At 51.7% G+C, this 230686-nt stretch carries 202 protein-coding genes, 21 tRNA genes, 3 rRNA genes, 6 pseudogenes, 3 CRISPR repeat arrays and 2 riboswitches (2 of these 237 running past the window's edge); of the genes and pseudogenes, 161 read left to right on the top strand and 71 right to left on the bottom strand.

Annotated features, from left to right (window positions below):
* The 21 genes from GYMC52_RS01765 to cmr6 form a co-directional block, all read left to right on the top strand.
* On the top strand, positions 1–1112 hold the 3' portion of the coding sequence (locus GYMC52_RS01765; protein ID WP_013522858.1) for a TIGR02677 family protein. Its footprint begins 379 nt before the window's first position; only the last 1112 of its 1491 coding nucleotides appear in the window; the start codon falls outside the window, past its left edge; it ends in the stop codon at positions 1110–1112.
* A 2-nt stretch (positions 1113–1114) separates the two neighbouring features.
* Positions 1115–2311 carry a TIGR02678 family protein gene (locus GYMC52_RS01770; protein WP_013522859.1) on the top strand — a complete coding sequence of 399 codons (1197 nt, stop codon included), beginning with the start codon at positions 1115–1117 and terminating at the stop codon, positions 2309–2311.
* Positions 2271–6332: a TIGR02680 family protein gene (locus GYMC52_RS01775; protein WP_013522860.1), complete on the top strand. Its 4062-nt coding sequence runs from the start codon at positions 2271–2273 to the stop codon at positions 6330–6332. The genes GYMC52_RS01770 and GYMC52_RS01775 overlap by 41 nt, the downstream gene beginning before the upstream one ends.
* A 56-nt stretch (positions 6333–6388) precedes the next feature.
* Positions 6389–7609 carry a TIGR02679 family protein gene (locus GYMC52_RS01780; RefSeq protein ID WP_013522861.1) on the top strand — a complete coding sequence of 407 codons (1221 nt, stop codon included), beginning with the start codon at positions 6389–6391 and terminating at the stop codon, positions 7607–7609.
* Between the two features lie 144 nt (positions 7610–7753).
* Positions 7754–8668 carry an Rpn family recombination-promoting nuclease/putative transposase gene (locus GYMC52_RS01785; protein WP_013522862.1) on the top strand — a complete coding sequence of 305 codons (915 nt, stop codon included), beginning with the start codon at positions 7754–7756 and terminating at the stop codon, positions 8666–8668.
* 198 nt (positions 8669–8866) lie between these two features.
* Positions 8867–10487: a CRISPR direct-repeat array (repeat unit 30 nt; unit sequence GTTTTTATCGTACCTATGAGGGATTGAAAC).
* A gap of 179 nt (positions 10488–10666) precedes the next feature.
* Positions 10667–12382 (top strand): TIGR02556 family CRISPR-associated protein, encoded by a 1716-nt coding sequence (locus GYMC52_RS01790; protein ID WP_013522863.1) that lies wholly within the window; start codon positions 10667–10669, stop codon positions 12380–12382.
* Position 12383: 1 nt separating this feature from the next.
* Positions 12384–13340 carry a type I-B CRISPR-associated protein Cas7/Csh2 gene (gene cas7b, locus GYMC52_RS01795; protein ID WP_013522864.1) on the top strand — a complete coding sequence of 319 codons (957 nt, stop codon included), beginning with the start codon at positions 12384–12386 and terminating at the stop codon, positions 13338–13340.
* Positions 13341–13355: 15 nt separating this feature from the next.
* A complete protein-coding gene (gene cas5b, locus GYMC52_RS01800; protein ID WP_013522865.1) occupies positions 13356–14099 on the top strand; it encodes a type I-B CRISPR-associated protein Cas5b in 744 nt (247 codons plus the stop codon).
* A 1-nt stretch (position 14100) separates the two neighbouring features.
* Complete coding sequence (locus GYMC52_RS01805; RefSeq protein ID WP_013522866.1) at positions 14101–16431, top strand: CRISPR-associated helicase/endonuclease Cas3; 2331 nt, start codon at positions 14101–14103, stop codon at positions 16429–16431.
* 9 nt (positions 16432–16440) lie between these two features.
* Positions 16441–16950, top strand: a complete 510-nt coding sequence (gene cas4, locus GYMC52_RS01810) for a CRISPR-associated protein Cas4 (protein WP_013522867.1) — start codon at positions 16441–16443, stop codon at positions 16948–16950.
* Positions 16951–16953: 3 nt separating this feature from the next.
* A complete protein-coding gene (gene cas1b / locus GYMC52_RS01815; protein ID WP_013522868.1) occupies positions 16954–17955 on the top strand; it encodes a type I-B CRISPR-associated endonuclease Cas1b in 1002 nt (333 codons plus the stop codon).
* A 10-nt stretch (positions 17956–17965) separates the two neighbouring features.
* A complete protein-coding gene (cas2, locus tag GYMC52_RS01820; RefSeq protein WP_013522869.1) occupies positions 17966–18229 on the top strand; it encodes a CRISPR-associated endonuclease Cas2 in 264 nt (87 codons plus the stop codon).
* Positions 18230–18265: 36 nt separating this feature from the next.
* Positions 18266–19012, top strand: coding sequence for a CRISPR-associated endoribonuclease Cas6 (gene cas6, locus GYMC52_RS01825; protein WP_013522870.1), 747 nt, complete (start codon positions 18266–18268; stop codon positions 19010–19012).
* A 181-nt stretch (positions 19013–19193) separates the two neighbouring features.
* Positions 19194–21626: a CRISPR direct-repeat array (repeat unit 30 nt; unit sequence GTTTTTATCGTACCTATGAGGGATTGAAAC).
* 548 nt (positions 21627–22174) lie between these two features.
* On the top strand, positions 22175–23371 hold the full coding sequence (locus GYMC52_RS01830) for a CRISPR-associated protein (protein WP_013522871.1): 1197 nt from the start codon (positions 22175–22177) through the stop codon (positions 23369–23371).
* A 2-nt stretch (positions 23372–23373) separates the two neighbouring features.
* On the top strand, positions 23374–24714 hold the full coding sequence (gene csx2 / locus GYMC52_RS01835) for a TIGR02221 family CRISPR-associated protein (RefSeq protein WP_013522872.1): 1341 nt from the start codon (positions 23374–23376) through the stop codon (positions 24712–24714).
* Positions 24714–25622 carry an RAMP superfamily CRISPR-associated protein gene (locus GYMC52_RS01840; protein WP_013522873.1) on the top strand — a complete coding sequence of 303 codons (909 nt, stop codon included), beginning with the start codon at positions 24714–24716 and terminating at the stop codon, positions 25620–25622. Before csx2 ends, GYMC52_RS01840 begins: the two co-directional genes overlap by 1 nt.
* Positions 25619–27259 carry a type III-B CRISPR-associated protein Cas10/Cmr2 gene (cas10, locus tag GYMC52_RS01845; RefSeq protein ID WP_013522874.1) on the top strand — a complete coding sequence of 547 codons (1641 nt, stop codon included), beginning with the start codon at positions 25619–25621 and terminating at the stop codon, positions 27257–27259. Before GYMC52_RS01840 ends, cas10 begins: the two co-directional genes overlap by 4 nt.
* A complete protein-coding gene (gene cmr3 / locus GYMC52_RS01850; protein ID WP_013522875.1) occupies positions 27259–28389 on the top strand; it encodes a type III-B CRISPR module-associated protein Cmr3 in 1131 nt (376 codons plus the stop codon). The genes cas10 and cmr3 overlap by 1 nt, the downstream gene beginning before the upstream one ends.
* On the top strand, positions 28389–29282 hold the full coding sequence (gene cmr4, locus GYMC52_RS01855) for a type III-B CRISPR module RAMP protein Cmr4 (RefSeq protein WP_013522876.1): 894 nt from the start codon (positions 28389–28391) through the stop codon (positions 29280–29282). Before cmr3 ends, cmr4 begins: the two co-directional genes overlap by 1 nt.
* 13 nt (positions 29283–29295) lie before the next feature.
* Entirely contained in the window at positions 29296–29703 is a 408-nt protein-coding gene (cmr5, locus tag GYMC52_RS01860; protein ID WP_013522877.1) for a type III-B CRISPR module-associated protein Cmr5, read from the top strand.
* 13 nt (positions 29704–29716) lie between these two features.
* A complete protein-coding gene (gene cmr6 / locus GYMC52_RS01865) occupies positions 29717–30865 on the top strand; it encodes a type III-B CRISPR module RAMP protein Cmr6 (RefSeq protein WP_013522878.1) in 1149 nt (382 codons plus the stop codon).
* A gap of 231 nt (positions 30866–31096) precedes the next feature.
* On the opposite strand, the gene GYMC52_RS01870 is transcribed toward cmr6, so the two are convergent.
* Entirely contained in the window at positions 31097–32764 is a 1668-nt protein-coding gene (locus GYMC52_RS01870) for an IS1634 family transposase (protein WP_041469329.1), read from the bottom strand.
* A 214-nt stretch (positions 32765–32978) separates the two neighbouring features.
* Positions 32979–35600: direct repeats of the CRISPR family, unit length 30 nt; unit sequence GTTTTTATCGTACCTATGAGGGATTGAAAC.
* Between the two features lie 256 nt (positions 35601–35856).
* Between GYMC52_RS01870 and GYMC52_RS01875 the strand changes: the two genes are divergently transcribed.
* Complete coding sequence (locus tag GYMC52_RS01875; protein ID WP_013522880.1) at positions 35857–36900, top strand: P1 family peptidase; 1044 nt, start codon at positions 35857–35859, stop codon at positions 36898–36900.
* A gap of 82 nt (positions 36901–36982) precedes the next feature.
* Here GYMC52_RS01875 and ltrA read toward each other — a convergent pair whose 3' ends face one another.
* The 4 genes from ltrA to GYMC52_RS01895 form a co-directional block, all read right to left on the bottom strand.
* On the bottom strand, positions 36983–38245 hold the full coding sequence (gene ltrA / locus GYMC52_RS01880; protein WP_013522881.1) for a group II intron reverse transcriptase/maturase: 1263 nt from the start codon (positions 38243–38245) through the stop codon (positions 36983–36985).
* A gap of 631 nt (positions 38246–38876) precedes the next feature.
* A complete protein-coding gene (locus GYMC52_RS01885) occupies positions 38877–40109 on the bottom strand; it encodes an MFS transporter (protein ID WP_013522882.1) in 1233 nt (410 codons plus the stop codon).
* Between the two features lie 400 nt (positions 40110–40509).
* Positions 40510–41163 (bottom strand): PspA/IM30 family protein, encoded by a 654-nt coding sequence (locus GYMC52_RS01890; RefSeq protein WP_013522883.1) that lies wholly within the window; start codon positions 41161–41163, stop codon positions 40510–40512.
* Positions 41123–41644, bottom strand: coding sequence for a hypothetical protein (locus GYMC52_RS01895; RefSeq protein ID WP_013522884.1), 522 nt, complete (start codon positions 41642–41644; stop codon positions 41123–41125). The genes GYMC52_RS01890 and GYMC52_RS01895 overlap by 41 nt, the downstream gene beginning before the upstream one ends.
* Positions 41645–41777: 133 nt before the next feature.
* Here GYMC52_RS01895 and GYMC52_RS01900 point away from each other — a divergent pair, with 133 nt between their 5' ends.
* Positions 41778–42206 (top strand): hypothetical protein, encoded by a 429-nt coding sequence (locus GYMC52_RS01900; RefSeq protein WP_013522885.1) that lies wholly within the window; start codon positions 41778–41780, stop codon positions 42204–42206.
* Between the two features lie 90 nt (positions 42207–42296).
* Here the strand turns inward: GYMC52_RS01900 and GYMC52_RS01905 are convergent, their stop codons facing one another.
* A complete protein-coding gene (locus GYMC52_RS01905) occupies positions 42297–42998 on the bottom strand; it encodes a hypothetical protein (protein ID WP_013522886.1) in 702 nt (233 codons plus the stop codon).
* A 355-nt stretch (positions 42999–43353) separates the two neighbouring features.
* Here GYMC52_RS01905 and GYMC52_RS01910 point away from each other — a divergent pair, with 355 nt between their 5' ends.
* Positions 43354–43764, top strand: coding sequence for a hypothetical protein (locus GYMC52_RS01910; RefSeq protein ID WP_013522887.1), 411 nt, complete (start codon positions 43354–43356; stop codon positions 43762–43764).
* A gap of 389 nt (positions 43765–44153) precedes the next feature.
* Here the strand turns inward: GYMC52_RS01910 and GYMC52_RS01915 are convergent, their stop codons facing one another.
* The 4 genes and pseudogenes from GYMC52_RS01915 to GYMC52_RS01930 all read right to left on the bottom strand — a co-directional run bounded on the left by GYMC52_RS01915 (position 44154) and on the right by GYMC52_RS01930 (position 49486).
* A complete protein-coding gene (locus tag GYMC52_RS01915; protein WP_013522889.1) occupies positions 44154–46463 on the bottom strand; it encodes a YhgE/Pip domain-containing protein in 2310 nt (769 codons plus the stop codon).
* 98 nt (positions 46464–46561) lie between these two features.
* Positions 46562–47113 (bottom strand): annotated as a pseudogene (locus tag GYMC52_RS01920) (TetR/AcrR family transcriptional regulator); the annotation flags it as partial.
* Positions 47114–47460: 347 nt separating this feature from the next.
* A complete protein-coding gene (locus tag GYMC52_RS01925) occupies positions 47461–48834 on the bottom strand; it encodes a sensor histidine kinase (protein WP_013522891.1) in 1374 nt (457 codons plus the stop codon).
* On the bottom strand, positions 48815–49486 hold the full coding sequence (locus GYMC52_RS01930; protein WP_013522892.1) for a response regulator transcription factor: 672 nt from the start codon (positions 49484–49486) through the stop codon (positions 48815–48817). Before GYMC52_RS01930 ends, GYMC52_RS01925 begins: the two co-directional genes overlap by 20 nt.
* Positions 49487–49663: 177 nt before the next feature.
* Here GYMC52_RS01930 and GYMC52_RS01935 point away from each other — a divergent pair, with 177 nt between their 5' ends.
* The 6 genes from GYMC52_RS01935 (at position 49664) to GYMC52_RS01960 (ending at position 56107) form a co-directional block, all read left to right on the top strand.
* Complete coding sequence (locus GYMC52_RS01935; protein WP_013522893.1) at positions 49664–50086, top strand: PepSY-associated TM helix domain-containing protein; 423 nt, start codon at positions 49664–49666, stop codon at positions 50084–50086.
* 214 nt (positions 50087–50300) lie between these two features.
* Entirely contained in the window at positions 50301–51506 is a 1206-nt protein-coding gene (locus tag GYMC52_RS01940) for a S1C family serine protease (RefSeq protein WP_013522895.1), read from the top strand.
* 666 nt (positions 51507–52172) lie between these two features.
* Positions 52173–52964 (top strand): hydrolase, encoded by a 792-nt coding sequence (locus GYMC52_RS01945; protein WP_013522896.1) that lies wholly within the window; start codon positions 52173–52175, stop codon positions 52962–52964.
* Positions 52965–53028: 64 nt separating this feature from the next.
* Positions 53029–54075, top strand: a complete 1047-nt coding sequence (locus GYMC52_RS01950) for a hypothetical protein (protein ID WP_013522897.1) — start codon at positions 53029–53031, stop codon at positions 54073–54075.
* A 257-nt stretch (positions 54076–54332) separates the two neighbouring features.
* Complete coding sequence (locus GYMC52_RS01955; RefSeq protein WP_013522898.1) at positions 54333–55721, top strand: hypothetical protein; 1389 nt, start codon at positions 54333–54335, stop codon at positions 55719–55721.
* Entirely contained in the window at positions 55718–56107 is a 390-nt protein-coding gene (locus GYMC52_RS01960) for a DUF962 domain-containing protein (RefSeq protein ID WP_013522899.1), read from the top strand. Before GYMC52_RS01955 ends, GYMC52_RS01960 begins: the two co-directional genes overlap by 4 nt.
* A 136-nt stretch (positions 56108–56243) precedes the next feature.
* Here GYMC52_RS01960 and GYMC52_RS01965 read toward each other — a convergent pair whose 3' ends face one another.
* Positions 56244–57122, bottom strand: a complete 879-nt coding sequence (locus GYMC52_RS01965) for an Rpn family recombination-promoting nuclease/putative transposase (RefSeq protein WP_013522900.1) — start codon at positions 57120–57122, stop codon at positions 56244–56246.
* A 215-nt stretch (positions 57123–57337) separates the two neighbouring features.
* Between GYMC52_RS01965 and GYMC52_RS01970 the strand changes: the two genes are divergently transcribed.
* The 9 genes and pseudogenes from GYMC52_RS01970 (at position 57338) to GYMC52_RS02005 (ending at position 65483) form a co-directional block, all read left to right on the top strand.
* Entirely contained in the window at positions 57338–57877 is a 540-nt protein-coding gene (locus GYMC52_RS01970; protein WP_013522901.1) for a hypothetical protein, read from the top strand.
* Positions 57878–57898: 21 nt separating this feature from the next.
* A complete protein-coding gene (locus GYMC52_RS01975) occupies positions 57899–59422 on the top strand; it encodes a flotillin family protein (protein ID WP_013522902.1) in 1524 nt (507 codons plus the stop codon).
* Positions 59423–59564: 142 nt separating this feature from the next.
* Positions 59565–60485 carry a diacylglycerol kinase gene (locus GYMC52_RS01980; RefSeq protein ID WP_041469538.1) on the top strand — a complete coding sequence of 307 codons (921 nt, stop codon included), beginning with the start codon at positions 59565–59567 and terminating at the stop codon, positions 60483–60485.
* Positions 60486–60563: 78 nt separating this feature from the next.
* A complete protein-coding gene (gene rlmD / locus GYMC52_RS01985) occupies positions 60564–61937 on the top strand; it encodes a 23S rRNA (uracil(1939)-C(5))-methyltransferase RlmD (RefSeq protein ID WP_013522904.1) in 1374 nt (457 codons plus the stop codon).
* Between the two features lie 37 nt (positions 61938–61974).
* Positions 61975–62100 (top strand): annotated as a pseudogene (locus GYMC52_RS19900) (DUF4351 domain-containing protein); the annotation flags it as partial.
* 389 nt (positions 62101–62489) lie between these two features.
* Entirely contained in the window at positions 62490–62657 is a 168-nt protein-coding gene (locus tag GYMC52_RS19680) for a hypothetical protein (RefSeq protein WP_013522905.1), read from the top strand.
* A 12-nt stretch (positions 62658–62669) separates the two neighbouring features.
* Complete coding sequence (locus tag GYMC52_RS01990) at positions 62670–63023, top strand: type II toxin-antitoxin system PemK/MazF family toxin (RefSeq protein WP_013522906.1); 354 nt, start codon at positions 62670–62672, stop codon at positions 63021–63023.
* Between the two features lie 91 nt (positions 63024–63114).
* Positions 63115–63297 (top strand): annotated as a pseudogene (locus tag GYMC52_RS01995) (hypothetical protein); the annotation flags it as partial.
* Between the two features lie 716 nt (positions 63298–64013).
* A complete protein-coding gene (locus GYMC52_RS02005; RefSeq protein ID WP_013522908.1) occupies positions 64014–65483 on the top strand; it encodes an alanine/glycine:cation symporter family protein in 1470 nt (489 codons plus the stop codon).
* Positions 65484–65665: 182 nt separating this feature from the next.
* Here the strand turns inward: GYMC52_RS02005 and GYMC52_RS02010 are convergent, their stop codons facing one another.
* The 3 genes from GYMC52_RS02010 to GYMC52_RS02020 form a co-directional block, all read right to left on the bottom strand.
* On the bottom strand, positions 65666–66013 hold the full coding sequence (locus tag GYMC52_RS02010) for a hypothetical protein (RefSeq protein ID WP_013522909.1): 348 nt from the start codon (positions 66011–66013) through the stop codon (positions 65666–65668).
* Positions 66014–66106: 93 nt separating this feature from the next.
* Entirely contained in the window at positions 66107–66478 is a 372-nt protein-coding gene (locus GYMC52_RS02015; protein WP_013522910.1) for an ArsR/SmtB family transcription factor, read from the bottom strand.
* On the bottom strand, positions 66441–66866 hold the full coding sequence (locus GYMC52_RS02020) for an SRPBCC family protein (protein ID WP_013522911.1): 426 nt from the start codon (positions 66864–66866) through the stop codon (positions 66441–66443). The genes GYMC52_RS02015 and GYMC52_RS02020 overlap by 38 nt, the downstream gene beginning before the upstream one ends.
* A gap of 284 nt (positions 66867–67150) precedes the next feature.
* Between GYMC52_RS02020 and rlmD (GYMC52_RS02025) the strand changes: the two genes are divergently transcribed.
* On the top strand, positions 67151–68539 hold the full coding sequence (gene rlmD / locus GYMC52_RS02025; RefSeq protein WP_013522912.1) for a 23S rRNA (uracil(1939)-C(5))-methyltransferase RlmD: 1389 nt from the start codon (positions 67151–67153) through the stop codon (positions 68537–68539).
* A 172-nt stretch (positions 68540–68711) separates the two neighbouring features.
* Here rlmD (GYMC52_RS02025) and GYMC52_RS02030 read toward each other — a convergent pair whose 3' ends face one another.
* On the bottom strand, positions 68712–69476 hold the full coding sequence (locus tag GYMC52_RS02030; RefSeq protein ID WP_013522913.1) for a sporulation protein: 765 nt from the start codon (positions 69474–69476) through the stop codon (positions 68712–68714).
* A gap of 358 nt (positions 69477–69834) precedes the next feature.
* Between GYMC52_RS02030 and GYMC52_RS02035 the strand changes: the two genes are divergently transcribed.
* Positions 69835–70248: a (deoxy)nucleoside triphosphate pyrophosphohydrolase gene (locus GYMC52_RS02035; RefSeq protein WP_013522914.1), complete on the top strand. Its 414-nt coding sequence runs from the start codon at positions 69835–69837 to the stop codon at positions 70246–70248.
* Between the two features lie 192 nt (positions 70249–70440).
* Here the strand turns inward: GYMC52_RS02035 and GYMC52_RS02040 are convergent, their stop codons facing one another.
* Positions 70441–71622 carry a Gfo/Idh/MocA family protein gene (locus tag GYMC52_RS02040; protein ID WP_013522915.1) on the bottom strand — a complete coding sequence of 394 codons (1182 nt, stop codon included), beginning with the start codon at positions 71620–71622 and terminating at the stop codon, positions 70441–70443.
* Between the two features lie 291 nt (positions 71623–71913).
* Here GYMC52_RS02040 and GYMC52_RS02045 point away from each other — a divergent pair, with 291 nt between their 5' ends.
* From GYMC52_RS02045 to GYMC52_RS02120, 16 genes are all read left to right on the top strand, one after another.
* Positions 71914–72957 (top strand): nucleotidyltransferase family protein, encoded by a 1044-nt coding sequence (locus GYMC52_RS02045; protein WP_013522916.1) that lies wholly within the window; start codon positions 71914–71916, stop codon positions 72955–72957.
* Positions 72954–74141, top strand: a complete 1188-nt coding sequence (locus GYMC52_RS02050) for a glycosyltransferase family 4 protein (protein ID WP_013522917.1) — start codon at positions 72954–72956, stop codon at positions 74139–74141. Before GYMC52_RS02045 ends, GYMC52_RS02050 begins: the two co-directional genes overlap by 4 nt.
* Entirely contained in the window at positions 74122–75237 is a 1116-nt protein-coding gene (locus GYMC52_RS02055; RefSeq protein ID WP_013522918.1) for a hypothetical protein, read from the top strand. The genes GYMC52_RS02050 and GYMC52_RS02055 overlap by 20 nt, the downstream gene beginning before the upstream one ends.
* A complete protein-coding gene (locus GYMC52_RS02060) occupies positions 75188–76597 on the top strand; it encodes a phosphomannomutase/phosphoglucomutase (RefSeq protein ID WP_013522919.1) in 1410 nt (469 codons plus the stop codon). Before GYMC52_RS02055 ends, GYMC52_RS02060 begins: the two co-directional genes overlap by 50 nt.
* Before the next feature lie 188 nt (positions 76598–76785).
* Positions 76786–78438 (top strand): helix-turn-helix transcriptional regulator, encoded by a 1653-nt coding sequence (locus tag GYMC52_RS02065; protein ID WP_013522920.1) that lies wholly within the window; start codon positions 76786–76788, stop codon positions 78436–78438.
* A 337-nt stretch (positions 78439–78775) separates the two neighbouring features.
* The gene (locus tag GYMC52_RS19905; RefSeq protein WP_230982758.1) at positions 78776–79255 is read left to right on the top strand and encodes an ATP-binding protein; all 480 of its coding nucleotides are present in this window, start codon (positions 78776–78778) and stop codon (positions 79253–79255) included.
* Positions 79152–79436: an STAS domain-containing protein gene (locus GYMC52_RS02075; RefSeq protein WP_227456719.1), complete on the top strand. Its 285-nt coding sequence runs from the start codon at positions 79152–79154 to the stop codon at positions 79434–79436. Before GYMC52_RS19905 ends, GYMC52_RS02075 begins: the two co-directional genes overlap by 104 nt.
* Positions 79437–79442: 6 nt before the next feature.
* Positions 79443–80969, top strand: coding sequence for a PP2C family protein-serine/threonine phosphatase (locus GYMC52_RS02080; protein ID WP_013522921.1), 1527 nt, complete (start codon positions 79443–79445; stop codon positions 80967–80969).
* A gap of 169 nt (positions 80970–81138) precedes the next feature.
* Positions 81139–81552, top strand: coding sequence for an RDD family protein (locus GYMC52_RS02085; RefSeq protein ID WP_013522922.1), 414 nt, complete (start codon positions 81139–81141; stop codon positions 81550–81552).
* Between the two features lie 657 nt (positions 81553–82209).
* Complete coding sequence (locus GYMC52_RS02090; protein WP_013522923.1) at positions 82210–83463, top strand: methyl-accepting chemotaxis protein; 1254 nt, start codon at positions 82210–82212, stop codon at positions 83461–83463.
* A gap of 135 nt (positions 83464–83598) precedes the next feature.
* A riboswitch (TPP riboswitch) is annotated at positions 83599–83712 on the top strand.
* A 171-nt stretch (positions 83713–83883) separates the two neighbouring features.
* Positions 83884–85572: a phosphomethylpyrimidine synthase ThiC gene (gene thiC, locus GYMC52_RS02095; protein ID WP_013522924.1), complete on the top strand. Its 1689-nt coding sequence runs from the start codon at positions 83884–83886 to the stop codon at positions 85570–85572.
* Between the two features lie 229 nt (positions 85573–85801).
* A complete protein-coding gene (locus GYMC52_RS02100) occupies positions 85802–86920 on the top strand; it encodes an RNA-guided endonuclease InsQ/TnpB family protein (RefSeq protein WP_011229875.1) in 1119 nt (372 codons plus the stop codon).
* Between the two features lie 610 nt (positions 86921–87530).
* Complete coding sequence (locus GYMC52_RS02105; RefSeq protein ID WP_013144234.1) at positions 87531–88709, top strand: aminotransferase class I/II-fold pyridoxal phosphate-dependent enzyme; 1179 nt, start codon at positions 87531–87533, stop codon at positions 88707–88709.
* Entirely contained in the window at positions 88706–90361 is a 1656-nt protein-coding gene (locus GYMC52_RS02110) for a thiamine pyrophosphate-binding protein (RefSeq protein ID WP_013522925.1), read from the top strand. Before GYMC52_RS02105 ends, GYMC52_RS02110 begins: the two co-directional genes overlap by 4 nt.
* 71 nt (positions 90362–90432) lie before the next feature.
* Positions 90433–91914 (top strand): aldehyde dehydrogenase family protein, encoded by a 1482-nt coding sequence (locus tag GYMC52_RS02115; protein ID WP_013522926.1) that lies wholly within the window; start codon positions 90433–90435, stop codon positions 91912–91914.
* Positions 91915–92071: 157 nt separating this feature from the next.
* Positions 92072–93229, top strand: a complete 1158-nt coding sequence (locus GYMC52_RS02120) for a saccharopine dehydrogenase C-terminal domain-containing protein (RefSeq protein ID WP_013522927.1) — start codon at positions 92072–92074, stop codon at positions 93227–93229.
* 207 nt (positions 93230–93436) lie between these two features.
* On the opposite strand, the gene GYMC52_RS02125 is transcribed toward GYMC52_RS02120, so the two are convergent.
* The 9 genes from GYMC52_RS02125 to GYMC52_RS02165 all read right to left on the bottom strand — a co-directional run bounded on the left by GYMC52_RS02125 (position 93437) and on the right by GYMC52_RS02165 (position 101778).
* On the bottom strand, positions 93437–94594 hold the full coding sequence (locus GYMC52_RS02125; RefSeq protein ID WP_013522928.1) for an MFS transporter: 1158 nt from the start codon (positions 94592–94594) through the stop codon (positions 93437–93439).
* The gene (locus tag GYMC52_RS02130) at positions 94594–95022 is read right to left on the bottom strand and encodes a MerR family transcriptional regulator (protein ID WP_013522929.1); all 429 of its coding nucleotides are present in this window, start codon (positions 95020–95022) and stop codon (positions 94594–94596) included. The genes GYMC52_RS02125 and GYMC52_RS02130 overlap by 1 nt, the downstream gene beginning before the upstream one ends.
* A 203-nt stretch (positions 95023–95225) precedes the next feature.
* Positions 95226–95708: a (2Fe-2S)-binding protein gene (locus tag GYMC52_RS02135; protein WP_013522930.1), complete on the bottom strand. Its 483-nt coding sequence runs from the start codon at positions 95706–95708 to the stop codon at positions 95226–95228.
* Between the two features lie 21 nt (positions 95709–95729).
* The gene (locus GYMC52_RS02140) at positions 95730–96572 is read right to left on the bottom strand and encodes an FAD binding domain-containing protein (protein WP_013522931.1); all 843 of its coding nucleotides are present in this window, start codon (positions 96570–96572) and stop codon (positions 95730–95732) included.
* Complete coding sequence (locus tag GYMC52_RS02145) at positions 96559–98886, bottom strand: xanthine dehydrogenase family protein molybdopterin-binding subunit (protein WP_013522932.1); 2328 nt, start codon at positions 98884–98886, stop codon at positions 96559–96561. The genes GYMC52_RS02140 and GYMC52_RS02145 overlap by 14 nt, the downstream gene beginning before the upstream one ends.
* A complete protein-coding gene (gene pucB / locus GYMC52_RS02150; protein ID WP_013522933.1) occupies positions 98873–99511 on the bottom strand; it encodes a xanthine dehydrogenase accessory protein PucB in 639 nt (212 codons plus the stop codon). The genes GYMC52_RS02145 and pucB overlap by 14 nt, the downstream gene beginning before the upstream one ends.
* A complete protein-coding gene (locus tag GYMC52_RS02155; protein ID WP_013522934.1) occupies positions 99508–100533 on the bottom strand; it encodes an XdhC family protein in 1026 nt (341 codons plus the stop codon). Before GYMC52_RS02155 ends, pucB begins: the two co-directional genes overlap by 4 nt.
* Before the next feature lie 204 nt (positions 100534–100737).
* Positions 100738–100917 (bottom strand): hypothetical protein, encoded by a 180-nt coding sequence (locus GYMC52_RS02160; protein ID WP_013522935.1) that lies wholly within the window; start codon positions 100915–100917, stop codon positions 100738–100740.
* A gap of 15 nt (positions 100918–100932) precedes the next feature.
* On the bottom strand, positions 100933–101778 hold the full coding sequence (locus GYMC52_RS02165; protein WP_013522936.1) for an SPFH domain-containing protein: 846 nt from the start codon (positions 101776–101778) through the stop codon (positions 100933–100935).
* A gap of 272 nt (positions 101779–102050) precedes the next feature.
* Between GYMC52_RS02165 and hutP the strand changes: the two genes are divergently transcribed.
* The 4 genes from hutP (at position 102051) to GYMC52_RS02185 (ending at position 106303) form a co-directional block, all read left to right on the top strand.
* Complete coding sequence (hutP, locus tag GYMC52_RS02170) at positions 102051–102497, top strand: hut operon transcriptional regulator HutP (protein WP_013144247.1); 447 nt, start codon at positions 102051–102053, stop codon at positions 102495–102497.
* A 117-nt stretch (positions 102498–102614) separates the two neighbouring features.
* Complete coding sequence (gene hutH, locus GYMC52_RS02175; RefSeq protein ID WP_015731639.1) at positions 102615–104129, top strand: histidine ammonia-lyase; 1515 nt, start codon at positions 102615–102617, stop codon at positions 104127–104129.
* A 489-nt stretch (positions 104130–104618) separates the two neighbouring features.
* Positions 104619–105347, top strand: coding sequence for a TerC family protein (locus GYMC52_RS02180; protein WP_173346432.1), 729 nt, complete (start codon positions 104619–104621; stop codon positions 105345–105347).
* A 23-nt stretch (positions 105348–105370) separates the two neighbouring features.
* The gene (locus tag GYMC52_RS02185; RefSeq protein ID WP_015731641.1) at positions 105371–106303 is read left to right on the top strand and encodes a D-2-hydroxyacid dehydrogenase; all 933 of its coding nucleotides are present in this window, start codon (positions 105371–105373) and stop codon (positions 106301–106303) included.
* Positions 106304–106685: 382 nt separating this feature from the next.
* On the opposite strand, the gene GYMC52_RS02190 is transcribed toward GYMC52_RS02185, so the two are convergent.
* Positions 106686–107858 (bottom strand): ISL3 family transposase, encoded by a 1173-nt coding sequence (locus tag GYMC52_RS02190; RefSeq protein WP_013522940.1) that lies wholly within the window; start codon positions 107856–107858, stop codon positions 106686–106688.
* A 573-nt stretch (positions 107859–108431) separates the two neighbouring features.
* On the opposite strand from GYMC52_RS02190, the gene GYMC52_RS19910 reads away from it, so the two are divergent.
* From GYMC52_RS19910 to GYMC52_RS02205, 4 genes are all read left to right on the top strand, one after another.
* The gene (locus GYMC52_RS19910) at positions 108432–109001 is read left to right on the top strand and encodes a hypothetical protein (RefSeq protein WP_013522941.1); all 570 of its coding nucleotides are present in this window, start codon (positions 108432–108434) and stop codon (positions 108999–109001) included.
* Positions 109002–109020: 19 nt separating this feature from the next.
* Positions 109021–109269, top strand: a complete 249-nt coding sequence (locus tag GYMC52_RS20125) for an amidase domain-containing protein (RefSeq protein ID WP_255347945.1) — start codon at positions 109021–109023, stop codon at positions 109267–109269.
* 22 nt (positions 109270–109291) lie between these two features.
* A complete protein-coding gene (locus GYMC52_RS20130; RefSeq protein WP_255347946.1) occupies positions 109292–109570 on the top strand; it encodes an amidase domain-containing protein in 279 nt (92 codons plus the stop codon).
* 102 nt (positions 109571–109672) lie between these two features.
* Positions 109673–110011, top strand: coding sequence for a hypothetical protein (locus GYMC52_RS02205; protein WP_013522942.1), 339 nt, complete (start codon positions 109673–109675; stop codon positions 110009–110011).
* 140 nt (positions 110012–110151) lie between these two features.
* On the opposite strand, the gene GYMC52_RS02210 is transcribed toward GYMC52_RS02205, so the two are convergent.
* The 4 genes from GYMC52_RS02210 to GYMC52_RS02225 form a co-directional block, all read right to left on the bottom strand.
* Positions 110152–110874, bottom strand: a complete 723-nt coding sequence (locus GYMC52_RS02210; protein ID WP_013522943.1) for a LutC/YkgG family protein — start codon at positions 110872–110874, stop codon at positions 110152–110154.
* Complete coding sequence (locus tag GYMC52_RS02215; protein WP_013522944.1) at positions 110871–112301, bottom strand: LutB/LldF family L-lactate oxidation iron-sulfur protein; 1431 nt, start codon at positions 112299–112301, stop codon at positions 110871–110873. Before GYMC52_RS02215 ends, GYMC52_RS02210 begins: the two co-directional genes overlap by 4 nt.
* A gap of 17 nt (positions 112302–112318) precedes the next feature.
* On the bottom strand, positions 112319–113038 hold the full coding sequence (locus GYMC52_RS02220) for a (Fe-S)-binding protein (RefSeq protein ID WP_013522945.1): 720 nt from the start codon (positions 113036–113038) through the stop codon (positions 112319–112321).
* Between the two features lie 111 nt (positions 113039–113149).
* Positions 113150–113875: a FadR/GntR family transcriptional regulator gene (locus GYMC52_RS02225; RefSeq protein WP_013522946.1), complete on the bottom strand. Its 726-nt coding sequence runs from the start codon at positions 113873–113875 to the stop codon at positions 113150–113152.
* 311 nt (positions 113876–114186) lie between these two features.
* Between GYMC52_RS02225 and GYMC52_RS02230 the strand changes: the two genes are divergently transcribed.
* Positions 114187–115860, top strand: coding sequence for an L-lactate permease (locus GYMC52_RS02230; protein ID WP_013522947.1), 1674 nt, complete (start codon positions 114187–114189; stop codon positions 115858–115860).
* Between the two features lie 294 nt (positions 115861–116154).
* Here the strand turns inward: GYMC52_RS02230 and mreBH are convergent, their stop codons facing one another.
* Both mreBH and GYMC52_RS02240 read right to left on the bottom strand, forming a co-directional pair.
* Positions 116155–117162, bottom strand: a complete 1008-nt coding sequence (mreBH, locus tag GYMC52_RS02235; RefSeq protein ID WP_013522948.1) for a rod-share determining protein MreBH — start codon at positions 117160–117162, stop codon at positions 116155–116157.
* 307 nt (positions 117163–117469) lie between these two features.
* Positions 117470–117922, bottom strand: a complete 453-nt coding sequence (locus tag GYMC52_RS02240; protein WP_013522949.1) for a C40 family peptidase — start codon at positions 117920–117922, stop codon at positions 117470–117472.
* A 344-nt stretch (positions 117923–118266) separates the two neighbouring features.
* On the opposite strand from GYMC52_RS02240, the gene GYMC52_RS02245 reads away from it, so the two are divergent.
* The 5 genes from GYMC52_RS02245 (at position 118267) to GYMC52_RS02265 (ending at position 123536) form a co-directional block, all read left to right on the top strand.
* Positions 118267–120723, top strand: coding sequence for a bifunctional diguanylate cyclase/phosphodiesterase (locus GYMC52_RS02245; protein WP_013522950.1), 2457 nt, complete (start codon positions 118267–118269; stop codon positions 120721–120723).
* Position 120724: 1 nt separating this feature from the next.
* Positions 120725–121096 (top strand): DnaJ family domain-containing protein, encoded by a 372-nt coding sequence (locus GYMC52_RS02250; protein ID WP_013522951.1) that lies wholly within the window; start codon positions 120725–120727, stop codon positions 121094–121096.
* Positions 121097–121301: 205 nt separating this feature from the next.
* Positions 121302–121871, top strand: coding sequence for a hypothetical protein (locus GYMC52_RS02255; protein ID WP_013522952.1), 570 nt, complete (start codon positions 121302–121304; stop codon positions 121869–121871).
* Positions 121872–122076: 205 nt separating this feature from the next.
* A complete protein-coding gene (locus tag GYMC52_RS02260; protein WP_013522953.1) occupies positions 122077–122718 on the top strand; it encodes a precorrin-2 dehydrogenase/sirohydrochlorin ferrochelatase family protein in 642 nt (213 codons plus the stop codon).
* Positions 122715–123536: a PhzF family phenazine biosynthesis protein gene (locus tag GYMC52_RS02265; protein WP_013522954.1), complete on the top strand. Its 822-nt coding sequence runs from the start codon at positions 122715–122717 to the stop codon at positions 123534–123536. The genes GYMC52_RS02260 and GYMC52_RS02265 overlap by 4 nt, the downstream gene beginning before the upstream one ends.
* Positions 123537–123718: 182 nt before the next feature.
* On the opposite strand, the gene bshB2 is transcribed toward GYMC52_RS02265, so the two are convergent.
* Both bshB2 and GYMC52_RS02275 read right to left on the bottom strand, forming a co-directional pair.
* Positions 123719–124372, bottom strand: a complete 654-nt coding sequence (bshB2, locus tag GYMC52_RS02270) for a bacillithiol biosynthesis deacetylase BshB2 (protein WP_013522955.1) — start codon at positions 124370–124372, stop codon at positions 123719–123721.
* A gap of 13 nt (positions 124373–124385) precedes the next feature.
* Entirely contained in the window at positions 124386–124733 is a 348-nt protein-coding gene (locus GYMC52_RS02275; protein WP_013146358.1) for a YojF family protein, read from the bottom strand.
* Positions 124734–124898: 165 nt separating this feature from the next.
* Between GYMC52_RS02275 and GYMC52_RS02280 the strand changes: the two genes are divergently transcribed.
* Positions 124899–125666, top strand: a complete 768-nt coding sequence (locus GYMC52_RS02280) for an arginase family protein (protein WP_013522956.1) — start codon at positions 124899–124901, stop codon at positions 125664–125666.
* Between the two features lie 166 nt (positions 125667–125832).
* On the opposite strand, the gene GYMC52_RS02285 is transcribed toward GYMC52_RS02280, so the two are convergent.
* From GYMC52_RS02285 to GYMC52_RS02320, 7 genes are all read right to left on the bottom strand, one after another.
* Entirely contained in the window at positions 125833–126117 is a 285-nt protein-coding gene (locus GYMC52_RS02285; protein ID WP_013146356.1) for an acylphosphatase, read from the bottom strand.
* Between the two features lie 88 nt (positions 126118–126205).
* On the bottom strand, positions 126206–126952 hold the full coding sequence (locus GYMC52_RS02290) for a sirohydrochlorin chelatase (RefSeq protein ID WP_013146355.1): 747 nt from the start codon (positions 126950–126952) through the stop codon (positions 126206–126208).
* Between the two features lie 10 nt (positions 126953–126962).
* Complete coding sequence (cobA, locus tag GYMC52_RS02295) at positions 126963–127739, bottom strand: uroporphyrinogen-III C-methyltransferase (protein WP_015373929.1); 777 nt, start codon at positions 127737–127739, stop codon at positions 126963–126965.
* 148 nt (positions 127740–127887) lie between these two features.
* A complete protein-coding gene (gene cysC, locus GYMC52_RS02300) occupies positions 127888–128499 on the bottom strand; it encodes an adenylyl-sulfate kinase (RefSeq protein WP_013146353.1) in 612 nt (203 codons plus the stop codon).
* Between the two features lie 12 nt (positions 128500–128511).
* On the bottom strand, positions 128512–129672 hold the full coding sequence (sat, locus tag GYMC52_RS02305; protein WP_013146352.1) for a sulfate adenylyltransferase: 1161 nt from the start codon (positions 129670–129672) through the stop codon (positions 128512–128514).
* Positions 129673–129946: 274 nt separating this feature from the next.
* Positions 129947–130654 (bottom strand): phosphoadenylyl-sulfate reductase, encoded by a 708-nt coding sequence (locus GYMC52_RS02315; RefSeq protein ID WP_013146350.1) that lies wholly within the window; start codon positions 130652–130654, stop codon positions 129947–129949.
* A gap of 125 nt (positions 130655–130779) precedes the next feature.
* Positions 130780–130884: riboswitch (SAM riboswitch) on the bottom strand.
* A gap of 129 nt (positions 130885–131013) precedes the next feature.
* Positions 131014–131238, bottom strand: coding sequence for a DUF1128 domain-containing protein (locus tag GYMC52_RS02320; RefSeq protein ID WP_013522958.1), 225 nt, complete (start codon positions 131236–131238; stop codon positions 131014–131016).
* Between the two features lie 348 nt (positions 131239–131586).
* On the opposite strand from GYMC52_RS02320, the gene GYMC52_RS02325 reads away from it, so the two are divergent.
* Positions 131587–132075, top strand: coding sequence for a low molecular weight protein-tyrosine-phosphatase (locus GYMC52_RS02325; RefSeq protein ID WP_015731645.1), 489 nt, complete (start codon positions 131587–131589; stop codon positions 132073–132075).
* Between the two features lie 51 nt (positions 132076–132126).
* Complete coding sequence (locus tag GYMC52_RS02330; protein ID WP_013522961.1) at positions 132127–132960, top strand: YihY/virulence factor BrkB family protein; 834 nt, start codon at positions 132127–132129, stop codon at positions 132958–132960.
* 344 nt (positions 132961–133304) lie between these two features.
* On the opposite strand, the gene GYMC52_RS02335 is transcribed toward GYMC52_RS02330, so the two are convergent.
* Entirely contained in the window at positions 133305–133451 is a 147-nt protein-coding gene (locus GYMC52_RS02335; RefSeq protein WP_011229925.1) for a BH0509 family protein, read from the bottom strand.
* Positions 133452–133575: 124 nt separating this feature from the next.
* Entirely contained in the window at positions 133576–134709 is a 1134-nt protein-coding gene (locus tag GYMC52_RS02340; protein ID WP_013522962.1) for an MFS transporter, read from the bottom strand.
* Between the two features lie 146 nt (positions 134710–134855).
* On the opposite strand from GYMC52_RS02340, the gene cax reads away from it, so the two are divergent.
* Positions 134856–135908 carry a calcium/proton exchanger gene (gene cax, locus GYMC52_RS02345; RefSeq protein ID WP_011229927.1) on the top strand — a complete coding sequence of 351 codons (1053 nt, stop codon included), beginning with the start codon at positions 134856–134858 and terminating at the stop codon, positions 135906–135908.
* A gap of 151 nt (positions 135909–136059) precedes the next feature.
* Positions 136060–136848, top strand: a complete 789-nt coding sequence (locus tag GYMC52_RS02350) for a YfkD famly protein (protein ID WP_013522963.1) — start codon at positions 136060–136062, stop codon at positions 136846–136848.
* Positions 136849–136877: 29 nt separating this feature from the next.
* Here the strand turns inward: GYMC52_RS02350 and yfkAB are convergent, their stop codons facing one another.
* Positions 136878–138002 carry a radical SAM/CxCxxxxC motif protein YfkAB gene (gene yfkAB / locus GYMC52_RS02355; protein WP_013522964.1) on the bottom strand — a complete coding sequence of 375 codons (1125 nt, stop codon included), beginning with the start codon at positions 138000–138002 and terminating at the stop codon, positions 136878–136880.
* A 230-nt stretch (positions 138003–138232) separates the two neighbouring features.
* Here yfkAB and GYMC52_RS02360 point away from each other — a divergent pair, with 230 nt between their 5' ends.
* From GYMC52_RS02360 to GYMC52_RS02380, 5 genes are all read left to right on the top strand, one after another.
* Complete coding sequence (locus tag GYMC52_RS02360; RefSeq protein ID WP_013146342.1) at positions 138233–139780, top strand: fumarate hydratase; 1548 nt, start codon at positions 138233–138235, stop codon at positions 139778–139780.
* A 180-nt stretch (positions 139781–139960) separates the two neighbouring features.
* The gene (pdaA, locus tag GYMC52_RS02365; RefSeq protein ID WP_015373941.1) at positions 139961–140752 is read left to right on the top strand and encodes a delta-lactam-biosynthetic de-N-acetylase; all 792 of its coding nucleotides are present in this window, start codon (positions 139961–139963) and stop codon (positions 140750–140752) included.
* Positions 140753–140930: 178 nt separating this feature from the next.
* Positions 140931–141797, top strand: coding sequence for a DNA-3-methyladenine glycosylase family protein (locus tag GYMC52_RS02370; RefSeq protein WP_013522966.1), 867 nt, complete (start codon positions 140931–140933; stop codon positions 141795–141797).
* The gene (rlmD, locus tag GYMC52_RS02375) at positions 141794–143197 is read left to right on the top strand and encodes a 23S rRNA (uracil(1939)-C(5))-methyltransferase RlmD (protein WP_013522967.1); all 1404 of its coding nucleotides are present in this window, start codon (positions 141794–141796) and stop codon (positions 143195–143197) included. The genes GYMC52_RS02370 and rlmD (GYMC52_RS02375) overlap by 4 nt, the downstream gene beginning before the upstream one ends.
* 323 nt (positions 143198–143520) lie before the next feature.
* Complete coding sequence (locus GYMC52_RS02380) at positions 143521–144102, top strand: MBL fold metallo-hydrolase (protein WP_013522969.1); 582 nt, start codon at positions 143521–143523, stop codon at positions 144100–144102.
* A 65-nt stretch (positions 144103–144167) separates the two neighbouring features.
* On the opposite strand, the gene GYMC52_RS02385 is transcribed toward GYMC52_RS02380, so the two are convergent.
* Entirely contained in the window at positions 144168–144614 is a 447-nt protein-coding gene (locus GYMC52_RS02385) for an SgcJ/EcaC family oxidoreductase (protein WP_013522970.1), read from the bottom strand.
* Between the two features lie 335 nt (positions 144615–144949).
* On the opposite strand from GYMC52_RS02385, the gene GYMC52_RS02390 reads away from it, so the two are divergent.
* From GYMC52_RS02390 to GYMC52_RS02410, 5 genes are all read left to right on the top strand, one after another.
* On the top strand, positions 144950–145309 hold the full coding sequence (locus tag GYMC52_RS02390) for a permease (RefSeq protein ID WP_013522971.1): 360 nt from the start codon (positions 144950–144952) through the stop codon (positions 145307–145309).
* A 27-nt stretch (positions 145310–145336) separates the two neighbouring features.
* Positions 145337–145960 carry a PspA/IM30 family protein gene (locus tag GYMC52_RS02395; protein WP_013146337.1) on the top strand — a complete coding sequence of 208 codons (624 nt, stop codon included), beginning with the start codon at positions 145337–145339 and terminating at the stop codon, positions 145958–145960.
* 64 nt (positions 145961–146024) lie between these two features.
* Positions 146025–146756: a cell wall-active antibiotics response protein LiaF gene (gene liaF / locus GYMC52_RS02400; RefSeq protein ID WP_013522972.1), complete on the top strand. Its 732-nt coding sequence runs from the start codon at positions 146025–146027 to the stop codon at positions 146754–146756.
* A complete protein-coding gene (locus GYMC52_RS02405; protein WP_013146335.1) occupies positions 146753–147787 on the top strand; it encodes a sensor histidine kinase in 1035 nt (344 codons plus the stop codon). Before liaF ends, GYMC52_RS02405 begins: the two co-directional genes overlap by 4 nt.
* A complete protein-coding gene (locus GYMC52_RS02410; protein WP_013146334.1) occupies positions 147780–148412 on the top strand; it encodes a response regulator transcription factor in 633 nt (210 codons plus the stop codon). Before GYMC52_RS02405 ends, GYMC52_RS02410 begins: the two co-directional genes overlap by 8 nt.
* A 192-nt stretch (positions 148413–148604) precedes the next feature.
* Here GYMC52_RS02410 and GYMC52_RS02415 read toward each other — a convergent pair whose 3' ends face one another.
* Positions 148605–149006 (bottom strand): hypothetical protein, encoded by a 402-nt coding sequence (locus GYMC52_RS02415; protein WP_013522973.1) that lies wholly within the window; start codon positions 149004–149006, stop codon positions 148605–148607.
* Between the two features lie 193 nt (positions 149007–149199).
* Here GYMC52_RS02415 and GYMC52_RS02420 point away from each other — a divergent pair, with 193 nt between their 5' ends.
* The 10 genes from GYMC52_RS02420 (at position 149200) to GYMC52_RS02470 (ending at position 160513) form a co-directional block, all read left to right on the top strand.
* Positions 149200–150657 carry a protein adenylyltransferase SelO gene (locus tag GYMC52_RS02420; RefSeq protein WP_013146332.1) on the top strand — a complete coding sequence of 486 codons (1458 nt, stop codon included), beginning with the start codon at positions 149200–149202 and terminating at the stop codon, positions 150655–150657.
* 319 nt (positions 150658–150976) lie between these two features.
* Positions 150977–151261 carry a hypothetical protein gene (locus GYMC52_RS02425; protein WP_013522974.1) on the top strand — a complete coding sequence of 95 codons (285 nt, stop codon included), beginning with the start codon at positions 150977–150979 and terminating at the stop codon, positions 151259–151261.
* A 112-nt stretch (positions 151262–151373) separates the two neighbouring features.
* Entirely contained in the window at positions 151374–152162 is a 789-nt protein-coding gene (locus tag GYMC52_RS02430) for a MerR family transcriptional regulator (protein ID WP_013522975.1), read from the top strand.
* A gap of 186 nt (positions 152163–152348) precedes the next feature.
* Positions 152349–152675: a PAS domain-containing protein gene (locus GYMC52_RS02435; protein ID WP_013522976.1), complete on the top strand. Its 327-nt coding sequence runs from the start codon at positions 152349–152351 to the stop codon at positions 152673–152675.
* Positions 152660–153010, top strand: coding sequence for an EAL domain-containing protein (locus GYMC52_RS02440; RefSeq protein WP_041469342.1), 351 nt, complete (start codon positions 152660–152662; stop codon positions 153008–153010). The genes GYMC52_RS02435 and GYMC52_RS02440 overlap by 16 nt, the downstream gene beginning before the upstream one ends.
* 86 nt (positions 153011–153096) lie before the next feature.
* Positions 153097–154803 (top strand): ABC-ATPase domain-containing protein, encoded by a 1707-nt coding sequence (locus GYMC52_RS02445; RefSeq protein WP_013522977.1) that lies wholly within the window; start codon positions 153097–153099, stop codon positions 154801–154803.
* 431 nt (positions 154804–155234) lie between these two features.
* Positions 155235–155603 carry a DUF2294 domain-containing protein gene (locus tag GYMC52_RS02455; RefSeq protein ID WP_011229945.1) on the top strand — a complete coding sequence of 123 codons (369 nt, stop codon included), beginning with the start codon at positions 155235–155237 and terminating at the stop codon, positions 155601–155603.
* Between the two features lie 333 nt (positions 155604–155936).
* The gene (locus GYMC52_RS02460) at positions 155937–157439 is read left to right on the top strand and encodes an NADH dehydrogenase subunit 5 (protein ID WP_013522978.1); all 1503 of its coding nucleotides are present in this window, start codon (positions 155937–155939) and stop codon (positions 157437–157439) included.
* A complete protein-coding gene (locus GYMC52_RS02465) occupies positions 157432–160044 on the top strand; it encodes a DUF2309 domain-containing protein (protein WP_013522979.1) in 2613 nt (870 codons plus the stop codon). Before GYMC52_RS02460 ends, GYMC52_RS02465 begins: the two co-directional genes overlap by 8 nt.
* Positions 160045–160195: 151 nt before the next feature.
* Positions 160196–160513, top strand: a complete 318-nt coding sequence (locus tag GYMC52_RS02470) for a DUF3870 domain-containing protein (protein WP_011229948.1) — start codon at positions 160196–160198, stop codon at positions 160511–160513.
* A gap of 84 nt (positions 160514–160597) precedes the next feature.
* On the opposite strand, the gene GYMC52_RS02475 is transcribed toward GYMC52_RS02470, so the two are convergent.
* Together GYMC52_RS02475 and GYMC52_RS02480 are read right to left on the bottom strand one after the other, a co-directional pair.
* A complete protein-coding gene (locus GYMC52_RS02475) occupies positions 160598–161797 on the bottom strand; it encodes an acyl-CoA dehydrogenase family protein (RefSeq protein WP_013146327.1) in 1200 nt (399 codons plus the stop codon).
* A 107-nt stretch (positions 161798–161904) separates the two neighbouring features.
* Complete coding sequence (locus GYMC52_RS02480; protein WP_013146326.1) at positions 161905–163089, bottom strand: CaiB/BaiF CoA transferase family protein; 1185 nt, start codon at positions 163087–163089, stop codon at positions 161905–161907.
* Between the two features lie 492 nt (positions 163090–163581).
* Here GYMC52_RS02480 and GYMC52_RS02485 point away from each other — a divergent pair, with 492 nt between their 5' ends.
* Positions 163582–164412, top strand: a complete 831-nt coding sequence (locus tag GYMC52_RS02485) for a glycosyltransferase family 8 protein (RefSeq protein WP_013522980.1) — start codon at positions 163582–163584, stop codon at positions 164410–164412.
* A gap of 109 nt (positions 164413–164521) precedes the next feature.
* Here GYMC52_RS02485 and GYMC52_RS02490 read toward each other — a convergent pair whose 3' ends face one another.
* The 4 genes from GYMC52_RS02490 to GYMC52_RS02500 all read right to left on the bottom strand — a co-directional run bounded on the left by GYMC52_RS02490 (position 164522) and on the right by GYMC52_RS02500 (position 166772).
* On the bottom strand, positions 164522–164707 hold the full coding sequence (locus tag GYMC52_RS02490) for a YfhD family protein (protein WP_011229952.1): 186 nt from the start codon (positions 164705–164707) through the stop codon (positions 164522–164524).
* An 89-nt stretch (positions 164708–164796) separates the two neighbouring features.
* Positions 164797–164925, bottom strand: coding sequence for a YfhE family protein (locus GYMC52_RS18350; protein WP_013146323.1), 129 nt, complete (start codon positions 164923–164925; stop codon positions 164797–164799).
* Between the two features lie 130 nt (positions 164926–165055).
* Positions 165056–165610, bottom strand: a complete 555-nt coding sequence (locus tag GYMC52_RS02495; protein ID WP_011229954.1) for a GNAT family N-acetyltransferase — start codon at positions 165608–165610, stop codon at positions 165056–165058.
* A 244-nt stretch (positions 165611–165854) separates the two neighbouring features.
* Positions 165855–166772 carry a TIGR01777 family oxidoreductase gene (locus tag GYMC52_RS02500; RefSeq protein WP_013522981.1) on the bottom strand — a complete coding sequence of 306 codons (918 nt, stop codon included), beginning with the start codon at positions 166770–166772 and terminating at the stop codon, positions 165855–165857.
* 93 nt (positions 166773–166865) lie between these two features.
* Here GYMC52_RS02500 and recX point away from each other — a divergent pair, with 93 nt between their 5' ends.
* Entirely contained in the window at positions 166866–167675 is an 810-nt protein-coding gene (recX, locus tag GYMC52_RS02505) for a recombination regulator RecX (RefSeq protein ID WP_013522982.1), read from the top strand.
* A 169-nt stretch (positions 167676–167844) separates the two neighbouring features.
* Positions 167845–168186, top strand: coding sequence for a YfhH family protein (locus GYMC52_RS02510; RefSeq protein ID WP_011229957.1), 342 nt, complete (start codon positions 167845–167847; stop codon positions 168184–168186).
* A 75-nt stretch (positions 168187–168261) separates the two neighbouring features.
* Here the strand turns inward: GYMC52_RS02510 and GYMC52_RS18355 are convergent, their stop codons facing one another.
* From GYMC52_RS18355 to fdhF, 5 genes are all read right to left on the bottom strand, one after another.
* Positions 168262–168423, bottom strand: coding sequence for a YpzG family protein (locus GYMC52_RS18355; protein WP_011229958.1), 162 nt, complete (start codon positions 168421–168423; stop codon positions 168262–168264).
* Between the two features lie 67 nt (positions 168424–168490).
* Entirely contained in the window at positions 168491–168652 is a 162-nt protein-coding gene (locus GYMC52_RS02515) for a small, acid-soluble spore protein K (RefSeq protein WP_011229959.1), read from the bottom strand.
* 107 nt (positions 168653–168759) lie between these two features.
* Positions 168760–169743, bottom strand: a complete 984-nt coding sequence (locus tag GYMC52_RS02520) for a metal-dependent hydrolase (protein WP_013522983.1) — start codon at positions 169741–169743, stop codon at positions 168760–168762.
* A 512-nt stretch (positions 169744–170255) separates the two neighbouring features.
* The gene (locus GYMC52_RS02525) at positions 170256–170744 is read right to left on the bottom strand and encodes a DUF1641 domain-containing protein (protein WP_013522984.1); all 489 of its coding nucleotides are present in this window, start codon (positions 170742–170744) and stop codon (positions 170256–170258) included.
* Positions 170737–173700 (bottom strand): formate dehydrogenase subunit alpha, encoded by a 2964-nt coding sequence (gene fdhF / locus GYMC52_RS02530; protein WP_013522985.1) that lies wholly within the window; start codon positions 173698–173700, stop codon positions 170737–170739. Before fdhF ends, GYMC52_RS02525 begins: the two co-directional genes overlap by 8 nt.
* A gap of 262 nt (positions 173701–173962) precedes the next feature.
* Here fdhF and GYMC52_RS02535 point away from each other — a divergent pair, with 262 nt between their 5' ends.
* The 4 genes from GYMC52_RS02535 (at position 173963) to mutY (ending at position 177850) form a co-directional block, all read left to right on the top strand.
* Positions 173963–174310, top strand: coding sequence for a DUF2294 domain-containing protein (locus tag GYMC52_RS02535; RefSeq protein WP_013146316.1), 348 nt, complete (start codon positions 173963–173965; stop codon positions 174308–174310).
* A 260-nt stretch (positions 174311–174570) separates the two neighbouring features.
* Positions 174571–175362 carry a formate dehydrogenase accessory sulfurtransferase FdhD gene (fdhD, locus tag GYMC52_RS02540; RefSeq protein ID WP_013522986.1) on the top strand — a complete coding sequence of 264 codons (792 nt, stop codon included), beginning with the start codon at positions 174571–174573 and terminating at the stop codon, positions 175360–175362.
* Between the two features lie 16 nt (positions 175363–175378).
* Complete coding sequence (locus tag GYMC52_RS02545) at positions 175379–176644, top strand: L-lactate MFS transporter (protein WP_013522987.1); 1266 nt, start codon at positions 175379–175381, stop codon at positions 176642–176644.
* A 105-nt stretch (positions 176645–176749) separates the two neighbouring features.
* Positions 176750–177850, top strand: a complete 1101-nt coding sequence (mutY, locus tag GYMC52_RS02550; protein WP_013522988.1) for an A/G-specific adenine glycosylase — start codon at positions 176750–176752, stop codon at positions 177848–177850.
* Here mutY and GYMC52_RS02555 read toward each other — a convergent pair.
* Positions 177847–178071 (bottom strand): hypothetical protein, encoded by a 225-nt coding sequence (locus GYMC52_RS02555; protein ID WP_011229968.1) that lies wholly within the window; start codon positions 178069–178071, stop codon positions 177847–177849. The genes mutY and GYMC52_RS02555 overlap by 4 nt on opposite strands.
* A 60-nt stretch (positions 178072–178131) precedes the next feature.
* On the opposite strand from GYMC52_RS02555, the gene fabL reads away from it, so the two are divergent.
* From fabL to GYMC52_RS02575, 4 genes are all read left to right on the top strand, one after another.
* A complete protein-coding gene (fabL, locus tag GYMC52_RS02560) occupies positions 178132–178881 on the top strand; it encodes an enoyl-[acyl-carrier-protein] reductase FabL (protein ID WP_013146312.1) in 750 nt (249 codons plus the stop codon).
* A gap of 58 nt (positions 178882–178939) precedes the next feature.
* Positions 178940–179131 (top strand): gamma-type small acid-soluble spore protein, encoded by a 192-nt coding sequence (locus tag GYMC52_RS02565; RefSeq protein WP_011229970.1) that lies wholly within the window; start codon positions 178940–178942, stop codon positions 179129–179131.
* A 227-nt stretch (positions 179132–179358) separates the two neighbouring features.
* Positions 179359–179568, top strand: a complete 210-nt coding sequence (locus GYMC52_RS02570) for a YgaB family protein (RefSeq protein WP_013146311.1) — start codon at positions 179359–179361, stop codon at positions 179566–179568.
* A 134-nt stretch (positions 179569–179702) separates the two neighbouring features.
* A complete protein-coding gene (locus GYMC52_RS02575; protein ID WP_013146310.1) occupies positions 179703–180236 on the top strand; it encodes a nucleoside tri-diphosphate phosphatase in 534 nt (177 codons plus the stop codon).
* A gap of 687 nt (positions 180237–180923) precedes the next feature.
* Here the strand turns inward: GYMC52_RS02575 and GYMC52_RS02580 are convergent.
* Positions 180924–182582: an IS1634 family transposase gene (locus GYMC52_RS02580; RefSeq protein WP_013522990.1), complete on the bottom strand. Its 1659-nt coding sequence runs from the start codon at positions 182580–182582 to the stop codon at positions 180924–180926.
* A 235-nt stretch (positions 182583–182817) separates the two neighbouring features.
* On the opposite strand from GYMC52_RS02580, the gene GYMC52_RS02585 reads away from it, so the two are divergent.
* The 3 genes from GYMC52_RS02585 (at position 182818) to nikC (ending at position 186412) form a co-directional block, all read left to right on the top strand.
* Positions 182818–184422 (top strand): ABC transporter substrate-binding protein, encoded by a 1605-nt coding sequence (locus GYMC52_RS02585; RefSeq protein WP_013146308.1) that lies wholly within the window; start codon positions 182818–182820, stop codon positions 184420–184422.
* A 70-nt stretch (positions 184423–184492) separates the two neighbouring features.
* Positions 184493–185497 carry an ABC transporter permease gene (locus GYMC52_RS02590; RefSeq protein WP_013522991.1) on the top strand — a complete coding sequence of 335 codons (1005 nt, stop codon included), beginning with the start codon at positions 184493–184495 and terminating at the stop codon, positions 185495–185497.
* 15 nt (positions 185498–185512) lie between these two features.
* Positions 185513–186412 (top strand): nickel transporter permease, encoded by a 900-nt coding sequence (gene nikC, locus GYMC52_RS02595; protein WP_013522992.1) that lies wholly within the window; start codon positions 185513–185515, stop codon positions 186410–186412.
* 13 nt (positions 186413–186425) lie between these two features.
* Here nikC and GYMC52_RS02600 read toward each other — a convergent pair whose 3' ends face one another.
* Entirely contained in the window at positions 186426–187505 is a 1080-nt protein-coding gene (locus GYMC52_RS02600) for an FUSC family protein (protein WP_013522993.1), read from the bottom strand.
* A 128-nt stretch (positions 187506–187633) separates the two neighbouring features.
* Positions 187634–188920: a glutamate-1-semialdehyde 2,1-aminomutase gene (locus GYMC52_RS02605; RefSeq protein ID WP_013146305.1), complete on the bottom strand. Its 1287-nt coding sequence runs from the start codon at positions 188918–188920 to the stop codon at positions 187634–187636.
* A gap of 157 nt (positions 188921–189077) precedes the next feature.
* Between GYMC52_RS02605 and GYMC52_RS19560 the strand changes: the two genes are divergently transcribed.
* From GYMC52_RS19560 to perR, 8 genes are all read left to right on the top strand, one after another.
* Positions 189078–189245 carry a hypothetical protein gene (locus tag GYMC52_RS19560; RefSeq protein WP_155467762.1) on the top strand — a complete coding sequence of 56 codons (168 nt, stop codon included), beginning with the start codon at positions 189078–189080 and terminating at the stop codon, positions 189243–189245.
* Positions 189246–189314: 69 nt separating this feature from the next.
* A complete protein-coding gene (locus GYMC52_RS02610) occupies positions 189315–190319 on the top strand; it encodes an ABC transporter ATP-binding protein (protein WP_013146304.1) in 1005 nt (334 codons plus the stop codon).
* Positions 190312–191103 (top strand): ABC transporter permease, encoded by a 792-nt coding sequence (locus GYMC52_RS02615; protein ID WP_013522994.1) that lies wholly within the window; start codon positions 190312–190314, stop codon positions 191101–191103. Before GYMC52_RS02610 ends, GYMC52_RS02615 begins: the two co-directional genes overlap by 8 nt.
* A 3-nt stretch (positions 191104–191106) precedes the next feature.
* Positions 191107–191892: an ABC transporter permease gene (locus tag GYMC52_RS02620; RefSeq protein ID WP_013522995.1), complete on the top strand. Its 786-nt coding sequence runs from the start codon at positions 191107–191109 to the stop codon at positions 191890–191892.
* 145 nt (positions 191893–192037) lie between these two features.
* Entirely contained in the window at positions 192038–192991 is a 954-nt protein-coding gene (locus GYMC52_RS02625; RefSeq protein WP_013522996.1) for an L-lactate dehydrogenase, read from the top strand.
* 169 nt (positions 192992–193160) lie between these two features.
* Positions 193161–193565 (top strand): potassium channel family protein, encoded by a 405-nt coding sequence (locus GYMC52_RS02630; RefSeq protein ID WP_013522997.1) that lies wholly within the window; start codon positions 193161–193163, stop codon positions 193563–193565.
* 66 nt (positions 193566–193631) lie between these two features.
* Entirely contained in the window at positions 193632–194108 is a 477-nt protein-coding gene (gene bcp, locus GYMC52_RS02635) for a thioredoxin-dependent thiol peroxidase (RefSeq protein WP_013522998.1), read from the top strand.
* A gap of 223 nt (positions 194109–194331) precedes the next feature.
* Positions 194332–194790, top strand: coding sequence for a peroxide-responsive transcriptional repressor PerR (gene perR, locus GYMC52_RS02640; protein WP_020279379.1), 459 nt, complete (start codon positions 194332–194334; stop codon positions 194788–194790).
* A gap of 25 nt (positions 194791–194815) precedes the next feature.
* Here perR and GYMC52_RS02645 read toward each other — a convergent pair whose 3' ends face one another.
* Positions 194816–195169: a YgzB family protein gene (locus GYMC52_RS02645; RefSeq protein WP_013522999.1), complete on the bottom strand. Its 354-nt coding sequence runs from the start codon at positions 195167–195169 to the stop codon at positions 194816–194818.
* A gap of 374 nt (positions 195170–195543) precedes the next feature.
* Here GYMC52_RS02645 and GYMC52_RS02655 point away from each other — a divergent pair.
* From GYMC52_RS02655 to GYMC52_RS02780, 25 genes and pseudogenes are all read left to right on the top strand, one after another.
* Positions 195544–196416, top strand: a pseudogene (locus tag GYMC52_RS02655) (nucleotidyltransferase-like protein); the annotation flags it as partial.
* 575 nt (positions 196417–196991) lie between these two features.
* Positions 196992–198549, top strand: a 16S ribosomal RNA gene (locus GYMC52_RS02660).
* A gap of 763 nt (positions 198550–199312) precedes the next feature.
* Positions 199313–202241: ribosomal RNA gene (locus tag GYMC52_RS02665) — 23S ribosomal RNA — on the top strand.
* 238 nt (positions 202242–202479) lie between these two features.
* A 5S ribosomal RNA gene (rrf, locus tag GYMC52_RS02675) occupies positions 202480–202596 on the top strand.
* The 16S, 23S and 5S rRNA genes sit together here with 21 tRNA genes alongside, the layout of an rRNA operon.
* Positions 202597–202604: 8 nt before the next feature.
* A tRNA-Val gene (locus tag GYMC52_RS02680) sits at positions 202605–202680 on the top strand.
* Positions 202681–202861: 181 nt separating this feature from the next.
* Positions 202862–202938: transfer RNA gene (locus GYMC52_RS02685), tRNA-Met, on the top strand.
* Between the two features lie 5 nt (positions 202939–202943).
* Positions 202944–203019, top strand: a tRNA-Asp gene (locus GYMC52_RS02690).
* A 317-nt stretch (positions 203020–203336) separates the two neighbouring features.
* Positions 203337–203412: transfer RNA gene (locus GYMC52_RS02695), tRNA-Phe, on the top strand.
* 144 nt (positions 203413–203556) lie between these two features.
* Positions 203557–203629, top strand: a tRNA-Thr gene (locus tag GYMC52_RS02700).
* A gap of 308 nt (positions 203630–203937) precedes the next feature.
* A tRNA-Lys gene (locus GYMC52_RS02705) sits at positions 203938–204010 on the top strand.
* A 7-nt stretch (positions 204011–204017) separates the two neighbouring features.
* Positions 204018–204092: transfer RNA gene (locus tag GYMC52_RS02710), tRNA-Gly, on the top strand.
* 5 nt (positions 204093–204097) lie between these two features.
* Positions 204098–204183 (top strand) — tRNA-Leu (locus GYMC52_RS02715).
* A 5-nt stretch (positions 204184–204188) separates the two neighbouring features.
* Positions 204189–204262, top strand: a tRNA-Arg gene (locus tag GYMC52_RS02720).
* Between the two features lie 6 nt (positions 204263–204268).
* Positions 204269–204342: transfer RNA gene (locus GYMC52_RS02725), tRNA-Pro, on the top strand.
* A gap of 8 nt (positions 204343–204350) precedes the next feature.
* Positions 204351–204423 (top strand) — tRNA-Ala (locus GYMC52_RS02730).
* Between the two features lie 17 nt (positions 204424–204440).
* Positions 204441–204517: transfer RNA gene (locus tag GYMC52_RS02735), tRNA-Met, on the top strand.
* A 5-nt stretch (positions 204518–204522) separates the two neighbouring features.
* Positions 204523–204599 (top strand) — tRNA-Ile (locus GYMC52_RS02740).
* 19 nt (positions 204600–204618) lie between these two features.
* Positions 204619–204709 (top strand) — tRNA-Ser (locus GYMC52_RS02745).
* Between the two features lie 355 nt (positions 204710–205064).
* Positions 205065–205140: transfer RNA gene (locus tag GYMC52_RS02750), tRNA-Thr, on the top strand.
* Positions 205141–205147: 7 nt separating this feature from the next.
* Positions 205148–205220: transfer RNA gene (locus GYMC52_RS02755), tRNA-His, on the top strand.
* Between the two features lie 170 nt (positions 205221–205390).
* Positions 205391–205461 (top strand) — tRNA-Gly (locus GYMC52_RS02760).
* Positions 205462–205467: 6 nt separating this feature from the next.
* Positions 205468–205541: transfer RNA gene (locus tag GYMC52_RS02765), tRNA-Ile, on the top strand.
* Positions 205542–205750: 209 nt separating this feature from the next.
* A tRNA-Asn gene (locus tag GYMC52_RS02770) sits at positions 205751–205825 on the top strand.
* A gap of 6 nt (positions 205826–205831) precedes the next feature.
* A tRNA-Ser gene (locus GYMC52_RS02775) sits at positions 205832–205924 on the top strand.
* A 4-nt stretch (positions 205925–205928) separates the two neighbouring features.
* Positions 205929–206000, top strand: a tRNA-Glu gene (locus tag GYMC52_RS02780).
* Between the two features lie 306 nt (positions 206001–206306).
* Here the strand turns inward: GYMC52_RS02780 and GYMC52_RS02785 are convergent.
* Positions 206307–206972 (bottom strand): B3/B4 domain-containing protein, encoded by a 666-nt coding sequence (locus GYMC52_RS02785; RefSeq protein ID WP_013146297.1) that lies wholly within the window; start codon positions 206970–206972, stop codon positions 206307–206309.
* A 52-nt stretch (positions 206973–207024) separates the two neighbouring features.
* On the opposite strand from GYMC52_RS02785, the gene queG reads away from it, so the two are divergent.
* The 5 genes from queG (at position 207025) to yhbH (ending at position 213272) form a co-directional block, all read left to right on the top strand.
* A complete protein-coding gene (queG, locus tag GYMC52_RS02790; RefSeq protein WP_013523001.1) occupies positions 207025–208167 on the top strand; it encodes a tRNA epoxyqueuosine(34) reductase QueG in 1143 nt (380 codons plus the stop codon).
* A gap of 61 nt (positions 208168–208228) precedes the next feature.
* Positions 208229–209092, top strand: a complete 864-nt coding sequence (locus GYMC52_RS02795) for an amidase domain-containing protein (RefSeq protein ID WP_013523002.1) — start codon at positions 208229–208231, stop codon at positions 209090–209092.
* 20 nt (positions 209093–209112) lie between these two features.
* The gene (gene trmL / locus GYMC52_RS02800) at positions 209113–209586 is read left to right on the top strand and encodes a tRNA (uridine(34)/cytosine(34)/5-carboxymethylaminomethyluridine(34)-2'-O)-methyltransferase TrmL (protein ID WP_011229988.1); all 474 of its coding nucleotides are present in this window, start codon (positions 209113–209115) and stop codon (positions 209584–209586) included.
* A 324-nt stretch (positions 209587–209910) separates the two neighbouring features.
* Complete coding sequence (locus GYMC52_RS02805; RefSeq protein WP_011229990.1) at positions 209911–211806, top strand: PrkA family serine protein kinase; 1896 nt, start codon at positions 209911–209913, stop codon at positions 211804–211806.
* A 308-nt stretch (positions 211807–212114) separates the two neighbouring features.
* Positions 212115–213272 (top strand): sporulation protein YhbH, encoded by a 1158-nt coding sequence (gene yhbH / locus GYMC52_RS02810; protein WP_013523003.1) that lies wholly within the window; start codon positions 212115–212117, stop codon positions 213270–213272.
* A 72-nt stretch (positions 213273–213344) separates the two neighbouring features.
* Here the strand turns inward: yhbH and GYMC52_RS02815 are convergent, their stop codons facing one another.
* Positions 213345–214037 (bottom strand): hypothetical protein, encoded by a 693-nt coding sequence (locus GYMC52_RS02815; RefSeq protein ID WP_013523004.1) that lies wholly within the window; start codon positions 214035–214037, stop codon positions 213345–213347.
* A gap of 200 nt (positions 214038–214237) precedes the next feature.
* Here GYMC52_RS02815 and GYMC52_RS02820 point away from each other — a divergent pair, with 200 nt between their 5' ends.
* Positions 214238–214507, top strand: a complete 270-nt coding sequence (locus GYMC52_RS02820; protein ID WP_230982731.1) for a hypothetical protein — start codon at positions 214238–214240, stop codon at positions 214505–214507.
* 12 nt (positions 214508–214519) lie between these two features.
* Here the strand turns inward: GYMC52_RS02820 and GYMC52_RS02825 are convergent, their stop codons facing one another.
* Together GYMC52_RS02825 and GYMC52_RS02830 are read right to left on the bottom strand one after the other, a co-directional pair.
* Positions 214520–215200 carry a response regulator gene (locus tag GYMC52_RS02825; RefSeq protein WP_013523005.1) on the bottom strand — a complete coding sequence of 227 codons (681 nt, stop codon included), beginning with the start codon at positions 215198–215200 and terminating at the stop codon, positions 214520–214522.
* 62 nt (positions 215201–215262) lie between these two features.
* A complete protein-coding gene (locus GYMC52_RS02830) occupies positions 215263–216840 on the bottom strand; it encodes an ATP-binding protein (RefSeq protein ID WP_013523006.1) in 1578 nt (525 codons plus the stop codon).
* Positions 216841–217156: 316 nt separating this feature from the next.
* On the opposite strand from GYMC52_RS02830, the gene GYMC52_RS02835 reads away from it, so the two are divergent.
* From GYMC52_RS02835 to GYMC52_RS02855, 5 genes are all read left to right on the top strand, one after another.
* Complete coding sequence (locus GYMC52_RS02835) at positions 217157–218200, top strand: TRAP transporter substrate-binding protein (RefSeq protein WP_015731652.1); 1044 nt, start codon at positions 217157–217159, stop codon at positions 218198–218200.
* A gap of 157 nt (positions 218201–218357) precedes the next feature.
* The gene (locus tag GYMC52_RS02840) at positions 218358–219620 is read left to right on the top strand and encodes a dicarboxylate/amino acid:cation symporter (RefSeq protein ID WP_015731653.1); all 1263 of its coding nucleotides are present in this window, start codon (positions 218358–218360) and stop codon (positions 219618–219620) included.
* Between the two features lie 281 nt (positions 219621–219901).
* Positions 219902–220729 (top strand): aldo/keto reductase, encoded by an 828-nt coding sequence (locus tag GYMC52_RS02845; RefSeq protein WP_013523009.1) that lies wholly within the window; start codon positions 219902–219904, stop codon positions 220727–220729.
* A gap of 146 nt (positions 220730–220875) precedes the next feature.
* Positions 220876–221568, top strand: a complete 693-nt coding sequence (locus GYMC52_RS02850; protein ID WP_011230067.1) for a zinc metallopeptidase — start codon at positions 220876–220878, stop codon at positions 221566–221568.
* 111 nt (positions 221569–221679) lie between these two features.
* A complete protein-coding gene (locus GYMC52_RS02855) occupies positions 221680–223020 on the top strand; it encodes a hemolysin family protein (RefSeq protein ID WP_013523010.1) in 1341 nt (446 codons plus the stop codon).
* A gap of 74 nt (positions 223021–223094) precedes the next feature.
* Here the strand turns inward: GYMC52_RS02855 and GYMC52_RS02860 are convergent, their stop codons facing one another.
* Complete coding sequence (locus tag GYMC52_RS02860; protein WP_013146286.1) at positions 223095–223994, bottom strand: RluA family pseudouridine synthase; 900 nt, start codon at positions 223992–223994, stop codon at positions 223095–223097.
* Between the two features lie 138 nt (positions 223995–224132).
* Here GYMC52_RS02860 and GYMC52_RS02865 point away from each other — a divergent pair, with 138 nt between their 5' ends.
* Positions 224133–224531 (top strand): YhcU family protein, encoded by a 399-nt coding sequence (locus tag GYMC52_RS02865; protein WP_013146285.1) that lies wholly within the window; start codon positions 224133–224135, stop codon positions 224529–224531.
* A 35-nt stretch (positions 224532–224566) separates the two neighbouring features.
* On the opposite strand, the gene GYMC52_RS02870 is transcribed toward GYMC52_RS02865, so the two are convergent.
* The gene (locus GYMC52_RS02870) at positions 224567–225043 is read right to left on the bottom strand and encodes a thioredoxin family protein (protein WP_013523011.1); all 477 of its coding nucleotides are present in this window, start codon (positions 225041–225043) and stop codon (positions 224567–224569) included.
* Positions 225040–225477: a disulfide oxidoreductase gene (locus tag GYMC52_RS02875; RefSeq protein ID WP_013523012.1), complete on the bottom strand. Its 438-nt coding sequence runs from the start codon at positions 225475–225477 to the stop codon at positions 225040–225042. Before GYMC52_RS02875 ends, GYMC52_RS02870 begins: the two co-directional genes overlap by 4 nt.
* A gap of 181 nt (positions 225478–225658) precedes the next feature.
* Here GYMC52_RS02875 and GYMC52_RS02880 point away from each other — a divergent pair, with 181 nt between their 5' ends.
* Both GYMC52_RS02880 and GYMC52_RS02885 read left to right on the top strand, forming a co-directional pair.
* Complete coding sequence (locus GYMC52_RS02880) at positions 225659–226105, top strand: CBS domain-containing protein (RefSeq protein WP_013523013.1); 447 nt, start codon at positions 225659–225661, stop codon at positions 226103–226105.
* Positions 226106–226220: 115 nt separating this feature from the next.
* Positions 226221–227978 (top strand): phospho-sugar mutase, encoded by a 1758-nt coding sequence (locus GYMC52_RS02885; RefSeq protein ID WP_013523014.1) that lies wholly within the window; start codon positions 226221–226223, stop codon positions 227976–227978.
* A 47-nt stretch (positions 227979–228025) separates the two neighbouring features.
* Here the strand turns inward: GYMC52_RS02885 and GYMC52_RS02890 are convergent, their stop codons facing one another.
* Complete coding sequence (locus tag GYMC52_RS02890) at positions 228026–228283, bottom strand: YhdB family protein (protein ID WP_013146280.1); 258 nt, start codon at positions 228281–228283, stop codon at positions 228026–228028.
* A 180-nt stretch (positions 228284–228463) separates the two neighbouring features.
* Between GYMC52_RS02890 and GYMC52_RS02895 the strand changes: the two genes are divergently transcribed.
* Positions 228464–228712, top strand: coding sequence for a hypothetical protein (locus GYMC52_RS02895; protein WP_013146279.1), 249 nt, complete (start codon positions 228464–228466; stop codon positions 228710–228712).
* A gap of 29 nt (positions 228713–228741) precedes the next feature.
* Here GYMC52_RS02895 and GYMC52_RS02900 read toward each other — a convergent pair whose 3' ends face one another.
* On the bottom strand, positions 228742–229347 hold the full coding sequence (locus GYMC52_RS02900) for a DedA family protein (RefSeq protein ID WP_013523015.1): 606 nt from the start codon (positions 229345–229347) through the stop codon (positions 228742–228744).
* A gap of 132 nt (positions 229348–229479) precedes the next feature.
* On the opposite strand from GYMC52_RS02900, the pseudogene GYMC52_RS02905 reads away from it, so the two are divergent.
* The 3 genes and pseudogenes from GYMC52_RS02905 to GYMC52_RS02915 all read left to right on the top strand — a co-directional run.
* A pseudogene (locus GYMC52_RS02905) lies at positions 229480–229812 on the top strand (SpoVR family protein); the annotation flags it as partial.
* 298 nt (positions 229813–230110) lie between these two features.
* Positions 230111–230314, top strand: a pseudogene (locus GYMC52_RS02910) (helix-turn-helix domain-containing protein); the annotation flags it as partial.
* 122 nt (positions 230315–230436) lie between these two features.
* A protein-coding gene (locus tag GYMC52_RS02915; RefSeq protein ID WP_012820647.1) for an IS701 family transposase crosses the window boundary here: on the top strand, positions 230437–230686 show its 5' portion. The gene runs 938 nt beyond the window's last position; only the first 250 of its 1188 coding nucleotides appear in the window; it begins with the start codon at positions 230437–230439; its stop codon lies beyond the right edge, outside the window.

Below are 230686 nucleotides of genomic sequence, written 5' to 3' on the forward strand. Positions count from 1 at the left end.
AGAAAACGCGGTTTGACCGCTTGTATGCCTCTCTTTCTCGCATGGAAACGATCATCGCTTCTGATTTTCAAGAGCAGCCGGATGAAATGCATCAAGTATGGGAAGAGACGTTCGATTATTTCAAGAAAATTATCCAAAATTCCGCCGACTATATCGCCTATTTGCACGGTGAGAATTTAGAAGAGCGGATGACATCGGAGTCGTTTCTCGTTTATAAAGAGCAGTTTACTGCTTATTTGCGCGATTTTATTGTCGCCTTGCAAAAAACGTCGATGCAGATTGAACAATTGCTTGAAGACTTGCCGGAAGAAGGGGTTCGGCAGTTCATCGAGCATGTCGTCGATTATGAGCGGTTGATCCCGCGCTTTGCCGATGCGCTGCCGCCACGCGCTGTACAGATTGAAGAAAAATGGGAGACGTGGCGCAGCCTGTGCGAATGGTTTTTAGGCCGCGATGGGCGCGAGAGCGAGCTTTCGTTTTTGCAATACCAGACGAATGAGGCGATTCGCCGTCTGACGCGCGTCGTGCAGCGGCTTGGCGAACGGCATCACCATTTTCGCAGCCGCAAAGGCGACTACTTGCATTTGGCCCGTTGGTTTTCCCGCCTTGAATCGATTGAAGAGGCGCACTGCCTGTCAGCGGTCGTGTTCGGTTGCTTCCATACGAAACATCTCGTCGCCGATTTCGGGGCGACAGACAACATATACCGCGACGTATGGGACGAGCCGCCAGCGGAGTGGGTGACGAAGCCGCGCGTCCGCCATTACGGGGAAAAGAAAAAGCCGCAGGCGATTGAAGACAAAGAACGGGAGAAAGAAGAAGCGCGTCTTCGCTATTTGGAAGAAAAAGCGCGCGAGGAAGCCGAGCTGAAGCAACTTGTGACCGACGGGAAAATCGTGCTTGCCGACCTTCCTGAGGTGACCCCATACGTACGGAAAACGCTGCTCGGCTGGATCGCCAAAGCGATGGGGCGAGAGGGACAAGCAATGAAGACAGAAAACGGGTGGGTTGTCAACGTGGTGAACAAAGAGGGGACGATTTGCCTTCGCGCAGAAGATGGGGAACTCGTGATGCCGAACTACGAAATTCATGTGCTTTCGGGAGGTGAGTGAGGATGGAAACGACGTTTGACGACAAAGCGAAAGAGGCGCTCGCCGCGCTGTTCGAACAATTTTGGATCATTCGCGACAAAGAGCCGGATTTGTATCAGCTCGTCCGTGAGTGCGAACATGTGTTGAAAAGGTATGTGGAGGAGAAGTTTGGCTATCGGCTCATCGTTCACCGCTATTTTGCCAAGCTCGAGAAAATTCCCGCCGAACCGGAGCCGTGGATGGGAATTGAGTCGTTTCAAGAGCCGCTTGACTATGCATTGTTTTGTTGTTTGATGGCGTATTTGGAAGGAAAAGCGGTGGAAGAAAAGTTTTTGCTTTCTGACGTATGCGAAGAAATTCGCGCCATGTACCCGGGAGATCTACCAGTCGATTGGACGAACTACTCGCATCGGCGCGCCCTCATCCGCGTGTTGAAGACGGCGGAACAAATCGGTCTTGTCCGCCGGATGGATGGGGAGATTGAGGCGTTCGCCCAACATGTGGAGGAAGAGGCGCTGTACGAAGTGCCGGTGTTGGCCCGTTATTTTATGCGCACGTATCCGAAAGATTTGTTGCAATATGAATCGATCGACGAATTGCTCGCCGAGGAGTGGAAAGCCTCGCCGCAAGATTATCGGCGCCATCGCCTGTATCGAAAGCTGTTTTTATCCCCGGCGGTGCATCGGACGGAAGGGGACGAGCAAGACTTTTACTACTTGCGCAACTTCCGCCATCGGCTGCGTGACGATATCGAAGCGCATACGCCGTTTCGCTACGAGCTGTACAAAAATGCCGCCATGTTGACGCTTCCCGAACGGCAGGCGCCGTACACCGTATTTCCTGATCAGAAAGGAACGTCGGAGATCATCCTTCATTTTGCCGCCTTGGTGCGCGAGCGGCTTGGGGAATATCCGCCGGATGAATACGGCCGCATACGATTGACGCCTGAACAATTTTCCGCCTGGCTTGCCGATTGCCGGCGCCGTTACGGGGCGGGATGGGGGAAAACGTACCGCGACATGTCGGCTGCCGAGCTTGTCCGCGAAATGCTTGCGGCGCTCAACGAATGGCGCATGGCCGATGTGGAGCACGACACCGGAATGATCGTCCTTTACCCGCTGCTCGGGCGGCTTTGCGGGCGGTATCCGGATGATTTTGACGCGAAAGAGGGGGAGGAACATGGCGAATCCATGGGTGCTTCATCGCGCGGGGCTGATTAATTTTTGGTATTACGACGAGCAATACTTTCACTTCGCTGACGGCAAGCTGCTTTTGCGGGGAAGCAACGGGGCGGGCAAGTCGGTGACGATGCAAAGCTTGATCCCGGTGCTTTTAGACGGCAAGAAGACGCCCGATCGCCTCGATCCGTTCGGTTCACGGGCGCGGCGCATGGAAGACTACTTGCTTGGGGAAAAAGATGTCGTCAATCGCGATGAGCGGACGGGGTATTTGTTTTTGGAATATAAACGGAAAGAATCCGACCAATACGTCACAACGGGCATCGGCCTGCGCGCAAAGCGGCAAAAAAGCCTCGACTTTTGGGGGTTTGTCCTCTTTGACAACCGCCGCATCGGCTATGACCTTCAGTTGTATAAACAAGAAAAAACAGGTGAAAAAATCCCGCTGACGAAACGCGAGCTCGCCGCATTGCTCGGCCCGGGCGGGACGGTCGTCGAGACGCAAAAAGAGTATATGGAGCTCGTGAATAAACATGTGTTTCGCTTTGAATCGCTCGAGGCGTTTCAAGAATTGATCGAATTGCTCATTCAACTGCGCAGCCCGAAGCTGTCCAAAGACTTTAAGCCGACGGTGATTTATGAAATTTTGGAAAGCTCGCTGCCTCCGTTGACCGATGACGAGCTCCGCCATTTATCCGAAACGATCGAAAACATGGACCAAGCCAAGCAGCAGCTTGAGCAGCTCGAACGCGACGAACGGGCGTTGAAGCGTCTTTGCGATCAGTACCGCCTTTACAACGAATATATGATCGCCGAAAAGGCGGCAGAATACGTAAAAGCGGTCAAACAAGCGGAACAGCTCGCTGCTGAACAACACCGCCTTCACGATGAAGAAGAGCAGGCGCGAAAGGCGCTTGATGAGCTTGATGAGTCCATCATCCGCCTCCGCCGCGAAGAAGACGTGCTGCGTTCACGCGAAATCGACTTGGCTGGCCACGAAGTGTTCCAGCAAGCGGAGAAGTATGAACAGTTGAAAGCTGAGAGGGAGCGTCTGCAGGAGCGGCGGGAGCGGCACGAGCAGACGATCGCGGAAAAAGAACGGCTTGAGCGGCAGCATCGCCGCCGCCTCGATGAATCGGAAGCGCGGTTGGATGACCTTGAACGGAAGCTTGAAGACGAGTTGGCGCAGCTGCGAGCGGATGCGGAAGAAGGAGCCTTTTCTTTACATGAAACGAACGAAGACGATTTTCACCGCCATCGCCAAAAGCAACAAGAGTTTTCGTTTGCCGCTTGGAAACAGGAAGCTGACCGCCATATCGAGCGGCTCGAGGAGTTGGCGCGCCTTTGGCGCAGGCATGACGATGTGAAACGACGCTATGAAGAAGCGAGCAACGAAGCGGGCGAGCGGCGGCGGGAAATGGACGAATGGCGTCATCAGCAGCGGAAATGGGAAGAGCTGTTCGAGCAGGAGAAAGAGCGGTTTGAACAAGCCGTGCTTGCCTGGGTCGAGCAGGGAGGAATCGACGTTTCCGAAACGGACATTCAGGCGTTTTTGCAACAAATGGGCTCCCTCTATGAGCAGTATTCGCTCGATGATCTGAAGCGCCCGTTCGTTCAAGCGTATTACGATGCCGTCGGTAAGAAAAAGGATGAGAAATGGCGGCTCGAACATGACATCCGTCTGTTGGAAGAGAAACGGGCAGAACGTGAGGCCGAACTGCGTCAATGGCGGGAACAACGCGACCCTGAACCCGAACGGGATGAACAAACGACAGCCGCCCGCTTGGCATTGGAACAGGAAGGGATTCCGTTTGTCCCGTTTTATGCCGCGGTCGAATTTGTCGACGATGTGCCTGAAGATGTGCGAGAGCGAATCGAATCGGCGCTTTCGCACGCTGGGCTGCTTGACGCCCTCATTGCGGCTCGCGATGTCGACGTCGACTGCGACCGTGTGCTCATCCCGAAACCGGTTCATATGGCGCATACGTTGGCCGATTATTTGCGACCAGATGCGGATGCCCCTGTGTCGGCGGAGCGGATTGACGAAGTGCTCCGAAGCATCGTGATCACCGATGCGGAACAAGAAGGCGGCATGACGATCGACGAAACAGGACGCTATTCGCTCGGCCTTGTCCGCGGCCATGCGCCGCGGAGAGCGCGGGCGATGTTCATCGGCCGTGCGGCGCGGGAACGGTGGCGGCTTGAGAACATCGCGGCGCTGGAAGCCGAGATCGCCGCTTTGGGACAAGAGATCGACCGTCTACGTCGTGAGCATCAGGCGGTGGAAGCAGCCATCCGAGCGCTCGCCGACTGGTTTGTGTCCTTCCCATCGGACCGCGATGTGCGCACCGCGTTTGAGGAAGGGCAAGAAGCCCGCCGTCAAGCCGAAAGCAAAGAACGGGAATGGAAGCGGCAAGAAGAAAAAGCCGCCCTCTTGGCGCGTGAATGGAAACAAATCAAACAACAGCTCCATGACGAGTCGGCCGAGCTTGATTTGGCCTTTACCTTGGACGGCTGCGAACAAGCCCAGCTCGCCATGAAATCGTACGTCCGCCATTTGCACGAACTCGAAGTGCTTTACCGCGAAACGCGCCATACCGAGGCCATGATCGCCCAACAGCGCGAGCGGCTCGCGGCGCTGGAAACGGAGATCGACGAAGCGAAAGGCGAACGAAATCGGCTTCGTGATGACGAAGAGCGGATCTCCTTGGAGATCGCTGAGATGGAACGGACGCTCGCCCAAATGGGAGCGGATGACATTCGCGCGGAAATCGCCCGCATCCAAGAACGATTGGCGTTTTTGCGCCAAGAAATTCCGCGCCTTGTCAACGAACGGGCGCGGACGGAACAGCGCCTCATGCGCTTAGTCGAAGAGCGGGAAAAAGGAGCGCAGCGGGAAGCGTTCGCCTGCCAGCTGGCCGCCATGTGGGGGCGGTCGTTTGCCGATGAAGCGGCGCTTGGGCTCGTGGATCTTGATCGTTCACGTTCCCTTTTGGAGCAGGCCAAAGAAGCGAAACAACGGTATGAAGCAGTGTTAAAAGAGACGCGTTCCTCGCTTTTGGCGCGGCTGAACACCGTCTTCTTCCAAGAGTCGTCCAACTTGACCGAATACCGGGCGACGTTCGAGCGGCTGGCGGAACAAAAGGAGCCCGAATGGATCGCCGCCGCCCCAGACGACGAGATGGCGATGAAAGCGGCCGATTGGCGGGAGAAACAAGAACGGCACGTCATTTATCTCGACTACAAAGGCCAGCGCGCCACGCCGTTTGCCGTGCTCGCCGAGGTGGAGCGCGACATCGCCTTGCAGCACGAGTATATGAAGGAGCAAGACCGCGAGCTGTATGAGGACGTCATTTTAAAATCAGTCGGCCGCATTTTGCGCAGCCGCATCCAGCGCGCCGAGCGGTGGGTGAGCGATATGAACAAACTGATGGGCGGCCTCGACACGTCATCAGGGCTCGTGCTGTCCATTCAATGGAAGCCGAAAACGGCGGAGACGGAAGCGGAGCTGGATACGAAAGAGTTGGTCCGTCTGTTGCGGATCGATTCGCGGCTGCTTAGAGAGGAAGATTTGCAACGGGTGACGAACCATTTCCGCTCGAAAATCGCCCGCGCCCGCGAATTGCTTGAGGAGCGCGGCCAAGGCAACACACTCCATCAAATTATTAAAGAAGTGCTCGACTACCGGAAATGGTTTGCCTTCACCTTGTACTATGAAAAAACAAATGAGCCGAAACGCGAGCTGACGAACCACCGTTTTTACCAATTCAGCGGCGGGGAAAAGGCGATGGCGATGTACATTCCACTTTTCGCCGCGGCGTATTCGCGCTACCAAGAAGCGGGTGATGACGCCCCGTACATCATCTCGCTCGACGAGGCGTTCGCCGGCGTTGACGAAAACAACATCCGCAATCTGTTCGGCCTTGTCGAACAGCTCGGCTTTAACTATATCATGAACTCGCAGGCGCTTTGGGGCGACTACGACACCGTGCCCGCTTTGTCCATTTGCGAACTCGTCCGCCCGCGCAATGCGTCGTTTGTCACCGTCATTCATTACCGTTAGAACGGGCGTGTCAAACAGCTCATGGTCGATGACAAAGAATGGGAGATGATCGAAACGTGAGCACCGTCAAAGAAGCGGCCGCCTTTTTCCGATCCGAACCGGGCTTCAAGCGGCTGTTTGTCGAAATGAAACGCAAGTACGAATCGCTCGGCCGCGTCGGCGGCGCGGTTTCGCTGCAGTCGTTCTCCAAGGAGGAGCGGGAGGCGGTCGCCGCCTTTTTCGGCAAAGACGTCGTCCGTGTCTCCCTTTCCGCTTTTGAAAAACAGCTTGGACAAACAAAGTTTGCGGGCGTCGGGCTTGTTGCTCTGTTGGAACAATATTTTGGCGAACCGCTCGTGCCGAAAAAGGAGCGGCTTCAGGCGGAAGAGGACGAGCGGGAGCGTTTTTTCGCGCGCCTTGCAGAGGAACATCATTGGTTCGCGGCCGTCCGCGGCCAACGCTTCGTCCAAACGGCGTACGAAGCCGACCGCGACGGTCTTGAGGCCGCCGTCCGCCTTGTCGGCGCCGCCCTCTGCCGCCTCCCGCTCTCTTCATATATGCGCCTCCCGCTCTTTGCCCAGCAAGTGGCCAGCGACCCGCACGCGTTCGATTTGTCCACTCTTCCAGGGAGATTGTTGTTGTCCGCCTTGCAAGCGACGACTCCAGGCCAGTGGGATGTGACGTCCGTAGAGAGTGTCAATGAACTGTTGCAGTCCGTCGGCCTGCTCCGCGAAGATATTTTGAACTTTGTCACATGCGCCAACATCCTCGCTGAAACCGAGGGCGGCCCGCATCCCGTCTTCTCTGCCGCCTCGGAGACGAACACGGCGCTGAACATGCCGCTTAGGGATGTGTTGTCACTTGTCAGTGTCCGCCCCGCCCGCGGCGGGACGGTGTACATTGTGGAAAACGCCGGTGTTTTTTCGACATTGCTTGACACCCGCGCCCCGCTTGTCAGCACGAACGGGCAAATGAATTTGGCGACGATGAAGCTGCTCGATTTGCTCGCGGCCTCTGGCGCCAAATTGTATTATTCCGGCGACTTCGACCCGGAAGGATTGGCTATGGCAGAGCGGCTGCTTGAACGGTATGGACAGTCCGTCACACTTTGGCGATTTTCCTTGGACGATTATGCGGCCGCCAACCCTGTCGTCGCCCTTTCTTCCGAGCGCCTTGCCAAGCTCGCATCCGTAACGTCGGCGCCGCTGCAGCCGCTGAAAGAGGAGATGAAGCGAAAGAAAAAAGCCGGGTATCAAGAGGCGATCATTGGGAGGTTGACAGGGGATATCAACGGGTAGTCCATCCACGAGCTAGAGGAAGGACAAGGGAAGGAGCCCGGAGCGATCGGGTCTCCTTCCCCAAAAAATGAAATTGATGAGAAGGAATTACGCCGCGGAGAGCGAATATCATATCGGGAATGCTATGTCGCAAGGAGGGGAAACGTGGCCAAACAGCGAATCGATCACGACCGGTTGTTCAAAGAGCTGCTGTCGACGTTTTTCGAAGAGTTTTTGCTTCTTTTCTTTCCCAACGTGTACGAGCACATTGACGTTCACCATCTCTCTTTCCTCTCCGAAGAATTGTTCACCGATGTGACGGCCGGAGAGAAGCACCGTGTCGACTTGTTGGTCGAAACAAAGGTAAAAGGGGAAGACGGGCTCGTCATTGTTCATGTCGAGCATCAAAGCTACACCCAGCGGACCTTCCCCGAGCGAATGTTCCTCTACTTCAGCCGCTTGTTTCAAAAATACCGCCGCCGCATTGTCCCGATCGCCATCTTCAGCTATGATGAACACCACGATGAACCTTCCTCATTGATCGTCCAGTTTCCGTTTTTGAAGGTTCTCGATTTTCGCTTTTTGACGGTGGAGCTGCGCAAACAGCCGTGGCGTCAGTATATTCATCAAGACAATCCTGTCGCCGCCGCTTTGTTAAGCAAAATGGGGTATAATGAAGAAGAAAAGGTCGAAGTGAAAAAGGAGTTTTTGCGCATGCTCGTCCGCCTCGAGCTCGATGAGGCGAAACAGCGGCTGTTGTTCGGCTTTTTTGAAACGTATTTGCGGTTGTCCGAAGAGGAGGAAGCCAAACTGCGAAATGAGGTGAGCCAAATGGAGACGAAGGAAGCGAAGCAAGTGATGGAGCTCATCATCTCGTACGAACAGCGGGGAATGGAAAAGGGAATCCAACAAGGAATGGAACAGGGATTAAAGCAAGGGATGAAGCAAGGGCGTCAAAAAGGGATTGAGGAAGGGAAGCTCGACGTGGTGAAGAGAATGCTGGCAAAAGGATATGATGTCGACACGATCCACGAACTGACCGGGCTGCCGGTTGAGAAGATTGAAAGGGTGAAGGGGTAAGGCGGCTCTTCGCCGTCGAGCCTCACATTGTCGTCGACCCCCAATCGTGCAAAAACCCCGGGGGATCGACGACAATGTTCTTTTGCGCCAAAATCCTACAGCCATCAAGTCTGAATGGTATTGACAGAATATTTGAAACGTGATATTCTGAAAACAGCCAAAAGGGGAAAAGCTTGATTTGATGCGCATGGTTTGGGGGTTTTTATCGTACCTATGAGGGATTGAAACCTATGAACAGTATGGAACTAAATATGTGACATGGGGAGTTTTTATCGTACCTATGAGGGATTGAAACTACTACACATGTAGTACATTGTCAACATTCTTTTGAGTTTTTATCGTACCTATGAGGGATTGAAACGCCGCAAGCCATACGCGCCAGTACATCGACTTCGCGTTTTTATCGTACCTATGAGGGATTGAAACCTCCCCTTATTGCCAGTCCGAATCAGTCGGACTGGCGTTTTTATCGTACCTATGAGGGATTGAAACTTCCACCTCTAACAGCTCGGCCGGGATGATCCAAGGCGTTTTTATCGTACCTATGAGGGATTGAAACAAAAATTTGCAAATCGTCCTGTAGAACATGTATTTACGTTTTTATCGTACCTATGAGGGATTGAAACTGCGCTAATCCTTTCGAAACGGTACCGGAGCAAATTCGTTTTTATCGTACCTATGAGGGATTGAAACGGACAACTGTTCCTTTCTCTACTCTTTCTCTCCATCGTTTTTATCGTACCTATGAGGGATTGAAACCTCTTAAAGAGTGGCGTGATGTTGACGTCCGCGTACGTTTTTATCGTACCTATGAGGGATTGAAACATGGAACGATCACGGTACATAATGATGATCGTCGCGTTTTTATCGTACCTATGAGGGATTGAAACCTTGGTATAACAATGTCATGTCGTCTGTTGGTGTTTGTTTTTATCGTACCTATGAGGGATTGAAACTTGCACCCACTATTGACCGCCTCCAAGTAGTTTTCTGTTTTTATCGTACCTATGAGGGATTGAAACGTAGTAACAAGCTGTCTAAACTTGTCAGCATAATCGTTTTTATCGTACCTATGAGGGATTGAAACACTAGCGTTCGGCAAGCTATCGAGATACCGTTTAAGTTTTTATCGTACCTATGAGGGATTGAAACTCTACGCAATATAGCGCGTCCATAGCCTTTTCGATAGGTTTTTATCGTACCTATGAGGGATTGAAACTATGACAAAATGGGTTAATATGGTGACAAAAGGAAAGTTTTTATCGTACCTATGAGGGATTGAAACCAGGGTTGAAATAATCTGTCATTGAATCGCTTTGGTCGTTTTTATCGTACCTATGAGGGATTGAAACCCCGACCCGTTTTTTATCATCGCTTCATGGAAACAGAGGTTTTTATCGTACCTATGAGGGATTGAAACATATATTAAAAGGCTAAAAATGGGCGCTCTGGGGCGCGTTTTTATCGTACCTATGAGGGATTGAAACTTTTTGAAGGTCGCGAATGTTTCTCGGAGGGGCATAACGTTTTTATCGTACCTATGAGGGATTGAAACTTTTTCTGCTCGATGTAAATATCCAAAAGCGGCGTTCGTTTTTATCGTACCTATGAGGGATTGAAACCAAGAGGCGATCGAGGACAAGGCTGAGAATATCGGGTTTTTATCGTACCTATGAGGGATTGAAACTCCAATCGCCCGCGTCGTTCCAATAGCCGCCGCTCGTTTTTATCGTACCTATGAGGGATTGAAACTCTGACCGCTGCTCCACTGATCGGTTTAATTGAGCCAGTTTTTATCGTACCTATGAGGGATGAAACCTGCGCCAGCGTCATAAAACGTTCGGCGCTTTTTTGTTTTCATCAAATTTATAGGGAGTTACATGTCTTGTGGTAGTATAGTGATTCTGAATTTTATAAAAAACTATCTCGTTTTTTATACCAATTTTTTGTCTATATGGTATAATTAGATTAGTCCAAACGATACAGAGGGGTGATACATTGATCGAAGCAATCGCCCAAATCGGAAAGATGGCGCTCGAGAAGCAGGGAGAAGCGTCGGTCGTTGACCAGTTGGTTGAGAATCCAGGTTATCCTTCTTGTGTGCTCATTTCATTGCGTGTGGATGGTGAAGGGAGCACCGTTTGGGAAGGATGCGAGGTTGAAGAATGCGGAAGCGATTATAAGAAATATTTGTTTCGTTCTGGATCAACGCGTGGAACCAATTATTCTCCCACAGCGAGAATTACGACGATCGAAAATACATATGATCAAAAAGTTCTCGGATGGTTTCGCAAAGTGAATCGGGTGATGGATGACCCGTTTCTCCGTTCCATTGAGCATGTGCTTGTGCAGCAACAAGAAGCGATTTTGCACGAAATTAAAGACAAGCTTTCGCTTTCTGGAGAACGTGCCATCGTTTCACTGAAAATCAATGGCGCTTATTTGTACGATTGGATGTCATTTCAGGATGCTTTTTTGTATTTGGTGAATGAAAAGGACATGGAATTGGCAGCCCACCATCAAGTGTGCGCGATTTGCGGAGAACGCCAAGACACGGTAATTGGCAAACTATCGGTTTTTCGCTTTTACACTTTGGACAAACCAGGGTTTATTACCGGGGGGTTTGATGAGGCAAAGGCATGGCGAAATTATCCTGTCTGTTTGTCCTGCAAATCCCATATTGAGGAAGGAAGAAAATTTATTGAATCGTATTTGCAGTATCGGTTTTATGGGTTTTCTTATTTGGCGATTCCCAAGCTGCTGATTCCTGCTGGTCGTGATGTATTGGACGAGCTATTGGAGTATTTGGTTAATGGGAAAAAGGATATCCGAATCCATCAAGATCAAGCCGAATCGTTTATGACAACGGAAGAGGATTTGCTTGGGACTTTGCAGGATTATGACAATTCTCTTTCTCTGCAGCTATTGTTTTTGCAGAAAATTCAAAGTGCGGAGCGGATTTTGTTGCTGATTGAGGATGTATTGCCGTCGCGGATTAGTGAGTTGTTCCGGTCGAAAAGGGTGACAGAAGCATTGTTGTATGGTGAGGATCGTTATCCTTTCCATTTTGGATTTATTCGCACGTTTTTCCCTTCTGGTGTTTATGATAAGTACTTTTTGCAAGTGGTGGAGTATGTATTTCAAAAGAAACCGTTATCCATTTCGTTTTTCTCCCCCTTCTTTATGGAGCAGCTACGAGCGGATTTTCACGATTATGAAGCTGGTGACGGATCCTTTGTCGCTAAAACGCGTCAAGCCATTGCGGTCATGATCTTTTTGGAACAGGCTGGAGTATTGGTGAGGAAAGGGGATCAGGTGGTGGAAGGAAAATTTGCGCATTTGTTTGAAACATATGGAGGGCAATTGGAGTCGCCTGAGAAACAAGCCGTTTTTCTGCTGGGAGCATTGACGCAAATGTTGCTTGACATCCAGCAGCAACAACGCGGCAGCAAGCCATTCCTGAAACAACTCATGGGGCTCAAAATGGATCAGCAGGCCATCAAAGGACTGCTACCAAAAGTGATTGGGAAACTGGAAGAATACGAGTCTTACTATGGGGGGCATCGACAACTGGCTGAAGAAATTTCTCATTTATTTTTGTCCTCTTCCCCTAGATGGAAATTATCCGTCGATGAGCTGAATTTTTATTTTGCGTGTGGGATGAACTTAGTGTCGAAAGTCAAAGAAATTGTGTGGAACAAGGAGGAACAATAATATGGTGAAACAACGTTCAGAGCTGCTCTTTTTGTATGATGTGCAGTGGGCGAATCCGAACGGCGATCCTGTGGATGGCAATAAGCCGCGAATTGATGAGGAAACAGGGAAAAACATCGTCACCGATGTGCGGTTGAAACGGACGATTCGTGATTACTTGTATGAGTATCGCCATCAAGAAATTTTTGTCCGTGAAATTGCTCAAGACGATGATTATATTCAAGATGCGAAAGCGAGAGCGGAAGACTTTTTAGTAAAAGATGGTGAGAAACTGGATAAATCGAAATTGACCTTAAGTGAAATGAAAAAGATCATCAATGATGAAGTGCTGCGTCAATGTATTGATGTGCGGTTGTTTGGTGTCACCTTGCCGATTGAAAAAAGCTCAAAAGAAAAAAGTTCCATTACCCATACAGGGCCAGTCCAATTTAAAATGGGGCAGTCGCTTCATCGGGTGAAACTGGAATACATCAAGGGGACAGGAGCGTTTGCCTCAGGAGGGCAAATGACGCAGAAGACGTTCCGTGAAGAATACGTGTTGCCTTATTCGCTCATTGCGTTCTATGGGGTCATCAATGAAACGGCCGCTCGTTTTACGAGATTAACAGAGGAGGACGTGGAGCTGCTTGTCGACGCGATGTGGGAGGGAACGAAAAATTTAATTTCCCGCTCGAAAGTCGGGCATGTTCCAAGGCTGCTTTTGCGTGTGGTTTATCAGGAGCCTCACTTCCATATCGGTGAACTGGATAAATACATTTCCCTGCATACTGAAAAAGCGGAAGAGGAAATTCGCGATGTCCAAGATTATGTGCTTGATGTGTCTCGACTCATCGAGGTATTGGCAAGGGAGAAGGAGAAGATTGCGAACATTGAGTTGCGGCAAGATGAAAGACTTGTGTGCAACGAAAACCTTGTCGACCGGTTGCGGCAAGAAGGCATTGTCGTGGATATTCGGTAACAAGGAATGAGTGCAATGAATGTGCTAGTGTTCGACATTCGAGCTGATTTCGGGCATTTTCGCCAGCTGTACTCGACTTCTTCTCCTCTCACGCACTCATTCATTCCGCCGACGGCGTTTTTTGGACTGCTCGGCGCGATCACGGGGGTTGGAAAAGAGGAAAACGAGTATTTGCGAGTGTTCAACCATAAAACGACCAATATGGCCATACGTCTCATGGGGCCAGTGCGGAAGACAAGAGTTGGCATCAACTATGTGAACACGAAAGGAAACATATGGGTGCCAAAACAGCGACGTGAAGGGGCGCGAACGCAAATTCGTGTTGAATTTTTGCGTTTTCCTCATTTCCGTTGCTATGTGTCGATGAATGACCATGAGCGATTTTCATACCTTATTGATCTCGTTCGGCAACACAAAAGCGTATATACTCCATGCCTTGGATTGAGCGAATGTTTGGCGGATGTCCAGTTTGTCGCTATGGAAGATTTCCGCTTCGTTCAAGGAGCGGAAAGGAAAACAGTGTCCATTTGTTCGGTGCTCCCAAGGAAAGATGTACAAGTGTTGGAAGTGGAAGAAGGCAAGGAGTATCGCAAAGAGAGAGTTGCTTGGGAGATGGATCCGGAACGGGTTGTTTCCCGATACGAAGAAGTGATTTTTGAGGCGGCAGGACGGCCGATTCTCGCCTCTGTCCCTCATTATTGGGAAAATGAACAAGGAGAGCGGGTCGTCTTTTTCTATTCCGATGGAAAGGGAGAGTAAGATGTATTCCCATCCTCATTATTTATTATCTGAGCATTTGCGGGGGGTGGAGCAGCTTTCCTCCCTCTTTTTGTCTGAGAAATCGGTTCGCTTAGCTGAACCGGTGCTATTGGATAAAGTGAACCGCTGGATTGCGCTTTTTCATGATCTGGGCAAAAGCCATGCCTTCTTTCAGCAATACATTCAGTCGCCTGATACGTTTCAAGGCCCGGCGGCGCTAAAAAGCCATGCTCTTTTATCGGCGGTCTTATTAGCGGTCTTTCTGAAAGATCAAGGTGTTGACGAGTTTTGGCGGCTGTTGGCTTTTCTTGTCGTGAAACGTCATCATGGAAATTTAGATGATTGGCTGGAAGAGTTAAAGCGGATGGGCGAGGAGACGAAGGCTTTGCTCAAGCGTCAAGTCGAAGCGGTCGATTATTCAGCGTTGGCGGAACAAATGGCGCTTGCTGGCTTTGGAAAAGAGGGGAATTGGACGAAAGAAACTTGGTTGGCATGGCTGGATGAATTTTTCACCGAGGCCCGGTCATTGCGCCGTTTTATCATGTCGTGGAATCGAAGAAACGAATCCCTTGCTCCGTATGTGCAAGTATTGTTTCTTTTTTCTTTGTTAATTGACGCGGACAAGTCGGAAGCGGGGATTGTGCAGAAGCAGTCATGGTCATTTTCTAAGCGTAAAGATGTCCCTGTGGATCTCGTTTTGCGCTACAAACAGCAGCAATCATGGCATCAAACGGCGCTAAACCAGCTTAGGGAACGGGCGTTTCAAGAAGTAGACAGGACGCCGATTGATCTCAGTCAACATTTTTATCGTCTGAATTTGCCGACAGGGATGGGAAAAACGTTGGCAAGCCTTCATTTTGCTTTGCGCCTTCGCGAAAAAATCGAGCAGCAGCAGGGAGTCAAACCACGCATCATCTATAGTCTGCCGTTTCTTAGTGTCATTGACCAGACAGCGAATGTGCTCAAAGAAGTGTTTTCTGTCAATGGAGTTGAGGAAGATCACCAATTGTGGCTCGCGCACCATCATCTCGCTGACATTCGTTATACGACCAAGCAAGATGATGAACGATATGATGTAGATTATGAAGCCGCCAAACTATTGATCGAAGGTTGGCATTCAGAATTGATTGTGACCACTTTTGTTCAATTGTTTGAAACAATGTTTTCCAACCGTAATGCCTCATTACGCAAGTTTCATCGGTTGGCCAACTCGATTATTCTCATTGATGAAGTGCAGGCCGTGCCTCATCGATACTGGTTGGCCATTCGTCGGTTGTTTGCGGCCATGGCGGAAGAGATAGGCTGTTATTTTCTTTTCAGTTCGGCCACCGATCCGAAATGGTTTCCTGAAGCGGTTTCGCTCGTTGATGAACAGGCGTATTTTCAACCACTTTCCCGTGTGACGCTATATCCACACATCAACGAGCCGATGACAATCGAGGAGTTCGCCCGCCAAATGGAGTGGGAAGAGGGGAAAACATATTTATTTATTCTCAATACGATTGAAAGTGCGAAAGCGTTCTACCATGCACTTCTCGAGGAGGGGATCGACGAGACAGAGGTCATATTTCTATCTACCCATATTCCTCCCAAAGAGCGCCTTCGACGAATCATGGCAGCGAAACATGGGGAGTATCGGATTGTCGTCAGCACCCAGCTGATAGAGGCGGGCGTAGATGTTGATTTTGACGTGGTCTATCGTGACTTAGCGCCGCTTGATTCCATTCAACAGGCCGCCGGGCGGTGCAATCGCCACGGACGTCGTAAAGGAGAAGTGCACGTTGTGCGCTTGACAGACAACAGACGGTTATATGCAAGCTATATTTACGATGCCATTCGACTGGATATTACACAAACGTTGCTAAAAGGAAAAGAAAAAGTGGATGAGGGGCAGTTTTTACAGTTGATAACGTCTTATTTCGAAACATTGGCAGCCCGGATGAGCAATGCGGAATCGGAACGATTGTTAAAAGGGATGATGACGTTGTATTTCGATGGCGAGGAAGCGATTGACCGAATCCCTGTGTCTCATTTTCGTTTGATTGAGGGCGATGGAGAAAAAATCAATGTCTTTATTGAATTGGATGAAGAAGCCGCTGATGTGTTTCGTGAATATGAGGAGATTTTGCGCCTTGGTGACCGTTGGGAACGGCGAAAACGCTTCGCCGCTCTAAAAAGTCGCTTTTCACAATATGTGATTGCCATTCCTGTGAAAGTGGATCATCGGCCGCCGATTGTCCATGGCATCGGGTATGTGGGGAGAGATTCATTGAACGATTTTTACGATGAGACGCTTGGTTATCGAACGAAAAGCGAAGGATTGATTTGGTAGGTGGGGTCAATGGAATATGAAATGCCTGTCACTGGCACGGATATTTGGTACTACTACATTTGTCCGCGTGAAGTATGGTTGATGAAACATCAAATTGCTCCTGATCAGGAAGATGAAGCGTTGGAAATTGGGCGGTTTCTTTCCGAAACCTATTATCAAAGGGACAAAAAAGAACTATCGATCGGTCATATTGTCATCGACCGTATCCGTCAAGAAAATGGGGAACTGATTATTGGAGAAGTCAAAAAATCATCGAGTTATTCCAAAAGCGCCCGAATGCAGCTGTTGTACTATTTGGATACATTAAGGCAGGTGGGGATTGAGGCAAAAGGGGAATTGCTGTTTCCGAAAGAGCGGAAGAAAGAACAAGTCGAATGGACAGAAGAGGCACGAAGTGAGCTGGAACGCGCCATTACAGACATCCGACGCATCGCGCGAATGTCTGTCCCGCCGCCGCCAAAGAAGATTTCATTTTGCGGCAAATGCGCCTATCGTGAATATTGTTGGGCGGAGGAATAAAACATGAAGAAGACGCTGTATATTTTTCAAAATGGTGAACTGCGGCGCAAAGATCATAGTTTATACTTTGAAACGGAAGAGCGGAAACGGTACATTCCGGTTGAAAACACAAACGATATTTACATTTTTGGCGAGGTGGATGTGTCCAAACGATTTTTGGAATTTGCGGCGCAAAAAGAGATCATTGTTCATTACTTTAACCATTACGGATACTACGTTGGCTCTTTTTATCCACGGGAACATTTGAATTCGGGCCATGTAGTGTTGAAGCAGGCGGAACATTACATCGACCCTGCCAAGCGGTTGGAGCTTGCTTGCCTGTTTGTCCAAGGATCGATCCGCCAAATGGAACGGGTGCTGAAATATTATCGCTCTCGTCTTTCTGATCCAGAAGAATTGGAAAAAGCTTTGCAATTGATCGAACGTGAGGAAGGGAAACTCTCCCAAGCGAACACGGTCGAACAACTTATGGCTGTAGAGGGTCATATTCGCGAAGCGTACTATGCTTCATTTGATGCGATCCTTCGCCATCCGGATTTTGTATTTGAAAAGCGGACTAAGCGTCCGCCGCACAACCGTTTAAATGCATTGATCAGCTTTGGCAACTCGATTGTCTACACGATGTGTCTTAGTGAGATCTACAAGACGTACCTTGATCCGCGCATCGGATTTTTGCATAGTACGAATTTTCGCCGCTTTTCCTTGAATTTGGACATCGCGGAAATTTTTAAACCGATCATTGTGGATCGTCTGATCTTTACACTAGTCAACAAAAGAATGTTGTCTAGCAAACATTTCGAGAAGTTGACAAACGGCATTGTGTTGAATGAAGAAGGAAGAAAACTGTTCGTCAGTGAACTTGAGAAGAAAATGCAGACAACAGTCCAGCATCGTCATCTTGGCAAGTCTGTATCCTATCGCCGTTTGATTCGGCTTGAACTGTATAAAGTCCAAAAGCACATCCTTGGTGAAAAAATGTACGAGCCGTATGCAGCTCGCTGGTAGGTGGAGTCATTTGTTTGTGATTCTCGTGTATGATTTTAACGAAAAGCGAGTGGCAAAAGCATTGAAAATTGCCCGCAAATATCTCCATTGGGTGCAAAACTCTGTATTCGAAGGAGAAATTACGTCAGCCAACTACGAAAAATTAAAAATGGAATTGCGACAACTTATGGATCCTGATGAGGATTCAGTCATCTTTTACACATTTCGCACGCAAAAGTATTCAAAAAGGGAAGAAATGGGACTGAAAAAAGGTGGAGATGAATTCATTCTATAAGTCAAATGGTATACACTAAGGAAGGCAGGAAAAAACATGAGATTGACAGTGACCATGAGCGGACGGCAAGGGACGGTTTCCTTGCCGCTGCATTATCAGCATTTGTTGCAAGGATTATTGTACCGTTCGTTAGAGAATGAACAATTAGCCGCGTTTTTGCATGACAGGGGATTCCGTCACGGGAAACGTTCATTTAAACTGTTTACCTTTAGCCGTTTATTTGGAACGCATCAAGTGAATCGAGAAAGGAAAACAATTCATTTTTTGGGGGATTTCCAATGGCATATCGATACCGCTCTTCTAGAGCTGACTCAACAACTTGGGCAGAGATTCTTGGTGCAAAGGGAGATTGAGCTTTACGGACAGTTGATTGAAGTGAAAAGTGTCAAAATGGAGAGCGTTGACATACGGGGGCATGAAATTGACGTTGTCATGCTTTCTCCACTGACCGTATACAGCACGTATGAGACGATGGATGGGAGAAAGAAAACGCAATTTTTTGATCCTGATGATGAGGTATTCCCCCACTTGATTGAATTGAATTTCTGTCACAAATATGCAGCGTACTATGGTGTTCCGCCAGCGGAACGATTATCGATTCAACCGATCTATGTTCATCGGCGTCATCGTGTGGTCACACTATTCAAGGACATGTATATTACAGGCTGGATGGGACATTATCGCCTTTGTTCTTCGCCAGAACAGTTGACATTTTTGTACCACGTCGGTCTTGGCAGTCGAAATTCACAAGGGTTTGGAATGTTTCGCCTCGCAAGTGGATAAACCAGCCGCAAGATTGTCGTCGACCTCCAATCGTGCAAAAACCCCGGGGGATCGACGACAATGGTTTTTGGCGGTTCAGACTTACAGCCATCGAGGTTGAAGGTTATTGACAGAATTTTTGAAATGTGGTATTCTGAAAACAGCGCTAGATCGAAATGCTTGATGCAACAAGCATTTTTGGGTTTTTATCGTACCTATGAGGGATTGAAACATTTTTTGTTTCGGTTTCCCCTCGCGCTCCCCTTCGTTTTTATCGTACCTATGAGGGATTGAAACCGAACCATCCGCTCGAAGGTTGATCGGCTAATGCCGTTTTTATCGTACCTATGAGGGATTGAAACTCAGGATAGAGAATGGTCACCTGCACAGGCTGGGTCGTTTTTATCGTACCTATGAGGGATTGAAACCCAATCTATTTCCAACGGTGGAATAGCATCGGTATTCGTTTTTATCGTACCTATGAGGGATTGAAACATGGGTATTGTCCCAATAAGTCGCCGAAACATAGTTCCCGTTTTTATCGTACCTATGAGGGATTGAAACGCTTCACGATGATCCGGCCGACCACCCTACCGGCTCGTTTTTATCGTACCTATGAGGGATTGAAACTAAAAGTGGCTTCCGGTTTATTCAAAATACTTTCCGGCGTTTTTATCGTACCTATGAGGGATTGAAACCCCGACATGTTCCGAAACTTTAACTCTGGGGCGTTGACGTTTTTATCGTACCTATGAGGGATTGAAACTCGTTCGCACCACACCAAATGTAGTCGGCTTTTCGACGGGTTTTTATCGTACCTATGAGGGATTGAAACAGACCATGACGCGAATTCAAGATTTGCGTTTGGCCTTGGTTTTTATCGTACCTATGAGGGATTGAAACCCTTCAGGAAGATTGATAGCATTATCCGTATTATTGAGTTTTTATCGTACCTATGAGGGATTGAAACAAGGTTTAATCGAAGGTATGAAGGCGATGACCGGAGTTTTTATCGTACCTATGAGGGATTGAAACAAAAACCTTTTCTTCCTTTTTGAAAGGCTTACAAAAGTTTTTATCGTACCTATGAGGGATTGAAACTCCCCAAGCGCAATGAGTTTGGTAAAGTCCTCGCTGCGGTTTTTATCGTACCTATGAGGGATTGAAACTTTATTGACGGTCTTTTTTGCTTCTTTTGCAGCTTGGTTTTTATCGTACCTATGAGGGATTGAAACTTTTTCATACAGCCTTGCCAGTTCTCTACGCACTTCATTGTTTTTATCGTACCTATGAGGGATTGAAACTCCCCAAGCGCAATGAGTTTGGTAAAGTCCTCGCTGCGGTTTTTATCGTACCTATGAGGGATTGAAACTTTATTGACGGTCTTTTTTGCTTCTTTTGCAGCTTGGTTTTTATCGTACCTATGAGGGATTGAAACTTTTTCATACAGCCTTGCCAGTTCTCTACGCACTTCATTGTTTTTATCGTACCTATGAGGGATTGAAACTCCCCAAGCGCAATGAGTTTGGTAAAGTCCTCGCTGCGGTTTTTATCGTACCTATGAGGGATTGAAACTTCAAGACTTCCTCCGGAGAGCTATCCGGAGAAGCAGCGTTTTTATCGTACCTATGAGGGATTGAAACACAATACGGCTAAATTCATCTTCGCAGCCAACCACGGTTTTTATCGTACCTATGAGGGATTGAAACAGGTGACCATTGATAAAAAAGAAACAGAAAAACTTCGTTTTTATCGTACCTATGAGGGATTGAAACGGCGGCACGATTGCGATCAACATCCAAAACATGACCGTTTTTATCGTACCTATGAGGGATTGAAACATCTTTTCGGTGATTGTACTCATCGTTCCGTCTGTGTTTTTATCGTACCTATGAGGGATTGAAACCAATATTCCAGCAATAGGTGACGTTCCAATCGAGACAGTTTTTATCGTACCTATGAGGGATTGAAACCCAGTTCGACCCGTTCCACCACTCATATAAATAAATCGTTTTTATCGTACCTATGAGGGATTGAAACGGGGATGGGACGACCACCAACCGAACCACGCCTGTCGTTTTTATCGTACCTATGAGGGATTGAAACACGACGATTGCCAAAGAATCGCCAGAACACTCACAGGCAGTTTTTATCGTACCTATGAGGGATTGAAACTTCAGAATGAGTCCTGTCACGGTATACCCATTTTTGTTTTTATCGTACCTATGAGGGATTGAAACAAAATATGACGTTCGATCAATGGAAAAAGGAGCGGTTGTTTTTATCGTACCTATGAGGGATTGAAACATCATCGGGGGCTGGCGGCAGGAACAAGCACAGCAGTTTTTATCGTACCTATGAGGGATTGAAACACTACACATTGTACGCATGCGGAAACGGCTACACATACGTTTTTATCGTACCTATGAGGGATTGAAACAGAGGAAACGCCGCCGTTGTAAACATAGCTTTCAAAGTTTTTATCGTACCTATGAGGGATTGAAACGAAAATCTCGGTTTCGTGGAAGTGTCAGTAAGATCGTTTTTATCGTACCTATGAGGGATTGAAACCTCCGCAAACGACCACGCCATCGGGTGGCCAGCGGTTTTTATCGTACCTATGAGGGATTGAAACTATAGAAAGAGACACATCTCATATTCTCTCCCTTTCATGCTCCTCTTATTCTGCTAGGTCTGTACGAATCACTATGTCGCTGTCGTTTCCAATTCAACGGTCTTTCCTATGCCTTACAACGGTATCTATATACATGCTCATTGAAAAATTAACATTTGCCTTCTCCTGCAACTAACTTCCTCCCCCCCATGGCTCAGCTTGCAGATTGAGCCTACAGGATCTTTGGAGGAAGTGTTGCAGCGCTTAGGGTGTGCAGGATAACGGAGAGGTTAACTCTTCATGTTGCATGTATATATTTAAGAAGACTAGTGCTTTTCTTTTCGTGGAAATGCGTTCCCCGTGAGTTGCCATTTTCCCATGTTCAAGTGAAGGGCAAAACTTGCTTATGAGCTCTTTTTGTGAAAAAAATTGTAAAATGTTGCAGGAATATTTGTCTTTATTTTGAAAAATGAGTTAAAATTAATATATAGATACCTTGGCCTGGTTGTATTTGGGTCAATAGTTAAATAGAACTATAGATTTGCGGCGGATAAAGGGGAGAGGATCAATTGTATCAGCACATTGTTGTGACGTGCGGCGTATCGTTGTTTGGGAACAGGAACATTTTTTCCATGAATCGAGATGAAACGATGGGGGAGATTCGCCCTTGGTTGAGTTCTCGGAACATTGATGAGGAGAAACAAGAAAAAATTGATCAATGGATTCGCCATGCGCGGCAGTTTGCTCATGAAGCTACGCGAGATCCAAACCGTGTGTCTGCCGAGTATTCGATGATTTATGAACTTCGTAGACAAGGAAAATTGGCGGAAAGGCCGACGGTCGTTCTCATTGTGACGGAAACGGTTGGGGGACGGATTGTGGAAGCCATCTTGACGAGGTTGCTTGAGGAGGACTTTCAAGCAAATGTCCGCATTATATATGTGGACGTTGATGTGAACCATCCGAGACGGATGCAGGAGACATTGGGAGAGTACATGTGGAAAGTGGCGTCCGCTCTCTCGCATGGAGAACCGTCAACGACTTGTTTCGCGCCGATCGGCGGTTATAAGGTCATGACGTCGCTAGGCTATATCGTCGGGGCGTTTCTTCATTACCCGACGGCCTACATGCATGAAGACGGTCAAGTGTTGCATGAAATTCCTCCTGTACCCATCCATATGGATGAACAGTTTGTCCATGAGCATTTCGACCTGTTGCGGAAATGCCAAAGAGACTTGGTGAATGCCGCTTCGCTTTCGTACCATGAAAAACAATGCATTCTTCGATATCCATTTTTGTTCCAACAAGAGGAAGGGTTTGTGTATTTAAGTGCGTTTGGGCAGTTTTTGTTGGAACATGAAAAATACAAGCATTTATTCGGAACGACTTTCTTCGCATCGGACCAAGTGTCCGATATGCTTCGACACAATCACCATCAGTCGTTGTTTGTGCACCAACAACTGAAAGAGTTGGTGAAGAAGCTGAAGCATAAAGAGGGAGATGTTGCTGTTTTGTATCACGAAAAATCATTCAAAACGATTGATACCCGAAAAGTGAAATATCACTTGTACAAAGGAGCAAGCAACGGACAAACGGCGTTCCGCCTCGCTTACCGATACGATGAAAAAGAAGACTGCCTATACGCTAATTATTTATGGCTCGACCATAACCGGTACGAACGGGAAGCGGCGAAAGGCAAGGGAATTTATGAAGACAATTCGCCATTTGTCGATATGACAAAGCAATTGGTGGGAATGGGGAGATAACAATGGGAAGACGAGTGTTGTTGTCGTTTCTCGGGTTAGGTGATTATGAGTATTGTTACTACACATACGAAGGAAAAACGTCTACGTATACCCGCTTTATTCAAACGGCGGTGTATGAGCTGTTCCGCAACGATGAACCGATGGATGTCGTCGTGTTTGCGACGAAAGAAGCGCAGGATCGGAATGGACAAGATCGAAAAAAAGGGGACAAGCTTCTTGAAGGGATCGGCACAGCGTTTAGTCGCATTGCGCCAGAAGCGAACGTGAAAATTGTCGAGATCGAAAGCGGCCAAGACGAGCAGGCCAATTGGCGGCTATTTGACCGTATCATGGATGAAATCAAGGAAGGGGATACGATTTATTTTGACATCACCCACAGTTTCCGCTCCATCCCGTTTGTGGCGCTTATCGTGTTGAATTATGCGCGTTTAGTGAAAAAGGCAGATATTGGAGCGATCATCTATGGCTGGTTTGAAGTGCTTGGGCGCCCCATTGATGTTGAGCAGATGCCAGAAGAACAGAGAGTCGCGCCGATTGTCAACTTGACGAGCATGGCGAAGTTGCTCGATTGGACCAACGGGGTCGATCAATTTTTGCGCACGGGGGATGCCTCCATCATCCAGGCGCTGACCGCGAAAGAAAACAGCGAAGTGTTCCGCAATCCGTCTTTGAGCCAAGCGGTAAAGGACGAAGTGAAGGAATTAAGAGAGTTGACGAAGCGGCTTGATCAGACGGAAAAAGCGATCCGCACGTGCCGAAGCTTGCAAATCGATGAAGAAGTGCAGAAATTTCATGAACAGCTCGGCCGCGTTCGCTCAGCGTCGGCGGAAGCGATTAAACCGCTTGTCCCATTGTTGGATGTGATGGAGAAAAAGTATGCGATGTTTGATGATGATCCGATCATGAACAGCTGGAAGGCTGTGCGTTGGTGTTTGGACCACGGATTGATTCAGCAGGCGCTGACGATGTTGGAGGAAAATGCGGTGACGGCCGTTTGCCGGGTGTTGGGGCTTGATTTGCGGAATGAGAAGGCCCGGGGAGATGTTCATTCGGCTATTGAAATTTTATTGCGAGATATTCCGAAAGAGGAATGGCGCGTTCGTTCCGTAGAGCGGGTTGAACAAATAATCGATTTCTTGTCTCCTTATAAGGGCGACTTAAAACGATTTAGCACGCTTAAGGAGCGGCGCAACGACATCAATCATGCTGGGGCGCGGCCGCAACCGCTAAAGGCGGAAAAGTTTTGGCCCGATGCGGAGCAGTCGTTCCGAGAACTTGGTGCGTTTTTTGAACGAATGTCCGCACTTGCAAAATCGATGCAAACCGTAAAGGGGAATGGGTGATGACATATCAAGATCGAAGCGGGGCAACCGCTGTTGTTCAGTCGTCGTATCAGCTTGTTCTATTGACACCGGCCGCCATTCACGGGGCTGATCCGAGGGAGAAGGCGGAGTTTCGCCTTTCGTCGCTGCGGGGGGTATGGCGGTACTGGTGGCGGACGCTGCAGGATGAGCCTGATCCCGAAAAGTTGCTTGCCAAGGAGGAAGAGTGGTTTGGCGGCACACGAAAAATGAAGCAGCAATCACCCATTCACTTGTCCATGGCGGGAGTGATGGAAGGAACAAAGAAGGAAAATATTTTGCCGCACCGTACATCCCCAACGCTTGTTCCGGCTCTTCCTGCCGGCGGGGAGGTGACGGTGACGCTTTCGGTGCGGAAGCGTCATCAAGAGCGATTGGCGCAATATGACTGGTACTTTCAATATGTGCTTCACCTCGCCAGTTTCGGACAGCGGTCGCGCCGCGGGTTTGGAGCTGTGCAATGGATCGGGCATCAGTGGAGTAATGTTGGGGAATACGTCGAGAGTTTGCGTATGGTGCTTGAACACATCGGGGTGGCGGGGGCGTTTTCCTTTGCGGAGCGCGACTGCCTCGTGGCGCGCCGCGGAGACATTCAGACGCAGCATCCGGTGTTGTCCGCGGTGTGGATTGGAGAAGGGAAAGAAAGCGCCGCGGAAGTAGTGAAGGCGTTTGGAAAAGCGTCTCATGAAGCGAACCGTTATGGCAGCTTGGGATATATGAGAGGAAAAGCAGGAAAGCTTTCTTCCCCGTTATGGTGCACGGTGAGAAAGATCGGGAATTGGTACTACCCGATTGTGACGGAAGTGAGGAACCATGATCCGCACTACAGCGAGCCGCGCTATGAGCAGGATCGAAACCGGTTTTTAGAGATCGTTGGGGTGAGGATATGACCAATCGCTATGTTGTCATTTTTACGGTCGGGCCTGTGCAGTCGTTTATCGCTTCAGCCCGCAAAACAGAAGATTTTTGGAGCGGAAGTTATATTTTGTCCCATCTCGTGCGGGAGGCGATCAAGCGGTTTTATCAATTTGACGCCAACTGCGAAATGATCTATCCGCTTGTTACAGAGAAAGAACTGAGATCCCCTTCCCAACGGGATGTTCACATTGCGTCGATCCCGAATCGCCTTACGGTGATCATGGAGGGAACAGAAGAAGAAGTTTGCGGTTGGCTGCGCGAAGCGGAGCAAGACGTTTGCAATGTGTTTCTCGATTTTTGCTTTCAAGCCGTCCGGCGCGTATTTCCGCATCTCACTGATCATGAGCAGGAATTACTGGAACGGATGGTCGAACAGCAAGTGCGGTCGTTTTTAGAAATCTACTGGGTAGCTGAACCGTATGAACCGTCTATGTCGTTCCGTGAGGTGCGTGAACGTGCCGAACGGCGGTTAGGGGCGCTGAAAAACGAAAAACATTACATTCCCGTTTCTCAGCAGGGGCTCGTTTGTTCTGTATGCAAGGAACGTGAGGCGCTGCGTCTTGAGGAAATCGGGGAATTTGATCATTACGGCGAGATCAAAAAGAAAACGATGAGCCTTTGGCAACGGCGCGCCGTGAAATTTCAAGGAACGGGGGGTGATGAAGAGGACGACCGCCGCGCGGGGCGCATCAAAGACAATGAGTTTTTATGCGGCATTTGTTTAGGAAAACGAGCGGCGCGCGACTACTTCGCGGACTTGTTCGGTACATCGTTCCCATCTTTTCCCTCTGTCCTCGACATCGGTCAAGGAGATTATTACGCGGTGTTGCTGATGGATGGGGACGACATGGGGAAGTGGTTTTCTGGGGAACGGAAAGATGAGTATAGCCGAACGAGCCAGAAACTGGCCCGTTTTGCCAAAGAAACCGTTCCGTGGATTGTGCAAGAACGATGCAAAGGCAAACTTGTCTATGCGGGGGGTGACGATGTCCTTGCTTTTGTGCCAGTGGAGACGGCGTTGAAAGCGGCGGAGATGCTTCGATTGGCGTTTGCCGACGAACGTCAAGGATTAGGGAGCGGCGCAACCGCTTCGTTTGGAGTGGTCATCGCCCATAAAAAAGCACCGTTGCAGCACGTGCTCAACGCCGCAAGGGCATTGGAACAAAAGGCGAAACGGTATTACAATGACAAGACGGCGCAGAGAAAAGACGCCCTAGCCTTAGCGGTGCATACCCGCTCCGGAGAGATTTCCGAAGCGGTTCTCCCGTGGATCGTTGGGGAGAAGATGGTTTCAAAACTATTGGAAGAATGGCTTGGGCTATTGAAAACATCGCTGTCACCGAACTTTATTTTTCATTTTGCGTCAGCGTTTGCCCCGCTGTTGCATGAAAAAGACTGCCCGAAATGGGAGAACCGCGACATGCTCGCGACAGAGCTCCGCCGTCTGCTTCGGCGCTCCGTGAAAGAGGGGAGTTGCCTAGATGCCCAAGACATCGCCCGCTATACAAGTACGCTTTTGGTTTTGCATGAAGCGGTTCGGAGCAGTTATGACTTTTTGCATTTGTTAAAGATGTTGACCTTTTTCAAACGAAGCAAGGGGAGAGGTTGATGACAAAGTTAGTATTGACGCCGGCGGACACATTTTTCTTCAAAAACCATCATGCCACGCAAGCAGGGGAGACGACGGTGATGGAGTCGATGTTTCCCCCACGCCCGAACACCATTTATGGAGCATTGCGAGCAGCGTACATTTACGCCTACAGCTCGTTTGATGAGTTTGCCCGTGGCGCCGATGAACGGGTGAAACTGTGGATGGGCACCCCGGATGAACGTGGGGCGTTCCGCCTTCATTACTGCGCATTGGCGGACGGAGATTCGTTGTTTTTACCGCTTCCATTGGACTATCAGGTTGTGGAGGAAGGAGATTCACTGAAAGCGTATCCGTTGCAGCTGGCTAAAGATCGTAAGCCTTCTTCGGCTTCTACGATGTGGCGTCTTGCTTCATCTCGCAGGGAGAAGACAAAAAGTTCGCAGCATCGTTACGTCTCGCTTTCTGAGTGGAAAAAGGCGCTCTTACTCAATCAGCCGATCGCATCGCTTCGGACGTTGTCCTCTTTTATTGTCCAAGAGGAGAAAGTAGGCATTCAGTTGGATGTGTCTCGCCGAACGGCGCAGGAGGGGTTTTTATATCGAGTAGGGAAACACCGTTTTTTAGGGGATTCCTCCCTTGTCGCATATATCGACGACGGTCCTGATTTTTCCAATGTGAAATGGGCTCGGATTGGCGGGGAAAACCGTCCCTGGTTCATCCGTCAGCACCCCGAGGAGTTTCGTTTATGGAACGACGATGAGAAGAGAAGGATCGAACAAGATATTCAACGGACAAAAATGGCTAAAATCATCTTTTTATCTCCCGCCATTTTCGCCAATGGCTCTCGTCCTGCGGCGATGGAGGGAGATCGTTGGACATGGCCGAACGGAGCGGTAGTGACATGGCTTGCCGCTGCCATTGGTCGTCCGGAGCTGTACGGGGGATGGGACATTGTCCGTCATCGCCCGAAGCCGCGAAAATGGATGATTCCTGCCGGTTCGGTGATTTACGTCAAGATCGAGCGTGATGATGATTTGCGGCTTGTTTTCTCCGCCCTTGACGGCATTCATCTGACTGATGAGGGGGCGGAGGAAGGGTTCGGTTTTGCGGTTCTAGCAAGTGTCCATGAAAGTGAGGAGGAGTTATAATGTATTCGATCATACGTCCATTCCTTTTACATGCCGTCACTTCTGTCCATGCGGGAAGCGGGAGCGAAATTGGGCTTGTCGATTTGCCGATTCAGCGCGAGAAGCATACAGGATTTCCGAAGATCGAGAGCTCTTCTCTCAAAGGAGCGCTGCGGTATCATATGACTCAGGCGCTGCCGGATGAAACGAATAAGCTGGAGCTCATCTTCGGCGCCGATAAAGGACAAGAAAGCGTCACACAGGCGAGCGCCATCGCTTTGAGCGATGCGCGGGTGCTGCTATTCCCAGTCAAATCGCTTCGCGGCGTATTTGCTTGGATCACATGCCCTCACGTGCTCGAACGATGGAACCAAGAGATGAGCGTTCATCAAGAGATGAAAGGGAAAGGGGAAGGGTTTCAGCCGCTTCCGGTGCCAGGGCCGAACACCGTCAGCGCCGATCGGCTGATCGTCGCCGACGGGCGCATTATCTTGGAAGAGTATACGTTTCCAGTGACAGTTTCTCCAGAAGCGAAACAGCTTGCGGAACAGCTCTCAGCCATCATCGGGGAGAGCAGCCGCCTTCGTGTGACGGATCGGCTTGTCATCTTATCCGATGATGATTTTACGGATTTTGTGAAACTTTCAACCGAGGTTAACGCGCGCATTCGCATTTCACCTGAGACAGGAACGGTGGACAGCGGTGCGCTGTGGTACGAAGAAAACGTCCCTCCCGAAACGTTCTTTTACAGCTTCTTGTACATCGGTCATGTGCGCGGCAAGGGCGTGGATGGCCTAGCGACGGCGGAAGAGATTGAGCGCTACTTGGTGGATGAGCGGAAGTTCCCATCCGTCTTTCAATTAGGAGGGAACAGCACGCTAGGGCGCGGAATGATGAGAACGATTTGGCTGTGAAGGAGGAAGAAAGATGGGGACAAAAGTGCAGCGAGTCGGAATTGAGAACGGCCGAGCCGCGTTTGCGTTTCAAGAAGTGAAACAGGCTAAAGAAGGATTGAAGGAAAACTTTGAGAACTATCGTTCTTATGTCAAAAAAATGCCCTCTTTAATTCAAGTAAACGGGCTGGGCCAGGCATTGGCGTTTTGCTTTCAAAAAAAAGGCCGGGAATACAGAAGCATTTACCGATCAATTGCCAAGTGGATGAAAGAGCAGTTCCCAGGCCAATTTGGCAAAGAGGATATGGAGCTTGTTGAAGTTGTGGTCAACTTATCGAGCGCCGATTATCGGCTCTGGACGATGGAAACACTCGCATTGCTCGACTGGATGCGCAAGTTCGCCGACGGCATGGTGAAAGACGACGCAGAGGCGGCAAAGTAGGGGAGGGGAGGGCATGCTTTTTCACCCAAAGGATACGCGGGAAGTCATGCAGCGGGCAAACAAATCGGCCGCACATTTAGCGTACCATCTTCACTATTTTTTAGAACATCAGTGGAATGACAAAAAAAGAGTGTGGGAACCATCCAAAAGATTGAAGCCTGTTCCGATTCTCCCTGAGTTGAAAGAGATCGGCGAACAGCTGCAGGCGCAACGGGAACAGGCGATGATCGAATGGGCGCAAACGGGATATGTCAAAAAACTAAAAGCTCGTCTTGTCGGTCGGATCATTCATGGGCTCGGCGCCGGGCACATTCGAGAGACATCACTGACGATCCACCCGGTGTATGGCTTGCCGTACATCCCGGCTTCCAGTGTAAAGGGACTTGTCCGCCATTGGTTCATTGAGGCGTACTGCGAAGGAGAGGAAAAGCAGCTTAACGAGCATGAAATCGGTCGGGAGATCTTTGGAACGCAAGGAAACAAGGGGATTGTGCAATTTCACGACATCTTTCTTATAGAAGGCTTGCAGCTGACGGGAGACGTGCTTGCTGTACATATGAAAGAGTATTATGAAGGAAACAGAGCGGCGACTGATGATCAAAAACCTGTTCCTGTTTCATTCTGGACCGTTATGGCGACGGAAGTGGACATCTATTTAACAGCCAACCGCTCCGCGCCGCAAAACGATGAAGAAACCGTACGCTTGTTGGAAGCGGCGGCATTATGGACGCAACAAGCTTTGACGGAGTGGGGCATCGGTTCAAAAACATCGTCAGGCTATGGACGATTTGCCGAGGTTTACGACGTTACCGAAATGGAATTTCTCCCGATTGTGCAAAAAGAACAAGTGCGTCTTGAGCAACAGAAAAAAGAGCGGGAAATGCTCGAACAGCGAAAGCGTGAGGAAGAAGAAAAAGCAAGGTTGGCTCTTCTTTCTCCCGAAGAGCGGCTGGTGGTGGAGATTGAGCGGCTCACTGACAGCCAAACGGACGAACAGAGGAGCAAAGACGTGCTGTATCAACAAGTCATTGAGCAACGAAACAGACAAGCCGCTCTTGCTTTGCAAGCGTATTGGCAACGCATCGGCCAATGGGGAAAAAGTGTCAGCAAAAAACAAAAGCAAAAAATCGACAAGCTTCAACAGCTGCTTAACGATGAATAACATAGCCCAAATTGTCGTCGACCCCCAATCGTGCAAAAACCCCGGGGGATCGACGACAATGTTTTTTTATATCCGATCCTTACAGCCATCGAGGATGAACAGTATTGACAGAATTTTTGGATTATGATATTCTGAAAATCCCGAGTTCGACAGTCACTAGGCAAACAAAATGCCTCTCGCCCCTTGATGCAAAAGGGACGAGAGACATTTGGGCACACTTTGGGCGTGTATCTAGGCGCGAGGATGGATGCCTAGGATCTTCGGAGGAGGCTCCAGCCCTAGAGCCGCAAAGAATTGAGCCTGTTTGGCCGTCAGTTCGGTTCGTTGATAAAGGTCGCCGTTTTTTGAAGAAAAATGTCCAAGCATGAGACGCTCGCATTCGTCTCTTACTTTCGGCCACGATTCATGAGTTCGGATCTCCACGATCCGAACCAGCAAGAGAGCCAGCCAACTGAGCAGCACATGCGCCCGGATACGGTCTTCCAAGCGATGATACATGGGGCGCAGCTCGAGTGTTGATTTCAACGTCCGAAAGGCCTGCTCGATATCCACCAGTTGCTTATACCCGAGCGCGACATCCTCGGCAGACAAGGTGTCATCGGAGGTTCGGATGAGATATTTGCCATCGTACTTTTCCGCTTCACGAACCGCTTGCTTGTCGATGCGAAGCGTTCCATCCTTCAATTGACGCAAGTATTTTCCGTAGGACGGATGGGAACGCAGCCGGCAGGTGGCCTTATGATGAGCTTCATTGGGGAGTTGGCGAAGCCCCTCCAACTCCTCTTTCAGCGATTCGAGCAGCTTTTCCCGTTCCTTGCGTTGGCGTTCGGCTTCGCTGGGATTGTACACGAGAACATAGCGCTGACGCGCTTCTCCGTCGCCCACGATGATTTCTTTGATATGCAAGTTCTCGCGAACTTGTTGGTAGCGCCCGCGACGGTTTAGGGCCTCTTCGACGGCGGCTTTGCCGGACCGCATTTTTTCGCCGACAATGTAGTGTCCCCCGGCCTGTTGCAAGATTCGCAAATTCTCTTCAGACGAAAATCCGCGGTCCATCACGCTGATCACACGCCCAAGCTTCCAGCCAATCAAGTCTTGTTTCACCTGTTTGATGACCGTCATATCCATCGTATTGCCAGGCCATACCCAAGCGCGAATGGGGACTCCTTCCCGGGTGACGGCCAGTCCAATGACGATTTGGACCAAATCGGGACGCTTATCTTTGGAAAACCCCTGCTTTCGAAGCGATTCTCCTTCTGGTGTTTCGGATGGATCCACTTCGAAGTACGACGAAGTCGTATCAAAGTAAATCAAATCGACTTCCAGGTTCAATAAATCGGCCACGGCATGGAACACTTGGCGTTCCAATTCCGGCTGCACAGCCAGCAGCTCATCCATCGCCCGGTACAACTGGTGGCTGGCGACTTGGGGAAGATGAGGGATATGCACGTCTTTCTCCACCCACTCCTCCATCGCCAACTTGCTTGACGGATGAAGGGCACGATTCGCCACCATGGCAAAAATCAGCCGTTCCAACGGAATCTGATGATGTCGGGAGGCAAACAAGGAGTGGAGAATCTCTCCCAATCCCAGTTGTCTCCAGAGCTGATCCAAAAGCCAAGCGCCACCAAGGCGTTTGCTTGATTGAAACTGAAAGTCATCCGACACTTCTCCTGTCAACGTCTCGATTTCCCAAGCCTGCTCAGGAGAAAGGAATCGCGAAATGCTTTTGGCCAGACGCTCCAAGACAGCGCGATCCACCTCGTCTTCGCGCCCAAACGAATAAATCACCTTCGCTTTCGCATATTTGGCCTTCGGATCCCATTCGTTGTGAGCAAGCTGGAGATACGCCACGGTCGTTCCATCTTTGTTTTTGCGTGTTACTCGCCGTATGTACATGCCTATATTATAACCGATATTCAGCTGTTTTAAAAGTTAAAATAAACAAGTCGTGTGCCTATGAAATTCAGTGTTTTTTTCTAGGATCCGCATCGCGAAATCTTTGATATAACAGCATTTTGGCCATTTTCATTTGCCTAAAATGGCCTCAAAACTGTCGAACTCGGGAAAATAGTCTTGGAGGAAAAGGCTTGATATATCAAGATTTTTTGGGGTTTTTATCGTACCTATGAGGGATTGAAACCCAAGTACCAAAAGTGGCTTTTGGATTTCAACACGATCGTTTTTATCGTACCTATGAGGGATTGAAACATCGGAGCAACGTCCCGCCCGATGTCGCCGACGTCGGTTTTTATCGTACCTATGAGGGATTGAAACTATTCGATTTCGATAAGCCCGCTGGCTTCGAGTATTTGTTTTTATCGTACCTATGAGGGATTGAAACTCCATCGAATCATTCGCTCACCTCCGCAGTCCTCGTTTTTATCGTACCTATGAGGGATTGAAACTCGTCGACTATGCGGAAGCCAATCGCGGGCAGGCGCCGTTTTTATCGTACCTATGAGGGATTGAAACTGGTACTGCGCGCGAATCCGCTGGCATTAGCCATTACCGTTTTTATCGTACCTATGAGGGATTGAAACATATGCCAGTTTGATTTTGTTAAACACCGTTTCAATGCGTTTTTATCGTACCTATGAGGGATTGAAACACATGGTGGCGTCCAGCCTCGCCGGCCAGCGATAAAGAGTTTTTATCGTACCTATGAGGGATTGAAACATTTTTCTAATTACTTTAGTATCATTTACTATTTTTTGTTTTTATCGTACCTATGAGGGATTGAAACTCCTGCCGTTCCACTCACCGCCGTTTCGCTCACCTGCGGTTTTTATCGTACCTATGAGGGATTGAAACTGGTATCGGTAGTAATACTCGCGCGCCGCAAAATCGTTTTTATCGTACCTATGAGGGATTGAAACTCGAAGATGAGCAGATAGCTGATAGCGTCATATTGAACAGTTTTTATCGTACCTATGAGGGATTGAAACGCAGACGGGGACAGACGTATCAGAACATTGCTTGGGTTTTTATCGTACCTATGAGGGATTGAAACATAACCCTGACCCCTTTCTGCCGCAGCAGAGCGATGAAGTTTTTATCGTACCTATGAGGGATTGAAACTTCTCAAGCGCAATCAATTTCCATTTGCGGCTTTCCGTTTTTATCGTACCTATGAGGGATTGAAACAAAAATCGGCGGAGTTTGGAGGAGTTTGGCGTGAAGGTTTTTATCGTACCTATGAGGGATTGAAACAAAGACGACCGTTTCGTCAAAACAGGCAGCCTCCCGGTTTTTATCGTACCTATGAGGGATTGAAACAAACGGAGTATCTTGATAAGCTCGAAGAAAAAAACTGTTTTTATCGTACCTATGAGGGATTGAAACTAATTGAGGTGAAACGAATGGAGAGGCTCGATGTGAGTTTTTATCGTACCTATGAGGGATTGAAACAAGGAGGTGATAGAAGTGACAAAAGAAGAGATTGTGTTTTTATCGTACCTATGAGGGATTGAAACTGTTGCAACTCACGAAGCTGTTTTTGTTCCGGCGTCTCCGTTTTTATCGTACCTATGAGGGATTGAAACTTCAACCCCCCGATGTCGGTGATCGCCACCGTTTTGTGTTTTTATCGTACCTATGAGGGATTGAAACTGAAAATGTGTCCTATTTATCCCGTGATGTAGGTAAAGTTTTTATCGTACCTATGAGGGATTGAAACGCGCAAGAGCCGCTAGCGGCGCAACCGAGCAGCTACGTTTTTATCGTACCTATGAGGGATTGAAACAACTCCTTCGCCATTTCTTTCAGCGATCGGGACAATGTTTTTATCGTACCTATGAGGGATTGAAACACAAGCATGCGTATCAAAAGGTGGCGGCGGTTCCGTTGGGTTTTTATCGTACCTATGAGGGATTGAAACCTGTTTGATAATAGAAGCGTCTTGGCTATCATCCAGTTTTTATCGTACCTATGAGGGATTGAAACCATTCCAGATGGATGATGTTAGCGATCGGATGCCGGTTTTTATCGTACCTATGAGGGATTGAAACGGACGGTACTACCGTCAGAAGGATGGCGAGATCTAGTTTTTATCGTACCTATGAGGGATTGAAACTCAGCCCGCCGTGCTCGGCAAGCTGTTCTACGTATTCGTTTTTATCGTACCTATGAGGGATTGAAACATAATTGGAAAAGCTCGATTGCCAACGCGGCATTAGTTTTTATCGTACCTATGAGGGATTGAAACTGTCGTCGCGATTGGGGATGTCATTATCGATGCGCGGGTTTTTATCGTACCTATGAGGGATTGAAACACGCTCCCGGATCGCGAGGATCTCGGGGGCGTCAAGGTTTTTATCGTACCTATGAGGGATTGAAACAACGCCTTTGCCGCCGTTAGCATATATTTTGCATCAGTTTTTATCGTGCCTATGAGGGATTGAAACTTCCAATTTTTTTCATTCTACATTCCTCCTTAGTTGTTTTTATCGTACCTATGAGGGATTGAAACGCTTGTTTCTCACTCATCTGATCTGTACTCCTTTCGTTTTTATCGTACCTATGAGGGATTGAAACTCGTACACGATCACGTGTACGTCGAGGCGCCAAACCTGTTTTTATCGTACCTATGAGGGATTGAAACTCCCCTCGCCGACGATCAAGTCGGGCGGGAAATCGGTTTTTATCGTACCTATGAGGGATTGAAACCTGCAAGATGATATCACACAGCCGGGGCGGAAGCTGTGTTTTTATCGTACCTATGAGGGATTGAAACTTTGAAATAAAAGAATCATTCGAACTGGATGAGTAGATGAAAACTGGTGGGGTTGCAGCCAAACCAAAGAAATGATGATGTCGATTCAACAAAGATATGGAAAAAATATTTGGGAATTTATCATCTCGCGCCGAGAAGCCCCCCACTTCCACGCGTGAGCGTAGGTGGGAGAGCGTTCAATGTCCAAGCTTTTGGTTCGTTTGGAGTTGTTTCCATTAGTTGGCTTCACATCATTCGGAAGTAAACGGAGGTTGCAATGCGCTCTAAACTCCGCCATCTTGGTTTTTCCATCGGCACGCTTCCGACAGGGGAGCGCAATCAAATCACCGATGTGCCTGGGGTGAAGGTTGGGCACGTGACGATTCGGGAAGATATGGATGAGCGGACGGTGATCCGCACCGGGGTGACGGCGGTGTTGCCGCATGGGGGCAATTGGTTTTTGGAGAAGGTGCCCGCGGCTTGTTTTGTGTTGAACGGTTTTGGGAAAACGGTCGGGTTGGTGCAAGTCGAGGAGCTGGGCGCGATCGAATCGCCGATTATGCTGACGAATACGTTCAGCGTCGGGGCGGTTTGGCAAGGGACGCTTGAGCATATGCTTGCGATGACGCCGGAGATCGGAGATACGACTGGGTCGGTCAACATTGTCGTCGGGGAATGCAATGACAGCTATTTGAATACGGCGCGGGCGCTTTCGGTGACGAAGGAGCATGCGAAACAGGCGATTGCCGAGGCGCGCGTCGATATGGAAGAAGGGGCGGTCGGCGCAGGAACGGGGATGATGTGCTTTGGCTGGAAAGGGGGCATTGGCAGCTCGTCGCGGATCGCGGGCGGGATGTATACAGTCGGGGCGCTGGTCGTGAGCAATTTCGGCCGGCGCGAGGAGTTGCGGTTGGTGCCGTATGTGCCGCCGTCATTTGATGAGCGGGACGTGCCGCCTGGGTCGATTATGATGATCGTGGCGACTGATGCGCCGCTTGATGCGCGGCAGTTGAAGCGGGCGGCGGTGGGGTTGGCGCGGACGGGAAGTCATGTCCATCATGGGAGCGGCGATATTGTCATCGCGTTTTCCAATGCTTATATGATTCCCCATTTCGCTGATTCTTCCCACCAACCGCTGCCTCCGCTCGTCCGCGACGATGCGCCGCTCATGAATGAGCTGTTCCAGGCGGCGATCGAGGCGGTCGAAGAAGCGATTTGGAATTCGCTCACGATGGCGGAGACGACGACCGGACGGAACGGACGCGTCGGGGAAGCGATTCCGTATTCGTTGCTTCGATGGATCAAATGGACAGAGAAATGAAACGATGAGATCGAGTAGGAGGGGGCGGCTAACCCCCGTCCTCTCACACCACCTAGCATGCGGGTCCGCACTAGGCGGTTCGTCAACCTTGACGGAGTTCGAAATATCGTTGCGTCAAACTCTTGAGCCCTTGAGCGGTCCAGTAGGTCTTGCCCAGGGCCTGGTGGAGTTGCGGCGTTTTCGTTGTTCGCCAAGCTCCTTTTCGGGTATTGGCGATCTCCATCACCGCTGTCTCTTTCAGCCCCAGCGCTCTTAACTCACGGATTCTGGTTCTGACCCGTTTCCATTGAAGCCATTGACAGAGTCGAAGCCTCCTCCGAATCCATCCTTCGATGGTCTGAAGGACAGACGGGGTTTCGACGAGCCGAAAATACCCGATCCATCCCATGACGTATTGATTGACGCGATGAATTCGTTCTGGCATCGATATGCTCCAGTTTGGGTTGGTCAGCTGTCGAATCCGCTGTTTCAGACGTTGAATCGACCTTGGGGCGAGCCGGATTCGCGCTTTTCGTTCCGGTGTGAAGCTAAACCCCAGAAAGGCCCGTTTCCACGGGCGGTCCACCGCACTTTTCTCCTCGTTTACTTTGAGTTTGAGCGTTTTCTCCAAGAACCGTTGGATGCTTTGTTTCACCCGTTGTCCTGCCCGCAGACTTTTCACATAGATGTTGCAGTCATCTGCGTAACGGCAGAATTTCAATCCTCGCTTCTCCAATTCCTTGTCTAAATCGTCGAGAAGGATGTTCGCCAGCAGGGGGCTGAGGGGGCCGCCTTGCGGCGTCCCTTCCTCCGTCTGCACCTTCACCCCTTCGATCATAACGCCGGCTTGCAGGTAGGCACGGATCAGTTTCAGCACGCGTTTATCCTTGACTTTTCGGGCCACCCGACTCATCAAGATGTCATGGTTGACCCGATCAAAGAACTTTTCCAGGTCCATGTCGACCACGTACCGATATCCTTCCTGGATGTAGCCTTGCGCTTGCCGCACGGCATCGTGGGCGTTGCGGCCCGGACGGAATCCGAAGCTGGAAGGGGAGAAGTCTGGATCGAAAATGGGTGTGAGTTCTTGAAGAATGGCTTGTTGGATCAGCCGGTCCACCACGGTGGGAATGCCTAGCTGCCGTGTGCCGCCGCCCGGTTTCGGGATTTCGACCCTGCGGACAGGCGCCGGCCGGTAGGTTCCCGCCAAGAGTTGGGCGCGGATCGTGCTCCAGTGAGCGCGGATGTAATCACGGAGTTGATCGGTTGATACTCCGTCGATTCCCGGTGCTCCTTGGTTGGCTTCGACCCGTTTGAGCGCCGTGATGAGGTTGTCTCTCGCTAAGATGCGTTCCAACAAAGCCATCGTGATCTTCTCCTTCCGCGGGATGAGATTCAGGTCTTGCCGGGTTGCGCTCAGCCCTCGATCTGAGGCCCTCTGGGCTTCACCCTTGCTTCCTCAGATGAGTTCCGAAAGGAATTCTGCTTCGACACGCAACATCTCGAAAGAGTCTGATTCATCCCTGAGTTGACGTTCGGCCCTTCCTGTTTCAGGCGTCCCTTACTCCAGTACTATGGCCTCTGCTGACTCCTGTACGTTCAGCAGAGCCTTTCGACTCTGGTTGCCATCGTCAGAAGGCGTTCCGTACAGGCCTCCCCGGATAAGGATGGACACTTTCCACTCATGCACCTGCCCAATCTACCTCCACAGCCCTTGGCGGCTTAGGACTTCGTCTTGTCCAGCAGACTCGTCCGACTGTGGCGGCCTCCCATTGGGTTCGTGTACCTCAGGTCAAGTGTTTGCCTCCAGCTTCCTTCAGATTCCACCTCACGGTGGACACCCTTGCCTTCAGCTAACGGTAGGCGCTCGCCAGCCCCCGTTCGGGACTTTCACCCTATAGCGTCGCACCCATGCCGGGCGTACAGGAAACGGCCCGAAAGGAATGGTCCTTCGGGCCGTCTCGTTTTTTCTGCCGCGCCTCTTGCCGCTGTGGTTGTCAGTGCCGACTATGGAGACGATGCGTCCAAGCGGCGATCTTCTCTTTTATTTCCTCGCGCCATGCACGGTCATGCGTCGCATGCCCAACCAATGCGCCGGTGGCGATCAGAAGCAATCCGGACAAGGCAAAAATCGAGGAAATCGAAAAGAACCCTGCGATCGCGCCGGCGGCGGTCGGGCCGGTCAAGTTGCCGAGGAAGCGGCTGCTGGCGGTGACACCGAACACCCGGCCTTGAATGCGGCGCGGGCTTTGCGCGTTGATGAGCGCTTGAATAGACGGCCATACCCCACCGACAACAAGCCCTTGCAAAAAGCGCCACACGTACAGCTCATAAAGATGATCCGTCCATACTTGCGGCAAGGCGAACAAGCCGGAGAGCACAAGCAGCATCGGCAGCATGTTCGCTTGCCCGATCCGGTCGCCGAGCTTGCCTAAATACGGCGCGCCGATGATCGTCGCGATGCCGGTGATCGAGGAGGCGAGCCCTGATAAAAATGCGAGATTGCGAGAATGGCCGACGAGCGATTGGACGAAAATCGTCATCATCGAGTTGACGCCAAGAGCGGCGATTTGCACAAGAAAGGTGGCGACAAACAAGATGACGAGCGGCCGATGTGCGAATACTTCCTTAAAGCTGGCGTGGTGCTCTTTCGTCTGCGGCGCGACCGGGTCTTTTTCGAGCCAAAAGATGACAGGAAGCAATGTCGCCAAAATACAAAACCCGGTCACGAGAAACACCGGGCGGAAGCCGAACAAGTCGGATAAGGCGCCGCCGATGAGCGGCCCGATGATGTTGCCGGCGATGCTTCCCGTCTGCAGCGCCCCGAGCGCCTCGCCGCTATGGTCTTTCGGCACAACGCGCGCCAAGTACGAAAACGAGACGGTGATAAATCCAGAGAAAAAGCCGACAAGAAATCGGAGAGTAAGCAGCGCCATCGGCGAGGCGGCGAACGCCATGAATCCGGTGATAAGGCCCATGCCGATCCCCGCGCGGATGAGGTTCGCGCGCTGGCCGTACTTATCGGCGAACATGCCCCAAATCGGCGCCATGACGGCGGCTGACAAAAACGTCGCCGAAAAGACGAGACCGGTCCAGACGCTCAACGAATGGCGCTCCGTGACGCCCATCTCCCACAAAAGCAGCGATAAAAACGGAATGACCATCGTCATCCCGGCGGACACCATGAAGTTGCACAGCCAAAGAACGCGGACGCTTCGTTTCCAGTTCATAGGAGGTCATCTCCTGAATTATTTCGTTTCTCTAATCATTGTAGCACGATGGAAAAACAAAGGAAACGATTTTGCTTATCAATTGAACAGGTTGGTGAAAAACAACCGATTCGCCTGATTTTTGAGAAACCGCAAGGAACGAAATGATGATGTTGGTGGGTTGTTCAATTTGAGAAACAATGGTGGAGAGCACGATTTTCCCTTAAATCATCAGTCTCGTAAACGGCCGGTGAAACCCGATGATGTTCGCGCAATCGATGGTTTATGTTTGGAAATTGAAAAAGTTTCGCAACTGGGGAAACGCCCGTTTGGTCCGCTGCTCAGGCAGTAAGTCTGTACAAACACCATCCCCCTTGCCAGCCAGGCAAGGGGGTCATCTATGTCAAAGGAGGGAAGGGGATTAGGCGTTATTGGCTTGGGCTTCTTTCCACTTGGCTAACTCACGTTCGACTTCTTCATCAAATGGCACGGGGGACAACGCAGCATTCGTCCCGAACCGGGCGGCTGCTGCCTCGGCTTCCAGCGCCATGACGCGCTCTTCCATGCGGGCGAATCCGCGCAGCGCCTCGTCGGCGGAAAAGGAGGCGAGCGCCGAGTCGATTTGTTTCAACGCCTGGGCGGCATTCACCCGTGCGGCGAGCTCCAGCTGTTTGGCGGAAAGCTCGTCATACCGCTCACACAATTGATTGAGCCGATTGGCGACTTCCGCCGTTTTCGCTTTGATGGCGTCGTATTGTTGCTTGTACGCCTCGAGCTTTTTCTCATACAGCAACTTGTCGCGCAAGGCGAGTTTGGCGACGGCTTCTTCGTTGCGTTCGAGCGCCAGTTTCGCTTGGCGGCTTCGTTTCTCGATCGTTGCTTCGGCTTGGGTGATGAGCGTTTCATAGCGCCGCTCGGCGACCCATTGCCCAGCAAGCGCTTGGCGCCCTTGTGCAAGCTGCTCCTCGAGGTCGCGCAAATATTGTTTCGTCATGGCAATCGGGTCTTCCCATTGGTCGATTTGTTCGTTCACTTTAGCGAGAACGATTGTCTTCATTCGGCGAAACATGCCCATGTTGGTTGGCCTCCTTTTGGATTGATTTTTCCCATTCATCGAGCCAATCGACAGAAACGGACGGCGGTGCGGGCATCCATACTTTGGCGGCTGCCGGTTTTCGCGCTTGGCGGCGTCCTAAGGCGTACACGGCAGCCAGCGCCAGCAGCACCAGCACCCATTTCGGCAACAAGGCCACAACACCTAAAGCGACCAGCGCCCAGCCGATCCAGCGCTTCGACCGCGCCGCGGCGAGCCATATCGCCCCCGCGCCCACGAGCAAGAGAGGGATGAGCCACATCAGCAAGCCCGCCATCATCCATCCTCCCCGCGGTCCCATTCCGAACTCTGGACGATGATGGCCAAAGCCGCCATGCATGCCGTCAAACATAGCGCCCGGACGCCCGTGCGCCATCACTTCATGCGGTGTGAGAACGTGAAACAGACTGACCCCAGCAAGGGCAACAAGGGCGAGCAGAAAAACTGCCCGAGCTTTCTTCAATCTCGTCACCCCCTTTTCCGTGGTGGACTGGCTTACGGTTTGTATTGTAGAGGGGAAAGGAGAAAATGAGGTGAAAAGCGAATATTTTTTGAAGGAGTTTTGAGCATATCATCCATTAGGGGATCCGCGCAAGATGGACGAGGATTTTCATTTGACATGCGGGGAGGAAAGGGAAGACGTGGTTCGGTCGTACGGGCTTGATGTTGGCGGCGCTTTGTTGGTGTTGTTGTTTTCCTTTTTGTTTCCGACGTTTAATGTCGGATATTATGCGTACGGCTCGTTTCTTGGGTTCGCCATCGGCTCGTTGATCGTCGGCTTGGCGAGAATTCGCTGGAATCCGCATGCGCGGTTGGGCGGCGTTCTGGTCGGTTCGTTCCTTATCATCGCGGTCTCTGTCATCATCATCCGCCTGTTTCCCATCGAAATCCGAGATGTCGGAGACGTGGTCATGCCCTATGTCAATGCCATCGTGAATGCATTGATTTATTTTATGATTACTAACGCCCTCCACTTGTTGCATCGCTTAACACAGGGCAACGATTCGTTTTGGAAAAAACGCTGAAGCGGCTTATGCAGCTATGATGATTAAAAGGCGCCCCCGTCTGCCTGGAGCGCCTTTTGCTTTCAAGAGGAAGGCAAGCATGTCGCCCCCCTAATAAAGTGAATACACGAACCCTAAGTTGATCGGTTTTCTATAATAAATATCTGACCCTGATGAATAGCCGTACGTGAACCCAGCCTCTTTAAGAGCCGAAATGGAAAATGATCCTGTTATACTATAGCTAGTCTTCACTTCAATTGTAGCACTTCCTGATGTCTGCACTTTTGTAGTAGGAAAGGATCCAGTCATTGAAACTGTGTTGGCTACGTCACGAGTCAAATACCAACTTCCTCCACTAGCTTCAGACCACCAGGTGTTCAATACTTTATTAATTTGACGAAACGAATCGTATGAATAGATGTAAAGTTGGGTGCTCAATCTAGAAACGGCTGGACCGTCATTTCGTTCGCGATAGACAGTCGAAATCGAATATGTTCCAGATGTATTTGCAACCGATGCATCATTCATTCCAACTGTTTTTGTTGCAACTTGTTCTAGGGGCTGTATAATTTCACCGTATGTTTCTAAAATCTTTCCCGATTTTTTATCGACTAGGCTAATTTTAGTGGAATTCTGATCCTCCGTTCGAACCAAATTTACTTGTGATTTGTCATAATGAATGTCCACAAATACGTTTTTGAGCTTCACTTTGTTCTGAATGAACTGCTCAGCCCCTACACGGGAAGTTGGTGAAAAAAGGGCTATAACCAACAAGAAAACGGACGATAGGAAGCAAAAAGAAAATCTTCTCATAAATCAATCCCCCTTAAATCCAATATTTTATGATTATTATAAACAATAACATTTTTTTGTAAATAAACATTTTTCTGTTATTGTGCTATGATATAATCACAAGACTATTTGCAAGAGAGGCAGGGAAGATGTTGAATAGGGTAATAGAATTTGAGAAGGCGGGTGATGAAACAGAACATAAGGTTCAACCATAGTGCTTATCAAACTGAAAAACTTTATAACGCCTGTCTAACCGTTCAAGAACCATCGGTTAAGGAAAACATATGATTCCTCACCCAGTCTTTCATACAAAAGAATACGAAGAATGTTTGATTTTTTGACAATGTCAACTTTGTACATGTGAGGTGAATCCCCTATGAGAAAACTTTATGGTTTGCTGTCTATTCTTCTTTTATGCGTATGCGGAGCAGTGATTTTCTTTCAAACATCAGCAAAAACACATTTCAATCGAAAGGAGGTAGAAGTCATTCGAGTAACAAGCAGAATGGAGGATTTTTCTAGCATTCATGAAATTCGAGACAAAAGAAAAGTAAATAGAATAATGGAAATTATTAAATTTGTAGAATGGTCAAAAACAGCCAAAGTCGATGAAGGTCAACCGGACTATCGTTTTTGGCTCGAACATCCAAAAACGAAGGACAGGCTATTCAATTACAACATTTGGTTTAAGAAGAATAACACAATAATCTTCGATAAAAAAACAGGAAAATATGGGGTCGTTCCTTCAAAATATGAAACAGAATTGAAAAGTTTGCTCAATGAGTAGGCAATGCTTAACAAAGTGGATTATTTGAACGCCAACTCACATTTCGCACCCTAACAAGGTCAAAACAAAGGATTTTTTATCTCGCTTTTCAAAATAATGTTTGGGTCAACACGACTAGCGATGGCCATCTTTTTTTACCATCGTTAGTCGTTCCATATCATGTTAGACGTAGATGCTCTCATCCATGTCCATATCCGTCAAGTTCAGCGTTAAAAATCTCAAATAATAACTACGATAGACCTCTTTGATTTGCACATCCATGAGAGAAAAACTCCTTCACGTTTCTTTGTGCATCAATGATTCATTTGACATCAGAGCGAAAAAAATCTTCCCTATTTTCGTTGGAAGGGTGCGACATGTGAGGTGAAAAATAAAGCTTCTGAAGCATATTATGCCTCAGAAGCTTGTTCGACGGCCGTTGCAAATTGCCGGCGATGTTGCATCGTAAAATACGCCATCGTTCCAACCATCATGGCGACGATAAACAGTAGCAACTTACCGATGTTTTCCCACATAAATGAGAAATCGCCGCTTGAGATGACCGCTTTGAATCCGAAAACAGAATAGGTCATTGGGAGCCATGCGTTAAAATGCTGCAACGAACGCGGAATTAACTCGAGTGGGAACGTTCCGGCGCTTGTTGTTAATTGCAAAATTAATACGACAATCCCAATAAACCGTCCCGGATCCCCGAAGGTTGTGACGAGAAATTGAATGACAGATAAAAAAGTAATGCTTGTGACGACGCTAAACAAGATAAAGAATGGAACACTTTTCACTTGTAAGTCAAGTCCGTAAAGCAATACGCTATCGGCCAGGAGCGCTTGCAAAATACCAACACCAATGAGTACACCAAATTTAGCGAAAAACCAATGAAATGGCGAACGTGGAACCCCCGCTGGTTCGCGAAGCGGGAAGACAATCGAAAGTAAAAGCGCCCCAACAAACAATCCTAACGACAAGAAATATGGTGTAAATCCTGTTCCGTAGTTTGGCACTTCATTCACTTTTTCATTTTTTACTTTCACCGGTTCTGCAAACATGTCGTATACGTCTTCATTTGCTTTTACGTCGCTTGCTTTTTTGGCTCCTTCTTTTAACTTATCCGCTAGTTCTTCCGAGCCGTCTGTCAGTCGATTCATACCATCTTGCAAATCCCTTGTTCCACTCGTTAATTCATTCATTCCGCTTGCTAGTTGCTGCGAACCATTCGCCAATTGATGGGCGCCGTCTTGCAGCCGATCAGCTCCTTGAGCAAGCACTTGCAGACCAGAGGTCAGTGTTTGGCCGCCATTCGCGAGTTTGTCAGCTCCTTGTTCCGCTTCTTTCATTTTTTCGTGTAACGTATTCATGCCTGCGACAAGCTTTTCTTGGCCGTTCGCAAGTGCATTTGCGCCATTTACAAGCTGTTGTTGCCCAGAAAGCAATTTGTTTACTCCTTGATCGAGGGCAATGTGTCCTTCATGCAGCTGTTTAGCCCCTCCGCTTAACGATGCTGCTCCTGATTGTAATGCTTTGGTTCCATCGTTTAACTGCGCAATGCCATTTTCGATTTGTTTGCTTCCTAATGATAATTTTACAACATTTTCTTTTAGCTGCTCATACACCGCCTTTTGTGTCGGATCGGGGGTTTGAGCAATGAGTGCATCAAGCTGTGCCGCTAGCCGTTCAAGTCCGCCTGTCACTTGAGTCGCCCCTGTTTGAACTTGAGCCGCTCCTTGTTGCCATTGTGCAAGTGATGATGCTAGCTTTTCGGCTCCCACGCTTAGTTGTTCCGAACCTTGCAAAAGTTGCGGCATGCGGGCATCGAGTGCTTGCATTCCTTCATATACACGTTTTGCACCTAAAGCAAGATTCGCGGTGCCCTCTTGCACCTGTTTTGCTCCGTCAAGCAGCTGCCCTTGCCCGTCCACCATGTGTTTCATCCCATTGTCAAGCATTTGAACACCTGTTTGAACTTGCGCGGAACCATTGGCTGCTTGATGCAATCCGTCAGTAAAGGCAATGGATTTTTCGGCAAGTGTCGCCAAATGATGATGCAAATCTTTGGATCCATCCTGCGCTTTTTTCATTCCATCATACAGTTTGTTTGTTCCATTTTTTGCCTCGCCGAGACCATCATGTAATTGTTTGGCCCCATCGCTCGCTTTTGTTAACCCATCTGCTAATGTTTGAATGTTTTCAAACATATTTTCTGCGTATGTTTCCGTTAACGTTTTGGCTACTTCTGTTTTGATTTTTTCAACCGCTGTTCCGCCAATTTGAGCGGATAAAAAGTTAAACCCTTCATTGGGCTTGTAAATAAGTTGAAGTTTTTTCGGATGATCGTCTTGTAACGTTGTCGCATTTTGTGAAAAATCTTCAGGGATTTGAATGAGCATATAGTACTTTTGTTCTTTTAATCCTTTTTCCCCTTCACGTTCGTTTACAAAATGCCAGTCAAACTGTTTTTTTTCTTTTAACTTTTCAACAAGATCATCGCCAAGATGAAACTCTTTGCCCTCAAACGTTGTTCCTTTGTCTTTGTTTACCACGGCGACAGGAAGTTCGTCCAAATGATCGTATGGATCCCAAAACGCCCATAAAAACATGCCGCTGTATAGAAGTGGAATAAATAATACAGCCATAATCGGAATAAGCACTTTCCGATTGGATGTGACTGCTTTCAACTCTTGCATCCATAATTGAAATGCGTGCACATGCTTAACCTCCTTTTGTAAAAAAATATTGACCAATTTGTCCATTTAGTCATTTTTGTAAAAAAGAGAAGGATCATCATGGAGACAATCCTTTTAACCAATATAAATAAATCAAACAGTTCGGCAATCTTTTGTTGAGACAATGGTTCGTACTCTTTTCCCCAATCAATGTTTAAAGCAATGTACATTTTAAACATTAAAAACGCCATTAACTTCGAATCGCAAGAACGAACTTGACCTTTTGCCATCGCCTGTTCAATTTTCTCACGAATGTAAGCGATCATTTCGCGATCAAGCCGCTTCATCTCGTCCCGTACAGCTGGCGTGCCAATATCACGAACTTCCTGTAAAAGTTTTATTGTCAGTCCATGCTCTTTGCGAAACGTAAAGATACGCTGCAAGGCTCGTTGTACGTTTTCATTAAACGATAAGCGATGATCGATCGCCGCATCCGCCTCGCGCTTAATTTCGAAAATAACGGAAGAAACAATATCCTCAAGCAGCTCTTCTTTGCTTTTGAAAAACGTATAAATGGTTCCTTTCCCGACTTTCGCCATCTTCGCCACTTGATCCATTGTCGTCGCCTTATAACCAAAAAGTGAAAACGACTTGGTTGCTGCATCAATAATTTGTTTCTTTTTATCTGACATGGGCGTTCATCCTTTGTTTTTGACTAAATGGACATTTTGGTCATTTCGTTTTACATCTTAACATAAACAATATATGCTTGCAACAAGTAGAAATGATTAATTCATCTTTTAATATAGAGCTCAACCGTTCATCTGGTCATGATGAGCAAAAGGTGTCCCGATCCGTTTGGGACACCTTTTGACTTAGAGGAAAGCATGAACGCTTTGTCGTGAGAAGGACGGTGATTGAATAGAAAACGCGGCACAAAAATGCGGGTTCTCAAATAGAGAAAGTTTGCGAGCCTTAACCTTTGCATTCCCTCGAAGACCGCTGCATGATGGGAAAACAATGGTTTTTCACTTCTCTTTTAGACAGGCAGACGGACAAGAAACTCCGACCCTTGCCCGAGTTGGCTTTGGACGTGGATCGCGCCGCCGTGGGCGTCGACGATCCATTTGGCGATCGACAGCCCAAGGCCGTGGCCGCCTTGTTGGCGCGAGCGCGTTTTGTCGACGCGGTAAAAGCGGTCGAAAATGCGGCCGATGTCTTCAGGCGGGATGCCGATGCCGGTGTCTTTGACGGAAAGGATGAACTGCTTCGGCTCGGTGCGGATCGATAGCGTCACGTCTCCGCCTTCCGGGGTGTATTTGATCGCGTTGTCAAGCAAAATGTACAGCAGCTGCGTCAATTTGTCCGGGTCGGCGGTGACAATCGCCTGTTCTGGGGCGTGAAAATGCATCGTGATCTGCTTTTTCGCCGCGAGTTCCGACACGAGCTGAAACGTGCGCTCGGCGTGCGGGCGAAAATCAAACGTCTGTTTCGAAAGCTCCAACGCGGCGTGCTTCGCATCGACACGGGCGAGCGTCAACAAGTCGCCGATCAGCTTCGTGATCCGCTTCAACTCTTCGCGCAGGCGGTCGAGCAGGCGGCGTGCGAAGTCGTTTTTCATCACATCCTCTTCCAGCGCAAGCGCCTCCACGGACGAGAAGACGACGCTCAGCGGCGTCCGCAGTTCGTGCGAGGCGTCAGCGACGAACTGACGCTGCCGCTCGTATGCTTCTTCAATCGGGATGAGTGCTCGCTTGGACATAAAGTAGCTGAGCGCCACCCCGACGGCGAGAAACAGAACGGCCAGGCCGATGAGCACAATGAGCAGCCAATGGAACACCCCGAAAAACGACGTGACGTCCATCCCGATATAAAGCATGCCGGCAAAATCCCCGTGAATGATAAGCGGATGGGCAACAGCGAGCACCCGCCAGTCGCGGGCGGCGGCGCGGGCGAGGCCGGGCATATGCTCGGGCAGCGACACGGTCACATACACAGGGGTGCGCTCGCCTGTGTCCATGCGGGACAAGACGTTCAAAAAATACGGGCGCAGGCGCGGATGAATTTCATCCCCGGCGAGCAGATCGCCGTTCGGGCCGATCACGTAAAAGAAAAGTTGATCTTCACTAAGCAGGACGACGCTTTCATCATGAAACAAGTCAAAATCGCTCTGCTTCAGTAAAAACTGCTCGATCGTATTCGCCTCTTGCTCGGCTAGGCGGGTGATGCGCCGCTCTTGATCGGACGTGGTGATCCAGTAAAACAGTGCAGCGGCGATCATGATAAACAAGGCGAGAAACAAGGTGAAAATGCCGCTATAGAGCGCCGTCAGCCGCCAATGGGCGCGGCGGAACAAGTCGGCGCTTCCTAAGCGGCGCAGCCAGTCGCGCCATTCATTCCATCGATTTATCAATTTTATATCCCACCCCGCGCACCGTTTGAATGACATCGTCTTTCAACTTTTTGCGCAATAGTTTGATCGTTGCATCGATCGTTTTCATCGACACATCCGCATCCCATCCCCAGACGCGGTCCAAAATCGTCTCGCGCGGCACGACTTGGCCTTGGTTTTGCACGAGCAAATCGAGAAGCTGAAACTCGCGCGGGGTGAGGAAAATTTCCTCATCGCCGCGGTGGAGCGTATGGCTTGTCCGGTTCAATGTGAAGCCGTGAAACGCCACTTTTTCCTCTTGAAGCGGGACGAACGTGCGCCGTGCAAGCGCCTTGAGCCGCGCGACGAGCTCATCGATTTCAAACGGCTTGACCAAATAGTCATCCGCCCCGGCTTCAAGCCCGGTGACGCGGTCTTGCACAGCGTCTTTCGCCGTCAACATCAAAATCGCGCCCGTATAGCCGTTTTGCCTCAACCGTCGACAAATGTCCAGCCCGTCGCCGTTAGGAAGCATCCAATCGAGCACGACGACGTCGTAAAACTCCGCCATCGCGTAATCGTATGCGTCTTCGCCTTCTTGAACCCAATCGATATGGTCGATTCCTTTCTTTTTTAATAAATGCACAATCAATTCCCCTAAATGGAGATCATCTTCCGCAAGCAAAATTTTCATCGCCGTTCCTCCCGTTCCGGATTCCTTGTTTTTATCATACCAAACATCCGTGAAAAAACGGTGAAAAAGCTGTGCGCTTGGCCTCACTTACTAATGTTAAGAAGAGAAGGATTTTCACCATTTTTTCACTTTTCTTGGTTATGATGATGGGCGAAGAGGAAAAGGAGGCACACGGTGATGAGGAAAATGAGGAATTTGCATCTTTGGATTGGATTGATCAGTTCGATCTTTTTGCTTGTTGAGGCGGTGACGGGCCTGCTTCTGTCTGAACCATGGCTCATCGGCCAGACCGAACGCGGCGAGATGCATCGCGCCATGCAAGAAGGCGGCACGTTCAGAGCGGGACAAGCATCTGACGGAGGAGCAGCCGCCGCACCGGTGGCGCCGCGCGCTGAAGGGGGAGGGACGTCGCTTGGAATGTTCATCCGCCAGCTGCACGAAGGGCGAATCGGCTCGCTCGACATCCGTTGGGCGGTCGATCTCGCCGCGGTGGCGATGATTATTCTCACGGCGACGGGCATTTACTTGTCGATTCGCACGCTCGCAGCTGGGCGCAGGCGGAAGCAAAAGCGGATGTTGGCGGCGTCTGAGGCGTTGTAAATGGACGCCATGTTGGAAAGAGGGATGAGGGACATGCAGCGGAACACTTGGCTGATAACGATAGGGAAGCGACGCCAAGGCTGGTCTTCCCTTTATACAAGACCGGTGGATATAGGCGGCGCAGTTGTGTTTCATCCACCTTTTCGCTGTTTTGCGGCCATTCGCTCGAAGGTATCGTATCAAGGATCATTGATCATGAAGGAGGAGATGACCAATGGACATGATGCCATTTGAACCAACACCAACTCCGCAGCCGAAACGCCGCGGCCGCTTCGTATCGTGGCTTGCCGCTTCCGTCGCTGGGGCGGTGATCGGCAGCGCGGCGACATGGTATGTAGCGCCGAAATGGATTCACGGCGAAACCCATTCCCAAACGGAAGCGGCGGAAACGACCGCAAAAAGCGAGGCGCTGCCATTGCAGCCGACGGCGAACGTCAAAACGAATATGATTGACGCCATTAACAAAGTGGCCGATGCGGTCGTCGGGGTCGTCAACATTCAGAAGCAAGTGGACTTTTTCTCTGATCAAGCACAAGATACCGAAGCGGGAACGGGTTCGGGCGTCATCTTTAAAAAAGAAGGCAATGTGGCCTATATTGTGACGAACAACCATGTCATTGAAGGAGCGAACAAAGTGGAGGTGGCGCTCCCAAACGGCAAAAAAGTGAAAGCCGACATCGTCGGCGCGGATGCACTCACTGACCTCGCCGTCTTGAAAATCCCAGCCGATGGCGTAACGAAAGTGGCAAGCTTCGGCGACTCGTCGAAGGTAAAAATCGGCGAACCCGTGGCGGCAATCGGCAACCCGCTCGGGCTTGATTTGTCGCGGACGGTGACGGAAGGGATCGTCAGCGGCAAACGGACGATGCCGGTGTCCACATCAGCCGGCGATTGGGAAATCGACGTCATTCAAACCGATGCGGCGATCAACCCGGGCAACAGCGGTGGGGCGCTCATCAACAGCGCGGGTCAAGTGATCGGCATCAACAGCATGAAAATCGCGGAAACGGGCGTCGAAGGGCTCGGCTTTGCGATCCCAAGCGAAAATGTCAAACCGATTGTCGAACAGCTCATGAAAGACGGGAAAATCAAACGCCCGTACCTTGGCGTACAGCTCGTCGATGTGGCCGATTTGTCCGATGACGTCCGCACCGGTGAGCTGAAATTGCCGTCTAATGTGACAAGCGGCGCCGCCATCACCGCGGTCGAACCGTTCTCGCCGGCGGCCGATGCCGGGTTGAAGTCAAAAGACGTCATCGTCGCCATCAACGGCGACAAAATCGACAGCGTCAGCGCCTTGCGCAAATATTTGTATACGAAAACATCGGTGGGCGATCGCATCAAACTGACGATCTATCGCGATGGGTTTGAGACGACCGTATCGGTCACCTTAAAAGCGAGAGACAGCAGCCAATCGTAAGAAGACATCGCCTCTTTTCCAGCGAATCGGCGGGGAAGAGGCGATTTTTTTGTGAAGTGCTTGTGCAAGGTGAAGGATAGAAACACGGATCTGTATCGTCAACAATCCTCTTCTTGTAAGAGCCGGCAGAATACATGCGCCCGCCATGCGAGTTGGCCCGCGACCAAAACCATAACGCTGTTTGAAATGACGTTCCTGGAAGGGCTTTGTTGGCTGTTACCACAACTCAGCTGAACTGCAGGACGGGTGCTCCAACGTCTCTCTCTATCTAAGTGTAGATGGGTAAATATTAGTAGATGGGTAAATATTAGATATTTTTTATTTTTGTGAATATATTACTATGTTTTAAATGGTAATGAAGACTCTTTTTTTTTTTTTTTTAATTTCTAATAAAATTTTAATTGTTAAAATATAAAATTAAAGGAGGTATTTGTATTTTATGAACAAATCTTTCCTGCTTTCTTCGATTGTAGCTTGAACTGAACAGAATTTTAGAAGAACCGAAAAGAGTTCGTTAATCTTTTGTGGTGCTACTCACTTCAATTGCAGGGGATGAGGCAGCGTTTGATGGCATCTTGTTGGTGTATTCCCTTGCAGCACTTGGGATAGTTGAGCGCTAGTGCTCAACGAACAACAAGGGGTTATCAATACAAAGGGGGATGTGTAATGTTAAAAAAAGCAAAATTCTTATCATTGGGGTTTTTGCTGGCTTTTACAACAAGTGCTTACGCTTCTTCAGACTCAATTTCGCGGTCTTTACCAGATGAAATGAATAACAAGGCTGCTGTTGAAAAAGAAATGTCTATTAAAGATCAGCTGAAAAGACAAGCTGAAACGCAACTTAAAAGCGAAGAATTAAAAATTTCGAATAGAATCAAATTACATTCCACAGAAGAAATGAATGCTGAAAGGCTAAAGAAAGAAGGCAAGGTTCTCTCTTCTCCAAATGAAATGCCGTCAATACAAGCTAGTGTTGCAACAGCATCTTATAACCATAATATTAATTGGAATGTTTGGGGATATGGAGATATTATCTTAGGTAATGGTCCGAGTTCTGGATCTTCATCGAGCGTCCCATATGGCTACTACCGACATGGCGCCACTTATGATGATTATTACGGGAACTTCATAAGTGCGATGCCAAATAAAGGTGTGTATAGAGAATCTAAACGTTTTTGGGAAACGAATTATAAAGAAGTGGTGGGTTATTGGGTTCCTGATGCATCTTCAGACCAAAGAGAGAAGGTCATATCTTATTTACGTCAACAAATGGGTGAACCATATGACTGGAGCAGTTCTAAAACAAATTATGATGAGTGGTATTGTACGAAACTTCCTTATGTTGGTTATAAAATAAAGGCGAGTATTGATATTGATAGTAATGGTGGTTACTGGGTCACGCCGGATAATATAGCCGACGATGAACAGACGCATTTATTTATGAGGAGCGAAGGGTAAAATAAAGGCAAATAGGACACAGCTGGTGGCTGTGTCCTAAAATTTAATTAGGGAGGTATTTTTTATGAGGAGAACTTACATATCATTACTATTTTTTGTTTTTTTGTTGATAGCGATTTTGATAGGAGGATATGCGTGGTTCAAATCAAAAGAGAGCTCGAGTGTTAAGGTTTCTTTTGATTCTGATAATCCAGATCTATTAATAAATACACCCAATAAAATCATTTTAATTTACGAGAATAATGGAATTTTGACTAAGAGTGAGATTTACAATGAAAGGTTTATGCACACCTCTGTTTACGATAAGCGTACGAAAAAATTGTTAGCTCCTACTTATTCGCCGGAACATCATTTTGCAGGGATAACAGAATTCTCTAACGGCCAAGCAAAATACCAAAAGGTTAAAGATTTTGGTCCTATGAATGTTGTTTCATACAATGGATATTTATTTATGGATTCATCCCTTTCTTTGATCAACTCGGAAGGAATCCCTGTTACGAAGCTAGGATTGTATGATTTAAGGAAAAATAAGTTCGTCAAAGAATTTACAGTCAACGGAATCGTGCAATCAATGATTAAGGTTGGAAATAAAGTTTATTTTCCTTCACTTTGTGAGAACAGTAAGTCAAATATTTATAGTTTTGATTTAGATGCTTGGAAGTTGGATAAAGTTCTAAAAATGGATCAACCTCATGTGCCAAATCAAATACTTTTTTACAAAGATATGATGATTGGATTGTCAAATGAAGAGGCAGCTGGAGCCTCGTCTAATAAAAACAAACTATATTATATAAAGAATGGGAAAATTTTCAAGGAATTGAAATTAAAGCAGGGGACGAAAGATATGGCTATTTTGGATAATAAAATCATTATCTTGTATCAGCCTTATGGTCGGAAATCCTTTATCGAAGTTTTAAAAATTGAAGGAGGCCAAGAAGCGGAAAAAGTCAAATTGGCGGATAACCCCACTAATATAACGGCTTGGAATCAAAATTTAGTCGTGATTGATCAATCCAAAAAAATTTATATATATAATACAGAGTTTCAAAAAACCAATGAATTAGAATTAGGTATTGATTCTAAAGTGTTAAACATAACAAAAGCGAATTGATAACAGCTGAGCGAGCATGATCCAAAAAATAGAGGGGGATACCGCCCTAAGAGTTATGTCCTTCTGTTTTCACCCGCCCATCCCCGCAACTTGAAAACACTATTCATTATGAAGGGAAACTTTGCGGGTGCAAGCCAAACGTGTGTTGAATTTGAGCAGCCGCTTCCTTACGGAGAAGGGAACATCGTTCTGACAAGAAGGAACTCTTTTGGCTTTTATCGAATATGACCATCATCACGGATGGAAGGGGATTCAACATGGGCCCAAGTGCACCGCTATGGATGTCGATCGTATACGACGTGATGTGTATCGCTACGTTGATTGTTGGTGTGGTTATGCTTGTGAAAGGGACGATTCGCCGTTGGTATTCGCTCGCTGCGGTGCTTGCGGTGCCGCTCTTTTTTCTGAACAATTTTCACACGATCGCTAGGGTCGGTGTCGATCCGTTCGCCTATTGGCAGCAATCCCTCATCGAAGGACAATGGTGGGCGTGGCTGTCGCTTGCGTTGTTTCTTTACATCGTCTGGTATTGGGGATGGCTTGTCCAGTGCATAGGAGATAAAAAGGAAGGGAAGGCCTGGTGGAAGCGGCAGAGATGGATATGGGTGGTGCTGGCGGCAGCCGCGCCTGTCATCGTGTATGGGGTGCAGAGCTTGGATGATTCCGTCGTCTCCTCGGTGCGGACGTATGAACCATCTAAGAGTCACTCGGCTAACGACCCATCAGCGCGCATTTTCTTTTTGTATTCCCACCCATTGGGGCGAGAGTCGTATATCGTGGAGACGGATGGACGTCGCGTGCGCAACGTGGTGACGCTGAAAGCGGTTGGAATATCTCACCTCTCGCCCGCTTCCTCAACAAAAGAACTATTGTTGTGGTCAGATTATACGGGACGGTATGTATATCAACTGAATCCAGACACATGGACGGTTGTCGATCAAGAAGCGATCTCCAGCCCTCTTTCTTTTGCCTCGCTGGAGGGAGAGTGGGAGATTCGTTCGCTGAACCAGGATGTAAAAACAAATAAACTGGAAGTAAGAAAAGAGGGAAAATTGCTATTTTCGAAACGGTTCCCTCCCTACGTTCTTCAAGTTTTGCGCGCAGAGCCGTATTTCTATGTGTTCGTTGATGTGGTCGAAAAGGAACAAGGCGTATTGTATGAGGTTGATCAACGGGGCGCCTTGGTGAAGGAAATTCCATTGCTCACGTCCTCCGCTCGATCGATGGCGATGTTTCACGACCGCATTGTCATCGCCACGAAACCTCGTCTCACCATCGTGGATCCGCATTCATGGCGAGTGACCTATTGGGACATGGGGCAAGAGGAAGCGCGATTCGATCAGCTCCAGGTGAAAGGAGACACGCTGTGGGTGAGCTATGTCCAGAGGGAAAAGTCGGGGTGGATTGCTTTGAACGATCAGTTCAAGCTGATCGAAAAGCATGAACTGCCTTCTGTGTACTGGGAAGCACGGTTTCACGGCGATTATGTGTATATATTGTTCGAGCCGCAGGAGGGGAACAAGGCGGACAATGCAGGAGAAATGAACATCTTCCAACTGCGTACGGCCCAACTTGCTGCCAAGTTTACTGTGCCGAAACAAAAGCATCACTTGCAGACATTTCAGGTGATGGATGAAATACAATGATAGTGCAGGAGATGACGACAAAGGGGGAGAGGGACATACAATTCCGCGATTATGAAGAGTTTTGGCCGTTCTATTTGACCCAGCATCGCAAACCGGCGACGCGGAGATGGCATTTTGCCGGGACGAGTTTTGTCTTTTTGTTCGTGATCATCGCGATCGTGACGAAGAACGCGTGGTGGCTGCTTGGCGCGCCAATCGCCGCCTATGCACTCGCTTGGTTCAGCCACTTTTTCATTGAAGGAAACAAGCCCGCCACCTTCGGCCATCCGCTTTGGTCGCTTCGAGCTGATTTTCACATGTACGGGCTGATGCTTGCGGGACGCTTGGGGCGTGAGCTTGAGCGGATTGGGCTTTCAGAGGATCGGGATGTCAGTCAAAATGGATAAGAATCACGTTGAGAGGCCTTGCTTCCAACTAATTTCTTCTATCAGTGATTGTCGTCGATCCTCAAGGCTTTTGAGAGATCGGAGGACGACGACAATCCAGGATGGAATATCAGGGAGGAAGGCCCTTGTCCCCGTATTATTTCTTCAATTGTTCAATCTTTTCAAGCGGCAGCCCGGTCAGTTCATGGATCGTGTCAGCATCATATCCTTTTGCCAACATTCGTTTCGCAACATCCATCTTTGCTTTCTCCATTCCTTTCTCCATCCCTTTCTCTATTCCTTTTTCCATGCCTCTCTGTTCGTATGAAATCATAAGCTCCATGACTTTGGCGGCCTCCTTCTCTTCCATTGTATTCACCTCATTTCGCAATCGGATTTCTTCTTCCTCCGATAACCGCAAATATGTTTCGAAAAAGCCGAACAACAGACGCTGTCTCGCCTCATCGAGCTCGAGGCGGATGAGCATGCGCAAAAATTCCTTTTTCACTTCCACCTTCTCATCTTCATTATACCCCATTTTGCTTAACAGAGCGGCGGCGACCGGGTTGTCATGGCGGATGTACTCGCGCCACGGGAGTTTGCGCAATTCTATGGTCAAAAAACGGAAATCGAGAACGGTCAAAAACGGAAACTCAACGGTGAATGAAGATGGTTCATCGCGGACGGCATCATAGCTGAAGATCGCGATCGGAAGAATACGGCGGCGGTGTTTTTGAAATAAGCGGCTGAAATAAATGAACATTCGCTCTGAAAAAGTGGGTTGGATGTAACTTTGGTGTTCGATGTGGACAATGATCAGTCCATCTTCCCCTTTTAGCTTTGTCTCGATCAATAGATTGACTCGATGTTTTTCCCCTGCAGTCACATCGGTCAACACTTCTTCTGATAAAAAGGAAAGATGGTGAAAGTCAACATGCTCGTATACACGCGGAAAGAAGAGGAGAACGAATTCTTCAAAAAAGGTGCTCAACAACTCTTTAAACAGGCGATCATGGTCAATGCGCGTTTCTGACATGGCCTCTCTCCTTAATTTATTTTTGAATTCTCATTTATTTTATTCGATTCGCACAAGGCAAAATCCTGCCTGACCACAGCCTTTTTCACAGCAGTTTTTTGTTTAAAGAAAGGAAATAGGAAAGAATTTGTCGAATTTTGATGGCATTGGAAAAATGATGAAACCAACCGTTGCCTCGCCCGTATCAATAGGTAAAGGCGAAAGGAGGGAGGGAAATGATTTTTGGCCATCCGCCTGAGGTCATATATGGGATCGTGCTGGTGGTCAGTGCGGTGTTGACGGTTGTGTATTTTTTCTTTAGTGATGCGCTAGATGGTGCATTTGATGTAGTGGACCACCCGTTGTTCAGCCCGCAGCTCATTTTATCATTTTTCATCGTCGGCAGCGCGGTCGGGCTGTTGGCGGAAATGTATACGGATTGGGCATCAGGTTCTATCATTTGGCTTAGCCTCGGCGCGGCGCTCGTTGCTGTGTTGCTTTTGCACTTTTTCGTTTTTTTGCCGCTTCGGTCGGCGGAAGCGTCGCTTGGGTATACGGACGCCGATTTGGAGGGGGCGCTTGCCAAAGTGATCGTCTCGGTGCCGCCTGATGGGTTTGGTGAAATTCTTATTTCCCGCAAAAGCGGGGCGGTGGCCAAACCAGCGAAAAGTGTGAACCATGAAGCCATTCCGTCGGGGGAAGAAGTCATTGTCGTGCAAATGGAAAACGGGGTTGCGATGGTAGCGAAGCACGATCCGTACCATCTTTCCATCTAACATTATGAAAGGAGAAACGTCATGACTGTTGCGCCATGGTTGATTGTCATTGGTGTCGTCGTCCTGCTTCTTGTCGGACTTATTGCCATTTTTATCGCCCGCTACCGCACGGTCGGGCCGGACGAGGCGCTCATTGTGACCGGCAGCTACTTAGGAAGCAAAAACGTTCATGTCGATGAGTCGGGAAACAAAATTAAAATCGTTCGCGGCGGCGGCACGTTTGTCGTGCCGATTTTCCAACAGGCCGAGCCGCTTAGTTTATTGTCGATCAAGCTTGACGTGCAAACGCCCGAGGTGTACACGGAACAAGGCGTGCCCGTGATGGCGGACGGGGTGGCGATCATTAAAGTCGGGAGTTCGATCGGCGAAATCGCGACCGCGGCCGAGCAGTTTTTAGGCAAAACGCGCCAAGACATGGAAAACGAAGCGAAAGAAGTGCTCGAAGGCCATCTCCGCTCCATTCTCGGGTCAATGACCGTTGAAGAAATTTACAAAAACCGCGACAAGTTTTCTCAAGAAGTGCAGCGCGTTGCGTCGCAAGATTTGGCGAAAATGGGGTTGGTCATCGTCTCGTTTACGATCAAAGACGTGCGCGACAAAAACGGCTACCTCGATGCGCTCGGGAAACCGCGCATCGCTCAAGTGAAGCGCGATGCTGACATCGCCACAGCCGAGGCGGAAAAAGAGACGCGCATCAAGCGCGCCGAAGCCGATAAAGAAGCGCGCAAAGCGGAGCTCGAGCGGCTGACGGAAATCGCGGAGGCGGAGAAAATCAACCAGTTGAAGCTCGCTGAGTTCCGCCGCGAGCAAGACATCGCCAAAGCGCGCGCCGATCAGGCGTATCACCTCGAAGAAGCGAAGGCGAAGCAGGAAGTCATGGCGCAACAAATGCAAATTAAAATCATCGAGCGGCAAAAACAAATCGAGCTTGAAGAAAAAGAAATTTTGCGCCGCGAGCGCCAGTACGATTCGGAAGTGAAGAAAAAAGCCGACGCTGAGCGCTATGCGATTGAACAAAAAGCGGCGGCGGAAAAGGCGAAGCAAATCGCTGAAGCCGATGCGCAAAAATACCGCGTCGAAACGCTGGCCAAAGCGGAAGCCGAGCGCGTCCGCCTCGACGGGCTGGCGAAAGCCGAGGCCGAGAAAGCGAAAGGGGAAGCAGAAGCGGAAATTATCCGCCTAAAAGGTCTCGCCGAAGCGGAAGCGAAACAAAAGATCGCCGAAGCGTTCGAGCGCTACGGCCAAGCAGCTGTGCTCGACATGATCATCAAGATGCTTCCGGAATATGCGAAACAAGTGGCGAGCCCGCTGTCCAACATCGAGAAGCTGACGATCGTCGACACCGGCTCAGGAGCAGCGGGGGGCGGCGCCAACCGTGTCACAGGCTATGCGACGAACTTAATGGCGAGCTTGCAGGAGACGTTAAAAGCATCGACGGGCATCGATGTGAAGCAGTTGCTTGAGAATCTCACGGCGAGCGGTGCATCATCGGCCGTCACGGCCAAGCCAACCGTTTCCGAAGAGGCGAATGGGAGTCAGTCATAAGCAGGTGTCAGGCGCCCTTGATCGAACGAAGGGCGCTTTTTTCCGCGGCCATGCTCACGACATTTTTCGGAGTTGCGCATCAAGCGTTGTTTCGCTATGATGGGAACGAGTGGAATGGAAAAAAGGAAGTAGGTTGAAGATGATGAAGCGAGCTCGAATTATTTATAACCCGACATCGGGACGCGAACTGTTTAAGCGCCATTTGCCCGATGTGCTCGTTCGGTTGGAAAAAGCGGGCTATGAAACGTCATGCCATGCGACCGAAGGGCCGGGGGATGCGACGAAAGCGGCGCGCCAGGCCGTCCTGCGGGAATTTGATCTCGTTGTCGCCGCGGGCGGCGACGGAACGATCAATGAAGTTGTCAACGGCATCGCCGATCAGCCGTATCGGCCGAAACTTGGCGTCATTCCTGTCGGGACGACGAACGACTTCGCCCGCGCCATCGGCGTGCCGCGCTCGATCGAAGGGGCGTGCGAGGTGATCGCCACGGGCGAGCCCGTGCCGATTGACATCGGCTGTGTGACGAACGAAGACAAAACACGCTATTTCATCAACATCGCCGGCGGCGGCCGCCTGACGGAGCTCACCTACGAAGTGCCAAGCAAGCTGAAAACGATGCTTGGCCAGCTCGCCTATTACTTAAAAGGGATCGAAATGCTTCCGTCCATCAAGGCGACTGAAGCGCAAATCGAGTACGACGGCAAGCTCTTTGAAGGCGAAATCATGATGTTTTTAGTCTCGCTGACCAACTCAGTCGGCGGCTTTGAAAAACTGGCGCCCGATTCGTCGCTCAATGACGGCCTGTTCGATTTTATCATCGTCAAGAAAACGAACTTGGCCGAATTCATTCGCCTTGTCACGCTCGCCGCGCGCGGCGAGCATATCAACGACCCGCATATCATTTACACGAAAGCGAACCGGGTGAAGGTGCGTTCGCCGATGCAGCTGAACTTAGACGGCGAATTCGGCGGCATGCTTCCAGGGGAGTTCGTCAATTTGTACCGCCATTTGGAAGTCATCATGCCGAAAGACAAGGCGGAACAAGTGAGAACAGGAAGATGAGCCTGTTCTTTTCTTATGCCTCTTGCTCAAGAAGGGAACGCTAAACTGTACAAACCGATCGGCAGAAAGGAGACGGACATGACGAAGCAGCAAGCACCGGTCGCCAAAAATGAATATTATGACGTCGTATTCACGGATTTGACCCACGACGGTCTCGGAGTGGCGAAAGTCGACGGCTTTCCCTTGTTCGTGAAACACGCGCTTCCCGGCGAGCGGGCGAACGTGAAAGTCGTCAAAGTGAAAAAAGGCTACGGGTACGGCCGGCTTATCGAGCTGTACAAACCGAGCCCGGACCGCGTCGAGCCGTTGTGCCCCGTCTATCGCCAATGCGGCGGCTGCCAGCTGCAGCACTTAAGCTACGAGGGCCAGCTGAAAGCGAAGGAAAAGCAGGTAAAAGAAGTGCTCGCCCGCATCGGCAAGCTTGACGGTGTCACCGTCCATCCCGTCATCGGGATGAAGAACCCATGGCGCTACCGAAACAAGGCGCAAGTGCCGATCGGCGAGCGCGAAGGGGGCTTGGTCGTGGGCTTTTACAAAGAACGGAGCCATGAGATTATCGATATGGATGCCTGTCTCATCCAACAAGAGAAAAACGATGTCGTCGTTCAGACGGTGAAGCGCATCGCCGAGCGTTATGGCATTCCCCCATACGACGAAACCACGCACAAGGGCGTTCTTCGCCATATTGTCGCCCGCTACGGCGCGGCGACAGGCGAGGTGATGGTCGTTCTCGTCACCCGCACCGAGCATTTGCCGCATGAACAAGAAATCGTCCGCGCCATCGTCCGTGAAATCCCGGACGTGACATCGATCGTGCAAAACATCAACCCCGAGCGGACGAACGTCATTTTCGGCGCCAAAACGCGGGTGTTATGGGGGAGCGAATACATCACCGACCGCATCGGCGACATCCAATTCGCCATCTCGGCCCGCTCGTTTTACCAAGTCAATCCGGAACAGACGAAAGTGCTGTACGACAAAGCGCTCGAGTACGCTGAGTTGACTGGATCGGAGACGGTCATGGACGCCTACTGCGGCATCGGCACGATCTCGCTCTTTTTAGCGAGAAAAGCGAAGCATGTCTACGGCGTCGAAATCGTCCCTGAAGCGATCGAAGACGCCAAGCGCAACGCCGAGCTGAATGGCATCAGAAACGTCACCTTCGAAGTCGGCGCCGCCGAAGACGTCATCCCGCGTTGGTATCAAGAAGGCATCCGCGCTGACTGCTTGGTCGTTGACCCGCCGCGCAAAGGCTGTGACGCCTCGCTGCTTGAGACGATCATCGCCATGAAGCCGCCCCGCGTCGTCTACGTCTCGTGCAACCCGGCGACACTCGCCCGCGACTTGCGCATCTTAGAAGACGGCGGCTACGAAACGATCGAAGTCCAGCCAGTGGACATGTTTCCGCACACGGCGCACGTCGAGTGCGTGGCGAAGATTCAGTTGAGATAAGGCAACGGGCCGGTCCATCCGGCCCTGTTGTTTGTAATTTACGATCCAATTTCCGTTCTTTACTGTTCTTGACTTCCGCTTTCTAACGGTGGAATTGCGCAAACTGCCGTGGCGGGAGTACATCCGCCATGACAATCCGGTTGCCGCCTTAGTAAGTAAAGTCCTATAAGACGAGTTATGTTAACTTAAAAATCAAAAGGTTCATATTCCATGTGTCAGCGCCTATCCCTTATATTCATTGATGTGTTTTTGAATGTGAAAAGACACGATGTCAATCATTGAGTCTTTCGATCAAAAAAGAGGTAAATAGGCTATGATGATATTGTGAATATTGAAATGATATGTATTGCGATCATGATAAGACGTGATCCCTCTTCATTGATTTATTCTCTTCTTTGCGTCATTGTGATATATGTTTGTTTACTGTCTTCCCTTTTCCACATATAATCAATGATAAGAACTTGTAGAGTTTGTCCAAAATCCATCATTACTAAATTGTTTTCCCTATGGATATACTGGTACCACCTACATTCTTGATTAGGTGGTGGAAAAATGAAGAAAAAGGAGCGTGAAGACATGACTCCAGCAACAGAAATCAAAAAACCAAGTCTTCAATCATTGATTGAAAGCGGCAAAGTAAAAGTATTTCAAACAGATGATGAAGGCCGGGTTCTTTTGAATCCTGATGATCCAGATGATTTGGAATGGTTTGAAGATTGATGAGGGATCATAATGAACGTCAAGCCTGGAGATATTTATGATGTTTATTTCGGCTTCGAAGATCAACCGGGCGGAAAATTTCGCCCGGTTCTTATTGTGGAGATAGAACATAATATTGCTGCTGCCGTTGCAATCAAAATAACATCAAAAGGACCTAAAGCTCCTCCCACCATACATGATCAATATCGAATTGAGATTCAGTATTATCAGGAAGCGGGATTAACGAAAAAACCATGGGCAAGATGCGAAAAATTCAGGGTATTTCCATTATTTGTATTTAATGAGACTAATAAACGTGGCACATTGCATCCTGATGACTTTGAAAGGGTTTACAGTGAATATTGTAAATTACGATTTTTTGAGTGATAGTATAAATTGAAATTTTATTTTCCATCCAGCCGATCACTCGCCACGTTATATCAAAGTCGACTTGTATGGAGGTAAAACAGAAGCGAACAAATTGATCGTCGATTATTTTGTGAAAAACGGAGTCATGGACAAGCGGGTGCTGCAGGAAGAACCGTTTAAAACCGTCGGCAGCATTGTCGAACTTTTTCAAGACAACATGGACGATGCACGGAGGATCATTCGCATTATCGATGAGATCAACCGGAATTCAGAGGAAATTGCCGGGGCGTGAGCGATGGGCGGCATCATATGTGGAGAAGTGTTCCGATTTAGAAGGGGGGATGGAGCGCATCCTGGGAGATGGTGGAATTGTGGGGGAAGGGAATCTTGGGCCATGATGGCCCTGATTGAGAAGCTCTGTCTTTTATAGGACAATGCACGATAAGGAGCGCTGAACGTGAGCATTTCGTCTCTCATTTTGCTTTTGTTGATCATGTTCGATCGTTTTGTTCGTGTATGGTGTTGTCCAAAAGAGCAAAGCCGCGAAACGGATCGCCTTTGGTCTCTTCGTAGCATCGATCGGATTAGCGGGTTTTGTCGTGTTTCTCATCGGCTATATGTAACCGAAAGCCCAAAGCCGAACGCGCTGTTCTGTGTGCTCGGCTTTGCGCTTGCGGCGTTTCAGATGGGGATCGTCCGAAAGAGCGGGGGCTCGCGCGCTCAAGGCCTCAAGGACTTGGGATCCTGCGGCGTGGGGAGGCGGCCGTTCGGGGCGGATTCACCCGCCTTGCCTCATCCTATCATTTTTTTGGTTTGAAAGTTATTTTGAAAAAATAGCGGAACAAACCATTTATTTTTTTATACAAGGACAAGTGGGGTGATATAAAGAAAATACAGAAAAAAATGATATATAAAAAAATTATTGAAGCCGAAATGTGTAATATTTATAATATTATTTGGTTATGTGTTATACAACAAAAGTAATTAGCTGGCATAGGAGGGATTGGGTTGATTGAAAAGCTCGTGGAAACGGTGAACGGGTGGCTGTGGAGCCCTTTTTTGATTGCTTTCATTGTCGGTTGCGGTTTGTATTTTAGCATTCGCACCCGTTTCCTGCAAATTCGCCATGTGAAGGAAATGATTCGGCTTCTGACGACCGGGAAAGGCTCTGACGCAGGGGTCTCGTCCTTCCAGGCGTTGACGATGTCGTTGTCCGGCCGCATTGGGGTCGGGAACGTCGCCGGGACGGCAACGGGGATTGCTTACGGGGGACCGGGCGCTGTCTTTTGGATGTGGGTCATTACGTTTATCGGCGCGGCGACGGCGTATGTCGAGTCGACGCTGGCGCAAATTTATAAAGAAGAACGAGACGGGCAGTACCGCGGCGGTCCGGCTTTCTATATTGAAAAGGGCCTTGGCTGGAAATGGTTTGCGGTTGTGATTGCCGGGGCGATCCTTCTCTCCATGGCGGTGTTGATGCCGGGGATTCAGGCGAATTCGATCGCGGATGGGTTTTCGAATGCGTTTGGCATTCCGAAATTGGTGACGGGAATTTTCGTGATCGCTGTTCTTGGCTTTACGATTTTTGGAGGAGTGAAGCGGATCGCCAAAACGGCGGAAATTGTCGTTCCGTTTATGGCGGTTGGCTATTTGTTGGTCGCGATTGCGATTATTGCGGTGAATATTGAAAAAGTCCCGGACGTGTTTGGCCTGATTTTCAAAAGCGCGTTTGGCGCTGATCAAGTGTTTGGTGGAATTCTTGGGTCGGCCGTGATGTGGGGGGTCAAACGCGGCCTTTATGCGAATGAAGCGGGGCAAGGAACGGGCGCCCACCCGGCAGCGGCGGCGGAAGTGTCCCACCCGGCCAAGCAGGGGCTTGTGCAGGCGTTTTCGATTTATTTGGACGTGTTCTTGGTCGTGACGGCGACAGCACTGATGATTTTGTTTACGGGTCAATACAATGTGATCAATGAAAAAACAGGCGAGCCGATTGTGGTTCATTTGAAAGGAGTAGAGCCGGGCGCAGGGTATACGCAGGCGGCGGTGGACACCCTCTTCCCGGGATTCGGGTCGGCCTTTATCGCGATCGCTCTGTTCTTCTTCGCGTTTACGACGATGTACGCGTATTACTATATTGCCGAGACGAACCTCGCCTATTTGGTGCGCAGTGAAAAGAGGGGAACGGCCTTCTTTGCCTTGAAGCTCGTCTTTTTGGCGGCCACGTTCTATGGAACGGTCAAAACAGCGACGACGGCATGGGCGATGGGCGACATCGGGCTTGGAATCATGGTTTGGCTCAACTTGATTGCGATCTTGTTGTTGTTTAAACCAGCCTATATGGCCTTAAAAGATTATGAAGAGCAGCTGAAGCAAGGCAAAGATCCGGAGTTCAACGCGTCGAAATACGGGATCAAGAATGCGGAATTCTGGGAAAATGGATATAAGAGATGGGAAGAAAAGAAAGAGAAGGCATTGTAACAGGTTGATTGGTTGGAGTCGACGGTGTCCCGAACGCAGCGGGACACCCTTTTTTTCATCATCATCTATATGGATAAGGAACACTTTCGTTAGACGTTTTCTAGGATGGTCAGTGATGGGCCGGTTTCAAACTTGTACATGCCGTTGCGAATCGCAACGTTCCTTTTCCCATTTCGGAGGCGCTACATCCTTTTTTTTACCTGAAAGCGCCCTTTTTTGCACAGGATTGTGGCGTTGGCGCGCTCGTAAAGCCAATAAATGGGATAGAGTGTAACAAGAAACACGATGATCATCGGCACGTGATCGACGATAGGCCAATAAGCTGCAGCATATGTCTTGATTTGGAACGTCACGAAAATAAACAACGGGACGATGCATGCGGCGGCCAGCAGCAAAAACGGGGTGACCCGCGTTTCTTTCAGCTTCACATCGCAATATGGACATTTCATCGTCCAAGGCGAGGAAAAGCGCATGACGTCTTTGACTGTAATCGGATTGGTGCATTGCGGGCAAGAGATGAAAGGTTCCATTCTTTTCTTCTCCTTCCTTACAGAGCGATAGGGGGCGTATAGATTGTCGCTTGACCCGTTTTTGCGCCCCGTGAATCCGTGCGATTTTTGTCATCATGATGACTCCTCATCCGCTTCCACCAAATGCTTGAGAGCCGCAAGCCGTTCATCCCAATACTGTTCAAAGAAGGAAAGCCACGTTTTCAGTTCGGCGAGAGGTTCGGGCTCTAGCCGGTACCTTGTTTCGCGTCCAGTTTTCCGACAGCTGACCAAACCTGCTTCCGAAAGCACACGAAGATGTTTATTGACAGCTGTGCGGCTGATTGGGAAGGATTTGGCAATCGCGGCAATCGACAATTCGTTGTCGGCCAGCAGCTGCAACATCTGGCGGCGAGTCGGATCGGCGATGGCGTGAAACACATCGTGCTTCGGCGCGGAAACGGTCCGTTTATCCTTTGAGATATGCAGGAAGTTTTTGGTTGACAATGTTCTCCCACCCGTCATCCATAATCTTGCGAACGACTGTGTGAGGCTGCCCAAATTCGGTTGTTTTGTCCGCATCCCATCCGGAATGGATCAGGGTGAATTCTGTTTTTCCGTCTTCTAATGCTTTTAATTCAAACGTAAGGTGCCAATCCTTTCCCCAGTCAAACCCTAAGCGGTTAGGTGGATCAAGCTCCGTCACTTTGCATGGCGAATCGCCGAATGGCCCTGCGTGCAAAACAAACTGGTGACCTAAAATCGGCTCAAACGTATTCGGCATCCACCACGCCGCAATACCTTCGGATGTCGCCACCGCTTTCCATACTTTTTCAATGGGGGCATTCAATACGATTGTTTTGCGGATTTCCGGCAACGTTTGCTTTGTTTCCACAAGAACTCCTCCATTCATTGGATATGACACCAATAGGTTTCAAAATAAATATATCACCTTTTGGTGTTAAAATCAAATGGAAGGGCCGCAAGCGATGGCGATTGTTTGTACTCTTTCCATTGATTAAGAGAATACGGACGTACATTGCCAGCTTAGGCTTTTCTTTATTATACAGTTTGGGGAACACTGTTCCATTGCGCGAAGTTTCTTTGGATTCGTCCGCTGATCGTGTACAATACATAAAGAGTGACAACACATCGCTCATCTCGGAAGGAGGAAAGCCATTGACAGACAGCGCAAAACAATCGTTCATTACGGACATTCATCAGTTGGATAAAAAAGGATCGGGACAAGCGGTCGTTTGGCAGGAAGAGGACGGAAAGAGAAAGAAGCTCAAACTCGCCATTCCGTCTACACTTCCCGGTGAGAAGGTGCGAGTCGTTGTCGATGAGCCAAAACGGCGCAGAGTTCAGGCGCGGTTGGAAGAAGTGATCGAGCCGCATCCGGAACGACTTGAGCCGTCGTGCCCACACTTTGACCGCTGCGGCGGCTGTGTCTGGCAGCACTGGCACTATGAAGGGCAGCTGCGCCATAAAACGGAGCATGTCAAGACGCTCTTGAAAGAGCACGGATTTGACCCTGGCGTTGTCCGCGATACGATTGGCATGGAACATCCGTGGCATTACCGAAATAAAATGGAGTTTACGTTTTCTCCTGAGGGCTTGCTTGGGCTGCACGAGCAAGGGAATTTCCGACAAGTGATTTCGTTGGAGACATGTCTCATTGCCGGCGAGAAGATCGTCAAAGCTGCCATGGAGGTAGCGCGTTGGGCGCGCGATCATCAGCTGCCTGGTTATCACAAAGATACCCACGAAGGGCTGCTTCGCCACGTCATGGTGCGCGAGTCGTTTGCGACTGGGGAAGTCATGGTGGCGCTTTTTGCGACGGAGGCGCCGGAAGGGGAGTTGAAAGAAGCGGCGGCTGATTTGACGGAACGGATCACGAAGGCGCTCCCAGAAGTGAAAAGTTTGCTTTGGCTCGAGAATCGGGCATGGGCGGACCGCACCCAGGCGGAACAAACCCATGTGTTGGCCGGACGTGATTTCATTTACGATGCATTGTGCGGCTTCCGCTACCGCCTTTGGTTTGATACGTTTTTTCAAACGAACCCGGTGCAGGCGGCCAAATTGGTCGAGCTGGCGTTGGAGATGGGCGAGCCGCAGCCCCATGAGAAAATGATCGATCTCTTTTGCGGAGTCGGGACGTTTTCCTTGCCGTTTGCCAAACGGGTCAAGGAGTTGGCGGGCATTGAAATTGTGGAAACGTCGATTGAGTCGGCGAAGCGAAATGCGAAGGACAACGGCATTGACAATACGTACTTTTTGGCTCGGGATGCGAGACGCGGGATTGATGAAGTGTTGGAACAGTTCGGGCGGCCGGAGCTGCTGCTTTTGGATCCTCCACGTTCGGGGGCGGGCGGGAAGGTGATGCGCAAAATCGGCCGGGCGCGGCCGGAGCGGGTCGTGTATGTCTCATGCAATCCGGAGACGTTTGCGTCAGACATTACGGAGCTAGTCCCGTTCGGCTATACATTGGAGACCGTCCAGCCGGTGGACATGTTTCCGCATACGGCCCATGTCGAGTGCTGTGCGTTGCTTGTTCGGGGATCATGATGGAAGGAATCCCGTTTCTCGGATAGGGAGAAACGGGATTTATTGTTTTTGCCATCCTTTTTTGAAACAAATAGAAATCATTTACAGGGATAGATGTGCAACCTATGCCCCACCTACAAACTTCAGAAGCGGAAGGAAAAAGATGGCGGACGGCCCTTTCCGTTTTTTCCGTCTAACTGTACTTCTGGATCGCATCTGCCAGTAATTGCGGCAATGCCGGGATGTCGCCTGTGCCGTATGTGAACCGGACAAACGTCTCGTCCATATCGAGCGCCTCTGCGAACAACCCAGAAAGTCCACGTGCCTTGCGGTCGATTTCCAGCAAGACTTTCACGCTGTTTTCAGACAAAAAGAAGATCGCTTCCAATTCATCAAGACAGCCTTTGAACGGTCCACTCGCCGGCTTGAATTCAAACTCTTGGACAAACGGCAACCGCCGCTGCCCATAGCGCCGCGCTTGTTCGCATTGGACGTGGTGGAGGCGGAATCCTAATTGGCGGGCTGCCTCGAGAAACGCGGCGACGAGCGGGTGCGGTTCGATGGTGAGATGGTTGCGGTCTTGCGGGTCGAGCGCCATTTTAATGTCAAGGCCGGTTTGCAGCCATACCTGCGAAGAGCCGAGCGTGACGGGAACGTCGTACGGCAAGGCGAATTGAAACGGGATCGTTTTCGTTTCGTTCGGCCCAATCGTCAGCGAGCCGCTTACTTTGTACCGCGCCAGCACCGCTTTTTCCTCGTGTTTCTTATCATCGATTTCTCGAAGGTAGGTCGTCACTAACGCTAAGTAAATTTCGTCGATATGCTGCTCGATGCTGCCGCCGCGAATGTCGACAACCCCTTCGACTGTTTCGCCTTGGACATATTGCGCTTTCGCTAATTTCGTATCAACAGTGGCTGCTCCGATTCCGATAGAACTTAACAGTTTTTTGAACAACAAGTTCTCCTCCTTGTCATCGATTTCAGTTGAGAATACGGAGCGCCTGGTGAAAAGGTTCCGTCCTTCTTAATTAAAAAGGCGGGAACGATGCCGTCCCGACCTTTGCCTGTCATGATTCTACTGTTGAGAGTAACATAACACCGAAAAGGGTTCCACTATTTTGGAAAATGGGGAAGTTTTTGGCTCTTCACCACAACATGTACTTGACAACGGTTTCCTGACAAGGATAGGCAAAAAGTGCTGATGTTCCCTCACAAGCGTAAATAGGGGATGTTCAGAAAAAATCAAGTACAACTTTTGGTGAAGAGCCAAGTTTTTGCTACAATGGTTGGGAGATCGTAACAAGGAGCCGGTCGTCATGAAACGAACCATCTATGTCGTCGGGGCAGCCATTCGCAATGAACGCGGGGACATCCTATGCGCCTTGCGCGCTCCCGACATGTCGCTGCCCAACGTCTGGGAGTTTCCCGGCGGCAAAGTGGAAGAGGGGGAGCGACCCGAAGACGCTTTAGTTCGGGAAATTCGCGAGGAGCTTGGCTGCACGATTTCCATCGGCAAACTGTTGGCGGATGTATGCCATGAATATGAACATGCCATCGTGCATTTGCGGACGTATGAAGCCCGCTTAGTCGATGGGGAGCCGCGAGCTCGGGAGCATGCCGAGCTTAGGTGGGTGCCGCTTCAAGCATTGCGCTCGCTTGAGTGGGCGCCGGCGGACATTTCGACCGTTGAGGCGCTGTTGCACAAGAGGAAGGTGGGCCGGAACGTGTAAATGGCCGTTGCGGTGTTCGGGTGTTTGTTGGGAAAAACTACCGTTGTACAGATTGAGGCGAAAAAGAGTCTGACGCCAAAGGGCGATGTTCAAGAAGCGAAACACAATATATTGCTTTTTAACAATTATATACGGCAATCAAAAAAGGTGCCCCGATCTTTTTGGGACACCTTTCCTTTTTGTTTCGTTGTGTTAACGGATGCCGAGCGGATCGGTTTCTTCATCTGCAACGGTGCACGCTTCCGCCAAAGCGAGGTCGGCGGCGGCGTCTTCGGCGGTGACGAGGACGCGCCAGCTCGGGTTCTCGATCAAACGGCAAAAATCAAGAAAGCGCGTTTGGGCAATCGCTTCGTACCACCCGTGGCGGTCCGAGAGCACCACGGTGCGCTTGTATGGGCGGCGCGGAGCGGATGAAAGTTCAGCGGACGACAATAGTTGGTCGGCCGCTTGTTGCAGTTGTTCGATGGCGCTGGATGACGGCTTTGTCGGGATGGCGTCAAGCCAGGCATCAATGCACGCGGCCTCCTCGTCAGAGACGAGGCCGGAGACGGACAGCTGCGTTGGAATCCAGCCTTCAAGCACGATGCGCCCGCGTGCCGTATGAATGTCCCAGTGCGTCGATTCCGAAGCGGCAGGGTCCATCGTAAAGCCGTGGTAATAATGGACGGGGATGCGCCGTCCGTTGCCTTCATGAATCACCGTAGCGCCGACGCGCGGCCGTGTGCCGTCTGTTTCCCTTAACGCGAATCCGTGCGCGGAAACCGCTTCGCCAAACCAATCGCGGCCGACTTCAAAAAAGTGGACGCCGTGCTCGATCAGGATGCCGCCGCTTCGCCGCTCGTCCCAAAACCAATGGCCTTCCGCGACGCGGTGAGCCGCGTTGTGAAGGCTTGCGTAGTCCACTGGGCCAAGAAGCGCGCGGTGGATGAGTTGCTTGACGGCTTCTGCGAGCGGGTGGTAGCGAAGAACGAGATTGACCGCCAACGCCCGGTTTTGGCGGGCGGCGAGCTGGATGTTCGCCCGCAGCGCCTCGGCGGTGAGGCCGCCTGGCTTTTCAAGGAGCACATGTTTTCCTTCCTCAAGCGCCCGCTCGGCAAGCGGGGCGTGCAAATGCGGCGGGGTGGTGAGAATGACGATGTCAACGTGCGGGTCAACGATCAATTCTTCAGCTTCGCGGTATTCGCGCACGTCGCCCGCCTGCGGCTGACGGCGGCGATAGGCGTCGATGACGCGCTGGCGTTTTTCGTCCGTCCGCCCGGCGACAGCGGCGAGATGGAAGGAAGGAAGCGGGGCGAGCGCGCCGGCGAGAAATTCAGCGAATGCGCCGGCACCGGCAATGCCAACATGGTAACGGAAAGATGATGAAGAAATCATGGCGTATTCTCCTCCTCCCTCACATATATATAGCATTAACGATACTCATTATACCGCAAAGAAAAAGAAGAACGAGAAAATGAAAGTTTTGAAATTTGCAAGCATCAATCATTCCTCATCGACACCATCCGACAATTATTTCGCTTGCATAGAAGGAGGAATATTATGTATATTATTATTAGCAACCATCGAAGCCGAGTGCTAGCAATCTATGAACTACTTTCATTTTCTCGTTCATCCGTCAAAAAAGGTGTCTATTTTTGTGAAAAAAAGATATGGAGGGATGACGAAATGAAAGCATTGTTGCTGGCAGGAGGATTAGGTACGCGTCTTCGTCCATTGACCGAAAACATCCCCAAACCGATGGCCCCGATTGCGAACCGGCCATGGCTTGAACACCTCATCGTTCATCTTCGCGACCAAGGAGTCAACGAATTTGTCATCGCCGCACATCATTGTTCAGAAGTGATCCGTCGCTATTTCGAAGATGGGAAGCGCTGGAACGTCAAGATTACATACGCGCTCGAACCGTTCCCACTTGGAACGGCTGGGGCGATCAAAAACGCCGAGCGCTGGCTGAAGGAACGGTTTCTCGTGTTTAACGCCGACATTGTGCATTTGCCGCAATTGATCCCGCTGCTTGATTTCCATCGTCAACATGGCGGTTTGGCGACCATTGTTTTAACGGAAGTAGACGATCCTTCTTCCTATGGGGTGGTCGAACAAGACGATCGTGGGCAAATTTTACGCTTTGTCGAAAAGCCGCGCCGCGAAGAAGCGCCATCGAACCGCATCAATGCCGGCATGTATATTTTCGAGCCGGACGTGATGCGCTATATTCCGGCTGAGCGGGAAGTATCGATTGAACGCGAAACATTCCCGCTGCTGATCGAGAAGAATGTCGGTGTATATGGCATCGTCAGCAACGGATACTGGCGTGATATGGGGACGCCGGCCCGCTACCGCCAAGTTCACTGGGATGCGTTGCGTCGGGAGTTTCCGATTCCGCTCAAAGGACGTGAAATTCAACCGGGCGTGTTTGTCGGTGAAAACGTGGAGATTGGGTCTGGCGTTTTGTTTGTGCCGCCTGTGCTCATCGGCGACCACGTGAAAATCGGTCCGCAGGCTGTCATTGGCCCGAATGCGGTCATCGGCGACCGCTGCCAAATTGGCGCCCGCGTCCATTGCGCGCAGACAATCGTTTGGGACCGCTCTGTCATTCGTGACCGCAGCCGTTTGCAAAACAGCATTTTCGGCTATCGGACGGTGACGCCGGCGGGAGAAGTGTTCGAAGATTCGATTATTAATCAGTTCAAGGAGGCGGTGCAAGCATGATTCGAATTGCCTACGTCAGCACGTACCCGCCGCGGCGGTGCGGGCTGGCGACGTTTACGGAACATTTGCGCCAAAGCATTGACGGCGTCCGGGGCCCATCCGATGGCGACCGCGTCATCGTTTTGTATAACGAAAGCGACGGCGATGACGCCTATCGCAACGACCCAGCGTATTGGCCGCTTCCGGCGCAAAACCGCGCGGCGTATGCCGAGATGGCCAAACGGGTGAATGAAAGCGACATCGATGTCGTTTTATTGCAGCATGAGTTCGGCATTTTCGGCGGTGAGGCGGGCGAATACATTCTTGATTTCATCGCCGCGCTCAACAAGCCGCTCGTAACGACGTTCCATACGGTGTTTGCCGACCCGCCGTTGCCGTATCGCCCGATTCAAGGGAAAATCGCGGCGGCAAGCGATGCGATCATCGTCATGAACCGGCAGGCGATTCCGTATTTGGTCAAAGCGTTTGGCCTGCCGGAAGAAAAAATTGTCTACATTCCGCACGGTGCTCCAGGCCCAAGCAGCGAAAATCGCGATTCGCTTCGCCGCCGCCTCGGATTCAGCGGCCGCAAAGTGATGTTGACGTTCGGGCTTCTAAGCCGCGGCAAAGGGATTGAATCGGTCTTGGCCGCATTGCCGGGCGTTGTGCGCAAGGTGCCGGAAGCGCTGTATGTCATTGCCGGACAGACACACCCAGAAGTGAAAAAGAGGGAAGGAGAAGCATATCGCGAGGAGTTGAAATCGCTCATTCACCGTTTAGGGCTTGAGCACCATGTCCACATGGAAGATCGGTATTTCAGCGAAGAGGAATTGATCGATTATTTGACGGCGTGCGATCTATACGTCACCCCGTACCCGGGCATGCAGCAAATTACAAGTGGCACGCTTGCCTATGCGGTCGGCGTCGGCCGTCCGGTCGTTTCGACGCCGTATGAGCATGCGCGCGATTTGTTGCGAGGTTGTGAAGAGCTGTTGTTGCCGTATGGCGATACGACCGCCTGGGAAGAGCGGCTCGGGCAGCTGTTGGCCGACGAGGCGGCGCTGAAGCGATGGGAGGAAAAGGTGCGCCAAATCGGGGCAAACACGCATTGGCCGCGCGTCGGCGAACAGCATGTCGCCTTGTTTGCGCGCATGTGCGCCGCGAAACGTGGGGAGGTGAAGACCATTGGCACCGTCAGTCATTAAGTTCGACCATCTCGAGCGCATGACTGACGACACCGGGTTGCTTGAGCATAGCCTTGGCCGCATCCCGCGCCGTCGCGAGGGTTATTCGACCGATGACAACGCCCGCGCCATTTGGGCGTGCCTGGAATGGATGGCGCTATGCGAGGACAAAGGAGAAAAAGAGCGGCTGCACCGTTTGCTTGACCGGTATTTGGCGTTTTTGCTTTGGGCGCAAAACGATGATGGCACGTTCCATAACAACTTTTTCTTCGACCGGACAAAAGAAGAGGAAACGCCGTCAGACGACTGCTTCGGGCGGTCGTTTTGGGCGGCGGCGTTGGCTTACGTTCGCCTCAGCGATCCGGCGCGGCGCGAGGCGGCAGCAGATATGTTGCGGCGGGCCATGCCGGCGGCTTGGGAGCTTCGTTCGCTGCGCGGCGTCGCCTGGGGGGTGGCCACTTGCGGCGTCTTATTGACAGAAGAACGCCCGCTTGGCGTCGATCAAGAGGAAGTGGCAGCTTTGGCTGCACGGCTTGAGCAGCGGCTGCTTGCGGCGTATTGGGAGCATGCTGGCGACGATTGGCATTGGTATGAGCCGGAGTTGACGTACGCCAACGGGGTGCTGCCGTGGGCGCTTTGGACGGCATATCGGCGCGCGCCGCGGGATGAGGTGAAGGAAGTGGCGGAAAAAAGCCTTGCTTTCCTTATTGAAAAAATGAGCGGATCGGGAGGTGTCATCCGTCCGGTCGGCAACCGCGGCTGGTGCAGCCGCCGCTACCGCGCCGATTGGGATCAACAGCCGCTTGATGTGATGAAGCTCGCTTTGGCGGCGCGCGAAGCGTATTGGGCAACGGACGACGAGCGTTATCGCGGCGTCGTCCGCCGCTGCCTCGCTTGGTTTTACGGACAAAACGACGGCAACGCGCCGCTTGCGGACCCAAGCGACGGCAGTTGCTGCGACGGGCTTGGCCCGAACGGCCCGAACCCGAATCGGGGGGCGGAGTCAACATTGTCGTACTTGTTAACAGCAGCAATCGCTCAATCGATTTCGGTGGAGGTGGTTGTCGATGAATACGTCAACAACGAAACCGTTCGCATGGCCGGCACACGTGTTTAAAGAATACGACATCCGCGGACGAGCCGGTGAGGAGCTCGATGAGTCGTTCGCGTATTGGCTCGGACGGGCCTTTGCCGACATGATGCAAAAGGAAGGCGAGAAGAGGGCGGTTGTCGGTCATGACAATCGTCTGTCATCGCCTGGCTTGCATCGGGCGCTCAAAGATGGGCTGCTCGATGGCGGCTGCGATGTCGTCGATATTGGACTTTCGACGACGCCGATGTTTTACTACAGCTTATACTACACGAACATTCCATGCGGCATGATCATCACCGCCAGCCATAACCCAGGGGATGAGAACGGATTTAAAATCGCCATGGGGAAAACGACAATTTATGGCGAGCGCATCCAGGCGCTGCGGCGGGCGATGGAGCGGTTCAGCCAGGAACAGCCGCGTCCTGAAACAGCGCGGGGGCGCGAGGAAACGCTTGACCTTGCTCCGGCATATATCAAGATGTTGAAGGAGAAAATTAAGCTTGGTCCGCGCAAGCTGAAGGTCGTCGTCGACTGCGGCAACGGCACCCCATCGATCATTGCGCCACAAGTGCTCAAAGAGTGGGGATGCGATGTCATCCCGCTTTACTGTGAATCCGATCCGACGTTTCCGAATCATCATCCGGACCCGGTCGTGCCGGAGAACTTAACGGACTTGATTGAGATGGTGCGCAAGGAGCAGGCTGATCTTGGCATCGCGTTTGACGGCGACGGCGACCGGATCGGAGTCGTGGATGAAACGGGTGCGATCCGTTGGGGCGACCAACTGATGGTGTTGTTCTGGCGCGAGATTCTTAAGCGCCATCCGGGAGCCGACGCGCCCGTCGAAGTGAAATGTTCGCAAGCGCTCGTTGAGGAAATTGAGCGGCTCGGCGGGAAACCGTTCTTCCATCGCACCGGCCATTCGCACGTCAAAGCGACGTTGCGCCGTCGTCCGGAGATCCCGTTTGCCGGTGAAATGTCTGGTCATTTGTTCTTCAATGATGAGTTTTACGGCTATGACGATGCGCTGTACGCCGCTGGGCGCCTGCTTCGATTACTGTCGCACGATGAGCGCCCGCTGTCCGAGTGGTTTGCCGATGTGCCGCGGTACGCGGCGACGCCGGAGACGCGCGTTGCTTGCCCGGAAGAGAAAAAACCAGCTGCCATTGCCGCGGTGAAAAACCGGTTCGCTGGCCGCTATCCGGTTGTTGACGTTGATGGCGCCCGCATCCAGTTCCCGGAAGGCTGGGGGTTGGTGCGGCCGTCGAACACGCAGCCGATTCTCGTCTTGCGTGCAGAAGCCAAGACGGAGGCTGCATTGGCGGAGATTAAGCGGCAGTTGGCTGATTGCCTCGCCACCCTTGAATTGCGCATTGACTGGTGACGCCTTTTCTCCGAATTGTCTGCGCTTGTTGCCCTCTGTCCGTTTCAAAAGATTTGTTCCGGCGTGGGTCGTCCGTAGGGCTCCCACGCCGGTTTATTTTTGTTGTTAGGGGGCTCATGCTTGATTTCTTGCAAATGGTTTGTCCATAATAGATAAGGATAAAAATGTATTGTAGGAGAGTTGAAGGCGTGGTGATCCGTGAATCGTTGCAATATATTCAAGATGCATACGCGGCATTGACGGAGTTGAGCATGCTGATCGTCGATGATCACGGCACTCCCGTGACGAAAGTATCGAATATGACCGAGCTGGCGGAGCTCGTTTTGTTTGCCGCTAAAAGGGAAGCGCCATCGTTTTTCTGCCCGCGAGAACTTGTCATTGACGGATGGCAGCGTCCATCGGTCGTGCCGGTCGGGCGTTTTGGCATGAAAAGCATTGTCGCTCCCGTGTTTGTCGATGAGAAGGCGGAATATTGGATTTGGGCGGGCGTGTTTATCGAGGAAGAGACGAAATGGCTCATTTGCGAACAGCCGCTGGTAGACGGCGGAAAGTGGGTGTCAGCCATCGAACGATCGGTGGCGCTGCCGGCGCGGGCGGTCGAAGCGAAGTTAAAAGATATAGAAAAGATGGCGGTCATATGCGGGGAATTAATCAGCGGCGAGCGCCGCAAGCAACAATGCCGTGAATACGGAAAACGGCTCGAAGAAGTGGTTGCGGACAGCTCCGCCCTAGCGGACGTGGACAAGCTGCTTTTTGAGTTGCGGGCGTTCGATGAACGCGTCGATATGGCGTTGTATATCGCCAAGTGTCCGCAAGGATGGATGGTGACGGCGGCAAGCGGGGAAAAGGCCGGAAAGCTGCGTGGCAAAATGATCGATGCGTTGTTTCCGCCGCTTTCGTCTTCGGAGCCGCCGCTTCGTTCGGTTTACGTTCAAGATGCCGCTTTGGATCCACGCTTTTCCTTTTTTGTCCGCCATGGCATCCGCCCGAAAGCGATGATTGCGTATCCGGCGATGTACGGGAAAACAATGGAAGGATGGGTCATGATCGGCAGCGAGGCGGCCTCTTCACTTCCGGCGGCGCTTCGTTCGGTCGGCTCCACCCTCGTTCAACATTGGCTGCTCCTGGCTAAATGTACAGAGGCCGATATGAAAATGGACCGCCATTTGATGCGCTTGTCGATGTTGGTGGAAATTGGACGGGCCATGCGTGTGGTGCAGAATGAGGAAGAAATCATCCGGATAATGGCCGAATTCGCCGCGGAGCTCGCTTACGGGGATTTCGTCTTCGTGGTATGGTCTAATGACGGCCAAACAGCCGTTGTCCACGAAGGAGCGATGGACATAGAAATGGCCGTTCGTTATCGGGATGATGTCTGCCGCCGCTATGGCTGCCACGGCGAAAAGGCGAAAAGCGAGGTGCCGGCGTTGCTTGATGTTGAGGGTAAATCGGTGATGGAAGTGCCGTTTTTCGTCGGCGATGGCCGCTATGGCGTTCTCGCCGTTCATATAAAGAAAGAAAGGGAAGCGAAAGAGGCGGAAGTGTATATGACGGCGCTGGCCGCGATTGGTGCGATGATGATCAGCGGCAAGTCTCACGGTGGGAATGATGGGACGGTCAATATCGACATGTTGTCCGAGCAGTTGACGGCCCGGGAGATGGATGTATTGGAGCTGCTCATTCAAGGCTGCAGCAACCGCGAAATTTCAGAACGGCTGTTCATTAGCGTCCATACCGTGAAAAATCATATTACGAACATTTTTCAAAAAATTGGCGTCAATGACCGGTCGCAGTTGATCGCCCTTGTGTATCAACTAAACCACCGCCGGCAGCGCCGTTAAGGGGGACATCATTGGACGATGGATGCCATGATGTCTTTTTTTTTGATGTAGGAAATTGGAATGAACCCCATTTTGTATTATAATGAATTATAGTAAATAAGAACTATTTTTCGATAGGGATGGAACAATCAAGGAAAAAATAGCATTCGAATCCGTTTTCCCCAGCGCTGGAACGTGCCATAGTGGAAAAGCTGCCATGTTGCTTTGGCCGGCGCATAAGCATAACAAGGATAGGGGAATGCCGATGAAGCCTACGGCCATGATCCGAACGATGGCGATCATGAAAACGGCGGACATTTTAAAAGCGATGGACATTACCGAGGAACTGGCGAAGAGAATGGGGTTTTTGCCGCGCGATTGCCTTTTTCTCCGGCTCGCGACAGAGGAAGCGTGCACGAATGCGTATGAATATTGTCAAAAAACGAGAAAACTGCCATTTAGGATATTTTGGAAAATTGATGCGAGACAGTTTATGATGATTGTCAAGCAGCGAGGGGGATGCTTCTCCGTAGCCCAAACCGATGTCGTCAACACTGGGCCGCGCGGCAGGGGGCTGCAGCTGATCACCCATATCGTCGACGATGTATACGTGAAGCGAGCGGGAAACAACGTCTTGTTGTGCATGTGCAAATGCAAAAAAAAGAGTGACCATTGGAGGAAACAAGATGGAGACAAAACAAGGGGCAATTTGCACGCTGACATGGACAGAAGATATTACCTTAAACAACGTCGAATCGTTCCGTCAAGCGCTGGAAAAGTTGCTGGACAAACGAGCGGATCAATTGATCGTCAACATGGAGAGGGTCAAATACATTAACAGCGCCGGACTCGGTGTCATCGCTGACAGCGTCATGGCGGCGAGAGCCCGACAAAAAGAGTTGGTCATTGCCGGAGTGGAAGGGTCGCTCGCAGAAATTTTCCATATCGTCAAATTTTCTTCGTTTATCAAACTATTTGCCACAGAGAAGGAAGCCATGGATTATTTCAGTGGAGAATGACGTTCTATGGTGGATGGGTTTTGGGAACATGTTCAACGTTATGACCACCTCGCGTGGCGGGAGTTGCTTCTCGGCTTGGAAAAAATGAATGTGTTCGTTGGGCCGGGCGATTATGTGTATTGGCTCGCAGCGCCGGAACAAAGGCGGCTCTTGTTCATTTCGTCATCATGCGAGCAGCTGTACGGCCTGCCTCCGGATGACTTTTACCGCGATCAAGACATATGGGCAAAAGTGTCCTACCCGGATGACCGCGCCAAGGCGGAAAGAAAATGGTCGCTTCTTTCGGGGGCGGATGCGGGTGCCCAAACGTATCGCATCATCAATCAGCGGGATGGCTCCGTCCGCTGGGTGCTTGAACGGACGTTTCCTGTGCTTGGCCAATTCGGGGAAGTGAGGCTCGTCAGCGGAGTTGTCGCTGATCTGACAGAAGCAAAGCGAAACGAGAATGAACGGCAGCTCGCTGAACAAGTGTACAAAGCGATGGAACAGGCGATGCTCGTAACAGATGGCCAGTTTGTCGTTCAGTTTGTTAATCCGGCGTTCACAAAAATCACTGGCCATGGTGTAGAGATTGTCGGTCAGCCGCTGCATACGCTTTACGCGGGTTATTACGAGGCCTGGCTTTATGAGGTGATTCAAGCGGGAACTGGGGAAAGTGGAGAATGGAGGGGGTGGGTGCGCTGGCGTCGGAAAAACGGTTCGGTCTATGTCAGGCAGACGACGGTGCGGGCTGTGCCCGGCCATGATGGAGGAATCGCGTTTTACTTGTTTTTATTTGCCGGTCCAACTTATGAGAACCCATACATCGCAGCGATGAAAGATGACTTGCGGCTGGCCCGCGAGGTGCAAAAGCGCGTATTGAGCAAGCCGCTGTCGGCCAAAGGGATCAAGATTGCCGGAACGTACATCCCATCGCGGGAGCTGGGTGGCGATATGTACGCCTGGTATCCGATCGATAAACAGCGGTACGGCATTTTTTTAATGGATGTGATGGGTCATGGGGCAGCGGCTTCACTCATTTGCATGTCGGTCCGCTCGCTCTTAAACGGCGTCATCCGCAAAGGGATCGTTCCGACGGAAGTGTTTCGCGAGTTGAACCGCCATATGCGCCAGTTGTACCATGAAAACGGGCGGATGACATATTATTTCACCGCCGTGTATGTTCTTGTGGATGTTAAGGAACGGATGATTGAATATGCATCAGCCGGCCATCCGCCGGGGTTTTTGTTCCAACCGGACGGAACGGTGGCGGAGTTGGACCGCGGCTGCGCGCCGATCGGGCTGCTTCCGCGCCTTTTTGTCGACAGCGGCCGGTTGCGCTACGAGCCGGGGGCGACGCTTGTGTTGTATTCCGACGGGGCGATCGAAGGGGAAACGGGCTCTGTCCGGCAAAAGATTGAAGCGTTCCGCGATGCGCTGGCGCCGCATATTTTATTGGACGAGCAGGTGCTTTTGGACCATCTGCGCCGCCATTTTGCGCAAAAAGGGCCGCTTCCGGACGATTTTTCGGCGGTGGTGGCGAAGCTGGGCTAAAGAAATTGCTGCAAGAAGATCGATTCAAGCATCTTGAGCGTGTGTAGCAGGGACCACCGCATCGAAACAAAAAATCGATTTTCTTTTATACGCCATTTACGGTAAAATGAAGACAATTATACTGTTAATGGAGAATACAATATAGAAAAGGCAACAGGAGGGAAGACATATGGCGGTGACGAATCCGGCTGGATTTTGGAAGCGGCTGTTGGCTAACTTGTTGGATGCGATTGTCGTTGGCATTCCGATTTCGATCATCGGCTATTTCATCACTGGCAGTTGGGAAACGAACTGGTTTACGTCATTAGCGAACATCCTTTACGCGTTAATCGTTCCGGCTGTTTGGTACGGATATACGGTCGGCAAGCGGATGCTTGGCATCCGGATTGCGAAAGTCAACGGCGGAAAAGTCGGCATCGGCACGATGTTTTTGCGCTCGTTCGTTGGCGGACTCGTATACTTTATCACGTTTGGCATTGGTCTCATCATTAGTGCGATTATGGTTGCTGCGAGAGAAGACAAACGGTCGATTCACGATTTTATCGCTGGGACGTATGTGACAACGGAAAAACCGACGGTGTAAAGCAGAAAACAGCAGGGGGTGTCCCAAGAGGGTCGGGACGCCTTTTCTTATCTTTCGTGACGGATCATCAACGATCAAAAGAATGACGCTTTTGAGTGGGGCCTTGTTGTTTTTTAGAAGGCCGGTGAAAAAAGGCTGTCGCACGCCAATCAGCGGCATTTCTCCAAAAAATGAAAGTTGATTTCTCAATGTTTCTCAAATGAAAAAACGACCGGGATCAGCCGCGTTTTTCACTAAATCATCAGCCCTTTAGAGGGCTGGTGAAAAACGACCGATTTCGCCGAACCCGTTGCTTTCGGCTGAAAGAGAAGCGTTGATTTTACAGGACTTCTCAATTTGAGAAGAGATTCCGTTTTCCGCGGCTTTTCACTAAATCACCAGCCTTTTAGAAGGCTGGCGATTTAAGAGGGAATATTGCTCTTCAACACTGTTGTTCAAATTGAAAAGTCTTGCGGCGCCACAACTTAATTCCTTGCGATTTCTCCCAAACCGAGCGAATCCGTTGTTTTTCACCAGCCTTTTAGACTAGAAAATCTTTGCAAATCCACACATTCATGATTATGGCCAGGAAGGAAAATGAATGATCATTCACGAATCTATTTAAGCGGTGAAGATAAAGAAAAGACGATTGCATAATGGAAAAGGAGGAGAACGACTTTGTCTTCATCCAGTTATATTATCCGCACAATGTTCGTTGTCATTCCTGGCACAGCGGCGATCGGCATGGCCACATGCCTGGTCAACGGCATTCGCGGGGCGGCATTTTGGTGGACGCTTGTTGCTACGGTGCTGTTTGGCGCGATGCTCGGCTTCGTTTCGGCAACGCTCAACTATCGACGGTTTGTTGCCCCGATTGCCGTTATTAACGAACATTTAGGCAAGATGACAGGCGGAGATTTGACGGTGCGCATACCGCTTGATCGCGTGCAGCAGCTGCGGCCGATTGCGGCGTCGTTAAACGATATGGCAAACGCTTGGCAAAGTGTGATGGGGCAAGTCCAACATCATGCCGAAGAAGTAGCGCAATATTCTCAGCAGCTTGCCGCCGTCGCCGAACAGACGACGAAAGCGACAGAGCAAATTGCGACAACGATGGAAACGCTTGCGGCAAGTGCGGAGGAGCAGGCCGATGCTGTCCGCACCACCGCCGCGTCCGTGCATGATATTTCCCAAACATTGAGCGACGTCGCTTTCCATACGAAAGAAGTGGCGCACCAGGCTGAGAAAACATCGGCGAAAGCAGAGGACGGCAAGCAGTCAATCGGACAAATGTCCAAGCAAATGCAGTTCATTTACGATCATGTGCAAACGCTCGGCCAGGTGGTGAAAGGGCTTGGGGAGCGCTCCAACGAGATTGGACAGATTACGGAAGCGATCACCGGCATTGCGTCGCAGACGAATTTGTTGGCGCTCAATGCGGCGATCGAAGCGGCGCGCGCCGGCGAGCAAGGGAAAGGGTTTGCGGTTGTCGCGGATGAAGTGCGGAAGCTCGCAGAACAATCAGCGCGCTCAGCGCAACAAATTTCCGAGCTGATCGGTTACATTCAAGAAGAAACGAAGCGGGCGGTTGCGTCTGCCGAACAGGTAATCTCCGAAGTGGCGAAAGGATTGAACGTGGCGGCGGCATGCGGCCAATCATTTGCCCATATTCGCGAGGAGGTCGGCCAAGTGAGCAAACAAATTGGACAAGTATCGTCCGCCATCGAGCAAATGACGGAGCATGCTCGTCAAGTGAACGACGCACTCCAACAGATGACCAATATTGTCGAACAGTCAGCGTCCGGTGCGGCCAACGTATCGGCAGCGACGCAGGAACAAATGGCTTCCGTCGAGGAAATCGCCTCTTCGTCGACATCGCTCGGTCAGATGGCGGACGAGATGCGGGCAATGCTGAAGAAATTTTCTGTGTGAGTGAGGAAAAGGACGCTTTCTTCGAGAAAGAGGGGCTTTCAAACGACGTGTGGGAGTCAACGTTTAGAATAAAATGGTTTGCATCTTTGCCAATTGCTTGATAAAATAAAAAAAGTCAGTCATCATTGTGATACGCTTATCTGCTAGGGGAGTCCGAGAGCCGGGCTGAGAAAAGAACGCGATGAAGTTCTTTGACCCTTTGAACCTGATCTGGGTCATGCCAGCGTAGGGAAGCAGGCAGCGGGAACAGATGGACGTGTCTTGTTCATTTGGCCTTTTGCCTTCGATCAGGTTCCGGTGTCGGAACCTGTTTTTATTTTGAATCGGCCGCCATCGCCTATTCTCGTGTTTGCCCCGCTTCAGACGGTGTGGCTTCAGATCTGATCTTTCATCATTTTATGTTGAAAGGGGAAGCCACGCATGGAAAACATCCGCTCGTTTATGTCGTTTCCGGAAAGCCGCAAAGTGTACATCGAAGGGTCGCGCCCGGATGTGCGCGTGCCGATGAGAGAAATTGCTTTGTCGCCAACGAAAACGCCGCAAGGAATGGTGGAAAACAAACCGGTGCGTGTCTACGATACGACGGGCCCGTATACGGATCCGGATTTTGAACCGGACGTGGAGAAAGGCTTGCCTCCTCTTCGCCGTCGCTGGATTGTCGAGCGCGGCGATGTGGAGGAAATGGAGCGGTCTTCTGTTGCGATCCAACGTTCGCTTCCGTTTGTGCGCCGTCCATTGAGGGCAAAGCCCGGAAAAACAGTGACACAAATGCATTACGCCAAACGGGGGATCATTACGCCAGAAATGGAGTTTGTCGCGATTCGTGAACAAATCGATCCAGAAATTGTCCGCCAAGAAGTCGCCGCTGGTCGGGCCATTATTCCGGCCAATATTAACCATCCAGAGAGCGAACCGATGATCATCGGCCGTTGTTTCCATGTGAAAATTAATGCCAATATCGGCAACTCGGCTGTTTCTTCATCGATTGAAGACGAAGTGGAAAAATTGCTTTGGGCGGTGCGTTGGGGCGCCGATACGGTGATGGATTTATCGACCGGCAAACACATTCATGAAACGCGCGAGTACATCATCCGCAATTCGCCGGTCCCCGTGGGAACGGTGCCGATTTATCAGGCGCTCGAAAAGGTAGGAGGGGTGCCGGAGAAGCTGACATGGGACGTGTACCGCGAGACGCTCATCGAGCAGGCTGAACAAGGAGTCGACTACATGACGATCCACGCCGGTGTGCGGCTTCATTACATTCCGCTCACCGCCAACCGGACGACCGGAATTGTCTCGCGCGGCGGCTCGATCATCGCCCAATGGTGTTTGGCCCACCATGAAGAAAACTTTTTGTATACGCATTTTGAAGAAATCTGCGAGATTTTGAAACAATACGATGTCGCGATCTCCCTTGGCGACGGGTTGCGCCCCGGCTCCATCGCCGATGCGAACGATGAGGCGCAGTTTGCGGAACTCAAGACGCTCGGCGAGCTGACGAAAATCGCCTGGAAGCATGATGTGCAGGTGATGATCGAAGGGCCGGGGCACATTCCGATGCATAAAATTCGCGAAAATGTCGAGCGGGAACAGGAAATTTGTCATGGAGCGCCGTTTTATACGTTAGGGCCGCTTGTCACCGACATCGCGCCCGGGTATGACCATATTACGTCAGCGATTGGCGCCGCCATCATTGGCGCTTATGGAACGGCGATGCTTTGTTACGTAACGCCCAAAGAACATTTAGGGTTGCCGAATAAAGAGGACGTACGCGCCGGGGTCGTGGCCTATAAAATCGCCGCCCATGCGGCTGATCTGGCAAAAGGGCATCCAGCCGCTCAGCAGCGTGACGACGCGCTCTCGAAAGCGCGCTTTGAATTTCGTTGGAACGATCAGTTCAATTTATCCCTCGATCCGGAACGGGCCCGCGAGTATCATGATGAAACATTGCCGGCTGAGGCGGCGAAAACGGCCCATTTTTGTTCGATGTGCGGGCCGAAATTTTGTTCCATGAACATTTCACATGAACTGCAACGGAAAATCAAAGAGGAGGGGATGAAAGAAAAAGCGCAACAATTTATTCGGCAAGGGTCGTCGCTGTATCAATGACAAGAAGCGGGCTGCGATGCTCGGCATGGTGGAGAGGATATAGAAGTTCGATCAACGGAAAAAGCATGAGCTGGAAAACGCTCGGTGCTGATCGAAGCAGCGGAGGGGGGCGAACGTTCATCGTCTTTGGCGAGGAGACCCCCACTTCAACGACCAAAGGGAGTAAGTGGGGGAGGAATCGCTTTTTTTGTGTTTTTGTATCACTTTTAGTGAAAGAGAGGTGAGACAAATGGACATGACGTTAACAGCCAAAATAAAAATTTACCCAACAGCGGAACAAGCAGAAGTATTGAAAGCCACCCTTTCCGCTTATCGACAAGCGTGCAACGCTGTGTCTGTTGTGATTTTTGACACAAAAGTGCTTGCACAAGCCAAGTTACACGACATGACCTATCGTCTACTTCGATCAAACTACGCTTTGCGTTCGCAAATGGCGCAATCTGTGATTAAAACGGTGATCGCTAGATACCGTTCCCTAAAAAGCAATGGTCACGAATGGACATTGGTTCGCTTTAAAAAGCCTGAATATGATCTCGTTTGGAATCGAGATTACTCCATTGTTCAAGGGTTATTTTCTGTCAATACGCTAGAAGGACGAATCAAAGTGTCATTCGAACCAAAAGGCATGGAACCATATTTTGATGGCTCATGGACGTTTGGCACAGCCAAACTCGTCTACAAGCATAACAAATTCTTTTTGCACATCCCCATGACCAAAACAATTCCAACCGTAGATGAACACAACATTCGCCAAGTGGTCGGTGTCGATGTAGGGGTTAACTTTCTTGCAGTAGCTTATGATTCGCAAGGGAAAACTATCTTTTTTAACGGACGAAAAATCAAGCATATGCGTGCCAAGTACAAACGAATGCGAAAAACCCTCCAGCAAAAAGGGACGGCTTCTGCGCGTCGGAAGTTGAAAACAATCGGACAACGAGAAAACCGTTGGATGACGGATGTGAACCATGCTGTCACGAAGGCACTCGTTCGTCAATATGGAGAACGTACCCTTTTTGTATTAGAAGATTTAACAGGCATTCGTGAAAAAACAGAACGTGTACGTATCCATGACCGATATGAAACCGTATCGTGGGCTTTCTATCAGTTCCGTCAAATGTTAGAGTATAAGGCACGTTTGCATGGGTCAAAAGTGATTGTGGTTGCTCCGCATTACACCTCTTTGACATGTCCAAAGTGTGGTCATACGGAAAAAGCCAATCGAAAGAAACGTACACACACCTTTTGTTGTCGAACATGCGGATATACCTCAAACGATGACCGCATTGGTGCTATGAACCTTCAACGAAAAGGAATAGAGTACATCGTTGAAGGAACGACACAGGCATGACCTGCGTCGTTGGGTAGTTGTCAACCTGCCCCCTGATGCAACCCCAAGTCAAGGAAGGAGGACGAAGTCCGCTCGCACTTCTGGGGAGTTGCAAGCCCCCACTTCAAGCGTTAGCTAAGTGGGGGTAGTTGACCGCCCCTCTTGTTTGTTGTGCAAATTGGTCCGGTTCCTTATTATTTTAAAAATATATAATTTTTAAAAAATATATTTACAAATCGTTTCGGATTGATTATGATAATGGCATAAGGTGCAAATTTCTAGTCATAGAATGATCATGCGGGGAAAACTGCGCAGTCTATCGCGGCGCCTTCGCCGGCGCTTCGCTTCCATAGACAGCGGCCAGTTGCGTCATCGAACCGTGGATGATGCCGGCCGCTTCTTTTTATGGCGAAAGGGCCGGGTTTCAGAAGGTTGATCGCGTTTTTCTAGCAGCTTAGTGAAAAAATAACCACTTCTCCTGCATCGACCGCTTTTCGAGAAAAAAGATTTTGATGATGTCTTGATGTGAGAAAGCCATTGGTATTATAGGCTGCTTCTTGAACGTGAGACGGGCATGAGGGTGATGGGCGTGCGCATAAACTGAAACGAAGGGCCATGAGGAGGGATGGGATTGAACACATTTTCCGATATTGTGCAGACGATGCCGCCATATTTGTTCTCCCGATTTCAGAAGAAAAAAGAAGAACTGCTAAAGCTCGGGGTCGATGTCATTGATTTAGGGATCGGCGCCCCCGATTTGCCGCCCCCTTCCTTTGTCATCGAAGCGTTGAAAGAAGCGCTCGATGCGCCAGAACACTATACGTATTCGCCGTATGGCGGCTGCAGGGAGTATCGGGAAGCGGTCGCGCGTTTTTATGAACGGGAATATGGCGTCAAGCTCGATCCGGAGACCGAGGTGTTGGCGTTAATCGGCTCGAAAGAAGGAATCGTCCATTTGCTGCAAGCCGTTCTCAATCCCGGCGAGCTCGCCTTAGTGCCTGATCCGGGCTATCCTGTCTACCGGACGGCCGTCCATTTTGCCCGCGGCCAGAGCCTATCGCTGCCGCTCGATGCGCAACATGGTTATATTCCTCGGTTTGATGCGCTTCCCTCGTCCGTTTATGACCAAGCGAAAATCATGTTTCTCAATTATCCGAGCAATCCGACGGCCGCCGCTGTCGATTTGGATGTATTTGCCGAAGCCGTTTCACTTGCCCGTCAGCACCAGATGTTCATTGCTCATGATGCGGCCTACTCGTTCGTGACGTTTGCCGGTTTTCAAGCGCCGAGCATTTTGCAGGTGGACGGGGCAAAGGAAGTGGCGGTGGAATTTGGATCGTTGTCCAAAAGCTATAACATGGCCGGCTGCCGCATCGGATACGTAGTCGGAAACCGGGACATGATTCGAGCGCTTTCGGTGATCAAGAGCAACACGGATACGTGCCAGTTTATTCCGATCCAGAAGGCGGCGGTGGCCGCTTTGACGAACGGACGGACGTTTATTCGAGAAAATAGCCGCATTTATGAACAACGCATGAATATGATGGTCGAGAGACTTCGAGAACTGGGCATCGACGTGCAGCGGCCGAAAGCGACCTTTTTCTTGTGGATCCCGGTCTATGACGGATACTCGTCCGAACGATTTGCCGCCAAACTGCTGGAAGAAGCGGGAGTCATCGTAACACCGGGAACAGCGTTTGGATCCGCAGGGGAAGGATATGTCCGCGTATCGCTGTCAGCGCCGATGGAGCGTCTGCAGCAAGCCGTTGAACGATGGAAGCAAGTGGATTGGGAGGAATCGGCGCGATGAAGAGAACGATGCGTCACATCACGGTGGCTCAAGCCATCGTCGAATGTTTCAAACAGGAACAAATCCGTTATGTGTTTGGTGTGCCGGGGGAAAGTTATTTGCCCCTGCTTGATGCCATCTATGATGAGCCATCCATCGAGTTCATCTCCGCCCGCCATGAAGGGGGTGCTTCCTTTATGGCGGAAGGGTATGCGAAAGCGTCGCGGAAGTGCGGCGTCGTGCTGGCTACAAGGGCGGTTGGCGGGGCGAACTTAACGATCGGCGTCCATACCGCGAGGCAAGATTCCACTCCGATGGTCGTGTTTTTGGGGCAAGTGAACAGCCGCTTCCTAGGGCGTGAAGGATTTCAGGAAGTCGATATGGAAGCGTTTTTTCGTCCGATCGCAAAATGGGTGGTCGAAATTCGCGAAGCCGAGCGGGTGCCAGAGCTGGTGCAACGGGCGTTTCGCACCGCGAAAACAGGGCGGCCCGGCCCCGTCGTCGTTTCACTGCCAGAAGATGTATTTTCCAAAACGATAACGGAAGCAGTGATGGCCGAGACCTATGTGCCGAAGCCGGCCCCAAGGCAAGAGGATATACGGAATATAAAGGAGCGGCTCGAGCGCGCCAAACGGCCGCTCGTGATTGCCGGCGGCGGCGTCAAATGGTCGGGAGCGGAGCAGTTGCTGCGCTTATGGGCGGAAAAGTATGCACTTCCGGTAATGGCGGCATTCCGGCGGCATGACGTATTTCCCCACAACCATCCGTGCTATGTCGGCCACCTAGGTCTAGGGGCGCCCAAAGCGGTCATTGAAACGGCCGAGCAGGCGGATGTGGTGATTGCGTTGGGAACGCGGCTATCGGAAGTGACGACACAAGATTACCGTTTGCTCTCTCCCAATCAGACGCTGATTCACATCGATATCGACAGCGATGGATTCGGAAAAGTGTATGCACCGGATATCGCGGTTTGGGCTGACTGTCAGGAAGTGCTGTCCCGTTTGCTCGATATCGCGGTGCAGCCGTCTTGGCAGGAATGGGCGGCTGAACGGAGGGAACGGTACGAACAAACGGCCGCGCTGCCGCTTGAAAAACGAACTCTCCATGAAGCGGTCATGGCGAGTTTAGGGCGCCATTTGCCGAAAAATGCGGTCATTACGAACGATGCTGGGAATTTCGCCGGTTGGCTTCACGCCTTTTTCCCGTTTGGGGATGGGCACACGTACATCGGCCCGACGTCGGGAGCGATGGGATATGGCATGCCGGCTGCCATTGGCGCGAAACTGGCCTTTCCCGACCGGACCGTCGTTTCTTTATCCGGGGATGGCGGCTTTATGATGACGGTGCAGGAGTTGGAAACGGCCGCTCGATACGATATTCCGATCATCAGCATTGTGTTTAACAATCATATGTACGGCACCATCCGCATGCATCAAGAATTGCAGTTTCCGGGGCGGGTCATCGGCACCGATTTAGGCCGCGTGTCGTTTGCCCGTTTGGCAGAATGCCTAAACGGCCGCGGGTTCCAAGTACAGACGGAACAACAGTTCACGGAAGCGCTTCTGTTGGCGCTTGAGGCCAAGAAGCCGACGGTGATTGAGGTGTTGACCGATCCGGACCACATTTCGGTGGCCGCAACGATCCAGGACTTGCGGGCCAAGAGGAAGTCCTGACGATCATCGCTCGGCGTTCAATGTATAAATTATCTCAATAAATCATCTAGAAAAATGGGGGGGAGTATACAGTGAAAATCCAAAACTATATCAATGGAGAATGGAAGGAGCCAAGCACCGGGCAATTTGCGCCGGTGATCAATCCGGCGACGGGGGAAACGATTGCCGAGGTGGCGATGTCCGGGCCAAACGATATTGATGAGGCCGTTCAAGCAGCCAAAGAAGCGCAGAAACAGTGGGCGCTCGTGCCGGCGCCGAAACGCGCGGAAATCTTGTATAAAGTTGGGATGCTGCTAAAGGAGCGGAAAGAACAGTTGGCCCGGCTGTTGACGATGGAAATGGGCAAAGTGATTGAGGAAGCGCGCGGCGAAGTGCAGGAAGGCATTGATATGGCGTTTTACATGGCGGGAGAAGGACGGCGGTTGTTCGGCGATACGACGCCGTCTGAACTGAAAGACAAATTTGCCATGAGCGTCCGCACGCCGGTTGGAGTGGTCGGCATCATCACTCCATGGAATTTTCCCATTGCCATCGCCACTTGGAAGTCGTTTCCGGCCATTGTTGCCGGCAATGCGGTCGTATGGAAGCCAGCGCCCGAGACACCGATCATGGCGCAGGAATTAGCTGGCATTTTTGAAGAAGCGGGCTTGCCGCCGGGAGTGTTTCATGTGGTCCACGGTGACGGGCCGACAGTCGGCAATGCGCTCGTCGAGCATCCTGATGTCAAGGTCATCTCATTTACCGGATCGAATGAAGTCGGGCGGATGATTGCGGAAAAATGCGGACGGCTGTTGAAAAAAGTGTCGCTTGAAATGGGAGGAAAAAACGCCGTCATTGTGATGGATGATGCGGATTTGACATTGGCGGTTGACGGCATCATCTGGAGTGCGTTCGGTACATCAGGCCAGCGGTGCACGGCGTGCAGCCGGGTCATCGTCCATGAGCGGGTGAAACAGGAGCTTGAGCGGCGTCTGCTTGAAGCCGTGAAAACATTGAAAATCGGCAACGGGTTGGATGAAACGGTCAAAGTCGGACCCGTCATCCATGAAGAGGCGCTGCAAAAAATCGACCGCTACGTGCGCATTGGCGTAGAAGAAGGGGCGAAACTGCTTGTGGGTGGCTATATATTGCGCGAGGGCGACTATGCGCGCGGCTTTTATTACGCGCCGACGATTTTCACCGATGTCACGCCGAATATGCGCATCGCCCGCGAAGAAATTTTCGGCCCGGTCGTGTCGATCATTTCCGTCCGCAGTTTGGACGAAGCGATCGCCGTCAACAACAGCGTCGATTATGGGCTGTCAAGCGCCATTTTCACACGCGATGTCAACAATGTATTCCGAGCGATGCGCGATTTGGACACCGGCATCGTGTATGTCAACGCCGGCACAACGGGAGCGGAAATTCATTTGCCGTTTGGCGGCACGAAAGGGACGGGCAACGGCCACCGCGACTCCGGCGTCGCTGCGCTTGACGTATTCACCGAATGGCGGAGCATTTATGTCGATTTCAGCGGCAAGCTGCAACGGGCGCAAATCGATACCGATGATTGAACCGGGCTGTCGCTTGCAACATGGCCGGCAAAAGAGAAGCGAAGATCAACGTGGAACATATATCGTGAATCGAAGCAGCGGCCGCGGCAAAGATGTGAAAAAAGCGGCTGTCATGTGAGCGTATGGCAAAGAATCGGTGACAGAGGGGGAAAGAACGATGAAAGTGCTCGTGCTTGGAGCGGGGCTGATGGGCAAAGAAGCAGCGCGCGATTTAGTGCAAAGCCAAGATGTTGAGGCGGTGACGTTGGCGGATGTCGATTTGGCCAAGGCGGAGCAGACGGTGCGGCAGCTTCATTCCAAAAAGCTTGCCGCTGTGCGGGTGGATGCTGGCGACAAGCGGCAGCTGTCGGCTTTCATGAAAGGGCACGATGTGGTTGTCAACGCCTTGTTTTACCAGTTTAACGAAACGGTGGCGAAAACGGCTATTGCAGCTGGCGTCCATTCTGTCGATTTAGGCGGCCATATCGGCCATATCACCGACCGGGTGCTTGAGCTGCATGAACAAGCCCAAGCCGCTGGGGTGACCATCATCCCCGACCTTGGCGTCGCACCCGGAATGATCAACATTTTATCCGGCTATGGGGCGAGTCAACTCGATGAGGTGGAATCCATCTTGCTGTATGTTGGCGGCATCCCCGTCCGCCCCGAACCGCCGCTGGAGTACAACCATGTGTTTTCGCTCGAGGGGCTGCTTGACCATTACACCGATCCGGCCTTGATCATCCGCAACGGCCAAAAGCAGGAAGTGCCGTCCCTTTCGGAAGTCGAGCCGATTTATTTCGACCGGTTCGGGCCGCTTGAAGCGTTTCACACCTCAGGCGGGACGTCGACGCTCTCGCGCTCGTTTCCGAACTTGAAGCGGCTCGAGTACAAAACGATCCGCTACCGCGGCCATGCGGAAAAATGCAAGCTGCTTGTCGATTTGAATTTGACGCGCCACGATGTGGAAGTTGAGATCAATGGATGCAGAGTCAAGCCGCGCGATGTGCTGCTTTCCGTCCTGAAGCCGCTGCTTGATTTGAAAGGAAAAGATGATGTGGTGTTGCTTCGGGTCATCGTCGGCGGTAGGAAAGATGGAAAGGAAACGGTGCTTGAATACGAAACCGTCACGTTCAATGACCGCGAAAATAAGGTGACGGCGATGGCGCGTACGACGGCCTACACCATTTCCGCTGTCGCTCAGCTCATCGGCCGCGGGGTGATCACAAAGCGCGGCGTCTATCCGCCGGAGCAAATCGTTCCGGGGGATGTGTATATGGACGAGATGAAAAAACGCGGCGTTCTCATCAGCGAGAAGCGGACGGTTCATGGCTGAAAAGGCGGCGCCATAAGCAGGAGGATGGAAGCGGTTTTGTGAAAAAGGGCCATGTCTGGCCGTTGCGTGCGGAGCAGACAACGCCGCCGCAGCATGCTCAAAATGGTCGTGGCCGGAAAGCGAGTTGTGAACAACGCCCGTTCCAGACGGAGACGGGCGTTGTTCGATCTTAGACGTAAAATTGCGGGTGTCGCCTGCTTTTCACGGTTATGCCGTTTTGGTTGCCGAAGTCTCCCGCTTGCGCCAGGCAAGGAACAGGAAGGCGATGAGCGCCAGCGCCATGGCCACCATAAACGGCGTTTTCGCGGAAATGGCATGGCCGATGACGCCGGACAGCACGGGAGCGATGGCCGCTCCGAGCCAGCGGACGAAGTTGTACGTGCCGGACGTCACTCCCCGCTCATACGGCGACGTTTCCATCACATAGCTTGTAAACAAAGCGTTGTTGAGGCCGGAGATCAACCCGGACAAAATAATGAGGGCGACCATCAGCCATGTCGATTCGGAAACGACTAGAAGGAGAAGCAAGATGGCGAACAATAGCAGGCTGTATGGCAAAATTTGTTTCGGTCCGTATTTTTCTTCAAGCCGATGGGCCAACACTGCCGATCCGTAGGCGAGACAGAGCCCCCAACCGAAAAAGACAAATCCGATTTGCATGGCCGACAGATCAATGATCAAAGGAGAGTACGCCAAGACAACGAAAAAGCCGTAATAGTACAGCATTCCGCCGATCGCGCCTTTGACAAACGGCGGAAACGTGAGCAAACGGCGCATTTCTTGCAATCCGGCCGCTTTTTTTGGTTTTCCTTTGTTCGGATCGTAGACAAAGCAGGCTACAAGCAAAAAGGCGATGAAAATGAGCACGCTCGTGCCGAGAAACGGATAGCGCCATGAATGCTGGCCAAGCAGTCCGCCTACGAGCGGTCCGCCAGCCATGCCGAGGCCGATCGCCGCTTCATACAGGCCAACCGCCGTGCTTGCTTTCGGCGTCAACGCCATCAACAGCGTCATCGCCGTGGCAAAAAACGTGGCGTTGCCCAATCCCCAGCCGGCGCGAAAGAGCGACAGCTGCGGGATGCTGGCAGCAAAGCCGCACAGCAAAGAAAACATGGTCACAAGACCGAGTCCGATGACCATCATTCGTTTATCGCCGACGCGGCTGACGATAAGGCCGACCGGGATCATCATGACGGCCATCGTAAAAATGTAGGAGGTAAACAACATCTCTACTTGCCAATGGGTGGCGCCGATGCTTTCGGCGATGACGGGCAAAATCGGATCGACGACCCCGATGCCCATAAATGCCAAAAAGGCAGCGGCGACGGTAATCCACCGCGCCCGCGTTTGTTTTCTTTCCTCCACTATTCCTCTCTCCTCTCTTGCAAGATGGCGTCTACCCGCTCTGCCATTTGTTCCAGCTCCTGCTTCAGCATGGTCATTTTCTTCATTTTCTCTTCAAGCATGGCGATTTGCCGACGCAACCCAGCGCCGATTTGTTCCAGTTCGCGCCGTTTTTCGCTGCCGGCGGCGGCATGCCGGTATTCCGTCCGATGCGTCTCAATTTTTTCGTTCAGCGCCAAAAAATGTTGCAGCTCCTGCAAGGAAAAGCCAAGCACCTCACGCGCGGCAACAATGTTTTTCAGCCGTTCGATGTCCTCGGCTGTATAAAGGCGCGTGCCGCCTTCGCTGCGCGCCGGCGGCTTGATCAGGCCGATCTCCTCATAATAGCGGATCGTCCGTTTTGTTAGGCCAGTTGCTTTGGCGACGTCATCGATTTTGAATCGTTCCATTCGGGGCCCCTCGCTTTACCGTGATCACGATCGTTTTCACAAATATAACATTAACGTTAACGTTATATTTTTGTCAATAGGCATTTGGAATGGAAAGTAACTAGGCAGGAGGCATGACAGAAAAACGGATACCCCGACGAGGTGCGAGGTATCCGCGAGTCTTAGACAAAATTGTAGCCGTTCGACAAAAGCAAGACAAGAAGTCAAAACTCGGTTTCCTCTTTTTTGACGGCAAGCGCTTCCTTCACTGCTGTTTCAATTTCTTGATAGCTTGTGCAGCGGCAAATGTTCGACTCGAGCCATTCTTGAATCATCGCGTCATCGGCGTCCGGATGCTGCTCGACGAGCGCATGAGCGTTCATGATGAAGCCCGGCGTGCAATAGCCGCACTGAAAAGCGAAGTGGCGGACGAAGGCGTGTTGTATGGGGGCATCATCAAGCCCTTCGATCGTGGTGATTTCTTTGCCGACTGTCTCAATCGCGAGCATCATGCACGATTTGATCGGTGTGCCGTTGACGAGAACGGTGCAGGCGCCGCAGTCGCCGTTTAGACAACCCGGTTTGGCGCCGGTCAGCCCAAGATGATCGCGCAAAACAAACAGCAGCGTCTCGGCTTGGCGAGCGACGATCGATCTTCGTTCTCCATTAACGTGCAGCACAAGCTCCCGCTTTGTCGTTTCCTCCATGTCCGCATGCTCACCTCCTGTTTAGACGGTTTCTCCGTCTCCGAGCTCACGAAGCATATCTTCAAGCAGCTGAGCGACCACGAACAGCCGGTAGTCTGCCGAGCCTTCAATATCATGCAAAATCGGGCGCGGGAACGCGCTGACTGCCGCTTGAATCCGTTCAGCGATGGGGCGGCTCCGGTCGTTTACATGCGCCTCGACTTCAGCGGAGCGGAACGGGAACGGACAGACGCCGCTTAGGGCAACGCGAACCGTCCCGTCTTTTTTCAACGCCGCAATCGTCACAAGCGGGTAGCCGACTTCCCCTTGCTTGCGGCGCTTGCGGTGGAAATGGGGCAGGGTGGCGGTGGCACGGTCAACCTTGAACTGGACGACAAATTCACCGCGGCCAAGCTGCAGCTGCTGATGAAACAAGTCAAGGAAGCGGCATTGCCTGATGCCGTATGGTCCGGCGATGATGGCATCTGCCTCGGCGACGAATAGCGGCAGTGCGGTCTCACGGTAAAAAATTTGCCCGCAAATGTTGCCGCCGAGCGTAATTTGGTTGCGCGCTGTCCGGTCGGCGACTTCTCGCGCCGCTTTTGTCAATAACGGGAACGGATTTGCTTCTTCGAGCTCGGCGAGAGAGAGCGCCGCTCCAAGCACGAGAGAATCATTGCCGACATCAAGTGCCCGACATTCAGGGATCGATTTTATGTCAATGACGGCCTCGGTGCGGACAAGGTTCAAACGAGACAACGTGATGATCTCCGTGCCGCCGCCGTAGTAGAGAGGTCGTTTTCCGTCCCGCTCGAGCGCCAAAAACAGCGCTGTCGCTTCGGCGATCGACTGCGGCCGGTAGTAGGCAAAGTCAAACGGAACCATAGGAGTCCCCTTTCTGTTTCCGCCAAATGAGTTCAGGCACAAGCGGCAGTTCATTGAGCGGCACGCCGGCAGCGAGCGACAAGGCGTTTGCCAAGGCGGCGGGCATGCTGATCAAGCCGTGTTCGCCGATGCCGCGAGCGCCGTATGGGGCATCGATTTGCGGTGTTTCGACAAACTCAACGATGTATTCCGGATGTTCGCCGAAGCGAATCGGCCGGTATGTGCGCAGCTGCGGGTTTAACACGCGCTGTTCGTTGTCAAAAAGAAACCCTTCGCGGCTGGCAAAGCTCAGCCCCATGCTCATCGCCCCCATGGCCTGGCCAAGCGCTGCCTTTGGGTTGAGCACTTTGCCGGCGTCAATGACCGCATACGCTTTGACAATGCGATACGTGTAGTCGCGGCGGTTGAATTCAATTTCCACTCCCTCGGCGCATACGCCCCATTCCGGTCCCGGTTGGCCGGCGCCGGTCTTCGGATCAAGCGGGGTCAAGCGGCGCAAAATGTAGTGGCCGCGCCCGATCACTTGCCCGCCGATGGCGTTGCCGTTCGGAAACTTGTAGCCGTAGGCGATGTCTTTGATCGGAAGAAAGACGGCCGGGTCATCGCGCAAAAAGACGCGTCCGAACCCGACTTCCAAATCGTCCGGTGAGGCCCGCAAGACGCAGGCGGCGATGTCTTTTAACTGACGGATGGCGTCATCGGCAGCGGCAAGCGCCGCGCGTCCGGCCATAAACGTCCCGCGGCTGGCGACCGTTTTCCAATGTTCGGGCGTCGTTTGCGTATCGATGTCCATTTTGACATGGACACGATCGACATCCATCTTCAGCCGTTCGGCGACGATTTGCGCGAGCACCGTTTTCGTGCCCGTTCCAATTTCGACGACGCCGGAGATGACGTTGACGCTGCCGTCGGAGTTGAACGTTAAGATGACGCCCGAGCTCGCGTCGGTGTCGATTGTCGATGTTTTCCAGCCGGCGCCGATTCCTTTCGCTCTTACCGTATAGGCATCCACTTCGACGCGCTGCCATTCGTCCCAGCGCATCAGCTCGCGCAATCGGTCGAGGCAGGAGGGCATGTTGCCGACGTTGCTTTTGGTGAGCCGCACTTGCGTGGGCGTCGTGTGGCCTGGGCGGATGGCGTTTTTGCGCCGCACTTCCCATGGGTCAAGCTGCAGTTCCTGCGCCAGCTCATCGATGGCCCGCTCGATGGCAAATGCCTGTTCGCAATGGCCAAAACTGCGAAACGGCGTCGCATACGGGCGATTCGTATAGACGCACAATGAATCACAAAAAACGTTTTCGACATGGTACGGACCGGTGCAATCAACGGCAGCCGCGCGGCTGACATCGATCGCCTTGTCGGAATAAGCCCCGCCGTCAAATAGAAATAAGATTTCCATGGCCTTGAACAAGCCATCTTTTGTTGCGCCGATTTTGACGGTTGCCTCCAAACCGATATGGACGGGCGAAGTGACCATGTCATGCTCGCGGCTGTTCCAGACGCTCACTTTTCGGCCGCCGACCGCTTTGGAGGCAAGGTAGGCGAGCAGTTCAAGCTGGACGGGCGCTTTTCCTCCGTAGGCGCCGCCGACAAGCGGCGTATGAACGATGACTTTGCCGGTTTCTTCGCCAAAATACGTATGAAGCAGTTTCTTGATCATAAACGGTGACTGTGAGGAGGCGGAAATATGAATCGTGCCGTCCGGCCAAATTTCCGCCGTGGCGCAGCGTGTTTCCATCGCGATATGATCGGAAGGGGCGAACGATACGCTCGTTTCGACGATGACGTCGCTTTCCGCAAACCCTTGTTCAATGTTGCCTTTTCGGATTTTCGTCCGGTGGGCGACGTTTGTCCCCGGCTCAGGATGAGTCGTTTTGTTTTTTTCATAACGGTCGAGATGTTCATGCAATAATGGAGCGCCTTTTTTCAACGCCTCGCGCGGCGAGCCGACGGCTGGAAGCGGTTCGTAAACGACGCGGACGAGGCGGGCCGCTTGTTCGGCTTGCGCGAGCGTATCGGCGACGACGACGGCGACGACTTCGCCATAGTAGCGCACTTTGTCGACGGCGATCGGCGGACGATCGCGCATGTCTTCACCGGTGAGCGGAAGCCCTTCACCGGTCACAACAGCATGGACGCCGGGGGCGGCGAGTGCGCGGCGTGCATCCAGCGAGAGGATGCGCGCATGGGCGTATGGGCTTGTCACCAGAGCAGCATGAAGCATCCCCTGTTCTTTGAAATCGTTCGTATATTTCGCACGGCCGGTCACTTTATCCCACGCTTCTTTGCGGATAATGCTTTTACCGACGGCCACGGTGGCGTCCCTCCTTTTCTCCTCGATCCATGACGGCACGCTTATAACCATCTTTTGTGTCAATGTCGACGCCGATCGTTTCATCGCCTTCATACAAGAGACCGCGCCAACGCGGATGGTGAAACAGTGTGCGCCCGCCCGCATCGCCCCTTAGAGAAAGCAAGGCAGGAAACATTTGTTTCCCAAAAATGACTGGGGGCATCGGCGTGCCGAAGCGGGTGAAGGCGACGTAATCAGGACGGTGGCGGCGGTAAAGGTCGGCAAGCACATCGATCGTTTCAGACGTGACAAACGGCTGATCGGCGAGCAACACAGCGGCAGCGTCCGCCCCGCTAGCGAGCGATTCCCGCAAGCCGCAGGCAAGCGAATGCGCCTGCCCACGGCAATGGTCAGCGCAACGGGTGAAGCGGCACTTTTCATGATTCCGAAGTTCAGCCGGAAGCCACGCGAGCGCATCGTCCGGAGGAACGACGACGATGACGGGCGCAAGGCAAGAATGAAGCGCAGCCTGAAGGCCAGCGGCGCCAAGCGTGCTTTCTCCCCAAGGCAAAGCGCGTTTATCCGTTCCCATCCGCCGGCTTTCTCCAGCCGCCAAATAAATGCCAGCGATGGTTGGGCAATTCATGATACTCTCTCCGTTGATCGCCCGCGAAGGACGCTGATCAATTCGGCGGTGATGCTAACGGCGATTTCGTGCGGACCGCGTGCGCCGATGGAAAGCCCTGCCGGCGAACGGACAAATGGAGGCGTCGAGCCGGAAGGAAAGAGGCGGTCCGTGCGCCGCCGCGGACCGAGCACACCGAGATAAGCGAGTGGCATGTCGGCTAACAAGAAAACGAGTTCGCGGTCGCGTTCAAACTGGTGGGTCATGATGACAACAAAGTCGCGCTCGTTTAGGCGAAGCCGCGGAACGGTTTCATGCGGAAAGCCCATGACGAAGGCATCGGCGTCCGGCACGTGGGATGGGTGGCAAAACGCTGGGCGCCAATCGCTTACGGTGACGGAAAACCCGGCGGCTTTGGCTGCTGAGACGAGCGGCGGCGCGTCTGATCCGGCGCCGAACACGATGAGGCGCGGTTTTGGCCAAAAGTGCTGAACGTAAAACGCCTCCCCATCTGCCTCATACCATCCATTCCATCCCCTGAAAGGCGGCGCATCGCGAAGCCATTCAGTCCATTCTGGCCTCAGCATCCGGCCGTTGCCAAAGCGCTCTCCGGTTTCGCTTTGGAAAAACGGCGGTTCGTTTCGGTTTGAGAGGCTGCGTGCCATGAGAACATGCTCGCCGTGTTCAAGGCAGCGTTTGAGCGCCAGCCAGACCGGTTTTGTGTCCCCCGTCACCGGCTCAAACCAAACACGGATGAGGCCGTTGCAACCAGCACCCTGCCCCCACGACAAATCGTCCTCGGTCCGCAAATCAAACGAGACAGCAGCTGAATGGCGGTTGGCCAATACCTCACGCGCGTAGGCCGCCACCGCTTCTTCGAGGCATCCGCCGCTCAGCAGCCCGACCGTTTCCCCATTTGCGCCAATCCACATGCATGTTCCTTCTTTTTGATAAGCCGAGCCCTCAACGTCGATGATGATGGCTAACACGCCATCGCCTGGTGCGCCGGCGATCGCTTCGAGCACAGCATAGTAGCTTTCCATGCTCTTCCTCCTTCCTCATGGCGCCAAAGGCTGCTAAGTTGTTGAAAGCGCGGCGGGACGATCAATAAAATTTCGTAATGGCTGTAAGCGGCGACAGCAGGTGGGCCATTAGGTCGTCCCTCTTCCGAAAAAGAGCTCTGCTATCATTATATTTCTGTAACAAATGACCATGACTGAAAAAGGAAAGAAGCCAGCCGTCATCGGCTAGCTTCCTTGTTTTGGATCGTTTTTTCCTTTTCCGAGCCGTCCAGCCCGCTTCGCCGCCTCCCGCAGCAAATACTCGATTTGGGCGTTGACGCTGCGAAACTCGTCTTGCGCCCATTGCTCTAGTATGGCGTACAGGTCATAATCAATGCGCAAAGGGAATTGTTTTTTCTTTGTCATTGCACTCCACAACCATCAGTATAGACTGCCGGTATTGATCACCGGCTGGGCGGCGCGCTCGGAGACGATCGCCACCATTAAGTTGTTCACCATCGCCGCTTTTCGTTCATCATCTAATTCTAAAACGTTTTCTTTGTCAAGCTGTTCGATCGCCATGCGCGCCATCGAGACGGCGCCTTCGACGATTTTTTTCCGTGCGGCCAAAATGGCGGCGGCTTGCTGGCGTTGGAGCATGGCGCCCGCGATTTCCGGCGAGTAGGCCAAGTGGGTGAGGCGCGCTTCCATCACGTCAACTCCGGCAATGCGCAGCCGTTCTTGCAATTCTGCGGCAAGCACATCGGAAATGACATCCGCATTGCCGCGCAGCGTAATTTCGTTGTCGTCTTCAAACGTGTCGTACGGATATTTTGTCGCCACATGGCGGATAGCGGCTTCACTTTGAATCTCGACGAATTGTTCATAATCATCAACGTCAAACACCGCCTTGGCTGAATCAATGACGCGGAAGACGACGACGGCGGCAATTTCAATTGGATTGCCTTGAACATCGTTCACTTTCAACTTGTTGCTCGTGAAGTTGCGCACGCGCAGCGATACTTTCTTTCGAACGGTGAGCGGCACGGTGAAAAACAGCCCGCTGTCGCGAATCGTGCCGAAATAGCGGCCGAAAAAAGTGAGGACTTTGGCTTGGTTCGGCTGCACGATGGTGATGCCAGTCGCCAAGAGGGCGGCAAGGGCAAAGCAGAAAACGGCCAATAAGAGCTGCGCTTGGATCAAGCTGATAAAGCCGGCAACCAGCAAGAGCGCAATGCAGCCGATGCCGATAAATCCATCCATGCGCCATGCTTCTTGTTCTCTCATACCTATCCCCCTAATAGTGTCGATTTGATATTTATATGATATCATATAATCAAAAAAATGGAAACAGGGATTGATCATGTTAAGACGAGAAGAAGGATTCGCCCATAGCTCGCCACGAGGCAGATGTTTCTAACTATTTTCCATCTAGAAGCATAAAGGCGATCGTTCAGCCTGTTAATGTTTTAATGTGCTAAAAAATGGAAATTCATAATTGACATCGCTTTCATTGTCATCATACAATAGAAAAAAAGACCAATAGGTGTGTAGAAGCAATGGAAACACGACAAGCGCGCATCGGCCGGCTGGCATTGCTGCTGGCGATGCTTGACGAGGGAGAGGAAGACCCGATCCTCAACCAGCTTGAGGCGCTCGCTTGGCGCTATTGTCAAGGGCGGGTCGGGGCGATGGAGCCGCAAAAAATCGTCGCGGCGATTGAGACGGCGGCGAAACGGCATGGAGTGGTTGACGGTGGCTTGTACCGTGAGATGCACGCCTTATACCATGCGATTTTAGAGGCAGTGCATGGCGTGACGAGAGGGCAGGTAGAGCTGGGAGATTTGTTGAGAACCGCTGGCCTTCGTTTCGCCGTGGTGCGCGGTATGCCGTATGAACAACCGAACGAAGGGGAATGGATCGCCGTTGCGTTGTATGGGACGATCGGCGCCCCGGTGCGCGGGCTCGAGCACGAGGCGGCCGGGCTCGGAATCAATCATATATAGGAGCGATCCATGCCTAGAGCGATGAGTCATGAGGAGGCGAATGCTGCCATATGGCAGGCGCCTCCTTTTTATTTGCCCAGGCGTTCGATTAGGAAAACAAAGGAAGGGGATGGAATGATGATCGTATTGACCGGACATACATTGACAATCGATGAGGTAAGACGTGTTGTCTATGAGCGGGAGCGGGTGGCGGCCGATGAGGAAAGCATGAGGGCTGTCGAGAAAAGCCGCGCGGCAGTGGAACAAGCGATCTCCAATGGACGGACGATCTATGGCGTGAATACGGGTTTTGGCAAACTCGCCGATGTGCGCATTGAAGGAAGCGACCTTGAACAGCTGCAAATCAATCTTCTTCGCTCGCACGCCTGCGCGGTCGGCGAGCCATTTGCCGAAGATGTCGTGAGGGCGATGCTTCTTTTGCGGGCGAATGCGTTGTTGAAAGGGTATTCCGGCGTGCGTCCGGCGGTCATTGAGCAGCTGCTCGCGTTTTTGAACGCCGGCATCCATCCGATCGTGCCCCAGCAAGGTTCCCTCGGCGCCAGCGGCGATTTAGCGCCGCTCGCCCATTTGGCGCTGGCGTTTGCCGGCGAGGGAGAGGCGATGTACCAAGGGCGGCGGATGCCTGCCGCCCAAGCGCTTTCACAAGCGGGGATCCCGCCGCTTTCCCTTCAGGAAAAAGAAGGGCTGGCGCTTATTAACGGCACGCAGGCGATGACGGCCGTCGGAGCCCTTGCTTACTTAGAGGCGGAACAACTGGCGTATGACAGTGAATGGATCGCGGCGCTGACGATTGAGGCGCTTTATGGCATTGTGGACGCGTTTGACGCCCGCATCCACGCAGCCCGCGGGTTTCAGGAGCAGGCGGAGGTGGCGGAACGGCTGCGCCGCTATTTAGCTGGCAGCCAACTCACAACAAGGCAAGGGGAGCGGCGCGTGCAAGATGCGTACTCCATCCGCTGCCTCCCGCAAGTGCACGGAGCGTCGCTTAGGGCGCTTCGTTATGTGAAGGAAACGCTTGAAATCGAAATGAACGCTGCTACGGACAATCCGCTTATTTTTGCGGACGGGACGGTGCTCTCTGGCGGCAACTTTCACGGCCAGCCCGTTGCGATCGCCATGGATTTGTTGAAAATCGCGGTGGCGGAGCTGGCCAACATCAGCGAACGCCGCATCGAACGGCTCGTCAATCCGCAGCTTAGCGAAGGCTTGCCGCCGTTTTTAAGCCCACAGCCTGGCTTGCAGTCGGGAGCGATGATTATGCAATATGTCGCCGCTTCGCTCGTATCGGAAAACAAGACGCTCGCCCATCCGGCCAGCGTCGATTCGATTCCGTCATCGGCCAACCAGGAAGACCATGTCAGCATGGGAACGACCGCCGCCCGCCATGCGTACATGATCGTGCAAAACGCTCGAAAAGTGTTGGCGATTGAGCTCATTTGCGCTTTGCAGGCGGTGGAGGAACGCGGCATCGAGCGCATGGCCCCGTCAACGCGGCGGTTTTACCATGAGGCGCGCCGACTCGTTCCGTCGATTGTGGTGGACCGCGTCTTTTCCGATGATATCGAAGCGATGGCTAGGTGGCTTGGGGAAAGAGCCAAACATCGCGTTCTCCCCGATGAAGCGAGAGCTTAGAAGTCTGGTGAGAAAGAACTAGGAAGTTGTGGGGGTGCAAAGGTTTGGCTCTTCACCGCAACATGTACTTGACAAGCAATGCGGTTTCCTGCACAAGGATATGCAAAAATCACTGATTTGCTGGTTTTCCCTCACAAGCGTAAATAGGGTATGTTCAGAAAAAATCAAGTACAACTTTTGGTGAAGAGCCAAAGGTTTTTTGGAAAATGCTATTAGAGGACAGCGTTTCCCTTGAATCACCAGCTGTTTCAAGAAGGACAGAGCATAGTGGGCGTAGAGGCGTGAGAGCGTTCAAGGATAGGTGTTTGAAAAAATGGTAGTTATATAGACCTTTTCCGCTAGAGATAGGGAAGCAGTCATCAGTGAAGATGGTTTGCTTCCTTAACTTTTTCTACGGAGTTCGGACGATGCAGTGAGCCTTCCCCATATTGGTTAGGACGAGAGCATGGACAGTCTATTCCATTGTTGTCCCCCAGTCGAATTTGCAGTATGATGAAGAAGAGAGACAAAGGGGAAAGGGTGGGTATATCATTGACAATTTCTGCCGCGGCGCTGTTGGCGTTATGGAAGATTATTGCGATTGACATCATTTTGTCGGGGGATAATGCGGTCGTCATTGCGATGGCGACGCGGCGGCTGCCGAACGACCAGCGGAACAAGGCGATTTTTTTTGGAACGGCGGGGGCGGTGCTGCTGCGCATTTTGTTTGCGGTTGTCATCGTCTTTTTGCTCAACATCCCGTTCGTCCACTTTGCCGGTGGCTTGTTGCTCGTATGGATCGCCTATAAAGTGCTCGTTGAGAGGGAAGAGGAAGCAAACGTAAGATCGGCAGACCGGTTGTTGAAGGCGATTATGACGATTATGATCGCCGATGCGGTCATGAGCTTGGACAATGTCGTCGCCGTCGCTGGTGCGGCGGAAGGGCATCTTGGTATGCTGGCGCTCGGGGTGGCCATCAGCATCCCGATCATGATTTTCGGCTCCAAAGCGATCGTCCATGTGATGGAAAAACATCGTTGGATCGCATACGTCGGCTCCGGCATTTTGGCGTGGACGGCCGGAAAGATGATGGCGGGGGATGAAGGGGTGCTGCATTGGTTTCACCTTTCTTACGGTCCGTTCGTCTACGCGGTTGCCGCCGGCGTGACGATTTTGGTCGTATCAGCCGGCTATATCACGAATAAAAAGGCCGAGCGTGAAGAAGGGACGCTTATTTGAGCGGTTGGGGGTGGTGTGATGCCATGAACATCCAACGCATTCTCGTGACGGGAAGGCTTTATGCTGAGCTTGCCGCCCTTCTTCCGGACAAGCGGCCGGATAAAGCGTTTCGCTTTGTGGCGGAGGAAGAACTGACGGACGATGATTTCGTCTGGGCGGATGCGTACGTCGGCTTTCGGCCGGCCGGGCCGTTTTCGCTTGCCAACTTGCGCTGGGTGCATTCACTTGGCGCGGGCGTTGACGCGTTTTTATGGAAGCGGGAATGGAAGAAGGACGTGCTGCTGACGCGGACGGTCGGCTCGTTCGGCGAGCAGATCGCCGAATATTGTCTCAGCTACTTGCTGCGCGACGCCCAATGCCATGACGTTTATGCATGGTATCAAGAGCAGCGGCAGTGGAAGCCGTTCGCTCCGAAGCGGCTTGGCGAACAGCGGGTTGTCATTTACGGGACGGGTGAGATCGGCCGGCGCATCGCGGAAACGCTTCGTTTATTTGGGGTTTCCCCGATCGGCGTCTCGCGAAGCGGCCGAGACACGCCGCCGTTTTCGGCTGTTTACCGCCATGAAGAGGCGGGGGAAGCGCTTGCTTGCGCTGATTGGGTGATCGCTGCGCTTCCGCTGACAGAGGAAACGCATCATCTCTTTGACGAGACGTTTTTTGCCTGTTTGCACAACGCGGGCTTTATCAATGTTGGGCGTGGGGCGACGGTTGATGAGACGGCGCTTGTCGGCGCGTTGGAAAACCGAAATGTGCGCCTCGCCGTGCTCGATGTGTTCGAAGAAGAGCCGCTGCCGCCGCACTCGCCGCTTTGGGTTCATCCGAATGTCATCATCACCCCGCATATCGCGGCGCTCACATCGCCAGAGGACGCCGCCCAAAGCATCTTGGACACGCTCCGCCGCATCGAAGCCGGCGAACCGCTTGACAATGCGGTCGATGTCAGCCGGCGGTATTGAACCGGCATTTCGCGTCTTAACCGCGTCACAAAGGCTTTCTTAGTAACTTTTTGACCAGCACAACGAGCGATGACAGCTCTTTTTTGGCCATCGCTCTTCCCTCCTTGTGACATTCAATGTCAATGCTTTCGTCCATGCCCAAACCTTCCACAATCTTTCGCTGATCAGGGGGAGCGGGCGGCCCGGTGCGTTCCACGTATATTCGGCTGTGATGTTGTTGGCCTTTGTCTCATAAAACAAGCGAATCGAGTCGCCGGTGTTGGCAAAAAGGGGAACATTGAAAAAAATCTGTCCCATTGCGGAAAATACAGTTGATTTGGTAAATTCAGTTTTTTTATGATAACAATAGGTTCATCACCAAAAGATGTACTTGAACCTACCATTAAAGTATGTTAGCTGTTTCTAGACGAACCCGCAATGCAAAACGCTGGATATTTCTGTATCCGTATCCCCGACGTTTGATTAGCTTGATCTTGTTATTTGTTCCCTCCATTTTTCCATTCGAATAAGGTGACAATATGCATGATATGATTTCATCTGTTCGTTTGACAAGCGATTTTGCGATGGCGCGTACAGCCGAACAAGGACAAAATACATATCGGTGAATCCAAGCCTCCAAACGTCGTTTCGCCTGTTGCTCGTCTTTGCTTTTAGACACATAGCGAAAATGTTGGAGCGATTGGTAGACAGACTTTAAGTAATCGCTTTCATTGCACCATTTCCGTACGATTTGGCGTTCTTCCTCCGTCAATTTCTCTGGGCATTGGCTCAATAAACGACAAACGTAACGAACATTTCCGTGTTTCTTGCCTCCTTTGTCTAAATATTTGCGACAACGCTCTAAAGCATCTGTAAACAGCTGAATGACATGGAAATAATCAACTACATGTGTCGCCTCTGAGCAAACCCTTTGAATCGCTTTTTTCATTGCTGGAGCCAAATCGCTCACGACATACTGAACAGAACCAGACACATGAGCCAACGCACGTCCAATGGCTTCCTCGTTCTTTCCTGCTTCAACGGCATACACTTCTCCCGTTTCGGCATCCATGATCGCCACCCCGTAGTCATGCCCTTTTCGAAACGCAAACTCATCGACACAAACCGCCTTTGGTTGGATTTCATTCGATAGGAAGGAAGGGGCATGGGTATAAAACCAACGTTCAACGGTCGTGTAAGGAAGCTTGAGCATACGAGCCACTGCCTGAATGGATGTCCCTATGCAAGATTGCGCTGCCCATTGTTGAAAGGCATCCGTTGCTATGCTTCGAGGGGAGATTCCTGGATAAGACGTGCTGAATGTCATGCCACACGTACCACAACGTCTTCGCTCTACAGGAAGTTCGATCCAAAAAATCCCGATTCGCTGAGCATAGCCATGCATCCATTGCTTCTTTTTTCCTGTCATTTTGATCGTGCGTTTCAAGCAGACAGGACATAACGGGCATTGTTCGGGAAGAGAAAGTTCGAAAATCCAACGTTCTTCTTCTTTTCGTACCTTTTGAATCAAAACATCTGGTAAATCGATGAGTTCTTTGATAAACTGAGAGTACATGCGAATTTTCCTCCAATGGTTTGGTTTGGTCACCTTTACCATACAGGAAAATTCGCATTTTTTGTACCCTCTATTTTCCCTATGCATACCTATCTTAAAATCTCAAGTACAACTTGTGGTGAAGAGCCTAACAATAGTTAAATAATCCATAGATTGGAAAGCAAGGAAGGCGAAAAGCAAGGGCGAGTGGCTGGCGTTGGCAGTGGCCGTCCTTGCAAGCAGGAGTGTTTCGCTTCTTCTTTCAATCCGTCTTTCTAAGGTTCGAACGGTAGTTCACGAGTTTTATTGCCATTTGAGTTCAACTTTCTCATATCATAATCAATTGTGATGATCTGCTGAAAACGCAACTTGTTTCCACATCCCTTTGCGACTCCGCAATGACCACGGAACCCAACTTTCTTAACTAGGCATCCAGCAGGTTTAACTCATTGTCATTGATCTAGCTACTATATAGCTGTCATTAAAAAGAGGAGGTGATCCACGAGATTAGGATGGCTCTGCGGTGTGTTTCTTAACTGAATTGGTGTTGATATGGTTGATGGAAAATGGGGATAGCAGAGGAGAGAGAATGTTATGTTTCGCCCATTACACTGGAAGCGATTGGTCATTTCGTTGATTGTGTTCGTGGCAGGACTAACGAGCCTGTTTATTTCAGGGGGGAGCACGGCTACAGCTTTCAGCTTAGTAGCAAGCCCTTCAAGTGACCGTGATCTTGTTGCTGTGCAGCAGACAATTGTCCGAGCTTTAGAGGCACGATGGCGTCTAATGATTGATCCACAGGTGAACATAAAATCGTTTTATGATCCGGACACTTCCGAACAAGAGGAAAGCCGGGAGCGTGCTTATGTGAGAAGACATTACTTGGAACCGGCTGCTCGTGCTGGGTTTCAATATACCAGTGTAAAGGTTCACCCTGTTTTCGAAAATGTTGAGATCAGCGGCAAAACAGCCAAGGTTCAGGTCTTGGTTTCAGTTGAGTATGAGTCTATGTTTCCGGGATCGAATGAAGTCGTGATCACCAAGGAAGCGAACATCCCCTATTTCGCTGCCCTGACCAAACGTGATGGTCATTGGCTGATTGTTAAGATGAGCGGTCAAGATACGTATTCGAAAAAGGGGACAGGAGAACGGGGCGACGATTAGGGCATCACGATCAGAGACTTTGCCTGCATCAATCACTGGCGGCGATGTTGTAACTCAAGGTTTTTACACCTATTACTCCCGGCAAGGAGCTGTCAACTACGCCAATCGTTGGTGGAATGGACGTAACCCAAAGTACCGATCCTTTTCGAACGATTGTGCTAATTTTGTCTTGCAGTCTTTCTATGAAGGGGGCTCTGCTCGGCAAGCTTGGGCGGAACCGTATGTTTGGTGGTACAATACCAAAGGGACTTCGGGAACCGGGGGATGATGCATGGACTTACAGCTGGTCTGTGGCTCACGATCAAGCGTATCATCTTTCCCGCAATAACGAGACGGATGAGCACCGTGGCACGTACGTTGCGAAGGCAACTGATCTGCAATTGGGTGACAGCATATATTATGATTTTGACGGTGACGGCATCTTGGATCACAGCGCCATTGTCGTTGAGATCAAGAACGGTCAGCCGTATGTCAACTATCATACCAATGATACGTATCACCGTCATTGGGATTTGGGAGCCAAGACGACAAGGTTCCTCCATGTGACGGATTACTATTGGGTGAACTAACTAAGGAGTGCGATGATAGATAATAAAGCAACAATCCAGTCTGCTATGGACGCATTTCAAAGCTAAGATTCTGCTTAAGCTGTGGGAGCGGAGGAGGATGAAGTGCGCATAGGCATCCCGTTGGTTTTAATCCTTGTAATTGCTTTTTTTTCAGGATGTCAGCAGCAACAGACTGTGCCAGGGTATCAAGACATCCCGCTGCATCCACAAGCGAGTGACATTCGTTCGGTGGATGATAGGGTGGAGTTTGTTGTTGCGTCTTCTTCGGCGGAGGAAGTGGCTGACTATTATCTTGACGAATTGGAGAAACGTCAATGGACTCAAGTTGACAGGTGGGGGTCAGCTTTCGTGTATGAGAAGAAGGGAAGGCAGATTTTGCTGGTCGTTACGGATGTGAAAAATCACGCGAAAGTGTCTGTCAGTCCGTTCCACCCGAATTGATCAAGACGTCAAACCGTTGCGAACAACCACTTTTGCCGCATCGAAGCCGGAAAGCCGCTTGCCAATGCGGTCGATGTGAGCCGGCAATATTGACGAAAAACGGTGCCCTATGATCGAGAAGGGACACCGTTTTGTTTTGGTCAACGGTCAGTGACGACGATATACGCCGCTTTCATCGGCCCGTGGACGCCGACGACCAAGTTCATTTCAATGTCGGCGGAGTTGCTCGGGCCGGTGATGAAGTTGATGCATGACGGAACGAGAACGCCTTTTTCAATTTGCTTGCGAATGATCACCGCCGCTTGCGTCATGCGCGGCACGACCGTGCTTTTCGGCACGATGGCGATATACGTTTTCGGCAAAAAGTGAATGACCCGCCCTTGTTCATTGCGCGAAAACAAAACGACTGTCCCTGACTCGGCGAGTGTAATGTCGCTAAAAGCGATGCCGACGTTGGCCTGTTCGGCGGCGTCAATGTTTTGGCGTCCAAGCGCCGGGTTCCACGTATGGACGGCGATTTGCTCGGCCGGCCATTCGTCTTGAAGCAGAGTGGACAGCCCATACTCGGCAAAGCGCGGGTCATCCGGCACGATGACCGGGCCGCCGCCATAAGCCGTGACTTGTTGCTTGAGCACCCCAGCAAGTCCGGCGCTTGTCGTCTCGATGTAATCAGTATGAATCAGTTTACATTGTTCGCGAAGCACTGCCAACAAGTCGTCTTGGCTATAGCCGGCAAACACTGTCCATTGCGGCGCACAGTCCCATTGCGGCCGGGAGACGCCGGATAGGCGGGGAGCTCTCCCGAGGCGATGGGCGATGTTTTCTAAAAACGCGTCACGGTTGTGAATAGCACCACGCGTCATGACGGGTTTCCTCCTTTTTGGCGGTCGCGGAACCAGTCGCGGAACCGCTCTTTGCTTGGCGCCGGAAATTCGCGGCTTTCCGTCCACGCTTTGAGCGGGCCGGGGCCTTTCGTAATGCGCCCGTCCTCTACAAACGGTGCGAAGGCGCTCGGTGCGAATTTCGTGCCGAAGCGGTACAGCGACGATGAGGCTGTCCCGAGGCGGAACGCTTTCATCGCCAGTTTTTCTGCGACCGGCGCTTTTCCTTCCCGCTCGACGATGATTTGGCGATGTTTGATGAGAAGCTCGTGAAGCGGGATTTTCACCGGGCATGCCTCCGTACAGGCCGCGCAAAGGGAAGACGCGTACGGAAGCTCCTTGTAGTCGTCGTAGCCGCCCAACAGCGGCGACAAGACCGCTCCGATCGGGCCGGAGTAAATCGAGCCGTACGAATGGCCGCCGATATGGCGATATACTGGACAGACGTTGACGCAAGCCGCGCAGCGGATGCATTGCAATATGGGCTGGAATTCCGTCCCTAAAATCGAGGAGCGTCCGTTGTCAACGATGACGAGATGGAATTCTTCCGGACCGTCAGCGTCGCCTTCATCGTGCGGACCGGTGAGAACGGTGATGTAGCTCGTCAGTTTTTGCCCGACGGCGCTGCGCGTCAGCATGCTCACAAGCACTTCCATCTCCTCAAACGTCGGAACGATCCGCTCCATCCCCATGACGGTAATTTGTGTTTTCGGCAATGCGGTCACCAAATCGGCGTTGCCTTCGTTCGTGACGAGCGTGATCGAGCCCGATTCGGCGATGGCAAAGTTGCACCCGGTGATGCCGATGTCGGCTGTCAAATAGTCGCGCCGCAGCATCTCACGGGCATGGCGGGCGAGTTCAACCGGATCGGACGACTTCGTATAGCCGAGCTTGCGGCGGAAGACGTCGCGAATTTGCTCTTTGTTTTTATGGAGCGCCGGACCGACGATATGCGACGGCGGGTCATGGTCATCGATTTGCAAAATGTATTCGCCAAGGTCCGTTTCGACCACTTGGCAGCCGATGGCTTCGAGCACCGGGTTTAAGTTGATTTCTTCGGTCACCATCGATTTTGATTTGACGATTTTTTTCGCCTGTTTTTCCAAGGCGATGCGGCGGATGTAGTCGTTCGCTTCTTCGGCCGTCTGGGCGAAAAAAACGTGGCCGCCTCGTTTGGCAACGTTTTCACTGAGCTGCATTAAATAATAGTCCAAGTTTTCCAGCGTATGCTTTCGGATTTGTTCGGCGAGCGAGCGCCACTCCTCCCAATGGCCGAGCTCTTCGATGACGCCAAGCCGCCGCACATAGCCGCGGTCTTGCATGCCGGCGACCGCCCCGCGCATAAAATCATTTTGCAAGTTTTCCTCGACCCGCTTCCAAAACGGACCGTTTTCAATTTTCATCGGCATGTCCGAGTCCCCCTCTCTTACTTTTGGTGATTGAGCACTTCCGCGATATGCATGACGCGAATCGGTTTGCCAAGCCGCCCGATGCGGCCGCCGATGTTCATTAAACAGCCGCAGTCGGCGCCGATTAAATAGTCTGCTTCCACTTCTTCGATATGCCCGATCTTTTCATCGACCATTTGTTCGGAAATCGGCCCCATTTTGACAGAAAATGTGCCGCCAAACCCGCAGCACTGGTGGGCGTTCGGCAGCGGAACGAGCTCAAGCCCTTTGACATGTTCCAACAGCCGGAGCGGTGCGTCTTTCACGCCAAGAAGGCGGGTCATATGGCAAGACGTATGGTACGTCGCCCGCCCGTGAAGCGAGGCGCCGACATCTTCGACTTTCAGGACGTCAACGAGAAATTGCGTCAGCTCGTACGTTTTCGCTGCGAGCCGTTTCGCCTCCGCTTCCCATTCCGGGTCGCCGTGGAAAATGTGCGGATATTCCTTTAACATCGCCGCGCACGAGCCGGATGGGGTGACGACGTAATCAGCGTGGGCGAACGCGCGCATCATCTGTTTCATGGCTTCTTTTGACTCTTTGACATAACCGCTGTTATACGCGGGCTGGCCGCAGCACGTTTGCGCCTCCGGAAAATCAACCTCGCAGCCGAGCCGCTCGAGCAGTTCGACGGTCGCTTTGCCGGCATTCGTGTAAAAGAGATCGATGAGGCAAGTGACAAACAACGATACTTTCACTTCTTCTCCCTCCTGTTTTTTGGGGGATAGGTAAGCAGGTCATCTGATGACTATATGTCTATTATAAACCATTTTTTCAGATTCGTAGCTCTTTTTTCGCAAAAAACGCACTCAGTTTGGCTGCTGAGTGCGAACGTAGCGACGCAACACGTTTTCGACATTGGTCAAATGTTCAAGCATGCGCGTCCGGGCGGCGTCCGGATTTTGGTCGCGAATGGCTTCGAAAATCGCTTGGTGTTCGGCAAGCAGCTTTTCGGTCGTCGTTTGTTTCGAAAACAGCCAAATGCGGCGCGTTTCCCGCATCGTTTCAACGATCATGCCGGAGACGCTGTTCATGATGCTTGTGAGCATCGGATTTTGCGACGCCTCGGCGATGGCCATATGAAACGCCCAATCGGCCTTCTCCCCAAGCTCACCGCTGCCGATGCCTTCTTTCATTTGCCGAAGCGCTTGTGCCATCGCCTCAAGGTCGCGCTCTGTCCGTTTGGAGGCGGCGAGCGAGGCGGCTCCTGCCTCAAGCAGCTTGCGCACTTCAAGCAAATGCCAAATATCTTCTTTGTTCATTAAGACAGCCATTGATAACGGAAACGTCATCATCGTCGGATCGAACTCACGGACGTACGTCCCCTCGCCTTGCCGCAGTTCGATCAACCCCATTGCTTTCAAGGCAGTGAGCGCCTCGCGAATGGCGGCGCGCCCAACTTGAAATTGCTCAGCGAGCTGCTGGACGGAATCAAGTTTGTCACCCGGTTTCAGCTCGCCGTTCTTGATCATATCAAAAATCGCTTCGGCCACTTCTTCATAGATTTTTTTCGTTTTGATTCGTTTAAATGCCAATGGTTCCACCTCAATGTTCGGAAGAATGGATTTCCCGTTTTCAAAAGCAATGCGTCCGCACTGTCTATTATGATACAGCATAAAGGGGAAGGACAAGCGCTTTTTTGCGGACGGAAAGGAGAAGGGGATAAGAGAAAAAGTTAGAAAAATGAAAAAATACTATTGTCTTTTTTGTTGAGTACTTTTATAATGTGAGACAGACGGCGTTTCTTATCCGGTCATCTGATGACTGGAAGAGTGGAACACAAAGGTGAGCGGTCGATCATTTGCAAACGCCGATAAGTCAGGCACAAAGGGGAGGAGAAAACCGCATGTGGAAGCAGGACTTCACGCCAATCGCCGACCAGCTTTGGTTATCGGCCATTGTTGCACTCATTCCGATTTTGTATTTCTTTTGGGCGCTGGCTGTCAAGCGGATGAAAGGGCACATCGCTGGGTTGACGACGTTATTGCTTGCTGTTGTGTTGGCTGTAATCGCTTACAGAATGCCGGCTGGAAAAGCGGTTATGTCAGTGACGCAAGGCGCGGTGTACGGATTGTTGCCGATCGGCTGGATCATCATCACCTCTGTCTTTTTATACAAGCTGACGGTGAAAACAGGCCACTTTGACATTATCCGCAATTCGGTTGTCTCGCTCACCGAAGACCGCCGGCTGCAAGCGTTGCTGATTGCCTTTTCGTTTGGCGCCTTTTTGGAAGGAGCAACTGGGTTTGGCGCGCCGGTGGCGATTTCAGCGGCGCTTCTTGCCGGGTTGGGGTTCAACCCGCTGTATGCCGCGGGCATTTGCTTGATCGCCAACACAGCGCCGGTGGCGTTCGGGGCGGTCGGGATTCCAATCATCTCGATGGAAGGGCCGACTGGCGTGCCGGCGATGGAAATCTCAAAAATGGTTGGGCGGCAGTTGCCGTTTTTATCGGTGTTCATTCCGTTCTATCTTGTCTTGATTATGGCGGGATGGAAAAAGACGGTGGAAGTGTTGCCGGCCATTATCGTTTCCGGTGTTTCGTTTGCGCTGACGCAATATTTCACCTCGAACTTTTTAGGACCGGAGCTGCCGGACATTTTGTCCTCGCTCGTTTCGATCGTCGCGTTGGCTGTCTTTTTGAAATATTGGAAGCCGAAAAGCACATTCCGCTTTGCAACGGAGTCGGAAGTGGCGGCCGCTGGGCAAGTTGCTCGCGCGACGCAACGCGGCGGGGAAGTATTCCGCGCTTGGTCGCCGTTTCTCGTGCTGACGGCTTTGATCTCACTGTGGGGCATTCCGCAAGTGAAGGCGGCGCTCACCGGCCATTATGAAGGGACAAACGGCTTGTTGAAGTTGGTCAACGCTATCGGCGTCCACTTGACGTTTATGCCGCCTGTGCCGGGGCTCAACAACCAAATTTTGAACCCAAGCGGCCAGCCGATCGCGGCGGTGTATAAGCTTGAGCTGCTCGGCGCGGCTGGGACGGCGATTTTGCTGGCGGCGGTCGTCACAAAGTTCATCATCGGCATCTCGTGGAAAGATTGGGCGCGTACGTTTGTGGAAACGCTTAACGAATTGAAATTCCCGATCATCACGATCGCTTCGGTTGTCGGCTTTGCCTATATCGCCAACTCGTCAGGCATGAGCACGACGCTTGGGATGGCGTTGGCCAAAACAGGCCCGTTGTTCCCGTTCTTCTCGCCGATTTTAGGCTGGCTCGGCGTGTTTATCACCGGTTCCGACACGTCGTCGAACTTGTTGTTCGGCAACCTGCAAAAAGTGACGGCGACATCGATTGGCATGGATCCGGTGCTGGCGTTGGCGGCCAACTCATCAGGCGGCGTTGTCGGGAAAATGATTTCGCCGCAATCGATCGCCGTCGCCTGTGCGGCCGTCGGTTTGACCGGCAAAGAATCCGACTTGTTCCGCTTCACGGTCAAACATAGCGTGTTCTTAATCATCTTGATTGGCATTCTCGTTTACTTGCAATCGACGGTATTGTCGTGGATGATTCCATAACGGCCACAAAGGGGGACGAGTATTGTCGATTTGTTGCTCGAAGCGGTCGAAGGAGCACAGGCGGCGAAGGAGGAAGAGCGAATTCGGAAAACGTCATAACGCGGCAGTCTGGCGTTTTTGCCGAATGTCGGTTGTTTGAAGCAAAAAAGAAGGTGTCCCGAAAGCAGCGGGACACCTTTTCCATTATGACTTGTTTGGAGAAAACAACCGTTTGGATGTTGCATTAGTCCTTTAAGGTGGCGCGGCGATGCCGATTCGAGGCGTGCCAAATGTCCAGCGGGCGCCCAGCAGAGGCTAAAGTGCTGCGCTGAGCCGTTTCGGCATTGCCCGCAGCGCTTTCCCAGTTCCGATCGCAACGGCTTCAGACGGATTGGGAGCGACATGCACCGGTACGTGCAGCTCGGCGCCAAGCCATTGCTCAATGCCGTGAAGCAAGGCGCCTCCACCGGTGAGCACCACGCCGTGGTCAATGATGTCCCCGCTCAATTCCGCCGGGCATTCTTCAAGAACGGCGCGAATGGCTTCGGCAATTTGCAGGAGCGATTCTTTCATCGCCGTTTGCACTTCGAGAGGATCGAGGGAAATGGCTTTCAAAAAGCCGGTGACAAGGTTGCGGCCGTGAATCGTCACCGTTTGATCAGCATCGATCCCCGGAGCGCTGCCGATCGCGAGTTTGACCTGCTCGGCTGTCTGTTTGCCGATCAGCAAGTTGTAGCGCTGGCGGACGTATTGCATAATGTCTTCGTCAAGCCGGTTGCCGCCGATGCGGAGCGAGCGGCAGGCGACGACGCCGCCCAACGAGATGATCGCCGCTTCCGTTTTGCCGGCTCCAAGATGAACGACGACGTTGGCGACCGGCTCGCTGACCGGCAAGTCTGCGCCGATGGCGGCAGCGACCGGCTCTTCAATAAAATGGATGTGCTTCGCCCCGCAATGTTGGGCGATTTCATAAAACGAGCGGCGTTCGACCGAGGTGGCGTGAAACGGAACGCTCATCACGACGCTCGGCTTTTTGAAGGCGAGGCCGAGCGGGTTACCGACTTGCTTGAATACTTGCTGCAACAGCATTTTGGCGCGGTCAAAATCGGCAATAACGCCGTTTTGCAGCGGGTAGGTGACTTCGATGTGGTCGGGAGCTTTGCCGATCATCTGCTTTGCTTGTTGGCCGATCGCCATCAGCTTGCCTGTATGGCGGTTGTAGGCGACCGCAGCCGGTTCGTCAAACACAATCCCTTTTGTTTGGCTGAACAACCGAACGTTCATCGTGCCTAAATCGATGCCTAGCTCTGAAGAAGCGAACAACGGAAACACCTCCTTTAGCCGAAGCGAAGGAACGAACAACCAATCGCCATCTATACTATTCGGCAGAGATCGGTCATTTATGTCTGCTAGGATCATTCGCCGTGCATAAAAATTTTTTGATCTCATGTATAAAAAATGAAAAGGGAGGAAATGAATAATAGCGTAACGTTTTCCAAGTATTCCCCCGATCCCCTATGAAATATAGCATTGGGCTCTCCAGTTTTGGAGGGCCGCTTTTTTTGCATAATAAAAACCCCCTGTCTATTAAGCGGACTTAATATGACAGAGAGCTTTTCCGACGGAGCTGTTACAGCCGTTTGGCTCCGACATATTTCGTTTTCCAGTAGCTGCTGTTTAAGCTGTCGATTTTCACACCGCGGGAAACGGCATGGATGACTTGATTGTCGCCGATGTAAATAGCCACGTGGGAGACCCCTTTCGTCTGTTTGGAAGTGTCGAAAAACACTAAATCTCCCGGCTGTAATTGGGACTTATGTACGTATGTACCTTTTTTGTACATTTCTCGAGAGGTGCGAGGCAAGGTGACGCCAACTTTTTTATGGGTATAGTAGACAAATCCTGAGCAGTCAAATCCTTTTGGCGTCGTCCCGCCATATCGGTAAGGGGTGCCGATCAGCTTTTTCGCTTCGATGATGAGCCGTGCTTTGTTGGCGGCTGCATCTGAATTGGAAGTGCTTACAAAGAAGGAGGAAAATAGAATGATCATGGATACGAACAGGAGAGAACACCATTTTTTCATTTTCCCTAACCCCCGACAAAATCTTTTCCGATTCGACGTCTTTTAACTAGAGTATAGCAGAGGAAACTAGACTTGTTTTTTACAGTTGGATTAAATAATGTTACAGCGCCGTTACAAATATAGCACCTCGTCCTAAAGGCTTATACCAATAGATAGATATTTTCGTTTCGGCCGACCTGGATTTATGGCCGTAAGCGTGGAAACGGTGTCTCATACCCAAGTCCTATGACCGACAGATGAATGTCGTAAGCTGTCGAACAAATAGGAACGGTGGAGGGAGGCAGAGCGAAGAATGGCCGTCTTATAATGAAAGCAAAGCGTCGAAGAATCGATGACGGTGATGGATGATGTCGAATCAACTTGAATATATCTTGTATATCTTGGGCCTTTTTTTGACGGTCGGCGGTGTCTATGTATACGGCCATTGGATGGCAAAACGTCATTGGGGGGGCATCCCATGGCTGGCGGCGCCGAGACTGACTGTTGTGTTTGCCACCGTTTCCCTGCTTTTTTTGGGGGCAGGGATGATCTATATCCATTATGCTGAAAAACAAGAACATCGTGAATATGAGGAAGCCGCAAAGCAAATCGCCGGCATGATCGCCGGCGATTTGGCCGCCATGGGGCACGAACGGCTCGATGAAAGGGCGGAACATCTGCCTGCGTATCACGTGGTGATGGCGGTGCTGGAGCGTTGGCAACATTACGGCCGCGTGTTGAGCGTGTATACGTTAAAAAAGAATGAGCGCGGTGAGCTATATTTCGTTGCAGCGCCAGCGACTGACTACAATCGGAACGGCCGCATCGACGGCCAAAAGGAACAAGCTGTTCCGCCTGGGACGGTTTACCGCCGCCATTTTCCAGAGATCGAAGAGGCGTTCCGCGGCCGGTTTGCGATGGAACAGCACCCGACAACAGACGAATGGGGAAGAAGCATCAGCGCGTTTATGCCGATCCGTCAACCGGACGGGACGGTGGATGCGGTTGTTGGCATCGATTTTGATGCCAAAACGTATGAGCAACATTTGCAGCGAGGGCGGCAACAGGCGATGTGGACGATGATGGCCATGTTTTTGGCGTCAGCGGTTGCCTATTTGCTCGCTTTGCATCACCAAATGGAACGGAAGGCGTTGGCTGTCTATAAAAAAACGCTCGCATCCAACGAGCATCGGCTGCGGCGGCTGGCGGAAATGACGATGGAAGGGCTGATCGTCTATGCGCACGGGAAAGTCGTTGAGGTCAATGAAGCGGCGTGCCGCCTGCTCGGCTATTCGGAAAGCGAGCTGATTCATTTGCCGATCGGGGATTTAGTCGTTGACGGGTCAATGAAACTGAATCGTCCGCATGAGGAACCGGAGCGCTTTGAAATCGAGCTGCGCCGAAAAGACGGCACCGCATTTCCGGCGGAAATCGTCCGGCGCCGCTACGATTATGAAGGGGAAAAAGTGACGGTGGCCGCTGTCCGCGATTTGACAGAACAAAAACAAAACGAAGAGCGGATGCGTTATATCGCCAACCATGACGAACTGACCGGGCTGCCGAACAAGGAGGCGATGTATAAAGCGGTGGAGCGTTGCCTTGCTGAGGCGAAACAGCATCGTCATGAAATGGCAGTCATATTTTTAGAAGTGAGTGGGATGAAAACGATCAACGATTTTTATGGCTACGCTGTCGGGGACGAAGTGCTCCTCCATTTGGCGCAAGAATGGAAAGAAAAGCAAGGAATGGCCATCGGGCGCTGGAGCGGGAATGAGTTCATCGCAGTAGTGTCAAACAGCACACATCAAAAGGCTGAAGAAATGGCGAAACAGCTCATTGAGGCGGCGGACGAACCGATTGTCGTCAATGGGATGGAATTGTATGTGACCGTGAACATCGGCATCAGCGTCTACCCAAAAGATGGGGAGGATGCAAAAACGTTGATTCGCAAGGCGGATATTGCTCGCTACGAGGCGCGAAAAAAAGCGGCGAGCGATTTTCTCTTTTTCACGGAGCCGATGGCGATTCGTCTCCATGAAAAGATGGCGATGGAACGCGACTTGCGGCGTGCGCTTGAAAATGAGGAATTTGAATTGTACTATCAGCCGCAAATTCGGCTTCACGACCGGCAAGTGATCGGCATGGAGGCGTTGATTCGCTGGCGCCATCCGGAAAAAGGGATGGTTTCGCCGTCATTGTTTATCCCGGTTGCCGAACAGACCGGCATGATCATCCCGATCAATGAATGGGTCATCCGCACGGCTTGTGAGCAGACGAAGCAACTGCTTGATCGTTTTCCTGACTTGTCCGTTTCCATCAACTTATCGCCATATGAATTTGAAAGCCGCCGATTTGTGGATAAACTCGCCCGCCTGCTCGCCGACGCCGGGCTGCCGCCGCACCATTTAGATCTGGAAATTACGGAGCGGATGACCATGGATACAGAACGTGCGCTTGATATTCTCTCGAAACTGAAGGGGCTTGGTGTGACGATCAGCATGGATGATTTCGGCACTGGTTACAGTTCGCTCAGCTACTTGACGGATTTGCCGATCGATCGGCTGAAGATCGACCGTTCGTTCGTTCAGCATATTCAAGGAAAAAAAGATGTCATCTTGCCGGCGATCATCCGACTCGGGCATAATATAGGTGTAAAGGTGCTGGCTGAAGGGGTCGAAACGGAGACCGAAGCGGCTTATTTGCAAGGAAAACGGTGCGATGAGGCGCAAGGCTATTATTTTTCCCCGCCGCTTCCGTATGACGAGCTCGTCCGGTTCTTAAACGAGCAGCGCGTGAGGCGGCAGGCGCAGGAGCTGACGTAACATGGACGGATTTTGGCGCATCGCCGAGGAGAAAATTCGCGAGGCGATGAAAAACGGCGAGTTCGACAACTTGCCCGGCTTCGGCAAACCGCTTGAGATTGAAGACCTTTCCCGCATTCCAGAGGAGCTGCGGCTCGGGTATTTGCTGCTGAAAAACGCCGGCTATGTGAGGGAAGAAGCGGAGCTGCGCAAAGAGCTTTTGACGCTCGAGGACTTGCTTCGTTGCTGCGAGGATGATGAGGAAAAACGGGAGCTGGAGAAAAAGCGGACGGAAAAACAGCTTCGTTTGGCCGAATTGATGAAAAAGCGGGGGCAGACGAATTCGAAGGCGCTGCGCGACTACGGGCGGCGCATTGAAGAGAAATTTCGCTAGACGATTCCTTAATATCCTGAGGAAACACGATTGTTTTGCGGGTTTCCTCATTTTTTATGCAAAGATGTCCAAAAAACGGGGAAAATAAGGAAGGAGTAAATGATCGGAAAGGAGGCAGCGCAAAGGAGGGAAAATAAAGAATGATTGATCCCAGCTGTCTAGTCGTTGATGGATCGTGAACGAAATGAAAAAAGGAGTGCACATGATGAGAAAATTATGGGTTGCCTTTTTTGCTTCGCTCGTTCTGGCGATGCCGTCATGGGTGTCTGCTCGAAGCCATGCAGGCGGGGGGGCCGATGTGCATTTGCCGGTCGGCCATATGTGGAAGCATGAGGGACTTGACGAGCAAAAGTGGATGGAGATGGTCCAAAAATATACGCCTGAGCAGGAAGAAGAATGGAAAAAAGTGCTGGATGAGCGGAACGCGTTGCGTCAGCAGTTGAACGATGAAAATGTGAAACAGGCCATCAAAGAAAAGTGCAAAAAGATGAAAAAAGAGCGCGAAGCAGCGCTTGACCGGCTCATCGATCAGCTAGTCGATAAAAAAATCACAAAAGAACAGTTTAAGAAAGAATGGAAACAGTTACATAAAAAGAAACAGTGGATGACGAAAGAAGAAAAACAGCAGCTTCATATGCTTCATGAACAAACGAGACAGGCTATGGAGAACAATGATCAGGAGGCCATGAAAAAACTGCTCCCGCAATGGCTCGATCATATGAAAAAGAAAAATGAACGGTTGGCGAAATGGCTTCAGGAAGTGAAACAAGGATGATATAATGAAAAAAAAGGCCGTGTTCGATGCACGGCTTCTTTTTTTCTTCATCTTGCTTTTCAGCGAATGTTGCGGCGGACAATGGCTTCGTCAACAGTTCACAGCTCGAGTGCAAGCGATCAAGGAAAAGAGCCGTGTTCGTTGGTCGAGAGGATCGGGCCCAAAACCGGCCAAAGGAGCGTCTGTATTGCGGGAGGAGAAAGCGATGGGATATCCAGTGATTCTTCAGCTTCGCGGCCGTCGGGCGGTCGTTGTCGGCGGCGGGAAGGTGGCGGCAAGAAAAATTCATGGATTGTTAGAGGCAGGGGCGGAAATCGTGATGATTGCGCCTGAAGCGGAGCCGGAGCTTCAAGCGTTGGCCGCGGGGGGGATGATCGTTTGGAAGAAAAAGCGGTTTGACCCAGACGATTTGGCGGGGGCCTTTTTGGTGATTGCCGCGACGAATGATCGCAAGGTGAATGAAGCGGTGACGCAAGCAGCAGCACCCGGTCAACTCGTAAATGTCGTGGATGATCCGGAGCGGTGTGATTTTCACGTTCCCGCTGTCATCCGCCGCGGTCCGCTCACAATTGCCGTGTCGACCGGGGGGGCAAGTCCGGCGGTTGCTCGCCGCATTCGCCGCGAGCTTGAGGAGAAGTATGGCGAAGAGTACAGGCCGTATCTTGAGTTTTTGCAGCGGGCCCGCGGCATCGTATTGCGCGAAGTGGAGGACGCTGAGGGACGGAAGCGGCTGTTTCAGGCGCTCGCTGCTGATTCCTTCCGGCAACGCGGCCGATGGGATGAAGAGTTGGCTCAGCTATTGGCGAACGAAAAAGAACGAAACGGGGAAAGAGGGGAAGAGCAATGAACATTCCGATGTATATTGTCGATGCGTTCACCGATCGGCCGTTTGCCGGCAACCCGGCAGCCGTCTGCTTGTTGCCGCAGCCGGTTGGGGATGAGTGGATGCAGCGTGTTGCCGCAGAAATGAATTTGTCTGAGACGGCCTTTTTAGTTCCACATGAGGGCGGCTATCGTCTGCGCTGGTTTACCCCTAAAGCAGAGGTTGATTTGTGCGGCCATGCAACTTTGGCGAGTGCCCATGTGCTGTGGGAGCGCGGAGAGCGCCGCGCCGATGAAGCGATTGCCTTTTTCACGAACAGCGGAGTATTGACGGCTATAAACAACGATGGTTGGATTCGGCTCGATTTTCCGAACGAAACGCCAGTGCGGGTTGAGTCGCCTCCTGCTGCGCTTGTTGGTGCCTTGCCAGCTGAACCGCTGTTTATCGGGCGCAACCGGTTCGATTATTTGGTGGAAATCGGCTCAGAACAGGAGGTGCGCAGACTGACCCCGGATTTCCGCCTGCTTCAAGAAGTAGATGCGCGCGGCATCATTGTGACAAGCCGTTCAGCGGCAGAAGAAATGGATTTTGTATCGCGGGCCTTTTTTCCAGCTCTCGGTGTGCCGGAAGACCCGGTTACCGGCTCCGCCCACTGTTGCCTCGGGCCGTATTGGGCGGACAAGCTTGAGAAAACGACGTTAGTCGGCTACCAAGCTTCAGCCCGCGGCGGCATTGTGCGGGTGATGGTGTCAGGCGAGAGGGTTCAGCTCGAAGGAAAAGCCGTCACCGTGCTGAAAGGGGATCTGGCCGCCGAGGCCGCTTTCGGATTGCAACCCATCTGAAACATTCCAGCGGAAACAATGCCTGTTCCGGATCCGGTTGGGCGGGCTGGTGTTTTCTTCACTGCCTATGCCAACGAAAAAGGCGCCCAAGCCTCACGTGAAAGGCGGGCTTCCTTTTTTCGGCGGCGGGCCGGCCGTGCCGGTTCAGCCAGCTTGGAGGTGCGGCCGGCGCCTGTATACGTTTAATCATCCCACCGATACGTCCAAAACCGTTCCGTTTTGAGCCAAGCAAGCGCATCGCCGCGTTTGGATGCCGCTTGCATCAGTCCTTCGGTTTGCGAACGGTGGGCGCGAATGGCGGCCAGCTTCGTATCGATCACCGAGCTGACATCGCGCACGACATCCGGCTGGCCAAGGTCTTGTTCGCAGTTTTTCGCAAACGCAACGCAATGGACGGTTGGCCGTTCTTCTTTCGGCCAGCGCTTTAAGGCGCGGATGACAGCGGCTCCACACGCATCATGGTCGGGGTGGACGCTGTAGCCGGGGTAAAACGTAATGACAAGCGATGGATTCGTTTCTGCCACGATGGCGGCGATTCGGTCAGCCAGCTCTTCTTCATCCTCAAACTCGACCGTCTTGTCGCGATAGCCGAGCAGGCGCAAATCATGAATGCCAAGAATGCGGCATGCTTCCTCCAGTTCTTGCTTGCGGATGTGTGGAAGCGTTTCGCGGTTGGCAAACGGAGGCACGCCCATATTGCGCCCCATTTCTCCGAGCGTCAAGCAAACGTATGTCACCGGCGTGCCGTTTTGCGCATGCTCGGCAATCGTTCCCGACACGCCGAACGCTTCATCGTCCGGGTGGGGAAAAACAATGAGCACATGTCGTTCATTCAACGGAACTCCCTCCTTACACAAACGGTTCGTTGCTTAGTTCGAGAGCCACGGCCAATTTCCCTTGATCATCATGGCCTGCTAGCAGCAACTGTCCTTTTTCTGTCCATTCCCAATGGGTCAGCCCTTCGGCGTACACCCAGCCAAGATCAAGCTTCAGTCCGACGCGATATGGCCCAGGGCCGGTGATCTTGCCGCGGGTGAAGCGAATGCAGGCGTTGCGGATGTAGGCGCCGACGGAATAAAAGCCATCGTTATGATGGGAGGCGTATGCTCCGTTCGTCGTTTCCAAATGAATATATACGTCGCGATTGGCAAAACGATTCAGCGCCTCTTGTACGGCGGCCGTGTCGATCGGTTGCAAGCGGCTCCCTCCTTGCTGTTTGTTTTTCTATTATTGTACATGACCGAGGCGTGTGAGCGGAAATATTTCGACTTCTATTGTATAATAAAAAAAGAGACACATCTTGGACTCATCCGCACCTACAAAGCGTTGAATGATGATTCAACGAAAGAAGGGTGATGATCGATGGGGTTTCAAGGCAATGGTGTCACGGTGTTGAATTTTGACGGCGTGTACCGGCCGCAAAAGCGGCTGTTTCAGTTTCCGCACGAATGGGTCGATCTCGCCGACGTGCCGGAGACGAATTTGTATTGCAGCGAAGCGGCGCTTGCTGAAATTGAGCGGCGGCTTGAGCGGCGGCGGAAGCGCGGGGCGGTGCTGATCGGCAGCGGCAACTACCATTATGTCACGTATTTATTGCTTAAAGAAATCAACGAACCGTTTACGCTTGTGCTTTTTGACCGCCATACGGATGCTGAAGGAGGGGATGATGTCATTTCGTGCGGCTCATGGGTCTCCTATGCACTTAAGCATCCGCGGCTGCAAAAAGTCGTTATCGTTGGCCCAACTGCTTCTTCGCATCAACTCCGTTTATCTCCGAAAATGACTGTTCTTCCATTTGATGATCATGATGAATGGCCAAAAGTGCTCATCGAGGCCATCCCGACCGGAAGCATCTATATCAGCATCGATAAAGACGCTCTTCGTCGCGAAGACGCGGTCACGAACTGGGATCAAGGAGTGATTCCGCTATCCCGGTTGCTCGCCTGCCTGCGGTTGCTTTTATTCCATAAAAAAGTGCTCGGCGTGGACATATGCGGCGAATACCCGCCCTCCGCTGTCGACATGTTCGACCCGCTTTGTCGCGAAGCGCGGGGAAAAAATGAGCAGGCGAACATGGCCATCTTGGAGACCTATTTCCACTATGCGGCGCCGCATTTGCGGCCGGCGTAATCGAGCGGCGAGAAGCGCGGGAAAGGCAGAACCGCTTTTGGTTTGGCGATCAGAAAAGCAAGGAAGACGCTGTCCCTTCGGATTTTGGCAAGCGGGCCGGCGCTTCTGCCGGCTCGATGGCCGAAAAAGCCGGGAAGGCCGCTGCTTGAGGGGATGAGCCTAGTTGTCAAAAGCCGCTCCCGTACATAATGCGAAATTGTTTTTCATCGGAGCGGACATCGCGCGGCTCGATGTGCATGCGGGCGACTTTGGCAAACATCGTTCCGGCTTCAATGGTGTCCAAAAAGAGTTGAAGGGCGCTTTCATCCCCCTGAACTTCCATTTCCACTGTTCCGTCATCATTGTTTTTCACCCAACCGGTCAGCTGCCGTTTTAGCGCTTCGTGTTGGACGAAGTATCGAAACCCGACGCCTTGCACGCGCCCTTCCACGATGACATGAACTCTTTTCACGCCGATGAGTCCTCCTTCATCATGGTTGTTCTGTTTCCATCATATAATAGATGAGGCGGAAAGTACATGAAAAAAGGAGCTTGATGGTTCAAGCTCCTTTTTTTACGGATGATAGCGATAATACTTGTTGTTGAATGAGCAGCACAAGCCGCGGGTGATCGCCTAGGTAAGAGCATAAATGCCACTGTTTGTCGGAAACAGAGAACCCCTGCAACTTCCGTTCGATCGTTTTCATTAAGACGCCGGTAAACAATAAGTACGGGACGACAAACACACGCCGATACGCCGATGCATGGGCCCGTTCGAGCCCTTCATCAAGCGTCGGGCGGATGGCAGCGAGAAAACAAACGTCCACGTGCGGCACGTTCGTTTTTTCTTTTAAAAGCGCAGCGATGGCGGACATGTCGCGCTTCGTGTCTGGATCACTGCTGCCGCGGCCGACAAGAAGGATCATCGATTCGCCGTCAAGCGGTGCGGACTGTTCGCTGATGCGGTCGATCATGATGTCGATCATCGCTTCATGGACGCCGAACGGAGCGCCGCAGAGGATATCAACGGACGGATGGCGCCGTCTCGCGATGTCCAATGCCGCTGGAATATCGTGTTTGGCATGCCCTGCAGAAAGAAGGAGAAGCGGAACGACGATGACGCGTGTCGCCCCTTGGGCGACACAACGGTCAACGCCGGTGACAATGTCCGGTTCCGCGAGCTCGACAAAGCATAGCTCTTGAATCGGAATATCGATGGCCCTCCGGCACTGTTCGACGAAACGCGCCGCTTCATGGCGCGCGGCGGCAATGCGGCTGCCGTGGCTGACATATAAAACAGCTTCCATCGCCATCGCCTCACGATGTTGCCTCAGCGGCTGCCGATGACGCAAGCAACCGTTCGAACCATTGAATGTTGGCCCGCAGCCGGACGACGTCTCCGATCATGATCATGCTCGGATTTTGGATGTTTTCTTTGGCGGCGATTCCGGCGATCGTCGCGAGCGTGCCGGTGACGGTGCGCTGAGCAGTTGTCGTTCCCCATTCGATGACCGCCGCCGGCGTCTCCGGCGCTTTGCCGTATTTCATCAGCTGGCCGCAAATGTATGGCAAGTGATGAACCCCCATGTAAATGGCGATCGTATCGATGCCTTTGGCGAGGCTTTCCCATTTGATCTCGTCACGACTTCCGTCGCGCCGATGCCCGGTGACAAAGGCGACGCTTGAGCTGAACGCGCGATGGGTGACAGGGATGCCGGCGTAAGCCGCCGCTGCGATGGCGGAGGTGATGCCGGGAACGATCTCAAATTCGATCCCATGTTTGGCCAGCGCCTCGGCCTCTTCGCCGCCGCGCCCGAACACGAACGGATCGCCGCCCTTTAAGCGGACGACCGTTTTTCCTTTTTTGGCATGCCAGACGAGCGCATGGTTGATCGTTTCCTGCTGCATGGCATGGAAGCCGGGCAGCTTGCCGCAAAAGATGAGTTCGGCGTCCGGCTTGGCATATGAAAGCAACTCTTCATTGATGAGACGGTCGTACAAAATGACATCCGCTTGCTGGATGCATTTTAATCCTTTGACGGTAATGAGTTCCGGGTCGCCGGGGCCGGCGCCGACAAGATATACTTTGCCCATCGTTGTTTCAGCCCCTTCGTGCATGATTCAGCCAGCCGCCGGAAAACGGCATGGATGCTCGGCTGCTTTTATTGTAAATGGTCTGCCTTGGGATGAAAACGACCTTGTCAAATGACCTCCCGTTCTTTTTTGGCAGAGGACGGGGGAATCAGTCTGTTTTCGCGGCCGGGATCATTCCTCGCTCGCGCAGGTAGGCGAGCACTTGCTCGACACATTCGTCAACCGAATAACGGTGTGTTTCGATCGTCAGCTCCGGTGCTTCCGGCGCTTCGTACGGCGAGTCGATGCCCGTAAATTCACGGATTTCCCCGCGGCGAGCTTTTTGATACAGCCCTTTCGGATCGCGCTTTTCGCATTCTTCAAGCGGGCAGTTGACGTAAATTTCGATAAACTCGTCTTCTTCGACTAAGCGGCGGACGAGCGCCCGGTCTTCGGCAAACGGCGAGATGAACGCCGTCAGCACAAACTGGCCGCTGTCGACAAACAGCTTTGCCACTTCGCCGATGCGGCGGATGTTTTCCGTCCGGTCGGCGGCGGAAAAGCCGAGATCTTTATTGAGCCCGTGCCGGATGTTGTCGCCGTCTAAGACATAATTCTGAATGCCGAGCTCAAACAGTCGTCTGGAGACGGCATTGGCCACCGTCGATTTGCCGGAGCCGGACAGCCCGGTGAACCAAAGTATGGCGCTATGATGGCCGTTGCGCTTGCGACGATCTTCTTTTGTGACCGATGTGTGATGCCAAACGATGTTCGTGCTCATCGCGATCCTCCTTTAGCGCGCTGACGGGGCGACCGTTTCGCGTTCTTGCAGCCCTTTGATCAAGACGGCGGCCACTTCCGGGCGGCTGAATGTGCTCGGCGGCACTTGGCCGTTGCGCAGCATTTCACGAACTTTCGTGCCGGAAAGGACGACATGGTATTTCGCGTCATGCGGACACGTTTTTGTCGATGCCATCCCTTCGCATTTCGTGCAGTAAAAGCTATGTTCGAAAAAGAGCGGCGTAATGCCAAGCTCTTCAGCCGTAAAGTTCAAGAAGATTTTTTGCGCATCATACGTACCGTAATAATTGCCGACACCAGCGTGGTCGCGGCCGACGATGAAGTGCGTGCAGCCGAAATTTTTGCGCACCATCGCGTGGAAAATGGCTTCACGCGGACCGGCATAGCGCATCGCAGCTTGGAAGACGCCGAGGAAAACGCGGTCTTTCGGGTAATAGTTTTCCAGCAGCACTTGATAGCTTTCCATCCGGATGTCAGCCGGAATATCGTCCGATTTCGTTTCGCCGACGAGTGGGTTTAAAAACAGGCCATCAACGATCTCGAGCGCGCATTTTTGAATGTATTCATGGGCGCGGTGAACCGGATTGCGCGTTTGGAAGCCGACAACGGTGTTCCAGCCAAACTCAGCAAACTTTTTCCGCGTTTCCGCTGGATCAAAATAAAACGCGGCGAATTGGCCTTTGTCGGTCCGTTTGACAAGCGTAATCTCCCCGCCGACATACACATCCGGCTTTTCAAACAGTTTGCGCACGCCTGGGTGAGCAAGTTCATCCGTTTTATAAACGAGCTTCGCTTCTTTCGTTTTGTCCGGGCGGTAAATGTCAGCAATCTCAATGACGCCGTAGACGTCGCCACGATAAACGAGTTTCGCCTTATCGCCGACGGCGAGCTCTTTCGCTTTTTCTTCTGTTACCGCGAGCGTGATCGGAATGCTCCAGACGGTTCCGTCAGAAAGACGCATTGTTTCAACAACCGCGTCGTAATCCGTTTTCGTTAAAAAACCAGTGAGGGGGCTGTAGGCGCCCGTTCCGATCAGCTCCAAGTCGCTCAGTTCGGCTTTGGAGAGCTCGATCGTTTTGGTCGCCTCATCAAGCGGATAGTCCGGATTCCAACGATTGATCAATGTGCCGCCATGCGGGATGCTTACGCTCATGTTCATAACCTCCTAGATTGATAGATGTTGTGAAATGCCGCTGCCATGTTCATGAGGCAAGCGCTCTTTTTTTCAGGCTAATGACGCCAAGCAGACGCTCAAGATGGCGATGACCGTATAGACGTCGCTGTCAAACAGCAGCTTGACGATTCGGAATGGCGTCCGATTCATCAGCGACGCCTATCGAGGCCGCCGCGCCGCTCGCCTCGATGTTCATGGCGAAGAAAAAGGATGCGATCAAAGCAATGGCAAGGAGCATATCGTTTTTCTCTCCTTAAGCGAGATGGAGACCGCATTCCGTCTTTCCTTGGCCGGCCCAGCGCCCGGAGCGCAAGTCGTTCGGATCTGTAGCCGGAGCGGTGCACGGGGCGCAACCGATGCTCGGGTAGCCGCGGTCGTGGAGCACATTGTACGGGAGATGGCGTTTATACACGTAATTCCATACGTCTTTCCACGTCCAGTGAATGAGCGGACAAACTTTAATAGAACGGAACTTGTCGTCTTTGTTAATGTACTCAACATGCCGCCGCGTCGGCGATTGCTCGCGGCGCAAGCCGGAAATCCACGCCGTCACCCCGGTCAGCACCTCGCGCAGCGGAATGACTTTGCGCAGCTCACAGCATTTGTTCGGGTCGCGTTTCCATAACTCGTCGCCAAACTGCGCCTTCTGTTCTTCCAACGTCAAGCGTGGCTGCTTCATCACGATGCGAAGCGACGGATATTTTTCTTTCACTTTCGCGATCGTATCGTACGTCTCTGGAAAATGCAGGCCGGTATCCAAAAAGACGATTTCGGCGTCCGGTTTGACCTGGGAGATGAGATCAATAAGCACAATCCCCTCGATGCCGAAGCTACACGCGTATACGATCTCATCGCCGTATTCGCGATACGCCCAGGCGAGGACGTCAAGCGCCCCTTTTGTTTCATTATCGGACGGAAAAGACGGTTTTTCCGCCGTTTCCCACTGATCATACGTGAGCATCGGTTTCTCCTCCTCACAAAATCAAAGAAAATCCACGTAATTAGTCGGATATATAGCGGCCAAACGGCAATTCGGCGGCAAAAATCCTTCCTTGCATGAATCAGAAAGAACGGGAGAAAGGGTGCCCCTTATTTTACTAAAGATCTTCTTTAGCTGGAATTGGCACTTTGCTATAGGCGGCAGGTTGTCGGAGTTCATTGAGCCAATTCCTCCCTCACTCCCGAGCAACGTATGCAACGCATGTCATTTAATTGATTAAAATTTTAGCACAATTGACGATAATGTCAATCATAGTTTTTCGATAGGAATTGTTTTTATACGAAACAGCTGCATTGCCTGCCTAACAGCAGATGGGAGCGTTATTTTTTGCGCAGGCTTCCGAGCTCTTCGACAATCGCCTGCATTTCGTTTGGGCTGAACGTCTCGCGTTTCATCACCATCTCGTAAATGTCTCTCAACTCATCGTACCATTCCTCGGAAAAATGGGACGGCTTGATGGCATCCCAGTTCAGCACTTTCAACTTTTGCTTCAACTGTTCGATCATGTAGGCGACGTTTTCCGCCGACCGTTTTGATAAATCCATTCGTTTACTCCTTTCATGGCAAGTTACTATGTATTGTACCATAGGTGCAGGAAGAATGGGGAGAGATTGCATGGCTTGCTTTTCTGATGAAAAACGGATGATGTGGTAAAATGTAGGTGCACATGCATAGTGCCAGTCAAAAGGTTGGTGAAACACCGCGTTTTCTTCAAAATGGTTGTCGTGAACGCGCGCAAGAGTTGTTGGCCCATTCGCACACGCTCCCCCGCTGGAGTTGTTTTTTCGTTACATCCCCGTCCTTCTAGGGACAAAAAGGGCTAGATGAAAAGAAATGAAGGAAAACTAACGGTGGAAAGCACCGTGGACATAGAGAGAGGGGTGGCTGTTTGGATGATTAAAGTGCTGTTTGTTTGTCTTGGAAACATTTGTCGCTCGCCGATGGCGGAAGCGGTCTTCCGTCATTTGGTGAAAGAGCGGGGGCTTGACGGTCTGATTGCCGTTGATTCGGCGGGAACAGGCAGCTGGCATGTCGGTGAGCCGCCGCATGTGGGGACAAGAAGGGTTTTGACTGAAAATAAGATCGACTACTCCGACATCCGCGCCCGGCAAGTGAACCATCGTGACCTGGAAGAATTTGATTACATCATCGCCATGGACGCAGCCAACTTGAACGATTTGCGCCGATTGGCTGGCTTCCGTTCGAAAGCGGTGCTCGCCCGGTTGCTTGACTTTGTTCCCGACCGGGAAAAAGACGATGTGCCTGATCCGTATTATACCGGGAATTTTGCCGAAGTGTATCGCCTCGTCCGCTCAGGGTGCGAGCATTTGCTTGAGAGGATCATCCGCGACCATCGACTTGGTGTGGAGGAAACAAAATGACTTTGAGGGCGGCGCACCCGTCTAGGGAAAAACGGGGAAGGAGGGCAGCCGATGGTCGTAAATTTGGCGTTCATCCGTGAGTTGGTCCGCCGTTTTACGGAAGATGAAATCCCGCGCTTGTCGGCGGAATTGGCGTATTACTTTCTTTTGTCGCTCTTTCCGTTTTTGCTGTTTTTAATGACGCTGTTGGCGTATTTGCCGATTCCGCATGAAGATGTGCTTGCGCTCGTGCGGCAATACGCCCCGAAAGAGGCGCTTCACCTCATTGAGACGAACGTTTATCGTCTCATGAATGAGCAAAATGGGGGATTGTTGTCGTTTAGCATCATCGCAGCTATTTGGTCAGCGTCTAATGGCATGAGTGCCATTATGAGGGCATTCAACCGCGCTTATGATGTGCAAGAAGACCGGCCGTTTTGGATCGTACGTGGGCTGTCGATTGTGTTGACGCTCGGCATGATCATGGTCATCATCGTTGCCCTCGTGCTTCCGGTCTTCGGGCGGATAATCGGGCTGTTTTTGTTCTCTGCTCTCGGGTTGTCGCAACAGTTTTTGGAGGTTTGGAACGCGTTTCGTTGGGTGACGAGTTCGCTGTTATTGTTTGCTGTCTTTACTGCCCTTTATTATTTCGCGCCGAACAAACAGCTTCGCTGCGTCAACGTCGTGCGCGGCGCGCTGTTTGCCACCGCCGGCTGGATTGCGGCGTCGCTGGCGTTCGCGTATTATGTCAACAACTTTGCCGATTACACGGCGATGTACGGCAGCCTTGGCGGGATGATCGTGTTGATGGTTTGGTTTTATTTGTCCGGCATGATTCTTGTCTTAGGCGGGGAACTCAACGCCATGTTTGACTGTGAGCGCGAAGGGAAAAGACGGCAGCGTTAGCGTGCATAAACAATGCCGAGGCGGGATATCGTAACAATGCAAGGGATCTTGGCATAGGGGGGATCAAGATGACGAAACATACGAAAAAAGACGGGGGCACGAAGCAAAAAGGAAAAAACAGACCAAAGCATAAGACGAGTGGCAGCGCCAACGGCCAAAACGGCTATCATTGAAAGAAGCTGTCTCAAAAGGTGGTTCTTCGTTCAACATACCACAACATATTGTAATATTGTGCCCCGGCGGTCGTTTTATGTGTATAGATGGAAATCAAAAAAAGGTGCCCTTCCTTTTTTGAGGGCACCTTTCCTTTCATGCAAACACAGGCACATCGAGCCGCTGCCGCTTTATTCAACGATTTCTTCGTGATGGTGGTAATAGCGCTCATAAATGTATTCAATTTCTGCATCAGTCATATAGGCGAGTTCCTCGCGCGACAATCCCCGCACTTTTTCGATAAACTCGATCATATTTTTCCGTTCCGTTCTGCTCATGATCGCCACTCCTTTATACTGTTTTAAAACAGAAACTTGATATCTTGTTTTTATTATATAACAGAGGGAACAAAATGGTCAACGATTTTTTTGAAAAAAATAAAAAATAAAAAACAAAAAACGGTCAAGCCGCTGTTTCCTGTTCCCGGCGGCTGACGAGGCAAATGGCCGGAACGAGGAGGACAGCGCTGACCGCAAGGAAAAAGGCGCGACTAGAGAGATCCACCACGCTGCCGGCAAGCGGCGGGCCTGTCATGCTGCCGAGACTGTATAGCATCCCGCACAACAAATTGCCGGCGGGAAGCAGCTCTTTCGGCAACAGGTCGGTCATATAGGCGATGCCGAGAGAGAAGAGCGAGCCGGTAAACATGCCAGCGGTGAACAAACAGGCAGCCAACCCAACCGTGGACGCACCGACAGTGAGGGCAATCAAAAAACAACCGGCGCCGGCCAAGAGTGCACCGGTGATGATCTCGCGCCGCCCGAACCGGTCGCTGAGCGTTCCGAGCGGAAGCTGAAAGATGATGCCCCCAAGCGAGAAGCATGGCAAGATGAAGGCGATCTGCTCAGCGCTCATCCGCTCACGCAAGGCGTACAGCGGGAAGATGGAATGAACAGCCGCTTCTAAAAAACCGTAGGCAAACGGCAACAAAAGCGCTGGCCATGCCTGTTTCCAAGCGCCAATAAACCGACCAGCCGCCGACGAAGAACGTTCAAGCGGCTTTGGTTTTTCGTTCGGCAGCCAAAAGACGCCGATCCAACCCGCGAAACTAAGGAGAGCAGCTAAATAAAACGGAAGCGCCTTCTCGACCGAAGCGAGTGAAGCCAACAGCGGGCCGATGGTGAAGCCGAGGCCGAACGCCCACCCATACAGCGACAATCGCCGTCCGCGTTCAGCCGGCGGCGAAAAGTCCGTAATCCACGTTTGTGTCGCAAAATGAAGCATATGATCGCCGATGCCGATGGCAAAGCGAAGTACAAGCCAAAAGAAAAGAGAAGGAAAAAGTGGAAAAAGAATAAGCGAACATATTACAATGAAACCACCAAGGAGAATGAGGAGCCGATAGCCATAGCGTCTCAGCGGCTGTTCCAAAAATGGCGAAATGGTCAAGACACCGATATACAGGGCGGCGGCGTGCGCCCCGTTAACGGACGAAGAGACGCCGTTTTCATCAAGAAGCATCGCCAGAAGCGGCAGCAACATCCCTTGCGACAGACCAGAGACGGCGACAATCCCGGTTAAGATGGCAAAACGCATCGTGCATCCCCATTTCAGTTGAAATCGCCGGCCAATCAAACAAGCGAGGCCGGATGTTTCCCAGGGCGAATGAATGCCCTTATCCATCGTACATAGAAACGGTGGTCAATGCAACGAAAACAATCAAGAGGAAAGGTGGAAGAGAAATGAACAAAGTGTTTGCTTGGATGACATGGATCGGCGTGCCGGTGTCGGTCATCGGCGGGTTTCTTCATTGGCCGACTGTCTTGATGTTTGTGCTGTACTGTTTGACGATCATTGCGCTCGCCAGCTATATGGGGCGAGCGACGGAAAGCTTGGCGATCGTCGCCGGACCGCGCATTGGCGGGCTGTTGAACGCGACATTTGGCAACGCGGTCGAGCTGATCATTTCCATTTTTGCCTTGCAGGCTGGACTCGTTGACGTCGTGCTCGCTTCCTTAACCGGTTCGGTGCTCGGGAACTTGCTTTTGGTGGCTGGGCTATCATTTTTTGTCGGCGGACTAAAATATAAGCGGCAAGAATTCAACATTTATGATGCTCGTCATAATGCCGGGCTGCTGACTTTTGCCATCTTCATCGCTTTTGTCATTCCGGAAGTGTTTACCATGCATATGAATCACAGCGAACAAGTCGCGTTGAGCGTTGGCATTTCGATCATCATGATCTTGCTTTACGCCGCTGCCCTTTATTTCCGGCTTGTCACCCATCGCGGCGTATATCAGCATAAATCAGAAGAAGTGGAAGAACATGAAGAGCCCGAATGGGGCAAAGGGAAAGCGACCGCCATTTTGGCGCTGGCGACGGTTGCGGTCGCCTATTTATCGGAACGGCTCGTTCACACGTTTGAAACGGTCGCCGAGTCATTCGGCTGGAGCGAGCTGTTTATCGGGATCATCATCGTGGCCATCGTCGGCAATGCGGCGGAGCACGCTTCCGCGGTTATTATGGCGTACAAAAACAAAATGAATGTCGCGGTGGAAATTGCCGTCGGCTCGACATTGCAAATCGCCATGTTCGTTGCGCCGGTGCTTGTGCTCGTTTCGCTTTTGTTTCCGGAAAAAATGCCGCTTGTCTTTTCACTTCCTGAGCTGGTGGCGATGGCTGCTTCCGTCCTTTTGATGATCGTGCTGTCAAATGATGGTGATACGAACTGGTTTGAAGGCGCAACATTGCTCGCTGCCTATACGATTATGGGCATCGGTTTTTACTTGCTGTAAGTGACTGCATCCGGGCGTTCGTCGTCCGGGTGTTTTTTTGCGGGTGCGGGAAGTGGGGCGTCAAACGGGGAAAATTTTCGCCGCTGCGGATAAACGGCGCATTTTGAAAGAAACTAACAGTGAATAACGTGGGAAGAAAGGAGTGAAGGCGATGAAAAAGTGGGCTGTTTCGCTGTTTGGGAGCGTGCTTCTTCTTTATGCGGCGGCGTTTTCAGCGCTGGCGGCTGCCGGCAAACCGGCGCCCGGTGCGGTGATTGATATATCGAAAGAAAATACGTATCCGAACCCGACGCAAGATTTGCCGCATTTGGAACCGAGCTCGTTTACAAAACAGCTGTTAAGATCGGCGAATGTGAAAATTGAAAATCCCGAATTGATCCATCTCTTTAATGAATCTTCGGCGACCGACACGCCATGGGCCGTTGGCTTCAGGGCGACGATTTATTTAGGCCAGTGGCCGCTCAATTACCAGTCGATCGAAACGTCGACGAACTGGGAATATCAAAAGGTCAACACGAATTTCCTTGATAACCGCGGCGGCGATACGGCGCAAAAGTTGTACTATAAACAAGAAATGCAAAAATACGTCCGCGGCGGGTTGACGGTGAAAGTGCCGAATGAAGACGCGGTTAAGCGGATGATGTTAAACAAAGCGATGGAAAAGACGAACTTGCCGCTCTCTTTCAGCACGGTTGTCGGCCTTGGCACGAAAAAAGACCAACCGTACAACGTACCGGCGAAAAAAATAGGTTATTTGTACGCGTACGCTCCGGCGGTGAATGAAAAAGGGAAAGTAACATACGGGGAAGTGTACGTCGTGCTCAAAGGAAACAAAAAGAAAATTGTCGTCAAAAACGTGACGACAAGAGGGGTTGGGGCGTGGATTCCGGTGCAGGATCGCCTGTACATGTCGTATGTGGTGAGTGAACAGCCAAGATAAAACGTCAAGGAAAAGCTCCTTGACGTTTTTTATCGGCCAATGCGCGCGGACCGCTTCGTAAAATCGACGCCGCGGTAATATGTCTGCTTCACAAGGACGTTCGGTCCGAGGCAGCGTGCCGACGGGCAGTGGCAAAGAAGCTCCCTAGCAAGCTTTGAGCGCCGCCATTTGTCATACACGTCTGGCAGCGAATCGTGAATGATGTTGCCAAGCGGCGGTTCATCACCAAAATCGGTGACGATGACATCGCCGGTGAAAATATTGACATTGAGCCGTGAACGTCCGTCTGGATCGTTGCGCACGGTGACGTTTTTGCTTTCATACAGCCGCTTCAATAGGCGCACATCTTCTTCGTTGTCGCTGCACGGGTAAAACGGCAGCGTGCCAAACAGCATCCAGACGTTTTCGTCGCGAATGTCAAGCAAATGGTGAATCGCTTCGCGCAATTCGTCCAAGCTCAATGTCTCTAAAGCGCTGGCAAAATCGCTCGGATACATCGGATGGATTTCATGGCGCTGGCAGCCCATTTTCTCAACAACTTGGCGGTGGATCGCTTCCAAGTGGCGGACGGTCCGTTTGTTTAACATCGTTTCCGCGGATACCATCACGCCGGCATTTGCCAGCGCTTTTGCATTGTCAAGCATGCGCTGGAAGTATTTCTCGCGTTGGGCGCGCGTTGGCTTCCGCTCCATCATGGCAAAACCACCTTCGACAAAGTCGTCGACTGTCCCCCAGTTGTGCGAGATATGGAGCACATCCAAATACGGAATGACTGGTTCATAGCGAGACAAATCCAACGTCAAGTTCGAATTAAGCTGAGTCCGCACCCCGCGCTCGTGCGCGTAGCGGAGAAGGGGAACGACGTATTGTTCGACGGATTTTAATGACAGCATCGGCTCGCCGCCAGTGATGCTTAATGACCGCAAATGCGGAATTTCCTCGAGCCGGCGGAGCAACATATCAAGCGGCAGCGCCTCGGGATCTTTCATTGTCAACGTATAGCCAACAGCACAATGCTCGCAGCGCATATTGCAAAGCGTCGTTGTGGTAAACTCAATATTCGTCAGTTGTAGTTTTCCATATTCTTCAATATCGACGTACGCTTCCCAAGGGTCATACGCCGGCGTAATGGCCGGTATGGTCGATGAACGCATCACTTTCTCCTCTCTCCATGACAAAGTCCTATCGTTCATTATTAGCCGCCTTAGCAGCGCTTGTCAATCGTTTTGGATGTTTTGCATCTACCCCATTCGTATGATGAGGATGGAACAATCATGAGATCGAAAAGAAAGATTTTTTACACAACGCTGGAAAACGGAGTATAATAGGAAAAGATGGGACAACTGCATATGGACGATAAACAGGGGAAGGGGCGTTTAGACAAATGGAAAAATTCCAGCAAAGCATGTATGACTTGATTGTGGAAACATCTACGAAGCTGCCAAAGGATGTCCGTCGAGCGATCGCTCGGGCGAAAGCGCGCGAAAACGCCGGCACGCGGGCGGCCATGGCGCTCAATACGATCGTCGAGAATATTCAGATGGCGGATGAAAACGTGTCTCCCATTTGCCAAGACACCGGCTTGCCGACGTTTAAAATCAAAGTGCCGGTCGGCGTCAACCAAATCGAAATGAAAAAAGCGATCCGGGCCGCCATTGCCGAAGCGACGAAAAACGGCAAACTGCGCCCGAACTCGGTCGATTCGCTCACCGGCAAAAACAGCGGCGACAATTTAGGGGAAGGCGTGCCGGTCATTAAATTCGAACAATGGGAAAACGATTACATTGACGTTCGCCTCATTTTAAAAGGCGGCGGCTGTGAAAACAAAAACATCCAATACAGCCTTCCGTGTGAACTCGAGGGGCTCGGCCGCGCTGGCCGCGATTTGGACGGCATCCGCAAATGCATTTTGCATGCGGTGTACCAAGCGCAAGGGCAAGGATGCAGCGCCGGCTTTATCGGCGTCGGCATCGGCGGCGACCGCTCATCCGGCTATGAGTTGGCGAAAGAGCAGCTGTTCCGTCCGGTTGATGACGTCAACCCGATCGAAGAATTGCGCCAACTCGAAGAATACATTATGGAAAACGCCAACAAACTTGGCATCGGTACGATGGGCTTTGGCGGCGAATCGACGCTGCTTGGCTGTAAAATCGGTGTCATGCACCGCATCCCGGCGAGCTTCTTCGTTTCGGTCGCCTACAACTGCTGGGCGTTCCGGCGCATGGGCGTGAAAATCGATCCGGCGACCGGTGAGATCATCGAATGGCTGTACCAAGACGGCGAAGACGTCGATTTTGCAAAAGAGTTGGAAAAAGCGGAAGCCGCCGCGGCGCTTGAACAAGGCGACACGCGCGTCATCGACCTTGTTCCGCCGCTGTCGGAAGAACAAGTGCGCCAGCTTCGCGTCGGCGACGTCGTCCGCATCAGCGGCGTCATTTACACCGGCCGCGATGCCATTCATAAATATTTGATGGACCATGATGCGCCGGTCGACTTGAACGGGCAAATCATTTATCATTGCGGCCCGGTCATGTTAAAAGATGAAGAAGGCCGCTGGCACGCCAAAGCTGCCGGCCCGACGACAAGCATCCGTGAAGAGCCGTACCAAGGCGACATCATGAAAAAATTCGGCGTCCGTGCTGTCATCGGCAAAGGCGGCATGGGCGCGAAGACGCTGCAAGCGTTAAAAGAACACGGCGGCGTGTATTTGAACGCCATCGGCGGCGCGGCGCAATATTACGCCGATTGCATCAAATCCGTGGAAGGCGTTGATTTGCTGGAGTTTGGCATCCCCGAAGCGATGTGGCATTTGCGCGTCGAAAACTTCACTGCTGTTGTCACGATGGATTCGCACGGCAACAGCTTGCATGAAGATGTGGAAAAATCGTCGCTTGAAAAGCTGGCCCAGTTCAAAGAGCCGGTGTTCAAGTAAGAGGGAGAGCTGAATTTCAAGCACATGGCTATTGGTATTCACAAGCTGATCCCGTTTTCTTCTCTGTCCCCAAAGCGCTCGCTTTTGGGGCTTTTTTTTGCAAAAAATGGCGCGCGTAAAGTGGTCAGGGGTGAAAACAATAAGAAAGAGGAAAAGATGGCGGCCAAGGAGGAACTAGGCATGAGATGGCTCATTTCTCTCGTTTTAGCGCTCGCGCTTTTTCCCGCCCCTGCTTTTGCCATAAGCAATGCGCCGATCCATTGGGGATTGAAGCGAAGCGAAAACCACGAGCCCCCATCGGCGGGAAAAGAGCTCGATGAGCTGCTCGCCAAATATGACGCCTTTTATTTAGGCGACACGAGCGAAAAAACGATCTATTTAACATTTGACAACGGGTATGAAAACGGCTATACGGCGCAAATTTTGGACGTGTTAAAGGAAAAACATGTGCCGGCCGCCTTTTTTGTCACCGGCCATTATTTGCAAACAGCGCCCGATTTAGTCAAACGGATGGCGGCGGAAGGGCATATCATCGGCAACCATTCGTGGCATCATCCCGATTTAACAACTGAAAGCGATGAGCAGGTGCGCGAAGAGCTGGAAAAAGTCAAGGAAAAGACAGAAGAGCTGACCGGGCAAAAAGGGATGATGTACCTTCGCCCGCCGCGCGGCATTTTCAGCGAGCGGACGTTATCTCTCGCCCGCGACCTTGGCTATTATCACGTCTTTTGGTCGCTGGCGTTCGTCGACTGGCAAACCGACCGCCAGCGCGGCTGGCAATATGCTTACGACCAAATCATGAAACAAATCCATCCGGGGGCGATTTTGCTGTTGCATTCCGTGTCCAAAGACAACGCTGAAGCATTGCCGAACGTGATCGACGACTTGCGCAAACAAGGGTATACGTTCGCCAGCCTTGATGACCTTATGGCCAAAAAGACCGGCCTTCATCCGTGGCTGTTTCGCCCATAAGCCACTTTCATCACTTGAGCACAAAAGCGGTACGAAACGTTGTGTGTTGGACCATTCGAAAACCCGCCTCGTTCTGTCAACCGAACCATATGCCGCTGCCTCGTCCTGCCAACAAGTTGGTTCGACGGGGCGTTTTTCGTTATAATAGGGGCACGGACAAATGAGAAAGGTGAGAACGATGTGGAAACGAACGATCACTGTGCCGGCGCCGTATGATTTCGCCCACGCGCTTGAACGGCTTGCATTGGATCCGCTCCTGGCGGTCGATTTAGAGCGGTGGCGCATCACCGTGCCGCTTCATCTCGATGGTTTAAAGGTGCCGGTCGTGATTGAAAGCATCGGCACAAAAGACGATCCTCGCTTTGTCGTCTCGGCGCCGCATCCCAAGCGGCAGGAAGACATCATCGAGCGCGTCTCTCATTTATTTCAATGGCGGACGCCGCTCGTTCTGGTGTATGATCATTTTCGCGCGACCGAGCTGGCGCCGCTGTTTGCCGAGTATGAGGGGCTGCCGCTTGTGCTCGATTTTGACTTGTATTTTTGCCTAATGAAATGTTTGATCCACCAGCAGCTTCATCTTAAAGTCGGTTACCGGCTCACAGAGCGGTTTGTGAAAGCGTTTGGCGAGGAGCGGGACGGTGTTTGGTTTTACCCGCGCCCGGAAGAAGTGGCCGCCCGTTCGTACGATGACTTGCGCGCCTTGCAGCTGAGCGGGCGGAAAGCCGAATATATCGTCGATGTGTCGCGCCTCATTGCCGAGGGGAAGCTGCGGCTTGATGAACTCAAGCAGATGGAAGACGGCGAGGTGATGGAGAAGCTGACCGCCGTGCGCGGCATCGGTCCGTGGACCGTGCAAAATTTCCTCCTCTTCGGCCTCGGCCGTCCGAACGTCTTTCCGCCGGCGGATATCGGTTTGCAGCGGGCGGTCGAAAAATGGTTCGGTCTTCCGAAGCGGCCAACTGTCAAAGAGATGGCGGCGCTTAGCGAGCGGTGGAAGCCGTACGCCAGCTATGCGGCGCTTTATTTATGGAGAAGTATCGAATGAGAGGGACCGATATGGCAAAGCAACAAACGAACATCAAAATCAAAAAAGGCGAGCAATTTCCGGTGACGATTCAACGGATCGGCATTAACGGCGAAGGGGTCGGTTATTTCCAAAAACAAGTCGTCTTCGTCCCCGGTGCGTTGCCGGGGGAAGAAGTCATCGTTGAGGCGACGGACATCCACCCAACCTACGCCGAGGCGAAAATCAAGCGCATCCGCAAGCGCTCGCCAAACCGCATCAAGCCGCCATGCCCGCTCTATGACCAGTGCGGCGGCTGCCAGTTGCAGCACTTATCGTACGAGGCGCAGCTCGAGGCGAAGCGCGACATTGTCATCCAGGCGCTCCGCCGCCATGCCCGGCGCCTCGATGTCGACAAGCTTGACATCCGCCCGACGATCGGCATGGACAACCCGTGGCATTACCGAAACAAAAGCCAGTTTCAAGTTGGAATGAAGGAAGGGAAGGTGCTCGCCGGGCTGTACGGCATCAACTCCCACCGGCTCATCGATTTATCGGAATGCCGCGTCCAGCATCCGCAAACGACGCGCGTCACGAACATTGTGAAAACGATTTTGCAAGACTTGCGCATCCCGATTTACAACGAGCGGACAAGAACGGGCGTCGTGCGGACGATCGTCGTCCGCGTTGGCTTCCATACGGGCGACATCCAGCTTGTGCTGGTGACGGCGACAAAAGACATCCCGCGCAAACAGCTGCTCATTGACGAAATTCGCCGCCGTCTTCCAGAAGTGAAATCGATCGTGCAAAACATCAACGGCGAAAAAACGTCGCTTATTTTCGGCGACGAGACAGAAGTGCTCGCCGGCGACGAATATATTCAAGAAACGCTCGGCGATTTGTCGTTTGAACTGTCGTCGCGTGCCTTTTTCCAGCTCAACCCGTTGCAGACGGTGAAATTGTACGACGAAGTGAAAAAAGCGGCCGCCCTCACCGGAACGGAGCGGATCGTTGACGCTTACTGCGGCGTCGGCACGATCGGTTTGTGGCTTGCTCGCGATGCCAAAGAAGTGCGCGGCATGGACACGATTCCGGAAGCGATCGAAGACGCGCAAAACAACGCCAAAAAGCATGGTTTCACCAACACGCACTATGTCGTCGGCAAAGCCGAATATTGGCTGCCAAAATGGGTGAAAGGAGGCTGGAAGCCGGACGTCATCATCGTTGACCCGCCCCGCGTCGGCTGCGACCGGGCGTTGCTTGAAACGATTCTCCACGTCCGCCCGAAAACGGTCGTCTACGTCTCGTGCAACCCATCCAGCCTCGCCCGCGATCTCGATGCCTTGGCCGCACAATACCGCGTCGACTACATCCAGCCGGTGGACATGTTTCCGCACACGGCGCATGTGGAAGCGGTGGCGAAATTAACGCTGCAATTTTGACACTTCACATGGCTTCAGCCGTGTGGAGTGTCAATGGAAAATGAAATCGGGTTCTTCCACTCCTTTTTGGGAGAAAGAAGAGAGGGAGAAAAAGTGGGGGAATCATTGAAAAATCAAGGAAAAAGGATCAAAATGAGAGAAAAATGAGAGGGAGAAAGGGGGAGAAACGCTCACGTTCTTCCCTTTTTTTAAAACTCGAAACCAGTCAGAGTCAGCGAGAGGTAAAAAGGAAAATCGAAAACATCGAGAGGTTGGTGAACGAGTTTAGTTATGAACCCAAAATGTAGTTCACGAACATAAAGACCCGAAGAAGGGGGAATCTCATGGAGACTTATTGTATTTCGATAAGACACACAAATTGTTATTTGGTAAAGGTAAACGATTTTTACGTTGCCATAGATGCCGGTTGGCCAGGGTGCATCCGCCAATATAGAGAAGCTTTAAAAACTTATAACATTAAGCCAGAGATGATAAAATATCTGTTCGTGACACACTTCCATCCTGATCATGCCGGCATGGTAGAAAACATTAAGAGATTTGGAACTTCCTTTATTTTGTTTGAACATCAGGCACCTTATATTCGAGTGATGGAGAATATGCTCAGGAAGGATCGGTCCTATTTGCCATTAGATATGAATTCGAATGTTGTGCTAAGCATTGATGAAGCAGGGTTATTTTTCACAGAACATAACATTCCTGCACAGGCAATCAAAACGCCCGGACATTCTGATGATAGTATTTCGCTCGTATTTCAAGACGGTACTGCTTTTATCGGCGATTTATATTCCCCGAATTTAGTAATGGAAGACGATGATAAAAGCAAGCAAAGCTGGCATGATTTAAAGTTGAAAGGTGCAAAAGTCATATATCCGGGACACGGGAACGTTTACACCCTGGGTGTGTAAATCATGAACAGAGCACAAATGGAAAGCCATGCTCACCTTACTTAAATCAACTGCGGCACTTGTACTTAGATCAACTGCCGCAGTTCTTCGCTCATCTGCTCGACGAGTTCCGGTTTCCCATGAAACTGGGCCGGAGTGTTTTGGAAAAGCTGAATTCGCCATTCGCCATCCCGGTTTATGGCAACGATCGTGTGGTGGGTGTTGACCGCGGGATTGATATCGGATTTTCCAGGGGGAACCATGCCGGCGATCGCACGTAAAATAGCTGCCTGAGGATTCAGGATGTGAACGTTCTTCACTTTGCTAATAAACCGTGCGGTCGGGTGGTCTTTGAAAATCGAATCCAAGTGAGAGAAAATGTCCTCCGATCCCAACGCTAGACTTCCGTCAAAGCCGATCATCTCTCCGTCCGTTGCGAACAGTTGCGCCATATCACGAGCGTTTCGGTTGTTCCATCCGTCCAACAGTCGTTGGTACAGAGCCTTAACCTCGTTGACAACTTGAGATTCCATCAACGCTCCTCCTTGTCAAGCAATACGAACCTAGTGTTTGCGGTTCTTCATGTGAAATGAAAGAGACGCCCTGAATACAATGGGAGGAATCTCCATTGTGAGGGCAATTCCATTTTAGAATAGATTAAGAAAATGGTCAAAAAATTCCCTAAAACAATTCAAATTGGCAAGGCTTTCTGATATGGAAGCTATGACAACCTTGTGGTGCAAGAGGAGCCGATGCATGCTCTCTCGGTGAAAAAAATACGCCTCCAGTCGTAGACAAAATATATCTATGGAACATGATGAGAAACGGATTGTCCGCGGTATGATGGAAAACGAAAGGAGGCGAAAGGATGGCAAAAAAGATCGGGCTGTTCGTTGCCGGCGCGGTGGCGTTGCTTGTGCTGCTGTTTCATCTTGGGCCGCTTGTCGGGTTGGCAATCACGCTGGTGGTGCTGTACTATGCGTTCAAGAAATGTTTGAAAGCCCCGTCGACATTCGGGAAAGTGGTGTGGGCGCTCATTGGCTGTGCGGCGTTGGTGGCCAGCGCTTCGAATGTGCCAGCGCTCATCGCGCTTGTCGCGGCGTATGTGCTGTATGTCGTGTATAAAAAATGGAACGGGGTGAAAGACGAGCGCGTCGTTCCAGAAGCAGACGACCCGTTTGTCAACTTTGAAAAACAATGGGCGGAGCTGCAAAAGCATTATTCATGAAATCAATGGAAAAGGAGCGAATCGATGATGAGTGTGTTCTCACGCTTGAAAACGATCATTGAAGCCGATCTCCATGAATGGCTTGACGAAAAAGAAAAGAAAAACCCGATCGCGCTTCTCAATCACTATTTGCGCCAATGTGAACAGGAAGTCGAGCGGGTGCGGCAGCTGCTCGAGCGCCAATATGTGCTGAAAGAGCAATTTGCCCGCGAACATCGCGAAGCCGAACAGATGGCGGAAAAACGAAGCAAGCAGGCGGAGGTGGCGGCGCAAGCCGGGGAAATGGAGCTGGCCGAATTTGCGCGGCGTGAACAAGCGCAATATGCGGAACGCGCGGCCCGCTTAAAACAGCTGCTCGAGCAAACGAGCCGCGAGCTGTTTGAGTTAGAAGCGAAATATGAAGAAATGAAGCATAAGCTGAAAGATATGCAAATGCGGCGCATGGAGCTGATGGGGCGGGAGAATGCGGCTCGGGCGCACTACCGCATCCATCGGGTGGTCAACGGGGACACCGGCCCGGCGTTGGCGGCGTTTGCTGATGCGGAAGTCTACCTTGACCGCCTTGAGCAGCAAGTTCGCTCCGATTATTACCGGAGCACGATCGATGCGCGCATCGCTCAGCTGGAAAAGCAGTTGCAGGAAGGAAAATAACCGGATATGCTAAAGGCGTACATGGTTACGCCTTTTTCATTTTGGACAACAGGGGGCTCCCCACATGCTTGATCAACGGAAGAAAACTGACTATGTCAGTTGGGTTGTTTTGGTGACACTGCTCCTTTTTGCAATCGAAATTTCGTTTTTTCGCCCGGGCGTGCTGTTTTCGTTAAGTATATCGGTCTGTTTGATTTATGTTGGAAGGAAAAAATGGCATCGGCGGAAAGGAAAATGGCTGTTTTGGCTTGGCTGCATCATGTTGGCCATTCATGTGTTAACGATGATGGCCGCTCGTTTTGTCATGGTCGCGCTGTTGGGTTATGTCCTTTGGCAATTGTTTCAGTCGAAGCGGCATCCGACGGTGATCCGCCCGACTATGGCTGAGAACTCGTATGGGGGAGAGGAAATCGTGCGCCGTCAACCGCTGTTTCAAAATGTATGGGTTGGCCGGCAAGCGACCCCAGAACGGGCGTATGAGTGGAATGATGTCAATATCCAAACGGGGATCGGGGATACGGTCATTGATGTCAGCTATACTGTGCTTCCGAAAGGGGAAGCGGTCATTATCGTGAGAGGGTTGATCGGCAACATTCGAATTCTCGTTCCGTACGAAATTGAAACACGGCTCGTTCATTCCGCCATTTTCGGTGTTGCCTCGCTGTTTGGCAAGGAACAGGAAAAAATGTTCAACGAGACGCTCATTTATCAAACTTCTTCGTATGATCAAGCGGAGCAAAAGCTAAAAATCGTCACCTCGATGATCATTGGCAATGTCGAGGTGACACGCGTATGAGCCGACCGATGCTCGCTTCTGTTTTGCTTGCGCTTGCGCTTGCTGTGGCGTTGCTCATTTCCTTTCTCTATTTCCTTCCGCCTGGAATGTGGTCGTCTTTGTGGGATCAAACTGTGATGGGGTTGCCGTTTTTGTTGTTTGTGTTCGCTGTAAGCCTGTGTATGGGGATTGCTGTTGGACTTATGCTTGATTCCTTCTTTCGCAAGCAATGGCAAGCGGTTGTGCAGGCGCTTCGGCACATTGAACAAGGAGAGATGGGGGAGTTGCATCGGGAAGAGCCGCCGCCGGAACTGCAAGAGCTTTGGCGGCAAATCGTGAAGCTGCAAACGCAATGGCTCGAGCAAACGAAACGCGTTCAAAAATTGGCGGCGGAAAAGGCCGAACAGGAAGAACGACTCGTTGAACGCATTCTTTCCGAAGAACGCACGCGGCTGGCGCGGGAACTGCATGATTCCGTAAGCCAACAATTGTTCGCCGCTTCGATGATGATGTCAGCCGTCATGGAAACGATGCCGCCCGATGATGAACGCCATCGGAAGCAACTGAAAATGGTCGAACAAATGATTCACCAGTCGCAATTGGAAATGCGGGCGCTGCTTCTGCACTTGCGGCCGGTGCATCTGAAAGGAAAATCGCTCCAAGAAGGGATGAACGAACTGCTTACTGAACTGGCGGGTAAAGTGCCGCTCGAGATGAAATGGAAAATCGAAGACATTTCGCTGGATAAAGGAGTCGAGGACCATCTGTTCCGCATTTTGCAAGAGTCGCTTTCCAACACGCTGCGCCATGCGAAAGCGAAGTCGTTGGAAGTATTGCTCATCGAACGGGACGGGTTTGCCATTTTGCGTGTCACCGACGATGGCGTTGGCTTTGATGTGGAACGTTCGAAAAGCGGCTCGTACGGGTTGCAGCACATGTATGAGCGGGCGGCGGAAATCGGTGGGATGTTGAAAATTGTCAGCTTAAAAGGTCAAGGAACGAGGTTGGAAGTGAAAGTGCCGCTTTTGCACAGGGGGGATGACCGTGATTAAGGTGCTGCTGGTCGATGATCATGAAATGGTGCGGCTTGGCGTGTCGGCGTATTTATCCGCCCAACCAGATATGGAGGTGATTGGCGAGGCGGAAGATGGTAAAAAAGGGGTGGAGCTCGCCCTCCAGTTGCGTCCGGATGTCATTTTAATGGACCTCGTGATGGAACCTATGGACGGCATTGCGGCGACGCGCGAAATCATCGGCGCGTGGCCGGAGGCGAAAATCATTGTCGTGACGAGTTTTTTGGATGATGAAAACGTGTTTGCCGCGCTTGAAGCAGGGGCGACGAGCTATTTATTGAAAACATCGAAAGCGAGCGAAATTGCCGACGCCATTCGCGCCACGTTCCACGGGCAATCGGTGTTCGAACCGGAAGTGGCCGGAAAAGTGATGCGAAACTATCGGAAACAAGAAGAGCGCCTGCCGCATGAGCAGCTCACGAGCCGGGAGATGGAAGTGCTTTTGTTGATGGCGCAAGGGAAAACGAATCAAGAAATGGCCGATGAATTGTTCATTTCACTTAAAACGGTGAAAGTGCATGTAAGCAACATCCTCGCCAAACTCGGCGTCCAAGACCGGACGCAAGCGGTTATTTATGCGTTTCGGCATGGATTGGTGAAATGAAGAGCGTATGAGTGGCACAAGCGCTATGCATTGAGAGTATGCTATGTCGAACGCGATTCATTTTTTGATAGGGAGTAGGTGTTCTGTGAACACCAAAACCGCTCCGTTTCATCAAGATGAACATGGAAGATGAAACGGAAGCGGTTTTTGACGTGCGGTGGACAGGGAAAATGGCTGGCTAACTGAGAGGGGTTACGCTTGCTTGGTCAGTTGGCGAAGTTTTCGGTCGTGGTGGAGCACTTTTGTTGTCAACACTTCGACCGAGGCTTGAGTATCTGTTAATTCTTCTTCAAGGTGGTCGATTCGTTCGTTCAGTTGTCTGTTCATCTGTTGCATTTCCTCACGAAGGGAGTCGATTTTGGCCTCAAGCCGAGTCTCAACAGCACGGATTTCTGCTCGGAGCTGTTGTCCCATTTCCTGCATCTCACTGCGGAGTCGTTGCTCCATTGTTTGCATTTCATGGTGAAGTCGCTGTTCCATCGTTTGCATTTCATGATGCAGTCGTTGCTCCATTTCCTGCATTTTCGAGCTAATTTTGTCAGAATGCTGTTCGAGCGCTTGAAGCACCGCTTGAATGATTGTTTTCTCTTCCACTTTTTCTCACCTCCTCACAGGTATTATACAAAGAAACAGGGCGAGAAAGAAAGAGAAAATATGGTGGTTTTCGTCGAACGTTGACGGTTCGGTTTTTGGTTTAGGATCGCGCGTTTTCGGTTTATCATGCCGCCCGCTTTGCCGTACAATAAACTCATATAAAAAGGCTGTTTTGGCCGCAAAGGAGATGACGATGTTGGACGCAGGATGGAAGTTCGACAACAGTTATGCAAGGCTGCCGGAGCGCTTTTTCAGCAAAGTCCTCCCCACGCCGGTGCGCGCGCCGAAGCTGGCGGTGCTCAATCGTTCGTTGGCAGTCAAGCTTGGGTTGAATGAGGAAGCGTTGCGAAGTGAAGATGGGGTGGTCGTGTTAGCTGGGAACAAAATTCCAGACGGAGCTGAGCCGCTGGCGCAGGCGTATGCGGGGCATCAGTTCGGTTATTTTACGATGCTTGGCGACGGACGGGCGGTGCTGCTTGGCGAGCACGTCACCCCAAGCGGCGAGCGGGTGGACATCCAGCTGAAAGGCTCGGGCCGGACGCCGTATTCGCGCGGCGGCGATGGGCGGGCGGCGCTTGGGCCGATGCTGAGGGAGTACATTGTGAGCGAGGCGATGCACGCGCTTGGCATCCCGACAACGCGAAGTCTTGCGGTCGTCACCACGGGAGAGACGATTATGCGCGAAACGGAATTGCCTGGGGCGGTGTTGACCCGTGTCGCCTCGAGCCATCTGCGCGTCGGGACGTTTCAATACGCGGCGCAATGGGGGACGATAGAGGAGTTGCGCGATCTGGCCGATTATGCGCTCTGGCGCCATTTTCCTGGCTTTGAGGAAGCTGAGAACCGCTATTTGTTTTTGCTTGAACAAGTGATCGAACGCCAAGCGGAACTGATCGCGAAATGGCAGCTTGTCGGCTTTGTCCACGGGGTGATGAACACGGACAATATGACGATCAGCGGGGAAACGATCGACTATGGGCCGTGCGCGTTTATGGACACATACAGCCTGGAGACGGTGTTCAGTTCGATTGATACGGAAGGGCGGTATGCGTACGGAAACCAGCCGTACATCGGGGGCTGGAATTTGGCAAGGTTTGCGGAAAGCTTGTTGCCGTTGCTTGATGAGAATGAAGAAAAAGCGATCGCGCTTGCCCAAGGGGCGCTTGATGAGTATCCGAAGCAATACCACGACCATTGGCTTAGCGGGATGCGGGCGAAGCTCGGCCTTGCCGAGGAGCAGGAAGGGGATCAGAAGCTGATTGCGGATTTATTGCGGCTGATGGAGGCGCACCGCGCTGATTATACGAACACGTTCCGGGCGTTGACGTTAGGCGAATATACGGGGATGGCGCTGTTTGATTCCGCTGAGTTCCGAGAGTGGCATGAGCGCTGGCAGACAAGGCTCAGCCAAGAATCGGTGTCAAGAGAGGAAGCGTATGAACAGATGCGCCGCCATAATCCGGCTGTGATTCCACGCAACCACCGGGTTGAAGAGGCGTTGGCCGCCGCGGTCAACTGCGGCGACTACAGCGTGATGGAGCGTTTCTTGGAAGCGCTGGCCGACCCGTACGCCTACTCGCGGGAGCAAGAGAAATACGCGGAACTGCCCCCGCCGTCCGCCCGCCCGTACCGGACGTTTTGCGGGACATGATGATGGCGTTTTCGTTTAGCGGCAAAGGAGAAACGAATCACCTTTTGCATCGTCTATATAGATGCAACGAAAAAGTTTAACATATCCTTGATGGAAAAGTCGCTTGTCCATTTTTCGACTGTCGAAGGCAAGCCACAGGCTTGCCTCCGTCACGCCTTGGCGTGACGGAAGACCCGAACAACCACCCGCTTCACAGACCCATACATGGGTCTGAAAGCGGCGTTGTTCGGTCGCCCGACAGTCGATCAAATGCTCGGTAAAAGCTACAAATGTTAAAGCTTCAAATTGCATCTATATAATTTGGATAGAGGTGGTGTGAGTGAAGCGAAGTGTTCTTCTCTTTGCCGTGGTGGGGATGTTGTTTGTATGTGATGCCGTCTTTCCTTCGCAATTGGCTGAGATGGACAAAACAAAAGAACCATATGCGTCGTTTCGCCAGCGTATCATCATCCGCGATTCGGTTGATCAGCCGCTTTCGCCTCATGTGAAACAAGCAGGGGCGATGGAAACAACTAGCGAACCACAGCTGTTGCCTAACGTCGATTTGAACCATTCGATTGTGATAACGAAGATGCCGCATATAGAGAAAACGAGGAAAAATTGATGAAAGGCATCGCTTTTAACAAATGAAACAGCGATTGTTCAATGAGGGGCTGGGCGTGAGCCCTTTTTTCTTTTTTCCTCTTTACTTTTACGTTGCGTCAAGGTGTATCGTCATGAATAGGGAGGTGAGGGAAGTGGAGTACACGGTGCATGAGCTGGCGAAACTGGCGGGGATCACGAGTCGGACGCTTCGATATTATGATGAGATTGGCTTGCTGAAGCCGGCGCGATGGAGCGAAGCCGGTTATCGGCTGTACGGGCCGTATGAAGTCGATCGTTTGCAGCAAATCCTCTTTTACCGTGAACTTGGAGTAGATTTGGAAACGATCAAACAGATCGTTCATTCTCCGTCATTTGATGAACTCGAGGCGCTCAGACAGCACCGGGAACAGCTGTTGGAAAAAAGGCGTCATCTTGATGCGTTGATTGCGAGTGTCGAAAAAACCATTGCCGCGAAAGAAGGAGGAATGATGATGAGCGACAAGGAGAAATTCGCCGCGTTTAAGGAGCGGCTGATTGAAGAAAATGAACAAAAATATGGGGAGGAAATCCGTCAAAAATATGGAGCGGAACAAGTGAATCGCTCAAACGAAACACTGCGGAACATAACGAAGGAACAGTTTGATGAGGCAGAGCGACTCAGCAAGGACGTGCTTGAAGCATTGAAAGAAGCGATGTTGTCCGGAGACCCCGCCGGAGAGGAGGCGCAACGCGCGGCCGATTTGCACCGGCAGTGGCTTGGTTTCTGGTGGGACCACTATTCCAAAGAGGCGCACGCCGGGCTGGCGCGCATGTATGTTGAGGACGAACGGTTCAAAGCGTACTATGATCGCGTGCAACCGGGAGCGGCGGAATTTCTCAAAGAAGCGATTTTGATTTATACTGGGATGAAAAAAGGCTAAATGAATCGCAGTCTGTCTTGTCTGAAGGCAGGCTGCGTTTTTTGTATGTTCGGTTTTATGGCAACCAACGATTAGAATGGAGCTGGATCAAAAGCTGATATACAATGTGTTAATGCCATTGCAATTGCTATCCTTTATCATTAAAATGGGGCATAAAGAGAGTGACAGCAAGGCGAGGTGGATGTCGTGTCTTTTGATTCTGAGGGGAATTGGAAGGATTTACAATATCAATTGCAATATACAAGAAACGAACTGAAGTTGATTCAAAGAGCGCTGGATGAATCGACGATTGTCGCAATCACGGACAGAACCGGAAAAATTACTTATGTGAATGAGGCGTTCTGTCGCATCTCTCAATATAGCCGTGAGGAGCTGATTGGAAACACTCATCGCATTGTCAATTCAGGATACCATAGCCAAGAATTTTTTAAACATATGTGGAAAACCATCGGGAAAGGGAAGGTATGGAGGGGAGAAATCAAAAATAAAGCGAAATCGTGTACGAAAACATAAGCCAGTTAAAAGAGGCGGGCGTTAAACTGGCGATTGATGATTTTGGCGTAGGGTATAGTTCGTTAGGATACATAAAAAAGTTAAAAGTGGATCGTTTAAAAATCGATCGTTCGTTTATCAAAAACTTACCGCAATCGGCTGATGACCAAGCCATTGTGGCTGCTGTGATCACGATGGCTCGTCAATTGGCGATTGATATCATTGCGGAAGGAATTGAGAATGAAACGCAAATTCAACTATTGAAAGAAATGGGATGTAAAGGAGGGCAAGGGTATTTTTGGAGTCCGCCTATATCGGAAACGGAGATTGAATCATTGTTGCAGGGCGCTGAGTGAATCGTTCAAAACAGCCATATAAGTTGTTTCGCCATGCACCGGTATAGCGGAAAAACGAATGAAAGATGGGGAAAGGAGTTGACTGGATGGAAACGCTCAGACAACGGTTGCGATCCATAGACCAAAAAAGCTATAAGGCGTATAAAGCGATCGAAGGCACGCATCAGTTCCCAACCTTTACGCTCGTAATTGACCATGTACAAGGCGATCCGTTTGCCGAACCGTCCAAGGTGCGGGTGATCGTGCCGCGGGCGAAAACGGCGCTGGCAGCGGAGTGGACCGATACGAAACCGCGCCGCATTCGCTGTGAGGATTTGCTTTTGCGCCGCGTCCACCGCGAATTGCGGCAATGGCCGCTGCGGGCGCGCGGGTCGGGAAAAAGTGGACTCGTCTTGATTGATGCGCCGGGGCAAAAAGTGCTTGAGCGGACGGCGGTGCAAGTGGCTGACGAGACGATTACGGTTTGTTTATCGGTCGGTTTGCCGGCGAATGGACGGCGCATTTTGGCGAAAGAAGCCGAGGCCATCTTTTTCGAGCAAATTCCATCCGTCATTGAGCGAGCGGTGTACGGCCTTCGGGAAGAAGACATCCGCCCGGCGGTGGAGCTGGCCGATCAGCAGCACGCCATTCGCCGTTATTTGCGCGAGCATGGTTTGGTGGCGTTTGTCAAAAACGGCGCGATTTTGCCGCGGGAGAGCGGAGTGAGCGACAAGCCGCTGCAACATGGAGCGGTGCCGTTTCAAAGCCCGCCGGAGCTGGAGATTGCGATCCCCGTTCCGCATCGCGCTGAACCGATCAAAGGCATGGGCATCCGCAAAGGGATTACGCTTATTGTCGGCGGCGGGTATCACGGCAAATCGACGCTGCTTCAGGCGTTAGAGCACGGCGTGTATGACCATATCGCCGGCGACGGGCGAGAGTTTGTCATCACCGACAGCGGGGCGGTGAAAATTCGCGCCGAAGACGGCCGGAGCGTCGCCAGTGTTGACATTTCGCCGCTCATTGGCACGCTGCCGTACGGCAAAGAGACAACGCAGTTTTCGACGGAAAACGCGAGCGGCAGCACCTCACAGGCCGCGAGCATGATCGAAATGATTGAAGCCGGGGCATCGGCGTTTTTGATTGACGAAGATACAAGCGCGACGAATTTGCTCATCCGCGATGGACGCATGCAGGCGCTCGTGGCGAAAGAAGCCGAACCAATCACGCCGTATATCGACAAGGCGCGTCAACTATTTCGCGATTACGGCATTTCGACGGTTCTTGTCGTCGGCGGGTTGGGGGATTACTTGGATATCGCTGATTGCGTGATCAAAATGGAGCAGTACGTCCCGTTTGATGTGACGGGGGAGGCGAAGCGGATCGCTGCAGAGATGCCGTCGGGACGGAAAGCGGAAGGCGGAGAGTCGTTCGGCCGCATTCGCGAGCGCATTCCCCTGCCCGAAAGTTTGAACAGCCAAAAAGGAAAAAAAGCAAAAGCCGTCGCGCGCGGACGGCACGTTATTCAGTACGGGCAAACCGATCTATTGCTTTATGCGCTTGAGCAGCTGGTCGATGACAGCCAGACTCGGGCGATTGCCGCGGCGTTGCTGTATATGGAACGAAAAGGATGGCTCGACGGGAAGAAAACCATCCGCCAACTACTCGATGCGATCGAAGAACAATGGGACCGTCAAGGGCTAGGCTCCGTTTCGTTCCGAAAAGGGAATCCGGGTGAACTTGCTCGCCCGCGCCGCTTCGAGCTGGCGGCGGCGCTGAACCGGCTGCGGTCGCTCCGGTGTATAAAGCAGTAGCCAGCTTGGAAAGGAGAAAGCCGGTTTGCTTGTTCTTGGCGACGTTTCCGTGCAGGTTGGATGACGGGGTTATTGGGGAGGAGGAATGGCTTGGTTTTTGTTTTTCCCAGTTGCAACAAAAAATAGGGTCGCAGGATGTGCGGCAAGGGCGTTTGTTTTCCCTGCTGGCCAAGGGAACAACGGACGCTCTTGTTTCAACAGGGGCGGCCGTGTGCCGGTATCGACCCAGGCGCGACCGGTGCGGGGCCGCTGCACTTGTTCCAATAGACGATGCCTCATGCCTCTGGCAAAACGCGAATGAATCCGCTTTCTATCGGCGCCTTGCCCATTTTCCTCTAGCGCTATCCATCAATTGCGGCTATAATAATGTTTATCAGTGCAACGTGGCGGATGGCGGTGGGAAGCCGCGGGTTGGTTAGGGGGATCAAGGCATGAACAAGTCAAAAGGTTGGATGGAATCGGAAATCAGCAAAGCGTTGACGAAATGGGAAAAAGATTTTCTCGGCCGCGGCTCGGTGTCAGTGAAAACCGATATTTTGCGCGATATGATTATCGTTTCCCTGCACGGCATCTTGACACCTGCTGAGTACGCTCTTTGTGAATCGAAGGAAGGAATGCTGGCGGTGAAACGGTCGCGGACGAGTTTGGTGGAATCGGGCGTCGATGATTTGAAGAAGATGATTTTGGAAATCACGGGTGAAAAAGTAAAAAGCTTTCATACCGATTTAAGCACCCGAACGGGTGAGCGGATTATTGTCTTTAAGCTGTTCAACGATTTGGAGAAACAGTTGACAAAATAAATTTTTCCATGACAAATCAACGAAGTTATTGTATAATTGAAACAACTTTTGTATAGTAAGTATAGAATAAAATAGTGGACGATGCTGTCGGGAGCCCTTCAAAAAACCTACGTGGGCTTAGGTTCGTTGAAGGGAAACCGACCGTCGCCTGCCGCGCGACAACGAACGGGAGATCTTCAAACAATCGAGCGATGATTGGTTGAAGGTAAACCGGCTATGGGCAATCGATAGGCAATGGAACGGCCTTTTTCGGCCGTTTTGCCTGATTGACATAGCCGGTTTTTTCTTTTTTCTCTCGAACGATGTGCAAGCAGATGAGGGGAGGAGATGGCAATGGGGAACGAATGGTTCGCATGGGGATGGCTGGCGGCGATTGCGGTCGTTTTCCTAAGCGCGATCGTGTGGCTGTCTCCGCGCGTGTCGGAACGATATGTGCATGTGCACGTTTGGCTGTTGCTGTTGCCGGGGGCGGCGGCGCTATTCGGATGGATCGGCGCCGGCGCGGTCGACATCGGCCCGTGGCGGTTTGATGCGACGAGCTGGCTGTCCGCCGTTTATATTTCGCTTCTCAGCTGGGCGATTCAACGGTTTGCGGTTCGCTATTTGCACGGCGACCGCCGCTATCGGCTGTATTTCTCGCTCTTGACATGGACGTCATTTGCCGCTTCGCTCACGTGGGCGGCCGGCGACTTGCGGTTGATCGCAGTGTGCTGGGGGCTGCCGCTCGTGGGGCTTGTGGCGTTGACCGCGTTGAAAAAAGAATGGGAGCCGGCTCAGTTCGTTGCCCGGCAGATGGGCATGCTGTTTTTGGCAAGTTGGATCGCTGTGGCCCTCACCGTTGTTTGGCTTGGGGTGAGAGTCGGTGAATGGACGCTCGTCTCGGCGTTGTCGGCGGAACGTTTAGCTCGTCTCGCTCTATGGGAAAGGGCAGTGATGAGCGGATTGCTCATGTTGGTTGCCGTCATTCCAGCTGGGCAATGGCCGTTTCATCGCTGGCTGATGGAATCAGTCGTGACGCCGACGCCGGTGTCAGCGGTGATGCATGCAGGGCTGGTGAACGCGGGGGGATTGCTGCTTTGGCGCTTTTCTCCGCTTTTTCACGAAACATGGGCGCATGTGGCGCTCTTTCTGATCGCTTTTGCCTCGATTTTGATTGGCACGGGCATCAGCTTAGTTCACGTCGACTATAAGCGCCAGCTTGTCGGTTCGACGATGGCGCAAATGGGCGTCATGCTTGTGCAATGCGCCCTGGGCGCTTACGGGGCCGCAGTAGTGCATTTAGTGCTGCACGGGTTGTTTAAAGCGACGCTCTTTTTGCAGTCCGGGTCCGTCGTGCCGCGAGTCGGTCGGGCAGGATTGCGAAAAACAGGCAGTTCGTGGCCGGGCGGCATCATCCTCGGCGTGCTGCTTGGGTGGGCCTTTTGGCAGGCGGCTCCGCACGAACCGGCCCGGCTGTTGAGCGCGCTTTTGCTTGCGGCCTCGGCAACGGTTGCCTGGGGACGGCTTACGGATTTTCGCGAAGGCCGTTGGCTGGGCTTTGCGGTTGTCGTTGCTTTGGCGTTGGTGTCCGAAACGGTGCGCCATCAATTTATGGCGCTGCTTCATAACGGGATGCCGTCCGCGTTTCTGCCGCCCGCTTCGTTCGAATGGCTTGTCTGCGCTCTGTTTGTTGCCGCGGCGCTGGTTGCTGTATGGATCGCGAACCGGCGCAGCTCCATACTTGCCATTCGCCTGTACATGTGGTTTGTTCATCTTGGTGAACCCCGTCCGGCGGCGACCGAAGCACACCCGCGTTATTTGGCATCCTATCTAAAGGAGGGGATGGCTCATGAGTAGAACCGTTGTATCAATCGAACGGTCGTCGGCAACAAAAAAAGGAGGCGCCCGCCCGCTCGCCGTCATGGTCAGCGAAGCGGCGAAGGTAATCGCTCCGCTTTGGCCGATTTCGGCGTTTATCGCCCGCCATCCGTGGATGGGGATGGAAGACAAGTCGTTTGTCGACGCGGCTGACCGGCTGCAAGAAGCTTACGGCATCGACTTGTATCCGCCAATGGCCGTTTTTCATGCGGCGCTATCCAAAGGGGAGATTGACGTTTCCTTCATCGAGCGGCGTCTGCAACGATGGTTGGATGACGAGCCGCTTCCTGCGCCGCGCCATGAAGCGGAACGGCTATGCCGCGCCCTCCTTTGGAACGATGCGGTGCCCGAAGAAGCGCTTCAGATGCCGAAACTGATCGAGTTGGCCGCCGCTATGCCGCTGCGCTCTGTTTCCATCCGCACGCGGTCTGTGCGCCTTGGTTTGGAAAAGCGGTTGAATCAACAAATGATCAAATGGTGCAAGCTGTTTTACGATCGGGGAGAGGCGGCGTGGGCGCTGCCGCACCGTGAACACGGCTTTTACGGGTCTTGGCGTCGCTTGGCGCCTCTTGATCCGTCCTTGTCCAAGGAGGAGCGGAAACGGCTTTTCGATTGGCCTCACCATCCAGAGGAGGCGCTGCAACGGGCGCTTGAGCAGCTCGGGGTGCAGGATGAGGAAGCAGTGGCCTATTTAGAAGCGCATTTATTAGCTCTGCCCGGCTGGGCGGGGATGATGGTCTGGCAATCGCGCCGTGCAGGTGACGAAATCGGCGGGCTGATCAACTACTTGGCCGTTCGTTTGTCGCTGGAGTGGGTGTTCACAGCGCCCCATCTGCCGCTGAAGGAGGAAGAAAACGAAGACGATCGTGCGGTTGGGCCGCTGTTGGCCGCCTGGATCCACTGGGGCGGCATGACGCTGGACGACTGGCGGCGCCTGTCGCTCGAAGACCGCCAAGCTCGTCTGGTGTTCGCCGATCGGTTCTGGCGGATTGGCCGCCGCCATCTTTGGCTTGAGGCGTGGGAAGATACGTATGAAGCGAAGTTGAAAGAAGCGGTTCTCACCCGTCAACCTGAGGAGCCAAAAGAGCAGGCGGCAGCGCAGCTATTGTTTTGCATTGATGTGCGCTCCGAGCCGTTCCGCCGTCATGTAGAGGCGGTCGGCCCGTTTGAAACGTACGGCTGCGCTGGCTTTTTCGGCTTGCCGATCCAAACGCGCGTGCTTGACGGAGATGACGCCCATCCATCTTGCCCGGCGATTGTGGCGCCGCGGCATGAAATCAACGAAACCGCTTCTCCCGAAACGGCGGCGCCGTACCGCCGGCGGCGCGATCTGTTCCGCTTTGTCGGCCGGACGTTTAAAAAAATCAAGCAGCATCTGCTGGCTGGTTTGCTGCTTCCGGAAATGAGCGGCCCGTGGCTTGGTTTGCATACGATCGCCCGCAGCGCAGCGCCGGCTTGGGCTGGGCAAGTCATTCATCAGGCGGAAATGTCGGCGCAACAAAAACCGAAGACGACGCTGTCGCTTGATTGCCAAGGGCATGACGAAACGACTGGGCTGCCGATCGGGTTGACAAAAGAAGAGCAAGTGCAATACGTAAAACAACTCCTCGTCAACATTGGCTTGACGTCCTCATTTGCCCCGCTTGTCGTCGTCTGCGGCCATGAGAGCGAGACGACAAATAACCCGTATGCGTCCGCGCTCGATTGCGGGGCGTGCGGCGGCGCGGCTGGGGCGTTCAACGCCCGCGTATTCGCCGTGTTGGCCAACTTGCCGCACGTGCGGGATGGATTGGCGAAAGAGGGAATCATCATCCCGGATGAAACCGTGTTCGTCGCCGCTGAACATATCACGACCGTTGACGAGTTGCGTTGGGTGGAAGTGCCGCCGTTATCCGAAGCGGCTGAGGCGGCGTTTCGACAGCTGAAACAAGCGCTTGCCGGCGTCAGCCGCCAAGCCAATGCTGAGCGGATGGCGAAGCTGCCGCATGTCGGCGCCATGCCGCGCGATCCGGTTGCCGAAGCCCGACGCCGCGCCGTCGACTGGAGTGAAATTCGTCCGGAGTGGGGATTGGCGGGGAACGCCGCTTTCCTGATTGGGCGGCGGGCGTTGACAAAGGGCGTTCATTTAGACGGCCGGGTGTTTTTGCACAGCTACGATTGGCGCGAAGATCCGACCGGTGAGGCGCTGGCCGGCATCATCGCTGGGCCGGCTACGGTTGGGCAGTGGATCAACTTGCAATATTATGCTTCGACAGTGGCACCGCATCATTACGGAAGCGGCGACAAAACGACCCAGACGGTGACCGGCGGCATCGGCGTCATGCAAGGGAACGGAAGCGACTTGCTAGCCGGCTTGCCGTGGCAGTCCGTCGCCGCATCTGACCGTGAGTGGTTCCACTCTCCGCTTCGGTTGCTCGTCATCATTGAAGCGCCGTTTTCCTATATCGAGCGGTTGCTCGATGAAAACAGCGAATTTCGGCGCAAAGTCCAAAACGGCTGGCTCCGTCTCGCCTCGATTGACCCAGACAGCGGGGCGTGGGTGAACTGGGAGGCAGGCCGTCTTGCGTCGGTACAGCAGCGCTAAAAAGCAACGATATGCCGCTTGCCGGGTTTGTCTGGCCGGCGGCTTTTTTTCGTTGACTGCCAAACGAGGCAGGGAAAATGGATGCACGCCGCGAAATAAGATAGCAGCTGGTATAACAGCAACAGGAAAGTCGAGGAAAGAGGGAAAGCGGATGAAAACGCAGTTTATCGCCGGTCATGCGCGGCTGCCGGCCGGAATGGCGGCGAAAAGCCTTTACGATACGCTGACGATCACAGCGGAAATTGATAAAAAATACGGGGTGATCGTGGAGGCATCATGCACATTGGCTACTGAACATGGGCGCGATTACGTGGCCCGCCTGCTTCGCGGCCATTCGCTGCGCGATGGCATCGACGGTCTGCTCGCCGAGCTTGACGAAGGGTATTTAGGGAAAGCCCATTCTGCTCTGTGCGCGGCGCTAAAAGATTTGTACAAACAATATTGCAAAATGGAGGAGAAAGAGCCATAAGCCGCTGCCCCTCATCGGTTGATGGGGGGCAGCGGCGTTTTGGTGCGGGTCAGCGGTTTGGCCGCCCATGATTTCGTTGGTGATTCAGTTTTCAGCCGGCCGCCATGCCGGCAGCGTTTTGCGCAACGGTTTGTCTTGGCGGTAACCGAGCACATATTCGGCCTGCATGATCGTATGAATTTCCCGTGTTCCTTCGTAAATGACCGGCGCTTTCGAGTTGCGCAAGTAGCGCTCGACCGGGTATTCGTTCGAATAGCCGTAGGCGCCATGGATTTGCACGGCATCGTCGGCCGCCTGGTTCGCGTAGTCGCAGGCGATCCATTTGGCGAGCGATGTTTCTCTCGTGCAACGCCGGCCTTCGTTTTTGAGAAAGCCGACTTTGTAAACGAGCAGGCGGCTGATTTGCAAACCAGCTTCCATGCGGGCGATCATTTGCTGGACGAGCTGATGGCGGCCGATTTCTTTGCCGAATGTTTTTCGTTCGTGGCAGTATTTAACGCTCGCCTCAAGACATGCCATAATGAGGCCGACCGCGCCGGCGGCGACGGTGAAGCGGCCGTTGTCAAGCGCTGACATGGCGATTTTGAATCCTTCGCCTTCTTCCCCGAGCAAGTTTTCTTTCGGGACGCGGACGTTGTCAAAAAACAGCTCGCCCGTATTGCCAGAGCGGATGCCAAGTTTCCCTTTAATCGGGCGCGACGAAAAGCCGGGCATCGTCCGTTCGACGATAAAGGCGGAAATGCCGCGGTGCTTTTTCGATTTGTCCGTATAAGCGAATACGAGAAAATGGTCGGCGATGTCAGCGAGGGAAATCCATGTTTTTTGTCCGTTTAAAATGTAGTCATCTCCGTCGCGGACGGCTGTCGTCTGGATGGAAGCGACGTCTGAGCCGGCATTCGGTTCGGTCAGGCCGAATGCGCCGATTTTTTCCCCGCGCGCTTGTGGGACGAGATATTTTTGCTTTTGTTCTTCAGTTCCCCACTGAAGGAGCGTCAAACTGTTCAGCCCGGTGTGAACCGATACGGCGGTGCGAAACGCCGTATCGCCGCGTTCGAGCTCTTCGCAGACGATGGCAAGCGAGTTGTAATCCATGCCCATGCCGCCATATGTTTCGGGAATGCAGACGCCCATTAAATTGAGCTCAGCGAGCCGCTTGAAAATGTTGCGGTCAAATTCGCCACGCTCATCCCATTCTTTGATATAAGGCATAATTTCTTTATCGACGAATTTGCGCACCGTTTGCCGCAGCATTTCTTGTTCGGGTGTAAAGTCGAAGTTCATCATCGTTTCCATCCCCCTATGCAACTGTTTGTTTTTCATGGTTTTCGTGTCAACGTTCGTTTCCCTTGTTTCAGCGGGCGCTGAAGCGGTTGAGGAGAACAACGGTTTATTCATTGGTTTTTGTCGTGCGGACCGTTTTCAGCGGCCGGTTTGCCTTGCCATCCAGCTTCGACCTCGCCGTTATGCTCGCCGGCCAGCGGGGGCGGCAGCCGATAAGACACCGCCGTGTCAGACAGTTTCAGTGGGCTGGCGACAAGCGTTAACGGACCGACGATTGGATGGTGCACCGTGACTGTCATCTCGCGCGCCGCCGTTTGCGGATGGCGGAACAGTTCATCGAGCGTCTGCACCGGTCCGCATGGAATGCCTTTCTCGGCGAGAAGGCGCTGCCACTCGGCCCGCGTCCGCCGCTTGATTTCCTCGTTCAGCCGCCGGTTCAGCTCTTCGCGATGGGCGACTCGGCCGGGATTGGTTTGAAAGCGCGGATCGGTTCCAAGCGAGTGATCGGACAACAACGAGCAAAGCGCTTGAAATTGTCGGTCATTGCCGACGGCGATGACGATCGGACCGTCGCTTGCCATGTACGTTGAGTATGGCACGATGTTCGGGTGTTCATTGCCGAGCGGCTTCGGGACGTCGCCGGATAACAAATAATTGGCGGCGACATTGACAAGCGCACTCACGGCGCAGTCAAACAGTGCGAGATCAATTTTTTGCCCGCGCCCCGTTTTCTCGCGGGCCAAAAGCGCCGCTTCGATCGCGATGGCGGCATACAGGCCGGTGAACACATCCGTGACGGCGACGCCGACTTTGAGCGGGCCGGTGTCCGCAGTGCCGTTAATGCTCATCCAGCCGCTCATTGCCTGAATGATATAGTCGTAGCCGGCTAATGGAGCGAGCGGTCCTGTCTCGCCAAACCCGGTGATGGAGCAGTAGATGAGACGTGGGTTGAGGCGCGACAACGATTCATAGCCAAGTTCCCACTGTTCCATCGTTCCGGTCTTAAAATTGTGAATGAGGACATCAGCTGTTTCGGCGAGGCGGCGAATCGTCTCTTGTCCTTCTGCCGATTTTAAATTGACGGTGATGCTTCGTTTGTTTCGATTGACGGCGGTATAGTAAGCGCTCATGCCGTTTTGGAACGGCGGCCCCCAAAACCGGGTGTCATCCGACCCCCCGGGCGCTTCGACTTTGATGACATCAGCGCCTAAATCGCCTAAAATCATCGTCGCATACGGACCAGCCAACACGCGCGACAAGTCGAGCACGCGCACGCCATCGAGCGCTCCTGGCATCGATTTCCCTCCTTTCTGTTTACATGCAAAAAGCCGGTTCCTATACAGCGTGCAAGATAGGAACCGGCTTGAACGGACTGAGAAGGCATTCCGGCGCGGAGATGCCGTCAGGCCGTACAGTTCTTTTTGTGGTCGATGCATAAAAGCTGCCAACGCTGCCTGTCAGGCAACGGGGCTATCGGACAGATGGCAGGGGCCGTCCGGTCTGCACAAGCGGCCAAGCTGGCAGGAGACGGCTTATACGTTTATTATAGTGATTTGTTTGATAATTGTAAATAGTCGAACAAGAAATTCGCCAGCGAAAGCCGGCTGGCGAGGGGAGTAAGGCACATTGCCGCGTTGCTGGCATAGGCCCTTTTCAATGTAAAGGAATGACAAGAAATCGTCGCCCGGTCGGACAATTTGGCATGAAAAGGGCGCAACATTCACCTAAATTTCTATATAATTGTAGAGAAAGGGGAATCGATGATGCAAAAAAGGAAGTGATGGTGCATGTTTCAAGTGTTAGTCACGACAGACGCCAATTATCTTCCGCCGCTGAGAGTCTTGATGCATTCGCTGTTTTGCAACAACCGGCGCCCGTTTACGTTTTACTTGCTTTACTCGCGCATTGCCGAGGAAGAGATTCAGGCGCTTGGCGAGTTTGTTCGCCGGCAGGGGCATGAGCTGGTGCCGATTTACGTTGATCCGCAACTGTTTCATGATGCGCCTGTTTTCCGCCACTATACGGTGGAGATGTATTACCGTCTGGCGGCGCATTTGTTTTTGCCGCCAGACGTCGACCGTGTCTTGTACCTTGATCCGGATATTGTGGCGATCAACCCGATGGATGAGCTGTATGACATGGATTTTGAAGGGAACTTGTTCATTGCGGCTGAGCATACCCATTCGACGAAGGTGGCAAACTTGTTCAACAAGTTGCGGTTAAAAACGCCGAACGCGAAAGGGTATTTCAACACGGGTGTGATGATGATGAACATTGCGATGATGCGCGAACACGTTCGGCTTGCGGACATTTACCAGTTCATTCGCGACAACCGGTTCAAGCTTGTTCTTCCTGACCAAGACGTCTTAAACGGGTTGTACTGGGACAAAATTAAACCGGTCGACTGCTACCGCTACAACTACGACGCGCGCTATTATGACTTTTTGCAGCTTTTGCCCAACCCGAAACACGATTTAGCTTGGATTGAGGAAAACACCGTTTTTATCCATTATTGCGGCAAGGAAAAACCGTGGAAAGACAATTACAAAGGGGAGTTGGGGCGGTTTTACAAACGGTACAGCCAAGTGTTGGAGCTCGAGGGCGAGGCGACGGTGTAGCGCGGCTTGAGAGACGTGTTTAACAAAGAAAGTCTCTCACTCCAAGCAAAGCGAAGTGGAAGCGGTTCACAGGAAAAAGGCGCCCCATCAAAGCGGGCGCCATGTTCGGTTACTGTTTGCGCTCTTGCCGGCGGATGCCGGCTGCCGCAGCGCGTGCCTGTGCTTCAAGGTCTTCATGGTCGGCAAATTCTGCCGAGTATTCCACATCGATGCCGTCAGATTTCAGCTGTTTCGGCACTTGCGGCAAAGTCGCCTTGTTTTTGTCGCGCGTCCGTTGTCCGCGAGAACGGCCCATCATCCATGCCCCCTATCCAAAAGTGTGAATCGTACGATTCAATCATTAGGATGGCATGGACGGCGCCAGCGTATAAATAGCAATCGTTTCTAATGGCGCGCTTTTTTGGCCGTATAGCCGCCCGCTTGGTCCGCCATTTTAAAATCGCGGGCATAGCTTACTTCTTGGGCGCTTGTCAGCGTATGCTTCGCTTTTTCGCGTTTTCGTTTTTCCGCCATCGCTTGTTCCCTCGCTTTGCATCAATATTCCTTTAGTTCCATTTTGCGCAAAATCAGCCGTTTTTATGCGTAAAAAAGAGGATGTCCGTTTGGACAGCCTCTTTTTGCATCAGATGCGCTCTCCCGCGGCTTATGCCTCTTTGCGCTGTTCTTCATTGTGGGCAAAGGAAGGATGGCGCATTGTATAGAGCGTGTAGTTGTCTTTTGTAATTTCGTACAAATTGTATACATCCGCGCCGATTTGCTCGAGCAACGCCCGCCGCGTTTCATTGGCCGGCGTGACGTACGGCAGTTTTTCCGCCGCTTTGATCGAGCGGACGTTGACTTTGCGAATGCGCAAAAACACGGTTTCGATCGACAGCTCATAAAACAGCTCATGGAAAAACGCTTCTTTGGCGCGCCGATTGTAACCGAGCCCGTGATACGGCTTGCCGAGCCACGTGCCTAAAAAGCCGGCGCCATCTTGGATATCAAAGAGGCTGATTGTGCCGATCGGGTTTCCCCATTCGTCTAAAATCGTGCGCGAAATCAATTCGCCACGTTCTTCCGCCTCCATGAGCTGTTTTGTCATGAATAAAAACTCTTCGTACGAGCTGGCTTTTTGGCGCACGAAAGGGAAGACGTCCGGATGCACCATCAGCTCGTACAGCGCATGGCAGTCTTGCAGCTCGCGTTTTTTCAACATGGCCAATCCCTCCTTTGGATGCCGAGGGCAGCCTCCCAGCGGGAACCCACCCTCGAAATTTTTTTATTAAAACTTCATTAAAAAAATTTCGGGGTGGGAATCGAACCCACTAGGACCAGCGCGAGCGCTGGTGACGCACCATTTGCCTTCCCCTTGTTCCTGTCCGTATGCGATTATGACGACAACTAGCCTAAGGTCTCCTTTATCATACACGATCGGAGGCAAAAAGGGAATTGTTTTTTTGTTAATTTTTTTTGGATATTTTTTGTCGGTCATGGGGCAAAAGCAAATCGGTGAGACAGCCTTCCAACGTTGGAAACGAAAAGCGGAAGCCGGCTTGCAATAGCTTCTTTGGGATGACGCGTTGCCCTTCGGTGACAAGCATGCTCATTTCGCCAAGGAGAAGGCGAAGCGCCCAAGCGGGAATCGGAAGCCAATACGGGCGGTGAAGAAGTCGGGCGACGGTCAGTCCAAATTCTTCCATTTGTACTGGATGGGGCGCGGTGAAATTGATGGGGCCGGACAATTCCTCGTGTTCGATGATGTACGAGACCGCGCGCACGACGTCTTCAAGATGAATCCACGATAGCCATTGCCGTCCGCTGCCGATTGGGCCGCCGACAAACAGCCGGTACGGCTTGATCATCATCGGCAAGGCGCCGCCATGTCGGGCAAACACGACGCCAAAGCGAGCGTAGACGGTGCGGATGCCAAGCTGCTCAATCGGACGGGCCGATGCTTCCCATGCTTGGACGGTCTGGGCTAGAAAGTCGCCGCCGTAATCGGTCGTTTGCTCGGTAAATGTTGCGGAGTCCGAAGTGCCGTAAATGCCGATGGCGCTGGCGTTGATAAACAACGACGGGGGGCGGGACAGTGAATCGATGTAGCGGCCCATCGCTTCGGTGGATCGAAGGCGGCTGTCAAGGATGATCTCTTTTTGCTTCGCCGTCCAACGTTTTCGATTGAGCGGCTCCCCGGCTAAATTAATGGCGACATCGACAGCTTCAGGCTTTCGGTGGTTGTCGAAGGAAAGGTAATGAATGTTGCCTTCAGAAGGTTTGGGAGAGCGGGTGAAAATGTAGATCTCATGTCCTTGTTTGGAAAAATGGCGGGCGAGCGCCTGGCCGATCAGCCCAGTGCCGCCGTTGATGGCGATGCGCATCTTGATTCCCCTTCCATTGGTTTATTTTATGACTTCGCTTTTGGTGTCAGAAGTTCCTGCTTATGATACGATAAAAGATAAGGGGGACAAACAATGGGAACGATTGCCGACATTGTCGTAACCGAACAAAATGCTGAACGATTTTGGATTGTCGTGCACCGTGACGGCGCACCGTCGTTGAGATTGACAGTTGATCAAGATGTATTGCTTCAATTCCGCTTGAAAAAAGGGATGGAGATCAGCGACGACCTGCTTCAACATATTGTGTATGCCGATGAGGTGAAAAAGGCGTATCAACAGGCGCTTTACTTTTTGGCGCACCGAATGCGTTCGGAGCATGAGGTCGCCGCACACTTGCGAAAAAAAGGCGCTCCGGATTCGGTGATTGATGAAGTGCTCAAAAAACTTCGCGCCGAGCGGTATGTCGATGACGAGGCGTTTGCCGCCGCTTACGTACGCACGCAAAAAAAGACGGCGGCGAAAGGGCCGCTTCTCATCCGCGCTGAACTGGAACGGCTCGGTGTTTTGGGCTGCTTGATCGAGCAGAGTTTGGCGGAGTATACGTTGGATGAACAGATGGCCATCGCCCGCTCGCTTTACGAAAAAGCGAAAAAACAGCGCCGGGCTGAATCGGCTCGCGCGTTTTTGGAACGGGTGCGGCAGCAGCTGATGCGCAAAGGGTTTCCGCATGAGGTGATTGCCGCCGTTTTGGCGGATGGCGGCGCTCATACTGAACAAGAAGAACGGGAGGCGCTCAGTGTTCAGGCGGAGAAAGCGCACCGCCGTTATGCGCACCACCCGCGGCCGCTTTATGAGCAAAAGATGCGCCAAGCCCTGTACCGAAAAGGATTCGCACTTGACTTGATCAATGAATGGCTGCGCATGCACGGTAATGACGAGTGATCTCGAATGAAAGGATTTGAAAAAATTAGGGGATATTATCAGTTTTGTCGTTGAATGTTGATCACAAAATCGTTCCAGTTCCATAAATCTAGAGATGTTCTGAGCCTTTTGCCGAGTTCCATGTGGATGAAAACGATCCATCCGGAATGCTCAAAAAGGAGGCTTGCCTATGATCAAAGGAGAACAAAAACGGTACAGCGAAATGACGAAAGAAGAACTGCAACAAGAAATCGCCATGTTGACGGAAAAGGCACGCAAGGCGGAGCAGATGGGGATGGTGAACGAATACGCCGTCTACGAGCGGAAAATCGCCATGGCGAAGGCGTATATGCTTAATCCAGCTGATTTTCATCCTGGGGAGATTTATGAAATTGAAGGGGCGCCCGGAGAGTATTTTAAAGTGCGCTATTTAAAAGGAGTGTTTGCCTGGGGATGGCGGTTGAAAGGAAACGGAGAGGAGGAGGCGTTGCCGATTTCACTGCTTCGTAAACCGAATTTGCCTCAATCATGACGGGCGGGACAAGTTCACAGTCGGACGGAAAAAGAGCCTAAAAACCTAGGGAGGGTGTCTCCCTAGGTTGTTCCGCTACGACTGCTTGCGCGTCTGCCGCTCTAAAATGATGAGGTCAAGCGTTTGCTGCGTTTCGCCGTTCACTTGCGAGTGGGCGTGTTTTGGATTGGCCCACGGCTGCTGAAACGGGTTCGAATAAAAGTTGTCATAAAATTTTTTGTGCCGATGGTGACCCATGATTGTTCACCTCGCTGCGGAATGTGCCGGGGGAGTGCGGCGAACGATGCCGTGCTCCCCCTTCATGTTAAAAGAAATCGCTTCGTTCGCCGGAGGCGCGCATCCGTTCTTGCGGGTGGGTGTTGGTCGTGCCGTCGGCCCGCTTCGAGGCGTACTCGGCCTTGGCGCGCGGTTCGCCTTCGAGCTTGTTGTTGTTTTGGTTCGGGAAGTTGTGCGCTTTGTTCCGCACGGCACATTCCCTCCTTAACGGCGTGCTCGTGTTGGATGGCCAACACGTATTTTTATTATGGGACACCCTGTAGCGCTTATGTGTGGCAATGATTGGGGAGGAGCCCATCAGCCGTTTGGAGCAAGTTCGAGCTTTTTGCGCAGTTTGCCTTCGCTGAAAATCCAGCCGGTGTATGAGCTGACAATATTGAGATCGCGGTCGAGCTGGACGACAGCGACAAACGGGTAATACCCTTTGCTTCGATAGCGTAAATCAGTAAAGCGCACTTCATAGTAATCATCGTATTCGTTCATTTCCCAACGGTAAACCGGGGAAAAAGATAAGAAAGCGGCGATATTTTCGTCGCGTTTGGCGGCGTTCATCACCGGATGGTCGGGAAGCGCACGCTTTTGGAAGCGGTCAAGGATGATGAGCTCGCCGCGTTTGACGCGGGCGACGTAAAATTCGTCGCAGGTTGAAATGGCTAAATGCCATTCGCGCGGCCGCCATGTCGGTACGGTGATGATCTGGGTCACCCCGGCGACCGAGGCGTGCACGAGCCGTTTGATGTTGGTCTGCTGGCGGAAGCGAAGCCCATAATACGCAGCGATAAGCACGTAGACGACAAGAAACGTATAACCGGGATGGGCGCCGAGAAACAAGCCGCCGACGCCAACCAAATGAAGCCCAAAAATGACCGGATCAAACGTATGAATCACGCCAAGGGCGATCCATTTTTTTGTAAACGGGCGCAACGCCTGGGTTCCGTAAGAGTTAAAAATGTCAACAAATACGTGCAAGGCGACGGCAACAAACGTCCAAAGCCAAACGCGAAGCCAATCCGTTTTCGGATAGATGGCGGCCATCACGCTGACGATGAGCAGCGGCCAAAGAACGACGGCGGGAATCGAATGGGTGATGCCGCGATGGTTGCGAATATATTGGGCGTTGTTGCGCAATTTGAAAATCGTGTCGATATCCGGCGCTTGCGAGCCAGCGAGCGCGCCGATCAACACAGCGTGGGACAAGAGCGGATCGTGGGCGATCGCAGGGTCAAGTGAAGCAATACTGCCGAGCGCCACCCCCATCAAAACATGTGTGCCTGTATCCAACGTGAAGGCGCCTCCTTCTTGCAGCATCGTTGCATGTTCGGATGGAAACTGTCTGTTGTCTCTCGGCCGGAGCACATCTTTCTTTTTCATGCAACTATTAGTATGCCCCACCTTGTGTTCAGCCAATAACCGTTTGAGGCATTGGCCGAAAGGAGGCGAGAGACAAACAAGGTTATGGCTAGTGTATCATAGGGCGACAATCGTTGGCGAGAGGCGGAACGACCAATTTCACAAAGATTCAAAAAAGGAAACGATTGATAGACAGTGGAGTGAGAAAAAGAAACAGGAAGCAAGCCGTTCGTCAGACGAAAAGGGAAGCGCTTCAACCAAAAACGAAAAGCGCCCCGCATGAGGCGGGACGTTTTGTTGATCATCTCGAACCGAGAAGCTCCCCACTTCAACGTCTATATAGGTGTAAGTGGGGAGCATTCCATGCTGATGGAAGATCGGTTCACCATCCGTTCTTTTGGCGGCTCATTGGTCAACTGTCCTTTTCTCTGCCAGCCGATCGATTAGCCGTCATTTCTGAACCGTTGGCCGATCGCTTTGAGAGCGGACAGGAAAAAGCGGATCGCGCGGTTGATGTCCGGGTCATTGAGCGCTTTAAGCAAATCAAACAACCCGATTTTTTTTGTTTCGGCGGAGTTTTGTTCGTACGCCTCCAGCGCGCCGGCGGCGATGTGCTCAAGCAGTTTCGCCGTTTTCTCCGGATCAAGTGAAGCAGCAAGGCCAGCTATGGCGAACGCATGGTTGATCATCGTTGTCACCGGTTTTTGGTTGAGCTGGCCGACGACGATTTTCGCCACGTCTTCCCGCGCTTTTAACAAGGCGTTGGCCGCTTCGAGCAGGCCGCTTTCATGGAGCTGCTCGATGAACTCCAAGAGCTCGCGGACCGCCTCTTCACTGTCGCCGACAGCGGCTTTTAGCTTGGCCAGCGCTTCAGTTCGTTTTTCTTCCTCCGTCATTTGGCGCTTTTGAATGGTGGTAATCGGCTTAGCCACCGATCGTCACCCCCTTGTTTTCCTCGGTGAGCGGCACGTAGTCGCTTCGCCGCCACTTCCGCTCCACCTCGACGCCGTTTTGCGGATGCCGCTTTTTAAAGCGCGGATTTGTGCGCGGCAGCGGCGTCTTGCCGGACCGTTCAATGACTTCCATGCGCACGCGGGCTTGTTTGTAAGCCGGCGTGTTCGTGCGATGGTCGGTTTGCGGGCCGGTCAGCATGTTAATGGCGCTCTCATTGGCTGTGGAGTGCATCGGCAAGAACAGTTCGTTGCCTCTGACTCGATCGGTGACGAGCACGCGCACTTTGACGCGGCCGTACGGCGAGATGAGCCGAACGAGCGCCCCATCTTCAATGCCGCGTTCTTTGGCGAGTTCAGGGGATACTTCGACAAACACTTCTGGGAATTTATGCTCGATGCCTTTGGATTTGTACGTCAAGTTTCCTTCATGGAAATGTTCGAGCAATCGGCCGTTGTTCACAAGCAAATCGTACTCTTCCGGATATTGCACCGGTTCGACCCAATCGGCTAACGCAAAGCGGGCTTTGCCGTCCGGGAAGTTGAACCGCTCTTTGTACAACAGCGGCGTATCAGCGCCGTCGTGGCTGCCCCAGCAAAGGCTGTTCCAGCCCTCGAGCCGGTCGTAATGCGCTTGTGAGTACAGTGGAGCGAGGCTGGCGATTTCATCCATGATTTCTTTCGGACCGGCGTAATTCCAATCGGCGCCAAGCCGCTTCGCGATTTCTTGAATGATCCACCAGTCTGGCTTGGAGTCGCCAAGAGGCTCCAGCGCTTGGTAAAACCGTTGGATGCGGCGCTCGGTATTCGTGAAAGTTCCTTCCTTTTCCAAACTTGGCGCTGCTGGCAAGATGACATCAGCAAATTGCGCCGTTTTTGACAAGAAAATGTCTTGAACGACAACAAAGTCAAGCTTCGCCAACGTCTCTTGCACATGGTTGGCGTTGCAGTCGACAAGCGCCATATCTTCGCCGATGATATACATCGCTTTCAGCTCGCCGCGCTCGGCCGCTCCGAGCATTTGGATGTTGTCAAGGCCTGGTTTCGCATCGATGCGGACGCCGTACGCTTTTTCAAACTTCGCTCGCGCCTCATCATCGGTGACATGTTGGTAGCCAGGCAGCCAGGCAGGAAGCGAACCCATGTCGCAGGCGCCTTGGACGTTGTTATGGCCGCGCAATGGGAACGCGCCCGCCCCCGGACGACCGTAGTTGCCGGTTGCCAAAAGCAAGTTGGAAATCGCCGCCGATGTATCGCTGCCGCCCGTGTTTTGCGTGACCCCCATGCCCCAGAGGACGCACGTGCCGTCTGCTTCGCGGATCATCTCGGCGATGCGGATGAGGTCGGCTTTGGCGACGCCGGTGACTTGTTCGGCATAATCAAGTGTATATTTTTCCAGCAATTGTTTAAACTCTTCAAAGAAATGGACGCGCTCGCGAATGAACGCCTCATCGTGCCAGCCTTGGTCGATGATGTATTTTGTCACGGCCATCAGCCATACTTGGTCGGTGCCTTGTTTCGGGCGGATGAACAGGTCAGCCCGCTCGGCCATTTCATTTCGGCGCAAGTCCGCAACAATGAGTTTTTGGCCAAACAGTTTATGCGCCCGTTTGACGCGGGTGGCGATGACCGGATGCCCTTCCGCTGGGTTGGCGCCGATGATGATGACAAGGCCGGCTGAAGCGATGTCATGAATCGTGCCGGAATCGCCGCCCATGCCGACCGTGCGGAACAGGCCGTCCGTCGCCGGCGACTGGCAGTAGCGCGAACAGTTGTCGACGTTGTTCGTTTCAAATACTTGCCGTGCGAGCTTTTGCATTAAATAGTTTTCTTCGTTGGAAATTTTTGACGATGAAATAAAACCGATGGCGTTGCCGCCGTATTGCCGCTTGATCGCTCCGAGCTTTTCCGCGACCAAGTCGAGTGCTTCGCCCCATGTCGACTCGATGAATACGTCGCCTTTGCGAATGAGCGGTTTCGTTAGGCGCTCTTCGCTGTTGACGAAATCCCAGCCGAATTTTCCTTTGACGCATGTGGAAATGGCGTTGACCGGCGCTTCGGATACCGGCTGGACTTTTAAAATTTTCCGCCCTTTCGTCCACACTTCAAACGAACAGCCGACGCCGCAGAACGTGCAAACCGTTTTCGTCTTTTTGATCCGTTGTTCGCGCATGGCTGCCTCGATTTCAGAAATGGCGAAAATGCTCGTATAGTTTGGCTCGACTTCCTTGACAAAATCGATCATCGGGTTGAGGACGTCTTTGTCCAAGCCGGTGAGAAAGCCCGCTTCGCCAAGCATCGATTTTTCCATTAACGCGTTGCACGGACAGACGGTGACGCAATGCCCGCAGCTGACGCACGACGATTCGTTGATCGGCACCCCACCGTCCCAAACGACGCGCGGCCGTTCCGCTTCCCAATCGATCGAAAGCGTTTCGTTCACTTGCAAGTTTTGGCAGGCCTCGACGCATTGCCCGCAGGCGATGCATTGATTCGGGTCGTAGCGGTAGAACGGATGCGACATGTCCACCTCGGACGGGTCGACTTTCGGCCGGTACGGATATGTTTGATGTTCAATTTGCATCATTTCCGCCGTGTTGTGCAGCTTGCAGTTGCCGTTGTTGTTGTCGCACACCGTACAGTACAAGAGATGATTTTCCAACAGGCGGTCCATCGCTTCTTTTTGCGCTGCCTTTGCCCGCGGCGAGCCGAGTTCGACGACCATGCCGTCCTCAACCGGTGTCGCACAGGCACGAAGCAGCGTTCCATTGACTTCAGCGATGCACGTGTCGCATGTCTGAATGGCGCCAAGCTCCGGCGTATAACAAACTTGCGGATGCGGAAGACCGTGTTCATTGACGACTTCTAAAATGGTCATCCCTGGCTTGGCGTGGTAGGTACGCCCGTTGATGGTTACCGTCACCATTTGCGCTCCCATCATCGCTCCCCCTTTGTTAAAATAAAAAACTCCACCAGCGACGAGACGAATGCTTCATCGTGGGTGGAGTAGTTCTTTAGCATAACGATACTAAACAACCAATCCAAACTTTTTATATTTAGTAGAAAAATAACAAGGCCGCTTCTTGCCTTATTATTTTTCCACTATGTATACATTTGCTATAGTTTATTATAGTACGGCGAAAGGAAGAACACAACGGATGGGCCGGAAGTTTTTCTGCTGACCGCAAGGAGGAATGAGAATGTCCAAAAAAGAAGCTGCTTTCAACGATATTGTGCGCAAAGTGCGCAAACAGCTGTTTGGGAAAGGGCCGGAGCGGATCAAAACGTATTTTGTTGACAATTTGGCGATCACCATTTTGCACGGCAATTTGACGCCGACGGAAAAATTTATCGCCCGCACGCCGGAAGGGCGGGACATGGTGCATGCAGCGAGAACGAAAATGATCCAAGATGTGTACGCCCAGCATGTGCCGGACGGCATGGAAGAGCTTGTCGGTTCGAAGCTTCTTTATTTGTTCAGTGATATTAAAGTGGAAGAGGATATGGCTGTTTCCGTTTTTGTATTTGAAAAACCGATTGAATTGTGACGATTTTGTGAACAGAAACAATTGTTTTTCGTTACTGTTCGTGGTATGCTTATGAATAGTTAGCACGATGAAAATAGTAGAAGCCTTGCCGGCTAAACGGTTTTGCCGCTTGGCAGGCAGGTTTCGGAAACGGATGTGCGTTGGTTTCGCTGCAGAAGTGCTGGGCGCAAACTACCGCCGCTTTTCGCTGACAGGGGCGAGTTTGTCCTCTTGTCCGGAAGGCGGCGGTTTTATTTTGCATGGAAAGGGGGAATGGCAAGGTGAGCGGGTTTGCGGCGAAACGGCGACCGATTGCGAAATACCGGAACGGGCGCTTTGTTGAGGAAGAGGACGAGATCGCGCTCGAGTTTCCGTTGACCATAACGGTCAATGGCGAGGAGTTTGCGACGATCGTTTGCACGCCGGCGCATCTAGATGAATTGGTAATCGGATTTTTGGCCTCGGAAGGAGTCATTCGGACGTACAGCGACATCAAAGGAATGAGCATTGATGGGGAGCGGGGCTTTGCTTATGTTGAGCTCGCCGCGGGCGGACTGCCGGCCAAACAGTTTTATGCCAAGCGGTTCATCGGCTCGTGTTGCGGAAAAAGTCGGCAGTTTTATTTTTACAATGATGTGAAGACGGCGAAAACGATCGTCGGCGGCATCGCCGTGAAGGCGGATGACTGCATTCGCCTCATGAAAGCGCTGCACGAGCAGTCGACGGACTTTGCGGCAACCGGCGGTCTTCACAACGCCGCGCTCGCCACACCGGACGGGATCGTCGCCATCCGCTCTGACATTGGGCGTCACAACGCGCTTGATAAGCTGTATGGCTATTGCCTGCGTCATCAAGTTGCGGTGAAAGACAAGCTCATTGTATTCAGCGGCCGCGTTTCGTCGGAAGTGCTGTTAAAGGCGGCGAAAATGGGAGTGAGCGTCCTGCTCTCAAAATCGGCCCCGACGACGCTAGCCTTAGATTTGGCGGATGAACTCGGCATAACCGTCGTTGGCTTTTTGCGCGGACAGGTGTTTAACGTGTATACGCATGAGAGTCGGATCATAATCGGGTAAAAGGGGAGGAGAAGCTGTGAAAAACCGTTGGCTCATTGCGTTATCGGCCGTTGGCATTCATATTTCGATTGGGTCTGTTTATGCGTGGAGCAATTTTACCAATCCATTAAAACAATTGTTTGGATGGTCCGATCAGGAAGTAGCGCTCACGTTCAGCATTGCGATCTTGTTTTTAGGATTGTCGGCTGCGTTCCTTGGCCATTTTGTGGAAAAGCACGGACCGCGGAAATCCGGGCTATTGGCCGCCATCTTCTTTGGCCTCGGGGTGACGGGGTCCGGTTTGGCCGTGGCGCTTGGTTCGAAATACTTGCTGTATTTGTTTTACGGGGTGTTGGGAGGAATTGGGCTCGGCGTCGGGTATATTGCGCCAGTGTCAACGCTTGTCAAATGGTTTCCAGACCGGCGCGGGTTGGCTACAGGGCTGGCGATTATGGGGTTTGGGTTTGCCGCAGCGATCGCGAGTCCGGTGATGAACAGTTTGATTGCCTCCGTCGGCGTCCAAAATACGTTTTTCATTTTAGGGATTACGTATTTTGTTATTATGACGTTATCTTCTCTTTATTTAGAAAAACCGCCGGAAGGATGGTTGCCGGAAGGATTTCAGGAAAAAGTGAAGGCCGGAAAAGCCAAACCTTCGCTTGATTTGGCGCAATTGACGGCCAATGAGGCGGTCAAAACAAGACGGTTTTGGTATTTATGGTTCATGTTGTTTATTAACGTGACGTGCGGCATTGCCGTTTTAGCGGTGGCCAAACCGTTGGCGGTGGAAAGCATCGGCATCAGCCAAACGGCCGCGGCGGCATTAGTTGGCGCCATTGGGGTGTTTAACGGGTTAGGGCGCATCGGTTGGGCATCGGCTTCTGATTATATTGGGCGGCCGAATACGTATACGACGTTTTTCGTTTTGCAAATCGTGATTTTCTTCCTGTTGCCGAACGTGTCCACCAAATGGCTGTTTGTTGTGATGCTGACGATTGTTTATACGTGCTACGGCGGCGGATTCGCCTGTATCCCGGCGTATATCGGCGATTTGTTCGGCACGAAGCAGCTTGGCGCCATCCATGGTTATATTTTGACCGCTTGGGCCGCGGCTGGTCTCGTCGGACCGATGTTTGCCGCGTATATTAAAGACACGACCGGTTCTTATGAAGGAAGTTTGGCCTTTTTTGGCGGATTGTTTGTCATCGCTTTCATCATCTCGTTGCTCGTGCGCATTGATATTCGCCGATTGCGTGCTCGACATGAATCGATCGCCTATGTTTCTGCGGCTAAGGAAAGTTGAGAACGATTTCCTTCCGTTTCCCCTCGGCGTGCGGCAAGCCACGCCGGGGGTTTTTTGATATAATAAGATGGATATGGATAATAGGCATCATGGGGGAAACTTTGAATGACAAGAGAAACAGAGCGATTTCCAGCGCGCAAGTTTCAGCGCGATTTGCTTGACTGGTTCGCCCGCGAGCGCCGCGACCTGCCGTGGCGGAAAGACCGCGACCCATATAAAGTATGGGTGTCGGAAGTGATGCTGCAGCAAACGCGCGTCGAGACGGTCATTCCGTATTTTGAACAGTTTATCGATCGGTTTCCGACGCTGGAGGCGCTTGCTGACGCTGATGAGGACGAGGTGCTGAAGGCGTGGGAAGGGCTCGGCTATTACTCGCGCGTGCGCAATTTGCACGCGGCGGTGAAAGAAGTGAAAACGCGCTATGGCGGCAAAGTGCCGGACGATCCAGATGAATTTTCTAGGCTGAAAGGAGTCGGACCGTATACGGTCGGGGCGGTGTTGAGCCTCGCTTATGGCGTCCCGGAGCCGGCTGTTGACGGCAACGTAATGCGTGTCTTGTCGCGTCTGTTTCTCGTGACAGACGATATTGCCAAACCGTCGACGAGAAAACGATTTGAACAAATCGTCCGCGAAATTATGGCGTACGAAAACCCGGGAGCGTTTAACGAGGCGCTGATTGAGCTTGGCGCTCTTGTTTGCACACCGCGCCGCCCGTCGTGCCTTCTTTGTCCGGTGCAAGCCTACTGCCAAGCGTTCGCCGAAGGGGTGGCGGAAGAGCTGCCGGTGAAAATGAAAAAAACAGCGGTCAAACAAGTGCCGCTCGCAGTAGCGGTGCTGGCCGATGATGAAGGCCGCGTTCTCATTCGCAAGCGCGACAGCACCGGTTTGCTTGCGAACTTATGGGAGTTCCCCAGCTGCGAAACGGACGGCGCAGATGGAAAAGAGAAGCTCGAGCAAATGGTTGGGGAGCAATACGGTTTGCAAGTGGAGCTTACAGAACCGATCGTTTCGTTTGAGCATGCGTTTTCCCATTTAGTCTGGCAGTTGACCGTGTTTCCCGGCCGTTTGGTTCATGGCGGACCGGTCGAGGAGCCTTACCGGCTTGCGCCGGAAGACGAGTTGAAGGCGTACGCCTTTCCGGTGTCCCATCAACGTGTTTGGCGCGAATATAAAGAATGGGCGGGCGGAGTACGCCGCCCCGATTAATCAGGCACCGGCATCGTGCCGTGTGTATACGTTGCTTCACGGCGCCCAAGGCCGCCGCGCGCTTCGATTTCCTCGATGATTTCGCGGTGAATCGTCTGCCCTTCGACGTTTAAATATGGAGCGATTTGTTGGAACGAATGATGAAAATAAGCGAGTTCGTCATCGGTCCATTCCGTTTTCGGAATCATCGACAGCTCAGTCATATCGCGGCCGACGTACATAGGCAGCCCCTCCCTCATCTATGGAATTCGGCTATATTATATGTATAAGGAGTGAAAAACATGAGCGGAAAAGTAGCAGTGGTCACCGGCAGCAGCCGCGGCATTGGCAAAGCGATCGCTTTGCGGCTGGCCAAGGAAGGATATGATATTGTCGTCAATTACGCCCGCAGCAAAACAGCCGCCGAAGAAACGGCGCGCGAAATTGAAGCGCTCGGGAGAAAAGCGCTCGTCGTCAAAGCGAACGTCGGCGACGTTGAGAAAATTCACGCCATGTTTGCCCAAATCGATGAGGTGTTCGGGCGGGTCGACGTGCTCGTGAACAACGCCGCATCCGGCGTCTTGCGCCCGGCGATGGAATTGGAAGAAACGCATTGGAACTGGACGATGAATATCAACAGCAAAGCGCTTTTGTTTTGCGCCCAGGAAGCGGCCAAAAGAATGGAGCGGGTCGGCGGCGGGAAAATTGTGAGCATCAGCTCGCTCGGGTCGATCCGCTATTTGGAAAACTATACGGCGGTCGGCGTCTCGAAGGCCGCGCTTGAAGCGCTGACCCGCTACTTGGCTGTCGAGCTGGCGCCGAAAAACATCGCCGTCAACGCCGTCTCCGGCGGGGCGGTCGATACAGATGCGCTGAAGCACTTCCCGAACCGTGAAGAGCTGCTCGCCGACGCGGCTGCGAACACGCCGGCTGGCCGCCCGGTCAAACCCGATGATATCGTCAACGCGGTTTTGTTTTTGCTCTCGGATGCAGCCGAGATGATTCGCGGGCAGACGATCATTGTCGATGGTGGAAGATCTTTACTTTTGTAACGTCAGCGGATAGAACGATCACCCCCGGGGCATAGTAAAGCACGTGGAGGTGAGAACAATGGCCAAACAACCGAACAAAACAGCAGCTGGCACAAACATTCAAGAAGTAAGACAACAAAATGCCCAATCGGCTCAAGCCGCTCAAGCTGGCCAATTTGCGACGGAATTTGCGGCTGAGACGAATGTGCAACACGTAAAACAACAAAATGCGCAAGCGGAAGCCCGCAAAGCGCAAAATGTCAATCAATAACCAACGATCATCCATGGCTGACGCCTGGCGGTTGTGACGACGGCGTATGTTGCTGCAAGAGCGCAGGCGATAGGCCGAAGATGGAAGGCAAAAGCAGGGGCGGCGCGCCTCTGCTTTTTTTGTCGACAAAAGCTGTCATCTCTTTACAAGATTAGTGAAAGGGATTTGTGGGTGCGGACGCGAAATGATGAAAGGAAATCACACGGCAAAGGGGAAGGGAGAACGGAATGGCGATGGAGCACGCATGGACGAATGTAGGCGACGAGGCGCTGTTTTTGCAACAGGAGATGGAGCGTTGCGAGGAGATCACCCGCCAGTTGGATGAACTTGAACGTGAAGCGCCGACCGCCGCCTTGCGCGAGGAAGTGCGGCAAATGAAACGGGAGGTGGAAGCCATCCGCCGCGCATTTTTAGGGCAGATGGCATCCGGTGTCTGACGGACAGGCTGCGTCCTTGAGCCAACGCGCCAGTTGCCTTTTCCTCAGTAAGGCGGCCTGCTTTTCTTTCCTTTTGCAAAAGGAACAGGGTATAATATAACGAAGAAGCTCCCATCGGAAAGTAGGGAAGAATGATGCCAGCTTACCCTCGGGAAGGGAAAATCATTCAAATCCATAGCTACAAACATAATGGGACGATTCACCGGATTTGGCAGGAAACGGTCGTATTAAAAGGGACGCCATCGTATGTGATCGGCGGCAATAACAAAACACTCGTCATGGAAGCGGACGGCCGGACGTGGGTGACGCGCGAACCGGCGATTTGTTTTTTTCATGCTAAGCATTGGTTTAACATTATCGCCATGATTCGTGAGGACGGGGTGTACTACTATTGCAATTTAAGCTCGCCGTTCGTTTGGGATGAAGAAGCGCTGAAGTACATCGATTATGATTTGGATATTAAAGTGTTTCCCGATATGACGTACATGCTGCTGGATGAAGATGAGTATGAGCGGCATCGCCGCGAAATGCACTATCCCGATGTGATCGACCGCATTTTAAAAAACAACGTTCAAAAACTGATCGGCTGGATTAAGGAGCGGAAAGGGCCGTTTGCGCCCGAGTTTATCGACAAATGGTACGGAGTGTTTCAGGCGTACCAAACGTAAATAGCGGCATGAAAAAAGCCTGTTCGGCATCGCTGGCAGGTTTTTTCTGCTTTTTTGTCGAAAGCGGCACGCATGAAGAGCTGATGGTGAGGCGGGGGATTGTCGGGAACACCCGCCCTACGGCAGGTTGTCAGTCAAGCCATCCTCGTGCGTCCCACGGTTGGGCTGCCTTGCTAACGCTTATGTTTAAAAGCAGGGGTCTCGATTAGAGATGAGAAATAGCGACATGAAAAATCCTGTTCGCAAGTCGGCAGTTTTTCTGCTTTTTCCCGCATGCATGAGGAATGGTGACGGTCAAGCAGGAGTGATCAGTTGATTTGGAGGAAAAAATGGAATGAGACGTTAGAAATTATGATAAAAAATCTCCATGCGCCATTTTTGCAATCTATCCGGCGTGAAAATGGTCGTTCAAGGTGCGTGCATCTTTACAACAAATAAGGTCAACGAGGGATTGTTTCATCCCCTCGTTATTTTATTACTTTTCCTTTTTCGATAATTTTAATTTTTTATAATATTATATTGTGTTAGAAAACAATACATGGCATAATTTTATTCAGAGCTCACATTTCGCACCCTAACAAGGTCAAAACAAAGGATTTTTTATTTAGTTTTTCAGAATAACTTTTTGACCAACACAACGAGCGATGGCAATCCTTTTTTTACCATCGCTAGTCGTTCTGTATCATGTTAGACGTAGATGCTCTCATCCATGCCCAATCCCTGCAGAATCCTTCGCTGATCCGGGTTGAGGGAGCGATCCAGTGCGCGTTGGATGCGCCCGTCTGGCAGCTCCAGCAGGATGACGTTCACATATTGAAACAGCTGAAAAATCACCTGTCCCGTTGGCCGGGTCAGCTTGCGGCCTCCCGCGCCCTTTAACGGGCGTTCTGGTGTGATGAACTGACGCACCCGGCGCTGAAAAACGCGGTAAATCGCCAAGGCCAAGAGAAATAGATAGCCCAATACGGCGACCCGTTCTGGTTTTTTGACATAAATCTCATCCGTGAAAAACGGATCTTTCAAAAACGCGAAGTTCATTTCCACCGAGATTTGCCCTTTATACAGCTTCAAGATCTCTTGGGCATCCATTTGTTGGCCCTTCCATTCCTTCGGAACGGTCGTGACGAGGACAAACCGGGACGCTTTCCGTCTTGCCTGTTCCCATGCCGGTTGGTCGAATTCGACGTTTAGGCGAAGGGTGTACAGCGTCTCCGTCTCGGGTTCCGCCCCTTTTTTCGGCCGTCCGCGCCGTTTTTTCGGACGCACGATCTCTTCGACCGCGGCCTCCACTCGATGAAACCGAGGGCGAAGGGACGCCTTGAGGGACGTCAAGGCTTGTTCGGCGTCTTCGCGGCAGGAGAAGGGGTGGCGCTCCCAACGGACTTGTTCCTCGCGAAGAAGCTCCGCTTCTTTGACCCGCTCTTTTTCGAGCGTTTTTCCTTTGCGCTGGTCGAGCGCGCTCGATTCGACGACGATCAGCCGAACCGGGTGGCCTTCATAGGTCGCGGCCGTTTCCCATACCCGGTACGTGGCGCCGTTTCTCTCCGCTAGGGTAAAGGGTTCGCTCCACGGGATGTGAGGCGAATCGGCCTCTGCGAGCGCCTGTTTCACGATTCGAAGCGACGAAGGGCCTCTGGTGATCAAAAAGGCACGGGCGGCTTTTGTCTGCGCCAAGGTGTCTTTCGTCATCGCGGCGGAATCGGCCACGTAAATCCATTCGTCGTCGATCTTGGCTTGTTTGAACTGTTCGTGGATCCGCGACAGCACCTCAGGATTCCACGCCTTATCCGATCGATTGCCGTCATGCACATCGCCGTAAAACGGGATGCCATCCTCGTTGCCGACCAGCCCGAAGCCGATTGGTTTTTGCCAACGGTGATGGCGGTTATAGCCATGTGTGATCTGCAAAGCCTCTAATGAGGCCGACTCATACGCTCCGTAAACCGTCTTGTCCGTCGTATCAGCGTGAAAGGCTCGGAGGGAAAGGCCTTCTTTGCGATAAATGTGAATCAAGCAAGTGCTGATGACCTTGTGAATATCGGCCTCATACAAGCGGTCGAGATGACGGGCCAAGGCATCGTCGTTCAACCAGGAAGGCTGGAGACCGGGACGGATGAGTTTCTCCAGATCGATCTCCTGAGCCCATCGTTCTAAGTGAACAAGGGCTTGCCGGCCGTCAAATAGATTATAAAGGATGGCCTGAACGGCATCGCTGACTCGCGTTTGGCATTGTGGATCGACGGGCACAAGATGGTCAATCAAGTGGGGGATGTCGAGTTTTTTGACTAGAACACTTATTATATTCAAATAACCATTACGATAGACCCCTTTGACTTTCACATTCATGAGAGAAAAACTCCTTTACGTTCCTTGTGTGTCAAGGATTCATTCGACATCGGAATGAAAAAATCCTCCCGATTTTCGTCGGGAGGGTGCGAAATGTGAGATGAGAGAAAAACTCCTTTACATTCCTTGTGTGTCAAGAATTCATTCGACATCGGAATGAAAAAATCCTCCCGATTTCCGTCGGGAGGGTGCGAAATGTGAGTGATAAACAAATGAAACACAAGGGGGAAACACGATGAGGAAGAAAACATGGTTTACGTGGCTTGCCATGATGCTGGCAGTCATGCTTGTTTTAGCTGGCTGCGGCAAGTCGAAGCAAACCGCAGGGGGTGGCAGTGACAAACCGTCGACCCAGGATACGCTGGTGTACGGGCGCGGCGGTGATTCGGTGTCGCTCGACCCGGCGACTGTGACGGATGGGGAGTCGCTGAAAGTAACGAAAAACATTTTTGATACGCTCCTTGATTACAATGACAACGATACGTCCGTCAAGCCGGCGTTGGCGACGGAATGGACGATTTCGAAGGATGGACTGACCTATACGTTTAAATTGCGCCAAGGTGTCAAGTTTCATGACGGGACAGAGTTTAACGCCGATGCAGTGGTCTTTAACTTCGAGCGTTGGGCGAACGGCAATGCCGACAAGTTTCCGTATTACGGATCGATGTTTGGCGGTTACAAGCAGGATGACAGCCATGTGATTAAAGAAGTAAAGGCGCTCGACAAGTACACGGTGCAATTTGTGCTGAAACGGCCGCAAGCTCCATTTTTGAAAAATCTCGCCATGACGCCGTTTGCCATCGCCAGCCCAGAAGCCGTGAAAAAATACGGCGACAAGTTTGGCGAACACCCAGTCGGGACCGGCCCGTTCGTCTTTAAAGAATGGAAGCGCAACGAACGGATCGTACTTGAAAAAAATAAAGACTATTGGGAAAAAGGCTATCCAAAGCTGAACCAGCTCATCTTCGTGTCCATTCCGGACAACTCGGCGCGTCTCAATGCGCTCTTAAAAGGCGAAATCGACATCATGGAAGACTTGAATCCGACGGACTTAAAACAAGTGGAGGGAAACAAAGAGTTTCAAATTTTCAAGCGCCCGTCGATGAACGTCGCCTATGTCGGACTGACGGCGACGAGAGGGCCGCTGAAAAACAAGTTGGTTCGCCAAGCGTTGAACTACGCGGTTGATAAGAAAGCGATCATCGATGCGTTTTACGCCGGCCAGGCGGAACCGGCGAAAAACCCGATGCCGCCCAGCATCCCGGGATACAACGATGCGATTCAAGACTATCCGTTTGATTTGAATAAAGCGAAAGAGCTGCTGGCGAAAGCGGGTTATCCGAATGGCTTTGAAATCGAACTGTGGGCGATGCCGGTGCCGCGTCCGTATATGCCGGACGGGCAAAAAATCGCTGAGGCCATTCAAGCGAATTTTGCCAAAATCGGCGTGAAAGCGAAAATCGTGACGTATGAATGGGCGACCTATTTAGACAAGCTCGCCAAAGGGGAAGCGGACGCCTTCCTGCTCGGCTGGACGGGCGACAACGGCGACGCGGATAACTTCTTGTATGCGCTCCTTGACAAAGACAGCATTGGCAGCAACAACTACACCTATTTCTCGAATGATGAGCTGCATAAAATTTTGGTCGAAGCGCAAACGGTGAGCGATGAAAACAAACGGAACGAGCTGTATAAAAAAGCGCAAGAGATCATTAAAGAAGAAGCGCCATGGATTCCGCTCGTCCATTCAACTCCGCTGTTGGCCGGCAAGGCGAATATCCAAGGCTTTAACCCGCACCCGACCGGTTCGGATAAGTTTACGAAAGTCGAGTTTAAATAATCGACTGAGAGAGGGGAAGGAGCGCATCTTCCCCTCTTTGTTTGCCGCATGTTAAGGGAGGGAGAGTCAGGTGCTGTCGTATGCTGTGAGAAGGGTGCTGATGGTGATCCCGGTGTTGTTTGGCATGTCGCTTGTCGTCTTTTTTATGATCCGAGCCATTCCAGGCAACCCGGCGCAAGTCATTTTAGGGCAAAAAGCGACGAAAGAGGCTGTAGCGGCTTTGACCCATAAGCTGGGGTTGGATGAGCCATGGTATGTGCAGTATGTCAAATACATCGGCGGCTTGCTGCACGGCGACTTAGGCGAGTCGATCCGCACCGGCGCCCCCATCGCCGAAGAAATTTGGCCGTATTTAGCGGCCACGATTGAACTGTCGCTGGCGGCGATGCTGATTGCGGTGATCATTGGCGTGAACGCCGGCATTATTAGCGCTTGGTTTCAAAATTCATGGTTTGATTATATTGCGATGGTGTTGGCATTGATTGGTGTTTCCATGCCGATCTTTTGGCTTGGCTTAATGGAGCAGTGGCTGTTTTCGATTGAACTTGATTGGCTGCCGACGTCCGGTCGCGAGGACGTACGCAACCCTGTTGAGCCGATCACTCATCTTTATCTGATCGATACCCTTCTGTCTGGGAACGCCGATCAGTTTTGGCAAGTGATGCAGCATCTTGTCTTGCCGAGCATGGCGCTGGCGACGATCCCAATGGCGATTATCGCCCGCATGACGCGTTCGAGCATGTTGGAAGTGATGAAATCGGACTACATTCGCACCGCTCGAGCGAAAGGGTTAAGCATGTTTTGGGTCGTGTACAAACATTCGTTGAAAAACGCCATTATTCCCGTGTTGACGGTCATTGGGCTGCAAACAGGGCTGCTGCTTGGCGGTGCGATTTTGACGGAAACCATTTTTAGTTGGCCCGGCATCGGACGCTATATTTATGATGCAATCGGGTATCGGGATTATCCGGTGATCCAATCGGGCATTTTGATCATTGCCACCATTTTTATTTTTATTAATTTGATCGTTGATTTACTTTATGCGATCATTGATCCGCGCATTAAGTACAATTAAGGGGGGAGGGCGCCTATGGCTGAACTAGCGCGCACGCCGGCAACACCGCCGGCGGCGATTAGGGAGACGGAATCGGTTTCTTTATGGAAAGAAGCATGGCGGCGGTTTCGAAAAAATAAAATCGCCTTGGTCGGCGCTGGGATCGTTTTGTTTTTTATCCTTGTCGCCATCTTGGCGCCGTGGCTGGCACCGTATGATTATAAAGACCAACAGTTGGCCGAGCGGTTGCAGCCGCCTTCTAGCGAGCATTGGTTCGGCACCGATGATTTCGGCCGCGACATTTTTTCCCGCGTGATATATGGAGCCCGCATTTCCCTGTGGGTCGGATTTTTTTCCGTGCTCGGCTCGGTCATGGTTGGTTCGCTGCTTGGCATTATCGCCGGCTACTATGGGCGCTGGATTGATGGGGTGATTTCGCGTTTGTTTGACATTATGCTGGCGTTTCCGAGCATTTTATTGGCGATCGGCATCGTCGCTGTGCTCGGGCCGTCTTTGCAAAACGCCCTCATCGCCATTGCGGTCATTAATGTACCGAACTTTGGGCGGCTCATCCGTTCTCGCGTGCTAAGCATTAAGCAAGAAGAATACATTATGGCAGCGAAAGCGATCGGCATGAGCGACTGGCGCATTTTACTCCATCATATTTTGCCCAACAGCCTCGCGCCGATTATCGTTCAAGGGACACTGGCGATCGCCACGGCCATTATCGAAGCGGCCGCACTTGGCTTTTTAGGCTTGGGGGCGCAGCCGCCCAATCCGGAGTGGGGGAAAATGCTATCGGACGCCAAAGATTTCTTGACTCAGGCGCCGTGGACGATGATTTTCCCTGGATTGGCGATCATGCTGACGGTGCTTGGCTTTAACTTAATGGGCGACGGGCTGCGCGATGCGCTTGACCCACGGATGAAAAATTGAAGCAGGCGGTCCGCTACGAGCGGCCGCCTGCTGACTTTTCCAGCTCTTTTTCCAGCGTGTCATCGTAATGGTAATGATGGTAACTGTCAATCAGTTTATCTAAATGTTCAAGGCGATCCCCATAATCCATGATCGCTCCGATTAAAGAAAACAACCGATAATCGCCCGGCGGCTGGCCGTCCGCATAAAAGGCGGAAGTGAGCTGCTCGCGCTGATGATGAATTTCCTCGGCCCGTCTGCTGTGAGGGAGCGGCTTTGCCTTATGGATAAATTTCAGCAACAGTTGCTCATGGTAGTCAAGCAAGCAGCCAAGGTGCAGGCAGACGGCTTGACGAAGCTCGGCGGGCAAGCGGCTGAACTCGTTTTCGAGCCGGTGCAGCCATTTTAAGACAGATAAAGCCCGATCGGCCGCTGCTATCATTTGCCGGTACAACACGAGTTTGCGAGATTTTTGGAAGCGTTGGCGTCGAAAATATGTGCGTTCTTCTTTGTACATAAAATATAGATGCTCGAGTTTGGTCATTTCTTCGTGTCGTGCTTCAATTTCTTCCTTCAAATGGTGATGGTCGGCTGCCTGCTGTTTATGCAGGCGGATCCATTTTAAAATGGCCTCTGTTTCTTCGCTGATTTTTTCATATACCTTTTTTTCGTATTTCGGCGGCAAGAAAATCAAGTTGACGACAAAGGCGGCGAAAATACCGAGCATCATCGTTAAAAAGCGAATGGCCGCAAATTCAATGAACTGGCGGTCTGTATATTCCATAATGGCAATGACTGTGACAAGCGCTACGGAAATCGTCGATGATTCAAGGCGCATTTTCAGGCAAAGGGCGATGACGATCATCAGCGTCAAACCGACGACCAACGGATCGCGCCCAAGAATGAAAACCGCCGCGATCGCGAACAAGGCGCCGATCACATTCGCTTGCACTTGCTCGATCAGCGATAAATAGGAGCGGTAAATGGTCGGCTGCATGGCGAACACAGCGGAAATGCCGGCGAATGACGGCGATGGAAACTGGAAGAGCGTTGCTAAGAACAAGGCGAGCGCCACTGCGATCCCCGTTTTGAAAATGCGGGCACCGAGTTTCATCTATGATCAAAACTCTCCTTTTTGTTTTGGTGAACCATTCAGTACTATACACAGTTTCATCCTATGTGCGCAAGGAAAAAATATAACGCCCCGCCGATGAAGGCGGGGCGTTGAGAAATTTCTGGTGTTCAAAGCTGCCGGAACGCCTTGCCGACCGCGTCGATCGTGTAGGCGATGTCGTCTTCCGTATGGGCGAGGGTGATAAACCATGCTTCGTATTTCGACGGCGCGAGATTGATCCCTTGTTTGAGCATGAGCTTGAAAAATTTCGCAAACAACTCGCCGTCGCTGCGCTGGGCTTGCTTGTAGTTTTCCACTTTTTCGTCAGTGAAGAAGACGGTGAGCGCGCCTTTTAAGCGGTTGACGGTCACCGGCAGGCCGCATTGGCGAGCATGGGCAAGGATGCCTTCTTCCAGCATTGCTCCCAATCGGTCGAGATGCTCATAGACGCCCTCTTGTTTCAACACTTCAAGGCAGGCGATGCCAGCGAGCATCGACGCCGGGTTGCCGGCCATCGTCCCGGCCTGGTACGCTGGTCCGAGCGGAGCGACTTGTTCCATAATGTCTTGGCGTCCACCGTACGCCCCGATCGGCAAGCCTCCGCCGATGATTTTCCCCATCGCCGTCAAGTCGGGCTCCACACCGAGCAAGTTTTGCGCTCCGCCGTACATAAAGCGGAAGGCGGTGATCACTTCGTCGTAAATGACGAGCGCCCCTTCCTTGTGGGCAATCTCATTGATCGCTTCTAAAAAGCCCGGTTTTGGCAGGACGATGCCGAAGTTGCCGACGATCGGCTCGACGAGGACCGCTGCGACTTGCTCGCCCCAAACGTTCATCGCTTCGCGGAACGATTCGACATCGTTGTATGGCACGGTAATGACTTCTTGGGCGATGCTCGGCGGCACGCCGGCTGAGTCCGGCGTCCCCAACGTCGATGGCCCCGAGCCGGCGGCGACGAGCACAAGGTCCGAATGGCCATGGTAGCAGCCTTCGAATTTGACGATTTTGCTTCGTCCGGTGTAGGCGCGGGCGACGCGGATCGTGGTCATCACCGCCTCTGTTCCCGAGTTGACAAACCGCACTTTCTCGAGCGACGGGATCGCCTCTTTTAACATTTTGGCAAACGTGATCTCATGCGGCGTTGGCGTGCCGTACAACACACCGGTCTCGGCGGCGCGGCGGATGGCTTCCGCGATGTGTGGATGGGCGTGCCCGGCGATGATCGGTCCGTAGGCGGCCAAGTAGTCGATGTACTTGTTTCCATCCACATCCCAAAAGTAGGCTCCTTGCGCCCGCTCCATCACGACTGGCGCACCGCCGCCGACCGCTTTGTATGAGCGGGACGGGCTGTTCACTCCACCAACAATGTGCTGGAGCGCTTCTTCATATAATTGTTCTGATTTGGTCCACTGCATTGTTTGATCCTCCTGTTTCCGCTGACTGCCTCTTTATATAGTAAACCGAGAAGACTCAAACTTCAATGCTATAGGTGTAAAGCGGGAGACGGATCGGTTTCTCCCATCATTGACGTGCCGATTCGAAAAAATCCGACAGGAAATCGTTTGTTTCCGTATGGGCGGAACTGACATCCAACTGTTGACGACGGTCGATCGGCGAGTGGGCATTGATTTAGGACAAAAGCATTTTGCTGTTCTTTCCAAATCGGCGGCGGCGCCTAACGCAATGGCGTCAACAGACTGGAAAACAAAAAAGATGAAAATGGCGGCGATTCATGTATAATGCAACATAGGGAGAAGGGCGCAAGCCGCCTTTTTCATTTGACGCCAAGGAGAGGTCAGGAGGAGAACGATGAACGCGATTGAAGTAGAACATTTGCGCAAAGAATTTAAAGTGCACAAAAGCCGCTCCGGCCTTGTCGGAGCGTTTCGCGATTTATGGACGCGCCGTTATACGCTCGTTCGAGCGGTTGATGACATTTCGTTTGCTGTTAAGCAAGGGGAAATCGTCGGCTATATCGGCGAAAACGGCGCCGGCAAATCCACGACGATCAAAATGTTGACCGGCATTTTAACGCCAACGTCTGGGCGCATTGTCGTCAACGGGATGAATCCCCATAAAGAGCGGGAAAAATTCGTGCGCACGATCGGCGTCGTGTTCGGCCAGCGTTCGCAATTATGGTGGGACATCGCTGTTCAAGAGTCGTTCCGGCTGTTGAAAAAAGTGTACTGCGTCTCGGACGAGCAATATCGCCGCCATATGGCCGAGGTGATTGACATGCTTGAGATCGGCCCGCTGCTTGATAAGCCGGTGCGCAAGCTGTCGCTTGGCCAGCGGATGCGCTGTGAGCTTGCCGCCGCGCTCATTCACAACCCGCCGCTATTGTTTTTGGATGAACCGACGATCGGCCTTGATGTGCTTGTCAAACTCAACATCCGCCAGTTTTTAAAGCAATTGAATGAACGGTATGGCACGACGATCCTGCTGACGACGCACGATATGTCAGACATTGAAGCGCTTTGCGAGCGGGTCATTATGCTCGATGAAGGGAAAATCATTTACGACGGGTCGCTTGAGCGCCTGAAAGAAAGATGGGGGCAAGGAAAACGGGTCGCCTTTACGTTCGCCGAAGCGGTGACGGCCGCTTTTTTGCAGCAGTTGACTGAAGGATTGGAGGTTGTTTGGAAAAAAGGTGAACAGCCAAACGTTTGGGTCTCGCACGTCCCATCAGGAGGCGTGCCGGAAGTTGTCAGTCGCGTCGCTGCCCGTTGTGCGTTAAACGACATCCATATTCACGAAGTGCCGACGGAGGAGATCATCCGCAATATTTATGAGGAAGGTGCGGTTCATGGGTAAGTATGTCGAAATGGTCCGCATCCGCTTTTTAATGATGCTCGCCTACCGGACAAACTATTACACTGGCATTTTGATTTACGCCATTAACATCGCAGCGTATTACTTCCTTTGGTCGGCTATTTATGGCGGTAAATCATCGATGCAAGGGATGTCGCTTGGGCAAATGACGACGTATGTCGCCATTTCCTGGCTGGCGCGGGCGTTTTATTTTAACAACCTTGACCGTGAAATCGCCATGGAAATCCGCGATGGAAAAGTAGCGATTGAACTGATCCGCCCGTACAGCTATTTAGGGATGAAAGCTGTGCAAGGGCTTGGCGAAGGGTTGTTTCGCCTTTTCTTTTTATCGCTGCCTGGGCTTTTTTTCGTATCGCTTTTTTTGCCGCTTCAGTTTCCAGGACACGCCAAAACGTGGCTCGCTTTTGGCTTGTCGCTTCTATTCAGCTTTATCATTTTTTCGGAGCTGAACTTGCTTGCGGGGGTTGTGACGTTTTTTACGTTCCGAAATGAAGGGTTGCTTAGGGCGAAACGGTTTATTATCGATCTATTTTCCGGTCTTATTTTGCCTTTGTCGTTTTACCCGGATTGGGCGCAGCAGCTCATGGCGTATATGCCATTTCAAGCCATTAGCTATATTCCAAGCATGATCATTACGGAAAGCTTCCGAGGCGCCGCTGTAAGCGATGGATTGTTCACGCAGGCGGCGTGGTGCGTGCTGTTATTGTTTCCGATCGCGCTGCTATGGCGGGTGGCGAAAAAGCGTCTCGTTGTGCAAGGGGGGTAGACATTGTTTTACGTATCTGTTTTTTTTCAATATATGGCCCAGTACATGAAGACAAAATTGCAATACCGCACTGATTTGCTCATTGAATGGTTGTCCGACTTAATGGCGCAGGCGGTGAACTTAGTGTTCTTGCTTGTCGTGTTCGGCCATACGACGCTGCTTCACGGCTGGTCGCGCGATGAGATTTTGTTTATTTACGGTTTTTTTCTTGTTCCGTATGCCGTATTTGGCGCCTTTTTTAACCTTTGGGATTTTAATGAACGATATATTGTGCAGGGGGAAATGGATCGCGTGTTGACACGCCCGCTAAACAGCCTGTTTCAAATTGTTTTGGAGCGGATGGAGCTCGAATCGTTGCTTGGCGCTGTGCCCGGGCTGATCATTATGCTGTATGCCGGCAGCCGCTTGTCTCTTTCATTTCATTGGTATGATGTCTTCGTGTTTATTTTGTTTGTCATTGGCGGTGCATTGATTTATGCCGGCATTTTCATTTCATTGGCGACGATCAGTTTTTTTGCCGACGCCCGCACATCCATCATGCCCATGATGTACAACATCAGCAGCTATGGCCGCTATCCGATCGATATTTATCATCGCGTCATCCGCTATATTTTAACGTGGGTGCTGCCGTTTGCCTTTGTCGGCGTTTATCCAGCTGCTTATTTTCTTGATAAAAAGGAATGGTACAGTTATGCCTTTTTCACCCCAGTGGTCGGCATGGTTTGCTTCACCGTTTCGGTCATGATTTGGAACGCCGGGGTGAGACGATATCGCGGGACGGGGAGCTAGGCGCCCCGCCCGTTTTTGTTCATTTGCCATCAAAATGACAAACAATGGTCAAGCAATCGACACAATCTTGTCTGTATCGTTAGCATGTTATGGCGTAAAATAAAATGTGAATATATTCACAAAAAGGAAGAAGAGGTGAATAGTGATGAAAAACGGGAGAGGAAATCGGGTAGCGGTCGTCGGCACCGGGTTTGTCGGCGCCAGTTATGCGTTTGCCTTAATGAATCAAGGGATTGCCGATGAGATCGTGCTCATCGATGCGAATGAAAACAAGGCTGAGGGCGATGCGATGGACTTAAACCATGGGAAAGTATTTGCGCCGAAGCCGGCTGACATTTGGCACGGCGATTACGATGATTGCCGCGATGCCGATTTGGTTGTCATTTGCGCCGGCGCCAACCAAAAACCGGGCGAGACGCGGCTTGATCTTGTGGACAAAAACATTGCCATTTTCCGCTCGATCGTTGAGTCGGTCATGGCATCCGGATTTCAAGGACTGTTTCTCGTCGCCACCAATCCGGTCGACATTTTAACGTACGCGACGTGGAAATTCAGCGGCCTGCCGCAAGAGCGAGTAATCGGATCGGGCACGATTTTGGACACGGCGCGGTTCCGCTTTTTGTTGGGCGACTATTTCGCCGTCGCCCCGACGAACGTGCACGCCTATATTATCGGCGAACATGGCGACACTGAACTCCCGGTCTGGAGCCAGGCTGATATCGGCGGCGTGTCGATCTGCAAGCTGGTCGAGTCCAAAGGGGAAGAAGCGCAAAAAGAGCTCGAGCGCATTTTTGTCAATGTGCGCGATGCCGCCTACCAAATTATTGAGAAAAAAGGAGCGACGTACTACGGGATTGCTATGGGGCTTGCCCGCGTGACGCGCGCCATTTTGCATCATGAAAATGCCATTTTGACCGTTTCCGCTTACTTGGACGGCCCATACGGCGAACGCGATGTCTACATCGGTGTGCCTGCTGTGATCAACCGAAATGGCATCCGCGAAGTGATTGAAATTGAACTTGACGAGGAGGAGAAAAAATGGTTCCACCGTAGTGCTGCGACGTTAAAAGGTGTATTGGCGCGCTATTTTGCTCAGTAAAGCGCAACGATTGGCTTCGTCTGACGGGACGCTGGCTTGTCAAATGGGTCGGGCGATCCGGTGGAATACAGGAGTGCTGCCGATTCAAGCAGGGTTCGGAGGGTCATGCGGTATAATCGCCCGGTTGTCCGCGTATATATGAACGACGGACAAAAATGGGGGGAACGTGATGGATTACGCCTTCCTTGGCATTGTTGCCGCCGTACTGCTCGGCAGCATCACCTCGCTTTGGACAGTGCGCGTGCAAGCGACGCATCGCATGTCACTCGATAGCTTATGGGTTCTCGTCCAATGGTATTTAACGATGTTGCTCGGTTTTGCCATGATTTATATGATTTTGCAAGTAAACGGCCATGCCGTGTTTACCCCATCCCCAAATAGCGCATCGAAAGATCGTTTGTCGCTGCTTGAAGACAGCTTGTATTTAAGCGGCATGACGCTTTTGTCGGTCGGATACGGTGATGTCACTCCGATCGGCGTCGGGCGGTGGATCGCCATTGCCGAAGCGCTGCTCGGCTACATTATGCCCGCTGTCATCGTGACGCGCACCGTGTTTGACTGGGATCATCGCTGATATGAGTTGCAATTTCCCTTCGTCTTCGCTACGCTAAAAGAAAATGAAGAAGACGGGGGGAACGACATGACGATTGCCATTGGCCAGCCAGCTCCAGATTTCACCTTGCCGGCAAGCAATGGGAAAATGGTTTCGCTGTCTGATTTTCGCGGCCGGTATGTGGTGCTTTACTTTTATCCAAAAGACATGACCCCGGGGTGCACAGCCGAAGCGTGCGACTTTCGCGATCGCCATGCGCAGTTCGCCAAGTTGAACGCCGTCATTTTAGGAGTGAGCACCGACCCGATGAAGCGGCATGAGGCGTTTATCGAAAAATATGAGTTGCCATTTTTGCTTCTTTCTGATGAGCGGCATGAAGTAGCCGAGCTGTATGGGGTATGGAAGAAAAAGAAAAATTTCGGCAAGGAATATATGGGCATTGATCGCTCGACATTCATTATCGCCCCCGACGGAACGTTGGTTCAAGAATGGCGCGGGGTGAAAGTGAAGGGGCATGTCGATGAGGCGCTTGCGGAAGTCGCCCGACTAGCGTCATCTAGGTAAGCGTCCAGACAATGTACATCGTTTTGCGTATGATACATAGTAACCTCCTCAAATGAATGACATAAGAGGCGGAAACAATTTCCGCCTCCTTTTTTGTTAAAAGGGCGTCTGAGCCCATATATTAATGGCATCTATATTGACAAATGGCATGTATTCTTTGTAGACTAATTATAAATATTATAAAGTGATAATTTTTTTCACCTTTGAACAGAGAGTGAGGTGCATGACGGTGTCTGACAACGAGCAACTGAAGGAAGCGCTTGACATGCTGAAAAAGACTGGCATACGCATCACGCCGCAGCGTCATGCGATATTGGAGTATTTGATCAGCTCGATGTCCCATCCGACGGCTGATGAAATATACAAAGCGCTGGAAGGGAAATTCCCAAACATGAGTGTCGCTACCGTCTACAATAACTTGCGCGTCTTTAAGGAAATCGGGCTTGTCAAAGAGCTGACGTACGGCGATTCGTCAAGCCGGTTTGACTTCGTCACTTCCAATCATTATCACGTCATCTGTGAAGAGTGCGGCAAAATTGTCGATTTCCACTATCCAGCGCTTGATGAAGTCGAGCAGCTTGCCGCTCACGTCACCGGCTTTAAGGTCGACCATCATCGCATGGAAGTGTACGGAGTCTGCCCTGACTGTCAAAAAAGCGGGGCGCCGGCGCATTCGCATTAAAAAAGCTGATAGCACAAGGCGGCTATCAGCTTTTTCTTTTTTTGTTGTACTTTTCGTCAAACTCTTTTCCTTCCAGTTCGCGGTCTAACGTCAACGGTTCACGGCAAAACATACATAAATCGACGCGTCCGAGCATTTTTGTCACTTTGCCGCACGACGGGCAAACAACTTGGACGGCTCTCGTCGAGAGTGTGCCGATCCAAAAATATACAATGCCACTGGCAATAAGAAATAACATCCCAAATACCATAAACAACGTCATGATGATTGGGGATGTGCGGAAAAACAGCCCGAGATACATGACAATGACACCGATAAAAATCAAACTCAAAGCGAACGTGCGAATCTTGTTGATTTTGCTCGAATATTTAATGCTCATCACAGTCCCTCCTACATAGACCACTATATCATAAAACGGGGTCCCATCGCGAAGAAGAAATCAACAAAATCGACGTTTTAAAGAAAGGAATTCCTCGTTTTTTGTCGAATAACGAATGACGGCAACAAACGACAGCTTCATGGATGCAAGCATTCTGGTCTTTCTGAAATGAAACAGGCGTTGACAGCATTGTTTGAACATTTGCACAAACGCAATGTGATGATTGATGACGGTGGAAGGGAGGAAAAAACGTTGCAGAAAAAACAGCCGGCTCAAAATGGGAACGTATGGTTGTCTGTCAATCGATATGTTGGGATATCTGAGGGATTTGTCCGCCGGATATCGCGGCCGGCTTTCTGCAACGGACGCGAGGTATGAAAGAATTGCTGCATCCCATCTGTCACGAATGGGCAAACCGCTGCAACACGCACGGAATTTTAATGATTGAAAAAACGGCTTGCCATGCAGCAACAACGGATACGTTTGATGTCGTGCTGCTCGTCATTGTCGACCCGCAAAGCGAGCCTATGCTTCTCAGACAGTATTCACTAAACGAGAAAAAGGCGGTGCTTTATGCAGTCAGTGAACGGCAGTTAAATGAATGGCTTGTTCTCGGGTCACATAGAAAGGCGGTCGACTGGGTGTTCAACGGAAAGGTCGTGTTTGACCGAAATGGCTATGTTCAGCAGTTGCGCCAGCGCCTTGAGCAATTCCCGCCTAAAGAACGGCGATTGAAAATGGGACTCGAGTTTGCCAAACTGATCCGCCGCTATACAGATGGCAAGGCGCTGTTTGCCGCCAAGCATTGGCTCGACTCATACAACCATATGGTGCAAGCCCTCCATCATTTGGCGCGATTGACCGTGATCGAGCACGGACTTTACCCGGAAGTGACCGTATGGAATCAAGTCAAGCGAATGGATGGAAGGATTTATAAACTGTATGAAGAACTCGTCGGAAGTGAAGAACCGCTTCCGAAACGGCTGGAACTTTTGTTGCTGGCCAGTGAATTTTTGATTCATTCTTACGTAGAATCAGGTTCCTCTCATTTATGCAAAGCGCTGAAAGAAAAAAATGGTGCTTGGAGCATTGAGGAAATGACCGGTCATCCGCAGTTTGCGCCTTACTCGGTTGATCTTGTCATCATGCTTGAGTATCTTGTCGAAAGGAAAGTGCTAACCGTCGTGGAAATGCCGACAAAAGGAAATACAATGTTCGAACGGTATTATGCGTTGCAAAAAAAAAAAAAGAATTTTGACGGTCCCCTTCCGCTGATCCTAAAAAGTGGAAGGGAGCCGGTGAGAGGATGGATGCTATTAGGAATTTCATTGTGTTTATACAAATGTCAGTTGCCAAGATCATTGAAGGAAGGAGGCAACCCGGCCGAAAAAAGCTCTTGACTTCCTTGTCGAACGATGATATATTTTAAATCGCTGCCGCGGCGGGAAAATGTTGTGGAGCTGTATGAATAAAAGGCTGTTGACAACGAACAATAAAAATGCTATGATGTAAGGGCCGCTTTAGGAAGCGGAAAACACATTTGCGTTTGAGGGAGTCCAGAGGAATTGGATTCCTCGACGCAAGACTGCAACGAAGCAAGTTCAAGAAGAGGTCTCGTTCCTTGAAAACTGAACGAAACGAAGCGCAACGAAAAGCGGAGGTCCGCGGGTCGCTGCGATGGGCAAATGTTCTTCGCCCGTAGGGGTGCTTGCACCCCCCCCCCGAGGGGGAAGGTTATTTGACCCCAAGCGGCGGCGGACCGAAGCTAGACAATTCGAAAAGCTGAGGCCGCATTGGCTGAAGCAAAAAGCCAATCAACTTTCTTTTGGAGAGTTTGATCCTGGCTCAGGACGAACGCTGGCGGCGTGCCTAATACATGCAAGTCGAGCGGACCGGATCGGAGCTTGCTCTGATTTGGTCAGCGGCGGACGGGTGAGTAACACGTGGGCAACCTGCCCGCAAGACCGGGATAACTCCGGGAAACCGGAGCTAATACCGGATAACACCGAAGACCGCATGGTCTTTGGTTGAAAGGCGGCCTTTGGCTGTCACTTGCGGATGGGCCCGCGGCGCATTAGCTAGTTGGTGAGGTAACGGCTCACCAAGGCGACGATGCGTAGCCGGCCTGAGAGGGTGACCGGCCACACTGGGACTGAGACACGGCCCAGACTCCTACGGGAGGCAGCAGTAGGGAATCTTCCGCAATGGGCGAAAGCCTGACGGAGCGACGCCGCGTGAGCGAAGAAGGCCTTCGGGTCGTAAAGCTCTGTTGTGAGGGACGAAGGAGCGCCGTTCGAAGAGGGCGGTGCGGTGACGGTACCTCACGAGGAAGCCCCGGCTAACTACGTGCCAGCAGCCGCGGTAATACGTAGGGGGCGAGCGTTGTCCGGAATTATTGGGCGTAAAGCGCGCGCAGGCGGTCCCTTAAGTCTGATGTGAAAGCCCACGGCTCAACCGTGGAGGGTCATTGGAAACTGGGGGACTTGAGTGCAGGAGAGGAGAGCGGAATTCCACGTGTAGCGGTGAAATGCGTAGAGATGTGGAGGAACACCAGTGGCGAAGGCGGCTCTCTGGCCTGCAACTGACGCTGAGGCGCGAAAGCGTGGGGAGCAAACAGGATTAGATACCCTGGTAGTCCACGCCGTAAACGATGAGTGCTAAGTGTTAGAGGGGTCACACCCTTTAGTGCTGCAGCTAACGCGATAAGCACTCCGCCTGGGGAGTACGGCCGCAAGGCTGAAACTCAAAGGAATTGACGGGGGCCCGCACAAGCGGTGGAGCATGTGGTTTAATTCGAAGCAACGCGAAGAACCTTACCAGGTCTTGACATCCCCTGACAACCCAAGAGATTGGGCGTTCCCCCTTCGGGGGGACAGGGTGACAGGTGGTGCATGGTTGTCGTCAGCTCGTGTCGTGAGATGTTGGGTTAAGTCCCGCAACGAGCGCAACCCTCGCCTCTAGTTGCCAGCATTCAGTTGGGCACTCTAGAGGGACTGCCGGCGACAAGTCGGAGGAAGGTGGGGATGACGTCAAATCATCATGCCCCTTATGACCTGGGCTACACACGTGCTACAATGGGCGGTACAAAGGGCTGCGAACCCGCGAGGGGGAGCGAATCCCAAAAAGCCGCTCTCAGTTCGGATTGTAGGCTGCAACTCGCCTGCATGAAGCCGGAATCGCTAGTAATCGCGGATCAGCATGCCGCGGTGAATACGTTCCCGGGCCTTGTACACACCGCCCGTCACACCACGAGAGCTTGCAACACCCGAAGTCGGTGAGGCAACCCGCAAGGGAGCCAGCCGCCGAAGGTGGGGCAAGTGATTGGGGTGAAGTCGTAACAAGGTAGCCGTACCGGAAGGTGCGGCTGGATCACCTCCTTTCTAAGGACGAAAAGCGGAGGCCGCCCGCTTATCGGCGAGGTGCGCTGGAGGGCCTGCGAGCGGGCTTAGCCCGCCGCAGCAGGACCGAAGCGTCGCGAGCCGATGGCGGCCGGAGCTAGACAATCCGAAAAGCGGAGGCCGTAATGGCCAACCTACCAATCCATCGCGCTTCTGTTTCGTTCAGTTTTGAAGGAATGAGCAATTCCTTCAGTTGCTTTGCGTCTGCGTCTACAAGTGAATTCAGAGAAGCTGGATTTCTCGACGCAAAGCTGCAAGGAAGCTGTTTCAACGTAGTTGCTTTGCATCTGTGCCTGCGTCTGCTAGCAGGTTCAGGGAAGCAAGATTCCTCGGCACAAGACTGCAGAGAAGTGAATTCAAGAAGCAGTCTCGTTTGCGTCTGCGTCTACAAGCGGATTCGGAGAAGCCGAATTCCTCGACGCAAACCAGCGAAGAAGCGAATTCAAAGGAGCTACTTCGTTCCTTGAAAACTAGATAACCGGAAAAGCGGAGGCGAGCGTTTCGCCGCGATGGGCAAATGTTCTTCGCCTGGAGGGATTTACAATCCCGAAGGCGAAGGTTATTTGACCCCGAGCGGCGGCGAGCCGAAGCTAGACAATTAGAAAAGCGGAGGCGCCGCGATCGGCTCTCGAAGCCAAATGTTCTTCACCCGGAGGGGTGCTGGCACCCCGAGGGGGAAGGTTATTTGGCAGAAGAGAGCCAGGCGCCGACGCTAGACAGTAAGGAAGAAGCCGAGAGCGCAATAGGTTAAGCTGGAAAGGGCGCACGGTGGATGCCTTGGCACTAGGAGCCGATGAAGGACGGGGCAAACGCCGAAACGCTTCGGGGAGCTGTAAGCAAGCGTTGATCCGGAGATGTCCGAATGGGGGAACCCACTGTCCGTAATGGGGCAGTATCCATGCCTGAATCCATAGGGCATGGAGGGCACACCCGGGGAACTGAAACATCTTAGTACCCGGAGGAGAAGAAAGCAACCGCGATTCCCTGAGTAGCGGCGAGCGAAACGGGAACAGCCCAAACCAAGAGGCATGTCCTCTTGGGGTTGTAGGACCGCTCACGATGGGAGTGAGAAAGGGACGGGGTAGACGAACCGGTCTGGAACGGCCGGCCAGAGAAGGTGAGAGCCCTGTAGTCGAAACTTCGTTCCCTCCCGAGCGGATCCTGAGTACGGCGGGACACGAGGAATCCCGTCGGAAGCAGGGAGGACCATCTCCCAAGGCTAAATACTCCCTAGTGACCGATAGTGCACCAGTACCGTGAGGGAAAGGTGAAAAGCACCCCGGGAGGGGAGTGAAAGAGAACCTGAAACCGTGTGCCTACAAGTAGTCAGAGCCCGTTGATGGGTGATGGCGTGCCTTTTGTAGAATGAACCGGCGAGTGACGATGGCGTGCGAGGTTAAGCCGAAGAGGCGGAGCCGCAGCGAAAGCGAGTCTGAACAGGGCGTCAAGTACGTCGTCGTCGACCCGAAACCAGGTGATCTACCCATGTCCAGGGTGAAGGCCGGGTAACACCGGCTGGAGGCCCGAACCCACGCACGTTGAAAAGTGCGGGGATGAGGTGTGGGTAGGGGTGAAATGCCAATCGAACTTGGAGATAGCTGGTTCTCCCCGAAATAGCTTTAGGGCTAGCCTCGGGTTTAGGAGTCTTGGAGGTAGAGCACTGATTGGGCTAGGGGCCCAAAACGGGTTACCGAACCCAGTCAAACTCCGAATGCCAATGACTTATGCCCGGGAGTCAGACCGCGAGTGATAAGATCCGTGGTCGAGAGGGGAACAGCCCAGACCGCCAGCTAAGGCCCCGAAGTGCACGTTCAGTGGAAAAGGATGTGGAGTTGCCGAGACAACCAGGATGTTGGCTTAGAAGCAGCCACCATTTAAAGAGTGCGTAATAGCTCACTGGTCGAGTGACTCTGCGCCGAAAATGTACCGGGGCTAAACGTGCCGCCGAAGCTGCGGGATGACCGTTGGTCATCGGTAGGGGAGCGTTCTAAGGGCAGAGAAGCCAGACCGGAAGGACTGGTGGAGCGCTTAGAAGTGAGAATGCCGGTATGAGTAGCGAAAACAGAGGTGAGAATCCTCTGCGCCGAAAGCCTAAGGGTTCCTGAGGAAGGTTCGTCCGCTCAGGGTTAGTCGGGACCTAAGCCGAGGCCGAAAGGCGTAGGTGATGGACAACAGGTTGAGATTCCTGTACCACCTTCTTCCCGTTTGAGCGATGGGGGGACGCAGGAGGATAGGGCGAGCAGGCGGCTGGAAGAGCCTGTCCAAGCCGTGAGGCTGATCCGCAGGCAAATCCGCGGATCATAAGGCCAAGCGGTGACGGCGACGGATGGATCCGGAAGTCCCCGATTTCACACTGCCAAGAAAAGCCTCTAGCGAGGGAAGAGGTGCCCGTACCGCAAACCGACACAGGTAGGCGAGGAGAGAATCCTAAGGCGCGCGGGAGAACTCTCGTTAAGGAACTCGGCAAAATGACCCCGTAACTTCGGGAGAAGGGGTGCTCTTTGGGGTGAAGAGCCCTGAAGAGCCGCAGTGAAAAGGCCCAAGCGACTGTTTATCAAAAACACAGGTCTCTGCGAAGCCGAAAGGCGACGTATAGGGGCTGACACCTGCCCGGTGCTGGAAGGTTAAGGGGAGCGCTTAGCGGAAGCGAAGGTGCGAACCGAAGCCCCAGTAAACGGCGGCCGTAACTATAACGGTCCTAAGGTAGCGAAATTCCTTGTCGGGTAAGTTCCGACCCGCACGAAAGGTGTAACGACTTGGGCGCTGTCTCAACGAGAGACCCGGTGAAATTATACTACCTGTGAAGATGCAGGTTACCCGCGACAGGACGGAAAGACCCCGTGGAGCTTTACTGTAGCCTGATATGGAATTTTGGTATCGCTTGTACAGGATAGGTGGGAGCCTGGGAAGCCGGAGCGCCAGCTTCGGTGGAGGCGACGGTGGGATACCACCCTGGCGGTATTGAAATTCTAACCCGCACCCCTTAACGGGGTGGGAGACAGTGTCAGGTGGGCAGTTTGACTGGGGCGGTCGCCTCCCAAAAGGTAACGGAGGCGCCCAAAGGTTCCCTCAGAATGGTTGGAAATCATTCGGAGAGTGCAAAGGCACAAGGGAGCTTGACTGCGAGACGGACAGGTCGAGCAGGGACGAAAGTCGGGCTTAGTGATCCGGTGGTTCCGCATGGAAGGGCCATCGCTCAACGGATAAAAGCTACCCCGGGGATAACAGGCTGATCTCCCCCAAGAGTCCACATCGACGGGGAGGTTTGGCACCTCGATGTCGGCTCATCGCATCCTGGGGCTGTAGTCGGTCCCAAGGGTTGGGCTGTTCGCCCATTAAAGCGGTACGCGAGCTGGGTTCAGAACGTCGTGAGACAGTTCGGTCCCTATCCGTCGCGGGCGGAGGAAATTTGAGAGGAGCTGTCCTTAGTACGAGAGGACCGGGATGGACGCACCGCTGGTGTACCAGTTGTCCCGCCAGGGGCACCGCTGGGTAGCTATGTGCGGACGGGATAAGCGCTGAAAGCATCTAAGCGTGAAGCCCCCCTCAAGATGAGATTTCCCACCGCGTGAAGCGGGTAAGATCCCTCGAAGATGACGAGGTCGATAGGTCCGAGGTGGAAGCGTGGCGACACGTGGAGCTGACGGATACTAATCGATCGAGGGCTTAACCAAGAAAAGCGCAGGCGAGCGGGTCGCCGCGACGGGCAAATGTTCTTCGCCTGCAGGGATGTTCACATCCCGAAGGCGAAGGTTATTTGACCCCGAGCGGCGGCGAGCCGGAGCTGGACAATGCGAAAAGCGCAGGCGAGCGGCTTCTTCCGACGGTTATCTAGTTTTGAAGGAATGAACATCCTGTTGACAAATCCAACAGGATGGATATAATAATTACTGTCCAAGATGATAACTATTGCCTAGTGGCTATGGCGGAGGGGAAACACCCGTTCCCATCCCGAACACGGAAGTTAAGCCCTCCAGCGCCGATGGTAGTTGGGGCCAGCGCCCCTGCAAGAGTAGGTCGCTGCTAGGCGATTTCGTGGAGGATTAGCTCAGCTGGGAGAGCACTTGCCTTACAAGCAAGGGGTCGGCGGTTCGATCCCGTCATCCTCCACCATCTTAATATAAAAGCTGACTTGCTTTCTCATCATCGCGGGGTGGAGCAACGAGCCTTTGCTTCATCGAATCCGCTTCGAGTTGCCTCGACGCATTCGGCGTCTTTGAATCAGCTTGTAGAGGAAGAGGCAACGAACAACAACACTAAAAGCATTGTGAAAATCAACTTACTTTCTCATCATCGCGGGGTGGAGCAGTCCGGTAGCTCGTCGGGCTCATAACCCGAAGGTCGCAGGTTCAAATCCTGCCCCCGCAACCAAAATTGGTCCCGTAGTGTAGTGGTTAACATGCCTGCCTGTCACGCAGGAGATCGCGGGTTCGAGTCCCGTCGGGACCGCCATTCTTTCAAAATTGTGAAAGATGAAAAAATATGGCTCGGTAGCTCAGTCGGTAGAGACGAGCATCCGCATCGTCGAATCTGCTGCGAGTTGTCCCGACGCATCTGGCTTCTTCGAATGGGCTAGTAGAGGAAGGGACACAAAAGTCATCAACGAACAAGGGAAAAATAAGATACGGCTCGGTAGCTCAGTCGGTAGAGACGAGCATCCGCTTCATCGAATTCGCTTCGAGTTGCCTCGACGCATCCAGCATCTTCGAATCCGCTGGCAGAGGAAGAGGCACAATGTAGCACAAGTAAAGCAGCGTAGAACTTAATATGGCTCGGTAGCTCAGTCGGTAGAGCAAAGGACTGAAAATCCTTGTGTCGGCGGTTCGATTCCGTCCCGAGCCACCATTTTTATCATAGTTCCGAAAGAAGGTTCCCGCTTCATGCAAAGCTAAGTGGGAGTAGTTCACAGACATGTCTTCCTTGAATGAGCTTGAAGAGGAAGAGGCACAACCAGGCAGACAACATGAGTCACTAACTAATTTTAAATGTGCCGGCTTAGCTCAATTGGTAGAGCAACTGACTTGTAATCAGTAGGTTGCGGGTTCAAGTCCTGCAGCCGGCATTCTTATTCCTTAATAACCCCTTAAGCCATTAAGGCGGCAACCGCGAGCCATTAGCTCAGTAACGAGCGTTACATCTTCGAGTTCGCTTCGAGTTGTCCCGACGCATCTGACATCTTCGAATATGCTAGTAGAGGAAGGGACATCGTTGTCTCGGAGTGTTATTGAACCCATGAGCCATTAGCTCAGTAGGTAGAGCAACGAGCTTTACATCATCGAGTTGGCTTCGAGTTGTCCCGACGCATCTGACATCTTCGAATATGCTAGTAGAGGAAGGGACATCGTTGTCTCGGAGTGTTATTGAACCCATGAGCCATTAGCTCAGTAGGTAGAGCATCTGACTTTTAATCAGAGGGTCGGAGGTTCGAGTCCTCCATGGCTCATCGTCTTGCGGAAGTAGTTCAGCGGTAGAACACCACCTTGCCAAGGTGGGGGTCGCGGGTTCGAGCCCCGTCTTCCGCTCCACTTCCGCCGGGGTGGCGGAATTGGCAGACGCACAGGACTTAAAATCCTGGGGTAGGTAACTACCGTGCCGGTTCGAGTCCGGCCCTCGGCACTTGTGCGCTCGTAGCTCAATTGGATAGAGCATCTGACTACGGATCAGAAGGTTAGGGGTTCGAATCCTCTCGAGCGCGTTTTGTCGGGAAGTAGCTCAGCTTGGTAGAGCACACGGTTCGGGTCCGTGAGGTCGCAGGTTCAAATCCTGTCTTCCCGATTTATCATGGGGCCTTAGCTCAGCTGGGAGAGCGCCTGCTTTGCAAGCAGGAGGTCATCGGTTCGATCCCGATAGGCTCCACCTTTTGACTTAAATTTGGCGGTGTAGCTCAGCTGGCTAGAGCGTACGGTTCATACCCGTGAGGTCGGGGGTTCGATCCCCTCCACCGCCACCATTATCGGACCTTTAGCTCAGCTGGTTAGAGCAGACGGCTCATAACCGTCCGGTCGTAGGTTCGAGTCCTACAAGGTCCACCATTATTATTGTTGCTTTTTTGGAGGAGTACCCAAGTGGTTGAAGGGGTCGGTCTTGAAAACCGAGAGGCGTCGCAAGGCGCGCGGGGGTTCGAATCCCTCCTCCTCCGCCATGCACTTTAAAATCATGCCGGCTTAGCTCAATTGGTAGAGACGAGCATTCGCATCGTCGAATCTGCTGCGAGTTGTCCCGACGCATCCCACTTCTTTGAATAAGCTTGCAGAGGAAGGGACACCGAGCATTTGACTTCCTCGAATTAGCTGGGAGAGGAAGAGGCACAGTTCAGCATAATAGGAGTCACTGTTTCATTACTAAATATGTCGGCTTAGCTCAATTGGTAGAGACGAGCATCGGCATCATCGAATTGGCTGCGAGTTGCCTCGACGCACTCCGCTTCCTCGAATCAACTTGCAGAGGAAGAGGCACAACCAGGCAGACAACATGAGTCACTAGCTAATTTTAAATGTGCCGGCTTAGCTCAATTGGTAGAGCAACTGACTTGTAATCAGTAGGTTGCGGGTTCAAGTCCTGCAGCCGGCACCAGATCGAGGCGACTATGGCGAAGTGGTTAACGCACCAGATTGTGGCTCTGGCATGCGTGGGTTCGATTCCCACTAGTCGCCCTTTTCATTATATTCTATATTTGCGTGTGTAGTTTAGTGGTAAAACCTCAGCCACGAGCATCTGCATCATCGAATCCGCTTCGAGTTGCCCCGACGCATCCAGCTTCTTTGAATCGGCTGGCAGAGGAAGGGGCATGAAAGATTGTGATGGGTGTTTCATCAAAAATTATGCGGGTGTAGTTTAGTGGTAAAACCTCAGCCTTCCAAGCTGATGTCGTGGGTTCGATTCCCATCACCCGCTTTTGACGGGCCTATAGCTCAGCTGGTCAGAGCGCACGCCTGATAAGCGTGAGGTCGGTGGTTCAAGTCCACTTAGGCCCATTATTTTCCATTGAATGTTTTTTGGCTATTCGCTATAATAATGGGCGAACAATGCCCCATCGTTCCAAAGCAAAAGCGGAGCGACGAGCTTCACATCTTCGAATTCGCTGCGAGTTGCCTCGACGCATCTCGCTTCCTTGAATTAGCTGGCAGAGGAAGAGGCAACGAGCACATTTGGAAGATGTGCATAACATATAGTTATTCATCATTCCGCAATAGCTCAGCGGTAGAGCAACCGGCTGTTAACCGGTAGGTCGTAGGTTCGAATCCTACTTGCGGAGCCATGTTACGGAGAAGTACCCAAGTGGCTGAAGGGGACGGTTTGCTAAACCGTTAGGTCGCAGTTTTGCGGCGCGCGGGTTCAAATCCCGCCTTCTCCGCCATAATGGCCCGTTGGTCAAGTGGTTAAGACACCGCCCTTTCACGGCGGTAACACGGGTTCGAATCCCGTACGGGTCACTGGTTGCTGGCACCAGAGATTCTGGTGCCCTTTTGTACAATTTCTTTTGTCGATTTTTGCGTTTTTTTCTTGCGATGCGTGTGGAAGTCTGTTATAATGTCTCTCGTTAGCTTTAAAATTATGTCTATGATGGTTGGGGACAACGCAGTGTTTCGTTTCGTTAAAGAACGAGGCATTGCGTTTTTTTATTTATCACCCTAAACCGAGAAGACCCCCACTTCCACGCGTGAGCGTAGGTGGGAGAGCGTTCAAGTAGGGAGGGAGTCCCCCGTTTCCAACGGCAGGAAAGTGGGGGGGGGGGAAGATCAAACGAACAATTGGGCGTCGGCTTCGCCGCCATGAATTTGCACAAACATCGTTTGGATGGCTTGAAGCTGGCGCTTGGCGGTTTCTTCTGGCGTTGATGGGAGAAAGTAAACGATTTGCAAAGCGTTTTTCGTTTCTCTCGTCACGGCGGTCCGCTCCGAATCGACGATCGGACTGCCAAACGGCCCTCGTTCATCTTTGCTGACGAGTTTGTTGGCAAAGTTGACTGTGCGGCCGTTTAACGCGATGTATTCATCTTGTTCCGTGCCGATCGTGAGCGTCACTGTCCCGTTGATGCGGTCTAGATCATAGATGCCGAGTGGAATTTTATAATAGAGTGAAAAAAAGTTGTTTATGTCTGCCGCTGAATGGATAGGCGGAATGAAGCTTTTTTTCTGGATGCGTCGGTACAGGCTTTCACTTGACGGTCGATAGCGGCTTGGGTCCGTTCCGATTTGTTTGAAAGTACGGCGCCATTCGACCATCTCAGGAATGTCGGCAATCGACTTTTCCTGCAGCTCGATGTAAAGAGATTCTTGAAACAGCTCAAGCCGCCCCCTTAACATTTGCGGTGAATCGCTGACCTCGATATGATGATAGCGGATGACGCCGAATTTACCAGAAGGAAGGCGTTGCTTTAGTTGTTCTGATATCACGAATTTCATCTTGATCACCTCGGATTTCATTTTACCATATATGACGAAAGGAGGGAAAACGATGGATGTTATGGCATTAAAGAGGGAAGTCATTGAGTATAGTCGGTCAATCGGCATTGATAAAATCGGATTTGCGAGCGCTGATCCGTTTGTTGAATTAAAGGAACGGCTGCGCCGCCAGCAGGAGCTCGGCTATCAGTCCGGTTTTGAGGAACCAGATATTGAGAAACGGACGAATCCTTCATTGCTTCTTCCGGAAGCAAAATCGATCATTGCCATTGCTCTTGCCTATCCGTCCAAAATGAAAAATGCGCCGCGGGGGACAAAGACGGAACGGCGCGGCGTTTTTTGCCGCGCTTCATGGGGAAAGGACTACCACGATGTGTTGCGGGAACGTTTGCAGCAGCTCGAGGAGTTTTTGCTGGCCAAAGTGCCCCATGCCCGCGTTCGCTCGATGGTGGATACCGGAGAGCTCGCCGATCGGGCGGTGGCGGAACGGGCAGGGATCGGTTGGAGCGGCAAGAACTGCTCTATTATTACACCGGAGTTTGGATCGTATGTGTATTTGGGAGAAATGATTACGAATATTCCATTTCCCCCTGATGAACCGGTTGAAAACCGATGCGGCACGTGCACGAAATGCATTGATGCCTGCCCGACCGGGGCGCTTGTACAAGGGGGACAACTGAACGCACACCGGTGCCTTTCCTTTTTAACGCAAACGAAAGGCTTTTTGGCCGACGAGTTTCGGGAGAAAATCGGGAACCGGCTGTACGGCTGCGATACATGCCAGCAAGTCTGCCCGGAAAATAAGGGGAAAGACTTTCATTTGCATCCAGAATTCGAGCCGGATCCGGAAGCGGTAAAGCCGAAACTCATCCCGCTGCTTCAGATGAGCAACCGTGAATTTAAAGAAACATTTGGGGCCATGGCGGGTTCATGGCGTGGGAAAAAGCCGATTCAGCGCAATGCCATTCTGGCGCTCGCCCATTACAAAGACCAAACCGCGGTGCCGCACTTACTGCGTTTGTTGAAAGAGGATAGCCGTCCAGTCATCCGCGGGACGGCGGCGTGGGCGCTCGGGAAAATCGGGGATCCAAGCGCTAAGCCTTATTTGGAGGCCGCGCGGCAAACGGAGGCGGATGCCGATGTGATCGCTGAGATTGAAAAAGGACTGAAACTGTTGGCTGAGGCAAAGGAATAGGGAAAAAAACGCAGCTTCCCCACATAAGGTAGTAACAAAAACGAAAGTGGTGGAAAGCAGCATGAAAAAACAGTTGCGCGCGTGGTTGGATGAGCGAGCCCGCTCGTTTGTGTCGGAAAGCAATATCCGAAGCGAAGAGGCGGCAAGAAAGCAACGGCTTTGCCAAAAGCGCGGTGCGGAGATCGTCCGTTGCACGATCCGGGGACAAATTGTCGGCAGGCAGACCATCGAGCGGGAAGCGAAAGTTATGTATATTGCCCACCATCAATTTTTAATTAAGCAAAGGGGTTCACTATATATAGAAGAACAGGTTGAGGAGCGATGCGCCTGTTTTGTTCGCGGTGAGCTTGTAGCTGATGAACCGATCAACCGGTTGGGGGGGGATATGGAGGCGCCGCGCGTCGAACGAGAGCAATGGACGGGGGAGCGTCTTTCTTACCAGTATGACCGCGCCCGGGCGGTGCGGTATGCGGAAACGTGGTGGAATCGGCATAACCCGGTGTTTCCGTCGTTTCCGGTGGATTGCACGAATTTTGTCTCTCAATGCTTGTATGCAGGCGGGGCGCCGATGACGGGCTATCCGAACCGGGCGAGGGGATGGTGGTGTCAAAACGGAAGTTGGAGTTACAGCTGGGCTGTGGCTCATGCTTTTCGTTGGTATTTGAGCGGGTCGCGCATCGGCTTGCAGGCGGTGGAAGTGGCGGAGCCGGAGCAATTGATGGCAGGCGATGTCATCTGTTATGATTTTCAAGGGGACGGACGCTTCGACCACTCAACGATTGTGGTGGCGAAAGATCAGAACGGGATGCCGCTTGTGAACGCCCATACGACAAACAGCCGAATGCGCTATTGGTCGTATGAAGATTCAAGCGCCTATACGCCGAACATTCGCTATAAGTTTTTTCACATCATCGATCGCAAATAAACGTTGTTGAGGTGAAGGAAATGCCGCTTCATGTAGTGCTATACCAGCCAGAAATTCCAGCAAATACTGGAAACATCGCTCGTACGTGCGCAGCAACCGATACGTCGCTCCATTTGATCCGCCCGCTCGGTTTTTCTACGGATGATAAAATGTTAAAGCGCGCCGGGCTTGATTATTGGCCGTATGTCAATATTTCGTATTATGACTCGCTTGACGAACTATTCGCCCGCTTTCCGGAAGGGGAGTTTTATTTCATTACGAAATTCGGGCGCCGGTATTATGATTCGTTTGATTTCAGCGATACAGAAAAACATATTTTCTTTGTGTTCGGCCGTGAAACGACCGGATTGCCGAAGGAGCTGCTTGAGGCCAATATGGATCGTTGCCTTCGCATCCCGATGAATGACAAAGTGCGCTCGTTAAACTTGTCGAACACGGCGGCCATTTTAGTGTACGAAGCGTTGCGCCAACAACGGTTTTATGGGTTGTCATAAACAAAAAAACGACCTTCGCTCTGGAGGTCGTTTTTTTGGTCTTATTGTCTGACGCCTGGTTTGTCTTCATAGCCAGCGGTGAAAATGGCCGTCAAAAAGGCAATGATAACCCCTAGCACAAGCAAAGTGCGCATCGTTTGTTCCTCCTTCATAATGAAAGTGGCAGGCGTTTCCCCCTTTATTATAGCGAATATGGCCAAGCATGTGAATGACCGCAGCTGGTTGTTAGGAGACAAAATTTTTTTTGCGGCGAATGATACGGGACATCCTCGCATAAATTGTAATAATCTTGCTGTTAGACATCCAAGGGTGAGGAGGTCCTTTATGGATATTTTGCAAAAAATCGCCCGGTATCGGGAAGAAGAAGAAAAGTTGAAATGGGAAGGAACGTTTGCCGAGTATTTAAAGATTTTAAAAGAAAAGCCGTGGGTGGCCCAGTCGGCTCATTCGCGTGTTTATAATATGATCAAAGATGCTGGGGTCGAAGAGGTGAATGGGCGGAAACGATATAAGTTTTTCAGCCAGCACCTGTTCGGGCTTGAGGAGGCGCTTGAGCGGCTCGTTGAGGAATATTTCCACCCGGCGGCGAAGCGGCTTGATGTGCGGAAACGGATTTTGCTGCTGATGGGGCCGGTCGGCGGCGGGAAGTCGACGCTTGTGACTTTGCTAAAGCGTGGGCTTGAAGAGTATTCAAAAACAGAGCGCGGCGCGGTGTATGCCATTAAAGGTTGCCCGATGCATGAAGATCCGCTTCACCTCATTCCTCACCATTTGCGCGACGATTTTTACCGTGAGTACGGCATTCGCATTGAAGGTGAGCTGTCGCCGCTCAATATGATGCGGCTTGAGAAAGAGTACGGCGGACGCATTGAAGACGTGCTGGTGGAGCGTATTTTCTTCTCGGAAAACCGCCGCGTCGGCATCGGGACGTTCAGTCCGTCTGACCCAAAATCGCAAGACATCGCCGATTTAACGGGAAGCATCGATTTTTCAACGATCGCGGAATACGGCTCCGAGTCCGACCCGCGCGCGTACCGGTTTGACGGCGAGCTGAACAAAGCCAACCGCGGGATTATGGAATTTCAAGAGATGTTAAAGTGCGATGAAAAATTTCTTTGGCATTTGCTGTCGCTGACGCAAGAAGGCAATTTCAAGGCTGGGCGGTTTGCTTTAATCAGCGCCGATGAATTGATCATCGCGCATACGAACGAAACGGAATATCGGTCGTTCATTGCCAACAAAAAGAACGAGGCGCTCCATTCGCGCATCATCGTCATGCCGATTCCGTACAACTTGCGCGTCTCGGAAGAAGAGCGCATTTATGAAAAAATGATCCGCGAAAGCGACGTCGCCGACGTGCATATCGCCCCGCACACGCTGCGGATTGCGGCTATGTTTACGATTTTGACGCGGCTGAAAGAATCGAAGCGGCCGGATGTGGATTTATTGAAGAAAATGCGCTTGTATGATGGCGAAATGATTGAAGGATTCAGCGAGGTCGATGTGGAGGAGCTGAAAAAGGAGCATCCGGATGAGGGGATGAGCGGCATCGACCCACGCTATGTCATCAACCGCATTTCTGCCTGCATCATCCGCAAAGGAGTGCCGTCGATCAATGCGCTTGACGTGCTTCGTTCGTTGAAAGAAGGATTGGATCAGCATCCGTCGATCACGAAGGAAGACCGCGAGCGGTACTTGAACTTCATTTCGCTTGTGCGCAAAGAGTATGATGAAATCGCAAAACAAGAAGTGCAAAAGGCGTTCGTCTATTCGTATGAAGAGTCAGCGAAAACGTTGATGGATAACTATTTGGACAACGTCGAGGCGTACTGCAACAAGACGAAACTGCGCGATCCGCTTACGGGTGAGGAAATGAATCCGGATGAAAAGCTGATGCGCTCGATCGAGGAACAAATCGGCATTTCCGAAAATGCGAAAAAAGCGTTTCGCGAAGAAATTTTAATTCGCATTTCGGCATATGCACGAAAAGGACAGCGGTTTGATTATAATTCACATGAACGGTTGCGGGAAGCGATCCAGAAGAAATTGTTTGCGGATTTAAAGGACATTGTCAAAATTACAACGTCGACGAAAACACCGGATGAGCAGCAGTTGAAAAAAATTAACGAAGTCGTCGCCCGCCTCATTGATGAATACGGGTACAACTCCACGTCAGCCAATGAATTGCTCCGTTATGTCGGCAGCTTGTTGAACCGCTAGGCATGCCTCAAGCGCTGAGGCATGCTTTTTTTATCCTCCTCCCCTGTCTGACCGAGTTGCACAGGGAGGGTCGAGCGAAGACGACGCAGCGAGCTTCGCTAAAAGGAAGCGAACAAGAGGGCGCGAAGCTGATAATCGGGCTTGTCTACTTTTCTATTTTCCTCATTCATTGGTCAATTATTTTGAATTTTTGCATACGATAAAATAAACCAACTTGGCATAGTGATGGCCCGTTTTGATGACGCCAACATAAGTATATGCGGGAAAGCAAAAAGTGTGAAAATGATTTTTTCAAAGGAGGGGAAAACATGAAGGGGAATTTTGTTGTATCGAAAGAAGACTGGTCCCTCCACCGCAAAGGATATGATGATCAAAAGCGCCATCAAGAAAAAGTGAAGGAAGCGATCAAAAACAATTTGCCCGACTTAATTACGGAAGAAAGCATTATCATGTCCAACGGGCGCGATGTGATTAAAATTCCGATCCGCTCGCTCGATGAATATAAAATCCGCTACAATTATGAGAAAAACAAACACGTCGGCCAAGGAAATGGAGACAGCCAAGTCGGTGATGTGGTGGCCCGAGACGGAAGCGGGGAGGGGCAGGGGCCAGGAAAAGGCCAAGGTGCTGGCGATTTGCCGGGCCAAGATTATTACGAAGCTGAAGTGTCGCTGATGGAGATTGAGGAAGCGTTCTTTAGCCAATTGGAGCTGCCCAACTTGCAACGAAAAGAGCTGGATCAAAATGTAACCCAACATATCGAATTTAATGACATCCGCCGCACCGGACTGATGGGGAACATCGATAAGAAGCGGACGATGCTCGCTGCCTTCAAGCGCAATGCCATGAACGGCAAACCAGGCTTTTATCCGATTTACCGCGAAGATTTGAAGTTTAAAACGTGGAACGAAGTCGTCAAGCCAGAATCGAAGGCGGTCGTCTTGGCGATGATGGACACAAGCGGATCGATGGGCATGTGGGAAAAATATATGGCACGCAGCTTCTTCTTCTGGATGACGCGCTTTTTGCGCACGAAATATGAAACCGTTGAGATCGCCTTTATCGCCCATCATACGGAAGCGAAAGTCGTCACTGAGGAGGAGTTTTTCACGAAAGGGGAAAGTGGGGGGACGATTTGTTCGTCCGCCTACCGCAAGGCGCTTGAACTGATCGAAACGAAGTATTCTCCGTCACGCTACAACATTTATCCGTTCCACTTCTCGGACGGCGACAACTTGACATCGGACAATGCCCGCTGCGTGAAGCTTGTTCAAGAGCTGATGAAAGTGTCGAACATGTTTGGATACGGGGAAGTCAACCAGTACAACCGCCATTCCACGCTCATGTCGGCGTATCGCAATATTAAAGACGAAAAATTCCGCTATTATATTTTGAAGCAAAAATCGGATGTGTTCCATGCGATGAGAACATTTTTCCGCAAAGAAGAAAGCAAGCAGCTCGTTTGACCCTCTTCATATGGCGAAAAGAGGGTTTTTCTTTTTGGAAAGGCGGGAGGGCGAGGCCCTCCCTAAAATAAGTTATTGCTTTTGCAGCGTCGCCGCCATGGCGAGTACGGCGCCAAGCACGTCTTCGTTGCTTGGAGCGTGCACGGTCAATAGCATCGGCGTTGGTTGGGCGCTGGCGATGACATGAACGGTGACACCGTCCGCTTGGGCAGTGTACCAAACGGCATCAGCGAACGGCTTAGGCAATCCGTTCGTTTGTTGGCGGGCGGCGTTGGCGTCAACCGCTTGGGCATGTTCTTGCGCTAGTTGCTCGTAGTTTGTTTCCCCCTCCGAAAGCAAGCGGATGCGGGCGAATGCGTCGCCATGAAGCAAGACATCGGCGCCCGGTTCTTCGGCGTCAAGGGTCCACCCTTCCAAAACATAGAGGGAAAAATGCTGATTGTTGCTTGTTTGCAGCGTTGCGGTTTTCGTGACGGTTTGGTTTCCATCTTGGTAGGACAATGAAATGGTCGGTTGTGAAGCAGCGGGTTGTCCTCCTCCTGCCGCTCGTTGCTCTTCTTCGTTCTTTTTCGTTGATGTTTGCTCTTTTGCTTCCTTCGAAGGAGAAGGGTTCTTGGATGACGGCGCATCAGACGATGGTTTTTGATCGTCGGCTGTCTGCTCTTCCTTTGCCGCCTGTGTCGTCTCGTGCTCTTTCGTTCCACAGCCAACCAGCAAGACGGAGGCGACAGCGAGAGAGAACAACAGTTTCCAGTATCGAATCATGTTCATTCCTCCCTACGTTCCATATACCCCCCCATTATACCAATTGAAACGGTGGAAACAAACAGACTCGTTTCCCTATTTTTTCTGCTTGTTTGTTTTTGCACGTTGTTTGACGTGCAAGGCGAAAGGAAGCACTCCGTTATGGCTACCAGTTGCTTTTGTTTCAGACGAATTATGATGTAGAAGGGGAGCTCGAGGCGTTGGAGCGGCTGCGGATGAGGCAAATGGATGGGCTGATCGTGTGCTCCCACGAAGTGGAAATGATCCGCTGGCCGAAATGCTGGGCATTACAACTGTGGCACTCCCCCATTTTACGCTCGGGGAAAGAGCGTTCCGCCTTCTTCACCATTGGCTGGAGACAGGCCGTGTGGCGCGAAAACAGGAAGAGCTGCCTGCCCGGTTGCTGGTGCGGGATACGGCATAATAAGGCCTGGCTTTCCGTCTCTGACAACCAGCTTAAAGCCAAGTGAAACGGCGTCGTGTTATGTTGCTTTCAGATGGTACCGATTCACTGGTCGTCCGACGCCGCCGTATTGAACATCGAGCACGACTTTTCCTGTTTTCTCAAGGTACTCCAAATAGCGGCGGGCGGTGACGCGGGCGATGCCGACTCCTTCGGCCACTTCCTCGGCGGAAACAGGGAAGCGGTGCCCGCGCAAATAGGCGATCACTTTTTCCAATGTGACCTCATTCAGTCCTTTCGGAAGCTCGGAGGACGGTCCGGCCGGTTGTTCAGCCGCCCGCCTTAGGGCATCGAGTTCCACCTGGGTGAGCGATTCCTTTTCCGCAAGCGACCGGCGGAACGTCCGATAATTTTCCAACGCCTGTTTGAGCCGTTCAAATTTGAACGGTTTCACAATGTAATCGAAGGCGCCGTTTTGCAGGACGCGGCGCACCGTTTCAATGTCGCTCGCCGCGGTAATGGCGATGATATCGACTTCATGGCCGCGGGCGCGGATTTGTTTTAATGTTTCAAGGCCGTCCAGCTGCGGCATGTAAATATCGATCATTGCTAAATCCGGGTGCAGCTCGTCGATGAGGCGGAGTCCTTCTTCACCGTTTCCAGCGAGGCCGATGACGGTGAAGCCGTCGACTTGTTCAATCATTTGCCGATTCACTTCTTGCACCATCGGGTCATCCTCGATCAACAACACGCGATACATAGCCTTTTCCTCCTTCGTCTCGACGGGGGTGTCTTTCGCGGCCGCCGTTGCCTAAATGGACCTCACATGTCAAAGGTCACCGTAAACACCGTTCCTTTCCCCTTTTCCGACTGCACATCGATGCGCCCGTTTCCCTTTTCCACAATTTGCTTCACCAAATACAAGCCGATGCCTCGACCGCTCTCCCCTTTGGTTGAAAAGCCTTCATCAAAAATGCGGTTGATATGCTCGCGAGCAATGCCTTGGCCGTTGTCTTCGACCGAGAGGGAACAAATGTCTTCATTTTGTTCGATGCTGATGTAAATTTCTTTTTCCCGGTCGGTTACATCACGGAACGCGTCGAAGGCGTTTTCAATTAAATTGCCAAGGAGAACAACAAAATCATGGTGATCGAGATGCGGCGGAAAGCGGTGCAGCCGGCTGTGCCGATCGATGGTCACGCGGATGCCGAGCTCCTTGCCGCGGCGGATTTTGCTTAAGAGCAATCCAGAAATGCTTTCGTCCTTAATGTTGCGGCTTAAAAACTGCGTCAGTTCTGCTTGTTCCTCCGTGACTTGGAAGACGTACTCGAGCGCCTTTTCGATATGGCCGAGCTGGATGAGGCCGGCGATCGTATGAAGCTTATTCATGTATTCATGATTTTGCACGCGCAAGGCGTGGACAAACGCCTTGACGCCCGTCAGTTCTTCGGCGAGTCTCTTCACTTCCGTCCGGTCTTGGAAAATGGCGATGGCGCCGACCGTTTTCCCGTTGACTTTGATCGGGATGCGGTTGCTCCAAATCGTTAAATTGCCAATCTGCAACTCCTTATTGTAAATCGGCTTGTTTACTTCCAAGATTTCCGGAAGGTGTGTGTCCGGAATGACGGAACGGATCGACCGGCCGATGACATCCCCTTTGACGCCGAGCATTTGTTTTGCCCGGTCGTTGAAGATGGTAATGTTTTCATCGCTGTCAATGGCGATGACGCCTTCGTGCATGGCGTTAAACGCTTCCGTCCGTTCGATCAGCAGCTTGGCGATCTCATGCGGTTCCAGCTCAAACATTTGCCGCTTGATATGGGAGGCGAGCAGCCATGCACCAATTCCACCGACAACGAGCGACAAAACGACCGCTACGGCAGCTTCTTCTTTCAAAGAATCAATGGCTTCGAAAAACGTCGGCAACCGGTAGGCGGCGATGACGACGCCGATTTGTTCGTGATCGCTGTTCATAATGGGAACGAAGGCGCGAACCACTGTCCCGATTTCCCCGCGGGCTTTGGAAGTGTACGTATGTTCGGCAAATGCCGGCCCCTCATCAGCACCGCGGGAGATCGTGCCGATCATTGCCGGAAGCGGATGGGAGAGGCGCACTTTGTTCATATCGAGAACGACGATATAGTCGGCGCTGTGAATGACGCGCACCCGCTCGACGACCGGATTGATCAGCGCCCGGCTTTGTTTGTTTCCGACAATATGGCGCCTGACTTCGGGCAGCTCGGAGACGGTGCGCGCGGTCAATAAGGCACGCTGGCTGAGTTCCTCCTCCTTTGTATGGAAAAAGTCGCTGATGATGAATGCACCGCTCAGCAACATGGAAAAGCTGACGATGGCGAAAATCAAAATCGTAATTTTCCAGCGAATCGGCAGCCGGTTCATGGCGGAACTCCTTTTTGGCAGTCGTGATGGCTGTTGGACATGCCATATGAATCGGGAAAGGAATAAATCAACGTTTTTTTCATTATACCAAATCTTCTTGAATGGAAAGAAACGAAAGGTGTAAAATGGCGGTGGGGAACAAATATTCTGCCCGCCAGCATAGAAGATGGGGCATACGTAAGGCGTGGCGATTGCTGCTTTCAAACCGAATCCGTGGGCTCCAGCCGCTTTTTTGCTTCAATGATTCGAGTCGGCGGGGAGCATTCCGTTGGAGTGCCATTTTAGCAATAGGATGGATGAAAGAACGGTGTGAACGATGGGGGAAAGATGGAAAGCATGGACAATCCTTTTGTTTGTCGGCCTCGGTCTGGTCGGCTGGGCAGCTAGCCGTCAACTGGGACGTGAACCACTTGTTTATGACGACGAGCAAAAGGGGTTGAAAAAGCAAATCATTATTTATTTCAGCCATGTCGTAGCAGAGAATACGCCAAAAGGGTTGGCGGCGCAAAAGTTTGCCGAGCTCGTCGAGCAAAAAACAAACGGCCGCGTCAAAGTCGAAGTGTTCCCGAACGGCTCGCTTTATTCGGATGGGGAAGAGCTTGATGCGCTGTTGCGCGGCGACGTGCAAATGATCGCGCCATCATTTTCAAAGGTGACAGAGCTTGTCCCCGAATGGCAAGTGCTCGATTTGCCGTTTTTGTTCCGCGATGAGGACGACGTGCGCCGCGTGTTTACTGGAAAAGTGGGCGCCGAGCTGCTTCGGATGCTGGAGGCAAAAGGAATGAAAGGACTGGCGTTTTGGAGCAATGGATTTAAGCAAATGATGAGCACAACCCGTCCGCTCATCGCCCCTGACGATTTTCGCGGCTTGCGTTTTCGCATTATGCCGAGCGAAGTGATTGAAAAGCAGTTTCGTTTGCTTGGCGGTGAACCGGTTGCTGTTTCATTTGACCGCGTTTATCAGGAGCTTGAACAGCATAAGTTTGATGGGCAGGAAAATACGATTTCCAATATTTATTCGAAAGGGTTTTACAAATTTCAACCGTATATTACAATCAGCAATCACGGATATCTCGGGTACGCCGTCATGATGAATCAGTCATTTTGGGACAGTTTGCCGAAAGACATCCAGCAAAAAATGACTGAAGCGATGGCTGAAGCGACGCGTTGGAATTTAGAGCAGTCGAAAGAGCAAAACGAACGGGAGCTCAAGCAGCTCGAGCGGCGTGAAGATGTCTTCCTTTACCGGCTGTCGGAAGAGGAGAAACGGAAATGGGAGCAGAAGTTCGCCCCGCTGTACGACGAGTTTACGAGGCAGTTTGGTTCCAGGCTTTTGAATGAAATTAGAGGATCGCAATAGGCTTCCGCGGGCGGAAGCTTTTTTGTTTTTGAACTGCAAAAAAGGTCAAGACCAAAAAGACCAAAACGACCATTATCACCATAATATTTTGATTTCAACGATTTTTCTTTATGATAATGTTGAAAGCGTTGCCAAGATATCGAAAGGAGTGGGAGAAATGCAGAGAAAACTGAAAAACTTGACGGTGCAAGTCATCATCGGCATTATTTTAGGGATCATTGTCGGATTTGTATTTCCGGAATTTGGCGCGAAGTTGAAAGTATTGGCAGACGGATTTATTAAGCTGATTAAAATGGTGATCGCCCCGATCATTTTCTTCACCGTCGTCATCGGAATCGGCAATATGGGCGACTTGAAAAAGGTCGGCCGCATCGGCGGCAAGGCGCTCATTTATTTTGAAATTGTCACGACGTTTGCGTTGGCGATCGGGATTGTCGTCGTCAACCTTGTCAAACCGGGGGTTGGGTTTCATACCGATGCAGTAAAAGGCGGCGACATTTCACAATACACGAAACAAGCGGAAGAAACAAGCCACGGTTTTGTTGATTTCATTTTAAGCATCATTCCCGACAACGTCGTTGCCGCGATGGCGAGCGGCCAACTGCTTCCGGTGCTCTTCTTCGCCGTGTTGTTCGGCTTAGCGGCTGCCGCGCTTGGGGAAAAAGCAAAACCAGTGATTTCCTTGTTTGAACGGCTGGCGGAAATTTTCTTCGGTGTCGTCAACATGGTAATGAAGGTGTCGCCGATCGCCGCGTTCGGCGCGATGGCGTACACGATCGGCACGTTCGGCCTCGGATCGCTCGTGTCGCTCGGTAAATTGATGGGTTCTGTTTACATTACGATGGCGCTCTTCATTTTCGTCGTGCTTGGCGGGATTGCCAAGTTTTATGGGTTTAACATCTTTAAGTTTCTCGCTTATATCAAAGAGGAACTGTTGCTTGTTTTGGGCACGTCTTCGTCTGAATCAGCGCTGCCGCGGCTGATGGAGCGACTCGAAAAATATGGGTGCTCGAAATCGGTTGTCGGTCTTGTTGTTCCGACAGGGTATTCGTTTAACCTAGACGGCACATCGATTTACTTGTCGATGGCAGCTATTTTCATCGCCCAAGCGTACGGCATTGATTTAACCATTTGGCAAGAGCTGACGTTGCTTGGCGTCTTAATGCTCACTTCGAAAGGGGCAGCAGGGGTTACCGGTTCCGGCTTTATTACGCTGGCTGCAACGTTGGCAGCATTTCCGATGATTCCGGTCGAAGGCATCGCCTTGTTGCTTGGGGTTGACCGCTTCATGTCGGAAGCGCGGGCGATTACGAATATTATCGGCAATGCTGTAGCGACAGTGGTTGTTTCGAAAATGGAAAACGAGTTTCATCCGAACGAAGCTGAAGTGGAGCGCGCCTCGATGAGCGTGGCCAAATAAGAGTCAGGAGCGCTCTGCAAGTCCCATTGACAGCTTTTCCGTTCGCATGTTTCTGACTGCGTCGGGAAAGGCGCCGCACGCTGCAAATCGCCGAATGGATGAAAAAAGGAATGCAATGACAGCGCGAGGGGAACGTTTCCCCTCGTTTTTGCGTTGATTTTCCCCTAAAGAAAGAACAAGAGGGACGCGGGGAAGTGAGAAAGGAGAGCAAGCATATATTTTGATTTTCTTTTCCTCTTTTCCCATAATGAAACTATAATGACGCTCGAGGAGGAGAGGATATGAACGGCCTGCAAGATTGCGCCACTTTGCATAACGGGGTGAAAATGCCTTGGGTCGGCCTTGGCGTTTATAAAGTCAAAGAAGGGAAGGAAGTAAGAAGCGCGGTGCGCACCGCGCTCGAGATCGGCTACCGCCACGTCGATACAGCCGCTTTTTATGAAAACGAAGAAGGTGTCGGTCAAGCGATCCGCGAATCCGGCATTCCTCGCGAACAAGTGTTTGTTACGACGAAAGTGTGGAACACCGACCAAGGGTATGAGACAACGCTGAAGGCGTTTGACAAAAGTTTGAAAAAACTCGGGTTCGATTATGTCGACTTGTATTTGGTCCACTGGCCGGTGAAAGGGAAGTATAAAGAGACGTACAAGGCGCTGGAAAAGTTGTATAAAGACGGTTATGTGCGCGCGATTGGAGTGAGCAACTTCCAAATTCACCATTTGCAAGATGTGATGGCTGACTGCGAAATTAAGCCGATGGTCAACCAAGTCGAGTATCACCCGCGCCTGACGCAAAAAGAGCTGCTTACGTTTTGCCGGGAAAACGGCATCCAGCTTGAAGCATGGTCGCCGCTCATGCGCGGGGAAATTTTAAGCGAACCGACGATCGTTGACATTGGGCGCAAGTACGGGAAAACGCCGGCGCAGGTGGTGTTGCGCTGGGATTTGCAACACGGCGTTGTGACGATCCCGAAGTCGGTGACGCCGGCGCGGATCAAGGAAAACGCTGATATTTTTGATTTCTCGCTGACCGACGAAGAAATGAAACAGATCGACGCGTTGAACTTGAACAAACGGGTCGGTCCTGACCCAGACAATTTCAATTTTTGATGTCCCCATCAGCCAAATAGCGCCTCGATGCAGGCGCTGTTTTTTTTGAAACCGGAGCGGGCCGTTTGACGTATGAAAAGGTGAGCAAGTACAATAAATAATAGTATACACATTTGATGAACATTGAAAAAACGGAGGGTGCTGTGATGCTATTCCATCCGATGGATATTTTCATTTTTATCGCCTTCCTGATATCGCTTTGGGCGCAATGGAAGGTATCAAGCAATTTCAATGCCTGGTCTGAAGTTCCAGCCTCATCGGGGTTGACGGGGGCGGAAGTGGCGCGCATGATTTTAGACCGCCACGGGCTGCACCATGTGCCGGTGGAGGTCGTGCCAGGGAGATTGTCCGACCATTATGATCCGATTTCCCGCACGGTCCGTTTGTCGGAGCCGGTCTTTTATGGGCGTTCAATCGCTTCCATTTCCGTTGCCGCCCACGAGGTTGGCCATGCCGTTCAACACCAGCAAGGCTACGCGGCGCTCGTCCTTCGCCACCGGATGTTTCCGATTGTGAACTTCGCTTCGGGCGTTGCGCCGTTGTTGTTGCTCGTTGGATTTGTGCTCCATCAATTTTCGCTGATTGGACTCGGCATTTTGTTTTTCTCGCTGGCGGTGGCCTTCCAAATCATTACCTTGCCGGTGGAGTTTAATGCGAGCGCACGGGCGAAGCGGTTTATGCTGGCTGAAGGGTTGATCGCCCCAAATGAAGCGCGAGGCGTAAACAAAGTGCTTGGCGCGGCGGCGCTGACATACGTCGCGGCAACGTTGATCGCCGTGTTTGAACTGCTGAAATATGTGCTCATTTTCACCCAAGGGAACAATAATGAGGAATCGTAACATATTGGGCCGCCTAAGGCGGCCCAGCGGCATCATCGTCTATCAGCTGCAATGGAAACTTTTGTGTGCAGGAGGTGTAACCTGGGCGCTTCATCCGCGCTCGGAGACGAATTGGATATAGCCAGTTTGCTGTTGGTGGCGTTTCTCATCGCTTGCACCGCCTTTTTTGTCGCTTCTGAATTTGCGATCGTCAAGGTGCGCAGCTCGCGCATCGATCAGCTTGTCAATGAAGGGAATCGACGGGCGGTCGCGGCGAAAAAAGTGATTTCGAATTTGGACGGCTATTTATCGGCGAACCAGCTCGGCATTACGCTCACCTCGCTTGGCCTTGGCTGGCTCGGGGAGCCGACGGTGGCGCGGATGTTGCTGCCGCTGTTTGAACGCCTCCATTTATCGGAATCCGTCTCCCACTTTTTAGCGTTTATCATTTCGTTTTCGCTCATCACCTTTTTGCATGTCGTCGTCGGTGAATTAGCGCCGAAGACGTTTGCCATTCATAAGGCGGAAGCGATTACGCTGTTTACGGCTCAGCCGCTCATCTGGTTTTACAAAATCATGTATCCGTTCATTTGGACGCTCAACAGCTCTGCGCGGCTCGTGACGCGCCTGTTTGGCCTCAGGCCGGTGGCGGAGCATGAAATCGCCCACTCTGAGGAGGAGTTGCGCCTCATTTTATCAGAAAGCTACAAAAGCGGGGAGATCAATCAGTCAGAGTACCGCTATGTCAATAACATTTTTCGTTTTGACGACCGCATAGCGAAAGAAATTATGGTGCCGCGCAAAGAAATTGTGGCGCTCGATATTAACAAAAGCGTCAAGGAAAACTTGGACATCATTCGCGAAGAAAAGTATACGCGCTATCCGGTCATTGACGGCGATAAAGACCATGTGCTTGGACTCATCAACGTGAAAGAGGTGTTTACGGACTTTATTGCCAATCCGTCCAACGAAAAGCAGATGAAAGACTATATCCGCCCGATCATTCAAGTGATTGAATCGATCGCCATTCACGATTTGTTGGTCAAAATGCAAAAAGAACGCATCCATATGGCGATTTTGGTCGATGAATACGGCGGCACGTCTGGACTGGTTACAGTCGAGGACATTTTGGAAGAAATCGTTGGCGAAATCCAAGATGAGTTTGATATTGATGAAACGCCGCTGATTCAAAAAATGGACGATCGATTGATCTTGGATGGCAAAGTGTTGATCAGCGAAGTGAATGACTTGCTTGGGCTGGACATTGACGATGATGACGTCGATACGATCGGCGGCTGGATTTTAACGAAGCATTATGATATCAAACCAGGCGAGAGTGTAGAAATCGATGGCTACTTGTTTACGGTGAAGGAAATGGATGGCCATCATGTGAAATCGCTGGAAGTGGCAAAAAAAGAGCCGAGCAAAGAGGAGGAGGCGGCAGGCGCCGAAGAGGAGGAGTTGCGTTTGTAAGGCAGACGGGGGCGTCTGCCTTTTCTCGTTTCGGCCGAGAAATCCCCTCCTCCATTGAAGGACGGCGGAGTAGATCAATTGTAAATGCGCGAAAGGTCGGTGGGAAAATCGCTTGTTGGCGCGAGACAAATGACCTCTTCGTTTGTAAACGGATGGCGGAACGTTAGCTTAGCGGCATGAAGCGCATGGCGATGAAACACTGGTTTGCCGCCATAAAGCACATCGCCGACGAGCGGATGGCCGAGATGGGCCAAATGGACGCGGATTTGGTGCGTCCGTCCAGTCTCGAGAGAAAGCTCGACAAGCGATGTTGACGGGAATGTTTTGATGACGCGATAGTGTGTCACCGCTTTTGCCCCCGTCTTCGAGACGCGCCGGCGCGTTGGATGGTGGCGGTCGCGGCCGATTGGCGCGGAAATGGTTCCTGATTTCGGGGACAAACGACCGTGAACAAGGGCGACGTACGTCCGCTTGATGGCACGGTGGGCGAGCATCCGATCGAGCGTCGCACCGGCAAGCGGGTGTTTGGCAAATAAAATCGCTCCCGACGTGTCGCGGTCAAGTCGGTGAATGTGGCGCACTTTTGTTAAAATTGCCTGCGACTGCAAATAAAACGCGACCGCATTGGCGAGCGTGCCGGTTTGCCCCGGTTCGGACGGATGAATGTCGATGCCGGCTTCTTTGTTCAAGACGAGCAGATGGTCGTCCTCCCATAAAATCGAAAGCTCCCGATATTCTGGAACGATGAACGACGGCTCCGGCTCATATGCGTAAAGCTGAAGCCGGTCGCGTTCGTTGAGCACCGTCTTCCAGGGAACAGCCTGGCCGTTCAGTTTGACGCCGTGTTCCATCCGCCAACGGTGGGCGAGCTTTTTCGAGGCGGCCCATACGTCTTTCAGGAGCTGTTCAATCGTCAAACCGCTCCACCAGCTAGGGATGATGCATTCCAGCCAATCGCCTTTTCTTGTCCACAAAGGTTGTCACACTCCCAATTGTTTGTTAGCTGTGGAAACACTTTCTACCCCTATCCTTGCGCGAGATATGGTACACTCATAGTATCGTCTTAGTGATGGAGAACGCAAGCATTGCGGCGAGAAAAGGTGGTATGGACGTTGAAAATGATGTATGCAGCGACTCCGGAACAAGAGCATTACATGCAGTATTTGCTCAACTACTTTTATACCGATGTGTTCCCGTATTACTTCGATGATGAACAAATCCGTCAATTTGAGGAGTGGGGCATTCTTTCGTTAGATCACGAACATGTGGCATATAATGGAACAATGAAGGAGGCTTTCCAAATCATTTCGGCGCTGCAGTCGCTCATTACCGTCATCGAATATATGGGGGAACATGGAGAGTGCGACCAATATGAATGGCTGTTTGCCCGCAACCAAAAAATTTTGGCTCGTCATGGCATCACCTTTCCATTTCGGGCCAAGCAGTTTATCCATAAGCGGGCGATGCCGTGCAGCATGTATGTTCCCGCTGTGAACCAGTGGGTGATGTAGGGCAAGGGGCTGCGTCTTGTAAAAGGCGCAGCTCCTTATTTTTTTGGCATTGGCAGTGAGGCAAACCATCGGCGAAACGTTTTTTCATCATGGTATCCTTCGATGCGTTTTGCCTCTTTGCCGTTTTCATAATGGACAATGGTCGGGGTTGCTTCAATATGGTATATGTCCCAACCGTCTTCAAATTCGAGCAAGTTGAACAGCTTTAAATCGATGCCAAGCTCCTTTGCTAGCGGCACGACGATCGGCGTTGTCCGCTGGCAGTGAGGGCATGTCGGGCTGTAAAAGTAAACGGTGAGCGTCTTGCCGTCAGCCAGCTGCTGTTTCAACTCCGCGGGCAAAATAATGTTGCGGTAGTTCGGGTCGTCAAGTTGGGCGATGGTGGCTGGGTTGAGCTCACTTTTATGGTAAGGATTGTTGCTTGCGGCTTCTTTTTGTTCGTACATCGTAATAAACGCGATCGCAGCGAACAGGACGACAATGATGCCGCCAAATGCGAGCAGTTTTTTCAACGTTCGCTCTCCTTTCTTTGCTGGCGCATGACGGTCCAACTTAACAAAATAATGATCATAAAGGCAGTGAACGCCAAAAATGGAATGGTGATAAATCCAAGCCAGTTTATATATTGCCCTGTGCACGGAATGCGGCCGCAGCTGATGGCGTATTCTTGAAGCAGCGGAATTTTTTGCAATCCATAATGATACAGAGAAATACCCCCGCCAATCAGTGACAGTGTGAAGCTATAGCGAGCTGCCGCAGCGTCTTTGCGCACGATGGCGATTCCTAAAATGATGACTTGCGGATACATAAAAATGCGTTGAAACCAGCACAGGTCGCACGGAATGTACCCAAGCACCTCTGAAAAATAAAGGCTTCCGAGGGTGGCGATGAGCGCGGTCGCCCATGCGGCCAAAAGCAAGTGTTCCGCGCGTTTTTCTTGTTCCATCCTTCTCCCCTTCTTCCGTTGCAGACACCGTTGCCCGATCTTACACTGTTCAGCTCCATTATAAGGGATGGAAAACGGAACGTCCATTCATAACCGGCAAAGGGCAGGAAAGAAAACAACATTTTCTATCTATATCGCTCGACAAACGAGCCATACTAATCGGTGAAAGGGGAGGATCACATTGACGAACAACAGCGGAAACAAAGTGCAGGACATTATGACGAAAAACGTCGCAACGATTTCGCCGAACCAAACGGTGCAAGAAGCAGCGCAAATCATGAGCCAAAAAAATATTGGGGCGCTTCCGGTTGTGGAAAACGGGCAAGTCAAAGGGATGATTACGGACCGCGATATTACGTTGCGTGTTTCGTCCCAAGGAAAAGACCCGTCGACCGTCAAAGTAGCGGAGGTCATGACGAACCAAGTCGTCACCGGTACGCCGAATATGAACGTACAGGAAGCCGCGAATGTCATGGCCCAACATCAAGTTCGCCGTTTGCCGATCGTGGAAAACAACCAGCTTCAAGGCATTGTTGCGTTAGGCGATATTGCGACGAACAGCGCATCAAACGAAGCGGCTGAACAGGCGTTGACGAGCATTTCGGAACCGTCGCAGCCGCAAGGGTAATGGGGGAAAAGGATGCCCACATTTTTTCCAGGGCATCCTTTTTCTTTTGGCAGGTATATTGTATGATGGGAGCGAATACATAAACAGGGAAAATGAAAATCAAGGGGGAACAGCGATGGAGTGGAGACAAAAATACGAACAATGGCTGCGTGAACCGCAGCTCGATCCGGAATTGAAGCGGTTGTTGGAACAACGCCGCAATGATGAACGATGGCTGGAGGATTGCTTTTACAAAAATCTCGAATTCGGCACCGGCGGCATGCGCGGCGAGATTGGCCCGGGGACGAACCGAATGAACATGTATACGGTGCGAAAAGCGTCGGAAGGATTGGCGCGATACATACAATCGTTTGGCGATGAGGCGAAGCAACGCGGGGTCGTCATTGCCTATGACTCCCGGCATAAGTCGCCGGAATTTGCGATGGAGGCGGCGAAAACGTTGGCTACGAACGGCATTCAAACATACGTGTTTGATGAATTGCGTCCAACGCCGGAACTGTCGTTTGCTGTTCGCTATTTGCGGGCGTTTGCCGGCATTGTCATCACCGCTAGCCATAATCCGCCCGAATATAACGGCTATAAAGTGTATGGAGAGGACGGGGGACAGCTGCCGCCTGCTGTCGCCGACCAAGTGATCCGCTATGTCAATGAAGTCGAAAATGAGCTCGCCATTCATGTGGAAGATGAGAAAACGTTAAGAGAAAAAGGCCTTATTCGCATCATCGGAAGCGAAGTCGATGATGCTTATATCCATGCGGTCAAAACGATTTCCATCCATCCGGAGCTCGCTCGGGAAACGGCGATCCATATCGTGTTTACGCCGCTTCACGGCACGTCAAACAAACCGGTGCGCCGCGCGCTCGCTGAGCTCGGCTACCAAAACGTCTTTGTCGTCAAAGAGCAGGAGCTGCCGGATCCGAATTTCTCGACGGTCGCCTCGCCCAATCCGGAAGAACACGCGGCCTTCGCCATGGCGATGGAGTTGGGCAAGCAAGTGAACGCCGATCTGTTGATCGCCACCGACCCGGATGCCGACCGGCTGGGCGTGGCGGTTAAAAATGACAAGGGAAACTATGTCGTGCTGACCGGCAATCAAACCGGCGGCTTGTTGCTCCACTATTTGCTGTCGCAACGAAAAGCTCAAGGCACTCTGCCGGAAAATGGTGTTGTCTTAAAAACGATCGTGACGTCTGAATTTGGTCGGGCGATCGCCCAATCGTTTGGTCTTGAGACGGTCGATACGTTGACCGGTTTCAAATTCATCGGCGAAAAAATGAAGGAATACGAACAAACAGGGCAATATGCGTTCCAGTTCGGATATGAGGAAAGCTATGGGTATCTGATCGGCGATTTTGTCCGCGACAAAGATGCCGTGCAGGCGGCTGTCCTCGCGGCGGAAGTGTGCGCGTTTTATAAAAAGCAAGGGCTATCGTTGTATGAGGCGCTCTTGCAATTGTTTGACCAGTACGGCTATTACCGCGAGGGACAACGATCGCTCACGCTGAAAGGCAAAGAAGGAGCAGAGGCGATTGCCGCGATTTTAGCGTCGTTCCGCCAACAGCCGCCGGTGGAGGCCGCGGGGAAAAAGGTGACGGTGATTGAGGATTACAAAACGAAAGAGCGGACGAACACGTTGACCGGCGAAAAAACGGCCATTGATTTGCCGACATCCAATGTGCTCAAGTATATCTTGGAGGATGGCTCGTGGTTTTGTCTGCGTCCATCAGGGACGGAGCCGAAAATGAAGGCGTACTTCGGCGTCAAAGGGACGTCGCTAGGGGACAGCGAAGAAAGACTAGCGCGCTTAACAGAAGCCGTCATGCAACGCGTAAAGGATGTGCTCAGCACCGTTTCGCCTTCTTATGCGCAATGATCAGCACAATCTGCGGGGAATTGGCATCGGCCAATTCCCCGTTCGTTTTACGAGTAAAACTGCGCGTACTGCTCGACTCCCATTTTTTGTTCGCTCACTTCAAGCGCATGGTCAATATAGCGAAGCAAGGCGTGCAACCGCTCCTGGATGACGGAGTAGTCATGTTCAAAATTATAAGCGTGGAGAAATTTTTCAATTTTTTTCGACAGAATATCATCAGGCGTACGCACCATTAAAATGAGCAAATTGTCCCATTCGGAGCGATGCGTGTAATAGAGCGCCTTATCATAGTCGACGGTGTTCAAGCGGCATGCCTCCTTTATCAAGAAGGAGTCATTGTTAGTGTATGACGGCGGGGCGTTTTGTTGCCCTGTAAATGTTGCGACAGAAGGGAAAATATAAATTATAACCGAAATGAAAACGAAAAAGGAAAAATAAATGTTGCAATTTTGTGACAGAGATAGTATCCTCAAAATAAGGGGATGATGAGAATGAACAAACGGCACGAAGGGCAAGAAATCATCAACATGTGCAAATGGATGGCGTCAGTGGGATTGATTGTCGGAGTTGTACTGTTTTTGCTTAGTTTTATCGCAAGCGCTTACAACAAAGACTATTTCTTGACGATCATCAGTCTCGGCATTATCGGGGCCTCGATGTTTATGTTCGGATTCGGCCTGTTTATGGGTCTGCTGACGGAAACGTACCATCGCGGCCCGCGCGAGAACGTATAGCGCGCATAGAGAATGAAAAACACCGGAGATTACCCCGGTGTTTTTCGCTTTTGCTGGATGTACCAATAGAAGATGGCGAAACCAAGAGCGACCAAAAAGACTGGAAATAAGAATGGACGGTAGGCATGGATGTACTGCTTGACGGCCATCCAGCGGCTTTCAAAATAGGCGCCGATCGTCAAAAAGACAGCGACCCACACCATCGCCCCGCTGTAGGCGAACAAAGCAAACTTTCTCCAACGGTAGGCGTTCATGCCGGCCCAAAAGGCGGCGAGATGCCGAACGCCGGGGATGAAATAGCAAATGAACAATACCGCTGGGCCGAGCTTCGAAAAAAGCGCTTTCGTTTGCTCGAGCCGCTTCTCCGTAAGATGAAGCTTCGGACCAAATTTATGCAAAAACGGCAGCCCGAGCGTAATCCCGAGCATATAGCTGAGCGAGATGCCAATGATGGCTCCAAGCCAGCAGGAAAGAAAAGCGAGCGGATACGAAAACGCCCCCGTTGAAACGCGGTAACCGGCATATGTCAACAGCAGCTCGTCGGGGATCGGCAGCCCGACGATGCCGAGCATCAGCGCAACCATAATGCCGATGTAGCCAAAATGTTCGATGAAATGATGCCAATATTGATGCAAACGATCACCACGCTTTATGAGAACATGCCGTGTACAACATAAATTATAACGGACGACAGGCAGAAATGGAAAGCATGGGCAATGATTCAACGTATCAAAATTTCTTTTTCCTCATACATTGTGGTAAGGGGACAGGAGCATATCGATCCATCGCTGTTGCGGCCAAAGTTGTTATGGACATGGGAAGATACGGAAGTGTACGAAGAGGAGGAGCCTCCGAAAACATCGACGCCGTACGACGATTTATGGTCGCTTGACGAGCGGAACAAACTAAAAACGCCGCCGCGAAAAAAACGGCGCAAGTTTCCGCCGCAACCGGAAAAAGATGTGCTATTGTTCATTGAAGAATACAGCCGCGAACTGGAGGATTGGCAACGCGACATTTTAACGATGATGAGCGAGGAAATGCTTTATTTTTGGCCGCAGCTGGAGACGAAAATCATGAATGAAGGATGGGCTTCGTTTCGCAAAGGAGCTTAAATGTGTAAATGTGAAATCACTTGTATACGAAAGTGATTTTTTTATTTTCTTGATGTTAAATTGTTTAAATATTGCACATTTGATTAATGGTTTACTGCATGGTTCAATAATGTTTAATTATTATGCTAAAACAACATTTGTAATCCATTTTGTCTTGGTGAACCATAAATTTCTTTGACAAATGGGAAATTGTATAATTTGTTAAATGTTAAAAGGATTGTTTCTTTTCGTTGTCAAATAATTTGTAATAAATATTAGAAATTTAAAGGAGATATATGGAAGAATGGACGCGAAGGATTTGTTTCGTATTATAGATGATGGAGAAAATGCCGAATTGGAATGTAAAGCAGCCAAAGGCGGTTTACCGAAAGATGTTTGGGAAACGTATTCTGCTTTTGCGAATACAAATGGCGGTATTATTTTGCTTGGGGTCGAGCAAAAAGGACAAGAGTTTTTCCCAGTCCATGTTGATGCAAAAAAGTTAGTTACTGTAGATGAGCAAATTCACTAACATAAATTGACAACCAAACAAAAAAGGAGACATGAACCGGACTCCTTGGGTAAAATAGATGTGCACAAAACCCATTCACACAAGGAGGTTCATGTCTCATGAATAGATTAGCACATCACCAAGGAATCCACAAGTTTTTCTTCACTTTGGGGTTGACGCTGCAGCTTTCCAAACCGGTCATCAAGCATCTCATTCATATCGTCGATGCCTTGACCACCAAGGGATTCTCGGGAACATTGACCGATATTCATCACTGGAGCTTTCATCCGAATCATCGAACGACGCTCAGTCACTTTTTCACGAAAAGCCCTTGGGATGAGGAAAGGCTGCTTGGGAAGCTTCAAGAGT

This window comes from Geobacillus sp. Y412MC52, from assembly GCF_000174795.2.
In the GTDB taxonomy this organism is placed as follows: domain Bacteria; phylum Bacillota; class Bacilli; order Bacillales; family Anoxybacillaceae; genus Geobacillus; species Geobacillus thermoleovorans.

Excerpts from the sequence above, each read along its gene's own strand:
- cas7b (WP_013522864.1), top strand. The coding sequence starts at position 12,384 with ATGGTGAAACAACGTTCAGAGCTGCTCTTTTTGTATGATGTGCAGTGG.
- GYMC52_RS02475 (WP_013146327.1), bottom strand. The coding sequence starts at position 161,797 with ATGATGAACTTCGACTTTACACCCGAACAAGAAATGCTGCGGCAAACG.
- GYMC52_RS02850 (WP_011230067.1), top strand. The coding sequence starts at position 220,876 with ATGCTATTCCATCCGATGGATATTTTCATTTTTATCGCCTTCCTGATA.
- GYMC52_RS18355 (WP_011229958.1), bottom strand. The coding sequence starts at position 168,423 with ATGGGTCACCATCGGCACAAAAAATTTTATGACAACTTTTATTCGAAC.
- GYMC52_RS02210 (WP_013522943.1), bottom strand. The coding sequence starts at position 110,874 with ATGACGCGTGGTGCTATTCACAACCGTGACGCGTTTTTAGAAAACATC.
- GYMC52_RS02240 (WP_013522949.1), bottom strand. The coding sequence starts at position 117,922 with ATGAAAAAATGGTGTTCTCTCCTGTTCGTATCCATGATCATTCTATTT.
- GYMC52_RS02215 (WP_013522944.1), bottom strand. The coding sequence starts at position 112,301 with ATGCCGATGAAAATTGAAAACGGTCCGTTTTGGAAGCGGGTCGAGGAA.
- GYMC52_RS02840 (WP_015731653.1), top strand. The coding sequence starts at position 218,358 with ATGCAGAGAAAACTGAAAAACTTGACGGTGCAAGTCATCATCGGCATT.
- GYMC52_RS01875 (WP_013522880.1), top strand. The coding sequence starts at position 35,857 with ATGCGCTCTAAACTCCGCCATCTTGGTTTTTCCATCGGCACGCTTCCG.
- ltrA (WP_013522881.1), bottom strand. The coding sequence starts at position 38,245 with ATGGCTTTGTTGGAACGCATCTTAGCGAGAGACAACCTCATCACGGCG.
- GYMC52_RS01970 (WP_013522901.1), top strand. The coding sequence starts at position 57,338 with ATGATTTTTGGCCATCCGCCTGAGGTCATATATGGGATCGTGCTGGTG.
- GYMC52_RS01965 (WP_013522900.1), bottom strand. The coding sequence starts at position 57,122 with ATGTCAGAAACGCGCATTGACCATGATCGCCTGTTTAAAGAGTTGTTG.
- GYMC52_RS02045 (WP_013522916.1), top strand. The coding sequence starts at position 71,914 with ATGAAAGCATTGTTGCTGGCAGGAGGATTAGGTACGCGTCTTCGTCCA.
- GYMC52_RS02315 (WP_013146350.1), bottom strand. The coding sequence starts at position 130,654 with ATGCTCACGTATGATCAGTGGGAAACGGCGGAAAAACCGTCTTTTCCG.
- cmr3 (WP_013522875.1), top strand. The coding sequence starts at position 27,259 with ATGACAAAGTTAGTATTGACGCCGGCGGACACATTTTTCTTCAAAAAC.
- GYMC52_RS02815 (WP_013523004.1), bottom strand. The coding sequence starts at position 214,037 with ATGATTCGATACTGGAAACTGTTGTTCTCTCTCGCTGTCGCCTCCGTC.
- GYMC52_RS02165 (WP_013522936.1), bottom strand. The coding sequence starts at position 101,778 with ATGAGAGAACAAGAAGCATGGCGCATGGATGGATTTATCGGCATCGGC.
- rlmD (WP_013522967.1), top strand. The coding sequence starts at position 141,794 with ATGAGAGGGACCGATATGGCAAAGCAACAAACGAACATCAAAATCAAA.
- cas5b (WP_013522865.1), top strand. The coding sequence starts at position 13,356 with ATGAATGTGCTAGTGTTCGACATTCGAGCTGATTTCGGGCATTTTCGC.
- GYMC52_RS01955 (WP_013522898.1), top strand. The coding sequence starts at position 54,333 with ATGGGCCCAAGTGCACCGCTATGGATGTCGATCGTATACGACGTGATG.
- GYMC52_RS02035 (WP_013522914.1), top strand. The coding sequence starts at position 69,835 with ATGAAACGAACCATCTATGTCGTCGGGGCAGCCATTCGCAATGAACGC.
- GYMC52_RS02895 (WP_013146279.1), top strand. The coding sequence starts at position 228,464 with ATGAGAATGAACAAACGGCACGAAGGGCAAGAAATCATCAACATGTGC.
- GYMC52_RS01990 (WP_013522906.1), top strand. The coding sequence starts at position 62,670 with ATGAACGTCAAGCCTGGAGATATTTATGATGTTTATTTCGGCTTCGAA.
- cas1b (WP_013522868.1), top strand. The coding sequence starts at position 16,954 with ATGAAGAAGACGCTGTATATTTTTCAAAATGGTGAACTGCGGCGCAAA.
- GYMC52_RS02255 (WP_013522952.1), top strand. The coding sequence starts at position 121,302 with ATGAGAAAATTATGGGTTGCCTTTTTTGCTTCGCTCGTTCTGGCGATG.
- GYMC52_RS02250 (WP_013522951.1), top strand. The coding sequence starts at position 120,725 with ATGGACGGATTTTGGCGCATCGCCGAGGAGAAAATTCGCGAGGCGATG.
- GYMC52_RS02490 (WP_011229952.1), bottom strand. The coding sequence starts at position 164,707 with ATGGGCCGTTCTCGCGGACAACGGACGCGCGACAAAAACAAGGCGACT.
- GYMC52_RS02645 (WP_013522999.1), bottom strand. The coding sequence starts at position 195,169 with ATGAGCATTAAATATTCGAGCAAAATCAACAAGATTCGCACGTTCGCT.
- GYMC52_RS02875 (WP_013523012.1), bottom strand. The coding sequence starts at position 225,477 with ATGGAACAAGAAAAACGCGCGGAACACTTGCTTTTGGCCGCATGGGCG.
- pucB (WP_013522933.1), bottom strand. The coding sequence starts at position 99,511 with ATGAATTGCCCAACCATCGCTGGCATTTATTTGGCGGCTGGAGAAAGC.
- GYMC52_RS02280 (WP_013522956.1), top strand. The coding sequence starts at position 124,899 with ATGGGGTTTCAAGGCAATGGTGTCACGGTGTTGAATTTTGACGGCGTG.
- GYMC52_RS02265 (WP_013522954.1), top strand. The coding sequence starts at position 122,715 with ATGAACATTCCGATGTATATTGTCGATGCGTTCACCGATCGGCCGTTT.
- cmr4 (WP_013522876.1), top strand. The coding sequence starts at position 28,389 with ATGTATTCGATCATACGTCCATTCCTTTTACATGCCGTCACTTCTGTC.
- GYMC52_RS01945 (WP_013522896.1), top strand. The coding sequence starts at position 52,173 with ATGTTAAAAAAAGCAAAATTCTTATCATTGGGGTTTTTGCTGGCTTTT.
- GYMC52_RS02325 (WP_015731645.1), top strand. The coding sequence starts at position 131,587 with ATGATTAAAGTGCTGTTTGTTTGTCTTGGAAACATTTGTCGCTCGCCG.
- GYMC52_RS02610 (WP_013146304.1), top strand. The coding sequence starts at position 189,315 with ATGAACGCGATTGAAGTAGAACATTTGCGCAAAGAATTTAAAGTGCAC.
- cobA (WP_015373929.1), bottom strand. The coding sequence starts at position 127,739 with ATGGGCAAAGTATATCTTGTCGGCGCCGGCCCCGGCGACCCGGAACTC.
- GYMC52_RS01960 (WP_013522899.1), top strand. The coding sequence starts at position 55,718 with ATGATAGTGCAGGAGATGACGACAAAGGGGGAGAGGGACATACAATTC.
- pdaA (WP_015373941.1), top strand. The coding sequence starts at position 139,961 with ATGAGATGGCTCATTTCTCTCGTTTTAGCGCTCGCGCTTTTTCCCGCC.
- GYMC52_RS02290 (WP_013146355.1), bottom strand. The coding sequence starts at position 126,952 with ATGGAAGCTGTTTTATATGTCAGCCACGGCAGCCGCATTGCCGCCGCG.
- GYMC52_RS02085 (WP_013522922.1), top strand. The coding sequence starts at position 81,139 with ATGGCGGTGACGAATCCGGCTGGATTTTGGAAGCGGCTGTTGGCTAAC.
- GYMC52_RS02485 (WP_013522980.1), top strand. The coding sequence starts at position 163,582 with ATGTTTCAAGTGTTAGTCACGACAGACGCCAATTATCTTCCGCCGCTG.
- GYMC52_RS02495 (WP_011229954.1), bottom strand. The coding sequence starts at position 165,610 with ATGTTGAAAAAACGCGAGCTGCAAGACTGCCATGCGCTGTACGAGCTG.
- yfkAB (WP_013522964.1), bottom strand. The coding sequence starts at position 138,002 with ATGCGTTCATCGACCATACCGGCCATTACGCCGGCGTATGACCCTTGG.
- GYMC52_RS02390 (WP_013522971.1), top strand. The coding sequence starts at position 144,950 with ATGGCAAAAAAGATCGGGCTGTTCGTTGCCGGCGCGGTGGCGTTGCTT.
- GYMC52_RS02825 (WP_013523005.1), bottom strand. The coding sequence starts at position 215,200 with ATGTATCGCGTGTTGTTGATCGAGGATGACCCGATGGTGCAAGAAGTG.
- GYMC52_RS02555 (WP_011229968.1), bottom strand. The coding sequence starts at position 178,071 with ATGTACGTCGGCCGCGATATGACTGAGCTGTCGATGATTCCGAAAACG.
- GYMC52_RS01890 (WP_013522883.1), bottom strand. The coding sequence starts at position 41,163 with ATGGGCATGTTTCGCCGAATGAAGACAATCGTTCTCGCTAAAGTGAAC.
- cas6 (WP_013522870.1), top strand. The coding sequence starts at position 18,266 with ATGAGATTGACAGTGACCATGAGCGGACGGCAAGGGACGGTTTCCTTG.
- GYMC52_RS02625 (WP_013522996.1), top strand. The coding sequence starts at position 192,038 with ATGAAAAACGGGAGAGGAAATCGGGTAGCGGTCGTCGGCACCGGGTTT.
- GYMC52_RS02500 (WP_013522981.1), bottom strand. The coding sequence starts at position 166,772 with ATGCGCATCGCCATCAACGGCGGCACTGGGCTGATCGGCCAGGCGCTC.
- GYMC52_RS02795 (WP_013523002.1), top strand. The coding sequence starts at position 208,229 with ATGAAAAAACAGTTGCGCGCGTGGTTGGATGAGCGAGCCCGCTCGTTT.
- fdhF (WP_013522985.1), bottom strand. The coding sequence starts at position 173,700 with ATGGGAGCGCAAATGGTGACGGTAACCATCAACGGGCGTACCTACCAC.
- GYMC52_RS01910 (WP_013522887.1), top strand. The coding sequence starts at position 43,354 with ATGAGAAAACTTTATGGTTTGCTGTCTATTCTTCTTTTATGCGTATGC.
- GYMC52_RS02460 (WP_013522978.1), top strand. The coding sequence starts at position 155,937 with ATGGGGAACGAATGGTTCGCATGGGGATGGCTGGCGGCGATTGCGGTC.
- GYMC52_RS19680 (WP_013522905.1), top strand. The coding sequence starts at position 62,490 with ATGAAGAAAAAGGAGCGTGAAGACATGACTCCAGCAACAGAAATCAAA.
- sat (WP_013146352.1), bottom strand. The coding sequence starts at position 129,672 with ATGAGCGTAAGCATCCCGCATGGCGGCACATTGATCAATCGTTGGAAT.
- GYMC52_RS02580 (WP_013522990.1), bottom strand. The coding sequence starts at position 182,582 with ATGAATGTGAAAGTCAAAGGGGTCTATCGTAATGGTTATTTGAATATA.
- GYMC52_RS01935 (WP_013522893.1), top strand. The coding sequence starts at position 49,664 with ATGAGGAAAATGAGGAATTTGCATCTTTGGATTGGATTGATCAGTTCG.
- GYMC52_RS02360 (WP_013146342.1), top strand. The coding sequence starts at position 138,233 with ATGGAAAAATTCCAGCAAAGCATGTATGACTTGATTGTGGAAACATCT.
- GYMC52_RS02395 (WP_013146337.1), top strand. The coding sequence starts at position 145,337 with ATGAGTGTGTTCTCACGCTTGAAAACGATCATTGAAGCCGATCTCCAT.
- GYMC52_RS02140 (WP_013522931.1), bottom strand. The coding sequence starts at position 96,572 with ATGGTTCCGTTTGACTTTGCCTACTACCGGCCGCAGTCGATCGCCGAA.
- GYMC52_RS02370 (WP_013522966.1), top strand. The coding sequence starts at position 140,931 with ATGTGGAAACGAACGATCACTGTGCCGGCGCCGTATGATTTCGCCCAC.
- GYMC52_RS02040 (WP_013522915.1), bottom strand. The coding sequence starts at position 71,622 with ATGATTTCTTCATCATCTTTCCGTTACCATGTTGGCATTGCCGGTGCC.
- GYMC52_RS02565 (WP_011229970.1), top strand. The coding sequence starts at position 178,940 with ATGGCCAAACAACCGAACAAAACAGCAGCTGGCACAAACATTCAAGAA.
- GYMC52_RS02420 (WP_013146332.1), top strand. The coding sequence starts at position 149,200 with ATGTTGGACGCAGGATGGAAGTTCGACAACAGTTATGCAAGGCTGCCG.
- GYMC52_RS01870 (WP_041469329.1), bottom strand. The coding sequence starts at position 32,764 with ATGTACATACGGCGAGTAACACGCAAAAACAAAGATGGAACGACCGTG.
- GYMC52_RS02480 (WP_013146326.1), bottom strand. The coding sequence starts at position 163,089 with ATGCCAGGAGCGCTCGATGGCGTGCGCGTGCTCGACTTGTCGCGCGTG.
- GYMC52_RS02535 (WP_013146316.1), top strand. The coding sequence starts at position 173,963 with ATGTCCAAAAAAGAAGCTGCTTTCAACGATATTGTGCGCAAAGTGCGC.
- GYMC52_RS02155 (WP_013522934.1), bottom strand. The coding sequence starts at position 100,533 with ATGGAAAGCTACTATGCTGTGCTCGAAGCGATCGCCGGCGCACCAGGC.
- GYMC52_RS02845 (WP_013523009.1), top strand. The coding sequence starts at position 219,902 with ATGAACGGCCTGCAAGATTGCGCCACTTTGCATAACGGGGTGAAAATG.
- GYMC52_RS02110 (WP_013522925.1), top strand. The coding sequence starts at position 88,706 with ATGAAGAGAACGATGCGTCACATCACGGTGGCTCAAGCCATCGTCGAA.
- GYMC52_RS01930 (WP_013522892.1), bottom strand. The coding sequence starts at position 49,486 with ATGAAAATTTTGCTTGCGGAAGATGATCTCCATTTAGGGGAATTGATT.
- rlmD (WP_013522904.1), top strand. The coding sequence starts at position 60,564 with ATGACGAAGCAGCAAGCACCGGTCGCCAAAAATGAATATTATGACGTC.
- liaF (WP_013522972.1), top strand. The coding sequence starts at position 146,025 with ATGCTTGATCAACGGAAGAAAACTGACTATGTCAGTTGGGTTGTTTTG.
- GYMC52_RS02585 (WP_013146308.1), top strand. The coding sequence starts at position 182,818 with ATGAGGAAGAAAACATGGTTTACGTGGCTTGCCATGATGCTGGCAGTC.
- GYMC52_RS02630 (WP_013522997.1), top strand. The coding sequence starts at position 193,161 with ATGGATTACGCCTTCCTTGGCATTGTTGCCGCCGTACTGCTCGGCAGC.
- GYMC52_RS02060 (WP_013522919.1), top strand. The coding sequence starts at position 75,188 with ATGAATACGTCAACAACGAAACCGTTCGCATGGCCGGCACACGTGTTT.
- perR (WP_020279379.1), top strand. The coding sequence starts at position 194,332 with ATGACGGTGTCTGACAACGAGCAACTGAAGGAAGCGCTTGACATGCTG.
- recX (WP_013522982.1), top strand. The coding sequence starts at position 166,866 with ATGGGAACGATTGCCGACATTGTCGTAACCGAACAAAATGCTGAACGA.
- bcp (WP_013522998.1), top strand. The coding sequence starts at position 193,632 with ATGACGATTGCCATTGGCCAGCCAGCTCCAGATTTCACCTTGCCGGCA.
- GYMC52_RS02575 (WP_013146310.1), top strand. The coding sequence starts at position 179,703 with ATGCCAGCTTACCCTCGGGAAGGGAAAATCATTCAAATCCATAGCTAC.
- GYMC52_RS19905 (WP_230982758.1), top strand. The coding sequence starts at position 78,776 with ATGGGGTTTTTGCCGCGCGATTGCCTTTTTCTCCGGCTCGCGACAGAG.
- GYMC52_RS02130 (WP_013522929.1), bottom strand. The coding sequence starts at position 95,022 with ATGGAACGATTCAAAATCGATGACGTCGCCAAAGCAACTGGCCTAACA.
- GYMC52_RS01940 (WP_013522895.1), top strand. The coding sequence starts at position 50,301 with ATGGACATGATGCCATTTGAACCAACACCAACTCCGCAGCCGAAACGC.
- GYMC52_RS01975 (WP_013522902.1), top strand. The coding sequence starts at position 57,899 with ATGACTGTTGCGCCATGGTTGATTGTCATTGGTGTCGTCGTCCTGCTT.
- hutH (WP_015731639.1), top strand. The coding sequence starts at position 102,615 with ATGATCGTATTGACCGGACATACATTGACAATCGATGAGGTAAGACGT.
- GYMC52_RS02245 (WP_013522950.1), top strand. The coding sequence starts at position 118,267 with ATGATGTCGAATCAACTTGAATATATCTTGTATATCTTGGGCCTTTTT.
- GYMC52_RS19560 (WP_155467762.1), top strand. The coding sequence starts at position 189,078 with ATGGGCGGAACTGACATCCAACTGTTGACGACGGTCGATCGGCGAGTG.
- GYMC52_RS01840 (WP_013522873.1), top strand. The coding sequence starts at position 24,714 with ATGACATATCAAGATCGAAGCGGGGCAACCGCTGTTGTTCAGTCGTCG.
- GYMC52_RS02600 (WP_013522993.1), bottom strand. The coding sequence starts at position 187,505 with ATGAAACTCGGTGCCCGCATTTTCAAAACGGGGATCGCAGTGGCGCTC.
- nikC (WP_013522992.1), top strand. The coding sequence starts at position 185,513 with ATGGCTGAACTAGCGCGCACGCCGGCAACACCGCCGGCGGCGATTAGG.
- GYMC52_RS02885 (WP_013523014.1), top strand. The coding sequence starts at position 226,221 with ATGGAGTGGAGACAAAAATACGAACAATGGCTGCGTGAACCGCAGCTC.
- GYMC52_RS01770 (WP_013522859.1), top strand. The coding sequence starts at position 1,115 with ATGGAAACGACGTTTGACGACAAAGCGAAAGAGGCGCTCGCCGCGCTG.
- GYMC52_RS01900 (WP_013522885.1), top strand. The coding sequence starts at position 41,778 with ATGGACGAGGATTTTCATTTGACATGCGGGGAGGAAAGGGAAGACGTG.
- cas10 (WP_013522874.1), top strand. The coding sequence starts at position 25,619 with ATGACCAATCGCTATGTTGTCATTTTTACGGTCGGGCCTGTGCAGTCG.
- GYMC52_RS18350 (WP_013146323.1), bottom strand. The coding sequence starts at position 164,925 with ATGGCGGAAAAACGAAAACGCGAAAAAGCGAAGCATACGCTGACAAGC.
- GYMC52_RS02190 (WP_013522940.1), bottom strand. The coding sequence starts at position 107,858 with ATGTACTCTCAGTTTATCAAAGAACTCATCGATTTACCAGATGTTTTG.
- GYMC52_RS02385 (WP_013522970.1), bottom strand. The coding sequence starts at position 144,614 with ATGGAATCTCAAGTTGTCAACGAGGTTAAGGCTCTGTACCAACGACTG.
- cmr5 (WP_013522877.1), top strand. The coding sequence starts at position 29,296 with ATGGGGACAAAAGTGCAGCGAGTCGGAATTGAGAACGGCCGAGCCGCG.
- cax (WP_011229927.1), top strand. The coding sequence starts at position 134,856 with ATGAACAAAGTGTTTGCTTGGATGACATGGATCGGCGTGCCGGTGTCG.
- GYMC52_RS02335 (WP_011229925.1), bottom strand. The coding sequence starts at position 133,451 with ATGAGCAGAACGGAACGGAAAAATATGATCGAGTTTATCGAAAAAGTG.
- GYMC52_RS02605 (WP_013146305.1), bottom strand. The coding sequence starts at position 188,920 with ATGCAGTGGACCAAATCAGAACAATTATATGAAGAAGCGCTCCAGCAC.
- GYMC52_RS02180 (WP_173346432.1), top strand. The coding sequence starts at position 104,619 with ATGATGAAGAAGAGAGACAAAGGGGAAAGGGTGGGTATATCATTGACA.
- GYMC52_RS02050 (WP_013522917.1), top strand. The coding sequence starts at position 72,954 with ATGATTCGAATTGCCTACGTCAGCACGTACCCGCCGCGGCGGTGCGGG.
- GYMC52_RS01980 (WP_041469538.1), top strand. The coding sequence starts at position 59,565 with ATGAAGCGAGCTCGAATTATTTATAACCCGACATCGGGACGCGAACTG.
- GYMC52_RS02135 (WP_013522930.1), bottom strand. The coding sequence starts at position 95,708 with ATGGAGGAAACGACAAAGCGGGAGCTTGTGCTGCACGTTAATGGAGAA.
- GYMC52_RS02010 (WP_013522909.1), bottom strand. The coding sequence starts at position 66,013 with ATGGAACCTTTCATCTCTTGCCCGCAATGCACCAATCCGATTACAGTC.
- GYMC52_RS02615 (WP_013522994.1), top strand. The coding sequence starts at position 190,312 with ATGGGTAAGTATGTCGAAATGGTCCGCATCCGCTTTTTAATGATGCTC.
- mutY (WP_013522988.1), top strand. The coding sequence starts at position 176,750 with ATGACAAGAGAAACAGAGCGATTTCCAGCGCGCAAGTTTCAGCGCGAT.
- GYMC52_RS02430 (WP_013522975.1), top strand. The coding sequence starts at position 151,374 with ATGAATAGGGAGGTGAGGGAAGTGGAGTACACGGTGCATGAGCTGGCG.
- queG (WP_013523001.1), top strand. The coding sequence starts at position 207,025 with ATGGATGTTATGGCATTAAAGAGGGAAGTCATTGAGTATAGTCGGTCA.
- cmr6 (WP_013522878.1), top strand. The coding sequence starts at position 29,717 with ATGCTTTTTCACCCAAAGGATACGCGGGAAGTCATGCAGCGGGCAAAC.
- trmL (WP_011229988.1), top strand. The coding sequence starts at position 209,113 with ATGCCGCTTCATGTAGTGCTATACCAGCCAGAAATTCCAGCAAATACT.
- GYMC52_RS02455 (WP_011229945.1), top strand. The coding sequence starts at position 155,235 with ATGAACAAGTCAAAAGGTTGGATGGAATCGGAAATCAGCAAAGCGTTG.
- GYMC52_RS02830 (WP_013523006.1), bottom strand. The coding sequence starts at position 216,840 with ATGAACCGGCTGCCGATTCGCTGGAAAATTACGATTTTGATTTTCGCC.
- cas4 (WP_013522867.1), top strand. The coding sequence starts at position 16,441 with ATGGAATATGAAATGCCTGTCACTGGCACGGATATTTGGTACTACTAC.
- fabL (WP_013146312.1), top strand. The coding sequence starts at position 178,132 with ATGAGCGGAAAAGTAGCAGTGGTCACCGGCAGCAGCCGCGGCATTGGC.
- GYMC52_RS02260 (WP_013522953.1), top strand. The coding sequence starts at position 122,077 with ATGGGATATCCAGTGATTCTTCAGCTTCGCGGCCGTCGGGCGGTCGTT.
- thiC (WP_013522924.1), top strand. The coding sequence starts at position 83,884 with ATGGAAAACATCCGCTCGTTTATGTCGTTTCCGGAAAGCCGCAAAGTG.
- GYMC52_RS01775 (WP_013522860.1), top strand. The coding sequence starts at position 2,271 with ATGGCGAATCCATGGGTGCTTCATCGCGCGGGGCTGATTAATTTTTGG.
- GYMC52_RS02080 (WP_013522921.1), top strand. The coding sequence starts at position 79,443 with ATGGTGGATGGGTTTTGGGAACATGTTCAACGTTATGACCACCTCGCG.
- csx2 (WP_013522872.1), top strand. The coding sequence starts at position 23,374 with ATGGGAAGACGAGTGTTGTTGTCGTTTCTCGGGTTAGGTGATTATGAG.
- GYMC52_RS02785 (WP_013146297.1), bottom strand. The coding sequence starts at position 206,972 with ATGAAATTCGTGATATCAGAACAACTAAAGCAACGCCTTCCTTCTGGT.
- yhbH (WP_013523003.1), top strand. The coding sequence starts at position 212,115 with ATGAAGGGGAATTTTGTTGTATCGAAAGAAGACTGGTCCCTCCACCGC.
- GYMC52_RS02120 (WP_013522927.1), top strand. The coding sequence starts at position 92,072 with ATGAAAGTGCTCGTGCTTGGAGCGGGGCTGATGGGCAAAGAAGCAGCG.
- GYMC52_RS01950 (WP_013522897.1), top strand. The coding sequence starts at position 53,029 with ATGAGGAGAACTTACATATCATTACTATTTTTTGTTTTTTTGTTGATA.
- GYMC52_RS02340 (WP_013522962.1), bottom strand. The coding sequence starts at position 134,709 with ATGCGTTTTGCCATCTTAACCGGGATTGTCGCCGTCTCTGGTCTGTCG.
- GYMC52_RS02160 (WP_013522935.1), bottom strand. The coding sequence starts at position 100,917 with ATGACAAAGAAAAAACAATTCCCTTTGCGCATTGATTATGACCTGTAC.
- GYMC52_RS02100 (WP_011229875.1), top strand. The coding sequence starts at position 85,802 with ATGGACATGACGTTAACAGCCAAAATAAAAATTTACCCAACAGCGGAA.
- GYMC52_RS02510 (WP_011229957.1), top strand. The coding sequence starts at position 167,845 with ATGATCAAAGGAGAACAAAAACGGTACAGCGAAATGACGAAAGAAGAA.
- GYMC52_RS02330 (WP_013522961.1), top strand. The coding sequence starts at position 132,127 with ATGGTCGTAAATTTGGCGTTCATCCGTGAGTTGGTCCGCCGTTTTACG.
- GYMC52_RS01885 (WP_013522882.1), bottom strand. The coding sequence starts at position 40,109 with ATGAACTGGAAACGAAGCGTCCGCGTTCTTTGGCTGTGCAACTTCATG.
- hutP (WP_013144247.1), top strand. The coding sequence starts at position 102,051 with ATGGAAACACGACAAGCGCGCATCGGCCGGCTGGCATTGCTGCTGGCG.
- GYMC52_RS02185 (WP_015731641.1), top strand. The coding sequence starts at position 105,371 with ATGAACATCCAACGCATTCTCGTGACGGGAAGGCTTTATGCTGAGCTT.
- cysC (WP_013146353.1), bottom strand. The coding sequence starts at position 128,499 with ATGAGCACGAACATCGTTTGGCATCACACATCGGTCACAAAAGAAGAT.
- GYMC52_RS02230 (WP_013522947.1), top strand. The coding sequence starts at position 114,187 with ATGTGGAAGCAGGACTTCACGCCAATCGCCGACCAGCTTTGGTTATCG.
- GYMC52_RS02380 (WP_013522969.1), top strand. The coding sequence starts at position 143,521 with ATGGAGACTTATTGTATTTCGATAAGACACACAAATTGTTATTTGGTA.
- GYMC52_RS02405 (WP_013146335.1), top strand. The coding sequence starts at position 146,753 with ATGAGCCGACCGATGCTCGCTTCTGTTTTGCTTGCGCTTGCGCTTGCT.
- GYMC52_RS02805 (WP_011229990.1), top strand. The coding sequence starts at position 209,911 with ATGGATATTTTGCAAAAAATCGCCCGGTATCGGGAAGAAGAAGAAAAG.
- GYMC52_RS02320 (WP_013522958.1), bottom strand. The coding sequence starts at position 131,238 with ATGGATTTATCAAAACGGTCGGCGGAAAACGTCGCCTACATGATCGAA.
- GYMC52_RS02445 (WP_013522977.1), top strand. The coding sequence starts at position 153,097 with ATGGAAACGCTCAGACAACGGTTGCGATCCATAGACCAAAAAAGCTAT.
- GYMC52_RS02465 (WP_013522979.1), top strand. The coding sequence starts at position 157,432 with ATGAGTAGAACCGTTGTATCAATCGAACGGTCGTCGGCAACAAAAAAA.
- GYMC52_RS02835 (WP_015731652.1), top strand. The coding sequence starts at position 217,157 with ATGGGGGAAAGATGGAAAGCATGGACAATCCTTTTGTTTGTCGGCCTC.
- GYMC52_RS19910 (WP_013522941.1), top strand. The coding sequence starts at position 108,432 with ATGTTTCGCCCATTACACTGGAAGCGATTGGTCATTTCGTTGATTGTG.
- GYMC52_RS02350 (WP_013522963.1), top strand. The coding sequence starts at position 136,060 with ATGAAAAAGTGGGCTGTTTCGCTGTTTGGGAGCGTGCTTCTTCTTTAT.
- GYMC52_RS01905 (WP_013522886.1), bottom strand. The coding sequence starts at position 42,998 with ATGAGAAGATTTTCTTTTTGCTTCCTATCGTCCGTTTTCTTGTTGGTT.
- GYMC52_RS02470 (WP_011229948.1), top strand. The coding sequence starts at position 160,196 with ATGAAAACGCAGTTTATCGCCGGTCATGCGCGGCTGCCGGCCGGAATG.
- GYMC52_RS01805 (WP_013522866.1), top strand. The coding sequence starts at position 14,101 with ATGTATTCCCATCCTCATTATTTATTATCTGAGCATTTGCGGGGGGTG.
- GYMC52_RS02570 (WP_013146311.1), top strand. The coding sequence starts at position 179,359 with ATGGCGATGGAGCACGCATGGACGAATGTAGGCGACGAGGCGCTGTTT.